195 protein-coding genes, 5 tRNA genes, 4 pseudogenes and 1 riboswitch are annotated in these 230,686 nt (G+C 70.9%); of the genes and pseudogenes, 99 read left to right on the forward strand and 105 right to left on the reverse strand.

The features are described from left to right. Positions 1-125 precede the first annotated feature (125 nt). The 4 genes from ACGFT2_RS24115 (at position 126) to ACGFT2_RS24130 (ending at position 4,878) form a co-directional block, all read left to right on the forward strand. Positions 126-1,538 carry an FG-GAP-like repeat-containing protein gene (locus ACGFT2_RS24115; RefSeq protein WP_393281668.1) on the forward strand — a complete coding sequence of 471 codons (1,413 nt, stop codon included), beginning with the start codon at positions 126-128 and terminating at the stop codon, positions 1,536-1,538. A gap of 53 nt (positions 1,539-1,591) precedes the next feature. Further along, the gene (locus tag ACGFT2_RS24120; protein WP_393281670.1) at positions 1,592-3,016 is read left to right on the forward strand and encodes a hypothetical protein; all 1,425 of its coding nucleotides are present in this window, start codon (positions 1,592-1,594) and stop codon (positions 3,014-3,016) included. Positions 3,017-3,086: 70 nt separating this feature from the next. Continuing rightward, positions 3,087-4,160: a YIP1 family protein gene (locus tag ACGFT2_RS24125; RefSeq protein WP_393281672.1), complete on the forward strand. Its 1,074-nt coding sequence runs from the start codon at positions 3,087-3,089 to the stop codon at positions 4,158-4,160. Between the two features lie 355 nt (positions 4,161-4,515). Then, positions 4,516-4,878 (forward strand): hypothetical protein, encoded by a 363-nt coding sequence (locus ACGFT2_RS24130; protein ID WP_393281674.1) that lies wholly within the window; start codon positions 4,516-4,518, stop codon positions 4,876-4,878. Between the two features lie 131 nt (positions 4,879-5,009). Here ACGFT2_RS24130 and ACGFT2_RS24135 read toward each other — a convergent pair whose 3' ends face one another. Beyond that, positions 5,010-5,579 carry a hypothetical protein gene (locus ACGFT2_RS24135; protein WP_393281676.1) on the reverse strand — a complete coding sequence of 190 codons (570 nt, stop codon included), beginning with the start codon at positions 5,577-5,579 and terminating at the stop codon, positions 5,010-5,012. A gap of 473 nt (positions 5,580-6,052) precedes the next feature. Between ACGFT2_RS24135 and ACGFT2_RS24140 the strand changes: the two genes are divergently transcribed. Continuing rightward, the gene (locus ACGFT2_RS24140; RefSeq protein WP_393281678.1) at positions 6,053-8,641 is read left to right on the forward strand and encodes a helix-turn-helix transcriptional regulator; all 2,589 of its coding nucleotides are present in this window, start codon (positions 6,053-6,055) and stop codon (positions 8,639-8,641) included. Between the two features lie 327 nt (positions 8,642-8,968). On the opposite strand, the gene ACGFT2_RS24145 is transcribed toward ACGFT2_RS24140, so the two are convergent. The 3 genes from ACGFT2_RS24145 to ACGFT2_RS24155 all read right to left on the reverse strand — a co-directional run bounded on the left by ACGFT2_RS24145 (position 8,969) and on the right by ACGFT2_RS24155 (position 10,330). Continuing rightward, entirely contained in the window at positions 8,969-9,478 is a 510-nt protein-coding gene (locus tag ACGFT2_RS24145) for a phosphoribosyltransferase (RefSeq protein ID WP_393281680.1), read from the reverse strand. Between the two features lie 13 nt (positions 9,479-9,491). Then, on the reverse strand, positions 9,492-10,067 hold the full coding sequence (dcd, locus tag ACGFT2_RS24150) for a dCTP deaminase (RefSeq protein ID WP_393281682.1): 576 nt from the start codon (positions 10,065-10,067) through the stop codon (positions 9,492-9,494). A gap of 104 nt (positions 10,068-10,171) precedes the next feature. Beyond that, a complete protein-coding gene (locus ACGFT2_RS24155; protein ID WP_393281684.1) occupies positions 10,172-10,330 on the reverse strand; it encodes a hypothetical protein in 159 nt (52 codons plus the stop codon). A gap of 273 nt (positions 10,331-10,603) precedes the next feature. On the opposite strand from ACGFT2_RS24155, the gene ACGFT2_RS24160 reads away from it, so the two are divergent. Next, positions 10,604-10,677 (forward strand) — tRNA-Gly (locus ACGFT2_RS24160). Between the two features lie 351 nt (positions 10,678-11,028). Continuing rightward, positions 11,029-11,448 carry a molybdopterin-binding protein gene (locus tag ACGFT2_RS24165; protein WP_393282187.1) on the forward strand — a complete coding sequence of 140 codons (420 nt, stop codon included), beginning with the start codon at positions 11,029-11,031 and terminating at the stop codon, positions 11,446-11,448. A 75-nt stretch (positions 11,449-11,523) separates the two neighbouring features. Here the strand turns inward: ACGFT2_RS24165 and ACGFT2_RS24170 are convergent, their stop codons facing one another. From ACGFT2_RS24170 to ACGFT2_RS24185, 4 genes are all read right to left on the reverse strand, one after another. Continuing rightward, positions 11,524-12,018, reverse strand: a complete 495-nt coding sequence (locus tag ACGFT2_RS24170) for a hypothetical protein (protein ID WP_393282189.1) — start codon at positions 12,016-12,018, stop codon at positions 11,524-11,526. A gap of 378 nt (positions 12,019-12,396) precedes the next feature. Then, on the reverse strand, positions 12,397-13,713 hold the full coding sequence (locus ACGFT2_RS24175; RefSeq protein WP_393281686.1) for a hypothetical protein: 1,317 nt from the start codon (positions 13,711-13,713) through the stop codon (positions 12,397-12,399). Positions 13,714-14,205: 492 nt separating this feature from the next. After that, positions 14,206-15,426 (reverse strand): alkaline phosphatase, encoded by a 1,221-nt coding sequence (locus ACGFT2_RS24180; protein ID WP_393281688.1) that lies wholly within the window; start codon positions 15,424-15,426, stop codon positions 14,206-14,208. Positions 15,427-15,723: 297 nt separating this feature from the next. After that, entirely contained in the window at positions 15,724-16,515 is a 792-nt protein-coding gene (locus ACGFT2_RS24185; protein ID WP_393281690.1) for an Fpg/Nei family DNA glycosylase, read from the reverse strand. Positions 16,516-17,273: 758 nt separating this feature from the next. Here ACGFT2_RS24185 and ACGFT2_RS24190 point away from each other — a divergent pair. From ACGFT2_RS24190 to ACGFT2_RS24205, 4 genes and pseudogenes are all read left to right on the forward strand, one after another. Next, a complete protein-coding gene (locus ACGFT2_RS24190) occupies positions 17,274-17,762 on the forward strand; it encodes an RICIN domain-containing protein (RefSeq protein ID WP_393281692.1) in 489 nt (162 codons plus the stop codon). Positions 17,763-18,082: 320 nt separating this feature from the next. Then, a tRNA-Met gene (locus ACGFT2_RS24195) sits at positions 18,083-18,156 on the forward strand. Positions 18,157-18,361: 205 nt separating this feature from the next. Further along, positions 18,362-18,820, forward strand: coding sequence for a hypothetical protein (locus ACGFT2_RS24200; protein ID WP_393281693.1), 459 nt, complete (start codon positions 18,362-18,364; stop codon positions 18,818-18,820). Between the two features lie 198 nt (positions 18,821-19,018). Beyond that, positions 19,019-19,342, forward strand: a pseudogene (locus tag ACGFT2_RS24205) (hypothetical protein); the annotation flags it as partial. A 108-nt stretch (positions 19,343-19,450) separates the two neighbouring features. On the opposite strand, the gene ACGFT2_RS24210 reads toward ACGFT2_RS24205, so the two are convergent. Next, the gene (locus ACGFT2_RS24210) at positions 19,451-19,867 is read right to left on the reverse strand and encodes a lamin tail domain-containing protein (RefSeq protein ID WP_393281695.1); all 417 of its coding nucleotides are present in this window, start codon (positions 19,865-19,867) and stop codon (positions 19,451-19,453) included. A 229-nt stretch (positions 19,868-20,096) separates the two neighbouring features. Then, positions 20,097-20,879, reverse strand: coding sequence for a VOC family protein (locus ACGFT2_RS24215; RefSeq protein ID WP_393281696.1), 783 nt, complete (start codon positions 20,877-20,879; stop codon positions 20,097-20,099). 374 nt (positions 20,880-21,253) lie between these two features. Here ACGFT2_RS24215 and ACGFT2_RS24220 point away from each other — a divergent pair, with 374 nt between their 5' ends. Then, complete coding sequence (locus ACGFT2_RS24220; RefSeq protein ID WP_393281698.1) at positions 21,254-22,255, forward strand: hypothetical protein; 1,002 nt, start codon at positions 21,254-21,256, stop codon at positions 22,253-22,255. A 165-nt stretch (positions 22,256-22,420) separates the two neighbouring features. Here ACGFT2_RS24220 and ACGFT2_RS24225 read toward each other — a convergent pair whose 3' ends face one another. Then, positions 22,421-23,377: an MIP/aquaporin family protein gene (locus ACGFT2_RS24225; protein ID WP_393281700.1), complete on the reverse strand. Its 957-nt coding sequence runs from the start codon at positions 23,375-23,377 to the stop codon at positions 22,421-22,423. A gap of 84 nt (positions 23,378-23,461) precedes the next feature. Beyond that, positions 23,462-24,127 (reverse strand): SDR family NAD(P)-dependent oxidoreductase, encoded by a 666-nt coding sequence (locus ACGFT2_RS24230; protein WP_393281701.1) that lies wholly within the window; start codon positions 24,125-24,127, stop codon positions 23,462-23,464. Between the two features lie 114 nt (positions 24,128-24,241). Here ACGFT2_RS24230 and ACGFT2_RS24235 point away from each other — a divergent pair. Further along, a pseudogene (locus ACGFT2_RS24235) lies at positions 24,242-24,569 on the forward strand (hypothetical protein). An 82-nt stretch (positions 24,570-24,651) separates the two neighbouring features. On the opposite strand, the gene ACGFT2_RS24240 reads toward ACGFT2_RS24235, so the two are convergent. Then, positions 24,652-25,338 carry a DUF6445 family protein gene (locus ACGFT2_RS24240; RefSeq protein WP_393281702.1) on the reverse strand — a complete coding sequence of 229 codons (687 nt, stop codon included), beginning with the start codon at positions 25,336-25,338 and terminating at the stop codon, positions 24,652-24,654. Between the two features lie 274 nt (positions 25,339-25,612). On the opposite strand from ACGFT2_RS24240, the gene ACGFT2_RS24245 reads away from it, so the two are divergent. Beyond that, positions 25,613-26,350, forward strand: a complete 738-nt coding sequence (locus ACGFT2_RS24245) for a DUF4142 domain-containing protein (protein ID WP_393281703.1) — start codon at positions 25,613-25,615, stop codon at positions 26,348-26,350. A 44-nt stretch (positions 26,351-26,394) separates the two neighbouring features. Here the strand turns inward: ACGFT2_RS24245 and ACGFT2_RS24250 are convergent, their stop codons facing one another. From ACGFT2_RS24250 to thrS, 3 genes are all read right to left on the reverse strand, one after another. Then, a complete protein-coding gene (locus tag ACGFT2_RS24250) occupies positions 26,395-28,041 on the reverse strand; it encodes a glycoside hydrolase family 13 protein (protein ID WP_393281704.1) in 1,647 nt (548 codons plus the stop codon). Positions 28,042-28,145: 104 nt separating this feature from the next. Then, positions 28,146-29,114 (reverse strand): nucleoside hydrolase, encoded by a 969-nt coding sequence (locus ACGFT2_RS24255; RefSeq protein ID WP_393281706.1) that lies wholly within the window; start codon positions 29,112-29,114, stop codon positions 28,146-28,148. Positions 29,115-29,339: 225 nt separating this feature from the next. After that, positions 29,340-30,587 (reverse strand): threonine--tRNA ligase, encoded by a 1,248-nt coding sequence (thrS, locus tag ACGFT2_RS24260; protein WP_393281707.1) that lies wholly within the window; start codon positions 30,585-30,587, stop codon positions 29,340-29,342. 480 nt (positions 30,588-31,067) lie between these two features. Between thrS and ACGFT2_RS24265 the strand changes: the two genes are divergently transcribed. Then, positions 31,068-31,850 (forward strand): hypothetical protein, encoded by a 783-nt coding sequence (locus ACGFT2_RS24265; protein ID WP_393281709.1) that lies wholly within the window; start codon positions 31,068-31,070, stop codon positions 31,848-31,850. Positions 31,851-31,997: 147 nt separating this feature from the next. Here the strand turns inward: ACGFT2_RS24265 and ACGFT2_RS24270 are convergent, their stop codons facing one another. Next, positions 31,998-33,341, reverse strand: a complete 1,344-nt coding sequence (locus tag ACGFT2_RS24270) for a tetratricopeptide repeat protein (RefSeq protein ID WP_393282190.1) — start codon at positions 33,339-33,341, stop codon at positions 31,998-32,000. 112 nt (positions 33,342-33,453) lie between these two features. On the opposite strand from ACGFT2_RS24270, the gene ACGFT2_RS24275 reads away from it, so the two are divergent. The 3 genes from ACGFT2_RS24275 (at position 33,454) to ACGFT2_RS24285 (ending at position 37,106) form a co-directional block, all read left to right on the forward strand. Then, complete coding sequence (locus ACGFT2_RS24275) at positions 33,454-33,663, forward strand: hypothetical protein (protein ID WP_393281711.1); 210 nt, start codon at positions 33,454-33,456, stop codon at positions 33,661-33,663. A gap of 109 nt (positions 33,664-33,772) precedes the next feature. Then, positions 33,773-35,014 (forward strand): amidohydrolase, encoded by a 1,242-nt coding sequence (locus ACGFT2_RS24280; protein ID WP_393281712.1) that lies wholly within the window; start codon positions 33,773-33,775, stop codon positions 35,012-35,014. Positions 35,015-35,138: 124 nt separating this feature from the next. Further along, positions 35,139-37,106 carry an Ig-like domain repeat protein gene (locus ACGFT2_RS24285; RefSeq protein WP_393281714.1) on the forward strand — a complete coding sequence of 656 codons (1,968 nt, stop codon included), beginning with the start codon at positions 35,139-35,141 and terminating at the stop codon, positions 37,104-37,106. Between the two features lie 12 nt (positions 37,107-37,118). Here the strand turns inward: ACGFT2_RS24285 and ACGFT2_RS24290 are convergent, their stop codons facing one another. Continuing rightward, positions 37,119-38,405, reverse strand: a complete 1,287-nt coding sequence (locus ACGFT2_RS24290; RefSeq protein WP_393281715.1) for a hypothetical protein — start codon at positions 38,403-38,405, stop codon at positions 37,119-37,121. Between the two features lie 181 nt (positions 38,406-38,586). Then, complete coding sequence (locus ACGFT2_RS24295; protein WP_393282192.1) at positions 38,587-39,741, reverse strand: PP2C family protein-serine/threonine phosphatase; 1,155 nt, start codon at positions 39,739-39,741, stop codon at positions 38,587-38,589. 155 nt (positions 39,742-39,896) lie between these two features. Here ACGFT2_RS24295 and ACGFT2_RS24300 point away from each other — a divergent pair, with 155 nt between their 5' ends. Beyond that, entirely contained in the window at positions 39,897-40,379 is a 483-nt protein-coding gene (locus tag ACGFT2_RS24300; protein ID WP_393281717.1) for a hypothetical protein, read from the forward strand. Between the two features lie 243 nt (positions 40,380-40,622). Then, positions 40,623-41,558, forward strand: coding sequence for a hypothetical protein (locus ACGFT2_RS24305; protein WP_393281718.1), 936 nt, complete (start codon positions 40,623-40,625; stop codon positions 41,556-41,558). On the opposite strand, the gene ACGFT2_RS24310 is transcribed toward ACGFT2_RS24305, so the two are convergent. Then, entirely contained in the window at positions 41,446-42,804 is a 1,359-nt protein-coding gene (locus ACGFT2_RS24310; RefSeq protein ID WP_393281720.1) for a PLP-dependent aminotransferase family protein, read from the reverse strand. The genes ACGFT2_RS24305 and ACGFT2_RS24310 overlap by 113 nt on opposite strands. An 87-nt stretch (positions 42,805-42,891) precedes the next feature. Between ACGFT2_RS24310 and ACGFT2_RS24315 the strand changes: the two genes are divergently transcribed. From ACGFT2_RS24315 to ACGFT2_RS24345, 7 genes are all read left to right on the forward strand, one after another. Beyond that, positions 42,892-43,680, forward strand: a complete 789-nt coding sequence (locus ACGFT2_RS24315; RefSeq protein WP_393281721.1) for an alpha/beta fold hydrolase — start codon at positions 42,892-42,894, stop codon at positions 43,678-43,680. Positions 43,681-43,776: 96 nt separating this feature from the next. After that, positions 43,777-44,727, forward strand: a complete 951-nt coding sequence (locus tag ACGFT2_RS24320; RefSeq protein WP_393281723.1) for an endonuclease/exonuclease/phosphatase family protein — start codon at positions 43,777-43,779, stop codon at positions 44,725-44,727. Positions 44,728-44,798: 71 nt separating this feature from the next. Beyond that, positions 44,799-46,742, forward strand: coding sequence for an FUSC family protein (locus tag ACGFT2_RS24325; protein WP_393281725.1), 1,944 nt, complete (start codon positions 44,799-44,801; stop codon positions 46,740-46,742). A gap of 73 nt (positions 46,743-46,815) precedes the next feature. Further along, positions 46,816-48,525 (forward strand): VWA domain-containing protein, encoded by a 1,710-nt coding sequence (locus tag ACGFT2_RS24330; protein WP_393281726.1) that lies wholly within the window; start codon positions 46,816-46,818, stop codon positions 48,523-48,525. 166 nt (positions 48,526-48,691) lie between these two features. Next, the gene (gene metG / locus ACGFT2_RS24335) at positions 48,692-50,401 is read left to right on the forward strand and encodes a methionine--tRNA ligase (RefSeq protein WP_393281728.1); all 1,710 of its coding nucleotides are present in this window, start codon (positions 48,692-48,694) and stop codon (positions 50,399-50,401) included. A 16-nt stretch (positions 50,402-50,417) separates the two neighbouring features. Further along, positions 50,418-52,001: a methionine--tRNA ligase gene (gene metG, locus ACGFT2_RS24340; protein ID WP_393281730.1), complete on the forward strand. Its 1,584-nt coding sequence runs from the start codon at positions 50,418-50,420 to the stop codon at positions 51,999-52,001. 112 nt (positions 52,002-52,113) lie between these two features. Next, positions 52,114-52,809: a nucleotidyl transferase AbiEii/AbiGii toxin family protein gene (locus ACGFT2_RS24345; RefSeq protein WP_393281732.1), complete on the forward strand. Its 696-nt coding sequence runs from the start codon at positions 52,114-52,116 to the stop codon at positions 52,807-52,809. Between the two features lie 85 nt (positions 52,810-52,894). Here ACGFT2_RS24345 and aspS read toward each other — a convergent pair whose 3' ends face one another. After that, complete coding sequence (aspS, locus tag ACGFT2_RS24350; RefSeq protein ID WP_393281734.1) at positions 52,895-54,658, reverse strand: aspartate--tRNA ligase; 1,764 nt, start codon at positions 54,656-54,658, stop codon at positions 52,895-52,897. A gap of 176 nt (positions 54,659-54,834) precedes the next feature. On the opposite strand from aspS, the pseudogene ACGFT2_RS24355 reads away from it, so the two are divergent. Further along, positions 54,835-57,009, forward strand: a pseudogene (locus tag ACGFT2_RS24355) (SpoIIE family protein phosphatase); the annotation flags it as partial. Between the two features lie 86 nt (positions 57,010-57,095). Here ACGFT2_RS24355 and ACGFT2_RS24360 read toward each other — a convergent pair. The 3 genes from ACGFT2_RS24360 to ACGFT2_RS24370 all read right to left on the reverse strand — a co-directional run bounded on the left by ACGFT2_RS24360 (position 57,096) and on the right by ACGFT2_RS24370 (position 59,971). Further along, entirely contained in the window at positions 57,096-58,241 is a 1,146-nt protein-coding gene (locus ACGFT2_RS24360; protein WP_393281736.1) for an AI-2E family transporter, read from the reverse strand. A gap of 100 nt (positions 58,242-58,341) precedes the next feature. Then, a complete protein-coding gene (locus tag ACGFT2_RS24365; RefSeq protein ID WP_393281738.1) occupies positions 58,342-59,319 on the reverse strand; it encodes a pirin family protein in 978 nt (325 codons plus the stop codon). Positions 59,320-59,485: 166 nt separating this feature from the next. After that, positions 59,486-59,971 (reverse strand): SseB family protein, encoded by a 486-nt coding sequence (locus tag ACGFT2_RS24370; protein WP_393281739.1) that lies wholly within the window; start codon positions 59,969-59,971, stop codon positions 59,486-59,488. Between the two features lie 253 nt (positions 59,972-60,224). Here ACGFT2_RS24370 and ACGFT2_RS24375 point away from each other — a divergent pair, with 253 nt between their 5' ends. The 3 genes from ACGFT2_RS24375 (at position 60,225) to ACGFT2_RS24385 (ending at position 63,777) form a co-directional block, all read left to right on the forward strand. Next, positions 60,225-62,051 (forward strand): acyl-CoA dehydrogenase, encoded by a 1,827-nt coding sequence (locus ACGFT2_RS24375; RefSeq protein ID WP_393281740.1) that lies wholly within the window; start codon positions 60,225-60,227, stop codon positions 62,049-62,051. Positions 62,052-62,160: 109 nt separating this feature from the next. Next, positions 62,161-63,459 carry a M18 family aminopeptidase gene (locus ACGFT2_RS24380; RefSeq protein WP_393281742.1) on the forward strand — a complete coding sequence of 433 codons (1,299 nt, stop codon included), beginning with the start codon at positions 62,161-62,163 and terminating at the stop codon, positions 63,457-63,459. A gap of 66 nt (positions 63,460-63,525) precedes the next feature. Then, positions 63,526-63,777, forward strand: coding sequence for a DUF6458 family protein (locus tag ACGFT2_RS24385; protein ID WP_393281744.1), 252 nt, complete (start codon positions 63,526-63,528; stop codon positions 63,775-63,777). A gap of 60 nt (positions 63,778-63,837) precedes the next feature. Here the strand turns inward: ACGFT2_RS24385 and ACGFT2_RS24390 are convergent, their stop codons facing one another. After that, the gene (locus ACGFT2_RS24390; RefSeq protein WP_393281746.1) at positions 63,838-65,658 is read right to left on the reverse strand and encodes an NHL domain-containing thioredoxin family protein; all 1,821 of its coding nucleotides are present in this window, start codon (positions 65,656-65,658) and stop codon (positions 63,838-63,840) included. Positions 65,659-65,908: 250 nt separating this feature from the next. On the opposite strand from ACGFT2_RS24390, the gene ACGFT2_RS24395 reads away from it, so the two are divergent. Beyond that, positions 65,909-66,403 (forward strand): LURP-one-related/scramblase family protein, encoded by a 495-nt coding sequence (locus ACGFT2_RS24395; RefSeq protein WP_393281748.1) that lies wholly within the window; start codon positions 65,909-65,911, stop codon positions 66,401-66,403. On the opposite strand, the gene ACGFT2_RS24400 is transcribed toward ACGFT2_RS24395, so the two are convergent. Continuing rightward, complete coding sequence (locus tag ACGFT2_RS24400; RefSeq protein WP_393281750.1) at positions 66,400-67,230, reverse strand: carbon-nitrogen family hydrolase; 831 nt, start codon at positions 67,228-67,230, stop codon at positions 66,400-66,402. The genes ACGFT2_RS24395 and ACGFT2_RS24400 overlap by 4 nt on opposite strands. A 180-nt stretch (positions 67,231-67,410) precedes the next feature. Here ACGFT2_RS24400 and ACGFT2_RS24405 point away from each other — a divergent pair, with 180 nt between their 5' ends. Beyond that, positions 67,411-68,235 (forward strand): maleylpyruvate isomerase family mycothiol-dependent enzyme, encoded by an 825-nt coding sequence (locus ACGFT2_RS24405; protein ID WP_393281751.1) that lies wholly within the window; start codon positions 67,411-67,413, stop codon positions 68,233-68,235. Between the two features lie 140 nt (positions 68,236-68,375). Further along, complete coding sequence (locus ACGFT2_RS24410) at positions 68,376-69,128, forward strand: SAM-dependent methyltransferase (protein ID WP_393281753.1); 753 nt, start codon at positions 68,376-68,378, stop codon at positions 69,126-69,128. Positions 69,129-69,197: 69 nt separating this feature from the next. Here ACGFT2_RS24410 and ACGFT2_RS24415 read toward each other — a convergent pair whose 3' ends face one another. Continuing rightward, the gene (locus ACGFT2_RS24415) at positions 69,198-70,496 is read right to left on the reverse strand and encodes a nitrate/nitrite transporter (RefSeq protein WP_393281754.1); all 1,299 of its coding nucleotides are present in this window, start codon (positions 70,494-70,496) and stop codon (positions 69,198-69,200) included. Next, positions 70,493-71,167 carry a GntR family transcriptional regulator gene (locus tag ACGFT2_RS24420; RefSeq protein WP_393281756.1) on the reverse strand — a complete coding sequence of 225 codons (675 nt, stop codon included), beginning with the start codon at positions 71,165-71,167 and terminating at the stop codon, positions 70,493-70,495. Before ACGFT2_RS24420 ends, ACGFT2_RS24415 begins: the two co-directional genes overlap by 4 nt. Positions 71,168-71,355: 188 nt before the next feature. Here ACGFT2_RS24420 and ACGFT2_RS24425 point away from each other — a divergent pair, with 188 nt between their 5' ends. Next, positions 71,356-72,258 carry a D-alanyl-D-alanine carboxypeptidase family protein gene (locus ACGFT2_RS24425; protein ID WP_393281757.1) on the forward strand — a complete coding sequence of 301 codons (903 nt, stop codon included), beginning with the start codon at positions 71,356-71,358 and terminating at the stop codon, positions 72,256-72,258. 64 nt (positions 72,259-72,322) lie between these two features. Here the strand turns inward: ACGFT2_RS24425 and ACGFT2_RS24430 are convergent, their stop codons facing one another. From ACGFT2_RS24430 to pdhA (ACGFT2_RS24440), 3 genes are read right to left on the reverse strand one after another with little or no spacing between them, the layout of a single operon-like run. Further along, a complete protein-coding gene (locus tag ACGFT2_RS24430; RefSeq protein WP_393281759.1) occupies positions 72,323-73,729 on the reverse strand; it encodes a dihydrolipoamide acetyltransferase family protein in 1,407 nt (468 codons plus the stop codon). Positions 73,730-73,739: 10 nt separating this feature from the next. Next, a complete protein-coding gene (locus ACGFT2_RS24435) occupies positions 73,740-74,717 on the reverse strand; it encodes an alpha-ketoacid dehydrogenase subunit beta (protein ID WP_393281760.1) in 978 nt (325 codons plus the stop codon). A gap of 1 nt (position 74,718) precedes the next feature. Next, positions 74,719-75,960: a pyruvate dehydrogenase (acetyl-transferring) E1 component subunit alpha gene (gene pdhA, locus ACGFT2_RS24440; RefSeq protein ID WP_393281762.1), complete on the reverse strand. Its 1,242-nt coding sequence runs from the start codon at positions 75,958-75,960 to the stop codon at positions 74,719-74,721. Positions 75,961-76,284: 324 nt separating this feature from the next. Here pdhA (ACGFT2_RS24440) and ACGFT2_RS24445 point away from each other — a divergent pair. Further along, a pseudogene (locus ACGFT2_RS24445) lies at positions 76,285-76,830 on the forward strand (response regulator transcription factor). 351 nt (positions 76,831-77,181) lie between these two features. Beyond that, positions 77,182-78,288: a phosphotransferase gene (locus ACGFT2_RS24450; RefSeq protein ID WP_393282194.1), complete on the forward strand. Its 1,107-nt coding sequence runs from the start codon at positions 77,182-77,184 to the stop codon at positions 78,286-78,288. Between the two features lie 146 nt (positions 78,289-78,434). Here the strand turns inward: ACGFT2_RS24450 and ACGFT2_RS24455 are convergent, their stop codons facing one another. Beyond that, complete coding sequence (locus ACGFT2_RS24455) at positions 78,435-80,069, reverse strand: protein kinase (RefSeq protein WP_393281764.1); 1,635 nt, start codon at positions 80,067-80,069, stop codon at positions 78,435-78,437. A 343-nt stretch (positions 80,070-80,412) separates the two neighbouring features. Between ACGFT2_RS24455 and ACGFT2_RS24460 the strand changes: the two genes are divergently transcribed. After that, on the forward strand, positions 80,413-82,044 hold the full coding sequence (locus ACGFT2_RS24460) for a protein kinase (protein ID WP_393281766.1): 1,632 nt from the start codon (positions 80,413-80,415) through the stop codon (positions 82,042-82,044). Positions 82,045-82,146: 102 nt separating this feature from the next. Here the strand turns inward: ACGFT2_RS24460 and ACGFT2_RS24465 are convergent, their stop codons facing one another. Further along, positions 82,147-82,686, reverse strand: coding sequence for a bacterial proteasome activator family protein (locus ACGFT2_RS24465; RefSeq protein ID WP_393281767.1), 540 nt, complete (start codon positions 82,684-82,686; stop codon positions 82,147-82,149). A 638-nt stretch (positions 82,687-83,324) separates the two neighbouring features. On the opposite strand from ACGFT2_RS24465, the gene ACGFT2_RS24470 reads away from it, so the two are divergent. After that, entirely contained in the window at positions 83,325-83,633 is a 309-nt protein-coding gene (locus tag ACGFT2_RS24470) for a hypothetical protein (protein ID WP_393281768.1), read from the forward strand. 176 nt (positions 83,634-83,809) lie between these two features. Here the strand turns inward: ACGFT2_RS24470 and ACGFT2_RS24475 are convergent, their stop codons facing one another. From ACGFT2_RS24475 to pdhA (ACGFT2_RS24505), 7 genes are all read right to left on the reverse strand, one after another. After that, positions 83,810-84,790 (reverse strand): NAD(P)H-quinone oxidoreductase, encoded by a 981-nt coding sequence (locus ACGFT2_RS24475; RefSeq protein ID WP_393281770.1) that lies wholly within the window; start codon positions 84,788-84,790, stop codon positions 83,810-83,812. A gap of 342 nt (positions 84,791-85,132) precedes the next feature. After that, positions 85,133-86,230: a potassium channel family protein gene (locus ACGFT2_RS24480; protein ID WP_393281772.1), complete on the reverse strand. Its 1,098-nt coding sequence runs from the start codon at positions 86,228-86,230 to the stop codon at positions 85,133-85,135. After that, positions 86,227-87,579, reverse strand: coding sequence for a molybdopterin molybdotransferase MoeA (locus ACGFT2_RS24485; protein WP_393281774.1), 1,353 nt, complete (start codon positions 87,577-87,579; stop codon positions 86,227-86,229). The genes ACGFT2_RS24480 and ACGFT2_RS24485 overlap by 4 nt, the downstream gene beginning before the upstream one ends. Continuing rightward, complete coding sequence (locus tag ACGFT2_RS24490) at positions 87,576-88,487, reverse strand: DUF6457 domain-containing protein (RefSeq protein WP_393281776.1); 912 nt, start codon at positions 88,485-88,487, stop codon at positions 87,576-87,578. The genes ACGFT2_RS24485 and ACGFT2_RS24490 overlap by 4 nt, the downstream gene beginning before the upstream one ends. A 230-nt stretch (positions 88,488-88,717) precedes the next feature. Beyond that, complete coding sequence (locus ACGFT2_RS24495) at positions 88,718-90,262, reverse strand: dihydrolipoamide acetyltransferase family protein (RefSeq protein WP_393281777.1); 1,545 nt, start codon at positions 90,260-90,262, stop codon at positions 88,718-88,720. Beyond that, positions 90,262-91,266 carry an alpha-ketoacid dehydrogenase subunit beta gene (locus tag ACGFT2_RS24500; protein WP_393281779.1) on the reverse strand — a complete coding sequence of 335 codons (1,005 nt, stop codon included), beginning with the start codon at positions 91,264-91,266 and terminating at the stop codon, positions 90,262-90,264. Before ACGFT2_RS24500 ends, ACGFT2_RS24495 begins: the two co-directional genes overlap by 1 nt. Then, a complete protein-coding gene (gene pdhA / locus ACGFT2_RS24505) occupies positions 91,263-92,417 on the reverse strand; it encodes a pyruvate dehydrogenase (acetyl-transferring) E1 component subunit alpha (RefSeq protein WP_393281781.1) in 1,155 nt (384 codons plus the stop codon). The genes ACGFT2_RS24500 and pdhA (ACGFT2_RS24505) overlap by 4 nt, the downstream gene beginning before the upstream one ends. Positions 92,418-92,607: 190 nt before the next feature. Here pdhA (ACGFT2_RS24505) and ACGFT2_RS24510 point away from each other — a divergent pair, with 190 nt between their 5' ends. Beyond that, the gene (locus ACGFT2_RS24510; RefSeq protein ID WP_393281783.1) at positions 92,608-93,090 is read left to right on the forward strand and encodes an Lrp/AsnC family transcriptional regulator; all 483 of its coding nucleotides are present in this window, start codon (positions 92,608-92,610) and stop codon (positions 93,088-93,090) included. Between the two features lie 201 nt (positions 93,091-93,291). Here the strand turns inward: ACGFT2_RS24510 and ACGFT2_RS24515 are convergent, their stop codons facing one another. Next, complete coding sequence (locus ACGFT2_RS24515; RefSeq protein WP_393281785.1) at positions 93,292-93,879, reverse strand: TetR/AcrR family transcriptional regulator; 588 nt, start codon at positions 93,877-93,879, stop codon at positions 93,292-93,294. After that, positions 93,876-95,387: a 3-hydroxyacyl-CoA dehydrogenase gene (locus ACGFT2_RS24520; RefSeq protein ID WP_393281787.1), complete on the reverse strand. Its 1,512-nt coding sequence runs from the start codon at positions 95,385-95,387 to the stop codon at positions 93,876-93,878. The genes ACGFT2_RS24515 and ACGFT2_RS24520 overlap by 4 nt, the downstream gene beginning before the upstream one ends. A gap of 159 nt (positions 95,388-95,546) precedes the next feature. Here ACGFT2_RS24520 and paaN point away from each other — a divergent pair, with 159 nt between their 5' ends. Further along, positions 95,547-97,238, forward strand: coding sequence for a phenylacetic acid degradation protein PaaN (paaN, locus tag ACGFT2_RS24525; RefSeq protein ID WP_393281788.1), 1,692 nt, complete (start codon positions 95,547-95,549; stop codon positions 97,236-97,238). A 49-nt stretch (positions 97,239-97,287) separates the two neighbouring features. On the opposite strand, the gene ACGFT2_RS24530 is transcribed toward paaN, so the two are convergent. Genes ACGFT2_RS24530 through ACGFT2_RS24540 form a run of 3 tightly spaced genes read right to left on the reverse strand, consistent with a single transcriptional unit; the run spans position 97,288 to position 100,212 of the window. After that, complete coding sequence (locus tag ACGFT2_RS24530) at positions 97,288-98,043, reverse strand: TrmH family RNA methyltransferase (RefSeq protein WP_393281790.1); 756 nt, start codon at positions 98,041-98,043, stop codon at positions 97,288-97,290. Positions 98,044-98,053: 10 nt separating this feature from the next. Further along, complete coding sequence (locus ACGFT2_RS24535; protein ID WP_393281791.1) at positions 98,054-99,262, reverse strand: HTTM domain-containing protein; 1,209 nt, start codon at positions 99,260-99,262, stop codon at positions 98,054-98,056. Beyond that, positions 99,259-100,212, reverse strand: coding sequence for a DUF5819 family protein (locus ACGFT2_RS24540; protein ID WP_393281792.1), 954 nt, complete (start codon positions 100,210-100,212; stop codon positions 99,259-99,261). Before ACGFT2_RS24540 ends, ACGFT2_RS24535 begins: the two co-directional genes overlap by 4 nt. 605 nt (positions 100,213-100,817) lie before the next feature. Here ACGFT2_RS24540 and paaA point away from each other — a divergent pair. The 6 genes from paaA (at position 100,818) to ACGFT2_RS24570 (ending at position 105,663) form a co-directional block, all read left to right on the forward strand. Then, complete coding sequence (gene paaA, locus ACGFT2_RS24545) at positions 100,818-101,834, forward strand: 1,2-phenylacetyl-CoA epoxidase subunit PaaA (RefSeq protein WP_393281793.1); 1,017 nt, start codon at positions 100,818-100,820, stop codon at positions 101,832-101,834. Then, a complete protein-coding gene (gene paaB, locus ACGFT2_RS24550) occupies positions 101,831-102,118 on the forward strand; it encodes a 1,2-phenylacetyl-CoA epoxidase subunit PaaB (protein ID WP_190016117.1) in 288 nt (95 codons plus the stop codon). Before paaA ends, paaB begins: the two co-directional genes overlap by 4 nt. After that, entirely contained in the window at positions 102,115-102,834 is a 720-nt protein-coding gene (gene paaC / locus ACGFT2_RS24555; RefSeq protein ID WP_393281794.1) for a 1,2-phenylacetyl-CoA epoxidase subunit PaaC, read from the forward strand. The genes paaB and paaC overlap by 4 nt, the downstream gene beginning before the upstream one ends. After that, on the forward strand, positions 102,828-103,355 hold the full coding sequence (gene paaD, locus ACGFT2_RS24560) for a 1,2-phenylacetyl-CoA epoxidase subunit PaaD (RefSeq protein ID WP_393281796.1): 528 nt from the start codon (positions 102,828-102,830) through the stop codon (positions 103,353-103,355). The genes paaC and paaD overlap by 7 nt, the downstream gene beginning before the upstream one ends. Then, a complete protein-coding gene (locus ACGFT2_RS24565) occupies positions 103,355-104,419 on the forward strand; it encodes a 2Fe-2S iron-sulfur cluster-binding protein (protein ID WP_393281797.1) in 1,065 nt (354 codons plus the stop codon). The genes paaD and ACGFT2_RS24565 overlap by 1 nt, the downstream gene beginning before the upstream one ends. 101 nt (positions 104,420-104,520) lie before the next feature. Then, the gene (locus ACGFT2_RS24570) at positions 104,521-105,663 is read left to right on the forward strand and encodes an acyl-CoA dehydrogenase family protein (RefSeq protein ID WP_393281799.1); all 1,143 of its coding nucleotides are present in this window, start codon (positions 104,521-104,523) and stop codon (positions 105,661-105,663) included. Positions 105,664-105,831: 168 nt separating this feature from the next. On the opposite strand, the gene ACGFT2_RS24575 is transcribed toward ACGFT2_RS24570, so the two are convergent. From ACGFT2_RS24575 to ACGFT2_RS24590, 4 genes are all read right to left on the reverse strand, one after another. After that, positions 105,832-106,161 (reverse strand): rhodanese-like domain-containing protein, encoded by a 330-nt coding sequence (locus ACGFT2_RS24575; protein ID WP_393282196.1) that lies wholly within the window; start codon positions 106,159-106,161, stop codon positions 105,832-105,834. Positions 106,162-106,210: 49 nt separating this feature from the next. Further along, positions 106,211-107,023 carry a hypothetical protein gene (locus ACGFT2_RS24580; protein ID WP_393281800.1) on the reverse strand — a complete coding sequence of 271 codons (813 nt, stop codon included), beginning with the start codon at positions 107,021-107,023 and terminating at the stop codon, positions 106,211-106,213. A gap of 285 nt (positions 107,024-107,308) precedes the next feature. Continuing rightward, a complete protein-coding gene (locus tag ACGFT2_RS24585; RefSeq protein WP_393281802.1) occupies positions 107,309-107,866 on the reverse strand; it encodes a hypothetical protein in 558 nt (185 codons plus the stop codon). Positions 107,867-107,974: 108 nt separating this feature from the next. Then, positions 107,975-109,405 carry a DUF2252 domain-containing protein gene (locus ACGFT2_RS24590; protein ID WP_393282198.1) on the reverse strand — a complete coding sequence of 477 codons (1,431 nt, stop codon included), beginning with the start codon at positions 109,403-109,405 and terminating at the stop codon, positions 107,975-107,977. 634 nt (positions 109,406-110,039) lie between these two features. Between ACGFT2_RS24590 and ACGFT2_RS24595 the strand changes: the two genes are divergently transcribed. From ACGFT2_RS24595 to ACGFT2_RS24610, 4 genes are all read left to right on the forward strand, one after another. After that, on the forward strand, positions 110,040-110,582 hold the full coding sequence (locus tag ACGFT2_RS24595) for a hypothetical protein (protein WP_393281804.1): 543 nt from the start codon (positions 110,040-110,042) through the stop codon (positions 110,580-110,582). A 90-nt stretch (positions 110,583-110,672) separates the two neighbouring features. Further along, the gene (locus ACGFT2_RS24600) at positions 110,673-112,046 is read left to right on the forward strand and encodes a hypothetical protein (RefSeq protein ID WP_393281806.1); all 1,374 of its coding nucleotides are present in this window, start codon (positions 110,673-110,675) and stop codon (positions 112,044-112,046) included. Next, positions 112,043-112,624 (forward strand): hypothetical protein, encoded by a 582-nt coding sequence (locus tag ACGFT2_RS24605; RefSeq protein ID WP_393281808.1) that lies wholly within the window; start codon positions 112,043-112,045, stop codon positions 112,622-112,624. Before ACGFT2_RS24600 ends, ACGFT2_RS24605 begins: the two co-directional genes overlap by 4 nt. Before the next feature lie 11 nt (positions 112,625-112,635). Then, entirely contained in the window at positions 112,636-113,382 is a 747-nt protein-coding gene (locus ACGFT2_RS24610; RefSeq protein ID WP_393281810.1) for an ABC transporter ATP-binding protein, read from the forward strand. 349 nt (positions 113,383-113,731) lie between these two features. On the opposite strand, the gene ACGFT2_RS24615 is transcribed toward ACGFT2_RS24610, so the two are convergent. Further along, positions 113,732-113,815, reverse strand: a tRNA-Leu gene (locus ACGFT2_RS24615). A gap of 438 nt (positions 113,816-114,253) precedes the next feature. Here ACGFT2_RS24615 and ACGFT2_RS24620 point away from each other — a divergent pair. The 6 genes from ACGFT2_RS24620 (at position 114,254) to pknB (ending at position 122,485) form a co-directional block, all read left to right on the forward strand. Then, a complete protein-coding gene (locus ACGFT2_RS24620; protein WP_393281812.1) occupies positions 114,254-115,135 on the forward strand; it encodes an FhaA domain-containing protein in 882 nt (293 codons plus the stop codon). Positions 115,136-115,145: 10 nt separating this feature from the next. Continuing rightward, complete coding sequence (locus tag ACGFT2_RS24625) at positions 115,146-115,661, forward strand: FHA domain-containing protein (protein ID WP_393281814.1); 516 nt, start codon at positions 115,146-115,148, stop codon at positions 115,659-115,661. Between the two features lie 140 nt (positions 115,662-115,801). Beyond that, on the forward strand, positions 115,802-117,349 hold the full coding sequence (locus ACGFT2_RS24630; protein WP_393282200.1) for a Stp1/IreP family PP2C-type Ser/Thr phosphatase: 1,548 nt from the start codon (positions 115,802-115,804) through the stop codon (positions 117,347-117,349). A 27-nt stretch (positions 117,350-117,376) separates the two neighbouring features. After that, a complete protein-coding gene (locus ACGFT2_RS24635; protein ID WP_393281816.1) occupies positions 117,377-118,801 on the forward strand; it encodes an FtsW/RodA/SpoVE family cell cycle protein in 1,425 nt (474 codons plus the stop codon). Next, complete coding sequence (locus ACGFT2_RS24640) at positions 118,798-120,276, forward strand: peptidoglycan D,D-transpeptidase FtsI family protein (RefSeq protein ID WP_393281818.1); 1,479 nt, start codon at positions 118,798-118,800, stop codon at positions 120,274-120,276. Before ACGFT2_RS24635 ends, ACGFT2_RS24640 begins: the two co-directional genes overlap by 4 nt. A gap of 214 nt (positions 120,277-120,490) precedes the next feature. Beyond that, positions 120,491-122,485 carry a Stk1 family PASTA domain-containing Ser/Thr kinase gene (gene pknB, locus ACGFT2_RS24645; RefSeq protein WP_393281820.1) on the forward strand — a complete coding sequence of 665 codons (1,995 nt, stop codon included), beginning with the start codon at positions 120,491-120,493 and terminating at the stop codon, positions 122,483-122,485. 191 nt (positions 122,486-122,676) lie between these two features. Here the strand turns inward: pknB and ACGFT2_RS24650 are convergent, their stop codons facing one another. From ACGFT2_RS24650 to ACGFT2_RS24675, 6 genes are read right to left on the reverse strand one after another with little or no spacing between them, the layout of a single operon-like run. Beyond that, positions 122,677-123,426, reverse strand: coding sequence for a class E sortase (locus tag ACGFT2_RS24650; RefSeq protein ID WP_393281822.1), 750 nt, complete (start codon positions 123,424-123,426; stop codon positions 122,677-122,679). Positions 123,427-123,453: 27 nt separating this feature from the next. Continuing rightward, a complete protein-coding gene (locus ACGFT2_RS24655) occupies positions 123,454-124,503 on the reverse strand; it encodes a class E sortase (protein ID WP_393281824.1) in 1,050 nt (349 codons plus the stop codon). Continuing rightward, entirely contained in the window at positions 124,500-125,138 is a 639-nt protein-coding gene (locus ACGFT2_RS24660) for an aminodeoxychorismate/anthranilate synthase component II (protein ID WP_311126650.1), read from the reverse strand. Before ACGFT2_RS24660 ends, ACGFT2_RS24655 begins: the two co-directional genes overlap by 4 nt. After that, a complete protein-coding gene (locus ACGFT2_RS24665) occupies positions 125,135-125,332 on the reverse strand; it encodes a hypothetical protein (protein ID WP_393282228.1) in 198 nt (65 codons plus the stop codon). Before ACGFT2_RS24665 ends, ACGFT2_RS24660 begins: the two co-directional genes overlap by 4 nt. 17 nt (positions 125,333-125,349) lie before the next feature. Further along, on the reverse strand, positions 125,350-126,039 hold the full coding sequence (locus ACGFT2_RS24670) for a class E sortase (protein WP_393281827.1): 690 nt from the start codon (positions 126,037-126,039) through the stop codon (positions 125,350-125,352). Positions 126,040-126,063: 24 nt separating this feature from the next. After that, positions 126,064-126,852 carry a DUF881 domain-containing protein gene (locus tag ACGFT2_RS24675; RefSeq protein WP_393281829.1) on the reverse strand — a complete coding sequence of 263 codons (789 nt, stop codon included), beginning with the start codon at positions 126,850-126,852 and terminating at the stop codon, positions 126,064-126,066. Between the two features lie 151 nt (positions 126,853-127,003). Between ACGFT2_RS24675 and crgA the strand changes: the two genes are divergently transcribed. After that, a complete protein-coding gene (gene crgA, locus ACGFT2_RS24680; protein ID WP_393281831.1) occupies positions 127,004-127,261 on the forward strand; it encodes a cell division protein CrgA in 258 nt (85 codons plus the stop codon). 270 nt (positions 127,262-127,531) lie between these two features. Here crgA and ACGFT2_RS24685 read toward each other — a convergent pair whose 3' ends face one another. Next, positions 127,532-128,422, reverse strand: a complete 891-nt coding sequence (locus ACGFT2_RS24685; RefSeq protein ID WP_393281833.1) for a rhomboid family intramembrane serine protease — start codon at positions 128,420-128,422, stop codon at positions 127,532-127,534. A 125-nt stretch (positions 128,423-128,547) separates the two neighbouring features. After that, positions 128,548-129,078: a peptidylprolyl isomerase gene (locus tag ACGFT2_RS24690; RefSeq protein ID WP_393281835.1), complete on the reverse strand. Its 531-nt coding sequence runs from the start codon at positions 129,076-129,078 to the stop codon at positions 128,548-128,550. Positions 129,079-129,350: 272 nt separating this feature from the next. Here ACGFT2_RS24690 and ACGFT2_RS24695 point away from each other — a divergent pair, with 272 nt between their 5' ends. Then, positions 129,351-130,052, forward strand: coding sequence for a DUF5324 family protein (locus ACGFT2_RS24695; protein ID WP_393281837.1), 702 nt, complete (start codon positions 129,351-129,353; stop codon positions 130,050-130,052). Between the two features lie 210 nt (positions 130,053-130,262). Here ACGFT2_RS24695 and ACGFT2_RS24700 read toward each other — a convergent pair. After that, positions 130,263-130,335: transfer RNA gene (locus ACGFT2_RS24700), tRNA-Ala, on the reverse strand. 180 nt (positions 130,336-130,515) lie between these two features. Between ACGFT2_RS24700 and ACGFT2_RS24705 the strand changes: the two genes are divergently transcribed. After that, complete coding sequence (locus ACGFT2_RS24705; protein ID WP_393281839.1) at positions 130,516-131,064, forward strand: helix-turn-helix domain-containing protein; 549 nt, start codon at positions 130,516-130,518, stop codon at positions 131,062-131,064. Between the two features lie 112 nt (positions 131,065-131,176). Next, positions 131,177-132,868 (forward strand): protein kinase, encoded by a 1,692-nt coding sequence (locus ACGFT2_RS24710; protein WP_393281841.1) that lies wholly within the window; start codon positions 131,177-131,179, stop codon positions 132,866-132,868. On the opposite strand, the gene ACGFT2_RS24715 is transcribed toward ACGFT2_RS24710, so the two are convergent. Together ACGFT2_RS24715 and ACGFT2_RS24720 are read right to left on the reverse strand one after the other, a co-directional pair. Next, positions 132,832-134,121 carry a hypothetical protein gene (locus tag ACGFT2_RS24715; RefSeq protein ID WP_393281842.1) on the reverse strand — a complete coding sequence of 430 codons (1,290 nt, stop codon included), beginning with the start codon at positions 134,119-134,121 and terminating at the stop codon, positions 132,832-132,834. The two genes, ACGFT2_RS24710 and ACGFT2_RS24715, sit on opposite strands and share 37 nt — an antisense overlap. A gap of 614 nt (positions 134,122-134,735) precedes the next feature. Beyond that, positions 134,736-134,864, reverse strand: coding sequence for a DLW-39 family protein (locus ACGFT2_RS24720; RefSeq protein WP_003999697.1), 129 nt, complete (start codon positions 134,862-134,864; stop codon positions 134,736-134,738). 348 nt (positions 134,865-135,212) lie between these two features. Between ACGFT2_RS24720 and ACGFT2_RS24725 the strand changes: the two genes are divergently transcribed. Together ACGFT2_RS24725 and ACGFT2_RS24730 are read left to right on the forward strand one after the other, a co-directional pair. Next, positions 135,213-135,563, forward strand: a complete 351-nt coding sequence (locus ACGFT2_RS24725; RefSeq protein ID WP_393281844.1) for a DUF6344 domain-containing protein — start codon at positions 135,213-135,215, stop codon at positions 135,561-135,563. Positions 135,564-135,771: 208 nt separating this feature from the next. Further along, entirely contained in the window at positions 135,772-136,530 is a 759-nt protein-coding gene (locus ACGFT2_RS24730) for a glycosyltransferase family 2 protein (RefSeq protein ID WP_393282202.1), read from the forward strand. A 4-nt stretch (positions 136,531-136,534) separates the two neighbouring features. Here ACGFT2_RS24730 and ACGFT2_RS24735 read toward each other — a convergent pair whose 3' ends face one another. Both ACGFT2_RS24735 and ACGFT2_RS24740 read right to left on the reverse strand, forming a co-directional pair. Beyond that, positions 136,535-136,765 carry a ferredoxin gene (locus tag ACGFT2_RS24735; RefSeq protein WP_393281846.1) on the reverse strand — a complete coding sequence of 77 codons (231 nt, stop codon included), beginning with the start codon at positions 136,763-136,765 and terminating at the stop codon, positions 136,535-136,537. 135 nt (positions 136,766-136,900) lie between these two features. Then, positions 136,901-137,329 (reverse strand): hypothetical protein, encoded by a 429-nt coding sequence (locus tag ACGFT2_RS24740; protein WP_393281847.1) that lies wholly within the window; start codon positions 137,327-137,329, stop codon positions 136,901-136,903. A 246-nt stretch (positions 137,330-137,575) separates the two neighbouring features. Here ACGFT2_RS24740 and ACGFT2_RS24745 point away from each other — a divergent pair, with 246 nt between their 5' ends. Both ACGFT2_RS24745 and ACGFT2_RS24750 read left to right on the forward strand, forming a co-directional pair. Continuing rightward, positions 137,576-137,800 (forward strand): hypothetical protein, encoded by a 225-nt coding sequence (locus tag ACGFT2_RS24745; RefSeq protein WP_393281849.1) that lies wholly within the window; start codon positions 137,576-137,578, stop codon positions 137,798-137,800. A gap of 435 nt (positions 137,801-138,235) precedes the next feature. After that, the gene (locus ACGFT2_RS24750) at positions 138,236-142,570 is read left to right on the forward strand and encodes a hypothetical protein (RefSeq protein ID WP_393281851.1); all 4,335 of its coding nucleotides are present in this window, start codon (positions 138,236-138,238) and stop codon (positions 142,568-142,570) included. Positions 142,571-142,994: 424 nt separating this feature from the next. Here ACGFT2_RS24750 and ACGFT2_RS24755 read toward each other — a convergent pair. The 9 genes from ACGFT2_RS24755 to dnaA all read right to left on the reverse strand — a co-directional run bounded on the left by ACGFT2_RS24755 (position 142,995) and on the right by dnaA (position 156,208). Beyond that, positions 142,995-143,068: transfer RNA gene (locus ACGFT2_RS24755), tRNA-Ile, on the reverse strand. A 111-nt stretch (positions 143,069-143,179) separates the two neighbouring features. After that, on the reverse strand, positions 143,180-143,905 hold the full coding sequence (locus ACGFT2_RS24760) for a DUF3566 domain-containing protein (protein ID WP_393281853.1): 726 nt from the start codon (positions 143,903-143,905) through the stop codon (positions 143,180-143,182). Positions 143,906-143,923: 18 nt separating this feature from the next. Next, a complete protein-coding gene (gyrA, locus tag ACGFT2_RS24765) occupies positions 143,924-146,518 on the reverse strand; it encodes a DNA gyrase subunit A (RefSeq protein ID WP_393281855.1) in 2,595 nt (864 codons plus the stop codon). 42 nt (positions 146,519-146,560) lie between these two features. Further along, the gene (gene gyrB, locus ACGFT2_RS24770) at positions 146,561-148,642 is read right to left on the reverse strand and encodes a DNA topoisomerase (ATP-hydrolyzing) subunit B (RefSeq protein ID WP_393281857.1); all 2,082 of its coding nucleotides are present in this window, start codon (positions 148,640-148,642) and stop codon (positions 146,561-146,563) included. 373 nt (positions 148,643-149,015) lie between these two features. Beyond that, positions 149,016-149,615 (reverse strand): DUF721 domain-containing protein, encoded by a 600-nt coding sequence (locus ACGFT2_RS24775; protein ID WP_393281858.1) that lies wholly within the window; start codon positions 149,613-149,615, stop codon positions 149,016-149,018. Next, positions 149,612-150,733, reverse strand: a complete 1,122-nt coding sequence (gene recF / locus ACGFT2_RS24780) for a DNA replication/repair protein RecF (RefSeq protein ID WP_393281859.1) — start codon at positions 150,731-150,733, stop codon at positions 149,612-149,614. Before recF ends, ACGFT2_RS24775 begins: the two co-directional genes overlap by 4 nt. 64 nt (positions 150,734-150,797) lie before the next feature. Next, positions 150,798-151,673: a phosphogluconate dehydrogenase (NAD(+)-dependent, decarboxylating) gene (gnd, locus tag ACGFT2_RS24785; protein WP_393281861.1), complete on the reverse strand. Its 876-nt coding sequence runs from the start codon at positions 151,671-151,673 to the stop codon at positions 150,798-150,800. A 219-nt stretch (positions 151,674-151,892) separates the two neighbouring features. After that, a complete protein-coding gene (dnaN, locus tag ACGFT2_RS24790) occupies positions 151,893-153,023 on the reverse strand; it encodes a DNA polymerase III subunit beta (protein WP_393281863.1) in 1,131 nt (376 codons plus the stop codon). A gap of 1,145 nt (positions 153,024-154,168) precedes the next feature. Next, positions 154,169-156,208 (reverse strand): chromosomal replication initiator protein DnaA, encoded by a 2,040-nt coding sequence (dnaA, locus tag ACGFT2_RS24795; protein WP_393281865.1) that lies wholly within the window; start codon positions 156,206-156,208, stop codon positions 154,169-154,171. Positions 156,209-156,602: 394 nt separating this feature from the next. Between dnaA and rpmH the strand changes: the two genes are divergently transcribed. The 9 genes from rpmH to ACGFT2_RS24840 all read left to right on the forward strand — a co-directional run bounded on the left by rpmH (position 156,603) and on the right by ACGFT2_RS24840 (position 163,650). Then, positions 156,603-156,740 (forward strand): 50S ribosomal protein L34, encoded by a 138-nt coding sequence (gene rpmH / locus ACGFT2_RS24800; protein ID WP_003975051.1) that lies wholly within the window; start codon positions 156,603-156,605, stop codon positions 156,738-156,740. A 21-nt stretch (positions 156,741-156,761) separates the two neighbouring features. After that, positions 156,762-157,133 (forward strand): ribonuclease P protein component, encoded by a 372-nt coding sequence (gene rnpA / locus ACGFT2_RS24805; protein ID WP_393281867.1) that lies wholly within the window; start codon positions 156,762-156,764, stop codon positions 157,131-157,133. Continuing rightward, the gene (yidD, locus tag ACGFT2_RS24810) at positions 157,130-157,495 is read left to right on the forward strand and encodes a membrane protein insertion efficiency factor YidD (protein WP_393281869.1); all 366 of its coding nucleotides are present in this window, start codon (positions 157,130-157,132) and stop codon (positions 157,493-157,495) included. The genes rnpA and yidD overlap by 4 nt, the downstream gene beginning before the upstream one ends. 3 nt (positions 157,496-157,498) lie before the next feature. Then, positions 157,499-158,779, forward strand: a complete 1,281-nt coding sequence (gene yidC, locus ACGFT2_RS24815; protein ID WP_393281871.1) for a membrane protein insertase YidC — start codon at positions 157,499-157,501, stop codon at positions 158,777-158,779. Positions 158,780-158,794: 15 nt separating this feature from the next. Next, positions 158,795-159,307 carry a protein jag gene (locus tag ACGFT2_RS24820; RefSeq protein WP_393281873.1) on the forward strand — a complete coding sequence of 171 codons (513 nt, stop codon included), beginning with the start codon at positions 158,795-158,797 and terminating at the stop codon, positions 159,305-159,307. Positions 159,308-159,423: 116 nt separating this feature from the next. Next, positions 159,424-160,140 (forward strand): 16S rRNA (guanine(527)-N(7))-methyltransferase RsmG, encoded by a 717-nt coding sequence (gene rsmG, locus ACGFT2_RS24825; RefSeq protein WP_393281875.1) that lies wholly within the window; start codon positions 159,424-159,426, stop codon positions 160,138-160,140. A 401-nt stretch (positions 160,141-160,541) separates the two neighbouring features. Beyond that, entirely contained in the window at positions 160,542-161,615 is a 1,074-nt protein-coding gene (locus ACGFT2_RS24830; RefSeq protein WP_393282204.1) for a ParA family protein, read from the forward strand. Then, a complete protein-coding gene (locus tag ACGFT2_RS24835) occupies positions 161,612-162,709 on the forward strand; it encodes a ParB/RepB/Spo0J family partition protein (RefSeq protein ID WP_393281877.1) in 1,098 nt (365 codons plus the stop codon). Before ACGFT2_RS24830 ends, ACGFT2_RS24835 begins: the two co-directional genes overlap by 4 nt. A 323-nt stretch (positions 162,710-163,032) precedes the next feature. Next, entirely contained in the window at positions 163,033-163,650 is a 618-nt protein-coding gene (locus ACGFT2_RS24840) for a GNAT family N-acetyltransferase (protein ID WP_393281879.1), read from the forward strand. Between the two features lie 110 nt (positions 163,651-163,760). Here the strand turns inward: ACGFT2_RS24840 and trxA are convergent, their stop codons facing one another. The 7 genes from trxA to ACGFT2_RS24875 all read right to left on the reverse strand — a co-directional run bounded on the left by trxA (position 163,761) and on the right by ACGFT2_RS24875 (position 173,628). Continuing rightward, positions 163,761-164,093 carry a thioredoxin gene (trxA, locus tag ACGFT2_RS24845; protein ID WP_393281881.1) on the reverse strand — a complete coding sequence of 111 codons (333 nt, stop codon included), beginning with the start codon at positions 164,091-164,093 and terminating at the stop codon, positions 163,761-163,763. Between the two features lie 60 nt (positions 164,094-164,153). Continuing rightward, the gene (gene trxB, locus ACGFT2_RS24850; protein ID WP_393281883.1) at positions 164,154-165,125 is read right to left on the reverse strand and encodes a thioredoxin-disulfide reductase; all 972 of its coding nucleotides are present in this window, start codon (positions 165,123-165,125) and stop codon (positions 164,154-164,156) included. Positions 165,126-165,277: 152 nt separating this feature from the next. Continuing rightward, positions 165,278-166,225, reverse strand: coding sequence for an anti-sigma factor family protein (locus tag ACGFT2_RS24855; RefSeq protein WP_393281885.1), 948 nt, complete (start codon positions 166,223-166,225; stop codon positions 165,278-165,280). Continuing rightward, a complete protein-coding gene (sigM, locus tag ACGFT2_RS24860) occupies positions 166,222-166,947 on the reverse strand; it encodes an RNA polymerase sigma factor SigM (RefSeq protein WP_393281887.1) in 726 nt (241 codons plus the stop codon). The genes ACGFT2_RS24855 and sigM overlap by 4 nt, the downstream gene beginning before the upstream one ends. 26 nt (positions 166,948-166,973) lie before the next feature. After that, positions 166,974-168,695 carry a protein kinase family protein gene (locus tag ACGFT2_RS24865; protein ID WP_393281889.1) on the reverse strand — a complete coding sequence of 574 codons (1,722 nt, stop codon included), beginning with the start codon at positions 168,693-168,695 and terminating at the stop codon, positions 166,974-166,976. A gap of 118 nt (positions 168,696-168,813) precedes the next feature. Continuing rightward, positions 168,814-171,210 carry a murein biosynthesis integral membrane protein MurJ gene (murJ, locus tag ACGFT2_RS24870; protein WP_393281891.1) on the reverse strand — a complete coding sequence of 799 codons (2,397 nt, stop codon included), beginning with the start codon at positions 171,208-171,210 and terminating at the stop codon, positions 168,814-168,816. Between the two features lie 45 nt (positions 171,211-171,255). Further along, positions 171,256-173,628, reverse strand: coding sequence for a DUF6049 family protein (locus ACGFT2_RS24875; RefSeq protein WP_393281893.1), 2,373 nt, complete (start codon positions 173,626-173,628; stop codon positions 171,256-171,258). A gap of 257 nt (positions 173,629-173,885) precedes the next feature. Between ACGFT2_RS24875 and ACGFT2_RS24880 the strand changes: the two genes are divergently transcribed. Then, the gene (locus tag ACGFT2_RS24880) at positions 173,886-175,328 is read left to right on the forward strand and encodes a CCA tRNA nucleotidyltransferase (RefSeq protein ID WP_393281895.1); all 1,443 of its coding nucleotides are present in this window, start codon (positions 173,886-173,888) and stop codon (positions 175,326-175,328) included. A 136-nt stretch (positions 175,329-175,464) separates the two neighbouring features. On the opposite strand, the gene ACGFT2_RS24885 is transcribed toward ACGFT2_RS24880, so the two are convergent. The 3 genes from ACGFT2_RS24885 to ACGFT2_RS24895 form a co-directional block, all read right to left on the reverse strand. Then, complete coding sequence (locus ACGFT2_RS24885) at positions 175,465-176,727, reverse strand: MFS transporter (RefSeq protein ID WP_393281897.1); 1,263 nt, start codon at positions 176,725-176,727, stop codon at positions 175,465-175,467. A 103-nt stretch (positions 176,728-176,830) separates the two neighbouring features. Then, the gene (locus ACGFT2_RS24890; RefSeq protein ID WP_393281899.1) at positions 176,831-177,913 is read right to left on the reverse strand and encodes an inositol-3-phosphate synthase; all 1,083 of its coding nucleotides are present in this window, start codon (positions 177,911-177,913) and stop codon (positions 176,831-176,833) included. 43 nt (positions 177,914-177,956) lie between these two features. After that, the gene (locus ACGFT2_RS24895) at positions 177,957-178,640 is read right to left on the reverse strand and encodes a PadR family transcriptional regulator (protein WP_393281901.1); all 684 of its coding nucleotides are present in this window, start codon (positions 178,638-178,640) and stop codon (positions 177,957-177,959) included. Between the two features lie 394 nt (positions 178,641-179,034). Here ACGFT2_RS24895 and ACGFT2_RS24900 point away from each other — a divergent pair, with 394 nt between their 5' ends. Together ACGFT2_RS24900 and ACGFT2_RS24905 are read left to right on the forward strand one after the other, a co-directional pair. Continuing rightward, complete coding sequence (locus tag ACGFT2_RS24900; protein WP_393281903.1) at positions 179,035-181,695, forward strand: transglycosylase domain-containing protein; 2,661 nt, start codon at positions 179,035-179,037, stop codon at positions 181,693-181,695. 324 nt (positions 181,696-182,019) lie between these two features. After that, a complete protein-coding gene (locus ACGFT2_RS24905) occupies positions 182,020-183,549 on the forward strand; it encodes a glycosyltransferase family 87 protein (RefSeq protein ID WP_393281904.1) in 1,530 nt (509 codons plus the stop codon). Between the two features lie 103 nt (positions 183,550-183,652). On the opposite strand, the gene ACGFT2_RS24910 is transcribed toward ACGFT2_RS24905, so the two are convergent. The 3 genes from ACGFT2_RS24910 to ACGFT2_RS24920 all read right to left on the reverse strand — a co-directional run bounded on the left by ACGFT2_RS24910 (position 183,653) and on the right by ACGFT2_RS24920 (position 186,306). Then, positions 183,653-184,684 carry an alanine racemase gene (locus ACGFT2_RS24910; protein ID WP_393281906.1) on the reverse strand — a complete coding sequence of 344 codons (1,032 nt, stop codon included), beginning with the start codon at positions 184,682-184,684 and terminating at the stop codon, positions 183,653-183,655. A 77-nt stretch (positions 184,685-184,761) separates the two neighbouring features. Continuing rightward, positions 184,762-185,883, reverse strand: a complete 1,122-nt coding sequence (femX, locus tag ACGFT2_RS24915; RefSeq protein ID WP_393281908.1) for a peptidoglycan bridge formation glycyltransferase FemX — start codon at positions 185,881-185,883, stop codon at positions 184,762-184,764. A 105-nt stretch (positions 185,884-185,988) separates the two neighbouring features. Continuing rightward, positions 185,989-186,306: a hypothetical protein gene (locus ACGFT2_RS24920; RefSeq protein ID WP_393281910.1), complete on the reverse strand. Its 318-nt coding sequence runs from the start codon at positions 186,304-186,306 to the stop codon at positions 185,989-185,991. Between the two features lie 284 nt (positions 186,307-186,590). Here ACGFT2_RS24920 and rpsF point away from each other — a divergent pair, with 284 nt between their 5' ends. The 4 genes from rpsF to rplI all read left to right on the forward strand — a co-directional run bounded on the left by rpsF (position 186,591) and on the right by rplI (position 188,324). Continuing rightward, positions 186,591-186,881, forward strand: a complete 291-nt coding sequence (rpsF, locus tag ACGFT2_RS24925) for a 30S ribosomal protein S6 (RefSeq protein WP_037650441.1) — start codon at positions 186,591-186,593, stop codon at positions 186,879-186,881. Between the two features lie 78 nt (positions 186,882-186,959). Then, positions 186,960-187,565: a single-stranded DNA-binding protein gene (locus tag ACGFT2_RS24930; RefSeq protein ID WP_393281913.1), complete on the forward strand. Its 606-nt coding sequence runs from the start codon at positions 186,960-186,962 to the stop codon at positions 187,563-187,565. A gap of 57 nt (positions 187,566-187,622) precedes the next feature. Then, on the forward strand, positions 187,623-187,859 hold the full coding sequence (rpsR, locus tag ACGFT2_RS24935) for a 30S ribosomal protein S18 (protein ID WP_003949403.1): 237 nt from the start codon (positions 187,623-187,625) through the stop codon (positions 187,857-187,859). An 18-nt stretch (positions 187,860-187,877) separates the two neighbouring features. Further along, a complete protein-coding gene (gene rplI, locus ACGFT2_RS24940) occupies positions 187,878-188,324 on the forward strand; it encodes a 50S ribosomal protein L9 (RefSeq protein WP_353599293.1) in 447 nt (148 codons plus the stop codon). 210 nt (positions 188,325-188,534) lie between these two features. Here rplI and ACGFT2_RS24945 read toward each other — a convergent pair whose 3' ends face one another. Further along, complete coding sequence (locus tag ACGFT2_RS24945) at positions 188,535-189,872, reverse strand: MATE family efflux transporter (protein ID WP_393281915.1); 1,338 nt, start codon at positions 189,870-189,872, stop codon at positions 188,535-188,537. Between the two features lie 481 nt (positions 189,873-190,353). On the opposite strand from ACGFT2_RS24945, the gene dnaB reads away from it, so the two are divergent. Together dnaB and ACGFT2_RS24955 are read left to right on the forward strand one after the other, a co-directional pair. Continuing rightward, a complete protein-coding gene (gene dnaB, locus ACGFT2_RS24950; protein WP_393281916.1) occupies positions 190,354-191,832 on the forward strand; it encodes a replicative DNA helicase in 1,479 nt (492 codons plus the stop codon). 118 nt (positions 191,833-191,950) lie between these two features. Further along, positions 191,951-193,339, forward strand: coding sequence for a serine hydrolase domain-containing protein (locus ACGFT2_RS24955; protein WP_393281918.1), 1,389 nt, complete (start codon positions 191,951-191,953; stop codon positions 193,337-193,339). Between the two features lie 69 nt (positions 193,340-193,408). On the opposite strand, the gene ACGFT2_RS24960 is transcribed toward ACGFT2_RS24955, so the two are convergent. Then, a complete protein-coding gene (locus tag ACGFT2_RS24960; RefSeq protein WP_393281920.1) occupies positions 193,409-193,861 on the reverse strand; it encodes a GNAT family N-acetyltransferase in 453 nt (150 codons plus the stop codon). A gap of 9 nt (positions 193,862-193,870) precedes the next feature. Then, entirely contained in the window at positions 193,871-194,329 is a 459-nt protein-coding gene (locus ACGFT2_RS24965; RefSeq protein ID WP_393281921.1) for a MarR family winged helix-turn-helix transcriptional regulator, read from the reverse strand. Positions 194,330-194,473: 144 nt separating this feature from the next. Between ACGFT2_RS24965 and ACGFT2_RS24970 the strand changes: the two genes are divergently transcribed. Both ACGFT2_RS24970 and ACGFT2_RS24975 read left to right on the forward strand, forming a co-directional pair. Beyond that, positions 194,474-195,682 carry an MFS transporter gene (locus ACGFT2_RS24970; RefSeq protein WP_393281923.1) on the forward strand — a complete coding sequence of 403 codons (1,209 nt, stop codon included), beginning with the start codon at positions 194,474-194,476 and terminating at the stop codon, positions 195,680-195,682. A gap of 95 nt (positions 195,683-195,777) precedes the next feature. Further along, complete coding sequence (locus tag ACGFT2_RS24975; RefSeq protein WP_393281924.1) at positions 195,778-196,197, forward strand: heme-binding protein; 420 nt, start codon at positions 195,778-195,780, stop codon at positions 196,195-196,197. An 80-nt stretch (positions 196,198-196,277) separates the two neighbouring features. Here ACGFT2_RS24975 and ACGFT2_RS24980 read toward each other — a convergent pair whose 3' ends face one another. Continuing rightward, on the reverse strand, positions 196,278-197,144 hold the full coding sequence (locus ACGFT2_RS24980) for a GNAT family N-acetyltransferase (protein WP_393281926.1): 867 nt from the start codon (positions 197,142-197,144) through the stop codon (positions 196,278-196,280). A gap of 151 nt (positions 197,145-197,295) precedes the next feature. On the opposite strand from ACGFT2_RS24980, the gene ACGFT2_RS24985 reads away from it, so the two are divergent. Then, complete coding sequence (locus ACGFT2_RS24985) at positions 197,296-197,928, forward strand: HAD family hydrolase (protein WP_393281928.1); 633 nt, start codon at positions 197,296-197,298, stop codon at positions 197,926-197,928. 122 nt (positions 197,929-198,050) lie between these two features. On the opposite strand, the gene ACGFT2_RS24990 is transcribed toward ACGFT2_RS24985, so the two are convergent. The 5 genes from ACGFT2_RS24990 to ACGFT2_RS25010 form a co-directional block, all read right to left on the reverse strand. Continuing rightward, positions 198,051-198,533, reverse strand: coding sequence for an NUDIX domain-containing protein (locus tag ACGFT2_RS24990; RefSeq protein WP_393281929.1), 483 nt, complete (start codon positions 198,531-198,533; stop codon positions 198,051-198,053). 87 nt (positions 198,534-198,620) lie between these two features. Further along, positions 198,621-199,526, reverse strand: a complete 906-nt coding sequence (locus ACGFT2_RS24995) for a LysR family transcriptional regulator (RefSeq protein ID WP_393282206.1) — start codon at positions 199,524-199,526, stop codon at positions 198,621-198,623. Positions 199,527-199,762: 236 nt separating this feature from the next. Then, positions 199,763-200,911, reverse strand: coding sequence for a cystathionine gamma-lyase (locus ACGFT2_RS25000; RefSeq protein WP_393281931.1), 1,149 nt, complete (start codon positions 200,909-200,911; stop codon positions 199,763-199,765). Beyond that, positions 200,908-201,399: a low molecular weight protein-tyrosine-phosphatase gene (locus ACGFT2_RS25005; protein WP_393281933.1), complete on the reverse strand. Its 492-nt coding sequence runs from the start codon at positions 201,397-201,399 to the stop codon at positions 200,908-200,910. The genes ACGFT2_RS25000 and ACGFT2_RS25005 overlap by 4 nt, the downstream gene beginning before the upstream one ends. Positions 201,400-201,406: 7 nt before the next feature. Next, positions 201,407-201,784 (reverse strand): phage holin family protein, encoded by a 378-nt coding sequence (locus ACGFT2_RS25010; RefSeq protein WP_393281935.1) that lies wholly within the window; start codon positions 201,782-201,784, stop codon positions 201,407-201,409. Between the two features lie 59 nt (positions 201,785-201,843). On the opposite strand from ACGFT2_RS25010, the gene ACGFT2_RS25015 reads away from it, so the two are divergent. The 4 genes from ACGFT2_RS25015 to ACGFT2_RS25030 all read left to right on the forward strand — a co-directional run bounded on the left by ACGFT2_RS25015 (position 201,844) and on the right by ACGFT2_RS25030 (position 204,290). Continuing rightward, a complete protein-coding gene (locus tag ACGFT2_RS25015; RefSeq protein ID WP_393281937.1) occupies positions 201,844-202,161 on the forward strand; it encodes a cupin domain-containing protein in 318 nt (105 codons plus the stop codon). Between the two features lie 134 nt (positions 202,162-202,295). Beyond that, positions 202,296-202,508, forward strand: coding sequence for a DUF5326 family protein (locus ACGFT2_RS25020; protein ID WP_393281939.1), 213 nt, complete (start codon positions 202,296-202,298; stop codon positions 202,506-202,508). A gap of 530 nt (positions 202,509-203,038) precedes the next feature. Then, positions 203,039-203,752 carry an IclR family transcriptional regulator gene (locus tag ACGFT2_RS25025; protein WP_393282207.1) on the forward strand — a complete coding sequence of 238 codons (714 nt, stop codon included), beginning with the start codon at positions 203,039-203,041 and terminating at the stop codon, positions 203,750-203,752. Positions 203,753-203,852: 100 nt separating this feature from the next. Next, positions 203,853-204,290, forward strand: coding sequence for an SsgA family sporulation/cell division regulator (locus tag ACGFT2_RS25030; RefSeq protein WP_393281941.1), 438 nt, complete (start codon positions 203,853-203,855; stop codon positions 204,288-204,290). 131 nt (positions 204,291-204,421) lie between these two features. Here ACGFT2_RS25030 and ACGFT2_RS25035 read toward each other — a convergent pair whose 3' ends face one another. Next, entirely contained in the window at positions 204,422-205,825 is a 1,404-nt protein-coding gene (locus ACGFT2_RS25035) for a YibE/F family protein (RefSeq protein ID WP_393281943.1), read from the reverse strand. Positions 205,826-205,896: 71 nt separating this feature from the next. Next, a riboswitch (TPP riboswitch) is annotated at positions 205,897-206,074 on the forward strand. Between ACGFT2_RS25035 and thiC the strand changes: the two genes are divergently transcribed. After that, positions 206,067-207,851, forward strand: a complete 1,785-nt coding sequence (gene thiC / locus ACGFT2_RS25040) for a phosphomethylpyrimidine synthase ThiC (RefSeq protein WP_393281944.1) — start codon at positions 206,067-206,069, stop codon at positions 207,849-207,851. Its footprint overlaps the riboswitch before it by 8 nt. 173 nt (positions 207,852-208,024) lie before the next feature. Here the strand turns inward: thiC and ACGFT2_RS25045 are convergent, their stop codons facing one another. The 3 genes from ACGFT2_RS25045 to ACGFT2_RS25055 all read right to left on the reverse strand — a co-directional run bounded on the left by ACGFT2_RS25045 (position 208,025) and on the right by ACGFT2_RS25055 (position 211,565). After that, a complete protein-coding gene (locus tag ACGFT2_RS25045; protein WP_393281946.1) occupies positions 208,025-208,891 on the reverse strand; it encodes a hypothetical protein in 867 nt (288 codons plus the stop codon). A 182-nt stretch (positions 208,892-209,073) separates the two neighbouring features. After that, on the reverse strand, positions 209,074-210,153 hold the full coding sequence (locus ACGFT2_RS25050) for a metallophosphoesterase (RefSeq protein ID WP_393281947.1): 1,080 nt from the start codon (positions 210,151-210,153) through the stop codon (positions 209,074-209,076). A 299-nt stretch (positions 210,154-210,452) separates the two neighbouring features. Next, positions 210,453-211,565: a LacI family DNA-binding transcriptional regulator gene (locus ACGFT2_RS25055; RefSeq protein ID WP_393281949.1), complete on the reverse strand. Its 1,113-nt coding sequence runs from the start codon at positions 211,563-211,565 to the stop codon at positions 210,453-210,455. 429 nt (positions 211,566-211,994) lie between these two features. On the opposite strand from ACGFT2_RS25055, the gene hisC reads away from it, so the two are divergent. Next, positions 211,995-213,074 (forward strand): histidinol-phosphate transaminase, encoded by a 1,080-nt coding sequence (gene hisC / locus ACGFT2_RS25060; protein WP_393281951.1) that lies wholly within the window; start codon positions 211,995-211,997, stop codon positions 213,072-213,074. A gap of 13 nt (positions 213,075-213,087) precedes the next feature. Here hisC and ACGFT2_RS25065 read toward each other — a convergent pair whose 3' ends face one another. Next, positions 213,088-213,492 (reverse strand): cyclophilin-like fold protein, encoded by a 405-nt coding sequence (locus ACGFT2_RS25065; protein ID WP_393281952.1) that lies wholly within the window; start codon positions 213,490-213,492, stop codon positions 213,088-213,090. Between the two features lie 205 nt (positions 213,493-213,697). Here ACGFT2_RS25065 and ACGFT2_RS25070 point away from each other — a divergent pair, with 205 nt between their 5' ends. The 3 genes from ACGFT2_RS25070 to cydD all read left to right on the forward strand — a co-directional run bounded on the left by ACGFT2_RS25070 (position 213,698) and on the right by cydD (position 219,854). Continuing rightward, positions 213,698-215,206: a cytochrome ubiquinol oxidase subunit I gene (locus ACGFT2_RS25070; protein ID WP_393281954.1), complete on the forward strand. Its 1,509-nt coding sequence runs from the start codon at positions 213,698-213,700 to the stop codon at positions 215,204-215,206. A 15-nt stretch (positions 215,207-215,221) separates the two neighbouring features. After that, positions 215,222-216,241 carry a cytochrome d ubiquinol oxidase subunit II gene (gene cydB, locus ACGFT2_RS25075; protein WP_393281955.1) on the forward strand — a complete coding sequence of 340 codons (1,020 nt, stop codon included), beginning with the start codon at positions 215,222-215,224 and terminating at the stop codon, positions 216,239-216,241. A 61-nt stretch (positions 216,242-216,302) separates the two neighbouring features. Then, entirely contained in the window at positions 216,303-219,854 is a 3,552-nt protein-coding gene (gene cydD, locus ACGFT2_RS25080; protein ID WP_393281957.1) for a thiol reductant ABC exporter subunit CydD, read from the forward strand. Between the two features lie 256 nt (positions 219,855-220,110). Here cydD and ACGFT2_RS25085 read toward each other — a convergent pair whose 3' ends face one another. From ACGFT2_RS25085 to ACGFT2_RS25110, 6 genes are all read right to left on the reverse strand, one after another. Beyond that, positions 220,111-220,998 (reverse strand): Cof-type HAD-IIB family hydrolase, encoded by an 888-nt coding sequence (locus tag ACGFT2_RS25085; protein WP_393281959.1) that lies wholly within the window; start codon positions 220,996-220,998, stop codon positions 220,111-220,113. Positions 220,999-221,058: 60 nt separating this feature from the next. Beyond that, the gene (locus tag ACGFT2_RS25090; RefSeq protein WP_393281960.1) at positions 221,059-221,961 is read right to left on the reverse strand and encodes an LLM class flavin-dependent oxidoreductase; all 903 of its coding nucleotides are present in this window, start codon (positions 221,959-221,961) and stop codon (positions 221,059-221,061) included. Positions 221,962-222,059: 98 nt separating this feature from the next. Then, entirely contained in the window at positions 222,060-222,608 is a 549-nt protein-coding gene (locus ACGFT2_RS25095) for an RNA 2'-phosphotransferase (protein WP_393281962.1), read from the reverse strand. A gap of 121 nt (positions 222,609-222,729) precedes the next feature. After that, positions 222,730-223,677, reverse strand: coding sequence for a MerR family transcriptional regulator (locus ACGFT2_RS25100; protein ID WP_393281964.1), 948 nt, complete (start codon positions 223,675-223,677; stop codon positions 222,730-222,732). A 48-nt stretch (positions 223,678-223,725) separates the two neighbouring features. Beyond that, positions 223,726-225,477: an SDR family oxidoreductase gene (locus ACGFT2_RS25105; RefSeq protein WP_393281966.1), complete on the reverse strand. Its 1,752-nt coding sequence runs from the start codon at positions 225,475-225,477 to the stop codon at positions 223,726-223,728. Further along, positions 225,477-226,319 carry a M24 family metallopeptidase gene (locus ACGFT2_RS25110; RefSeq protein WP_393281968.1) on the reverse strand — a complete coding sequence of 281 codons (843 nt, stop codon included), beginning with the start codon at positions 226,317-226,319 and terminating at the stop codon, positions 225,477-225,479. The genes ACGFT2_RS25105 and ACGFT2_RS25110 overlap by 1 nt, the downstream gene beginning before the upstream one ends. A 347-nt stretch (positions 226,320-226,666) precedes the next feature. On the opposite strand from ACGFT2_RS25110, the gene ACGFT2_RS25115 reads away from it, so the two are divergent. The 4 genes from ACGFT2_RS25115 to ACGFT2_RS25130 are packed head-to-tail and all read left to right on the forward strand — an operon-like array spanning position 226,667 to position 230,165. Continuing rightward, positions 226,667-227,629, forward strand: coding sequence for an ABC transporter ATP-binding protein (locus ACGFT2_RS25115; RefSeq protein WP_393282208.1), 963 nt, complete (start codon positions 226,667-226,669; stop codon positions 227,627-227,629). Beyond that, the gene (locus ACGFT2_RS25120) at positions 227,619-228,527 is read left to right on the forward strand and encodes an ABC transporter permease (RefSeq protein WP_393281969.1); all 909 of its coding nucleotides are present in this window, start codon (positions 227,619-227,621) and stop codon (positions 228,525-228,527) included. Before ACGFT2_RS25115 ends, ACGFT2_RS25120 begins: the two co-directional genes overlap by 11 nt. Beyond that, positions 228,524-229,435, forward strand: coding sequence for an ABC transporter ATP-binding protein (locus tag ACGFT2_RS25125; RefSeq protein ID WP_393281971.1), 912 nt, complete (start codon positions 228,524-228,526; stop codon positions 229,433-229,435). Before ACGFT2_RS25120 ends, ACGFT2_RS25125 begins: the two co-directional genes overlap by 4 nt. A 10-nt stretch (positions 229,436-229,445) precedes the next feature. Next, positions 229,446-230,165 carry an ABC transporter permease subunit gene (locus tag ACGFT2_RS25130; protein WP_393281973.1) on the forward strand — a complete coding sequence of 240 codons (720 nt, stop codon included), beginning with the start codon at positions 229,446-229,448 and terminating at the stop codon, positions 230,163-230,165. The last annotated feature ends 521 nt before the right edge of the window (positions 230,166-230,686 follow it).

The raw sequence follows: 230,686 nt of genomic DNA on the forward strand, positions 1-230,686 counted from the left end.
CCCCCCCCCCCCCCCCCCCCCCCCCCCCCCCCCCCCCCCCCCCCCCCCCCCCCCCCCCCCCCCCCCCCCCCCCCCCCCCCCCCCCCCCCCCCCCCGCCCCCTCCCGCCCCACCCGGAGCCCCGCCTTGCGCAAGCGCGTCCTCCTGCTGGCCGCCACCCTGACGACCGGCCTGCTCACCGCTCTCCCCGCCACCCCGGCCGCCGCCGCGCCGTCCGGGCTCGCCGGCGACTTCAACGGCGACGGCTACCTGGACATCGCCCTCAGCGCCTCCGGCCACCAGGTCGGCTCGGCCGAGCAGGCCGGCGCGGTCGTCGTGCTCTACGGCTCCTCCTCCGGTGTCTCGGCCGGCAGGCGCAGCGTGATCACGCAGGACTCCCCCGGCGTCCCGGGCACCGCCGAACAGGGCGACCTCTTCGGCCAGAGCCTGGCCGCCGGCGACCTGGACGGCGACGGCTACAGCGACCTCGTCGTGGGCGCCCCGAGCGAGAGCATCGGCGACCGGGACGCCGTGGGCAGCGCCACCGTGCTGTGGGGCGGCAGGTCCGGCCTGTCCGGCGGCGCCCTGCTGCCCCAGCCGTCCACCCTCGCCGAGTGGGGCGACTTCGCCTCCGCCGTCGCGGTCGCCGACTTCGACGGCGACGGCAAGCCCGACGTCACCCTCACCGGACGGACCCAGACCCGCCTCTACCGCGGGCCCGTCACCCGCTCGGGCACTCCGGCGAGCAACCTCGGCGTCGGCGAACTGGGCAGCACCCGCGAGGTGTTCGCGGGCGACCTGAACGGTGACCGCGCCGCCGAGCGCGTCTACCCGTTCCTCGTCGACGGCGACGAGGGAGGCGACGTCAGGTACTTCACCTGGACCGGCGCCAAGTACGCCATGAAGAGCCTGCCGAAGGCCGACGGCCTGCCCGGCTCGATCGCCGACGTCAACGGCGACGGCTACGGCGACCTCGTCCTGGGCGACCCCACGGACCCCGGCACGTACAAGAAGACCGGCTACAAGGGCGGCCAGATCTCCGTCTGGTACGGCGGCCCGAACGGCCCCGACCCCGCCCAGACCCCGACCGTGATCCACCAGGACACCCCGGGCGCCCCCGGTGCCGCGGAGGCCGAGGACATGTTCGGCTCCTCGATCGGCACCGGTGACGTCAACGGCGACGGCTACGCCGACGTCGCGGTCGGTGCACCCGGTGAGGACGTGGGCAAGGCCACCGAGGCCGGCGCGGTGACGATCCTGTTCGGCTCCGCATCGGGCCTGACCACCAAGGGCGCGCGGACCTACACCGAGGACACCGCGGGCGTGCCCGGCGCCGCGGAGGCCTGGGACCAGTTCGGCCAGTCGGTCCGGCTGACGGACGTCAACGGCAACCACAAGGCCGACCTCGTGACGGGCGCGGGCGGCGAGAACGGCTACGGCGCCGTCACGATCCTGCGCGGCACCGCCTCCGGCCTGACCGCCGACTACGCCAAGTACATCGGCGCCCGCGACGTCTCCGTGAAGGGCAGCGGGGAGTTCGCCTGGGCCATCGCCCAGTGACCCGACCCCGCCTCCGGGCTGCACAGCTTCCAGAAGGGAACCGAGGGAACTCCATGCGTACCCGCGTCCTCGCCACCGCCGTCGCCGCGGTCCTGGCCCCGCTCGTCCTGGCCGTGCCCACCGCGCACGCGACCGCGGCGGCCGCGCCGTACGACTTCAACGGCGACGGCCGCGCCGACCTCGCGATCGGTGCCCCCGACGCGACCGTGGCCGGCCAGTCCAAGGCGGGCGCCGTCTCGGTCGTCTACGGCGGCTCCGGCGGCCTGAAGACCGCCACCCGCACCCTCATCACCCAGAACACGTCCGGCGTGCCCGGCACCGCCGAGGCGGGCGACGCGTTCGGCAGCGCCGTCGCCTCCGCCGACCTGAACCGCGACGGCTACGCCGACCTCCTGATCGGCGCGCCCGGCGAGGACGTCGACGGAGACACCAACGACGGCACGGTGGCCGTCGTCTGGGGTGCCAGGTCCGGCCTGTCCGGCGCCCGCACGGTCGCGAACTACTGGCACGAGGACGTGGACCGCTACGGACAGGCGGTGACCGTGGGCGACGTCAACGCCGACGGCGACCTCGACGTCGCCATCGGCGCGACCGGCTCGGTCGCCGTGTCCTTCGTCGACGGCCCGATCACCAGGACCGGGTCCTTCCAGGGCGGCTCCGGCTCCGGTTTCCCGAGCCCCTACTCCTCGTCGTACGGCGCCACCTCCCTGACCGCCGGGCGCGTCTCACCCTCCTGGCCCACCAGCCTCGTGGTGCACGGCAGGCAGCGCACCGGCGCCGCCGTCACCCATCTGGTCACCGACCCGACCATCGGGAACTTCACCGACTGGTGGCAGGAGCTGCCGGCCGGCCCGGTCTCGGCGATCGGCGACATCGACAAGGACGGGTACGCCGACATAGCCGTGGGCAATCCGGCCGAGGCCGCCGCCGACCCGGCCGGGGCCAAGGGCGGCAAGGTCACGGTGGTCTACGGCGGACCGGCCGGCAGGGACACCTCCCGCGCCCCGCTGGTCCTCGGCCAGGACACGGCCGGTGTACCGGGCGCTGCGGAGCCCGGCGACGCCTTCGGCAGCAGTGTCTCCCTGGGCGATGTCGACGGGGACGGGTTCAAGGACCTCGCGATCGGCGCGCCCGGCGAGGACAACGGCGCCGGTTCGGTCACCCTCCTGCGCGGCTCCGCCTCCGGTCTGACCACCAAGGGCGCGGTGTCGTACACCCAGAACACCGCGGGCGTGCCCGGCGCCGCCGAGCAGGGCGACCGCTTCGGCGCACGCGTCCTGCTCGCCGACCACTCCGGCGACCACCGTGCCGAGCTGACCGTGGCGGGCCCCGGCGAGAACGCGGGTGACGGCGCGGTCTGGTCCCTGCGCGGCGCGGCCGGCGGAGCCACCGCGGCGGGCTCGCTGTCCTTCGGCCCGTCGGCCACCGGAGTCGCCACGTCGGGCACCCCGCACTACGGCGCCGTCCTCAACAACTGACACGACCGCCGCGGCGCGTCCGGGCCCGGCACTGGACCGCCCCCGGAGGTCCCCTGAGGCCCCCTAGGGGATGTCACAGGTCGGCCGCAAAGCCGGGCCCGGACGCCCGGGCCCGGCCCGCCGGTCTCCGGGACCAGGTACGTTCGATGACGTGGCTGGATTCAGGATCGGACGCGGGGGCCGGGACGACCGCACCCCCCAAGGACAGCAGGCGCCGCAGCAACCGTCGTACGGGCGCGGGCGGCCCGGGGGACCGTCGCACGGGCAGCAGGGACCGTCGTACGGACAGCAGAGGCCGTCGCACGGACAGCCCGGCGGTCCGGCGTACGGGCAGCCCTCGGGACCCTCGTACGGCTACCCGTCGGCGCCGCAGTCGCCGTACCCGCAGGCGGGGCAGTCGTACGGCTACCCGGGGCCGGCCGACGACGGGCCGGAGTACTTCGGCGACGGCGGCTATCCCGGCGCGGGGCACGGCGGGCACGACCCGTACGCGGCGAACAACCCGGGCCACACCCAGGCGTTCTCGGTCGACGAGGCCGACGGTTACACACAGGGTTCCACCTACCACGCCGGCTCGGCCGCCGCGCCCGCGGCTCCGCTGGGACCGCCCCTGCACTGGAAGGCATTGCTGAAGGGGATCGTCCTGTCCCCGAACCAGACCTTCCTGCGCATGCGGGACTACACGATGTGGACGCCCGCGCTCGTCGTCACGTTCCTCTACGGCCTGCTCGCCGTCTTCGGCTTCGACGGCGCCCGTGGGGACGCGATCAACGCGACCCTCTCCAACGCGGTCCCGATCGTGCTGGTGACCGCGGTCGTGATGGTGCTGGGCCTGTTCGTGCTGGGCGTGGTCACCCACACGCTGGCCCGCCAGCTGGGCGGCGACGGCGCCTGGCAGCCGACGGTGGGCCTGTCCATGCTGATCACGGCGCTCACGGACACACCCCGCCTGATCGTGGCGATGTTCTTCGGCGGGGACGCCGGCTTCGTCCAGCTGCTGGGCTGGGCCACCTGGATCGGCGCGGGCGCCCTGCTGACCCTGATGGTCTCCCGCTCCCACGACCTGCCCTGGCCGAAGGCGCTGGGTGCCTCCGCGATCCAGCTGATCGCGCTGCTGTCCATCGTGAAGCTGGGCACGTTCTAGCCGAACCGACCTGTCTCGACAGACGAAAGGGCCCCCGGTGCGAGCGCCGGGGGCCCTTTCGTACGCGCTCAGATTGCCGAATCACCGTGGGGGCTGTACGGGGGAAAAGGCGGCCATTGCAGCGTGCCTAGTTATCGGTCAACGCCTGACGTCGCCATCCTGTCCACTGGGGCTGAGAATTCAGCCGCAGCGACGAGGAAAGGTCGGTCGAGTGAGACTCACCAAGCGATTTGCCATGATCAGCGCGGTTGCGACGGCGGCGGTTCTCTTCAGCGCCGGTGGCGCCCAGGCTCGGGGAGACGGAGGCCTCCTCTCGCTTCTGGACAACACGCCGCTCATTCAGATCTCTTACCCGATGGGTCCGGTCCAGCAGAGCGAGACCAAGAGCGACAGCAAGGTCCAGAGCCAGACCAAGGCCAAGGCCAAGACGTCGACCGACTCGCAGGGAAACAACACGACGAACAACAACAACAATAACAACAACAACGCCGGAGCGGCGAACAACAACAATAACAACAACAACAACAATGGAGGGGGTGCGAACAACAACAACAACAATAACAACAACGGCGCCACCACGGCCACGACTGGCGGGCTCCTCTCGCTTCTGAACAACACGTCCCTCCTTGCTTTTCAGGTCTGCTCCCCGACGGGGCAGTCAAGCTCGGGAAACAACACCTTCACCGGCAACCAGAACATCAACTGCACCCAGAACTGAGGGACGCACCCGGCCGAAAACGGCAGGGGTCACGCGATAGGCCCGCCTGAGACCGTGGGCCCTGTCCGAGTCCAGATGTGCCGGTCCGGCGGCCGATGTATTCAACCCACCAGGCCGCCGGATCCTGAAAGTCAGCCGTTGTTGTTGTTATTGTTGTTGTTGGCTCCACCTCCGCCGTTGTTGTTGTTATTGTTGTTGTTGTTCGCTCCGCCCCCGCCGTTGTTGTTGTTATTGTTGTTGTTGGCTCCGCCTCCGCCGTTGTTGTTGTTATTGTTGTTGTTGGCTCCGCCTCCGCCGTTGTTGTTGTTATTGTTGTTGTTCGCTCCACCTCCGCCGTTGTTGTTGTTATTGTTGTTGTTGTTCGCCCCGCCTCCGCCGTTGTTGTTGTTATTGTTGTTGTTGTTCGCCCCGCCTCCGCCGTTGTTGTTGTTATTGTTGTTATTCGCTCCACCTCCGCCGTTGTTGTTGTTGTTATTGTTGTTGGCGCCCCTACCTCCATTGTTGTTATTGTTGTTGTTGTTCGCTCCACCCTTGCGGTTGTTGTTGTTATTGTTGTTGTTGTTGTTCGCTCCACCCTTGCGGTTGTTGTTGTTATTATTGTTGTTGTTCGCTCCACCCTTGCGGTTGTTGTTGTTATTGTTGTTGTTGTTCGCGCCGCGACGGTTGTTGTTGTTGTTATTGTTGTTGTTGTTGTCAGTCACTACCGAGTGAGTGGCTGTGGGTGCCGGGGCGGCAGAGGCAGCCGGTGCCAGGGCGGCGCCCCCGGCAGCCAGAGCAGCCGACGCGGTCAGCACGGCCGTACGCCTTGCGAACTTGCTGAGCATGATGAGTCCTTCCGGCTGAATTTGGGTCCTGCCGATTCGCGGCCCAATTCGATCGGGGGGAGTTCTCGACGGCTGAATTCCCTGCCAGAGTCTTCGTCGAAGGCACAGGGTGGGCGCCATGCTGCGCACGGGTCGTCTTCCAGCCGCGGACCGGGGAGCCCAGTTCCGGAACTCTGTCGCCAGCATGCGCCGCGGTCGCCCGGGGCACATCGGGCGAACACCCCAAGTTCCACCCCGGCACACCCCACGTCCCGGCTCCACGCCCATACGTCACCGCTGTACCGGGCGACCTGCCGTGCTCGGGCTGGATCTTTTGCGCGGCTCCGGCCACGGAGAGAAACTGACGTGTGATGGACCTGCTAGAGCGAGAGGCCGTGCTCCAGGACCTCGCCGGCCACCTGAAAGTGGCAGTGAGCGGTCGTGGACGCCTAGCCCTCGTACGTGGCGAGAGCGGCATCGGCAAGACCGCCGTTGTCCGTCGGCTGGCCCAACTGGCCGACCCTCAGGTGCGAGTGCTGTCGGGCGCCTGTGATCCGCTGGCCACTCCCCGCCCCTTGGGCCCCCTGATGGACCTGGCCCCGCACCTGGGCGCCCCGGCGCGCACGGCGCTCGCCGATGCGCTGACCGGCACCTGTCGTTCCGCTGAGGTCTTCGACTGCCTGCTCGCCGACCTGAACGCCTATCCCAGCCTGCTCGTCGTGGAGGACGTCCACTGGGCCGATGAGGCCACGATGGACCTGCTGCGCTACCTGGCCCGGCGCCTGCCGAGTGTGCCGGCGCTGGTGGTGGCCACCTACCGCGACGACGAGATCGGCCGAACCCACCACTTGACCGGGCTCCTCGGCACCCTGGCCGGCTACCCGTGGGTGTACCGGCACGACCTGCTCCCGCTGAGCCGCCGGGCCGTGGCCGCAATGGCCGCTGGACACGCCGTCGACGCCGAGCAGTTGTACCGCGTCTCCGCCGGCAACCCGTTCATCGTCACCGAGACCCTGGCCGCCCCCGCGGAGCCCATCCCGGCCTCGGTGCGCGAGGCCGTCGCGGGCCGCCTGGCCGGCCTGTCCCCCACGGCCCGCATGGTGGTGGACGTGCTGGCCGTCCTGGGGTGCCGGATCTCGCTACCGCTGCTGGCCGGCATCCTGCCGACCCCGGACGAGGCTCTCGACGAGGCCGTCGCGTGCGGCATCGTACGCACCGAGGGGCAGACCACCGAGTTCCGGCATGAGCTGACCCGGCGGGCGGTGCTGGAGGCCGTACCCGCCACCCACCGTCTGCGAGTACACCGGCAGGTGCTGGCCTTGATGCGGTCCGGTCCGGTCGCCGCTGACGATCTGGCGCTGCTGGCTGATCATTCCGAGGGAGCCGAGGACGCAACCGCCGTGCTGGAGTACGCGCCCGCGGCAGCGGCCCACGCCGCCGCGTCGGGTGCGTACCGGGAGGCAGCCGTCCAGTACGCTCGCGCCCTGCGCTACGCCGACCGCCTGCCGGCGGGCCAGCAGACCTCTCTGCTGGAGGGCCACTCGCGGGCCTGTCTCCTGTCCAGCCGGCTCGACGAGGGGGTCGCGTCCCGTCGTACGGCGGTGCGGCTCCGGCGGGCGTTGGGCGACCGGCTGCGCGAGGGTGAGGACCTGCGCTGGCTGTCGTGCTGGCTGTGGCCGGCCGGGCGGACCACCGAGGCCAGACAGACCGGCCTGGAGGCGGTGCGGGTACTCGAAAAGCTGAGGCCGAGCCGGGAGTTGGCCCGGGCGTACCTGAACCTCTGCCAGTTGGCCTGTCACGAGCACGAGGGGCCGGCGGTGACCGCCGCCTACGCCGAGAAGGCGGTCGCCCTGGGCGAGCGTTGCGGGGACCCGGCAGCGGTCGTCCATGCGCGCTTCCACGCCGCGGCGGCACGCATGCTGAGCGGAGGGGCCGGCCGGGAGGACTGCGAGCGGGCGGTGTCCGGCGCGATGGCGCGGGATGAGCCGGTGGACGCGGGCTCCTTGGCACTCACCACATGCTGGTTCGCCGCGTTGCAGCGCGACGGCGCCCGGACGACCGCGGCCGTGAACCGGGCAGAGGCCTATTTCCTCGATCACGACCTGCTCCCCTATCTGCTGTGCGCGAGGGCCTGGGACAGCTGGGGGCTGCTGAACCGGGGCCTGTGGACCCAGGCCACCGACACCGCACAGAAAGTCGTGTCCCATCCCGGCTCACCACCGGTCGGCGAGGCCCTGGCCCTGACCGTTCTGGGCCTGGTGCGTGCCCGCCAGGGCAAGGCCCAGGTGGGGCCGCTGCTGGAGCAGGCGGCGAGCCTGGTCGACTCGAACTGCCTGCTGGACACGGGCCTGGGATGGGAGGCCCGGGTCGAGGCTGCCTGGCTGGCCGGTGACCACGAGCTGGTGCAGGCGGAGGCACGACGAGGTCTGGCCGCGTTGGCGGAGCGCACGCATCCCTGGCTGTCCGGCCCTCTGGCCTGCTGGATCCGCCGCGTCGGCGGGACGCCCCCGCAGGTGCCGGCTGCCGAACCCTACGCGCTGGAGCTGACCGGCGACTGGGCCGGCGCCGCGGCCCGCTGGGATGCGCTCGGCTGCCCGTACGAAGCCGCACTGGCCCGCCTGTCCGGCGACGCACCCGCGCTGCATGAGGCCCTGGCCGCCTTCGAGGCCCTCGGCGCCCGGCCGGCCGTGGCACGTACCCGCGCCGTCATGCGTGCCCGGCGCATCCGCCCGATCCGGCGTGGCGCGCGGGCGGCCACCCGGGCCAACCCGTACGGGCTGACCAACCGGGAGCTGGACGTCCTCAAGCTGTTGAACGAGGGCCTGTCGGACGCCGAGATCGCCGAGCGCCTCTACATCACGCCAAAGACCGCGGGGCACCACGTGGGCGCGGTGCTGACCAAGCTCGGCGTCCACACCCGTCACGAGGCCGCCCGCAAACTCCACCATCCCGAGCCGTGACAGGGGTACCGGTGACGAGCATGAAGAGAGCAGCGATCGTCAGTGTCGTATTCGCGGCTTCCTGCTGTGTGGCGCTGGGCACCTGGGATGTGTCGGCTGCCGCACCCGTGGAGTCGGCGACTCGGTGCTATGCGACCCGCGGAGATCCGGACCGTGTCGTGTGCTACCGGAATTCATGGAAAGCCGAATACAGGCATGGCGACGTGGTCTACGTGCCCATGCTCATTCAGGTGCCCAGGCCTTCCCATCCGTCGTCCGTGGAGATCGTCGACGGCCTGGACGACATTCGCCCGGGCGGCTCCTGACATTCCATGTGACCGACGGTCCTTACAGAGCGTCCTTCGAGGGCGTGATCGGCGTGCCCGCCTTACGGCAGGGCGGCAGGACGGACCACGGGAAGTTGATCCAGTCGTCCGTGCGCTTCCAGACGTATTCGCACTTCACGAGGGAGTGGGACTTCTCGTAGACCACCGCGGAGCGCACCTCGGCGACGGTGTCGAGGCAGAAGTCGCGCACGAGCTTGAGCGTCTTGCCGGTGTCCGCGACGTCGTCGGTGATGAGCACCTTCTTGTCGGAGAAGTCGATGACGTTGGGGACGGGTGCCAGCATGACCGGCATCTCCAGGGTGGTCCCCACGCCGGTGTAGAACTCGACGTTCACCAGGTGGATGTTCTTGCAGTCCAGGGCGTAGGCGAGCCCGCCGGCGACGAACACCCCGCCGCGGGCGATGCTCAGCACGATGTCCGGCTCGTACCCGTCGTCGGCGATGGTCTGCGCCAGCTCGCGGATGGCGCCGCCGAACCGCTCGTACGTCAGGTTCTCGCGTACGTCACTCATGCTGCAGTCGCCCTCACACCTGGGTCCGATGGAAATTGACGTAGGACCGCGAGGCGGTCGGCCCGCGCTGCCCCTGGTAGCGGGAGCCGTAGCGCTCGCTGCCGTAGGGGAACTCGGTGGGCGAGGTCAGCCGGAACATGCACAGCTGCCCGATCTTCATGCCCGGCCACAGCTTGATGGGGAGGGTGGCGAGGTTGGACAGCTCGAGGGTCACGTGGCCGCTGAAGCCCGGGTCGATGAACCCGGCGGTGGAGTGCGTGACCAGCCCGAGGCGCCCGAGGGAACTCTTCCCCTCCAGCCGCGAGGCGAGATCGTCGGGGAGCGTGATCACCTCGTACGTCGAGGCGAGGACGAACTCCCCCGGATGCAGAATGAACGGCTCGTCCCCTTCGGGCTCCACGAGTCGCGTCAGATCCGTCTGCTCGACCGAGGGATCGATGTGGGGGTACCGGTGGTTCTCGAACACCCGGAAGTACCGGTCCAGCCGTACGTCGATGCTCGACGGCTGCACCATGGATTCGTCGTAGGGATCGATCCGTACCCTGCCGGCGTCGATCTCGGCCCGGATGTCCTTGTCTGAGAGAAGCACGTAGCGAGGATACGCAAGGCGCGCGGAGCCGCGACAATCGCGGCGGCTCCGCGCGCCAGGTGCTATCGCGGGGCGTCTCCGCCCGCTTACTGCACGTCCCCCCGTCAGTACTTCTGCAGGGTGACCGGCACGGCGCTGCGCAGCCGGGCACATCGTGGACACCTCACGAGCCGGCCGGGGCCGAGCCGCTCGGCCTTCTGCATCGGGAACGAAGCGGTGCTGAAGACGTGCCCGTCCGCGCAGCGGACGACGGTGCGTTCCATCAAGTCCCTTATGTCCCTTCCCCAAGAGCCTCGTCGGCCTACCGCCGGCCTGACGACAAAAGCCACATTACGGGATCAAAGAGACGACTCTCCAGGCGGCGCTCCGGCCTCGCCCGGACCCTCTCCCACACCTCCACCGTACGCCCCAACTCCGGCCGTCCGCAGCCGGATCCCACCCCTGAAGCGGACGCGGACCCCGGGGCCGAAGCACCAAGGGTCCGCAATGATGTACAGTGAGCGAACGTCGGGACATCGACAACGAGTCCGACTCACGCGGGTGTAGTTTAATGGTAGAACATCAGCTTCCCAAGCTGAGAGCGCGAGTTCGATTCTCGTCACCCGCTCCATGATTGAGGCCCAGGTCAAGGACTTGGGCCTTTCTGCTGTCCATCGCGATCGCTCGCCGCGTACCGAAACCGCGGCAGAGGACTGATCGTCGGGCTCGGCCGGCTGCCCTTCCGGCACGGCGCGAAGGCCCGACCGCGACCGCTACCCGGCCCTCCCGCGCGACGACAGCCGGGATTCGGATGGATCGGCGACACCGTGGTTCCGCGCGTCTGCGGGGCGCCTCGTGATCTTTCCCTCGGGGTTGCGACCGCTGCTCCGCGGGCCTGCGTCCGCCGGACTACGGTGAGTCACGCGATATCCCCAGAAGACCGGCACATCACCCCTAGTCTGCGAGGCGCCCCACCATGAGTCTGAGTCTGAGCATCCGCAACCAGCTCCCCGGCACCGTCACCTCGGTCACCGCGGGTGAGGCCATGGCGGCGGTCAAGGTCCGCCTCGACGGGGGACAGGACGTCACCGCCGCCATCACCGTCGACGCCGTCAAGGAACTCGGCCTCGCCGAGGGTTCCGCGGTGCGCACCCTCGTCAAGGCCACAGAGGTCGCGCTGGCCATCGGCCCGGTGGAGGGCCTGTCCATCCGCAACCGGCTGTCCGGCACCGTGCGCGAGGTCGCGGCCGGTGCCGCCATGGCGACGGTCAGGGTCTCGGTCCAGGGCGCCGAACTGACGGCCGCGATCACCAAGGACGCGGCCACCGACCTCGGGCTCACGGCGGGCTCCGCCGTCACCGCCCTGTTCAAGTCGACGGAGGTCTCGCTGTCGGCCGTATGACCTCGGCCGGGCCCCCGCCCAAGGCGGGCTCCGCGTCGCCGGAGGGCCGGACCCGAGGCGGGCGGTGGCGTCGGGTCAGCGGTTCGCCGTGGCCTGGGCCGGAGCCGGGTGGTACGTCGCCAGCGCCCAGATGACGAACACGTCGATGGCCATCATGATCACGGACCACACCGGGGCGTACGGCAGGAAGAGGAACTGGGCCACCAGGCTCAGCGAGGCCAGCGCGATGCCGACCACGCGTGCCCATGCGGCCCCGGAGAGGATGCCCCAGCCGGCGAAGGCCGAGATCACGCCGAGGATCAGCAGGATCCAGCCCCAGCCGGTGAGGTTCATCTTGTACACGTAGTCGCCGATGCGGGTGTAGACGTCGTCCGCGGCGATCGCCGATATGCCCTGGAAGATGGCCAGGATGCCGTCCAGCAGCAACAGCACGCCGGCGAAGGTGACGCCGCCGGCGGCCCAGGAGCCGTTCGCGGTGACCGCCGGAGAGCCGGGAGAAGCCGAAGAGGCCGGCGAGGCCGGAGAGGCCGGGTGCTGGCCGCCGGAGGGTGCTCCGGTCGGGGATCCGATGGGTGCCCCGGAAGGGGATCCGGTCGGCGACCCGGAACCGGTCGGCGACCCGGAAGACGATCCGGACGGGGATCCGGACGGGGATCCGGGGGGAGGCTGTGCGGTCATGGCGGCGCTCCGTTCGTGGAGGGGCGGACGACGTTGCGGGCGGTGTCCGGCGCGTCCGGCCGACTCATTCGACACTCGGCTCGGCCAGGGCGTTCGGCCACAGCATTAGGCCGACCGGGTGACGCGGGTGCCGGCGCACGGGGTGAGCGGCCCTGTCCGTCTCCTCCGGTTTCCGCGGCGTCGCCGGTGCGTTCTCACCGCCTCGTCCGCGGGTCCGGACGGGCGGGGACGGTCACACCGCGCAACAGCCGGTCGCGCTCTCCCCACGCCTCAGGCGGGCGTCCCGGCCGGATGCTCTCCGGCGGGCGGCCGTGGCGCCGCCAGGAACTCCAGCACGGCGAGCAGGAACAGCAGGGACAGGGCGATGCCGACCACCACCCAGCCGGTGGGGAACGACCACAGCAGGTAGGCCAGCAGCGACGCGGCCACCAGGACCCAGGTGATCCAGGTGCGATGGCGGCGTACGAAGGGGCCGACCGGGCCGGTCCGCAGACCGGCGCGGTCGGCGGTGCCGCGGACGGCGCCGATCCCGGAGATCCACAGCCGCCGTACGAGAGCCGCGTGCCGGCCCGGTCCGGACAGCCAGGCGCCCAGGGCGATGACGACGCCGAGGGCCACGACCATGCGCACGGTGGTGTGCAGCAGGCCGGTCAGCGCGTCGTAGACCGCACCGGCCGCGCCCTGGGAGACATCGGCGGGCAGCCGGTCGAGATAGATCACCCGGAACACGCGCAGCGCGATGCCGAGGATTCCGGTGGCGACGGCGACGCCGAGGCAGCCCGCGACCAGGGCCCTGCGCCGCCGGACCGAGAGCAGCACACCGGCGGCGACCAGCACGACGGACAGCACCGGCAGCCAGTTCCCGGCGAGTTGCAGCAGCCTCACGTAGGTCTTCACCTTGCCGACCTGATCGGACCTGACGAGGGTGAAGTCGGTGTGCACCGCGGGGATGTGCCCGGCGACGCTCAGGCCGGAGTCGACGAGACGCTGCTTGACCTGGTCCACCAGGGGGCCGATGTCGAGCGTGACCGCGTCGTTCTTCAACTGGACCGCGCCGCCGCCGCTGCCGGTGAGGGCCTTGTCCAGGGAGCTGTGGATCTTACGGTTGGCGTCGGTCCAGACGGTCCTGAAGACGCCCGACGCGGCGACCGCCTTGGCCTTGTCGTGGACGAAGCTGCGTACGGCCCCTTCGAGCGCGTCGCCCAGCCTGCCGCCCAGCGCCTTCTCCAGGCGGGGCCGGTCCTGCGGGGCCACGTCCGAGAGCAGGGCGGGCAGGTCGAGGCGGCTCATGAGCGCGTCGGTGGCCCGGTCGGCGACGGCGTTCTGCACGTCGGGGTTCGAGGCGAGCGGGGCCACCGTGGCCACATAGCGGTCGGTGTCGCCCACCTGGTCGGCCGCCCACGCGGCGACGACGGAGAGCGGGGCGAGCACGCATCCGATGACGATGAGCACCGCGGCGACGAGAGACCTGACGTGGTGCCGGGGCGGCCGGGCACGTTCGCCCTCGAGTGCGGCCACCCGGGCCCGCAGCTCCCCTATCTCGGACCCTTCCGCGGGATCGTCCGGTCGTGCGCTGCCGTCCGCCACCCGTGCCTCCTCGCCGGTCCGTTCCCTGTCTGCCAGCCGACCCCGGATGGGACGCACGCGCGAGCGGAAGTACGCCGTTCAGGCTCCCCGGCACCGGCGATCCCACCGGTACAGGTACAGGTACAGGTGCAGGTACAGGTACAGGTGCAGCACAGACGCCGGCACAGACGCAGGCAGAGGCGTGGGCGTGGGTGTCCTGTCCGCACGCTGCCACCCCGGCACCGGTGACCGGACCGCACATCGGGGTGCGCACGGACGGTTCGCCGCTTCGGCGGTCGCGTGTCACACCGGCGGCCCAGGCCGGCCGGCCCGGCTGGGAGCGTCGGCCGAAGCTCGTGGTCCCAGGCGTCCCGGAGTCCGGCGAGGCGGCACAGGACCAGCCCGGAGGTCTCGCGTGACGGGCCTGGGCCCGGCGGCGCGGCCGGACGCGCCGGTGTCTCCGTCCCGGGGCGGCGGACTCCTCCGGGACGGAGACGTGTCGGGCGGAGCGGATCAGCGGCGGGTGGCCAGGATCTGCGAGAGGACGCCGTGGACGTAGGTGTTGGCGTGCTTGCCGGTGAAGCGGCCGGAAAGCGGTCCGGCCGCCGTCACGGGGACGTCGACGCTGGTGTGGCCGGAGGTCGTCCAGTCGATCGTGAAGGTGCGGTCGCTGCCGTGGATCGTGAACGGGCCGTCCTCGGTGGAGATGCCGGTGCCGGTCTCGTCGGCCGCGTCGTTCTCCTCGACCGCCAGGCCGCCGGTCTCGTGGTCGCCGGTGACGACGAGGAGGGTGTCGGGGTGGGTCGCCTGGTAGGCACGGGCGACGGCGACGGTCTTCTCGAGCTGCTGCATCGACTGCAGGACACGCGTGCCGTTGTTGCTGTGCGCGAACTCGTCGGTGCCCTCCTCCTCGACCATGAGGAAGAAGCCCTTCTTGTTCTTGTCCAGCGTCTTCAGGGCCTTGGCGGTCATCGTGGAGAGGTCGACGACCGGCTTGTACACGTCGCCCTGGCCCTCGGGGCGCTGCTGGAACATCTCCTCGTTGCTGAAGAGACCGAGCAGCTTGCCGCCCCGTGCCTTGTTCAGTCCCTTGGCGCTGTTGACGTACGTGTAACCGGCGCGCTCGGCCCGGGTGATGAGGTTGCCCTTCGTGCCGCGGCTGGCCTCGGTGGTGTCCTCTGCGGGCTTGTCCGGGAAGGCACCCGCGGTGCCGGCCGGCAGCCACCAGTCCTCGCCGCCGCCCAGGATCACGTCCGGCTTGCTGACGGCGAGGTACTGCCGGGCGATCTCGTCCTGCTTGCCGCGGTCCGCGGTGTTGGAGAAGAAGGCCGCGGGCGACGCGTCGGTGACCTGCGCGGTCGTCACCAGGCCGGTGGACTTGCCGGCCGCCTTGGCCTGCGCCCCGAGCGTGGGGAGCGGGTTGCCGTCGGTGTCGACGCTGATGGCACCGTTGTAGGTCTTCTGGCCCGTGGCCCATGCGGTGGCGGCCGCCGCGGAGTCCGTGACCACGGCCTTGGGGTCGTCCGGCGTCGTCGTCAGCTGACCGGACACGGGAAGCCGGTCCATCGTCAGCCGGCCCTGCAGACCGGCGAGGTGCAGACGCGCCGCCTCACGCATGGCCGGGCCCATGCCGTCGCCGTTGATGAAGATGACGTTCTTCGCGGTGGGGGCCTTCGCCTTCGCCGTGCTCTGCGGAGCACTGGCGGAGGCGCCCAGCGTGGGGTTGAGCACCATGGTCGCCACCACTGCCGCAGATGCCGCCGCGACCGGCGTCGCCCATCGCATACCGCGCACGCTTCTGTTCACAAAACCCTCCCATGGACATGGCAAAACACTCCTTTTGCAATCTAGGGAGCGGTGATCGGCTTATGCCGAACGCCAGGTGACACCTGAGCGAACAGTGCACGCTCGGCCTACACGGCACGGGGGGACGGCACCCCCGGGACCGCCCGCCGGGCGCACCGGCAGGCGAGCCAGACGTACGTGGGCAGCAGGCGAGCCGGACGTGTGCAGGCGAGCAGGGGCCTTGGCTCAGGAGCCGCTCGGCTGGCACTGCGGGCACCACACCGTGCCTCGACCGGACATGCGGGTCCGGAGCAGACGGGTGCCGCAGCGCGGGCACGTCGGCACCTCGTCGTCGCGGTGGCCGGTGAGCCAGGAGTCGCGCGGCGGTACGCATCCTGCCGTGACCGCCGAGCGCAGGGTGCGGCGCATGTGCGTGTAGAGGCTGCGGCGTTCGGCCGAGGTGAGGTCCCGGGCCCGGCTGTCGGGGCGCAGTCCGGCACGCCACAGGATCTCGTCGGCGAGGAGATTGCCGAGTCCGGCGAGGACGGCCTGGTCCATGAGGGTGGTCTTGATGTGGCCGCGGCGCGAGGAGAGCGCCGATTCGAACTCCTCGCGGCCCACCGCCAGCGCGTCGGGGCCCTGGCGCTCCAGCAGCCGGGCCACGTCCGCTTCGTCGCCGGCCAGCCAGAGGCCCCGCAGTTTGCGCTGGTCGCGGTAGCGCAGCTGGTGGTCGCCGGACAGGGTGAACAGGACGCGGTCATGTGTCTCGACCGGGTCGCCGGGGCGGCCACAGACCAGCAGGCCGGTCATGCCGAAGTGCAGCATCACGGTGGGCCCGCCGCCGGTGTGGGCGAGCAGCCACTTCCCGTGCCGCATCGGCTCGGTGAACCGCCGGCCTTCGAGTGCGCCGGCCAGCCGTCGTGCGCTGATGCCGTGCAGCACACCCGCGTCGCGCACGTCGACGCGCCGGACGGTCCTTCCCCGCGCGCAGGACTCGAGCACCCTCCGAAAGCCCTCGACGTCCGGCAGTTCAGGCACGGTCCACGCACCGGTACCGGCCGGCGCACGGCACCCGATCGGAATGGGCCCGCCCCGCTGCCGTGGTGGCCCTCGGCTCCGGAACATCACTCAGGACCACGGCAGCCTCCTGGATGCGGTGGGGTGCAGTGCGGTGCAGTGCAGTGCGGTGAAGACCCGGCAACGTGAGGAGTTCCGGCATGGTCGTTCCCGAGGACCACACCCCATAGGGAGGTGGACATGCAGACGGTGAACACCACCATATCCGGTGGGTTCGCGGTTATCGCCGCGCTCACTTCGGGCCAGGGCGGAAATGGAGCGCGGCCACAGCCGATGCGGATACGCGGGCCGCCTGTCTCGATTTCCTTTGCACCTGCGACGGGCACTCGTGTTTTTTGTGCGTCGAGCTACTGCAGGGCGCTGCCCGGACACGCTGCCCGTGTTCCGCGCCGCCCGCAGTCCTGGCCGCCGAGGGCCCTCTCAGGGGCTCCGCTGCAGCTCAGCCGGGTAGACCTCTCCGAAAGAGATGGTCATTTCCCGCCGCAGAGGGCATACTCAAATCCAGCAAGCGACGTGTACATGGCATGCGGCCGGTTTGATACACCCACACTTTGGGCGTCCTCTCTCACCAGTGGCTCCGGACATCTCTGTTCGTGGGCCAAGACGCGTGTACAGGCGTGCGTTTGCTCCCATGCCAGAGACCGAACCCTTCTATGGGCGTCCTGGTGGGGATCACCATGTGCCGGCCGGGGGGCCGGTAAATCAAGAAGGAACACGACATGATTCGCAAGGCATCGACAGCGCTGTTCGCGCTTGTGGCCATGCTGGGCTTCACCTCACTGACCGCGAGCCCGGCCCAGGCTGTCGGCACTTCGGTACTGTGGAACACGGAGAACAAGTGCGCCACTCCCGAAGGTAACGGCACGTCCAACGGCACGGTCGTCACCGTCTGGTCGTGCACCGACAGCCCTATGCAGAAGTGGCACTGGGAGGGCGCCCTCCTCGTCCACGATGTGAGCGGCAAGTGCCTGACGCCGCGCGGCAATGCCTCGGGCACCAACGGTGCGGTGCTCACGCTGTGGACATGCGATCCCTACGCGTTCCCCGGCGTGCAGAGGTATTACAGCGAGGGCGAGCACATCTACACCTACCACGGGCTCAAGTGCCTGACCGCCAAGGGTAACTCGCTGTCCAACGGCACCTGGCTCACGCTGTGGACCTGCGGTGACGCGTACAACCACCCGCAGTCGTGGACGGTCGTCGGCTGACCCCGCCCCCATTACCGCTCACCTCCAGCGACGCCGAGAGACGCTCTTCGGCGCATAGACGCTGGAGAGGCGTTCACCGCCATGTGCGGAGAAGCCCCGACCGAGTCGGGGCTTTTCCGCTTCCGGTGCGCACCGCTGCTCCCAGAACTTCTGCATCGGCCCGGTCAGGACTCGCGGAGAACGGCTCTGACCGCAGTCCGTCACCTTCGACGTGCCCCAGGGGCGGGAGGGTCCCCGGGCCCGAGAACATCGTCCGGGGCTGACGGCCGTACGCGCGCCGCCCCGACCCCGGAGATCACTGTGTAGAGTGGCCTCACCGACGCGGGGTGGAGCAGCTCGGTAGCTCGCTGGGCTCATAACCCAGAGGTCGCAGGTTCAAATCCTGTCCCCGCTACTCTCCGAAGGGCCCGGCATGCAGCCGGGCCCTTCGTCCTGTCCGAAGCCCACGCGATGACCGCGTGGCCGCCCGGGCCCTGACCCGAACGGACTGGCACGAAGATCGCCCGCCGCCTCTCGGGCGGTGTCCTTCCGCGTCGCGCCATGATCTACGGTCTCCTACTGCACCGATACCGATCAGTTCAGCAACGGGGAAGTACACCATGCGCAAGACAGCGACCCTCATCATCACCCTGCTCGCAGCGTCCGTGACGCTGACCGGGTGCGGCAGCGAGAAGGACGCCGGGCCGGCCAAGGCGGGCAAGGCTTCACCGAGCGTCTCGGCGAGCGGCGGCGCGAAGGGCTCGGCGCCGGGGAAGAAGGGCGTCGCCCATCAGGTGGTCTTCGAGGTCGGGGGCACGGGCGCGGGCAAGGTCATGTGGATCGGGAACACCAACCACTTCGAGCAGGTGACGCTGCCCTGGACGAAGACGGAGTCCATGCGGCTGGAGGGCGCCGAGCTGAAAGTCGGCGTCACGGTGTCGGTGGTACCCGCCACGGTCAAGGGCACGGACGGGATGCTCAGGCCCGCCCCGTGCACCATCAAGGTCGACGGTAAGCAGGTCGCCGACAACCAGGGCGGCAAGTCCGACAAGTACTGCAAGTACGAGCTGAAGGACTGACGGCACGCACCCTCAAACGCGCTTCGTCGGGCCCCTTCCATCGGCTGGTACGCGGTCGGCCTGCTGGTCGCCGCCGCCCTGCTGGTCGTGGCGCCGGCTCCGGGGCGGGTGAGCGGATGGTTCGGGGGCGGGTCCGACGGTGCCGAGGGTGCACCGCTCGCCGGCCGCCGCCGACCGAGGCGGCCGGCCGGCGGCGTCGTCTATCCGCTCGTACGCGCCGCGGCGGGAAGCCACGAGATCGCGCGCACCATCGAGCGCCGCGAGACCGTCATGAGCTGGGACGACCCGGCGAAGGTGATCACTGAGCCGGGCACGTTCTCCCTCGTGTCCTACCACGTGGACATCGCCAACGGCGGCTGCGGCACCTACACCGGCTTCCTCGTCCCCGAGTTCGGCGCCGGGCGCGCGGCCTCGGACCGGGGTGAGGGTCCCGAGGTCGACCCGTACGACCGGAGCACCCCGCTCGCCGCGCGCGGCGGGAAGACCGTCGGCGGGAAGTGCGGTACCGCCACGCGTACGTGAGCCGCACCGCACCGGTCACGTGAGAGGCCCACGGCGTCCGAACCCCTCGGAGCCGTGGGCCTCTTCGGTCAGGCCGGCCGGTCGCCCGTCACGCCGGCCGCAGACCGGTCAGCCGTGCCGACGGCCCCAGGAGGCGTCGTCCACGAAGCGGCCGTGGTCGTTGCGCAGGGTCGCCCTGTCGTTGTGGTCCCAGACGGACTTGCGGCGGTCCTGGTACAGGTCCTCGCCGGTGTCGCGGCCCATGCCGGTGTGCACGCGCACGGTCGAGCGGCCGTCGAGGCGGTAGTGGTGGAACGTGTAGGTGTGACCGTCCTTGTCGGAGAGGGTCCAGCCGTCGAGGCTGACCGCGCGGCGGGAGTCGTTGGTGACGGCCACCCACTCCTTGTTGAGAGCCCGGTTGGAGTGGTCGCCACGGCCGGAGTGGGCCGCGACACCACTGATGTGGACGGTGCTGCGGTGCGCACGGGGCGAGTGGTCGGCGGCGACGGCCGGCAGTGCCACGGTGCCCACAACTGCGGCTGCCACTGCGGCAACGGCGGTCAGGCGACGCACACAAGCGGAAACGGTCACTAGGGATCCTCCTACAGCGGTGCGGTAGGCGGCCGGCTGGCCGCGCACCCACACTCTGCATCCCGGTTGACCGGTATGGAATGACATGCGCCGTTGATTACCGTTTCAGGACATCCCTGTTACTCAGTTTTCGGGCGTTATGGAACACGCGCCGGCCGGGCTCCCGCCGCCCGAAACCGTCCGCTCAGGCCGCCTGGCGGGGGTCCGGCCTGAGCACGGCGAACACGGCTCCGGCCGGGTCGGCCAGCCAGGCGATGCGGCCGACGTCGGGGACGTTCGCCGCGGGCATGAGCACCGTCCCGCCGTTGCCCGGTACGGCGGCGGCGACGGCGTCCGCGTCCGCGACGGCGAAGTACGGCACCCAGCGCGCGTCCTCGTTCTCCCGGCCGGCCTGCAGCGGAGCCACACCGCCGAAGGAGCCCTCCTGCTGGTCGCCCTCCTCGACGCTGAGCACCTGGTACGACATGCCCGGCGCCCGCATCTCCTCGGCGCGCCAGCCGAACAGCCCCCGGTAGAAGCCGATCGCGGCCTGCGGGTCGCCGACGTGCAGTTCGACCCAGACCAGCGTGTTGTCCTCGGAGGTCGCCTCCAGGCCCTGATGGGACTGCAGCAGGGCGAACTGCGCGCCCTGCGGGTCGGTGACCTGGGCCATGGACACCGCGCCCATGGTCACGGGTTCGGCCCGCAGCGTGCCGCCGGCGGACACCACGTCGCGCGCGGTGGCCCGGACGTCCTCGGTCCGGAAGTACGTCATCCAGGCGGACGTGGCGCCCTGTTCCGACAGCGGCCCGACGGCGGCCACGGTCCTGCCCTGCTGCCGGAAGTAGCCGTATCCGCCCGCCTCCGGTCCGGCGGACGCGAACTGCCAGCCGAACACGGCGCCGTAGAAGGCGGCGGCCGCGTCCGTGTCGGGGCTTCCGAGGTCGATCCAGATGGGCGATCCGGTGCGGAATTCTGTACCGAGCATGCGCTTCCTCCTGCCGGTCCGGTGCGGAGCCGCCCGCCACTATGCCGACCCGGTGAGGGCGGGGCACGCCGTGGCCACCCGAACGCCCCCGCGGGTTCACCCGGCCGGGGACGGACGGGCGGGCACGGACAGGCCGGCACGGACGCGCGGCGCGGACAGGCCGGTACGGACGGCTGACGCGGACAGGCCGGCGCGGACAGGCCGGCACGGACGCGCGGCGCGCGTGGTCCGGGAATCTGCGCAGGAGCGGCACATGGACTGCACACAGCCTTTCGAAAGGCTCGTTACCGTGACTGATCGCTCGATCCCCTGTACGAGCGACCAGGCCGTGGCCCCGGCGGGCCGACGGCGCAGTCAACTCAGGAAGACCGCGCATGGACTACTGCTCCTCGTGCCGTCGGCACCTCAACGGCGCCCTGGTGTGTCCCGGATGCGGCGCCTACGCCCCGGACATCGCCCCGACCGGCACCGGCCGCCTCGGCGACCCGGGCTGGGCCGCGAACCCGGCGCGGACGAACCCGGCGTGGACGGCGCAGGCACGCGCGGACTCCGCCTCAGCGGTGACCGCCGAAGCAGCCCCGGGAGCACCGGACGCCGGAGCAACGGACGCCGTCACCGGCACCTGGTTCGGCGGTTCGCCGACCGTCGCGGCGGAGCGGGACGTCCCAGCGCCGCGGAATGTCCCGGCGGGGCCCGATGACGCGGCGGACGGGGGCGGCGGGGCCGCGGCCGGGGCCGTGGACGTGGACGTCGAGGACGCGCCTGCCGCACCGCGCGGGCGGGCGGCGCGGCGCCGTCAGCTGGCCCGCTGGAAGAAGAGCCGCCGCCGGGCGGCGGTGGCGACCGCCGTCGCGATCGTCGGCGGCGGGCTGAGCATCGCCACGATGGACCGGAACTCCGCCGACCGGGCGCAGGCGGCGACCGCGCCGGACCACAGGAGCATGGGCGGGGCCGACGCGCGGTCGGCCGAGCCCTCCCGTCCGGCCCCGACACCTCCCACTCCGCACCGCCCGGCGCACCCCCGCACGCCCACCGCGCAGTCGCCCGCCGGCAACATGCCGCGGCAGCAGACCCTGCCGGCCGCCCCCGGCGCTGCCGCACCGGCCGCCCCGCACACGGCCGCACCGGCCCCCTCGCACACGGCGTCGCCGGTCACCCGGCCGGACACCGCCGCGCCGTCCCGGCCGGTCGTGCCGAGCACCGCCCAGCAGCACACCGCACCGGCCACCGCCGAAACGCCCCCGGCCGGCACCGGTTCGGCCGCGACGCCCGCCGGCACCGGCGGCGGCACTTCCCCCGGCACGCCGGAGACCTCCCCGGCAGGGGACTCGACCTCGCCCACCGGGCTCTGCCTGATCCTGGTGTGCCTGGGCTGACGCCTCGGGCGGGCCGACTGCCGGTGTTCCGCGGGTGCGGGCGCCGTAGGAGAGGTGCCCGGACTACAGGTCGCCCGTCCAGGTCGGCGACGCACGACGAGGTCCGGGACTTCTCGCCGGACGCACGACGAGGTCCGGGACTCCTCGCCGGACGCACGACGGGCTCTAATACTCCTCGTCCTCGTCGACCGTCTGGACCGGCCGGGACCGGCCCGGCTCGGGCAGTTCGGCCAACTCGCTGCGGACGACCAGCACATCGCCGATGAACAGGTCGTAGACCACGATCCCGATGACCCCGCCGATCAGCGGCCCGACGATCGGGATCCACCAGTAGGCGCTGAACGCGCCGGACACGCTCCCCGGGAACGCCAGACTGTCCCAGCCCGCCGCGTAGGTGAACAGGCGCGGTCCGAAGTCACGGGCCGGGTTGATGGCGTAGCCCGCGTTCGCGCCGTAGGACATGCCGATCGCGGCGACGACGAGGCCCACGACCAGCGGCGCGAGGTTGGCCTTCACGGCCTGGTTGCGCAGATCGAGGACGGCGGCGATCAGCATGAGCAGGAAGGCCGTGCCGACGATCTGGTCGATGAGCGGCCCCCAGATGCCGCCGTGGAAGTACGGGGCCGGGAAGGTCGCGAAGATGGAGAACGTGGCGTTCGTGTGGCCGTTGACCTTCGGGCCCGTCACGGTCTGGTCGAACGCGTTGATCGCGCTGTGGTAGACGAGGTAGACCAGGGCCGCCCCGGTGAGGGCGCCGATGACCTGGGCGCACCAGTACGGCACGACCTTGGCCCAGGAGAATCCGCGGCGCACGGCCATCGCCAGGGTCACCGCCGGGTTGAGGTGGGCGCCGCTGACGCCGCCCGCCACATAGACGCCCAGCATGACGGCGAAGGCCCAGCCCCAGGTGATGAGCAGCCAGTCACCGGCCGCCAGGAAGATCGTGGTCGTGGTCGCGGCGCGGCCCGAGCCGGGCAGTGCGGCGACCGCCATGGCGACCACGCCACAGCCGAAGGAGATGAGGACGAATGTCCCGAGGAACTCCGCCAGGCACTCGCCCAGCAACCCGCCCCGGCTTCTGAGCCGGGACGGCTTGATGAGCGTGGGGATTTCGACAGCCATTGAGGCCCCCTTTGAAGAGAGCAATGCGGCCAATGGGACCATATTGGCCCATAAACGCACTCCACGCAGCGTGACGGAACTCCGTCAGCTGTCGAGGTCGTCGGCGTAGTGCCGGAATCCGTGCCGGTCCCGGTGCATGCCCCACAGGCTCTCCGCGAGCACCGCCGGGTCCCTGCGCGCGTGGCCGGCCACGATCTCCCCCGGGATCACGAGCTGCGCGACATGGATGCCCTCGTCCGCGAGCCGCTCGTGCAGCAGATGCCCGTACGCGCTCTCCGCCGCGAAGGCGATCGAGGTCCCCGCCCGGTCGGGATGGGGCACGGCGGCGGTCCCGCCGTTGACGAAGAGGATGGTCCCGCGCCCGAGCCGCCGCATTCCCGGCAGCACCTGCCGTACGGCGGCGACGGGCCCGTACACGGAGAACTCGACGGGCCCCACGAGGTCCCGGTGCCCGGTGTCCAGCACGGGCCGCATGAAGTCCCGGTGCGGGACCGGGCTGTACTGCAGCACCCCGACCGGCCCGAGGGCGTCGGCGGCCTCCTCCAGGGCCCCGGCCAGCTCCTGCGGCCTGCGCACGTCGGCGGGGAAGCCGCGAGCGGTGATCCCCTCGCCCGCGAGAACGCCGGCCAGCACGTCCAGCCGCGTCCGGTCCCGCGCGACCAGGGCGACGTCGTAGCCCTCCCGCCCGAACCGGCGCGCCACGGCGGCCCCCAGCCCGGGCCCGGCACCTACGATGGCGATGCTGCTCATGCCCGGCATCCGTACCGCACGGGCCGGCCGTGCACACATCCGGAGCACCGCCCCTGCGGCCCGACGGCCACCGGCCCGGCCCGACGGCCACCGGGCAGACCCGCCTACAGCTTCATCGCCGCCGCGCTGATCAACCGGTGCCGCGAGGACGGCCTGGCTGCCTACGTCACGACGCCGAGGCCGGTGACCTCCATGAACGGCGTGGAGGTGACCGGGCAGCGTCCGATGGAGTTCGTGACCGAGGCCGACGTCGTGCTGATCGGGAGCGGGGTGCGGGCGCGGGAGGTGGCCGCCGGTATCTCGCCACGTGGGTGATCACCCGCACGGCCGGGACGGACGCCGCGCGCGAGGTCCTCGGCTACGTCGCCCCCGTCGGCGAAACCGGGAGACCGTCGAACGCGCCCTGCGTGCCGTCGGCGTGGCCGAGGCCGCACGCCTCTGACGCCGCGCCGCCGCCCGCGTCCCCGGGACGGCCGGACCTGCCGCGGACGGCGCACCGCGGCCGCCGCTACGGGCGCGGCCGGTCAGGCCATCCAGAAGAAGACCGCCGTCATGCGCTTCTCCGCCAGCGTCCGGCCGGTGTAACCGGTCGCGCTGTGCACGAGGTTGGCGTTGTAGAGGAGCAGGCGGTTGTAGCGGTGCGGGACGCGGACGTCCTCCTCGAAGGCGTCCGGAGAGACGAATCGGGTGCCGAGGGCCTCGACGAGGTTGTTGTGCGGGGGCTGGACGACGTTGCCGCCGAGCCGGCCGCCGGGCAGGGACTGGCGGTAGAAGCTGGTGCCGCAGTCCCTGGGCACGTCCGGGTTGAGATACAGCACGGCGGCGTACCGGCACAGCGCGCGTGAGTCGGTGTGCGGGCGGGGTTCACTCTCGCCCTCGCCCACCACCTGGACGCAGTTGTGGTTGAGCGTGCCGCCGCCGGGCGCCCGCTGCACCCACAGTTCCCCGGCGCCGGTCGCCTTCCTCACCAGCCGCTCGACGCGGGCGAGTTCGGCCGGCCGCAGGCCGGGCATGGCCCTGAGGCCCGGCCACGACTCGGAGGTGTACGGATGCCCCTCGACCCAGTCGTCCTTGGCCAGGCACCGCTCCCGCACGGCGTCCACGTCCGGCAGGACGTCGTCCAGCACCCAGTAGTCGCGGCCCCTGGTGGGCTTGCGGTAGGGCAGGACGGGCAGCACGGCGGGCGGCGTTCTCGGGGGCTGTGGGGGCATGCGCTGAAATCTAGGGCCGTGCCCGATCCGGCTTCTCCCGGTGAAGGGTCAACCTTTGCTCAACCGTTTGTCAGGTACACCAACATTTGGCAAGCGGGCCGCTCACCGGGTTTTCCTGCCCTTTACCCGGGCGGCCGAGACGAATCGCCCTCCCGTCCGTACTGCTGTGTGTCCCAACCGCCCACGCCGTCGCTGTGGGTGGCTCCACGACCGGGCAGGAGGCACGGTGCGCTTTTCGCGGAACGCTACGGGAACCCTCTTCGTGGGCGGTGCGATGGCACTCACCCTCGTGGCACTCGCCTACCCGAGCATGCTCGGGATGAACACCGTCTCCAGCTCGCAGACACGGATCATCGCCCAGACCCAGTGGGGGCCGCTCACCGAGGGCGACCGGGACTTCGTGGTCAAGGTGCGGGCGGCGGGCCTGTGGGAGTACCCGCTCGGTCAGATCGGGTTGCAGAAGGGCACCTCCAAGGGGGTCAAGACGGCCAGCGAGCACCTGATCGACGGGCACGCGGCCCTGGACAGCTCCTGCCGCAAGCTCGCCCCCATGCTGAACATCACGCTGCCCAACGTGGCGAGCCCGCAGCAGCAGGGCTTCGTCAACCAGCTGAAGGCGGAGAGCGGCAAGCAGTTCGACACCGACTTCGCCAACATCCTGCGGATGACGCACGGCTCGATCTTCAACACCATCGCGAAGATCCGCTCCACCACCAAGAACTCGCTGGTGCGCGCCCTCGCCGATCAGGCGAACGACACCGTGCTCGACCACATCACGGTGATGGAGAAGACCGGCCTGGTCGACTTCGACCAGACCATCTTCAACCAGACCACCCCACCGAAGCTGCCGACGTCCGACCTGACCCCGCCGGCCCCGCCGGCCGGCCAGCCGGAGGTGGTCCTCACGCCACCGCCGACCGCCACGTCCACCCCGCTGGACCTGAACGGTGCCGGCGGCGGCACGGGCGGTGGGGCCGCGCCCAGCCCCGATCCGAGCCCGACCGTCGGCTAGCCCGACCGTCGGCCAGCCCGACCGTCGGCCAGCCCGAGCGCCGGCTAGGCCAGCCAGACAGTGGTGTCCGCCGGCAGCATCCGCGCCCCGGACAACGGTGCGCTGCTCAGCAGGACCTCGCCCGGCGGGAGCGGCACCGGCTCGTCGGTGAGGTTGCAGACGCAGCGCCAGGCCTCGCTCCGGCGGAAGTCCAGGACTCCCGCCGGGGCGTTCGGGGTCCAGGTCAGGGTCTCGCCCTCCAGCAGCTTGCGGCGCAGGCGCAGGGCGGTGCGGTACAGCTCCAGGGTGGAGCCCGCCGTGCCGGCCTGCGCCTCGACGGCGTACGACGCGAACGACGACGGCTGCGGCAGCCAGGCGCCGCCGTCCCCGAAGCCGTACGACGGCCCGGTCGAGGTCCACGGCAGCGGCACCCGGCAGCCGTCCCGGCCCTTGCGGACGTGCCCGGTCTGCTCCCAGATGGGGTCCTGGAGGACCTCGGTGGGCAGGTCGGCGACCTCGGGCAGGCCCAGTTCCTCACCCTGGTAGAGGTATGCCGAGCCGGGCAGCGCCAGCATCAGCAGGGTCGCGGCCCGGGCCCGGCGCAGACCGGCCGCCGGGTCGACGGCGGGCGCGGTGCCGCCCGACAGCACCCAGGCCGCCGGGTCGGTGCCGGGCGGGAGCATGAGGCGGGAGGCGTGGCGCACGACGTCGTGGTTGGAGAGCACCCAGGTCGCCGAGGCGCCGGCGGCGTGGGCCGCGGCCAGCGAGTCGGTGATGGCCCGGCGCAGCTCACCGGCGTCCCAGTGGGTCTCCAGATACTCGAAGTTGAACGCCTGGCCCAGTTCGTCGGGGCGGGCGTACAGGGCGCGGCGGGCGGCGGGCACCCAGGCCTCGGCGACCGCGCTGCGCGGCGGGGTGTAGGCGTCGAAGACCTTGCGCCAGTCGCGGTAGATCTCGTGGACCTCGTCGCGGTCCCAGTACGGGTGGCTGCCCGGCGGGACGCGCAGCAGCGCCTCCTCGCCGGTGGCGCCGATGCCGCCGATGTCCCGCAGGGGCTCGGTGAGGTCCTTGGCCAGACCGTGGGCGACGTCGACGCGGAAGCCGTCGACGCCCCGGTCGGACCAGAAGCGCAGCGTCTTCCGGAAGTCGGCGCGCACCTCCTCGTCGCCCCAGTCGAGGTCCGGCTGCTCGGGCGCGAAGAGGTGCAGGTACCACTCGCCGTCGGGGGTCCGCTGCCAGGCGCTGCCGCCGAAGACGGACTGCCAGTCGGTGGGTGGGAGTTCGCCGTGCTCGCCCCGGCCGCGGCGGAAGACGTAGCGATCGCGGGCGGGGGATCCCGGGGCGGAACGCAGGGCCTCCTGGAACCAGGGGTGCCGGTGCGAGGTGTGGTTGGGGACGAGGTCGACGACGACCTTCAGGCCCAGCCGGTGTGCCTCGGCGACCAGTTCGGCGAAGTCGTCCAGGGTGCCGAGGCGCGGGTCGACGTCGCGGTGGTCGGTGACGTCGTAGCCGCCGTCGGCCAGTTCGGAGGGGTAGAACGGGCTCAGCCACAGGGCGTCGACGCCGAGCGTGGCGAGGTGGGTCAGGCGCTGGGTGACGCCCCTGAGATCACCGAGACCGTCACCGTCGGCATCGGCGAAACTGCGGGGGTAGACCTGGTAGACGACGGCCTGCCGCCACCAGTCGGGGTTCCTGGAGGAGAGGTCTGCCATAGGGATCCCTTCGGGAGGAACGACGGTACTGAATCTGTCCACCTCGCCGCGAAAGGGAACATTCGCACGTCGCCGAAGGGATGACCCCCGTGTGACGGACCGCCCTAGGGACGCTCCACCGTGTCCAGGTACAGCTTCACGTAGCGGTCCACGTCCACCTGCAGGGCGACGTCCACGAGGGGCTGTTCGCGGTGCCCCTCGTGGATCTCGGACTCACCCGGCCGGGGGCGCCGGTCGACGATGGTCTGGCCGCGGGCCGGGCCCGGGGCGAGGGACACCTCGACCGGCAGCAGACGCGTGGTGATGCCCTGCGGGTCCGCGACCGCGCACACCGCGCCCGCGTCGCCGAGGCCGCCCGCCTCCTCCGCCTCGGGCGCGCCGCCCTGCGCGGTCGGCCGGTGGGCGAGGAGGTCACCGGCCAGCCGGGTCCCGGGTTCGCCGCTCGTGCGCAGCCGGTGCACCTCGGGGCCGGGGACGACGACCTGCATGAAGACGTCGAGGCCGTACATCGTGATCGGCACCCCGGCCGTCAGCAGCACCGCGGCCGCCTCCGGGTCGTGCCAGACGTTGAACTCGGCGACCGGTGTGGCGTTCCCGGTGGTCACGGCGCCGCCCATGAACACGATCCGCTCGATGTTGCGGGTCACCTCGGGGTGGGTGCGCAGCAGCAGGGCGATGTTCGTCAGGGGCGCGGTCGGGATGAGGGTCACCGGGCGCGGGGAGGCGAGGATCTCGCGGCGCAGCAGCGTCACGGCGTCCTCGGCGGCCGGGGCCCGGGTCGGCGCGGGCAGGCCGAGGTCGCCCATGCCGTCGCTGCCGTGCACATGGCGGGCCGAACGGGCCGGTTCGATCAGCGGACGCTCGGCGCCCCGGCCGACCGGGATGTCGCGGGCGCCGGCCTGCTCCAGCACGGTCAGGGTGTTGCGCACCACCCCGTCCACGTCCGTGTTGCCGGCCACGCAGGTGACCGCCCGCAGGTCCAGGCCCGGGTGGCGTACGGCGAACAGCAGGGCCAGGGCGTCGTCGACGCCGGTGTCGCAGTCGATGATCACGGGGATGGGCTGACCGGTCACAGCGGGACTCCTTCCGTCGAGCCGACCTTAGATCAGACCTGAGGCCGGCGACCGCTCCGAGGCGTCACGCCCGACGCCCGCACGGGGGAGCACCGAGTAGCCGCCGACCACGCGAAGGCGCCGCGGGCCGGTGACCGGGGGGCGTCGACGTCCGTGGTCCCCCGCGGCCGGCGGCACCACCTCGGACGCCGGCCGCACCCACCACCGCACGTCACCGAGACCCGTTCACCCCCACGGTGCGGTGGCGCGGGCGGTCACCCGGGCGGAGATCCGGTGCAGGAGGTCGGTCACCGGCAGCTCGCCGGGTCGGCGGCCGTCGCGCAGGCGCAGGGCGGCCAGGCCCGCCTCGGCCTCGCGGGCGCCGATCACCGCCTGGTACGGCACCAGGCGGGCCGCACGGACGCGGGCCCCCAGGGTGCCCTGCTCGGGACCGGCGAGTTCGGCGCGCAGGCCCAGCGCGACCGCCTCGCGGACCACCGCCGCCGCCCGCTCCGCCTGCCCCTCGGCGACCGGCAGGACGACCAGCTGGACGGGGGCCAGCCAGGCCGGGAACGCGCCGCGGTGCGCCTCGATCAGATGCGCCACCGCCCGTTCCACGCTGCCGATGATGCTGCGGTGCACCATCACCGGGCGGTGCCTGGCGCCGTCGGCACCGATGTGGTGCAGGCCGAACCGGGCGGGCTGGTGGAAGTCGATCTGCACGGTGGACAAGGTGGACTCGCGACCCGCCGGGTCCGCGATCTGCACGTCGATCTTGGGGCCGTAGAACGCGGCCTCCCCCTCCGCCTCCTCGTACGCCACCCCGGACTCGGCGAGGGCCTCCCGCAGCAGACCGGTCGCCCGGCTCCACAGCTCGGGACCGGCGACGTACCTGCCGCCCTCACCGGGCAGCGAGAGGCGGTGGCGCACGGCCTCGATGCCGAGGTCGGCGTAGGCGCGGGCGATCAGCTCCAGGGCCGCGCGGGCCTCGCCCACCGCCTGGTCCAGGGTGCAGAAGACGTGCGCGTCGTTGAGCTGGATGGCACGGACGCGGGTCAGGCCGCCGAGCACGCCGGAGCGTTCGGCGCGGTACATGGTGCCCAGCTCGGCGATGCGCAGGGGCAGCTCGCGGTGGCTGCGGGGACGGGAGCGGTAGATCAGGGCGTGGTGGGGGCAGAGGCTCGGGCGCAGGACGACCTCCCCGGCCTCCTGGTCGCCCAGGCGCATCGGCGGATACATGTCGTCGCTGTAGTGGTCCAGGTGCCCGGAGATCTCGTACAGCTCCCGTTTGCCGAGCGCGGGCGAGTACACGTGCCGGTATCCGGCGGCGCGTTCCAGCTCCCGCACATACTCCTCCAGGGTGTGCCGGACGACCGCCCCGTCGGGCAGCCAGTACGGCAGGCCCGCGCCGATCAGCGGGTCGGTGCCGAAGAGGCCGAGTTCGCGGCCGAGGCGGCGGTGGTCGGGCAGCCGGTCGTTCAGCGGGACGTTCATCGGGGTTCCTCCGTGAGGGTGGGGGCGGGGAACCGGGGATCGGACACGCCGAAGCCCCGGGGCACTCGCCCCGGGGCTTCGATGCTGGTCAGGTGTCAGCGCGCCGGGACGGTCTCCGGCGTCGTCGTGCTCTGCGGGCACTGCTGGGCGCGCTTCATGGCCGGGACCATAGCAAGGGGGCGCCGCGCCGGAACAGCGACTTTCCGCGGGCGCCGCGGTGGACGCCGGTCGCCGCGGCGCGGACCCGCGTTTTCCGCGACGGCGCACCGGACGGACCGGAGCGCTGGCGGGGCGCTTTCCGCGACGGCTCACCCGGACGGACCGGAGCGCTGGCGGACCCGCGTTCCGCGACGGCTCACCCGGACGGACCGGAGCGCTGGTGGGGCGGTCGGGGCGGTGGTGCCGTGAGAGAAGGCTCCACCGACACCCGGCCGCCCCTCACCGGCCCCCCGACCGGCACGCAGCCCAGGAGGCACCTCCATGACCGCCGCGATACGCCCCCGTGGTCTCCTCCTCTCCCTGACAGCCGCCGGTCTGCTCGCCGTCGGCGGCTGCGCGGCCCTCGGCCTGCGGCATCCGGAGACCGCGCCGTACCCGCTGCCGACGATCGACCGGGTGAGCCCTACGCCCGCGGCGTCCACGCGGGCCGACGGTTCCACGCTCAGCGACGAACAGGCGCAGGCCGCGCTCCTCACCCAGTCCGACCTCGGTGCCCCCTGGACCTCGACGCAGGGTGCGGCGACCTGGCGGGACGGGCTGCTGAAGGCCACCACCACGGCCGGAGAGTGCCAGCGGCTGCTGGACGCCCTCTACAGCGACGAACTCCTGGGCGGCCCGGCCCGGGCGACCGTCGGCCTGGACGACGCGGACACCGGCGCCCAGCTGCGCTACCAGATCGGCGCCCGCCGGCCGGCGGACGTCGACGGCGCGCTGGCCTGGCTGAAGACGCTGCCCGTGCAGTGTGCCGAGTTCACGGCCACCACCGAGACGGGCCTGCTGGAGGACGTGCGGGTCGTGGAGGCCCCGCTGCCCGAGGTCGGGGACGCGCGCCAGGGCCTGCGCATCGACCTCGGCACCACGGCGGAGGACGGGCAGCGGTACGTGCTCACGATGGACCTGGCCGCCGTCCGGGTCGGTGAGGACTCCTTCGCCCTCACCAACGGCGGCCTCGGCGACGTGCCGAACGACGCGACCCAGGCCGCCGTCCAGATCGGCGCCCTGCGCCTGACGGACATCCGCAAGCAGGGCCGGGCCCAGGTCTGACGCGCACCGGCACACGGCTCCACGGCTGACGGACGCGGCTCACGGCGAGGCCCGTACCGATGGACGGCCCCGCCGCGACGGACGCCGGTCACAGCGGGGGCCCGTACCGACGAGGCGGACCCGCCATGACGGACGCACGGACACCGGTCACAGCGGGGGCTGGGCCGGGGCCGGGCCCAGCGTGGTGGTGCCCGGGGTCGTGCGGTGTCCGAGGCCCGTGCGGTAGGCGTCCAGGGCCGCCTCGACGCGGCCCGTGCGGCGCAGCAGGTCGCCCAGGAGACGGCACAGGTCGGCCAGGTCACCGGCGGCCCCCGCGCGTTCCAGGATGCTGAGGGCGCGGACGTAGTGCTCCTCGGCGGCCTCGGTGTCCCGGGTGTCCTCGGCGATGATGCCCAGGAGGCGATGGGCCGCGGCGGCGTGGACGGCGCCGCGTTCGGAGGTGAAGTCGCCCAGGACGCCCTCCAGCAGTTCCGCGGCCTCGGCGGACTTGCCCCGGCGGTGCAGTACGTCGGCGAGTTCGACCGCCGCCTGACTGCGGTAGAGGGCGGCCCGGGTCTCCGAGAGCATGGCGAGCGCAAGGCGCAGCTCGCTCTCCGCGGCCTCGAGTCCTCCGTTCTGGGCGTGCACGTACCCGCGCATCCAGTGGCAGTTGGCCAGCTCGGTGCGCAGCTGGAGCTGCCGGTACAGCTCGGCGGCCTTGGCGAGGGAGGCGTCGGCCTCGGCGACCCGGCCCTCGGCCAGCAGGGTGCGGGCGACCGAGCGGTGCATCCGGGCGATCAGCGCGGGATCGGCGGCCTGGGCGGCGAGCGCGAGGGCGAACTCGGCGGCCTGGGCGGCGCGGGCGTGGGCGCCCATGTCCATGTACGGGCCGATGGCACTGGCGTAGAGCAGCAGGAGGGCGTCGGGGTCGTGCAGGCCGCCGCGGTTCAGTTCGTCGAGGGTGGATTCCAGCAGGTAGACCGCGTAGCGGAGTTCCCCGGCGAGGTAGTGGGAGACCGCCCGGCCGCGCACCGCGGGCACCCGCACCGGCAACGCCGCACCGGCGAGGTGCGCTTCGGCCCGCTCGAAGCACTCCCGGGCACGCGTCAACTCCCCGGTCTCCAGGCCGCATTCGCCGAGGCCCAGCAGTGCCGCGGCCTGTTCGTGGCCCAGTTGGTGCGTCCCCGCCTCCGCGAGCAGCGCCGTGTACTGCACGGCGGCCTCCTCGGCCCGGCCGTCGGCCAGGACGCGCTGCGCCTCGGTGAGCCGCAGCCGCAGATCGGTGGCGAGGTGGGCGGGCCGGCCCACGGCCAGTTCCTCGAAGGCCACGCCGAGCCGGCCCGCGATGTGCCGCAGGGCCGCGTCGGAGGCCCGGACCCGGCCCGCCTCCAGGGTGGAGATGTAGGCCGGTGTGTACGCGGGTTCCGCCAGCTGCCGCTGGGTCAGCCCGCGCTGGCCGCGCAAGCGCTGCACCCGCTGCCCGATGACCTGCGGATCGTCCCGTTCCTGCATCATGCGGTCCCCCAACTCCCTTGCTGCCCCTTGCCGTTGGCCTTGCGCAACCCCTAGGTTAAACGGCGGATTAAACCTGCTTAATACGCCGCTGTCGTGTTGCGAGGTCGCCGTGCCCGGACGTACATCCGCACCCTACGGACGCCCCACCCCCGACCTGGCCCCTTCGCGGCTCCGGGTGGGCGGGGGCCCGTCCACCGCGCGCGCCGTCGCCGCGGCCGTGATCGCGGCGGCGGCCCTGATCATCGCGGCGAACGCCGGCCCCGCCCGCGCCGCGGCCCCCGCGCCCGCACCCGTGGCCGCCTCGCACCTGCACCCCTGAAGGCTCCCGGCGCCGCCCCACCCCACCGCCGGAGGCTCCCCGGCGCCCCCCTCGCACCCGCGCCGCCGAAAGCTCCCCGGAGCCGCCCGTGGCGCCTAGGCTGCCTCCCGTGACCTCGACCGCGGCCCGCACCGCCCTGGACCTGACGGCCGACCTCCCGGTGACGGACCTGGAGGACCTCTACCGCGATCTGCACCGCCATCCCGAGCTGTCCCTGCGCGAGCACCGCACCGCCGGAAAGCTGGCGGGCCGGCTGCGGGACGCCGGGTTCGAGACCGCCGAGGGCGTCGGCGGCACCGGCGTCGTGGGCCGGCTGCGCAACGGTGACGGGCCGACCGTGCTGCTGCGGGCGGACATGGACGCACTGCCGGTGGCGGAGGCGACCGGGCTGCCGTACGCCTCCCGGACCGCCGGGGTGATGCACGCCTGCGGACACGACCTGCACGTCACCTGGCTGACCGGGGCCGCCGAGGCGCTGGCCGCCGGGCGGGCGGCCTGGACCGGCACGCTGCTGGTCGTGGGCCAGCCCGCCGAGGAGACCGGGCAGGGCGCGGCCCGGATGATCGCCGACGGGATGTACGAGCGGTTCGGCCGCCCGGACGTACTGCTCGGCCAGCACGCCGCACCCGGCCCGGCGGGCCTGTATCCGCACGCGCCCGGACTGATCATGTCGGCCTCGACGGACGTGGACATCGTGGTGCACGGCCGGCGCGGGCACGGGTCACGCCCCGAGGCGACCGTGGACCCGGTGGTGACGGCCGCCTACCTCGTCACCCGGCTGCAGACGGTGGTCTCCCGGGAGATCGCCGCCGGCGAGGCCGCCGTGCTGACCGTGGGCCGTGTCGAGGCGGGCACCCGGCACAACATCATCCCCGCCGAGGCCCGCATCGCGCTGAACCTGCGCACCCGGTCCGAAGAGGTGCGGCAGCGGATGCTGGCCGCGATCCGGCGCATCGCGCAGGGTGAGTGCCTGGCCGCCGGCTGCCCCCGCGAGCCCGAGGTGACGGTCGGCGACTCCTTCCCGATGACCGTCAACCACGCCGGCACCGACGCCGCCGTGGCCGCCGTCCACGGCGAGGTCTTCGGCGCGGGCACGGTGTTCGACCCGGGGCCGGCGATGGGCAGCGAGGACTTCCCGGTGCTGGCGCTCGGCACGATCCCGTACTCGTACTGGTTCGTCACGACCACCCCGCCCGGGGTGTGGGAGCAGGCCCCCGGCGACACCTTTCCCGAGAAGTTCTCGGCCGTGCCGAGCAACCACAGCCCGCACTTCGCACCCGATCCCGCCACGGTCCTCCCGGGTGTCCGCACGCTGGTCTCGGGGGCGCTCGCCTTTTTGTCAGTGGCATGACCTACTCTTCCCGGCCTAGTCTTCACCCATCCGCCACATCCGGCTCACAGGGGCCTCGCTCGACAGCCGAGCCGCGTGGCGCCCATGTCTTCATTCGTTCCGGGGGGTTCGAATCAGCGTGCGTATGCGCACTCTCACGGCTGCCACCACTCTGGCGGTCGTCTTCAGCTCGGCCGCACTGGCCGCCACTCCGGCGTTCGCCGACTCCAGCAAAATCCTGCCGGTCCGGCAGACCGGTGACATCGTCGTCGACGGCGTCCACCAGCAGGTCTTCGTCAGCGATCCACTGAACGGCAAGATCGTCGTCACGGACTACGCCGGCAACGTCGTCAAGCAGCTCACCACCAACCTCTCCGGCGTCAGCGGCCTGGAGCTGTCCGCCGACTCCGGCACGCTCTACGCGGCCGTGCAGGACCTGGACTCCATCGCCGTCATCGACACCGCCACCGATGCCGAGACCACGCGGTACACGGTCGGCGACAAGCCGCTGAGCCTCGCGCTGGCGGGCGGCAGGCTGTGGTTCGGCTACGGCGGCGCGGCCGAGGGCGACATCGGCTCCGTCGACCTGACGAGCGAGCAGCACGAGGTCACGCTCGGCCAGGACGGCGACTGGTACTCGGCGCCGCTGCTGGACGCCGCTCCCGGCTCGAACGTCCTGGTCGCGGGCGCGATCGGGCAGAGCCCGGTCGAACTGGCCTCGTACGACGTCTCGTCGGGCACCGCCACCAGGCTGGCGAGCACCCGTGAGGCCGGCAGCAACCTCGGCGACCTGCAGGTCACCCCCGACGGCAAGGACGTCGTGGTGGCCAGCGGTGCGCCGTACTACCAGCAGGTGTTCCGGACCTCCGACCTCAACGAGGACGGCAAGTACGTCACGGACGCCTACCCGAACTCCGTCGCCATCGCCCCCGACGGCACCATCGCCGCGGGCATCGACGGCTCGTACGAACCGGACGTCTACGTCTTCCGGCCGGGCAACGGCGAGGCGGTCCGCACCTACGACTTCCCCAACACCGGTCACACCAGCGGCTCCGACCTGCTGGCGGACGGCGGCCTGGCCTGGACGCCGGACGGCTCGCGGCTGTTCGCCGTGACCTCCAACAGCGAGGGCGTGTACTCGCTGCGCGTGCTGACCGCGCCCACCAAGGCGGTCACCACCGTCACGGTGGACGCCCCCGCCACCGCGGCCCGCGCCAAGAAGCTCACCGTCAAGGGCCGGGCCACCGCCAAGGCGGCGCTGCCCGCCGGCACGAGACTGACCGTCACCCGCACCGACCTGGACTCGCCGAAGGGCAAGGCGCTCGCCTCGGTCACCACCAAGGCGGACGGCACCTTCTCCTTCGCCGACACCCCGCCGGCCGGCGGCAAGGTGAAGTACACGGTGGCCTACGCCGGTGACGCCGACCGTACAGCGGCCTCCGGCTCGGACACCGTCTCCGTCTCACGTGCCAAGCCGTCACTCAAGATCAACAACAACGGCAAGGTCTACGCGTACGGCAAGGACGTGAAGTTCACGGCCCACCTCGGGACGACCCACAAGAACCGCACGGTGGAGATCTGGGCCGACCCGTTCGGCTCGGACAAGCCGAACAAGCTGGTGAAGTCCGGCAAGGTCGACTCCCACGGCGACCTGTCGGTCACCCTGGACCTGAAGCGGGACACCAAGGTCACCGCGAAGTTCTCCGGCGACGCGCGCTACACGTCCGCATCGGCGTCCGCGACGGTCGGCGCCCAGGTGAGCGTCTCCACGTCGGTCGGCAACCACTACAAGTCGAAGTACACGTGGAACCACACGTACTACTTCTTCCACAAGAACAAGAACCCGCTGATCACGACCAAGATGCCGTACTACCAGGGCCGCAAGCAGAAGCTGGAGTTCGAGGTCTACTACCAGGGCCGCTGGTACCCGAGCGAACCGGCCTACTTCGCGCTGGGCCGCGACGGCGTCTCCCGGGTGCAGATCACCGGCAACCACGGCCAGGACGTCGGCTGGCACTTCCGGATCCGCTCGTCGTACGTCAACAGCGCCTCCGGTGACACCGTGAACTCCACGACGCACGGCGCCTGGAAGTACTTCACCTTCACCCGCTGAGGCCACCGGGGCCTACCGGTCCTGGAGCTGCCGCAGCTGCCGCTGGACGTTCTCCAGCGCGCCGTCGTGGCGCCCCGGCACCCTGAGTCGCAACTCCGCGAGCGCGGGCCCGATCTCCCGGGCCCGCGCCGCGTCTTCGATACGGCCCCACTGGTGGTGCGCGCGGTCCACGGCCGACTCCACCGCGGGCGCGTCCGGGGCCTGCCCCGCGGCCAGCCGCACCCCGGCGACCCCCATCCAGGCCCGGCAGCTGCGCGCCGCGTCCCCCGCGAACATCGCCAGGTCGGCCCGGACCTCCGTCCAGTGCAGGGCGTCCTCGGAGGCGGGTCCGTGCGCCCGGGCGGCGGTCAGCTCGTGCCGGGCGGCCAGCGCGTCGGCCTCGGCGTGCCGCCCGGCCTGCACGGCGGCACTGATGGCGGCGTGGGGCTCCTTCACCGGCGGGAGCGGAGCCGGCACGCCCGGTGCGGGGCGCGGCGGCACGGCCGGTACGGCGGGAAGCGGCACGGCGGGCACGGCGGGAAGCGGCACGGCGGGGGGAAGCGACGGGGACGGTACCGGGGGAAGCGATGAGGCCGGTGCCTGGACGGGCGTGCCGGTGAAGGGCGGGACGTCCGGGGTGCGCGGGCGGGGCGGCGCCGCACGGTACGGCGGGCCGGGCGCGAAGCCCCCGGCACTCGCCAGCACCAGGTGCCGCCCCGTGTCCGACCCGGGGATGCGCGCCAGCGCACGCTCGTGCAACTCGGCGAGCGGCGGCCGGTGCCCGCTGCGCAGCAGCGTCGCCACGGCCTTCATGTACGACGGCTCGGCGGAGCCTCGCCGGCCCGGCGCCGCGGGGGCGACGCGACCGTAGACGGCGGTGGTGGGACCGCAGTCGAGCCCGCGCTCGGCGACGTGGCCCCAGGCCTCCGGGTCCGCGTGCAGGTCCACGACGAGCGCGGTCCGGGCCGCGGAGCGCAGCCGCAGCTCCTCGCGGATCCAGTGCCAGGGCAGCGCGGTGTAGCGGACGGTGGCCGCGGTGGTGCGCGCCAGCGCCAGGTGCGGCAGCCGCTGGCGGCGGTCCAGCTGGAGCTGGCCGGCGAGATACACGGTGAGCGGCCCGGGGGCGGCCGCGGCGGCGCGCAGCCGGGTCAGGACGGCCTGCGGCTCCAGTGGGTCGGCGAGTTCCACCACGTTGGCCGTGTCGGTGCCGGACAGCACGGCGGGGGCGACGGCGGCCAGCACCGGCAGCACACCGGCCGCGTCCACCAGGCGCCCCCGGCCCAGCGGCGACGCCGCGATCAGCAGCACGGTTCCGGGCATCGGTCCTCCCCCTGTAGCCCCGGTCGGATACGGCGGACCCGTCAGGTCCGCAGACCCCGTCGGATACGGCGGACCCGTCAGGTCCGCAGACCCGCCGGATCCGTGGACCAGCCGGATCCATCGACCCTGTTGATCCGCTCTCCAGCCAGCACCGTAGCCGCTGCTGCCGCGAAGCCGCGCCTCAGGTGCGCAAACGTCCCCCTTCGGGGGCTTCGCCCGTCGTCTTCGTCATCCGCCGTACGGCGAACGCCGTGGTGTCGTCGTCCAGCCGGCCCCCGCAGTGCCGCAGGACGTCGTCGCGGACCCGGCGGACCAGGCGCCGGGGTTCGGCCCCGCGCGGGTCGGCCATGACCGCGCGGTCGATCTCGCGGGCCAGTGGGTAGAAGCAGCCGGGCGCGTCGCGGGCCTCGGTCACCCCGTCGGTGACCAGCAGCAGCGTCTCGTCGGCGGTGAGCGGCACGCGGTGCACGGGGGGCACGCCGTCCGCCAGCTCGGCGAAGCCGAGCGGGACCCCGTCGCCGCTGGGCAGCTCGCGCACCCCGTGCGGGCCGACGGCGAGCGGCGGTTCGTGACCGAAGTTGACGACCTCGATCATGCCGGGGGTGTCCCCGGGGAAGCCGATCAGGACGGCGGTGGCGAAGCGGTCGCCGTCGTCCCTGCCGAGCGCGGTGGTGTGCAGACGGTGCCGGAGCATCCGTGTCTCCAGGCGTTCGGCGACGGTCACCAGGTCCGCCTCGTGGTACCCGGCCTCGCGGAAGGTGCCGAGCAGCGCGGCGGCGGTCTCCACCGCGCCGAGGCCCTTGCCCTGCACGTCGCCGACGAGGACGCGGGCACCGTGCGGGCTGGGCTGGATGTCGTAGAAGTCGCCGCCGACCCGGGCGTCCTCGTCGGCGGCGAGGTACACCCCCGCGTGCTCCAGCCCGGCCCAGCGCGACGGCAGCGGGCGCAGCACGGTACGGCGGGTGGTCTCGGCGATGTCCTGGATGTGCAGGGTCTGCCGCTCCCGGCGCACCCGCACGGCGGCGGCCAGCGTGGCCAGCAGACCACCGACGGCCACCAGGACGAAGTCGGCGAATCCGGCCCGGTACTGGTCGGGCCAGGCGCTGTCGACGGCGACGTAGGTCACCACCGAGACGACGCTGAAGGCGGCCGTCGTCCACACTCCGCAGATCGCGGCGGCGGTACCGGGGACCAGGACGATCCAGGAGACGATCCGGAACTGCTCCCCGGTGTTGAAGTCGGCCAGCGCGATGCCGACGAGCAGCAGCAGGGGCACCAGCCAGGCGAAGTTCCGCCCGTGCGCTCGCCACCCCTGGCGCCGCCGCCCGTACTCCATCTCGGTCACGGCGGGCAGCCCTCCATGCCCCTCAGCCAAACACGGGAGACACCGGCCCGCATCCGGGCACTCGTCACCCTCCTGGCCGACTTGCCAGGCCGTGCCCCCCGGGTGTGCCCTGGAGACCGGGGGCAAGGAGCGGAAGGAGTGCTCTCATGGCTCAAGCGGCACCCGCGCCCGGCGGAATGTCCCGGCCCGGCCGTACGCCCGAGGCGGAGGGCCGGGCGACCGACGTGCGCGGCCGCACGCCCGACGTCTTCGACGCCCGTACCCACAAGATGGCCCGGATCGGCGTGCCGGTGGTGCTGGGCCTCGTCTACGGCTACTGGGTCGCGGCCAACACCCGCGCGGGCGGCCCCGTCACCGGCTGGAACCTGCTGCTGGGATTCGTCAGCGCGCTGGTGTTCGCGATCGTGTGCATGGCGCTGCTGGTCCTGGCCCCGCGGATGCGGCGGGAGGTGCACGCGCTGCTGTGGACGGCTTTCGTCGGCTGCGCCTTCGGCTTCATCTACAGCCAGACCGACGCGTCGGTCCTCAGGTCGGTGGTGATGTCGCTGCTGGTGTCGGCGGCCACGTTCATCGCCTTCTTCTACCGCTACTACACCCGCGAGGACGCGTTCGGCCGCCGGACCCGCTGAGCGTGACGGTGTGCGCGTGGGCCCCGGCCGCTGCGGCCGGGGCCCACGCACTCCCCTGTCCATCCCTCCCCACCGGCCTCCCCAGCACCAGGAAACACCCGTTCGGTCGAAGCCTCCACCGGAGGGCGGAATGCCCGCTTCCGCCACCGGGGCGCAGCCGGGCGGCCGCCGGTCGGCTGGGATTTCCGCCCGAACGCAGTCCCCCGGCTCGCGCGCCGGCCTCCGGCACCGTTGCCTTGAAGCGTGCCCCCACGCCTAAGGAGCGCCCTGTCGGCCGTACTGATCACCCTGTCCTGCCTCCTCGTGCCGTTCGGCGCGCTGGCGGCCTGGGCGGCGTACGCGCTCGCCGACACGGGCCGCTACGTCACCGCGATGGCCCCGCTGGCCGCCGACCCGGACGTCCGGGAGGCGGTGGCGGACACCGTCGGTGACGGCATCCTGCGCGCGGTGGACCAGCACCTGGACGTGCACCCGCTGCGCGACTCCGTCCGCCCCTTCGTGCACGACGCGGTGCGCTCCTTCACCCAGACGCAGGCGTTCCGGCTGGCCTGGGACACCGGCAACCGGGTCACGCACGACGCGGTCCTGCGCGCCCTGCGCGATGAGGACGAGCGTGCCGTCACCGTCGACTTCGCCCCCGTCACCGCCCAGGTCAAGCGCCAGCTCACCCTCGACCACGTGCCGCTCGCCCAGCGCATACCGGTGGAGCACACCTCGGTCGCCGTGCTGCCCGCGGGTGAACTGGTCGCCCTCCGGAAGGGTTTCCACGTGCTCGAAGTCGCCGGGTTCTGGCTGCCGGTGGCGGCCGTCGCGTTCGCCACCACCGGGATCGCGCTGGCCGTGCGCCGCCGCCGGGCGGTCGCCGCGACCGCGCTGGGCACCGCCCTCGGCGGTGCCCTGCTCGTCCTGGCCCTGGCCGTCGGCCGCAGCCTGACCCTCGCCGACCTGCCCGCCGACGCGCCCCACCCGGCCGTGGGCGCCGTCTACGACGCGCTCACCGGCACCCTGCGCACGGCGGCCTGGGTACTGCTCGGCCTCGGTCTCACGGTGGCCCTGACCGCCTGGCTCACCCGGTACCTGCGGCCGAAGCGGCCCCTGGTCCGCCTCGTGCGACGCCGGCGAGGGTCCGCAGAGCCCGCGTCAGCTCCGGCTCAGGCACGGACGCGAGCCCGAGTCTGACCGCGTCCGGCGTCCGGCTCGGGTCGACCGAGAAGGCCGTACCGGGCGTGACCGCGATCCCGTGGGCCTGCGCGGCGGCCGTGAAGGTGTCGGCCCGCCACGGCGCCGGCAGCTCCCACCAGGCGAAGCAGGCCGCCGGATCGGACCGTACGGCGAAGGCGGCCAGTTCCTCGGCCACCAGTCGCTGCCGGCGCCGGGCGTCCGCGCGCTTGGCCGCCACCAGCCGGTCCACGGTCCCGTCCCCGATCCACCGCACGGAGGCCTCGAGCGCGAACCCGCCCGCGCCCCACCCACCGGACCGGACGGCCCGCGCCACCGCCGCGACGCGCTCCTGCGGTACGACGGCGAAACCGATCGTCAGACCGGGCGCGACCCGCTTGGACAGCCCGTCGACGAGGTGCACGAGCCCCGGGGCGAGCGCGGCGAGCGGTGGTGTGCCGCCCGGGTGCAGGAAGGACCAGACGCGGTCCTCGACCACCGGTGTCCCCAGGCTGTGGACGACGTCGGCCAGTTGTGCCAGCCGGCCCGCGCCCGTCGTACGCGCGGTCGGGTTGTGCAGGGTCGGCTGGAGGTAGAGGGCGGACAGGGGGGCGGCGCGGTGGGCGGCGGCCACGGCCCCGGGCAGCGGCCCCTCCTCGTCCGTGGCGAGCGGGACGAGGGTGATGCCCAGACGGCCGGCGATCTCCTTGACCAGCGGATACGTCAGCGGTTCCACACCCACCCGGCCACCGGGCCGGACCAGGGAGGCGAGGGTCGCGGCGATCGCCTGCCGGGCGTTGCCGGTGAACAGGATGCGCGCCGCGACGGACCGCAGGCCCCCCTGGGCCAGCAGGGAGGCCACCGCCTCCCGGGCCGCCGGGGTGCCCGCGGCCGCGGCCGGCCGCAGCGCCTGCTCCAGCGCGTCCGGCCGCAACAGGGGTGCGACGGACGCGGCCAGCAGCTCCGACTGCCCCTCGGCCACGGGGTAGTTGAGTTCCAGGTTCACCGGTGCGGCGCCCGCCGCCTCGGTCAGCGCGTGCCCCGGCTGCCGGTCCGGCTCGGTGGCCCGAACGAACGTGCCGCGCCCGACCTCGCCCACCACCAGTCCCCGGCGGACGAGTTCGCCGTACACCCGGCCGGCCGTCGACGGTGCGATCCCGTGCCGCCGGGCGAACGCCCGTTGCGGCGGCAGCCGTTGCCCCGGCTGGAGCCGCCCGCCACCGATGTCGTCGGCGATCCGGTCGGCGATGCGCCGGTAGTCGTCCACCTGCCCCCCTCCCGTGCCGTGCCCTCGATTGCACCGAGAGCAAAGATCTTATTGCACCGAGTAGTTGGGGCGCCTAGGGTCGATCACATGCCTCCCTTCCTCGCATACGAGGACAAAGACCCCGGAATGTCCGGCCGGGTTCCGCTCGTCCTCGTCCACGGCCACCCCTTCGACCGCACGATGTGGCAGCCGCAACTGGCGGAGTTCTCCACGCACCGCCGGGTGGTCGCCCCCGACCTGCGCGGCTACGGCGCCTCGCCCGTCACCCCCGGCACGGTCCCGCTCTCCCGTCACGCCGAGGACCTCGCCGGACTCCTGGACCTGCTGGGAGTGGACTCGTTCGTCCTCGCCGGCCTGTCCATGGGCGGCCAGATCGCCATGGAGTGCCACGACCGATTCGGCGACCGGATCCGCGGCCTCGTCCTCGCCGACACCTTCCCGGCGGCGGAGACCCCCGAAGGCAGGAGGGGCCGCAACGCGATGGCCGACCGGCTGCTCGCCGAAGGCATGCGAGGCTACGCCGACGAGGTGCTGGAACGGATGGTCGCCCCCTACGCACATCCCGACGTCAGGGCCCATGTCCACCGCATGATGACGGCCACCTCCCCGGAGGGCGCCGCCGCGGCCCTGCGCGGCCGGGCCGAACGCCCCGACTACCGCGCCCTGCTGACCCGGGTGCGGGTGCCCGCCCTGGTGGTGGTCGGCGCCGACGACACCTACACCCCCGTCCGGGACGCCGAGGAGATGCACGCGGCCCTGCCCGACTCCCGGCTGCACGTCGTCGACGGCGCCGCCCATCTGCCCAACCTGGAGCGGCCCGAGGAGTTCAACCGGGCGCTGAGCGATTTCCTGACCCTTGTGGACGGGCGACCGTAGGCTCGCGTCCGTGACCCGCCACCGCCGACTCGGATCCGCCGCCTCGGCCGCCGTGAGCGAGGCCGTCGGTGGACGGACGACCGTAGGCTCGTCGTCATGACCCGACAGCGCGGACCCGGTGCCTGGGCCGCGGGGCCGGCGCTGGCCGCCGTGAGCGTGGTGGTCGGTTGCCGGGTGGCCGGCACCGACGGCATCACGCCGGTCCCCCAGCTCCTCGCGTTCCTGCCCTGGCTGCTCGCGCCGACCGGCTTCGCCCTGCTCTGCGCGCTGCTCGCCCGCTGGTGGGCCGGCCTGGTCTGGGGCGTCGCCGTGCTCGGCCTGCTCGCCTGGTACCTGGAGCCGTACGGCACGGCCGGCGAGCCCGGCGGACCGCCGCTCGCCGCCTTCCGCGTACTCACCTCGAACGTCGAGTTCGGGCGCGGCACCCCCGCCCTGGTGCCGGTCATCCGCGACCGGCATCCGGACGTGGTGTTCGTCGAGGAGTGCGAGCACACCTGCCGGGCCACCCTCGAGCGCGACTTCGCGCACACCCACCCCTACCGGAGGGCGGTGCGCGCGGCCGGCTCCCACGGCTCCCTCATCCTCAGCCGGTTCCCGCTGGCGCCGGCCGCGGGCGTCCCCGGCACCATGGGCATGCCCGGCGCCGTAGCCGACGTCCACGGCCACGCCGTACGCCTCCAGCTCGCCCACCCCATGCCGCCGCTGCCGGGCCAGGTCGGCCTGTGGCGCCGCGAACTCGGCAGGCTGCACGCCTTCGCGGCCGGCCGCGAGGACACCCCCACCGTCCTGGCCGGCGACTTCAACGCCTCCCAGGACCACGCGGCCTTCCGCCACGTCCTGGACACCGGGCTGGTCGACGCCGCCCGCCTCGCCGGCCACGCCCGCACCGCCAGCTGGCCCGCGCGCACCGCCTCGGTCGTCGGCACCCAGATCGACCACGTCCTGGTCTCCCGGGACTTCACCGCGACCGGCGTCCACTTCCTGCGCGTAACCGGCAGCGACCACCGCGCCCTCGTCGCCGATCTCATGCTCCACCAGCGCGGATGAGCGACGGCGGGCCGAAGCCGGCCCGCACCGTGCCGCCGGATGGACCGGCACGGAACCGCCATAATGGGCGCATGTCCCGCGAGTTCCCCATCGGCCTCACCCCTCCCGACTGGCTGGTCCGGAACCTCCAACCGCAGCAGGCTCCCGTCAACCGGGCCGCCGTCGCCCGCGCCGCCGTCGCCATGAGCCTCCCGCTGGCGGTCGGCCTCGCCGCCGGCCGCCCGGCCTACGGGGCGCTCGCCTCCATGGGCGCCCTGTCCGGCGTCATCGGCGACACCGCCGACGCCTACCGCATGCGCATCCTCAACATCGCCGTCCCGCAGCTCTTCGGCGCGGTCGGCGTGACGTTCGGCACGCTGGTGTACGGGCGGGGCTGGTACGCGGTCGTCGCGGTCACCGGGGTGGCGCTGCTGTCCGGCATGGTCTCGACGATCGGTGCCGTCGCCTCGGTCTCCGGCCTGCTCCTGCTCCTGAACTGCGTGGTCGGCGCCGGCCTTCCGCTGCCGCACCCCTGGTGGCTGGCGCCGGTGCTGATGACCGGCGGCGGCCTGCTGGTCCTGCTGCTCGCGCTGCTGGCCTGGCCGTTGCGCTCGGGCATCCCCGAACGCGCCGCGGTCGCCGCCACCTACCGCACGGTCGCGGCCCTCCTCGGCGTCGCCGGCACGGACCGCACCGAGGAGTACGACGAGGCCCGCCGCGCCGTCACCCAGTCCCTGAACCAGTCTTACGACCTGATCCTGGGCCGGCGCGCCCGCCAGCACGGCCGCAGCCCCGACGGCACCCGGCTGCTGGCCCAGCTGAACGCGATCACCCCGGTGGTCGAGGCGGCTCCCGCGGCCCACCTGGCGGCCCGCCCGCTGCCCCCGCAGATCTCCCGGGCGATGCACCACCTGGCCGACGCCGTGGGGGCGGGCCGCACGGACCCGATCGCCCTGGACCTCCCCCTCCCCACGACGGAGACGGCCCGGGCGGTGGACCACGCCCTGCGCCACGCGGCCGAGGTGGTCACGGCCCCCGACGTGGACCCCCGGGGCATCGACGACCGCCTGGGCCGTCCGGCCGCCCTCGGCATCCGTACGGCCCGCGCGGCCCGGAGCGTCGTGCTCTCGGCGAACTCCTGGCGCTACGGCCTGCGCCTCGCGCTCTGCATCGGCATCGCCCAGGCCCTCGTCTCCCTGGTCCCGGTCGCCCGTTCCTACTGGGTCGCCCTGACCATCACCTTCGTCATGAAGCCGGACTTCGGCTCGGTCTTCTCCCGCGCCCTGCTGCGCGCGCTCGGCACGGTGGCCGGTCTGGTGATCGCGGCGGTGGTCCTGGCGGAGGTGCCACTGGGACGCTGGGACGTGCCGGCCATGCTGGTGCTGGCCCCGCTGATCCCGGCGCTGACCCCCCGGGGCTACGGCTTCCAGACGGCGGCCATCACCCCCGTGATCCTCCTCCTGTCCGACATCCTCAACCACCAGGGCACGGCCCTGCTGCTGCCCCGGCTGGCCGACTCGCTCCTCGGCTGCGCGATCGCCCTGACCGCCGGCTATCTGCTGTGGCCGGAGAGCTGGCACACCCGCGTCGGGGACCGCCTCGCCGACGCGGTCGCGGACACGGCGGCCTATGTGGAGGCGGCGTTCGGCACGGGCGGCGACCCGAGCGTCCGGGCCCACATGCGGCGCCGCCTCTACCGCGACCTCTCCGTCATCCGCACCGAGTTCCAGCGGGCACTGACCGAACCCCCGCCCACCGGGCGGCGCGCGGCCGCCTGGTGGCCGCTGGTCGTCGCGGTGGAGCGGATCGTCGACGCCACGACGGCGGCCCGGGTCCGTGTCCGGCACGGCGCCCCGTCCCCGTCCGCGGGTGAGATCGCCCAGCTCGGACTGCAGTTGCACGAGCTGTCGGAGGGGGTACGCAGCGCGGAGACCCTGATCGCCGTCCGCACGGATCTCACGGGTCCCGCCGGCAGCGTTCTGGAGCCTCTTCGGCAGGAAGTGGCGGCGGCCCGGTCGATCGCTTCCCCACACTGAGCGCTTCGCTAACCTTACGTGTCCGTCCTGGCCAGGGATTAACGGGCACCAACTCACGCGAAGGGTTGCGCACATGGGCATTCTCACTCTCCTGCGGAACGCATTCGGCCGCTCACGCAAGGCACGAGCCACCGAGGCGGAGGGTGCGGACCGACTCCCCACGCAGCCCCCGGCCTCCCAGCCTGCGGCCTCGGAACCGGCCATCACCACCCTCCGGATCACGGAGCCGGCAGCCGTCGAGCCCCGGCCCGCGGAGCCCGCGTCCACCGGCACCGAGGTCCCCGAGGCTCCGGCGGCCAAGACCCCGATCACCCAGCGGACGGCCTCCCCCGAGCCCCGCACCGCGGCCCCGGAGACGCCGGCCTCCCGCACCCCCGACATCCCCGAGCCCCGCCAGGCGTCCCCCGGCGAACACGACCTGGTGACAGCGGCCTTCGAAAACGTCAAGGTCCCCCGCCCCGCAGAACCGAGGGAAGCCCAGCAGGAGACCCAGCCGACGACGGAACCGAAGGCCGAACCGCACGCACAGACCGAGAACGCACAGCCGCACCCGCAGCCGGACCACCCGGCCGAGTCCGAGCCCGAGCCGCCCGCTCAGGCCGAGCCGGAGCCGCCCGCTGAGACGGAAGCGAAGCCGGTGGCCGAGGCGGAGGTGGAGACATACGTCACACCCGAGGCGGAAGCAGAGCCCCAGGCCGAGGCCCAGGCCGAGGCCCAGGCCGAGGCCCAGGCCAAGCCCCAGGCCGAACCGGAGGCCGAGTCAGAGGCAGAGGCATCGGCATCGGCATCGGCTGAGCCGCTGGCGGCGACCGAGCCGGAGACCAAGGCTCAGGCCGAGCCGGAGGCCGAGCCGGTCGTGGAGGCCGCCGCGGCGGCGGAGACGACGGACCCGCAAGCCGCCGACGGCGAGGAAGCCCGGCAGGGGCCACCCGCACCCGAGGAAGAGACCCGCACGGGTGGTGCGGGTGAGAACACGGACGCCGAAGGCGAAGCCGAGGCGGACACGGCCCCCGAGCCGCAGGCAACCCGTACGGGTGGGAACACGGACGCCGAAGGCGAAGCCGAGGCGGACACGCACCCGGAGCCGCCGGCACAACCGCTGAAGCCCGCCACCACCCTCGCCGCCGTCAAGTCCCGCACCCCCTCCCTGGCCGCCGCCTACAAGGCCGCCACCACCACCCTCAGGAAGACCGACCTCACCGGCACCCGAGCGAAGCTCTACCTCGTACTCGACCGCTCCGCGAGCATGCGGCCGTACTACAAGGACGGCTCCGCCCAGGCCCTCGCCGACCAGACCCTCGCACTCGCGGCCCACCTGGACCCGGAGGCCACGGTCCACGTCGTCCTGTTCTCCACCGAGGTGGACGGCACCACCGACCTGACCCTCACCCCGGACCACGAGACGAAGATCGACGACACCCACGCCGCCCTCGGCCGCATGGGCCGCACCAGCTACCACGCCGCCGTGGAGGCGGTGACCGCCCACTACGAGAAGTACTGCGCCGACCACGCGGCCCCCGCCGCCCCCGCCCTCGTGGTCTTCCAGACCGACGGCGCCCCGGACGCGAAGACCCCGGCGACCCAGGCGCTCACCGCGGCCGCGGCGGCGCACCCCGGTCTCTTCTTCTCCTTCGTCGCCTTCGGAGAGCACGACAACAAGGCCTTCGACTACCTCCGCAGGCTGAAGACCGGAAACGCGGCCTTCTTCCACGCGGGCCCGACCCCCCGCGAGCTGACGGACGCCGAGCTGTACGAGGGCGTACTCGCCTCCTGGCGCCCGTGACGGGAAAACCGTAGCGAGCGACCATAACGGACCGTCGGCGATCACAACCGACCGTCACCACCCCCGGCCGCCCCTTCCCACCCTGCAAAACGGGAAGCGGGCGGCCCACCCGTCTCGGCTACCATTTCAAGGTTCGTAAAACAACCCGACCTGGGAGCAGCCCGCGATGGCTCGACACCTCATCACCAGCGCCCTTCCGTACATCAACGGGATCAAGCACCTGGGCAACATGGTGGGGTCCATGCTCCCGGCGGACGTGTACTCCCGCTACCTGCGCCAGCGCGGCCACGACGTGCTGTACATCTGCGCCACCGACGAGCACGGCACCCCCGCCGAACTGGCCGCCAAGGAGCAGGGCCTCGCGGTGGACGAGTTCTGCGCGCAGGCCCACGACGCCCAGAAGGCGGTCTACGACGGCTTCGCGCTGGCCTTCGACTACTTCGGCCGCAGCTCCTCCCCGCAGAACCGCGAGATCACCCAGCACTTCGCCCGGAAGCTGAACGAGAACGGCTTCATCGAGGAGCGGGCGATCCGCCAGGTCTACTCCCCGGCCGACGGCCGCTTCCTCCCGGACCGCTATGTCGAGGGCACCTGCCCCCACTGCGGTTACGACAAGGCACGCGGCGACCAGTGCGAGAACTGCACCCGTGTCCTGGACCCGACCGACCTGATCGACCCGCGCTCGGCGATCTCCGGCTCCACGGACCTGGAGGTCCGCGAGACCAAGCACCTCTTCCTGCTGCAGTCGAAGCTGCAGCACGAGGTCGAGGAGTGGGTGTCCCGGCACGAGGAGGACTGGCCGCAGCTCGCCTCCTCCATCGCCCGCAAGTGGCTGACCGAGGGTCTGCACGACCGCGCGATCACCCGCGACCTGGACTGGGGCGTGCCGGTTCCCGCGGACACCTGGCCGGAGCTGGCCGCCGAGGGCAAGGTCTTCTACGTCTGGTTCGACGCCCCGATCGAGTACATCGGCGCCACGAAGGAGTGGGCCGACGCCACCGGCGGTGACTGGAAGTCGTGGTGGTACGACGTCGACACGGACGTCCGCTACACGGAGTTCATGGCCAAGGACAACGTCCCCTTCCACACCGTGATGTTCCCGGCAACCGAGCTGGGCGTGCGCGAACCGTGGAAGAAGGTCGACTACGTCAAGGCGTTCAACTGGCTGACGTACTACGGCGGCAAGTTCTCCACCTCGCAGAAGCGGGGCGTCTTCACCGACCAGGCCCTCGCCATCCTGCCCGCCGACTACTGGCGCTACTTCCTCATCGCCAACGCCCCCGAGTCGGACGACTCGTCCTTCACCTGGGAGCACTTCACCGCCACGGTGAACAAGGACCTGGCCGACACCCTCGGCAATTTCGTCAACCGCGTGCTGTCCTTCAGCAAGAAGCGCTTCGGCGAGGAGGTCCCGGCCGGCGGTGAGCCCGGCGCGGCGGAGGCGAAGCTCGGCGAGGAGATCGCGTCGCTCCTCGCGGAGTACGAGTCGCAGATGGAGTCCCTCCAGTTCCGCAAGGCCGCGGCGGCCCTGCGCGCCCTGTGGTCGGCCGGCAACTCCTACCTGGAGGAGAAGGCCCCCTGGCTGGAGATCAAGACCGACAAGGACGGCGCGGCCCTCACGCTGCGCACGGCGATGAACCTGATCCACCTGTACGCGGTGGTCTCCGAGCCCCTGATCCCGGCCACCGCGGCGGCGATGCGCGGCACCTTCGAGCTGGCGGACGACACCGCCGCCTGGGTCGGCACGGCCGAGGCGAAGGCCCTGGCCTCGGTCCCGGCCGGCACCCCGTTCACGGTCCCGCCGGTGCTGTTCGCCAAGCTGACGGACGAGGACCTGGCGACGTACAAGGACCGCTTCGGCGGCGAGGAAGGCTGAGAGAGCAAGCCTCGTCATGGCGTACTACGTGACCACCCCGGTCTACTACGTCAACGACGCACCCCACCTCGGCCACGCGTACACCACCGTGGCCGGGGACGTGCTCGCCCGCTGGCACCGCCTGCGCGGCGAGCACGTGTGGTTCCTGACCGGCACCGACGAGCACGGGCAGAAGGTCCTGCGCACGGCGGAGGCGGCCGGGGTCTCTCCGCAGGATTGGGCCGACCGGCTCGTGTCCGAGTCCTGGCGGCCGCTCTGGGACCACCTGGACATCACCGCCGACGATTTCATCCGCACCACGGAGGACCGGCACACCGCCCGGGTCCAGGAGTTCGTCCAGGACCTGTACGACAAGGGACGGATCTACAAGGGCGGGTACGAGGGCCCGTACTGCGTGGGCTGCGAGGAGTACAAGCTGCCCGGCGAACTCCTGGACGGCGACGGTGAGTTCGCGGGGCAGAAGCTGTGCCCGATCCATCGCAGGCCGGTGGAGATCCTCAGCGAGGAGAACTACTTCTTCCGGTTGAGCGAGTACGGCGACCGGCTCCTCGCGCACTACGCCGCCCACCCGGAGTTCATCCAGCCCGAGTCGGCACGCAACGAGGTCGTGAACTTCGTCCGCCGGGGCCTGACCGACCTCTCCATCTCCCGCTCGACCTTCGACTGGGGTGTCCCGGTGCCCTGGGACGACGAGCACGTCGTCTACGTCTGGGCCGACGCGCTCCTCAACTACGCCACGGCCGTCGGCTACAACGAGAACCCGGAGAAGTTCGCGGCCACCTTCCCAGCCGATGTGCACCTCGTCGGCAAGGACATCCTCCGTTTCCACGCGGTCATCTGGCCCGCGATGCTGATGGCGCAGGGTCTTCCGCTGCCCAGACGGATCGCGGCCAACGGCTGGCTGCTGGTCGGCGGCGAGAAGATGTCCAAGTCCAACCTGACCGGCATCAAGCCGCAGGACCTCACTGCGCATTTCGGCGTGGACGCCTACCGCTGGTACTTCCTGCGTGCCATCGCCTTCGGCCAGGACGGCTCCTTCTCCTGGGAGGACTTCACCGCCCGCTACACCAGCGAACTCGCCAACGGCTACGGCAATCTGACCTCCCGGGTGGTGGCCATGGTCGGCCGGTACTTCGGCGGGGCCCTGCCGGAGGCCACGGCCGTCGGCGAGGCGGAGAGCGCCGTCCACGCGGGCCTGACGCGGGCGGTCGCGGAGGCGGACCGGCGCATCGGCGACGAACTCGACTTCCAGGGCGGCATCCTGGCCGTCTTCGACTTCGTCAGGCAGGTCAACGGCTATCTCACCGAGCAGGAACCGTGGCGGGTCGCCAAGGACGAGTCCCCCGTGGGCAGGGCCCGGCTGGCCACCGTCCTCTACACCGCGGCGGAGGCCCTCCGCGCCGTAGCCGTCCTGCTGTACCCGGTCATGCCGGAGTCCTCTCGGAGGCTGTGGGAGTCGCTGGCCGCCGAACCGGCGCTCGGCCCCCTGGCCGGCCAGCGGCTCGCGCAGACCGCGGAGTGGGGCAGGCTCCCGGCCGGTGCGACGCTGACCCGGGGCGCGGTGCTCTTCCCCCGCCTGGGAGACCTGCCGACCGGGTGACCGGGAGGCCCGCCGAGCGGGTGGCCAGGGGCGGCAGAGCGCCGGATCGCGCGTTCCGGCCGGCGCGGGGCGCGCGCGTAGGCCGCTTCCGGTCTGGCAGAGTACCGGTGTCGTGAACCTTCCCGAACCTCACCGGCGGCTCCTCGCGGACGTCGTCACGGCAGGCGGCCCGCACGGGCTGGTCCTCGCCGGTGGATACGCCCTTCAGGCCCACGGTCTGCTGGAGCGGCCGCACGCCGACCTCGACTTCGCCACCGAGAGTTCCGAGGCGATGGACCGGATCGCCGGTGCCGTCGGTGCCGCCCTGGAGTCACGCGGCCGGCAGGTGCGCGTCGGGCCCGTCAGCGTCCGCACCGCGCAGCTGACCGTCACGGACCCGCCGAGCGGCGAGTCCTGTGCCCTCACGCTGCACCGGGAGGCCTTCTGGCAGCCGCCCGACCTCACCGGGTACGGCCCGGCCCTCTCGCTCGAGGACGCCGTCGGCACGAAGATCCGCGCGCTGTACGACCGGGGCGCCGCCGTCGACCTCATCGACGCCCGGGCCGCCGCCGCCCGCTTCCCCCTGCCCGGCCTGGAGGAACTGGGCCGCCGGCACGCCTACGACCCGTTCGACCTGCCCACCCTCCAGTCGCGGCTGACTGGCACGGACTTCTACGCCGACAGGGAGTTCGTGCGGTACGGGCTGGACGAGCCGCGGATCACCGCACTGCGCGCCTGGGCCCAGCACTGGTCCGACGACATCGCCGAGCGGCTGCTGGAGGACGGCGCCCCGCCGGACGACGAGCCCGATCCCGGCACCGGGGAGTGAAAACTTCGCCGACGCCGACGCCGACGGCAGGCGGCAGGGCCCGGAACCGACGTCGGTTCCGGGCCCTTCTCCGTCCGTCCGTGGGCTACTTCGGCTGCGGCTTGCGGATGGTCAGGTGCAGCTCGCGCAGGCGGGACTCGTCCAGCTCGGTCGGGGCGCCCATCATCAGGTCCTGGGCGTTGCCGTTGAGCGGGAAGGAGATCGTCTCGCGGATGTTGGGCTCGTCCGCCAGAAGCATCACGATGCGGTCCACACCGGGGGCGATGCCGCCGTGCGGCGGGGCGCCGAAGCGGAACGCGCGCAGCATGCCCGCGAACTTCTCCTCGACGGTCTCACGGTCGTAGCCAGCGATCTCGAAGGCCTTGAGCATGATGTCCGGCTCGTGGTTCCGGATCGCACCGGAGGACAGCTCGACGCCGTTGCAGACGATGTCGTACTGCCAGCCCAGGATGTCCAGCGGGTCCTGCGTCTCCAGGGCCTCCAGACCGCCCTGCGGCATCGAGAACGGGTTGTGCGAGAAGTCGATCGCGCCGGTCTCCTCGTCCTTCTCGTACATCGGGAAGTCGACGATCCAGCAGAAGCGGAAGACGCCGTCCTCGAACTGGCCGGCCCGCTTGGCGGCCTCGACCCGGACCGCGCCCATGATCTTCGAGACCTCGTCGTACTCGCCCGCGCCGAAGAAGACGGCGTGGCCGGGGGCCAGGGACAGGCGCTTGGTCAGCTCGGCGACGTTCGCCTCGGTGAGGAACTTCGCGATCGGGCCGCTCAGCGAGCCGTCCTCGGCCACGCGCACCCAGGCCAGGCCCTTGGCGCCCTGCTCGACGGCGTACTCACCGAGCTGGTCGAAGAACTTGCGGGGCTGCGCGGAGACGTCCGGCACCGCCAGCGCGCGCACGTGCTTGCCCGCGAACGCCTTGAACTCCGACCCCTCGAAGACGTCGGTGATGTCCACCAGCTCCAGCTTGGCGCGCAGGTCCGGCTTGTCGGAGCCGTACTTCGCCATCGCCTCGCGGAACGGGATGCGCGGGAACGGAGAGGTGACGTGACGGCCGCCGCCGAACTCCTCGAACAGCTCCGTCATCAGCTTCTCGATCGGCTGGAAGACGTCCTCCTGCTCGACGAAGGACATCTCCACGTCGAGCTGGTAGAACTCGCCGGGCGAGCGGTCCGCGCGGGCGTCCTCGTCGCGGAAGCAGGGCGCGATCTGGAAGTAGCGGTCGAAGCCGGAGATCATCAGCAGCTGCTTGAACTGCTGCGGGGCCTGCGGCAGCGCGTAGAAGCGGCCCGGGTGCACCCGGGAGGGGACCACGTAGTCGCGGGCGCCCTCGGGGGAGGTGGCGGACAGGATCGGCGTCGCCATCTCGTTGAAGCCCATGGCCGCCATCTTGTGCCGGATCGCGGAGATCACGGCCGTACGCAGCATGATGTTGCGGTGCATGCGCTCGCGGCGCAGGTCCAGGAAGCGGTACTCCAGGCGCCGCTCCTCGTTGACCCCGTCCTCGGCGTTGATCGTGAAGGGCAGCGGGGCGGCCGCGCCGAGCAGCTCGGCCTCGGCGACCTCGACCTCCACCTCACCGGTGGGCAGGTCCGGGTTCACGTTCTCGGTTCCACGTGAAACGACGCGGCCGTCGATGCGGACCGTGGACTCCTTGGAGATCTTGTCCAGGGCCTCGTACGCGGGGGTGCCGGGGCGGGCGACCAGCTGCGTGATGCCGTAGTGGTCGCGCAGATCGATGAAGAGGATGCCGCCCAGGTCGCGCCGATTGTGCAGCCAGCCACTCAGCCGGACGTCGGCACCGACGTCAGAGGCGCGGAGCTGGCCGCAGGTGTGGGACCTGTACCGATGCATCGTCGTTCATCGTCCTTCGTGGTGGGGTTCTCTCCGGCCGGCTTCGCGGACCGGCCGGAACGGGCACGGAGCCCGGACCCGTCAAGGGTACCGGGCACCCCACGATCGGCTCCCCACCATTACCGCCCGCCCGTCCACGGTGGCGGGTATCGATCGGATCTTCTTAAAGTAGGGCAATGCGTACAGGCGAGCCCCTGCCGTCCGTCGGTGACGTCCTCGCCGCCCTCGCGACCGGGCTGTGGCACTGGGACACCGCCACCGGGCTGGTCACCGTCGACGCGGAGGCGGCGCGGCTGCTCGGGCTGCCCGCGGAGCAGACGACCCTCACCGAGACCCAGACCCGCGCCCGGCTCCACCCGGAGGACTGGAACGAGATCACCGGCGTCGTGCCGCTGGCGGTCGACGAGGGCACACTCGCCGAGGTGCGGATCCGGATCATGGACGAGCGCGGCGGAGTGGTCCGGGTCGTCCGCAGCCGTTCGAAGCCCTCCTTCGACCCGGACCGCAGGGCGTACGAGCTGATCGGCACCCTCCAGGAGGTCACCGAGCCCGCCCCGGGGACGGCGGCCGCGCGCAACGCGGTCACCGGGGACTGGCGGCGCTCCCGTGAGGCGTTCCTGCTGGACGCCGGCCGGGCCCTGGCGGAGGCCCGGTCCACGGCCGAGGTGCTGCGGGTGGCGGGCGGTCTGTCGATGCCCGGCTTCTCCCCCGACGGGCTGGTGGTGTTCGGGGTGGAGGGCGGCTGGCTGACGATCACCGGGCACCACGGGCACCAGCCCGGTGACATCCGGCCCTTCTCCGACATGCCGCTGGCCGCCGACTATCCGGCGGCCGAGGTGGTGCGCACCGGACGCGCGGTCTACCTGTCCTCGCCGGAGCAGTACGAGAGCCGCTATCCGGCGACCTGGCCGCTCGTCCGGCCCTTCGGCCGGCACTCCTGGGCCTTCCTGCCGCTGACCGCGGCCGGTCGGACGATGGGTGCCTGGATGGCGGCCTTCACCTATCCCGTGGCGTTCACCCCGGACGAGCGGGCGGTCCTGACGACGGTGGCCCGGATGCTCGCCCAGGCCCTGTTCCGGGCCGGCGCCGAGGAGACCGAGCGGGAGCTGACCGAGGGCCTGCAGCGGTCCATGCTGCCGTCGCTGGGCCCGGAGATCCCCGGGATGCGGGTGGCCGCCCGCTACATCCCGACCGGCGGCGGCCTGCAGGTGGGCGGCGACTGGTACGACATGATCCCGCTGCCCACCGGCCGCTTCGCACTGGTCATCGGCGACGTCCAGGGCCACGACGTCCGCGCGGCCGGCCTCATGGGACAGCTGCGCATCGCGCTGCGCGCCTACGCCTCCGAGGGGCACCGGCCGGACGCGGTCCTCTCGCGTGCCTCCCGGTTCCTGCACGGCATCACGCACGGCTCGGCGGACGACCACCTCTCCGACCACCTCTCCGACCACCTCTCCGACCTCCGGTTCGCGACCTGCGTGTACGTGGAGGCCGACCCGGCGACCGGGATGCTCGAGGTCGCCCGTGCCGGGCACCCGGACCCGGCGATCCGGATGGCCGACGGCACGGTGATGATGCGGCCCACGGCGGGCGGGCTGCCGCTGGGCATCGACCCGGACGCGGACTACCCGACGACCCGGTTCGCCCTCGAACCCGGCGAGACGATGATGCTCTGCACCGATGGTCTGATCGAGACCGGCGGGCACGACATGGCGAGCGGCTGGCAGCGGTTGCGCGCGGTCCTGGAGGGCCACCGGGGGGACGTGGAGACGCTCGCCGACGCGCTGGTGCAGGCGGTGCACGGACCGTCCTCGCACCACACCACCGGTCGGCTGGCCGACCGACGCGAGGACGACATCGCGCTGCTGCTGCTGTGCCGGCCGGGTGAGGGCTGCGGCTGCGGCGCCGCCGTGGCCGCGCCGCCCAAGGTACGGCGCACGCTGCTGTCGGTGGCGCAGGACGAGCCGGAGCGGATCGCCGAGGCCCGCCAGCACCTGCGGGAGCTGCTGCACGACTGGGTCTGCGCCGAGCAGATCGACTCCGCGGTGCTCCTCGTCTCCGAGGTGGTCACCAACGTCCTCGTCCACACCGACGCGGACGCGCTGCTGCTCGCCGAGGTCGGGGGGCATCCCGACGGACGGCGGCTGCGGGTGGAGGTCACCGACTCGGGCGACGACCTCCCCCACAAGCGCCGACCCGGCGAACTGGCCTCCTCCGGCCGCGGCCTGATGCTGATCGAACTCCTGGCGGACGCGTGGGGCGTGGAACCCCGGGGCCGCGGCAAGAGCATCTGGTTCGAACTCCACGAGCCCGGCGGCCCGGGGGGAGTGCCCGACGGTCCGGGCGGGGTGCCCGGCGGCCCGAGAGGGGTGCCCGACGGTCCGGGCGGGGTGCCCGGCGGCCCGAGAGGGGTGCCCGACGGTCCGGGCGGAGTGCCTCACCGTCCGGGGGGAGTACCTGACGGTCCGGGGGGTGTACCTGACGGTCCGGGGGGAGGGCCGGGCTCGGCCGGCGGGTCCGTGGGACCGGGGCGCGGGTCCGGCGAGCCGGATTCCAGGGCAGGGTAGCGGTCCCTCAGTTCCTGGGCGACGCCGAAGGCGGCCGCGGTCAGCGGCACCGAGAGCAGCATGCCCAGGATGCCCGCGACGGAGGCGCCGGAGGTGATGGCCAGCAGCACCACGGCCGGATGCATCTGCACGGTCCGGCTCTGGATCACCGGCTGCAGCACGTGCCCCTCCAGCACCTGCACCGCCAGCACCACGCCGAGCGTCCACAGCGCGATGACGAAGCCCCGGTCGGCGAGGGCGACCAGCACCGCCACGGCCCCGGAGAGGAAGGCCCCGAGGTAGGGGATGTAGGCGCCGACGAAGACGAGCGCGCCGAGCCCGATCGCGCCGGGGACCTGGAGGATCAGCAGGCCCACGGTGATGCAGACGGCGTCGATGAGGGCGATGAAGGTGGTCCCGCGCATGAACCCCTCGACCGCTTGGAAGGCCCGTCGGGCCATGGCCTCGAGGGTGCCGGCCGTGCCGTGCGGTGCCATGGAACGCAGCGCCTCGACGGCCCGGTGGGAGTCCCGCAGGAAGAAGAAGACCAGCAGCAGCGCGAGCACGGCCATGGCGATGCTCTCGCCGACGACGCTCACGCCGCTGATGACGTTGGAGGCGGCCGTGCCGCCGAACTTGCCGAGCAGTTCACGGGCATTGCCGGCGAGGTCGTCGAGACTGGTGCCGGCGGCCCCGAAGTGCCGGGTGACTGCCTTGGCGGCCTGCCGGAGCGAGGCGATGATCTCGTCGCCCGTGTCGATCAGCGCGGCGACGACGATGTACACGGCACCGCCGACGACGGCCACGACGGCGACACAGGTGAGCCCGGCCGCCACCGACGGCTGCACCCCCACCCGCACGAGCCGCCGGTACAACGGCCCTAGCAGCGCGGTGCCGAGCAGCGCCAGCAGCACCGGGACGACGGCCGTACGCAGTTCGCCGCACAGCCGCACCCCGACCCAGCCCACCCCGGCGACGAGCAGCAGCACGGCACACCAGGCGGCGAGGCGGCGGACGGGGGCGGGCAGCAGGGACACGCTCCCAGCGGATCATGGTCACCGGCGGCTGTCCTGCCCTGCGGGGCCGGGCGGGTGAGCCGCCCGGCCGCCGGTGCGCCCGGAGGTCTCCCGGGACGGATCAGGCCTGCGGGCCGCCCGCCGTCATGCCGTGCACGGCGGGGATCGTGCCCAGGCGGCCCTTCTGGAAGTCCTCGACGGCCTGCATCAGTTCTTCCTTGGTGTTCATGACGAACGGGCCGTAGTGGGCCATCGGCTCACGGATGGGCTGTCCGCCGAGGAGCACGACCTCCAGGTCCGGGGTGTGCGAGTCCTGCCGCTCGTCCGCGCGGACGGTCAGCGAGGAGCCGGCGCCGAAGACGGCCGTCTGCCCCAGGTGGATCGGGCGGTGCTCCGCCCCGACACCGCCGCGGCCCGCGAGGACGTAGGCGAGACCGTTGAAGTCCTCCCGCCACGGCAGGGTGATCTCCGCGCCCGGCGCGAGGGTCGCGTGGACCATCGTGATCGGCGTGTGCGTGATGCCCGGGCCCGCGTGACCGTCCAGCTCACCGGCGATGACGCGGAGCAGCGCGCCGCCGTCGGGGGAGGTGAGCAGCTGGACCTGGCCACCGCGGATGTCCTGGTAGCGCGGCGCCATCATCTTGTCCTTGGCGGGGAGGTTCACCCACAGCTGCAGGCCGTGGAAGAGGCCGCCGGACACCACGAGGGACTCCGGCGGGGCCTCGATGTGCAGCAGGCCCGAACCGGCGGTCATCCACTGGGTGTCGCCGTTGGTGATGGTGCCGCCACCGCCCTGGCTGTCCTGGTGGTCGAAGATGCCGTCGATGATGTAGGTGACGGTCTCGAAGCCGCGGTGCGGGTGCCAGGGGGTGCCCTTGGGCTCGCCCGGCGCGTACTCCACCTCGCCCATCTGGTCCATCATGATGAACGGGTCGAGGTGACGGTAGTTCACCCCCGCGAACGCCCGGCGCACCGGGAAGCCCTCACCCTCGAAGCCGCCCGGGGCGGTCGTGACGGCGAGCACGGGGCGTGCCACGGCGTCGGCGGGTGCGGTCACACGGGGCAGCGTCAACGGGTTCTCGACGGTCACTGCAGGCATGGTGGGTACCTCCTTGGTACGCCCACTTTAGTTGAGCGTTGAACTTCTTGCCACCGTCAACGGAAAAGACCCGGAGGGAATTCCCTCCGGGTCCGCCGGTCGGCCTGAAAGAAGCAGGGGGTGCCGGGCCCGCGGCGGCCCTGCCGGGACCTGCCGCAGGGGTCGTTCAGCCGCCGTACATCCGGCGCATCGCGAAGTCCACCATCTGCTCGACCGCCTTGGCGTCGAACACCATGCGGTGCTCTCCCTCCATGTCCACCACGAAGCCGTAGCCGGTGGGCAGCAGGTCGATCACCTCGGCGCCGGTGATGACGAAGTACTTGGACTCCTTGCCCGCGTACCGGCGCAGCTCCTTGAGCGAGGTGAACATGGGGATCACCGGCTGCTGGGTGTTGTGCAGGGCGAGGAAGCCGGGGGTGTCGCCGCGCGGGCAGTACACCTTCGACGTGGCGAAGATCTGCTGGAAGTCCTCGGCGGACATCTGGCCCGTGGTGAAGGCGCGCACCGCGTCCGCGAGCGAGGGCGGGGACGGCTCCGGGTAGAGCGGCGGCTGCTGGCCGTACCCGCCGGCACCGCCGGGCATCTGCTGCTGCGGCGGGGCGTACTGCTGCTGGGCAGCGCCACCGTCCATGGGCTGGCCGTATCCGTACATGGGCGCAAGCGTACCGAGGGGGCGGACCGCGGGAGGCGGACGGCCGGGATACCGGGCGGTCACCCGACTTCGGCCGGCATCCGGACGGTGCGCGGTCCAGCTCACCGGCGTGCCGGACTAGACCCTTCTCACACTTGGACCGGCGGGGGTTGCTTCTTATTACCGACGGGTAGCATCATCGTAGCTACTTGTTGGTACGTGAACTAGGTGCGAGGAGTCAGTGCCTCGCCGATCTCTCTACGGAGCCGTCGCCATGGGGCACTACAAGCCGAATCTCCGCGACATCGAGTTCAACCTCTTCGAAGTACTGGGGCGCGACAAGGTGTACGGCACCGGCCCCTTCGAGGAGATGGACGTCGAGACCGCCAAGAGCGTCCTGGAGGAGCTGACCCGCCTCTCCGAGAACGAGCTGGCCGAGTCCTTCGCCGACGCCGACCGCAACCCGCCCGTCTTCGACCCGGAGACGAACACCGCGCCGGTCCCCGCGTCCTTCAAGAAGAGCTACCAGGCCTTCATGGACTCGGAGTACTGGCGCCTCGGCCTGCCCGAGGAGATCGGCGGCACCACCTCGCCCCGCTCCCTGATCTGGGCCTACGCCGAGCTGATCCTGGGCGCCAACCCGGCCGTGTGGATGTACTCCTCGGGCCCGGCGTTCGCCGGCATCCTCTTCGAGGAGGGCAACGAGGTCCAGAAGCACATCGCCACCGTCGCCGTGGAGAAGCAGTGGGGCTCCACCATGGTCCTCACCGAGCCGGACGCCGGCTCGGACGTGGGCGCCGGCCGCACCAAGGCGGTCCAGCAGGAGGACGGCTCCTGGCACATCGAGGGCGTGAAGCGCTTCATCACCTCCGGTGAGCACGACATGTCGGAGAACATCCTCCACTACGTGCTCGCGCGTCCCGAGGGCGCCGGCCCCGGCACCAAGGGCCTGTCCCTCTTCCTCGTGCCGAAGTACCTCTTCGACTTCGAGACCGGCGAGCTGGGCGAGCGCAACGGCGTCTACGCCACCAACGTCGAGCACAAGATGGGCCTGAAGGCCTCCAACACGTGCGAGATGACCTTCGGCGACCGGCACCCCGCCAAGGGCTGGCTGATCGGCGACAAGCACGAGGGCATCCGCCAGATGTTCCGCATCATCGAGTTCGCCCGCATGATGGTCGGCACGAAGGCGATCTCCACGCTCTCCACCGGCTACCTGAACGCGCTGGAGTACGCCAAGGAGCGCGTCCAGGGTCCCGACCTGGCGAACTTCATGGACAAGTCCGCGCCGAAGGTCACCGTCACCCACCACCCCGACGTGCGCCGCTCGCTGATGACGCAGAAGGCGTACGCGGAGGGCATGCGCGCCCTGGTGATGTACACCGCCTCCGTCCAGGACGCGATCCAGGTCAAGGAGGCGACCGGCGAGGACGCCTCCGCCGAGCACGCCCTGAACGACCTGCTCCTGCCCGTCGTCAAGGGCTACGGCTCCGAGAAGGCCTACGAGCAGCTCGCCCAGTCGCTGCAGACCTTCGGCGGCTCCGGCTTCCTGCAGGAGTACCCGATCGAGCAGTACATCCGGGACGCCAAGATCGACACCCTGTACGAGGGCACCACGGCGATCCAGGGCCAGGACTTCTTCTTCCGGAAGATCGTCCGCAACCAGGGCGCCGCGCTGAACTCGCTCGCCGAGGACATCAAGAAGTTCCTGGCGCTCGGCACCGGTGGCGAGGAGCTGTCCGGCGCCCGCGAGCAGCTCGCCAAGGCCGCCGTGGAGCTGGAGGCCATCGTCGGCCTGATGCTGACCGACCTCGCGGCCACCGAGCAGGACACCAAGAACATCTACAAGGTGGGCCTGAACACCACCCGCCTGCTGCTGGCCTCCGGTGACGTGATCGTCGGCTACCTGCTGCTCAAGGGCGCAGCGGTCGCCGTCGAGAAGCTGGCCACGGCGTCGGCGAAGGACAAGGCGTTCTACACCGGCAAGATCGCCGCGGCGAAGTTCTTCGCGGCGAACGTCCTGCCGGGCGTCACGCTCGCCCGGAAGGTCGCCGCCACCGTCGAGCTGGACCTGATGGAGCTGGACGAGGCCGCGTTCTAGAGCCGGCCCGAGCCGCGTTCCAGACGTTCCGGACGTCCCCGCCGATTCCCCGCACGGGCCCGCTCCCTTTCCCGGGAGCGGGCCCGTGCACGTCGTTAAGGTGAACACCATGAGCGCAGCAACCCGCTTCGACCGCGGCCACACCGACGACCTGATGACCTTCCTCGCGGCGAGCCCGTCGCCGTACCACGCCGTGGCGAACACCGCCGAACGGCTGGAGAAGGCCGGCTTCAGGCAGGTCGCCGAGACGGACGCCTGGGACGGGACGAGCGGCGGCAAGTACGTGCTGCGCGGTGGGGCGATCGTGGCGTGGTACGTCCCCGAGGGTGCCGATCCGCACACGCCGTTCCACATCGTCGGCGCGCACACCGACTCCCCGAGCCTGCGGGTCAAGCCGCGCCCGGACAGCGGTGCGCACGGCTGGCGCCAAGTTGCCGTGGAGATCTACGGCGGCCCCCTGATGAACTCCTGGCTGGACCGGGACCTGGGCCTGGCCGGCCGGCTCACCCTGCGCGACGGCACCACCGTGCTCGTGAACGTGGACCGGCCGCTGCTGCGGGTGCCCCAGCTCGCCATCCACCTGGACCGTTCGGTGGCCGCCGAGGGTCTCAAGCTCGACAAGCAGCGTCATCTGCAGCCGGTGTGGGGCGTCGGCGACGAGGTCGGGGAGGGTGACCTCATCGCCTTCCTGGAGGAGGAGGCGGGGCTCACCGCGGGCTCCGTGGCCGGCTGGGACCTGATGGTGCATCCGGTGGAGCCGCCGGCCTACCTGGGCCGGGATCGCGAGCTGGTCGCGGGTCCGCGCATGGACAACCTGCTCTCGGTGCACGCGGGCGCGGCCGCCCTCACCGCCGCCGCGGCCTCCGGCACCGCCCTCACTCGTATCCCGGTGCTGGCCGCCTTCGACCACGAGGAGAACGGCTCGCAGTCGGACACCGGCGCGGACGGCCCGCTGCTGGGCACGGTGCTGGAGCGCTCGGTGTTCGCGCGCGGCGGGTCGTACGAGGACCGGGCGCGCGCCTTCGCCGGCACCGTCTGCCTGTCCTCCGACACCGGCCACGCCGTCCACCCGAACTACGCCGAGCGGCACGACCCGACCCACCACCCCCGGGTCAACGGCGGCCCGATCCTCAAGGTCAACGTCAACAACCGCTATGCCACGGACGGTTCGGGCCGGGCGGTGTTCGCCGCCGCCTGCGAGAAGGCGAACGTGCCCTTCCAGACCTTCGTCTCCAACAACTCCATGCCGTGCGGCACCACCATCGGCCCGATCACCGCGGCCCGGCACGGCATCCTCACGGTCGACATCGGCGTCGCGATCCTGTCGATGCACTCCGTCCGTGAACTCTGCGGCGCGGATGACCCGTTCCTGCTCGCGAATGCCCTGACCGCGTTCCTGGAGGGCTAGTCCGGGCCTCGCCGGGTACCCGCACGGCACCGGAGATTCCGGAACCGGAAGGGGAGGCGAAGCCTCATGGGGCTCGGCGGATGCATCATCCTGATAGCCGTGGGGGCCATCCTCACGTTCGCGACCGACTGGCACATGCACGGCGTCAACCTCACGGTCGTCGGCCTGATCCTGATGGCCGCCGGTCTGATCGGCGTCGCCACGTTCAGCGGAATCGCCCGCCGGCGCCGGGTGGTGGTCCCGCCGACCACACCGGTCGTCGAGACCGAACGCCCCCACCACCACGGCGAGGGCTACACGGACGGCTACGGCGTCTGACGTGACGTCGGCCGTGACGGCGACCGTGCCGTCGGCCGTGCCGTCGGCCGTGCGGCCGGGCTACTGCTCGTCCATCCCGGCCAGGACGAGCGGCAGCCGGTTCGGCGCGCCCTCGGTGAGGCGGACCGGGACGCCCCAGTCCTGCTGGTGGACGTGACACGCCGGATACTCGTTCGACGGGTCGTCGTCGCAGGAGGCCGCCATCGCCGAGACGTGCAGGACGCCCTCGGTGACGGCCGGGTCCAGGGTCAGCTCGCGCGTCAGGTCCGTGCCCGCACCTCCGCCCTCGAGCAGCAGCTCGGGCGGGGTCGAGGAGACCAGCAGGCGGGTCGAGGGGCCGTAGCGCGCGTCGAGCTTCTGGCCGGCCGGGGCCTGGAAGACCACGTCCAGGCGGAGGATGCCCGGCGCGACCTCGGTCGCGGCACGCCGGGTGCGGTGCGCGACCGATTCCACCCGGACCGCCTCCTCGGGCAGCCGCAGCCGGGTCAGCCGGTGCCGGGCCGACTCGACCACCACGATGTCCGCACCCACCAGGACGGCGTCGCTGGGCTCGCGCAGGTCGGTGGCGAGCGTCGTGACCTCGCCGGTGGCGGGGTCGTAGCGGCGCAGCGCGTGGTTGTAGGTGTCGGCGACGGCGACCGAGCCGTCCGGCAGCGCCGTGACGCCCAGCGGGTGCTGGAGGAGCGCCTGGTCGGCGGCGCCGTCCCGGTGCCCGAAGTCGAACAGTCCCGTGCCGACGGCGGTGTGCACCCGGCCGTCCGGATCCACCCAGCGCAGCGCGGAGGTCTCGGAGTCGGCGAGCCACAGCCGGTCGGCTGTGGCGGCGAGGCCGGAGGGCTGGGCGAACCAGGCCTCGGCGGCGGGCCCGTCCACCAGGCCCTCGTTGGTGGTGCCGGCCGCCACGGCGACGGTGCCCGAGCCGGGGTCGTACGTCCACAGCTGGTGGACGCCCGCCATGGCGATCCACACCCGGCCGGCGAAGACGGCCACGTCCCAGGGGGAGGAGAGGTCGGTCTCACGGGCCGGACCGGACGTCGGCGAGCCCTGCCACCACTGCCTCCCGGTGCCGGCCAGGGTGGTCACGGCACCCGTGGCGAGGTCGACACGGCGCAGGGCGTGGTTCACGGTGTCGGCGACCACCACCGAGCCGTCCTCGAGGAGGGCGAGGCCCTGCGGTTCGCTGAAGGAGGCGTCGCCCGGGCCGCCGTCGGCGAACCCGCGCATGCCCGCGCCGATGTGCCGCACGACGGTCTCGGCATCCTCGGCCAGCTCCACCAGCCGGTGCCGGGTGGTGTCGCTGACCAGGAAGTTCCCGGACGGCAGGAGCAGGGCCTTGCCCGGGAAGCGCAGGGCCGTCGGCTCCGGCTCCGGCGGCACGTACGGCCCCTCGCCACGGCGCAGGGTGCCCTTCGCCGCGTGCTCGGCCTCCAGCTCCGCCACCAGGCGCTCGATGGCGTGCACATGGCCTTCGCCCGCGTGCTGTGCGACCACGTACCCCTCGGGGTCGATCACGACGAGCGTCGGCCAGGCGCGCACCGCGTACTGCTTCCAGGTGGCCAGCTCCGGGTCGTCGAGCACCGGGTGCTCCACGCCGTACCGCTCGACCGCGTCCACGACCGCCCGGTGCTCGGCCTCGTGCACGAACTTCGGGGAGTGCACACCGATGACGACCACCGTGTCCCGGTGCTTCTCCTCCAACTCGCGCAGCTCGTCCAGGACGTGCAGGCAGTTGATGCAGCAGAACGTCCAGAAATCCAGGACGACGATGCGTCCACGCAGGTCGGCGAGGGTGTACCGGGTGTCGCCCGTGTTCAGCCAGCCGCCCTTGCCGACCAGCTCGGGGGCGCGGACACGGACGCGACGGGGTGCGGAGTCGGTCATGGCCCCAAGCCTGCCACCCGGCTCCGGCAACCGCCTCGGCGCCTGTGGACACGCGCCGGTCAGGACAGGGCGTGGCCCGCGACGGCGTCCTGCCACCGGGAGGCACGGGACGGTGAGCCCGCGCCGTCGGCCGGCCCGCACGGCAGCGCGCCCCGCGCGCGCCCCGCGCGCGCCCCGTCAGGACGCGCAACGCATCCGCGACTCCTTCCGGCTCCGTGATGACCGGCCCGAGCCGGGGAACGGTATCCGCATGAGATTCCTCGTACGCGACCGCATCCTCGGCATCGGCGACGACTGGTGGATCGAGGACGAGCACGGCCACAAGGTGTTCCTCGTCGACGGCAAGGCGATGCGGCTGAGGGACACCTTCGAGCTCAAGGACGCCCAGGGGCGGGTCCTGATCGACATCCACCAGAAGATGCTCGCGCTGCGCGACACGATGGTGATCGAACGGGACGGCGAGGCCCTGGCCCGGATCAAGCGCAAGCGGCTGTCCCTGCTGCGCAACCACTACCGGGTCTCCCTGGTGGACGGCACCGACCTCGATGTCAGCGGAAAGATCCTGGACCGCGAGTTCGCCGTCGAGTACGAGGGCGAACTCCTCGCGGTGATCTCGCGCCGCCTGCTGACCGTCCGCGACACGTACAGCGTGGACGTCGTACGGGAGGACGCCGATCCGGCGCTGCTCATCGCGGTGGCGGTGTGCGTGATCCACCTGGCGGAGAAGGAGGGCGAGGAGGACTAGCCCCGGCGGTGGGGCGCCTCCAGACCCAGCACCCGGTCCTTCAGGGCCGGGAACTGCTCGCGGGTGGCCGCCACCTTCGCCGGGTCGAAGTCGACCGTCAGGACCTCTTCGCCCGGACCGGCCTCGGCGAGCACCTCGCCCCAGGGATCGACCACGATCGAGTGACCCGCCTGCGGAACTCCCGCATGGGTCCCGGCCGTTCCACAGGCGAGCACGAACGCCTGGTTCTCCACCGCCCGCGCCTGAGCCAGCAGCGTCCAGTGCGCACGTCGCCGCTCGGGCCAGCCCGCCGGGAGCACCAGCACCTCGGCGCCGGCGTCGGCCAGTCCACGGAAGAGTTCGGGGAAACGGAGGTCGTAGCAGGTGGCCAAGCCCAGGGTGGTCCCAGGCAGCCGGACCGTGACCAGCTCCCGCCCGGCGCCCATCAGCACGGCCTCGCCCTTGTCGAAGCCGAAGCGGTGGATCTTGCGATAGGCCGCGGCCAGTTCACCGGAGGGGGAGAAGACGAGAGAGGTGTTGTAGAGGGTGCCGTCGCCGTTCCCGTCGCCGGAGGCGCCGCCGGATGCCGCCCGCTCGGGGATGGACCCCGCATGCAGCCATACGCCCGCGTCGGCCGCCGCCTTGGCCATCGCCTCGTACGTCGGCCCCTCGAGCGGCTCGGCCTCGCGGCCGAAGTCCTCGTAGGCGAAGGCGCCGGTCGTCCACAGTTCGGGCAGTACCACGAGGTCGGCACCGGCCTGCTCACGCACCAGGGCGGCCACGCGCCCGCGCCGGGAGGCGACCGATTCCTCCTCGTCCACGGCGATCTGGATCAGCGAGGCGCGCACACTACCACCGTCCTGGCATTCGAGTCGTCCACACGGGCCTACGATCGTCACACGAAAGCACTGCCGGGGTGCCTCACAGCAGCGTAACTTAACGTCCCAAGACACCCGCCGAGCAGCCACCGCCCGCCGGCAACGCCGCCGAACCTGCCCGTGTACCGACCGCCGAGGGGTCCCGTTTCCGTGAGTCTGCATCCCACCCTCCAGCCCTACGCCGACGCCTGGACACACTCCATCGAAGCGATATCCGAGATGGCGCAGTCGCTCGTCGACGGCGAGTGGAACCGGCGGACCCCGTGCCCGGGCTGGTCGGTGCGCGACATCGTGTCCCATCTGATCGGCGGGGACTGCGAGCTGCTCGGCGATCCGCGGCCCATCCACTCCCTGCCCAGCGACCTCTTCCACGTCGCCACCGAGCACCAGCGGTACATGGAGATGCAGGTCGACGTCCGCCGTCACCACACGGCCCCGGAGATGACGTCCGAGCTGGAGTACACGGTCATCCGCCGCAACCGCCAGCTGCGCAACGAGTCCCGCGACCCCGGAACCATGGTGCGCGGCCCGCTGGGCAAGGAGATCACCCTCGAGCAGTCCTACCGGATGCGGGCGTTCGACGTGTGGGTGCACGAACAGGATCTGCGCACGGCACTCGGCCGCCCCGGCAACCTCGACTCCCCGGGCGCGTACGTCGCGCGGGACGTCCTGCTGGAGGCGCTGCCCAAGGTCGTCGCGAAGGACGCCGCGGCGCCGCGCAGCTCCGCGGTCGTCTTCGACGTGCACGGACCGGTCGAGTTCCTGCGCACCATCCGGGTCGACATCCAGGGCCGCGGCTCCCTGGAGGCCACCCCCGCGCTCGGCCCCGCCGCCGCGCTCACCCTCGACTGGGAGACCTACGTCCGCCTCGCCTGCGGCCGGGTCACCCCGGAGTCGGTCGCCGACCGGGTGAAGACGGAGGGCGACCAGGATCTGGCGGCGGCGATCCTGCGCAACTTCACGGTGACGCCGTAAGCCAGCCGCCGACGGCACGCTCCGGCGCCGATACCGATACCGATGCCGATGGCCGGCCCCCGATGCCGAGCGGCACCGCACACCGGGCCGGCCGGGAAAACGGGTGGTGCCCGGATGACGGGGCCGTCTACGTTCCGGGTATGACCGAATCCCCGCCCCGTCTCAGCCGGTTGGTCTTCCACGGCCCCCTCTCCGAGTCCCGCGCGGACGGGATGGTCCGGCGGCTCGCCGCGACCCGCCCCCGCAGCGTGCTCGACATCGGCTGCGGCTGGGCCGAACCGCTGCTCCGCCTCCTGGCCGCCGTACCGGACGCCAAGGGCACCGGCATCGACGTCAACGGCGAGGATCTGGCCAGAGCACGGCGCAACGCCGAGGCCCGCGGGCTCGCGGACCGGGTGGAGTTCGTCGAGGAGTCGGCCCTGGGGACGCGGTACGGCCCTGCCGACGTGGTGCTGTGTCTCGGCGCGAGCCAGGCGCTGAGCACGGCCGAGCCGTCCACCGCCGGGGCCCTGCGCGAGCTGCGACGGCTGGTGCGCGACGGCGGGCGCGTGCTGCTCGGCGAGGGCTTCTGGGAGCGCCCGCCCACCGAGGCCGAGCTGTCCGGCATGTGGCCGGGCGCGCGGGCCGGCGACCACCACGACCTCGCGACCCTGCTCGACCTCGCCGTCGAAGCGGGCTTCCGGCCGGAGTGGACCGAGACGGCCGGCCCGCAGGAGTGGGAGGAGTTCGAGTCGGCGTACCAGGCGGACCTTGAGGTCTGGCTCGCCGGCAACCCGCTGCATCCACTGGCCGCCGAGACCCGTGAGCGCCTGGACCGGCACCGGGCGCAGTGGATGAGCTACCGGGGCGTCCTCGGTCTCGCCTACCTCACGCTGGTGCCGGTGGCGTCCTGACCGCCGCACCCCGGTGCCACGGACGAACGTGCCACCGCGGCACCGTGCCGCCCGGCGGGTCGGGGTGGTTCAGGCCGCGGGCACGTGCACCGTCTCCACTCGGCTCGCCACCAGCCGTTCCTGTTCGCGGCGGACCGCCCGGCCGCGTAGCCGGAGGATCTGGCTGATGCCCAGCGCCTGCAGGACGAAGACCGCCGAGAAGGCCACGGTGTAGTCGTCGCCGGTGGCGTCGAGCAGCACGCCGACGGCGAACAGCGTCGTCATGGAGGCGATGAAACCACCCATGTTGGTGATGCCGGACGCGGTGCCCTGTCGCTCGGGCGGGTTGGCCGGCCGGGCGAAGTCGAAGCCGATCATCGAGGCGGGGCCGCACGCGCCGAGCACCGCACACAGCACCACCAGCAGCCACGTCGGCGCGTGCTCGCCGGGATACGCCAGTGTCACCGCCCACAGTGTCGCGGTCGCCCCCACCGTGCCCAGGGCCAGCGGCAGCCGCGCCGCGTGGTGCCGGGCGACGATCTGGCCGTAGACCAGCCCGATCACCATGTTGGACAGGACGACCAGGGTGAGCAGTTCACCGGCCGTGGCCCGGCTCAGTCCCTGTGCCTGGACCAGGAAGGGCAGGCCCCACAGCAGCAGGAACACCATCGCGGGGAACTGGGTGGTGAAGTGCACCCACAGTCCGAGGCGGGTGCCCGGCTCCCGCCAGGCCGCGGCGATCTGCCGGCGGACATGGACCGCGCCCTGGTGCGACGACGGCTCCGGCTCGTGTCCATCGGGGTGGTCCTCGAGGAAGAGCAGCGTCAGGATCAGCACGACCACACCGGCGAGCGCGCTGCCCGCGAACGCCGGGGTCCAGCCGATCCCGTGCAGCAGCCGGGCCAGGACCAGGGTGGAGACCAGGTTGCCCGCCATGCCGGTCAGGCCCGCGAGCTGCGCGACCATGGGTCCGCGCCGGGCCGGGAACCAGCGGGTGCCGAGCCGCAGCACGCTGATGAAGGTCATCGCGTCCCCGCAGCCCAGCAGCGCCCGGGAGGCGAGCGCGGTGCCGTACGTGGGGGAGAAGGCGAAGCCCAGCTGCCCGGCCGTGAACAGTACGGCGCCGATGCTCAGCACCTTCTTGGTGCCGAGCCGGTCGACCAGCAGGCCGACGGGTATCTGCATGCCGGCGTAGACCAGCAGCTGGAGTATGGAGAACGTCGACAGCGCCGAGGCGCCCACGTGGAAGCGGTCGGCCGCGTCGAGCCCCGCGACGCCCAGCGAGGTGCGGAAGATGACGGCGACGAAGTAGACACCGACGCCTATGGACCACACGGCGACCGCGCGGCGGCCGCCCGGCGGATCCCCCGGAAGGGTGGCGTTGCTCATCGCACCTCACCCCGGGCGAGGTGCGAGAACCAGCTCACGTGCCGGTGCACGACGCCGACGGCCGCCTCCGCGTCCCCCGCCCGCAGCGCCCCCAGGATCTCCTCGTGCTCGGCGAGCGTCTTGGCGATCCGGTCGGGGTGCGAGTGCATGACGGCGACGCCCATCCGCAGCTGGCGGTCGCGCAACTGGTCGTAGAGGCGGGAGAGGATCTCGTTGCCGCCGCTGCGCACGATCTCGGCGTGGAAGCAGCGGTCCGTCACGGCGGCCGCTGCGAAGTCACCCGCGGCGGCCTGCTCCTTCTGCCGCTCCAGCAGCTCCGTCAGCCGCTCCAGCAGGATCGGCGGGGCGGGGACGGCCTTGCGGGCCGCGTGCTCCTCCACCAGCAGCCGGGTCTCCACCACGTCGGCGATCTCCTGCGCGGAGACCGGCAGCACCAGGGCGCCCTTCTTCGGGTAGAGCCGGATCAGGCCCTCGGCCTCCAGCCGCAGCAGCGCCTCGCGCACCGGCGTACGGGAGACGCCGACGGCCTCGGCCAGTTCGCCCTCGGTGAGCAGGCTTCCGCCCTCGTAACGGCGGTCGAGGACGCCCTGCTTGACGTGGGCGTAGACGCGGTCGGCGGCGGGAGGCTGCTTGAGGGGCTGCAGAGTGGACTGCTGAACGGCCGTGTTCATGCCGACAGGATAGATACAACACGCACGCATGCAAGAGCCGCGTCCACCATCCGGACATCGCGCAAACCCCTCGAAGCAGCCGCACAACCTTGTGTGCTACTTACGTGTCACACAGGTGTGGCCCTCTTTTCCCGTCACCTCAACTCGGCCGCACTCCAGGGGCATTCAAGACAATCGGGGTTTTCACTTTGATTACCGGCATTAAGGGCACCCGCATCCGCAGAGCCGCTGCCGTAGCCGTCACCGCCGGCGCGCTGCTCGCCACCGGTGCCCTCACCGCGGCGCCCGCGCAGGCCGTCACGACGCCGTCGATCGTGGCCAAGGGCGGCTACGCGATGAACAACGCGAACGGTTCGTCGCTCTACACCAAGAAGGCGGACACGCGGCTGTCCACCGGCTCCACCACCAAGATCATGACCGCCAAGGTCGTGCTCGCCCAGTCGAACCTCAACCTCGACTCCAAGGTGACCATCCAGAAGGCGTACAGCGACTACGTCGTCAAGTACAACGCCTCCCAGGCGCACCTGATCGTCGGCGACAAGGTCACCGTCCGGCAGCTGCTCTACGGCCTGATGCTGCCGTCCGGCTGCGACGCCGCCTACGCGCTCGCCGACAAGTACGGCAGCGGCTCCACCCAGGCCAAGCGCGTGGCGAACTTCATCGGCAAGATGAACACCGCCGCCAAGAACCTCGGCCTGAAGAACACGCACTTCGATTCCTTCGACGGCATCGGCAACGGCAAGAACTACTCGACGCCGCGCGACCTGACGAAGATCGCCAGCAGCGCGATGAAGAGCTCCACGTTCCGCACGATCGTCAAGACGAAGCACTACACCGCCAAGACGGTCACCAAGACGGGCAGCACCCGCACGATGAAGACGTGGGACAACACCAACGGGCTGCTCAACAGTTACAGCGGCACCATCGGTGTGAAGACCGGCTCCGGCCCGGAGGCCAAGTACTGCCTGGTCTTCGCCGCGACCCGCAGGGGCAAGACGGTCATCGGCACGGTCCTCGCCTCCTCCTCCATCGCCCAGCGCGAGAAGGACGCGAAGAAGCTCCTCGACTACGGCTTCGCCAAGCTCGGCTGACCCCCACGCACGCCGTACGGGCCCGTCGCTTCCGCGACGGGCCCGTATCGCTCTCAGGAGCCGGTCACGCCCAGGTGATCAGGCGCTTCGGCTGTTCCAGGATCGCCGCCACGTCCGCCAGTACCTTCGAGCCCAGTTCGCCGTCCACCAGGCGGTGGTCGAAGCTCAGGGCCAGGGTGGTGACCTGACGGGGCTTGACCTTGCCCTTGTGGACCCAGGGCTGGAGCTTGATCGCTCCGACCGCGAGGATCGCGGACTCCCCCGGGTTGAGGATGGGCGTGCCGGTGTCGACGCCGAAGACGCCCACGTTGGTGATGGTCACCGTGCCGCCCTGCATCGCGGACGGCGAGGTCCTGCCCTCGCGTGCCGTCGACACCAGCTCGCCCAGCGACTCCGCCAGTTGCGGCAGCGTCTTGGCGTGGGCGTCCTTGATGTTCGGCACGATCAGACCGCGGGGAGTGGCCGCCGCGATGCCCAGGTTGACGTAGTGCTTGAGCACGATCTCCTGGTTCGCCTCGTCCCAGGACGCGTTGACGTCCGGGTTGCGCTTGATCGCGACCAGCAGGGCCTTGGCGATCAGCAGCAGCGGGTTCACCCGCAGGCCCTGCATCTCCTTGTCCTGCTTCAGCTCCTCGACGAGCTTCATCGTGCGGGTCACGTCGACCGTCACGAACTCCGTGACGTGCGGGGCCGTGAACGCCGAACCGACCATCGCCGCCGCCGTCGCCTTGCGGACCCCCTTGACCGGGACGCGCGTCTCGCGCGCACCGTCGTGGGTCACGGCCGGTGCCGGGGCCGGCCGGGCCTCAGCGGGCCCTTGTGCCACCGGCGCGGGAGCGACGGCGGGCGCGGCCGCCGCGTGGACGTCGTCGCGGGTGATGACCCCGTCCGCGCCGGACGGGGTGACCGTGGCCAGGTCCACGCCGAGGTCCTTGGCCAGCTTGCGCACGGGCGGCTTCGCCAGCGGGCGGGACCTGTCCGCGACGGGGGCGGCGGCATGGCCGTTCAGCTCGGCCTGGATCGCCTGGGCCGGCGCCGGGACGGCGGCGGCCTCGGCGCCCTTGCGCGGACGGCGCTTGGTGGCCGAGGTGGACACGCCGTAGCCGACGAGGACCGGCTGGCGGGCCTCCTTCTTCGGCTCCCCGGCGGGCTGGGCCGGCGCCTCGGGCTCCGCGGCCGGCTGCTCGGCGGGTGCCTGGTCCGCCGCACCGCCCGCCACGTCCACCGTGATGATGGCCGTGCCCACGTCGACCGTGGTGCCTTCGGGGAAGCGCAGTTCACGGACCACGCCGTCGTAGGGGATGGGCAGTTCGACGGCCGCCTTCGCGGTCTCGACCTCGCACACCACCTGCCCGTCGGTCACCGTGTCGCCGGGCTGGACGTACCACTTGAGGATCTCGGCCTCGGTGAGCCCCTCGCCGACGTCCGGCATCTTGAATTCGCGGACGGACGCTTCCGTCATCGTCGTCACGACCCTCTCCTCAGTACGCCAGCGAGCGGTCGACGGCGTCGAGCACGCGGTCCAGGTCCGGCAGGTACTCCTCTTCCAGACGCGCCGGCGGATACGGCGCGTGATAACCGCCGATCCGGAGCACCGGTGCCTCCAGGTGGTAGAAGCAGCGCTCGGTGATCCGGGCCGCGATCTCCGCGCCGGAGCCGAGGAAGACCGGCGCCTCGTGGACCACGACCAGGCGGCGGGTCTTCTCCACCGACGCCTGGACGGAGTCGAAGTCGAGAGGCGAGATGGAGCGCAGGTCCAGGACCTCCAGGGACTTGCCCTCCTCGGCGGCCGCGGCGGCGACCTCCTGGCACAGCTTCACCATCGGGCCGTAGGCGGCCAGGGTGAGGTCGGTGCCCTCGCGGACCACCTGGGCCTTGTGGAGCGGGGCGGGGATGGCCTCGAAGTCCACCTCGCCCTTGTCCCAGTACCGGCGCTTGGGCTCGAAGTAGATCACCGGGTCGTCGCTCTGGATGGCCTGCTGCATCATCCAGTACGCGTCCGACGCGTTCGACGGAGAGACCACCTTGAGGCCGGCCACGTGCGCGAACAGCGCCTCGGGGGACTCGGAGTGGTGCTCGACCGCGCCGATGCCGCCGCCGTAGGGGATGCGCACGACGACCGGCATCTTGACCTTGCCCAGCGAGCGGGCGTGCATCTTGGCGAGCTGGGTGACGATCTGGTCGTAGGCCGGGAAGACGAAGCCGTCGAACTGGATCTCCACCACCGGGCGGTAGCCGCGCAGGGCGAGGCCGATCGCGGTGCCGACGATGCCGGACTCCGCCAGCGGGGTGTCGATGACCCGGCTCTCGCCGAAGTCCTTCTGCAGGCCGTCCGTCACGCGGAAGACACCGCCGAGCTTGCCGACGTCCTCGCCCATGACCAGGACCTTGGGGTCGGCGTCCAGGGCATGGCGCAGCGACTCGTTGATGGCCTTGGCCATCGCCATCTTCTCGGCCATCTCAGCGGCCCCCTTCAGCATCGGCGAACGACGCCTGGTAGGCGGCGAACTGCGCTCGCTCCTCGTCGACGAGCGCGTGCCCGTCCGCGTACACGTTCTCGAAGATGGCGAAGCGGTCCGGGTCGGGCATGGCGCGGACCGCTTCGCGCACTCGCTTGCCCAACGTCTCGGACTCCTCCTCGAGTTCCGCGAAGAATCCGTCGTCCGTGTGGTTCGAGGCCTCCAGGTACCGGCGGAGCCGCAGGATCGGGTCCTTCGCCTCCCAGGCGGCCCGCTCCTCGTCACCCCGGTAGCGGGTGGGGTCGTCGGAGGTGGTGTGCGCGCCCATGCGGTAGGTGTACGCCTCCACCAGGGTGGGGCCCTCGCCGTTGCGGGCACGCTCCAGCGCCCACCGGGTGACCGCCAGACAGGCCAGCACGTCGTTGCCGTCGACCCGCACGCCCGGGAAGCCGAAGCCCTGCGCACGCTGGTAGAGCGGCACGCGGCTCTGCTTCTCGGTGGGCTCGGAGATCGCCCACTGGTTGTTCTGGCAGAAGAAGACCACCGGTGCGTTGTAGACCGCGGAGAAGGTGAACGATTCGGCCACGTCGCCCTGGCTGGACGCGCCGTCGCCGAAGTAGGCGATGACGGCCGAGTCCGCGCCGTCCTTGGTGATGCCCATCGCGTAGCCGGTGGCGTGCAGCGTCTGGGAGCCGATGACGATCGTGTACAGGTGGAAGTTGTTGCCGTTCGGGTCCCAGCCACCGTTGTTCACACCGCGGAACATGCCGAGCAGGTTCGTCGGGTCGACCCCGCGGCACCAGGCGACGCCGTGCTCGCGGTAGGTCGGGAAGACGTAGTCGTCCTCGCGGGTGGCCCGGCCGGAGCCGATCTGCGCCGCCTCCTGGCCCAGCAGCGAGGCCCACAGGCCCAACTCGCCCTGGCGCTGCAGGGCGGTGGCCTCGGCGTCGAAGCGGCGGGTGAGCACCATGTCGCGGTACAGACCGCGCAGGTCTTCCGGAGTGATGCCGGCGACGTAGGCGTCGTACTCGGCGTTCTTGACCCGCTTGCCCTCGGGCGTCAGAAGCTGTACGAGCTGGGGGTCGGTGCTCTTCCGGGCGGTGCTTCGGGTGGCGCGAGTGGCGCGCTTGGCGCCGGTGGCACCGGTCGCGTCGCCGGCCGAGCCGGTCTTGCTGCCGGTGATGCCGGCCTTGCCTGCGGCGCTGCGTCGCGGCTTGCGCGCGGCACTGCTGTCCACGGTCACGTGTGCTCCTCCGTCGTTCCGGCCCCCGGGGTTGCCGGTAGGCCAGTGCGGCTCACCTGTTTTCCGACCACCGGGCACGGGGTGGGTGCCACTCGGCCGGGAACAGGCGTGACAGGTGCCCCGGCGAGCGCCCTGCAACCATCACGTTACCCAGTGCTTCACATTTCTGTGAAACCTCACCTGACCTGCGATTTTGCTTGGATTTCCAAGTAAATCGAGAAGGTGCGCAAGCGTGCTGGTCACAGCCTTGCTCTTGGCCGGAGCTACCGCACGTTATCCCGGCCACCCAGGTCATTGGAAGAGTTTGTGTGTGAAACTGACCGGGTGCGCGAAGACGGAGAAATCAGGTTATTTCTCCTCGATGACCATGAGTCGTCCGCCGCGGCGCCCACGAGATGCTCTCCGTCGAGCCGGATGTCGAGGGGCCGGCGAGGCCGGTACGGCGGCCGAAGCGCTCGCGCGAATTCCGGCCACCCTGCCGGACGTGGCGGTGCTGGAGGTGCGGTTGCCGGACGGCAGCGGGGTCGAGGCGTGCCGGGGGATCCGCGCCCAGGACGAGTCGGTCCGCTGTCCGATGCCGACCTCGTTCGCGGACGACGAGGCCCTCTTCGACGCGATCACGGCGGGCGCTTGCTCACCGCGCCGGGGCAGCGGAACCTCGCACTGGCCGGCGAAGGCCTGACCAACCGCCAGATCGGTGAACGGCTGCACCCGGCGGAAAAGACGATCAAGAACTACGTCTCCGGCCCGCTCGCCGGACTCGGTATGCGACGCCGTTCCCAGGCGGCCGCCTATGTCGCCCGTATGCAGGCGGAAAAGCCTGCGGTCTTTGACGAGGAACGGCGGACGAAACCGGTGGGGGATCATTGACCGCCCGGATTCCCGCGTCTTCGAATTCACAGCGGCGGACCTTTGCGGAATCCCGCCGGACCGAACCGGAGTCCCCTTCGGACCGAGCGGCGTCCCGGATGGACCGAGCCGGAACCCTTGACGGCCCGACCCGGAGTCCTCGACGGCCCGACCCGGAGTCCTCGACGGCCCGACCCGGAGTCCTCGACGGCCCGAGCCGGAGTCCTCGACGGGCCAGTGGCCGTGGTTCGTCACGATGCGCCCTGTGACCGAAAGCGATCGGCGGGCGACTGGCTGTGACAACGCCCAGCTCACAGCGTCTTTCCTTGCCCTAGCATCTGGCGCGTGCCGCGCTCTTGTGTACCACCCCTCCTGCCCCACGCGCCCCCTCTGGGCGCCCTGTTACGCCTGTACGCCGCCGGCCGGGCTCTCACCTGTGAACCGGTCGACCAAGGCCTGCTCAACCGCGGCTACCGGCTCCGCACCACCCGCGGCCGCTACTTCCTCAAGCATCATTTCGACCCCGCCACCGCCGACCCGGCCGCCATCGAACGCCGGCACCGGGCCACCCAGCGCCTGGCCGACCTCGGTGTCCCGGTCGCCCCGCCGCTCGCCCACCGCGAGGGCCGCACGGTCGCCGTCGTCGGCGGCCACGCCTACGCCCTGCACCCCTGGATCGACGGCAGGCACCGCCATGGCGGCCAGCTGACGCGCGGGGGGAGCGCACGCCTCGGGGCGCTCCTGGGCGCCGTACACGCCTGTCTGGAGCGCGTGATGCCGCCCAAGGGGCGCACCCGCCCGGCCACGAGCCCCCACCCCGTGGAGAGCGCCGACCCGGCCGACACCTACGCCCTCATCGACGACCTGCTCGCCCACGTCCGCCGCCACCGTCCCGCCGACGCCTTCGACGAACTGGCCCGGCACCGCCTCCTGGAACGCCGCGCACTGCTGGAACAGCAGGCCGGCCGGCGCCCGCCGCGCGGTGGCTCGGTGGGCTGGGTGCACGGCGACTTCCACCCGTTCAACCTGCTCTACAAGGACGACGCCCCGGCGGCCATCGTCGACTGGGACCGGCTCGGTGTGCAGCCCCGCGCCGAGGAGGCCGTACGCGCCGCCGCGATCTTCTTCGTCACCCCCGCGGGGGCGCTGGACCTGCCGAAGGTGCGGGCGTACGCGCGCACGTACCGGCGAGCGGCCGGTGCCTCGCCCTCGGAGCTGGCGGCGGCCGTGCACCGGGTGTGGTGGGAGCGGCTGAACGACTTCTGGATGCTGCGCTGGCACTACGAACGCGGCGACACACGCGCGGACTGCCAGTTCCCGGCCGCCTCGGCGCTCGCGGTGTGGTGGACGCGCGAGTACGACGCGGTGTGCGACGCGTTCGCCAGCCCGGACGCGTTCGCCAGCCCGGACGCGTTCGCCAGCCCGAACGCGATCGCCGGCTGGGACACGTCCGCCCGCCGAGACGCGTTCGTCCGCTGAACGGAGCCGCCCGACCGGGGACGGCCCGAGCGCACCCGGCCGTGCCGGGAACGGCCGACCGCGGGACGGCGGGACAGCGCCAGGTCAGCAGGTGAGGTCAGGTCAGCAGGTCAGGGTGACGGGGTCCCGGCCGCCGTCGGTGTCCTTCAACCGGCGGTGTCGCCCGTGCCGCCGTCCGCCGCGGCTCCCTCGGCGGCACCGTCCGTCGTGTTCCCGTCGGTGGTGCCGTCCGTCGTGTTGCCATCGCTGGTGCCGACCGAGGTGCCCTCGTCCACGCCGCCGTCCGTCGGGTCCGTGGGCTGGGACTGCGAGGGCGGCGGGTCGGACGGCTCGTCGCTCGGCTTGGAACTGGCCGACTGGGACGGCGTGTACGACGGCGAGTACGAGGGGGGCCATGCGGAACCGGTGCCACCCGAGTCCGAACTGTCCTCGGTCGAGGGGTCCGAGGGCTGCTCGGTCTTGGTGTCGGAGGGCTTCGCGGTGGGCGAGTGCCCCTTCGTTTCCTTGGAGTGCGTCGTCGTCGGCTTGGTGTCGGTGCCGTTGCCGCCGCCACCGCCGCCCGCGCCCTTGAGCGCCAGCGCGACGCCCGCCGTGATCGCGATGACCGCGAGGACGGCGAGGATCCACATCTTGCCGCGGCCGCTGCCCTTGTTGCCGTGCCCCTCGAAACCGCCGTCGTCGCCGCCGTTGCCGTACCCGGAAGGCAGTATCGGCTGCGGGATCTGCGCGGTGCCCGCACCGAAGTCACCGGGATGCTGCATCGCGGCCGTCCCGGCGAAACCGGCGGCCGGGGTGCGCCGGCCGTCGTTCGTCTCCACCGGGCCCGTGTTCCAGGTGCCGGTGTGGCCGCCCTGGTCGTACAGCATCTGCAGGCCGTACTGGACCAGGCCGCGCATCTCCTCGGCCGTCTGGAACCGGTCGTCGGGCTCCTTGGCGAGGGAGCGCATGACCAGGCCGTCCAGCTCCGGAGGGCAGCCGTCGGAGACACCGGAGGGCGGGTTCGGGATGTCCTGGACGTGCTGGTAGACCACCGACAGCGGGGTCTCGCCGGTGAACGGCGGCCGCAGGGCCAGGAGTTCGTACAGCAGGCAGCCGGTCGCGTACAGATCGGAGCGGTGGTCGACGGCCTTGCCGAGCGCCTGCTCCGGGGAGAGGTACTGCGGGGTGCCCATGACCATGCCGGTCTGCGTCATCGTCGTGGACGCGCCGTGCAGGGCGCGGGCGATGCCGAAGTCCATCACCTTGACGGCGCCGGTTTCGGTGATGATCACGTTGGCCGGCTTGATGTCACGGTGCACGATGCCGTGCTGGTGCGAGTAGGCCAGCGCCTCCAGCACCCCGGAGACGATGATCAGCGCCTGCTCGGGGCCCGGCGCCTCGGCGTTCATCAGCAGGTCGCGGATGGTGCGGCCCTCGACCAGCTCCATCACGATGTACGGCACGGACTGGCCGCCCACGTAGTCCTCGCCGGAGTCGTACACGGCGACGATCGCGTGGTGGTTGAGGCCGGCGACCGACTGTGCCTCGCGGGTGAAGCGGGCCTTGGAGACCGGGTCCTCGGCGAGGTCGGCACGGAGCAGCTTGACCGCGACCGTACGGCCCAGACGGACGTCCTCGGCCGCGAACACCTCGGCCATGCCGCCCCGGCCGAGCCGGTGCGTGAGCCGGTACCGGCCGTCGCCGACGAGCCCTCCGTTGCCCCACATCTCCGGCGTGTCTGACATGCCGCCGCCAGTCGCCTCGGGGTCGGACGGGCCCTGGGCGCTGTGCGTCTGTGCCATCGGTCCTCGCCGTCGTTTCTGCCCGCGGTGCGCGCGGTGTTGTCACGGTCTCCGTCGGCCACGCTACAGCCTTCACGGCAGCCTCCGGTCCGGATCCGGAACCGGGACCGGACTGAGACGGACCGGCCATGAAACCTCCAGCACGCGCTCTCGTGCAAATTCTGTGCACCTGGCGTACGCCCGGCGTAACGCTTCCGCGACGCTTCTTTCGCGTACGGTCACGGAACGGGCACCGAGCTTGACGTGTCAGTGCCCTCGGGCAGACTTGGCCGGGAATGACACATTCGATCAAGGCCTGTTCGCTGGGCGACGGCGCCGGACGGCCAGTGGGGGACGCGGAGAGATGAGCCAGGACGGCGCGCACGGCCGGTACTCGGGGCAGGCACTGGCCGGTGGCCGCTATCAGCTGCGCGACCTGCTCGGCGAGGGCGGCATGGCCTCGGTGCACCTGGCGTACGACGCCGTGCTCGACCGCCAGGTCGCGATCAAGACCCTGCACACCGAACTGGGCCGGGAACAGGCCTTCCGCGAGCGCTTCCGCCGCGAGGCCCAGGCCGTGGCCAAGCTCACGCACACCAACATCGTCTCCGTCTTCGACACCGGCGAGGACGATCTCGGCGGTCTGGCGACTCCGTACATCGTCATGGAGTACGTCGAGGGCCGTCCGCTGGGTTCGGTCCTGGAGGAGGACATCCGCCGGCACGGCGCGATGCCCGTCGACAAGGCGCTGAAGATCACCGCGGACGTGCTCGCGGCACTGGAGATCAGCCACGAGATGGGCCTGGTCCACCGGGACATCAAGCCGGGCAACGTGATGATGACCAAGCGCGGTGTCGTCAAGGTCATGGACTTCGGTATCGCCCGCGCCATGCAGTCCGGCGTCACCTCGATGACCCAGACCGGCATGGTCGTCGGCACCCCGCAGTACCTCTCCCCCGAGCAGGCCCTCGGCCGCGGCGTCGACGCCCGTTCCGACCTGTACTCGGTCGGCATCATGCTGTTCCAGCTGGTCACCGGCCGGCTGCCGTTCGACGCCGACTCCCCGCTGGCGATCGCCTACGCGCATGTGCAGGAGGAGCCGGTGGCTCCCTCCTCGATCAACCGCGCGCTGCCGCCGGCGGTGGACGCGCTGGTCGCCCGCGCGCTGAAGAAGAACCCGAACGAGCGCTTCCCGACCTCCGAGTCCATGCGCGACGAGTGCCTGCGCGTCGCCGCCTCCGTACAGGCGGCCCCGCCCAGCATCGTGCCGGGTGCCGGGCCGGTGCAGAGCGGCTCGGGTGTCGGCTCCGCGGTGTTCCCGCCGGTCGGCCAGACGGCCCCGGCGCCTTCCGGCCCGGTGCAGACGCCGTACCAGCCCAACTCCTACGGCCCCCCGACGCCCGCACCCGTACCCACGCCGGCACCGGCCTACGGCTACCCGCAGCAGAGCGGCTACCAGACGCCCCCGGCGGGTTACGGCCCGCAGGCCGCCGCGACCCCGCCTCCGTACACGATCTCGCCCCAGCCGGCCGCGCACCCCTCCGGTGGCGGCGGCAGGAGCAGCAAGCCGGTGATCATCGGCTCGGCCGTGGTGGCGCTGGTCGCGGCCGTCGGTCTGGTCGTCGCACTGACGCTGCGGGACGGCGGGGGCGCCGAGGGCGGCAGCGGCGGCTCTACCGCCTCGGCTGCCGCCTCCCACAAGGCGGGTTACCGCGGTCCCGACACCTCCCGGCGGATCGACAGCGAGAAGTGCTCGGACCCGGACGAGTCGTACGACGACCCGCACAAGATCCGGCTGCCCGACTTCCGCTACAAGGACATCGATTCCGTGAAGGAGTGCCTGCAGGCCGCGGGCTGGTCCACGGACACGAAGAAGGTGAACGAGAACACCTGGGGCGAGGGCACCGTCATCGACCAGTTCCCCTCCCAGGGGACGGACGTCGACCCCAAGAGCGTCAAGATCGAGCTGAGCGTCTCGACGGGCGAGCCCCAGTGAGCACGGTCGTACGCAGGTGAAAGGGCCCGGCGGTCTCCGCCGGGCCCTTTCGTCTGCCGTGTCGTCGAGTCGGGTCGGACCGACCTACAGGCACGAACCGACCTACAGGTACGGACCGCCCGAGCGGCCGCCGGTGCGGGGGTCGTCGCCGCCCTCGTGACCGCTCACGCCCGGCGGGAGGGCGCGGCGCATCTGCTCCAACTGCGCCCGCGCCGCCATCTGCTGGGCGAACAGCGTGGTCTGGATACCGTGGAAGAGGCCCTCCAGCCAGCCCACCAACTGCGCCTGCGCGATGCGCAGCTCCGCGTCGGTCGGAGTCGCGTCGTCGGTGAACGGCAGGGACAGCCGCTCCAGTTCCTCGACCAGCTCCGGGGCCAGGCCGTCCTCCAGCTCCTTCACCGAGCTGGCATGGATCTCCTTCAGCCGCACCCGGCTGGCCTCGTCCAGGGGGGCGACGCGCACCTCCTCCAGCAGCTGCTTGATCATGCTGCCGATCCGCATGACCTTGGCCGGCTGTTCCACCTGCTCCGTCACCGGGATCTCCCGGGAGTCCCCGTCGCCGCCACCGAGTGGCATCCCGTCCTGACCCACGACGAGGATCTGGGGGTTCTCCGGCGACTGTTCGTTCCTCGGCATCTCCATGCCGCCATTCTCTCGCACGTGTACACCTCATCACCGTCGTGCCCCCTCATGGGGCTGATCCACCGTTTACACCGGTCGGCCCAACCCGGAGTGCCCGGGAAGGCGCCGAATGTGACGCTTGTTCCCTTCGGTCATCCATCGATCACGGCATTCGGTTCCAGGAGGTCACCGACGTGACTCCATGGCTGCGACTCACGCTTCGCGGCGTACGGCTGCTGCTCATATTCATGGCGGCGTCCGCGGTCTGCGGCGCCGGCACCGCCGGCACCGCGCTCGCCCACGCCGCCGCGCCCGGGGCCGAGCGCCCCGGCACCGCCCGAGGCCCGGACCAACCGGACCCCGGACATCCGGCCCACGCGGACGCCGGGCACCCGGCCCACGCGGACCCTGGACACCCGGCCCATGCGGACCCCGGTCGCCCGGACCGTCCCGGGCACGAGCACTCGGCCCGCCCGGGCCACGGGCAGCCTCAGCAGGACTCCATCCCGCCCTGGGTCCTCCCCGTACCGACCGACTCTTCCTCCGCCTCGGCCCGGCCCTCCGGGCTCCACCCCTCCGGTGCGCACCCTTCCGGTCTGCGCCCCCCGGGCCCCGACGACGAACCGTCGCGTGCGGGGAGCCGGGCCGGTGAGGGGCGTATGCGTCCGGGACGCCCGGACGGCCCGGCGGCCGGCAGGGAGGACGACGACGACACCGTGGACGGCGAGGCGCCCGACACCGCCGCCCAGCCGCAGGAACCGGAGACCACGGACGGGACGCCGCCGCCCCAGGAGGCCGGTCTCGATCCCGCGAACACCACGCCGCCGCCCGCAGACCGGCAGCCCGTGCAACAGGGCGGAGCCCCGGCCGAGCCGGTCCTGCAGATCCTCCCGCTGGGCAGCGGGCTGATGCTGATCGGCCTGGGCCTGGGGCTGGCCTTCCTCGGCCTCCGGATCCGCAGAAGCTGAGCCGCCCCGCCGCCTTCTGGCTCGGGCGTCCCGCCGCGCGGCACTTCATTACGGCGTCCTGCCGCGCGGCACCCCGTTACGGCGTCCTGCCGCGCGGCACGCCATTACAGCGCCCCGCCACGACGTCCCGTTACGACGTCCCGCCACGGCGCGCTCCCCGTCACCCCCGCCTTCGGCTACGGCGCGACCAGCAGCACCTTGCCGATGTGGCCGCTCGCCTCCAGCACCCGGTGCGCCTCGGCCGCCTGCGGCATCGGCAGTTCGCAGTCCACGACCGGGCGGACGTGCCCGTCGGCGAGCAGCGGCCACACGTGCTCCCGTACGGCCGCCACGATGGCCGCCTTCTCCTCCAGCGGGCGGGCGCGCAGCGAGGTCGCGCTGATCGCGGCCCGCTTGCTCAGCAGCGTGCCGATGTTCAGCTCGCCCTTCGCGCCGCCCTGCATGCCGATGATCGCCAGGCGTCCGTTGACCGCGAGGGCCTGCACGTTGCGGTCCAGGTACTTGGCGCCCATGTTGTCGAGGATGACATCGGCCCCCGCCCCGTCGGTGGCCCGCAGGATCTCGGCGACGAAGTCCTGCTCGCGGTAGTTGATGAGGACGTCCGCGCCCAGCTCGGCGCAGTACTCCAGCTTCTCCTTGGTCCCCGCCGTCACCGCGACCCTGGCGCCGACCGCCTTGGCGAGCTGGACCGCCATGGTGCCGATGCCGCTGGAGCCGCCGTGCACCAGGAGCGTCTCGCCGGGGCGCAGGTGGGCGACCATGAACACGTTGGACCACACGGTGCAGACCACCTCGGGCAGGGCGGCCGCCTGCTTGAGGCCGACGCCCTCGGGCACGGGCAGCAGTTGTCCGGCCGGCACCGCGACCTTCTCGGCGTAACCGCCGCCCGCGAGCAGCGCGCACACCTCGTCACCCACTGCCCAGCCGGACACCCCGGGGCCGAGCGCGACGATCCTGCCGGAGCACTCGAGGCCGGGGTGGGGGGAGGCGCCGGGTGGCGGGTTGTAGAAGCCCTGCCGCTGCAGGACGTCGGCACGGTTGACGGCGCTGGCCACCACCTCGACCAGCACCTCGCCCTCGTCGGGCACGGGATCGGGGACCTCCGCCCACACAAGCGCCTCGGGACCACCAGGTTCGGGAATCGTGATCGCATGCATGTACGTGACGCTACTCCCCGCGAGTGCCGTCACCGGGGCACCCCCGCCTGCGCCCGGATGTCGGGGCGGACCCGTCGACGACGTGCGAGCCTGCCCCGTCAGGAACCTCATGGCCGTGCCGCCGGCGAGGTCTGAGCCTGCCACCAGCAAGGTCGGACCCGACCGACGGCGAGGTCGGGGTCTGCCACCGGCGAGGTCGGACCCGGACCACGGCGAGGTCGGAGCCCGCCACCAGCAAGGTCGGACCCGACCGACGGCGAGGTCGGGGTCTGCCGCCGGCGAGGTCGGGGTCTGCCACCGGCGAGGTCAGGGTCTGCCGCCGGCGAGGTCGGACCCGGCCCGTCAGTCGTGGGGCAGCGGCCGGCTGTCGGGGGTGACCCGGGCTCCGGGAGAAGCGCGGACGATGGTGATCAGGCGGTCGGTCAGCTGGAGCGTGCCGACGGACGGATCGTCGTAACCGAGCACCCGGTGCCCGCGAACGACGCTCACGACGAGGTCGTCCGTGTCACGCGGTTTCCTGCCCACCTCACCGCGGACGACCGGACGTTCCACCATGTCCAGTCCGCTGCCCTGCTGGATCAGGTCCTCCATGACCATGCCGGCCGCGGGGCTGAGTACGGAGAGACCGAGCAGCCGGCCGGCCGCGCCGGAGCTGGTGATCACGGCGTCGGCGCCGGACTGCTTGAGCAGCGGGGCGTTCTCCTCCTCACGGACGGCGGCCACGATCTTCGCGCTGCGGTTGATCTGGCGGGCGGTCAGCGTGACGAGGACCGAGGTGTCGTCCCGCTGCGGCGCGACGATGATCTGCCGCGCCTTGTGCACCTCGGCCCACTTGAGCACCTCACTGCGGGTGGCGTCCCCCACGACCCCCACGTAACCCTCCGCGGTCGCCGCGTCGATCGCCTTGGCACTGGGGTCGACGACGACCACCTGCTCCCTCTTCAGCCCGGTCGCGCAGACGGTCTGGATCGCCGACCGCCCCTTGGTCCCGAAGCCGACGACGACGGTGTGATCGCGCAAGGTGGACCTCCAGCGGTTCAGGCGCCATTCCTCCCTGGTGCGTTCGGTGAGAACCTCCAGCGTGGTGCCGACGAGGATGATCAGGAACAGGACGCGCAGGGGCGTGATGACGAAGATGTTGGTGAGCCGGGCGCCGTCGCTCACCGGGGTGATGTCGCCGTATCCGGTGGTGGAAAGGGTGACGGTCGCGTAGTAGAACGCGTCGAGCAGGTCGACCGAGCCGTCTGAGTTGTCGTTGTAGCCATCGCGGTCGACGTAGACGATCAGCGCGGTGGCGACCAGCACCGCGAGAGCCATGACCAGCCGCTTGCCGACCTGGCGGATCGGCCGTTCCACCACTTTCTTCGGGAGCTTCACCCGATGGGTCACCAGGTGTTCGTCCGCTTGGCGGGCGATGGCGTCATGGCCCGGAAGTTTCACGTGAAACACACCCCGATTCCGGCGGCCGCCCACGGCAGGTCGAGCAGCTCCGTCTCCTCTCCCTGGCGGGTCCCACCGGGTGGTACGACGGCCAGCGCGTCGGCGGCCGCGATGCCGCGGAGCATGGCCGGCCCGTTGTAGTGCAGCGGCAGCGCACGGTCACCGCGCAGCATCACGGGGACGAGCCGGGTGTCGTAGGGGTGCCCCTGCACCGCCTCCCTGATCGGCAGCGTGTACGGCTCCGGGGCGGGGTGCGCGGCGAGGGTGCGCAGCAACGGCTCGGCGAGGGTGAGCAGGCCGGAGACGGCCGCAAGGGGGTTCCCGGGCAGGCCGACGAGGTGCTGGTTGCTCCCGGTGCGGGCGAGCAGCATGGGGTGGCCGGGGCGCACCTTCACGCCGTCGACGAGGAGTTCCGCGCCGATGCGTTCCAGGATGGGGTGGACATGGTCCACGGGTCCGGCGGCGGTGCCGCCCGTGGTGACGATCAGGTCGGCGTCGGAGCCGGTGACCGCCTTGCGCAGGGCCCGGGCGTCGTCGCCGAGCCGGCGGACCGCTACGACCTCGGCGCCGAGTGCGCGCAGCCAGGGCGGCAGCATCGGTCCGAGCGCGTCCCGGATCAGCCCGTCGTGCGGAAGCCCCTCGGTCAGCAACTCGTCGCCGAGCACGAGGACTTCGACGCGGGGGCGCGGTACGGCAGTGACGGTGTCGTATCCCGCCGCCGCGGCGAGACCCAGTACGGCGGGCGTGATCAGAGTGCCGACGGGCAGCAGCTGGTCGCCGCTGCGGCACTCCTGGCCGCGTGGGCGGATGTCCTGCCCGTGCTCCATGTCACGCGTGGTGTGCAACCTGCCCTGGGCGTCCGAGCGGCCGTGTTCGGTGCGCAGGACGGCGGTGGTGTCCACCGGGATCCGGGCGCCGGTCGCGATGCGGACCGCCTCACCGTCGGTGAGCGGCTCGGGCTGCGCGTGCCCGGCGAGGACGCCTTCCGCACGCACCTCCCAGGGGCCGGGGCCGGCGACCGCCCAGCCGTCCATCGCGGAGGTGTCGAAGGAGGGCAGGTCGGTGAGGGCATCGAGGGGGGCGGCCAGTGCCAGCCCCAGGGCCTCGGCGAGCGGCACGGACACGGGGGCGCGACGGGCGCCGGACCGCGCGGCGCGGGCGGCGATCTCGCGGGCCTGCGGCCAGGGGGTGGCCCGGTGCCGCTCGTGCCCCTCGGCCGCCGGTTCACTCCGGGGGGCGGGGGTGGTTCCGTCGTCCTTGGGTTCCCTCACCAGGGCCAGGGCCTCCTCGACGTCGAGGTCGTCGCTGTCCGCGGCCGGTGACCCGGCCTGGGCGCCGGAGGCGGTCATCCGGCGTCCGGGGCGCTCGGGCCCCCGCCCTCGCCCACCGCGCCCCCGTCGTCCTCTTCCTCCCACCGCAGGGCCAGTGCGACGGCCTTGCGAGCGGCCTCCGCGACTGCCTCGGGGCCTCCCTCGCCCTGGGCCGCGGCGTAGCCGACGAGGAAGGTGGTCAGCGGGGCGGCCGGCCGGGCCACGCCATGGGCGGCGTCCCGGGCGAGGTCGAGCAGGACGTCGGTGTCGACGTCCAGGTCGATGCCCAGTTCGTCCTTGACTGCGGAGATCCATTCATCCAACACGTGCCCATGCTCCCTGATGCGTGCCCTGGCGTCGGCGATGTCGTCCCAGGTGTCGCAGTCGAAGGACGCGAGCGGGTCCGGGAGGCGGGTGAGGCGGAGGGCGCCGGTCAGCCGGCGCAGAGGCAGTCCGGTCAGGCCGTCGTGTGCGGCGGCGAGGGCGGCCAGTTCACGGCGGAGCGCGGCGGTGCGGTAGGCGGCCACGAGCGGCTGGTCGCGGCCCTCCGAGTCGGTGAGCAGCGCGCCGTCGGCCCCGGAATCCACCAGCGTCGTCAACAGGCTTGCCACCGTGGCCTGTTCGAGGAAGGGAAGGTCCGCGGAGAGGACGACGGCGTACTCGGCCGTGGTGAGCCGCAGCCCTGCCGCCAGCGCGGCGACCGGTCCGGAGCCGGGCGGATCCTCGCACGCCCAGCGCACCGGCCGGGCGGTGGGCCGGGGCGCGGCCACGACGACGGTCGTACGGGCGCCCGCGCAGGCCGCGAGCACTCGGTCGAGCAGAGCGCGGCCCCCGACGCGTACGCCGGGCTTGTCGGCGCCGCCGAGCCGCCGGGCGGCACCACCGGCCGGCACGACGGCGTCGTACGGCACGGCGGTCCCGGTCGCGCCGGGGGCGTTGTCGGTCACCCTCCGAGTATGTCCTGCCGACCCCTGCTCCCGGACCCGTCGGTCACAGCGTGCGCATCCGCACCGGCCATGGCGGCCCTGGGGCACCCGCCATGGGGGCACCCGCCACGGCAGCCGCTGTGACAGACGGTCTCGGGAGGCAGACGCTCCAGGAAGCAGACGATCCAGGGGGTAGGCAGGCGGTCCCGGTGGCAGACGGTCCCGGTGGCCCGGGAGCGCCGCCCCCGGGATCACAGCGTGCGCAGGAGCACCGCCGGCTGTTCCACGCAGTCCGCCACGTACCGCAGGAAGCCGCCCGCCGTGCCACCGTCGCACACCCGGTGGTCGAAGGTGAGGGAGAGCTGGACGACCTGGCGCACCGCCAGCTCGCCCTCGTGCACCCACGGCTTGGGGATGATGCGGCCGACGCCGAGCATGGCCGCCTCGGGGTGGTTGATGATCGGCGTGGAGCCGTCCACGCCGAAGACGCCGTAGTTGTTCAACGTGAAGGTACCGCCCGTGAGTTCCCCGGGAGTGAGCGTCCCGGTGCGAGCGGCCTCGGTGAGCCGGGTGAACTCCGCCGTCAGCCCCTCGGCGTCGCGGGCGTGGACGTCACGGACTACCGGCACGACCAGCCCGCGCTCGGTCTGCGCGGCGAATCCGAGATGCACGTGCTCCAGCCGGACGACCTCGCGGGCCTCGGTGTCGACGTACGAGTTCAGTTCCGGGAAGCGGGCGAGGGCCGCGGTGCAGACGCGGGCGAGGAGCGCGAGAAGGGAGATCTTGGGCCCTCCTGCGGCGTTCATCGCGGCCCGTGCCCGCATCAGTTCGGTGGCGTCGGCGTCGACCCAGCAGGTCGCGTCCGGGATCTCCCGACGGCTGCGGGACAGCTTGTCGGCGACGGCACCGCGGACGCCCTTGAGCGGGACACGGACGCCGCCATGGGCGGAGGACGCCGCAGGGGTCCGCGCGAGGGACTGCCCGGCCGTGGTGGGCGGTACGGCCGGTTCCCCGACCGCGTGGACCGGTGCCGCCCCGGTCCGCAGAACGTCCTCGACGTCGGACCGCAGGATCAGTCCGTCGGGTCCCGAGCCGGCCAGTCGCCGCAGGTCCACGCCGTTGTCGCGGGCGAGCTTGCGCACCAGCGGGGAGATCACCGGGACCGGGCCGTCGGCGTACGCGGCCCCCGCACCCGCCACGCGAGCGGGGGCCGTGGAAGCCGTGGAAGCCGTGGAAGCGGACGAGTGAGCGCGTGCGGGTGTGGGAGCGGACGCGGGCGTCGGGACGGACGCCGATACCGGAGCGGACGCCGATACCGGAGCGGACGCCGATACCGGAGCGGACGCCGATACCGGAGCGGACGCCGATGCCGGAGCGGACGCCGATGCCGAGCCGGGACCGGAACCGGACGCGGGTGCGGATCGCCTGGCATGCCCGTTGTGGGCCGCCGTGCCCGCCGCCGCGGCCCGCACCCGGCGCCGCCGTGCCGCCGGGGCCTGCGTGCCGTAGCCGACCAGGACGTTGCCGGAGCCCTCCGGCTCCGCGGACGGTTCACCCACGGCCACCGTCAGCAGCGGTGCGCCGACGGGCAGTTCGGTGCCCTCCTCGCCGAAGCGGGCGGTGACCACACCGCCGTAGGGGCAGGGGACCTCGACCATCGCCTTGGCCGTCTCGACCTCGACGACGGGCTGGTCGATGGCGACGACGTCCCCGACCTGCACCAGCCAGCGGACGATCTCGGCCTCGGTGAGTCCCTCGCCGAGGTCGGGAAGCTTGAACTCCAGCACCTGTGCCATCAGCCCTCGGTCTCCCACTGCAGCCGCGCGACGGCGTCCAGGATGCGGTCCACACCGGGCAGATGGTGCCGCTCCAGCATCGGCGGCGGGTAGGGGATGTCGAACCCGGCCACGCGCAGCACCGGAGCCTCCAGGTGGTGGAAACAGCGCTCGGTGATGCGGGCCGCGATCTCGCCGCCCGGCCCGCCGAAGCCGGTGGCCTCGTGGACGACGACCGCGCGTCCGGTGCGCCGTACCGACGCGCAGACCGTCTCGTCGTCGAACGGCACCAGGGAGCGCAGGTCGACGATCTCCAGTTCCCAGCCCTCCGCCCGTGCGGCCTCGGCGGCCTCCAGGCAGACCGGCACGGACGGGCCGTAGGTGATGAGCGTGGCGCTGTGCCCGGGACGCCGGACGACGGCACGGCCGATCGGCTCGACGTCCGTCGGGTGCTCGGGGTCCCAGGTGTCCTTCGACCAGTACAGCCGCTTGGGCTCCAGGAAGACGACCGGGTCGTCGGAGGCGATGGCCTGGCGCAGCAGGCCGTAGGCGTCGGCGACGGTCGCCGGTGTGACGACGTGGAGCCCCGGGGTGGCCATGTAGTAGGCCTCGGAGGAGTCGCTGTGGTGCTCGACGCCGCCGATGCCGCCGCCGTAGGGGACGCGGACGGTGATCGGCAGGGGCATCCGGCCGCGGGTGCGGTTGCGCATCCGGGAGACGTGGCTGATCAGCTGCTCGAACGCCGGGTAGGCGAAGGCGTCGAACTGCATCTCCACCACCGGGCGCAGGCCGTACATGGCCATGCCGAGGGCGGTGCCGAGGATGCCGGCCTCGGCGAGCGGGGTGTCGGTGCAGCGGTCCTCGCCGAACTCCTTGGCGAGACCGTCGGTCACCCGGAATACACCGCCGAGCGTGCCGACGTCCTCACCCATGACGTGCACGGCGGGGTCGGCGGCCATCGCGTCGCGCATCGCGCGCGTGAGGGCCTGTGCCATGGTGGCCGGCTTGACGGCGACGGTGGTCATCGGGCGTCGCCTTCCTGCTCGCCGTGCTGCTCCTGCTCCGCTTCCAGCTCGGCCCGCAACAGGGCTCGCTGCTCGCGCAACTGGGTGGTGGTCTCGGCGTAGACGTGGTCGAAGAGGGCCGTGGGGTCCAGTTCGGGATCGCGGTTCATGCGCTCGCGCAGGTCGGCGGCCATCTCCTCGGCGCCCTGCCGGACGGCCTCCATACCGGCCTCGTCGAGCAGCCCGCGCGCGGTCATCTCCTGCTCCAGCAGCTGGATCGGGTCGTGCGCACGCCAGGCCTCGACCTCGGCGTCGCCCCGGTAGCGGGTGGCGTCGTCCGCGTTCGTGTGGGCCTCGACGCGGTACGTCACCGCCTCCACCAGGGTCGGGCCGCCGCCCGCGCGGGCGTGCCGCACGGCGTCGCTGAGGACCTCGTGCACCGCCGCCGCGTCGTTGCCGTCCACCAGCCGGCCCGGCATGCCGTAGCCGACCGCCTTGTGGGCCAGGGAGGGTGCGGCGGTCTGCTTGGCGAGCGGGACGGAGATCGCGAAGCCGTTGTTCTGCACCAGGAAGACGACCGGTGCCTGCCAGACGGCCGCGAAGTTCAGGGCTTCGTGGAAGTCGCCCTCGCTGGTGCCGCCGTCGCCGACCATGGCCAGCGCCACCACGTCGTCGCCCTTGAGGCGGGCGGCGTGGGCGAGACCGACGGCGTGCGGGAGCTGGGTGGCCAGCGGGGTGCTGAGCGGGGCCACACGGTGGGCGTAGGGGTCGTAGCCGTTGTGCCAGTCGCCACGCAGCAGGGTGAGGGTCTCGACGGGGTCGACGCCCCGGGCGACGGCGGCGAGGGTGTCGCGGTAGCTGGGGAAGAGCCAGTCGCGCTCTTCCAGCGCCAGGGCCGCGGCGACCTCGCAGGCCTCCTGGCCGGTGCTGGACGGATAGACGGCGAGCCGGCCCTGCTTGGTCAGCGCGGTCGCCTGCGTGTTGTAGCGGCGCCCGCGCACGAGCTGGGTGTACAGCCGGCGCAGCAGCTCCGGGTCGGTCTTCGCGGCCGTCTCGGTGCCGAGGACGCGGTAGGGCTCGGCGTCGGGCATCAGCGGCGCGGGATCCATACGGGGCTGCCAGGCGGGCGGCGGCGAAGGCCGGTACGCGCCCCGCTGCTCCAGAACCGTCATGACGGCACCTCCTCGTGGGAGCGGCTACGGGAGACGCGTCGGCTGTGAGGCGTCTCACCTACCGATTGTTCGGTCGTCGGCACATTTTGGCTACAGGCCCCTCCAGGCTGTGGACAAACGGTTCTCCACAGCCTGGAATGAATGCAGGACGTCCACGGCGGCAGAGCGGGGGGACATGGGACCTGAACAAATGGCCGACGGACCACGCATCGGAGCCCCTCCGCCGCCTCGTCCGCTCGACGCCATCGATCAGGACATCCTGAGAATCCTCCAGGCGGACGGCCGGGCGTCGATACGGTCCGTCGCCGAACGCGTGCACGTCTCGCGCGCCAATGCCTACGCCCGTATCAACCGTCTCGTCGAGGACGGGGTGATCCGGGGGTTCAGCGCGCGCGTGGACCACGAACGCGCGGGGCACGGCACGTCGGCGTACATCACCCTGAAGATCGTCCAGAACACGTGGCGCACGGTCCGCGAACAGCTGCGGCAGCTGCCCGGCGCCTCCCACATCGCCCTGGTGGGCGGCGATTTCGACGTACTGCTGCTGGTGCACGCGCCGGACAACAGAACGCTGCGTGAGCTGGTGCTGACGCGCCTCCAGGCCATCCCCGAGGTGCGCAGCACCCGCACGCTGCTGGTCTTCGAGGAGGAGGACCTGGAACCGGACAGCTGAGCCGGCACCCCCCCGGCACGGCCGGGCGGTGCCGGGCCGAACCCGCCGGAGGAGGGGCGGCGGCCGGGGCAGACCCGCGCGCGGGGTACGCGCCGGAGTCCGGGGGTCGGGTCGGGCCCCGGCAGGGAGGACGCGCCGGAGGCCGGGGGGCCGGGTCAGGCCCTGGGACGGGGGTACGCGCCGGTGGCCCGGGCGGCGGGGTCAGGCCTGGCGCAGGCCCGCGAAGACCAGGCGGACCACCGCGTCGGCCACCTCGCGGTCGGTGGCGCCGCGTGCGTCCGGCCGGTACCACTCCACGATGGAGTTGATCATTCCGAAGACCAGCCGGGTGGCCAGCCGGACCTCCACGTCGCCGCGCACGTCCGCGTCGGCGGCGGCCGCCTTCAGCAGTTCGGCCACCCGGTGGTCGAAGTCCCGGCGCCGCTCCAGCGCCCACCGCTCGGTGGCGGTGTTGCCGCGCACCCGCAGCAGCAGCGTCACGTACGGCAGCTCGGCTATGAGCACCTCGACCATGCGCCGCACGACGTGCTCCAGGCGCTCCACGGGCCGCCCCACGCACGCGTGCTCCTCGTCCAGGATGGCGAACAGCCCGTTCAGGGCGCGGTCGACGGCCCGGCGCAGCAGCTCCTCCTTGCCGCTGACGTGGTGGTAGATCGACGACTTGGAGATCCCGGCCGCCTTGGACAGGTGCTCCATGGAGGTGCCGTCGTAGCCGCGTTCGTTGAAGACCTGGACGGCGACGGAGAGCAGCGTCTCGGGGGTGTACGTGTCGCGCTTCGCGGTGGTCATGCGGTGCCCTCCCGCGGATCGGTGGACGAGTGTCGGTACAGGGCGAGGGAGGGCGCGTACCGGCCGGAGGGGTCGCGCTCGTGCACTTCGTCCAGCAGGTCGTAGGCCCAGCCACGGGGGAGCCTGCGGTTCCATTCGCACGGACCGAGCGGGTAGTTGACGCCGAGGCGCATCGCGGTGTCGACGTCCTCCTCGGTGGCCACGCCCTTGGCCACGGCGTCGTGGGCGAGGTCGATGATCCGGGCCACGGTACGGGCGACGATCATGCCCGGTACGTCACCGATGACGCTGACGTCCTTGCCGAGCGCCTGGAACAGGCCCACCGCTTCCGCGAGCGTCCGCGACGAGGTGTCCTGGGATGCGGACAGGGCGATGCGGGTGGCCGTGCGGTAGTCGAGCGCCAGGTCGAAGTAGACGACGTCGCGGAACTCCACCGAGGTCTGGCCGTCGGCGAGGACCAGCTGGCCGCCGCCGGGGAGCACCAGCCGGCTGCCGCTGTCCTCGTCCTCCGCGCGGACCTGGATGCCCGCCTCGCGGATCATCGTGAGCAGCTCGGCCGCCGGGCCCAGGCCGCCCTCGGCGACGACGTACGCGGGCGGCTGTTCCTTGTCGGCGGTGTGCGGCTCGGGTCGCTCCGCACCGTCGCCGTAGTCGTACCAGCCACGACCGGTCTTGCGGCCGAGCCTGCCGGACTCGACCAGGCGGCGCTGGGACAGGGACGGCGTGAAACGCACGTCCTGGAAGAAGGACTGCCACACCGAGTGGGTGACCGACTCGTTGACGTCCTGCCCGATCAGGTCGGTCAGCTCGAACGCGCCCATCCTGAAGCCGCCGCACTCGCGCAGGACCGCGTCGATGGTCGCCGGATCGGCTCCCTGTGCCTCGTGGACGGCGAAGGCCTCGGCGTAGAAGGGTCGGGCGATGCGGTTGACGATGAAGCCCGGGGTGTCCGCGCAGGCCACGGGTGTCTTGCCCCAGGCACGGGCCGTCTCGTACGCACGCGTGGCCGACGTGACGTCGGTGGCGAACCCGGAGACGACCTCGACCAGCGGCAGCAGCGGGGCCGGGTTGAAGAAGTGCAGGCCCACGAGGCGGCCGGGGTGGCGCAACGGGCCCCCGATGGCCGTCACCGACAGCGAGGAGGTGTTGGTGGCGAGCAGGCAGTCCTCGGCGACGATCTCCTCCAGCTCGCCGAAGAGCTGCTGCTTGACGTCCAGCCGCTCCAGTACGGCCTCCACGACCAGCGCGCAGTCGGCCAGCTCGGCGAGGCCGTCCGCGGGCCGCAGACGGGCGCGGGCCGCGTCCCGGGCGGCGCCGTCGAGCCGGCCCTTCTCCACCAGCCGGTCGAGGCGGGCGCCGATCGCTTCGGCCGCGTCGCGGGCGCGCCCGGCGACGGAGTCGTAGAGCCGCACGGGGTGGCCGGCGACCAGCGCGACCTGGGCGATGCCCTGTCCCATGGTGCCGGTGCCGACGACGGCAACGGGGCTGCTGAGGTCGATAGCTGTCATGTGCGCGATCCTCCCGCACGGGGCTTTCCACAGATGCGGCAGTCCCCCTTGTCCCGACCGATCGTTCGGTTACTCTAGCTCTGACCGCCCTATTCCGCTGCTCTTTCCGCCAGGTCATGAACTCGACGACGAGTTCTCCAGACGAGGAGTTGGTCCCGCATGGCCGCCGAACTGACCGCACACGAGCTGATCGCGAAGCACCGGCCCACTCTCGACCAGGCCCTGGAAGCGATCCGCACGCGCGCGTACTGGTCCCCGCACCCCGAGCACCCGAAGGCGTACGGCGAGAACGGCAGCCTGGACGCGACGGCGGGCAAGGCCGCCTTCGACGCCGTGCTGGGCGGCCGGCTCGACCTCGGCCAGCCCGGCACGGACGACTGGGTGGGCGGCGAGGTCTCGCCGTACGGCATCGAGCTGGACGTGAGCTACCCGCACGCGGACCTCGACGTCCTGCTGCCCGCGATGCAGGCGGGCCGGCGCGCCTGGCGCGACGCGGGCCCCGAGACCCGTGCCGTGGTCTGCCTGGAGATCCTGAAGCGGATCAGCGACCGCACCCACGAGTTCGCGCACGCGGTCATGCACACCAGCGGCCAGGCCTTCATGATGGCGTTCCAGGCGGGCGGCCCGCACGCCCAGGACCGCGGCATGGAGGCGGTGGCGTACGCGTACGCGGAGCAGGTCCGCACGCCCGGGACGGCGGAGTGGAACAAGCCCCAGGGCAAGCGGGATCCGCTGGCCCTCGTCAAGCGGTTCACCCCGGTCCCGCGCGGTATCGGCCTGGTGATCGGCTGCAACACCTTCCCGACCTGGAACGGCTACCCCGGCCTGTTCGCCTCCCTGGCCACCGGCAACGCCGTGCTGGTCAAGCCGCACCCGCGCGCGGTGCTGCCGCTCGCGCTGACCGTGCAGGTCGCGCGGGACGTGCTCACCGAGGCCGGCTTCGACGCGAACCTGGTGGCGCTGGCCGCCGAGCGCCCCGGCGAAGGAATCGCCAAGACCCTCGCCACCCGTCCCGAGATCAGGATCATCGACTACACCGGGTCGACGTCCTTCGGTGACTGGCTGGAGGCCAACGCCCGCCAGGCGCAGGTCTACACGGAGAAGGCCGGCGTCAACACGGTGATCGTGCACTCCACCGCCGACTACAAGGGCATGCTGTCCAACCTGGCGTTCTCGCTGTCCCTGTACAGCGGCCAGATGTGCACCACCCCGCAGAACCTGCTGATCCCCCGGGACGGCATCCGCACCGAAGCGGGCCACAAGACCTTCGACGAGGTCACCGCCGACCTGGCACGCGCGGTCGACGGCCTCCTCGGCGACGACGCACGCGCGAACGCCCTGCTGGGCGCGATCGTCAACCCGGACGTCAAGGCCCGCCTGGAGGCCGCGTCCGGTCTCGGCGAGGTCGCCCTGGCCTCCCGTGAGGTCGCCAACCCGGAGTTCCCGGGCGCGGTCGTCCGCACCCCCGTCATCGTCAAGCTGGACGGCGCCAAGCCGGACGACGAGGCCGCCTACATGAGCGAGTGCTTCGGTCCCGTCTCCTTCGCCGTCGCGGTCGACTCGGTGAGCGACGCGCTGGAGCTGCTGCGCCGCACGGTCCGGGAGAAGGGCGCGATGACGGTCGGCGCCTACACCACCGACACCGAGGTCGAGCAGGCCGTCGAGGAGGTCTGCCTCGAGGAGGCCGCTCAGCTCTCGCTCAACCTCACCGGCGGGGTCTACGTGAACCAGACCGCCGCCTTCTCCGACTTCCACGGCTCGGGCGGCAACCCGGCGGCGAACTCGGCCCTCACCGACGGCGCGTTCGTCGCCAACCGCTTCCGGGTGGTGGAGGTCCGCAGGGAGGCCTAGGAGGCCCAAGGCCCCCAGTGGCCCAAGAGGCCTGGGAGGCCTGGGAGGCCTAAGAGGCCGAGGGGGCGCCCCCGGTGGCACTCCAGTGGTACAGCGTCATCGCCACGCTCGTGGCGAGGTTGTAGCTGGAGACCTGGGGGCGCATCGGCAGCCGCAGCAGATGGTCGGCACGCGCGCGCAGTTCCGCCGACAGTCCGCTGCGCTCCGAGCCGAACGCCAGCACGGCGTCGTCGGGCAGCTCGGTGCCCCGGATGTCCTCGCCCTCCGGGTCGAGGGCGAACAGCGGCCCGGACGGCAGCTCTTCGACGCCGAGCCGTTCCACGGCGGTCGCGAAATGCAGGCCCGCCCCGCCGCGCACCACCGTGGGGTGCCAGGGGTCGAGCGTCCCCGTGGTCACCACGCCGAGCACCCCGAAGCCGGCGGCCAGCCGGATCACGGCCCCGGCGTTCCCCAGATTGCGCGGGTTGTCGAGAACCACCACGGGGGCGGTGCGGGGCGAGCGCGCGAGCGCCCGCAGATTGGCCGCGCGGGGCGGTCGTACGGCGAGGGCGGCGACACCCGTGGGATGGGGCCGCGGGACGAGGGCGGCGTACGTCTCCTCGGCCACCTCGGTCAGCAGCCCGTCCAGCGCGTCCCGTACGTCCCCGGCCAGCTCCTCGGCGAGGGCGAGCGCGGCCCGCCGGTCCGTGGTGACCGCCACCGGCACCTCCGCCCCGAAGCGCAGCGCGTGCTTCAGGGCGTGGAAGCCGTCGAGCAGCACGGCGCCACCGGCGTGCTCGCGCCAGCGCATCAGCGGGTCGGTCATGCCGTGCACCCTACGCGGCCCCTACCCGCCCCGGAGCGCTCTCCTCCGGGGCCCGCTGCGCGGGCACGCCACCGCGACCGCGCCGGACGAACCGCCCCCGCGCGCGTGCCGCCAGATCCCCCAGCCGCCGCAGGAACGAGGTGGGCAGGAACACGGCGTCCGCGGCGATCATCGCCAGCGAGAAGAACGGCAGTCCGAGGACGACCGCGATCGCCGCGTGCTCGGCCATCATCAGCACCAGCAGGACGTTCTTGACCCGCCGGTTGAACAGGGTGAACGGGAAGGCGACCTGCACGATGACCGTCCCGTAGGTCACGAGCATCATGATCGTCCCGCTCGTGGACATCAGCTCGCCGAGCCCGGGCCAGGGCGAGAAGTAGTGCAGGTGGAGCGGGTAGTAGACGGCGGTGCCGTCCTGCCAGCGCGAGCCCTGGACCTTGTACCAGCCGGCCGTGGCGTAGATCAGGCACGCCTCCGCCATGATCACGAACAGGGCGCCGTTGTGCAGGACGTTGGCGACCACGTCCAGCAGCAGCCTCGGGTCGGCGGACTTCGCCCGGCGCTCGACGAGCCCCCACACACCGAGGGCCACCCACACCGTCCACAACAGCGCGGGGATCAGCCAGCCGTTGTCGGACCGCCCGGTCAGCGTCACGATGCCGAGCGCGAGGCCCAGACCCGCCCACAGCGCCGCCCCCACCCGGTCGGCTGGAACCCGTTCGCCACGCGCGCGGGCCGCCTCGTCGGCCGCCCTCCGCCGTGCGTCGAGGGACCACACCTGGCCGCAGCGCGTGAACAACAGGTAGAAGGACATCAGGTGCAGGACGTTGTCGCCGCCGTCCCCCATGAAGACGCTGCGGTTCTGCAGCGACAGCACGCCCACCATGAACAGCACCGACGCGGTACGGGTGCGCCAGCCGAGCAGCAGCCCCACGGCGGCGAGGATCGCCAGGACGTAGAAGCACTCGAACCAGGCCCGCCCGTCCGACCACAGCAGCGCCGAGAACGCGTGGTTGTCGTCGGTCAGGTCCTTGGCGAGCTGCCAGCCCCAGGGACCGGTGGGGCCGTACAGCTCCCGGCGGTGCGGGAACTCGCGCAGCAGGAACAGCAGCCAGGTCCCGGCGAACCCGATCCGGATCACCGCGCTCTGGTACGGCCCGAGAGAGGCCCCGGTGACGCGGGCGATGCCGCGCGAGAGGGCCGGCGCGAGACGGCTCACCGCACACCTCCGGCGGCCTCGTCGGCCGACACGGTCCACCAGGGCAGCAGGCGGTAGACGGGCTTGTCGGACACCCGCTCACGGCTCCACTTCGGCGGCTGCACGTTGGTGGTGCTGGAACGGACCTGCACGCGCCGGATGACGCCCTCCCTGCTGATCGGATCGTCCCGGTAGAGCCGCATCACGACGATCCGGCGCACGTACTGCTCGGCGAGGGCGCCGCGCAGGCCCACGGGGCGGTTGTCGGCGCCGTGCGTGGCGCCGAAGAAGTCCCAGGCCCGGCGCAGTTCGTTCTGCTGGGTGTGGCTGGGCACCGGATTCCCCCTGATCGCGGCACCGTCCTGGGCCGAGAGGTCGGTCCAGCCGGTGGTGCGCACCGCACCGTCCTCGGTCCGTACCTCGGCACGCACCTGCACGGCGATGTTCTGCTGCAGCGGGTTCGGGGCGAACAGCTTCCAGTTCTGTTCGAACTCCGGGTATATCCACTCCTCGATCGCCTTGCCGTGCTGCTTCGTCACCGTGTTCGCGGGCGCGAGGCTGAGGAACACCATCAGCAGATGCACACCGGCGGCGACGGCGACCACCGCGAGCGCCAGCGCGGCGCCGACCTGGTAGCGGGGGGAGAGCGCGGCGACACCGGTACGAGGAGCGGGCGGGGCCGAGCGTGACGGCTCCTGCGCGTCGCAGGGCCGCTCGGTGCACTCGGGAGGAGCAGCGGGTCTCGCGGACCGGGCGGGTCTCGTGGACTCAGGGGGGCCGGCCGACTCGCGCGGCTCGTGGACCTCGCGGGTCTCCCCGCCGGCCTCGCCAGTCCCACCGACCTCACGGGTCTCCCCGTCGCCCTCGCCAGACCCACCGACCTCACGGGTCTCCCGGTCGGCCTCGCCAGTCCCACCGACCTCACAGGTCTCCCGGTCGGCCTCGCCAGTCCCACCGACCTCACGTGTCACACGGGCCCCAGGCAACCCACGCGACCCGGAGGGCTCGGATGCCTCGGCGGGTTCACGCGGCTCCGGTGACTCCGACGGATCCGACGGATCCGACGGATCCGACGGATCCGACGGGTCCGACGGCTCACGCGGTTCGGGCGGCCTGGGCGGCTCCAAGGGCTCGGCGGCACCCCGGCCCCGCCGGGCACCCGAGTCCTCGTCATACGCATCCATCGCGCCCCGTCCCCCGTTTCGGGTCATTCGTTCAGCTGATCGCTTCGGCTGAGTGGGTCAGCTCGGTGGGCGGCCCCTGCCACAGACGCCGCACGATGCACGAGCGCCGCACCGGCGCTCGCACGGAACGGTACTCAGCCGGGGCCACCACGCGCAGCCCCGGGTACGGGCCGACGGCCGTGGTCCTCGCCACCATGGGCCCCCGGCACCGGTCCGCGTCGCTCCGTCGAGCGGTCCCGGCCGGTCCTCTGCGACACGTTGTCCACAGGTGGCCCGCGGAGTTTTCCACAGCGGTTGACACCCTCCGGCGGCCCGGCACACCATTGATACCGCACGGACCGAACGATCGGTCGGGACAGATCCACCGCAGAGCCCGAGGTCAGGGGGACCGCATGGCCACAGCAGCCGCGCAGCGCACGACCGGCACACCGGCGGACGGCACGCCGGACACCGTCGACACGACGGCCTACCAGCACGCCTTCGACGCGGCCGTGGCCGCCGACGAGCGGATCGAACCGCGCGACTGGATGCCCGACGCCTACCGCGCGACCCTGGTCCGGCAGATCGCCCAGCACGCGCACTCCGAGATCATCGGCATGCAGCCCGAGGCCAACTGGATCACCCGCGCGCCCTCCTTGCGCCGCAAGGCGATCCTGATGGCCAAGGTCCAGGACGAGGCCGGCCACGGCCTGTACCTGTACAGCGCGGCCGAGACCCTCGGCGCCAGCCGCGACGAGCTGCTGGACAAGCTGCACACCGGCCGCCAGAAGTACTCCTCGATCTTCAACTACCCGACCCTGACCTGGGCCGACGTCGGCGCGATCGGCTGGCTGGTGGACGGCGCCGCGATCACCAACCAGGTCCCCCTGTGCCGCTGCTCCTACGGCCCGTACGCACGCGCCATGGTGCGGGTCTGCAAGGAGGAGTCCTTCCACCAGCGCCAGGGTTACGAGCTGCTGCTGGCCCTCAGCAAGGGCACTCCGGAGCAGCACGCGATGGCCCAGGACGCGGTGAACCGCTGGTGGTGGCCGTCGCTGATGATGTTCGGCCCGCCCGACGACGCCTCCCAGCACTCCGCGCAGTCCATGGAGTGGAAGATCAAGCGGCACTCGAACGACGAGCTGCGCCAGCGCTTCGTCGACATCTGCGTCCCGCAGGCCGAGTCCCTGGGTCTCACCCTGCCGGACCCGGAGCTGAGGTGGAACGAGGAGCGCGGCCGGCACGACTTCGGCCCGATCGACTGGACCGAGTTCCAGGACGTCCTCAAGGGCAACGGCCCGTGCAACGAACAGCGCATCACCCAGCGCAAGCGCGCCCACGACGAGGGCGCATGGGTACGGGAAGCGGCCGCGGCCTACGCGGCCAAGCACACCGGCACCACCGGTGGGACGGGAGCGGAGCGAGCATGAGCACCACCGACTGGCCTCTGTGGGAGGTCTTCGTCCGCTCCAGGCGGGGGCTGTCTCACACCCATGCCGGCAGCCTGCACGCACCCGACGCCGAGCTGGCCCTGCGCAATGCCCGCGACCTCTACACGCGGCGCGGTGAGGGCGTCTCGATCTGGGTCGTTCCGGCCACCGCGATCACCGCCTCCTCGCCGGACGAGAAGGACCCGTTCTTCGAACCGGCAGCCGACAAGCCCTACCGGCATCCGACCTTCTACGAGATCCCGGAAGGGGTGAAGCACCTGTGACCGCCACCGTCCCGGCGGCCGCCGCGCTCGCCCTCGGCGACGACGCCCTGGTGCTCTCCCACCGCCTCGGGGAGTGGGCCGGCCACGCGCCCGTCCTGGAGGAAGAGGTCGCTCTCGCCAACATCGCCCTCGACCTGCTCGGCCAGGCCCGGGTGCTGCTGTCGATGGCCGGCGACGAGGACGAGCTGGCCTACCTGCGCGAGGAACGCGCCTTCCGCAACCTCCAGCTGGTCGAGCAGCCGAACGGCGACTTCGCCCACACCATCGCCCGGCAGCTGTACTTCTCCACCTACCAGCACCTCCTGCACACCGCTCTGGCCGCGGCGGACGGCCCGTTCGCCCCGCTCGCCGCCAAGGCGGTCAAGGAGGTCGCCTACCACCGCGACCACGCCGAGCAGTGGACGCTGCGGCTCGGCGACGGCACCGAGACCAGTCACCAGCGGATGGGCCGGGCCTGCGACGAGCTGTGGCGGTTCACCGGCGAGATGTTCCAGCCGGTGGAGGGCCTCGACGTCGACTGGGCGCTCCTGGAGGAGCGTTGGCTGGAGTCCGTCCGGGACGTCCTCGGGCGTGCCACCCTCACCCTCCCCGAGGGGCCGCGCACCGGGGCCTGGTCAGCGGGCGCCGGCCGGCAGGGCCTGCACACCGAGCCGTTCGGGCGGATGATCGCCGAGATGCAGCACCTGCACCGCAGTCATCCGGGGGCGTCGTGGTGACGGCCACCGCCCTCGAGGCGCAGCTGCTGGAGCTGGCGGGCTCGGTTCCGGACCCCGAACTGCCGGTGCTCACCCTCCGGGAGCTGGGCGTGGTGCGCGCGGTGCGGATGGACGGTCCGGACACCGTCGAGGTCGAGCTGACGCCGACCTACACCGGCTGCCCGGCCATCGAGGCGATGAGCGTCGACATCGAACAGGTGCTGCGCGCCCACGGTATGCGACACGTCACCGTCCGCACCGTGCTCGCCCCCGCCTGGTCCACCGACGACATCACACCCGAAGGGCGCCGCAAACTCCAGGAGTTCGGTATCGCTCCCCCGCGCGTGCAGCAGACCTCCGGCCCGGTCGAGCTGGCCCTCGGCCCGACCCGGACACAGGACACGGAGGCCGAGCCGGTGCGCTGCCCGCACTGCGGCTCCGCCGACACCGAGCTGCTGAGCCGGTTCTCCTCCACCGCCTGCAAGGCGCTGCGCCGCTGCCTCGTCTGCCGTGAACCGTTCGACCACTTCAAGGAGTTGTGATGGCGCGCTTCCACCCCCTCCCGGTGGCCGCGGTCGACCGGCTCACCGACGACTCCGTCGCCCTCACCCTCACCGTCCCGCCCGAGCTGCGCGCCCAGTACCGGCACACGGCCGGCCAGCACCTCACGCTGCGCCGCCGGGCCGACGGCACGGACATCCGGCGTACGTACTCGATCTGCTCCCAGGCCCCGGACCCGGACGGCGAGGGACCGGGCGTCCTGCGGGTGGGGGTACGGCTGCTCGAGGGCGGGGCCTTCTCCACATACGCGCTGAAAGAGATCAACGTCGGCGACGAACTGGAGGTGATGACCCCGGCCGGCCGCTTCACCCTGGAACCGGCGCCGGGGTTGTACGCGGCGGTCGTCGGCGGCAGCGGCATCACCCCGGTGCTGTCCATCGTCTCGACGCTGCTGGCGCGCGAGCCCGCGGCCCGGTTCTGCCTGATACGCAGCGACCGCACGGCCGCCTCGACGATGTTCCTGGAGGAGGTCGCCGACCTGAAGGACCGCTACCCGGAGCGGCTTCAGCTGGTGACCGTGCTCTCCCGGGAGGAGCAACAGGCCGGTTTGCCCTCCGGCCGGCTCGACCGGGAGCGGCTCGCGGGGCTGCTGCCCGCGCTGCTGCCGGTGGACCGGGTGGCGGGGTGGTTCCTGTGTGGACCGTACGGGCTGGTGCAGGGCGCGGAGAAGGCGCTGCGCCAACTGGGCGTGGACCGCACCCGGATCCATCAGGAGATCTTCCACGTGGAGGCGGGCCCGGCGCCGGCAGCCGTCGTCCCGGCACCCGCGCACAGCTCGGTCACCGCCCGGCTCGACGGACGCGGCGGCACCTGGCCGGTGCGCGAGGGGGAGTCGCTGCTGGAGACCGTCCTGCGCAACCGGGCCGATGCTCCCTACGCCTGCAAGGGCGGAGTCTGCGGTACCTGTCGGGCCTTCCTGGTCTCGGGCGAGGTCCGCATGGACCGCAACTTCGCGCTGGAGGCGGAGGAGACGGAGGCCGGATATGTACTGGCCTGCCAGTCGCATCCGGTGACCGAGAAGGTGGAGCTGGACTTCGACCGCTGACGCACCGTTCCCTTCTGCTAGAACGTGTTCTATCTTGACGCCCCGTCAGGCGAACTGCCGGACCAACCGGCAGTCGACCGGATCCGCCGGGAGGACAGGTCGTGGACTTCACCTTCACCGAGGAGCAACTCGCGGCGGCCGAGGCGGCACGGGGGGTGTTCGCCGGCGTCGCACCGGACGCGGTGCCGAGCCCGGCGCTGACCCCGGGTGCCGTGGCCGAGGGCTTCGACCGGGAGCTGTGGTCCCGGCTCGCCGGCGCCGACCTGCTGAGCCTGCTGCTGGACGAGGCGTACGGCGGGGCGGGCCTCGACGCGATCGCGTTGTGCCTGGTGCTCCGCGCGTCCGCCGAGGTTCTCGCGCGAGTGCCGCTGCTGGAGCACAGCGCCGCCGCGGCGGCCGTACAGGCCTACGGCGGGGCCGATTCGGCGAAGCGGCTGCTGGAGCGGGCCGGCCGCGGGGAACTGGTGCTGACCGTCGCGGCGAACGGACGCACCGGCCACGACGCGGCCGAACTGGCCGTCACCGCACGCCGGGAAGGCCCGGACTGGGTGCTGGACGGTGTCCAGACGGCGGTGCCGTGGGCGCACGACGCGGACCTGGTCGCCGTACCCGCCCATGTCGGGGACGCGGGCGCCGACCGGACCGTGCTCGCGCTCGTGCCGCGCGGGCACGACGGTGTGGTCCTGGCCGGGCAGGTGTCCACCAGCGGGGAACGGCTGGCCGAACTGCGGCTGTCGTCCGTGCGGATCGACGCGGCGGAGGTCATCGAGGCCGACGGCGCGTGGGAGTGGCTGCACGCGCTGCTCGTGACCGGCACCTGTGCGCTGGCGCTCGGCCTGGGCGAGCGGGTACTGCGGATGACCAGTGACTACACCGGGAAACGGGAGCAGTTCGGATATCCGATCGCGACCTTCCAGGCGGTGGCCGTGCAGTCGGCGGACCGGTACATCGACCTGCGTGCCATGGAGGCCACCCTGTGGCAGGCCGCGTGGCGGATCTCCTCGGGGGCGTCCGGGGCGCTGCCCCCCGCCGGTGATGTCGCGGTGGCGAAGATCTGGGCGGCTGAGGGCGTGCGGCGGGTGGTCCAGACGGCCCAGCACCTGCACGGCGGGTTCGGCGCCGACACCGACTACTCACTGCACCGGTATCACGCCTGGGCCAAGCACCTGGAGCTGGCGCTCGGCCCGGCGTCGGCGTACGAGGAGAAGCTCGGCGACCTGCTCGCGGCGCACCCTCTCGGCTGAGGCGCGCACACCCACCCGAGACCCACCCTCGGTCGAGGCGCAGGCTCACCTGGGGCCCATCCCTCGATCCAGACGGGTCGGCTCGGCTGAGGCCCATCCCGCACCTGCGGCGGATCCGCTGCGGCCGGGGCCGGGTCCGCTCCGCCGTGGCGGGTCCGCTCCGGCCGGCTACAGCACGAAGCCCGGCTTGCCGTCCTCCGTGACCACCGGGCGGCCCGCGGCCTGCCAGACCTGCATGCCGCCGTCGATGTTGACCGCGTCGATACCCTGCTGGACCAGGTACATGGTGACCTGGGCCGAGCGGCCGCCCGAGCGGCAGATCACGTGCACACGGCCGTCCTGCGGAGCGGCCTCGGTCAGCTCGCCGTAGCGGGCCACGAACTCGCTGATGGGGATGTGCAGCGCTCCCTCGGCATGGCCCGCCTGCCACTCGTCGTCCTCCCGGACGTCCAGCAGGAAGTCGCCGTCCTTGAGGTCGGTGACCTCGGCCGTGGGCACACCAGCTCCGAAATTCATGGCTCCGACGCTACCCGAAACGGAGGGCGGCTCAGCCCTGCCCCAGGAGGTCCGCCAGTTCGGCCTCGCGTCCGGCGATGTCGGCGCGCAGCCTGCCGGCGATCTCGTCGAGCAGCCCGTCGGGATCGTCGGGGGCGAGGCGGAGCATGCCGGCGATGGCGCCCTCCTCCAGCTCGCGGGCTACCAGAGTGAGCAGTTCCTTGCGCCGGGAGAGCCATTCGAGGCGGTCGTACAGCTCCTCGGCAGGGCTCGGGCGGCGCTCGGGCGGCACCGGGCCGGCCGCCCACTCCTCGGCCAGCTCCTCGAGCAGGGCCTCGTCGCCACGGGCGTAGGCGGCGTTCACGCGGGTGATGAACTCCTCGCGCCGCTTCCGCTCCTCATCCTCCTGCGCCAGGTCGGGGTGTGCCTTGCGGGCGAGGTTGCGGAAGAGCTTGCGGGCCTCCTCGCTGGGCCGCACCCGCTGCGGGGGCCGTACCGCCTGGTCGGTGAGCATGGCGGCGGCCTCCGGGGACAGGCCCTCGCCGTCCATCCAGCCGTGCAGCAGGTCCTCTACTCCGGGGATCGGCAGCACCCGGGCGCGAGCCTCCTCGGCCCGCCGGATGTCCTCGGCGTCACCGCTGCGGGCCGCCTTCGCCTCGGCGATCTCGGCATCCAGCTCCTCGATGCGCAGGTAGAGGGGGCCGAGTCGCTGTTCGTGCAGCCGGGAGAAGTTCTCGATCTCGACGCGGAAGGTCTCCACCGCGATCTCGTACTCGATCAACGCCTGTTCGGCGGCCCGAACGGCCTGTTCGAGCCGTTCCTCGGGCCGCGGTGCCTGGGACTGGTCGGCTTCCGGGGTCGTCACGCGACCAGCGTAGGCCACGGCCGGAACCGGCCGACCGCACCGGCCGAACACACCGGTCGGTCCGGAGGCACCGATCGTCTCTCTACGCAGGTCGGTCCGGAGACATCGGTCGTCTTTCTACACACGTCGGTCCGGAGACATCGGTCGTCTCTCTACGCACGTGTGGTCCGGAGGCACCGGTCGTCCGCAGTTGCACCGTCGATCCGGGGACACCGGCAGGGCTGGATTCGGCGGCAGGACCGGATCCACCGGCCAACCGGTCCGGCCCCACCGGCAGGACCGGCTTCAGCGGGCGGGTCCGGCCTCCGGGCAGTCGGCCGGGACCCACTGGGCGGCCAGGTCGCGGCAGGCGACGACGAGGGTGCCGGGCAGACAGGCCAGCTCGTGGGTGCAGCCGGCCGGGTGCGGAAGGATCTCGTCGAGCAGTACGGCGCCGAGGGAGGCGGGATCGCAGGCGTCCAGGACATCCGTCTGGAAACGGGAGACGCCCGAGTAGCGGATGATCAGATCCTCGTCGTGCCGGGCGCAGTCGTGCCGGAACCGGATCTCGAGAGCGTCGTCGGCGCCGTGGCTGACCTCGACCGGTGTGAGGTCCTTCACGCAGCGCCTGCCGCCGAAGTCGTAGTGCGCCGGGTCGGTCGCGAACGCGCGCGCCCCGGGCGGCAGACCCTCCGCGAGTCCGGGCAGCCGGTCGAGATAGGGCCGCGGGTCGAGAAGCACCGGATCCCCGCCCCGGCCAGCGCTCACCTCTTCCTCACCCCGGCCGCCGCTCACCTCTTCCTCACCCCGGCCGCCGCTCGTCTCTTCCTCGCCCCGGCCGCCGCTCACCTCTACGTACTTCACCTCGGCCTCCTCGCCGCACCGCGGCCGGCACCCTCGCCGTCCCCTCTCGTATTCCCGGCCTCATGCCCCCGGCCTCTTATCCCCGGCCTCATGCCCCCGGCTCGGTCCTCACACCCCGGCCTCGGCCGCTATCCGGCCCGCCCGCACGCCCGCGACCAGCTCCGCGTGGTCCGCCTCGGTGCGGTCGGCGTAGGCGACGGCGAAGGCGGCCATCGCCTCGTCCAGTTCCTCGTTCTTGCCGCAGTAGCCGGCGATCAGCCGCGGGTCGGCGCTGTGCGCGTGGGCACGGGCCAGCAGGGCGCCGGTCATCCGGCCGTAGTCGTCGACGTGGTCGGCGGCGAGGGCGGCCGGGTCGACGCTGCCCTTGCGGTTGCGGAACTGGCGCACCTGGAAGGGGCGCCCGTCGACCGTGGTCCAGCCCAGCAGGATGTCGCTGACCACCTGCATCCGCTTCTGCCCGAGAACCACCCGGCGGCCCTCGTGCTCCGTGGGCGGCGCTTCGAACCCGGCCGTGCGCAGGTGCGGGACCAGCGCCGAGGCGCGGGCCTCCTTCACCTGGAGCACCAGCGGCTGCTCGCGGTGGTCGAGGAGCAGCACGACGTAGGACCGGGTGCCGACGCTGCCGGTGCCGACCACACGGAAGGCCACGTCGTGCACCGCGTGCCGGGCGAGGAGGGGGTGCCGGTCCTCGCCCAGGGTGCCCACGTACGCCTCCAGGGAAGCTGCGACCGCGGCGGCCTCGGCGTCCGGGACCCTGCGCAGCACCGGCGGGGCGTCCACGAACCGGCGCCCGCCGTCGGCGGCCGTCTCGGTCGCCTTCGCGGCGAACCGTCCGCTGGTGTTGGCGCGGGCCTTCTCGGAGACCCGCTGCAGGGTGCCGAGCAGATCATGGGCGTCGGTGTGGGAGACCAGCTCCTCGTCGGCGATGGCGTTCCACGCGTCCAGCACGGGCAGCTTGGCCAGCAGGCGCATGGTGCGCCGGTAGGCACCGACCGTGTCCCGGGCCGCCGCACGGCAGGTGTCCTCGTCGGCGCCCGCCTCCCGCCCGGCGAGCACCAGGGAGGCCGCGAGCCGCTTCAGGTCCCACTCCCAGGGGCCGTGCACGGTCTCGTCGAAGTCGTTGAGGTCGATGACCAGGTCACCGCGGGCGTCGCCGTACACGCCGAAGTTGGCGGCGTGCGCGTCACCGCATATCTGGGTGCCGATCCCGGTCATGGGGGTGCGCGCCAGGTCATAGGCCATGAGCGCGGCCGACCCGCGCAGGAAGGCGAAGGGCGTGGCCGCCATCCGGCCGACCCTGATCGGCGTCAGCTCGGGTATGCGGCCGGCGTTCGACTCCTCGACCGCGCTCACCGCGTCGGGACGGCCGGCGTCCAGGTCCAGGGCACGGTGCGCGTCACGCGGGACGCTCGCGCGGAGCGCCTTGCCCTCCGCCTTGGGGGAGCCCTGCGCCGGCCACCGGGCGAACCCGCGCATCCGGGGCAGCCGCCGTACCTCCTGGCCGACGGTGTCCACCGCTCCCCCACCGGTTCCGGTCACCACGCCCGCCTTCCCCTGGACACCGCTCTCACCCGACTGGTGCGTCGGGACGCCAACTCGCGAAGACGGTACAGCGGGTGGCTGAATCACGGCATCGCGGCATCCCTCCTGTGACCCGGGCGGCCAAGCCTTCGAGTGCCCCGCGAAGCGCCACCTTCCGAGCCGGATCACTTCCGCTTGGCCCCTCATGGCCACTGATGGAGATCGTTTTCGGCCACATCACGGCCTGTGGAGAACGCGAAGCCGCCCAGGTTCTGCGCCATGAGTGAGAAGCAAGTAACCGATATGCAGAGGGCATTGACCAAAGACTGAACAATATCTTTACATAACTTCGCCGTCGGGACACTAGATCGCTTCACGTCAGAATCGTCGTAGCAACTTGATCACGGCCGTCCGCACCGTGCCTATGGTGAGTGCCGCGATGCGGACGCCGACCAACGTCCCTCGTCGCGACCGTTCGACCAGCGACCGGGGGGCACCGTCGCTACAGGGGGAAAGATTTCTGTCATGCCGTGGTGCGGCCACACCCGGCTGTCCAGGCACATCGACCTGCCTTCAGTGCCCTCGCCGGGGCTGGAAGCCACTGGTACCCGCCAGGGGCGTCAAGCCAGAACCATCGGCTCGAGGAGACCACGTGCTCAAGCACAAGAACTCACTGCGTACCGGACTGATCGCCGCTGTTGCCGCGGCAGCGCTCGCCGGAGGCATCACCACGGCCAGCGCCGACGACGTCGAGGTCCCCAACGTCGACGACTCGTACGCGGCCGTCCAAGACGAGGCGGGCCTCGTCGACCTGTTCAACCCTGCCGACAACGCCGTGGCCAACTTCTCGAGCCACCTCAGCGGCTGGGCGCCGGGCTCCAAGGAGTCGCGCCACTGGGATGACAACGACTACACCGAGATCATGTTCACCGGATGCACGCTGGTTTCGTCCAGGGGCAGTTCCGTGGACGTGAAGCTGTGGCAGGACATACCCATGTCGCTCGACAAGTCCCTGGGGACCAAGCGGTTCACCAACTGCTTCAAGGGCGCGACCAAGACGTCCCGCGGCGAGTGGGACGGGCACTACGAGGGCTCGAAGCGCTACTTCACCATCCCCGCGCTGAACGGCGACACCCAGGCTCACGACCAGGTCAACGTGGACCGGGTCCGGGTCGACACCACGAAGGCCGACTAACCCTTCACCGCGTCCGTCAGGGTCATCCGGGCCGGGAGACACCGACATGGTGTCTCCCGGCCGTCCCAGTTCCGAGAACGGTGTCGTCTGTTGAACCTTCGAGCCCGCCTGCGCACCAGCTCGGCGGTGTGGACCTCACCCCTGTGGGTCGGCATCGTCGTCTTCTACTTCTTCTACGTGCTGCACCTGCGGGAACCCTACGAAGCCGTCGTCTCGGGCCCCTTGTGGGCGCCCGAGCAAGTGGAGCGAGCCCTTTTCTACTTCTACCCCTTCGCCTACGCCGTCACCTGCGCACTCGCCGTGTGGGAAGGCGGACGGCTCAGGCACGACGGTGTGTGGGGCCTGGCTCCGGGACGGTCCCGATTCCGGGTCGCAGCCCATACCCTCGCGCCCGTGATCGGCGCCGGCTGGCTCGTCCTCGGCCTGCCAGTGGGCATGCGGCTGGTGGAGACCGGTCTCCTACCCACCCTTCCGGCGCTGTCTCCCCTTCTGCTCGGCATGGGGCTCGTGGTGGCATGGGCGGTGATCGGCTGTGGCCTGGGCCACATCACCCCTCGGCTGATCTCCGCCCCCCTGTCCGCCGTCGCCGTCTTCTTCCTGATCATCAAGACCGGTCAGGTGGAACCCGTGTGGCTGCGTCACGTGTCCGGCTCCCCGGACACCTCACCGGACTTCGGTGAGCAGTACAGGGCAGTGACACTGATCGTCCCGTTCCTCTTCACCGGATGTGTGGCCGTGGCCGTGGCGGCCTGGTGGCTACCGGCCGCACGCATGCTGAAGTGGACCCTACGGGCGACCACAGTGGCCGCCGTACCGGTGGTCATGGCTCTCTGTGCACAGGCCGCCTCCGGTTGGGGATACGGCGATGGGCCGGTCAGCTCGGGTCACGCGCCCGCCCGCTGCGCGGGGTCCGCTCCTCGTGTGTGCATGGCCCGGACCGGTGGCTCCGTGGACCAGCTCCCCCGCGTGCGCAGCGAGGTCGTGAGCACCCTCACTGCACTGCGCCGGGCCGGCGTCCGGGTGGCTGTGCCGGAAACGGTCTCCGACCGTGTGCTCACCGGGCGGCGGCAAGAACTCTCGAACGCGCAGGTGTGGTGGCTTCCGTTGTCCGAGGCAATGGCCGAGCACAGCATCGGACCGGTCGGAGTCCGCTACGGCGTCCTGGTCACCTCCGTGCGGTTCCCCTGCGCCTTTCCCAGTTCCTTCAAGCCAGGCCAATCCGACTGGGTCGTCAACCACGACGCGGCCCTGCTGTGGGCGGCCACGGTGGTCGACGCCGACAAGCCCTACCAGGCCTGGCTCCGGAACCGATACGCCACCAGCTTCCAGAACGCGGCACAGGTCCTGGCGAAGGTCGATCAACGTGTCTCCGACGCACGGAAACTCACGCCGAAGGAGCAGACCGACTGGTTCGACAGAGAACAGGCGAAGGCCTGTGGTCTCGTGGAAGGAGCCGTGGGATGAACCTCTGGTGCACCGTGCGGCGGGTCCAGGCCGTTCTCCTGCCGGCACTGACGGCCTTCGTGGTCGTCGTCGTGGTGGCGCACGACCAGTACATCCGGCTTCCGGCACTGATCGGCACGTCCGGCAACCAGGTGTTTCTGATGCAGTTGGCGCCGCTGATCGTTGTCTCCGCCCTCGCCCACGGCCTCGGCCAGGTGGTTCCGGAGGCCGAGGGGACGGCACAACGCCCCATCCGCGTCCTGGACACCGCCCTGATCGGCACCCTGACCGGGTCAGCCGCCCTGGCCGCGCTGACGGTCGCGGTCTCGGCGGGTTCGCCCGAGGCATCCATGGCGGGACGCAACACCCTGTTCCTGACCGGCCTCATGCTGATGGCGCGCCGAATCCACGAACAGGCGGCGACCGCCGTGCCGGTGGGCTGGGTGCTGGCCGTCACACTCATCGGCTACCGGGACGTCGGCCGTCCATGGCCCTGGGCGCTGACCCTGCATCCCGCCGGATTCCTCCCCACCCTCGCCCTGTGCCTCCTCGTCTTCGCCGCAGGGCTCACCTCATACGTTCGCCCCCGCCGCACGTGAAAGAGCACACCGTGTCGATTCAGTTCGATTCCTGCACCTTCGGATACAGGCGCCGGAAGCCCCCGATCCTGGCGGACCTGACCTATACCGTCCCCGACGGTTTCACCGTCCTTCTCGGCCCCAACGGAGCCGGTAAATCCACGCTCCTGAAGCTGGGCAGCGGACTCGAGCTTCCCTCCTCCGGCAGCGTCCGCATCGGCGACGTACCGTCCCACGGCTCCGCCTTCCGGAAGCAGGTCGCCTGGATGCCGCAGACGATCACTCCCATGACCGGCTTGTCCGCCCGAGAGCAAGTCGCCTATGCGGGCTGGCTGAAGGGTATGACCAGAACCGACGCCTGGGACGCCGCGCTGACCGCGCTCGGCCGGGTCAACATGGCCGGCAGGGCCGGCATCAAGTCCCGGCACCTCTCGGGCGGCCAGCTTCGCCGCGTCGGCGTCGCCTGCGCGCTGGTTCACGGAGCCGGCACGCTCCTGCTCGACGAGCCGACCGCGGGGATGGACCCCACCCAGCGGCGTGTGTTCCGCGACTTGATCGTCGGGCTCGCCACGGACGACGTACGCGTGCTCATGTCCACCCACGACGTCGCCGACCTCGCAGAAGAAGCCGATCACGTCACCGTTCTGCAGCGGGGAGAGATCATCTTCACGGGCCCCACCGAAGGCTTCCTGTCGCATGCTCCCCGGGACACCCCGGAAGTCCGACGGGCGGAGGCGGCGTACGCCACGGTCGCCACGGCCTCGGCCGAACAGATGTGACGGCGCAGCCACCCGCGCGACGCGGCCGAGGCGGGTGTCGATTCAGCGAGCAGATGATCTCCGGCCCCCTTGGGGGCGCCACAGGGCGGGCACCCAGGCTTCCAGGTGGGCCGAACAGGCCCTCTGGCGCCTCCCGGAAGCTTCCGGACGAGGCCTCGAGACCGCGACCAAAGGCGCGACCGGCGGGGGCTGGAGGTAACCTCGGTGACTTACCTCACCCAACCCCTGGCCCCCGCCCTCCGGAGCCCACCCCACCCGCCTGTGCGATCCTTCACAACCCCGGTTACAACGAGAGACGGGCCCCGCCGTGACTTTCGTCATCGGCGAGACCCGTTTCCCGGTTTCTCTGTGCGCGAGGGGGGAGTTGAACCCCCACGCCCTTGCGGGCACTGGAACCTGAATCCAGCGCGTCTGCCTATTCCGCCACCCGCGCATTGGGTGTGTCCTCCGGTTCCACCCTCTCGGGCTGGCCCCTTCCGACATCCAGAACATTAGCACGCTGTACGGGGTGGATTCACATCCCTTCCGGGCCGCCCGGCGCCGCCCCGCCGCGCGAGGCGGGGCCGGGCCGGACCCGCTCCGCCGCGGTAGGCACGGCGTAAAGAGCGCCTGTTCACGTATCAACCTCGTACCGGTACGGGCCATCTCCCCGGGAGGAGGGCCGGGCGCACACCGAGGTGCGGGACACTGGACTTCGCCCCCCTCTACGATCCATGGCAGCAGGACGCGTACCAGGAGTTCGAAGGGGAGCCGCTGGGGGAACCGGCTGATTGCCGGGCGCGTAGATACGATCAGTGAGCAGGACCGGCAGTACCCGCGAGGCAGCGGCAGACAGCAGGCAAGGAAACGGCAGGGACGGAGGAGGTGCCCCATGGGAGTCCTGAAGAAGTTCGAGCAGCGTCTCGAAGGTCTGGTGAACGGCACCTTCGCCAAGGTCTTCAAGTCCGAGGTCCAGCCGGTCGAGATCGCCGGTGCGCTCCAGCGGGAGTGCGACAACAACGCCACCATCTGGAACCGTGACCGCACGGTCGTGCCCAACGACTTCATCGTGGAACTGAGCACACCGGACTTCGAGCGGCTCAGCCCCTACTCCGGGCAGCTCGGCGACGAGCTGGCCGGGATGGTGCGCGACTACGCCAAGCAGCAGCGCTACACGTTCATGGGGCCGATCAAGGTCAACCTGGAGAAGGCCGAGGACCTCGACACCGGCCTGTACCGGGTGCGCTCGCGCACCCTCGCCTCCTCCAGCAGCCAGCAGGGTGGCCCACAGGCCGCGCCGCAGGCCCCCGCGGGGCCGCCGCCCGGCGGTCGTCCCGGACCGGGCGCCCCAGGCGGTTACGGCTACCCGCCGGCCCCGCCCGCGGGAGCGCCCCCGATGCCGTCCGCGCCGCCGCCCGGCACCCGCCCCGGCGGATACGGCTACCCGCAGCCCGCCACCCAGCGGCCCGCGGCCGCCCCGATGAGCGGCGGGCGCACCCGCTACTGGATCGAGATCAACGGCACCCGCCACCAGATCTCCCGCGCGACGCTGGTGCTGGGCCGAAGCACCGAGGCCGACGTGCGGATCGACGACCCCGGCGTCTCGCGCCGGCACTGCGAGATCCGGACCGGAACGCCCTCGACGATCCAGGATCTCGGCTCCACCAACGGCATCGTGGTGGACGGGCAGCACACCACCCGCGCTACGCTCCGCGACGGCTCGCGGATCGTCGTGGGCAGCACCACCATCATTTACCGGCAAGCCGAAGGGTGAAGCGGGGGCAATGTCAGAGCTGACCCTCACGGTCATGCGGTTGGGTTTCCTGGCCGTACTGTGGCTGTTCGTGATCGTGGCCGTGCAGGTCATCCGGAGCGACCTGTTCGGTACGCGCGTCACTCAGCGCGCCTCGCGCAGGGAAGCCGCCCGCCCGCAGCAGGCGGCCCGGCAGCAGGCCACGCCCCCGCCGCAGCGCGGCCATCAGGGCGGCGGCCGGCAGCGCCGCAACGCCCCCACCAAGCTGGTGGTGACCGAAGGCACACTGACCGGCACCACGGTCGCGCTGCAGGGCCAGACGATCACCCTGGGCCGGGCGCACGACTCAACGATCGTGCTGGACGACGACTACGCCTCCAGCCGCCATGCCAGGATCTACCCCGACCGCGACGGCCAGTGGATCGTCGAGGACCTCGGCTCCACCAACGGCACGTACCTGGACCGGGCCCGGCTGACGACTCCCACGCCGATCCCGCTGGGCGGGCCGATCCGCATCGGCAAGACCGTCATCGAGCTGCGGAAGTAGTGCTACGTCATGAGTGAGCGCGAGCGGAGCGAGCACGCAGCGGCAGGCCGCCACCCGGTCTCCGGCGCGCTCCCGACCGGAGGGTGGGCAGTGTGGCTCGACACGACCGGCTGTACCCGGAGCCGACGGGCGAGGTGCGCATGAGTCTGTCACTGCGCTTCGCCGCCGGATCGCACAAGGGCATGATCCGGGAGGGCAACGAGGACTCCGGTTACGCCGGTCCCCGCCTCCTCGCGATCGCCGACGGCATGGGCGGCCAGGCGGCCGGCGAGGTCGCCTCCTCCGAGGTCATCTCCACCCTGGTCACGCTCGACGACGACGTGCCCGGCTCCGACATCCTCACCTCCCTCAGCCAGGCCGTGCAGCGCGCCAACGACCAGCTGCGCTCCCTCGTGGAGGAGGACCCCCAGCTGGAGGGCATGGGGACCACCCTGACCGCCCTGCTGTGGACCGGCCAGCGGCTCGGTCTGGTGCACGTCGGCGACTCGCGCGCCTATCTGCTGCGGGACGGCGTGCTGACCCAGATCACCCAGGACCACACCTGGGTGCAGCGGCTCGTCGACGAGGGCCGGATCACCGAGGAAGAGGCCACCACCCACCCGCAGCGCTCCCTGCTGATGCGCGCGCTCGGCAGCGGCGACCACGTCGAGCCGGACCTGTCCATCCGCGAGGTGCGGGCCGGCGACCGCTATCTGATCTGCTCCGACGGCCTGTCCGGCGTCGTCTCCCACCAGACGATGGAGGAGACGCTCGCCAGCTACCAGGGCCCGCAGGAGACCGTGCAGGAGCTGATCCAGCTCGCGCTGCGCGGCGGCGGCCCCGACAACATCACCGTCATCATCGCCGACGTCCTGGACCTGGACACCGGCGACACCCTCGCCGGGCAGCTGTCCGACCAGCCGGTCGTGGTGGGCGCCGTCGCCGAGAACCAGCACCACCTGCACGACAACGGCATCATGCAGACCCCGGCCGGCCGCGCCTCCCACCTGGGGCGGCAGGGCCACGGCGGTGGCGGCGAGTTCGGGCCGCCCGGCTCCGGCGACACCACCGGCTACACCCCGGACGGGAACTTCGACGACTACGCCGACGGCGACTTCACCAAGCCGCGCCCCCGGCGCAGGTGGCTGAAGAGATCTCTCTACGGCGCCCTCGCCCTCGCCGTCATCGGCGGCGGTCTGTACGGCGGCTACCGCTGGACGCAGACGCAGTACTACGTCGGCGCCAACGGCGAGCACGTCGCGCTGTACCGCGGGATCAGCCAGGACCTGGCCTGGGTCTCGCTGTCGAAGGTGGACGCGGACCACCCCGAGATCGAACTCAAGTACCTGCCGCCCTACCAGCAGAAGCAGGTCCGGAACACGATCACGGCGGAAGGCCTCCAGCAGGCCCGGACGAAGATCAAGGCGCTGTCCGTGCAGGCCTCGGCGTGCCGGAAGCAGGCGGAGCGCGCGGCCGTCCCGAACGGGAAGCCCTCCGAGGCGAGCCGGGGCGGGACCGGAGGGGCGACGGGAACCACCCGTGTCTCCTTCCCGTCCAAGGCATCACCGTCGCCGAACCCGTCGGCGTCGTCGAAGCCCACGGGCTCGCCCTCGACGTCTCCGAACCCGTCCGCGACCGCCACTCCCAAACCCGGCCCGAGCCTTTCCGAGGATGAGCAGAAGGTCGTCAATCAGTGCGGCACGCAGTAGGCACGCCGTGAGAGGCCCTGTCACACGATGAGCAGTACTTCCAATTCGCCGGCGCACCACACGTCCACGATCGGCGCGATCGGCGCACCGAGCCGTCGCAACACCGAGCTGGCCCTGCTGGTCTTCGCCGTGGCCATCCCGGTGTTCGCCTACGCCAACGTGGGCCTGGCCATGGACGGTTCGGTCCCGACGGGCCTTCTCGGCTACGGCATGGGCCTCGGCCTGCTGGCCGGTGTCGCCCATCTCGTCGTTCGACGGTACGCGCGATACGCCGACCCGTTGCTGCTGCCGCTCGCGACATTGCTGAACGGGCTGGGACTCGTGGTGATCTGGCGGTTGGACCAGTCGCCGCGGCTTCAGCAACGCGCCAAGATCCTCTTCCACGGGTTCAGCCCCGACGCGCCCAAGCAGCTGCTGTACTCGGCACTCGGCATCGCGTTCTTCGCGGTGATCATCGTGTTCCTGAAGGATCACCGCATCCTGCAGCGCTATACCTACATCTCCATGGTCACGGCACTCGTCCTGCTCGTGGCCCCGGTCTTCTTCCCGGCCGTCAACGGAGCCAAGATCTGGATCAGCATCGGTGGCTTCACCATCCAGCCCGGCGAGTTCGCCAAGATCATCATCGCGATCTTCTTCTCCGGCTATCTCATGGTGAAGAGAGATGCCCTGGCCCTGGCCAGCCGCCGCTTCATGGGTCTGTACCTGCCCCGCGGCCGGGACCTCGGCCCGATCCTCACCGTCTGGGCGATGAGCCTGCTCATCCTGGTGTTCGAGACCGACCTCGGTACCTCGCTGCTGTTCTTCGGCATGTTCGTCGTCGTCCTGTACGTCGCCACCGAGCGCACCAGCTGGATCGTCTTCGGTCTCATGATGTCCGCGGTCGGCGCGGTGGGCGTCGGCTCCTTCGAGCCGCACGTCCAGCAGCGTGTACAGGCCTGGCTGCACCCCTTCTCCGACACGGTGATGGCGCAGAGCGACCAGGTCGCCCAGTCACTGATGTCCTTCGGCTCGGGCGGTGTCATGGGCACCGGCCTGGGCCAGGGCAACTCCGACCTCATCGGTTTCGCGGCCAACTCGGACTTCATCTTCGCCACCTTCGGCGAGGAGATGGGCCTGGCGGGTGTGATGGCGGTCCTGCTGCTCTACGGCCTGATCGTCGAGCGGGGCATCCGCACCGCGCTCGCAGCCCGCGACCCGTTCGGCAAGCTGCTCGGCGTCGGCCTGTCCAGCGCCTTCGCCATTCAGGTCTTCGTGGTCGCCGGCGGCGTGATGGGCCTCATCCCGCTGTCCGGCATGACGATGCCCTTCGTGGCGTACGGCGGTTCCTCCGTCATCGCGAACTGGGCCCTCATCGGCATTCTGCTGCGCATCAGCGACACGGCACGCCGCCCGGCCCCGGCCCCCGCTTCCAATCCTGACGCCGAGATGACCCAGGTGGTCCGCCCGTGAACAAGCCACTGCGCCGAATCTCGATCTTCTGCGGACTGCTCATCCTCGCGCTCCTCATCCGCGACAACTGGATCCAGTACGTCCAGGCCGACGCGCTGCAGACGAACACCCACAACCGCCGTGTCTCCATCGAGCGCTACGCGAATCCGCGCGGCGACATCATCGTGGACGGCAAGGCGATCACCGGGTCGAAGGAATCCTCGAGCAGCGACTTCAAGTACAAGCGCACATATAAGAACGGCGCCATGTGGGCGCCCGTCACCGGTTACGCCTCGCAGGCCTTCGGCGCGACCCAGCTGGAGTCCATCGAAGACGGCATCCTGACCGGCAACGACGACCGTCTGTTCTTCCGGAAGACCCTCGACATGGTCACCGGCAAGGAGCAGCAGGGCGGCAACGTCGTCACCACCCTGAACGCCGCCGCGCAGAAGGCGGCGTACGACGGGCTGGCCAGGCAGAACGGCAAGGGCGCCGTCGTCGCCCTGGATCCGTCCACCGGCAAGATACTCGCGCTGGCCTCCTACCCGTCGTACGACCCCTCGTCCTTCGCGGGCAACTCCCTCGGCACCGACACGAAGGCCTGGAACAAGCTGCAGAAGAAGAACAACCCCGCCGACCCGATGCTGAACCGGGCACTGCGCGAGACCTACCCGCCGGGCTCCACCTTCAAGGTGGTCACCGCGGCGGCCGCGCTGGAGAACGGGCTGTACAAGTCGGCCGACGAGAAGACCAGGTCGCCGCTTCCGTGGACCATGCCGGGCACCACCACGCAGCTGAAGAACGAGGGCAGCATCCCCTGCAAGGACGCCACGATGCGGACCGCCCTGCAGTACTCCTGCAACACGGTCTTCGGCAAGGTCGGCGCCGACCTCGGCAACGACAAGATGCTGGCCGAGGCGAAGAAGTTCGGCTTCGACTCCGAGCAGTTCACCCCGGTCCGCTCCAACGCCTCGGTGTTCTCCGACGACATGAACCCGTCGCAGACCGCGCTGTCCTCCATCGGTCAGTACAACACCGCCGCCACCCCGCTGCAGATGGCCATGGTTGCCTCGGCGGTCGCCAACGACGGCAAGCTGATGAAGCCGTACATGGTCGACACGCTGCAGTCCTCCAACGCGGACCCGGTCGCCAAGACCGATCCGGAGGAGCTGAGCCGCCCGCTGTCGCCGTCGAACGCGCAGATCCTGCAGGGAATGATGGAGACGGTGGTCGAGAAGGGCACCGGTACGAACGCCCGGATCAGCGGCGCCACCGTCGGCGGCAAGACCGGTACCGCTCAGCACGGTGTGGCGAACAGCGCGAACCCGTACGCGTGGTTCATCTCCTACGCCAAGATGCCCGACGGCAGCTCGCCGGTCGCGGTGGCCGTGGTGATCGAGGACGAGAACGCCAACCGTGACGACATCTCCGGTGGCGGCCTGGCCGCGCCGATCGCCAAGAACGTGATGGAGGCGGTCATCAAATCCAAGAAGTGAGTCTCCCGGCCCCTGGATGTGGGACGACCGGCTCAGCACAGTGAACCCGCTCACATCACCTTCACATCGATGCACGTTGCGATACCGGTCCTGTATCGGGTTCCGGGCTTGGCCAGGTCATACAAAGCGAGCCGGGTACCGTAGGCCCGGACGGCAGCCTCGGACGCACACGGATGTGACGGCCGAGACCGACGGAGAGGGCTGGTAGGTAGCTATGGAAGAGCCGCGTCGCCTCGGCGGCCGGTACGAGCTGGGCCAGGTGCTCGGCCGTGGTGGCATGGCTGAGGTCTACCTCGCGCATGACACCCGGCTCGGCCGCACCGTGGCGGTGAAGACGCTGCGCGCGGATCTCGCGCGTGACCCGTCCTTCCAGGCCCGCTTCCGCCGGGAGGCCCAGTCGGCCGCCTCGCTCAACCATCCCGCGATCGTCGCGGTCTACGACACGGGCGAGGACTACATCGACGGGGTCTCGATCCCGTACATCGTGATGGAGTACGTGGACGGCTCCACGCTCCGTGAGCTGCTGCACTCCGGCCGCAAGCTCCTGCCCGAGCGTGCGATGGAGATGACCATCGGCATCCTCCAGGGCCTGGAGTACGCCCATCGCAACGGCATCGTCCACCGTGACATCAAGCCGGCCAACGTCATGCTGACGCGCAACGGCCAGGTCAAGGTGATGGACTTCGGTATCGCCCGTGCGATGGGTGACTCCGGCATGACCATGACGCAGACCGCGGCGGTCATCGGCACGGCCCAGTACCTCTCGCCGGAGCAGGCGAAGGGCGAGCAGGTCGACGCCCGCTCGGACCTCTACTCGACCGGTTGTCTGCTCTACGAGCTGCTGACGGTCCGTCCCCCGTTCGTGGGCGACTCCCCCGTGGCCGTGGCCTACCAGCACGTCCGCGAGGAGCCGCAGGCGCCGTCGGTCTTCGACCCCGAGATCACGCCCGAGATGGACGCCATCGTCCTGAAGGCGCTGGTCAAGGACCCGAACTACCGTTACCAGTCGGCGGACGAGATGCGGGCCGACATCGAGGCCTGCCTCGACGGCCAGCCGGTCGCGGCCACGGCCGCCATGGGTGCGGTCGGCTACGGCGGCTACCCCGACGACCAGGCGACCACCGCCCTGCGCTCGGACGCCGGCGCGGGAGCGACCTCCATGCTCCCGCCGATGAACCCGGACGACGGCGGCTACGGCTACGACGACCGCCCCGACCGCCGGCGCCAGCAGCAGAAGAAGTCCAGCACCTCCACGATCCTCCTGGTGGTCGCGGGCATCCTGGTCCTGGTCGGCGCGGTCCTGATCAGCAAGTGGGCGTTCAGCGGGGGCAACGCGGGCGACGGCAAGGTGACGGTGCCCACCTTCATCGGCCAGCCGCAGAAGACGGCCGAGAAGATGGCCGACAACGTCGACCTGAAGGTGTCGATCACCAAGGAGGCCTGCGCCGACCAGCCCGCGGGCCGGGTCTGCAGGCAGGACCGTGACGCCGGGACGAAGGTGGACAAGAACTCCACCGTCGGCCTGGTGATCTCCAAGGGTGCTCCGAAGATCGCGGTGCCGGACGTGCGGGGCGCCCAGTTCGCCCAGGCCGAGGCCCAGCTCAAGGAGAAGGGCTTCGTCGTCGAGAAGAGGACCAAGGTCTCCCCGCAGACGCCCGACGTGGTCCTGTCCCAGGACCCGGAGGGCGGGACGAGCAGGCAGAAGGGCTCCACGATCACCCTCACCGTCGCCAAGGCGGAGGAGAAGGTCACCGTCCCCAACGACCTGGTCGGCAAGTCCTGTGACGAGGCCAAGGCGGAGCTGCAGGGGCTGGGCCTGGTGCCCACCTGCAACGACACCGCCACCGCCAACCCGGACGACGACGGCAAGGTGCTGTCGACGAACCCGCAGGCGGGCCAGCAGGTCTCCAAGAACACGCCCGTCGCGGTCAACGTCGGCAAGGTCCAGCAGCCCACCCAGACGGACGTGCCCAACGTCCAGGGTCAGACCCTGAAGGACGCCAAGCAGATCCTGCAGGGCAAGGGATTCAACAACATCCAGGTCAGCGGCCCGGGTGACGACAAAGCGCGGGTCCTCAGCCAGACCCCGCAGCAGGGCACCCAGGCCGACCCGGCGACCGCCCAGATCGTCCTGACCACCGTCGGCTTCGGCGGCGGGGACAACGGCAACAACGACAACGGCGGCATCTTCGGCGGCATCAACGGCTGACGCGCCACCGACGGTGAAGGCCGAAGGCCCCCGGCATCCGAGGATGCCGGGGGCCTTCACCCGTACCGGGGCCTTCACCCGCACCGGGCACCTTCACCCGTACCGGGAACCTTCACCGTAACGGGCACCTTCACCCGTATCAGAGGAGTTCATCCATACCGGAGGGCTTCACCCGTACCGGAGGCCGTGGCTCAGCCGCGCAGTTCCTTCGGTGGGGTCCGCTTGCCGTCCACCTTCTCCACGCGGACCAGTTCGCCCCAGACCACGTAGCGGTAGCGGCTCGTGTAGACCGGGGTGCAGGTCGTCAGCGTGATGTAGTGGCCGGCCTTCTTCCTGCCCGATTCCTCGGGGATCTGCGACAGGACGTCGACGTTGTACTTCGAGGTCTCGGAGAGGACCGAGTAGACCTTGTAGACGTACCAGTCGTCCTTCGTCTCGAAGACGATCGGGTCGCCCTTGGCGAGCTTGTCGATGTTGTGGAACTTCGCGCCGTGGCCGTCCCGGTGGGCGGCGAGGGTGAAGTTGCCCTTCTTGCCGGACATGGGGAGCACGGCCTTGTCGGGGTCCGTGTAGTAGCCGGCCACGCCGTCGTTCAGGACGTCCGCGTCCGTGCCCTTCTCGACCAGCACCTCGCCGTTCCGCATGGCCGGCACGTGCAGGAAGCCGATGCCGTCCTTGGTGTCCAGCGCGCCGGGGCCGGAGACCGTGGCCGCCCAGTGGTCGCGGACCTTGTCGGCCTGCCGGTCGGCCTTGCGGTCCGCTATGACGTTCGTCCACCACAGGGAGTAGACGACGAACAGGCCGAGCAACACGCCCGCCGTGATGAGGAGTTCGCCGAAGACGCTGACCGCCAGGGCGATCCGCCCGGGGCGCCGGCGCGGGCCGGGATCCGGCTCGGACGCGTCCGTGTGTGATTCGGTCTCGTCGGCGGTCGCTGCCACAGTTCCTCTGCCCTTACTCGATGAGCCCTACTCGATGAGCGCGTCCGGCTTGCCCTTGTCGCGCGGGCGTTCCTCGACCATCTTGCCCCAGACGATCAGCCGGTACTTGCTGGTGAACTCCGGCGTACAGGTGGTGAGCGTGATGTAGCGGCCGGGCTCCGTGAAGCCCGAGCCGGGCGGTACGGGCTTCAGCACGCTCGTGTTGGACGGCGGTGTCACCGGCAGCGTCGAGGTGACCTTGTAGACGAAGTACTCGTCCTGCGTCTCGACCACGACGGCGTCGCCGCGCGAGAGCCGGTTGATGTAGCGGAACGGCTCACCGTGCGTGTTGCGGTGTGCCGCGAGACCGAAGTTCCCGGTCTTGGCGCCAGGCATCGCGGTCTTCAGCGCGCCCTCGCCGTAGTGCCCGACCATGCCCTTGTCGAGCACCCGCTTGTTGCTGACGCCCTCCGCGATCGGCGCGACGACGTCCAGCCTGGGGATGTGCAGGATGGCGAAGCCCTGCCCCGGCGCGAAGACGCCCGGGTTCCGCTTGCCGCTCGCCCAGTCGTCCTGGAGCTGGTGCGTCTCGCTGCCGGCCTGCGCGTGCGCGCGGACGTTGGTCCACCACAGCTGGTAGGTGACGAACAGCAGCATCAGCACGCCGGTGGTGATGAACACCTCGCCGATCGCCCGGCTCGCGATGACGGCCGGGCCGGGCTTGCGCAGCCGCGCCTGCCGCCGGGCCTCCACCCGGGACAGCGGCCGACCGGGCGGCGAGGCCGCCGCGGCACCCGGCGGCGGCGCTTGCTCCCGGTTCCCGCCATGACGGCCGCCACGGCGCCTGGCGGCCTTTCTGCGGGCCGCGCGGCCGCCGGGCGTGATTCCGGTGGCGGAAGCAGCCGATGAGGCCCCAGAGCCGCCTACGGCGGCGCGGTCGGGGCCACGGCGCCCCGGCTCCGGGATCCGCAGCGCCATCGTCTCGTCGTCGGCGCGGGCATGGCGACCCGCACCGCGACCGGCCCTCGGCGCACCGTCGTGGGACTCGTACGGGCTCTCGCCGTACAAGTCCTCACGCTCGGGGCGCAGCGCGGTCACGCCGTGGCCCTGCCCACCACCGGGGCGAGCCCCGCCGACCTCGCCACGGCGCCCTGGTCGCCGCATTCCACCAGCCAGTTGGCCAGCATCCGGTGCCCGTGCTCGGTCAGCACCGACTCGGGGTGGAACTGCACGCCCTCGACCGGGAGTTCCCGGTGGCGCAGGCCCATGACGATGCCGTCGTGCGTGCGGGCGGTGACTTCCAGCTCGGCCGGGACCGTGGCCGGTTCGGCGGCCAGGGAGTGGTACCGGGTCGCGGTGAAGGGGGAGGGCAGACCCGCGAAGACGCCCTTGCCCCCGTGCTCGACGGGCGAGGTCTTGCCGTGCAGCAGCTCCGGTGCCCGGTCGACCACACCGCCGTACGCCACCTGCATCGACTGCATGCCGAGGCACACGCCGAAGACCGGCACGCCGGTCGCGGCGCAGTGGCGGACCATGTCCACGCACACCCCGGCCTGCTCCGGCGTGCCGGGTCCGGGCGAGAGCAGGACCCCGTCGAAGCCGTCCTGGGCGTGCGCGGTCGACACCTCGTCGTTGCGCAGCACCTCGCACTCGGCGCCCAGCTGGTACAGGTACTGGACGAGGTTGAAGACGAAGCTGTCGTAGTTGTCCACGACGAGAATCCGCGCACTCACTGGTTGTCCACCGTCACATCGTTGAAGGGCAGGAGCGGTTCGGCCCACGGGAAGACGTACTGGAAGAGGACGTAGATCACGGCCAGGCCCAGTACGAGTGAGACCAGCGCCTTCACCCACGCGTTCCCCGGCAGATGCCGCCAGATCCAGCCGTACATGCCGTCCCTTTCGTATCCCCACGGCACCAGACTCACGCCGTAACGCCACCAGACTAACGGCGCAGAGCCCTCGGTTCGCCTGCCTCCACAGGCTGTGTGGCGTCGAGGTGCGCCCAGACGATCAGCCGGTGACTGTGTCCCCATTCCGGATCACACGTGGTCAGCGTCAGGTACCGGCCCGGGCGCGTGTACCCGGAAATACGGGGCACAGGGTCGATCGCCTCGACGTCCGTGGGAACGGTTTTGTAGGGCCCTTTGTCGATCCGGTAGGTGAACCAGGTCGTACCGTCCGTGAGCACCACCGCGTCACCCGGACGCAGCAGCGGGAAGTCCTTGAACGGGTCCCCGTACGTGCGCCGGTGCCCGGCGACCGCGAAGTTGCCCTCCTGACCGAGCCGGGCCGTCCCGGAGTAGTGGGCCAGGCCCTTCTTCAGCACGTCCGTGCCGGTGCCTTCCAGCACCGGTTTGTTCCACGTGAAACCGAGCCGCGGGATGTACATGATCGCGAAGGCCTTGCCGGGGTGGTACGGCTCCGGTTCCCGCACGGTCACGGTCCGGCCGCCCACCGCGTCCTCCGGCCGGACGGCACCCGTCGACCACTGCCGGTGCAGCCGGTCGATCTGGTCGCTCATGGCGTTGTCGGCCCGCACGCCGGTCCAGAACAGCAGATAGCCCACGAAGAGCACGATCAGGGTGCCGACGGTGATGCACAGTTCGCTGACTGTTCTGACGATCACGCGCACCGGCGGCTCCTGACTGGGACCCGGCTACTCCACGGGCTTCGCGTAGTGCAGATCCACTGTGCCCGAGTAGCCGGGCAGAGTCACCGTCCCGTCATCGGTCACTTTCCAGCCGAGGCCGTAGACGTTGACGTAGACCATGTAGGTCTGGATCGCCTTGCTCGCCGCGAGCGCCTGCTGCAGCTTCCCCGGGTCCCCGACCGCCGTGATCTTGTACGGCGGGGAGTAGACGCGTCCCTGGAGGATCAGGGTGTTGCCGACGCAGCGCACGGCGCTGGTGGAGATCAGCCGCTGGTCCATGACCCTGATGCCCTTGGCGCCGCCCTGCCACAGAGCGTTCACCACGGCCTGCAGGTCCTGCTGGTGGATGACCAGGTAGTCGGGCTGCGGCTCGGGGTAGCCGGGGAGCTTGGCGGTGGCGTCGGGCGGCGCGTCGTTCAGCGTGACGGAGATCGCCCTGCCGGTCAGCTTGTCGGTGCCCGCGTTCTTCTCCAGACCGCTGAGCTTCTCGTCCTGGGCCTTGCTGCTGCCGTCGTCGCTCTCGGCGAGCGAGTCCACGTTGTCGCGCAGGGACCCGTTGGACTCGTCCAGCTCCTTGTTCTTGCGGCTGCGCTCCTGGATCAGGTCCGACAGCTTGAGCAGGGAGGCGTCCTGCCGGATGTCGGTGCCCTTGGCCGTGTCGAAGCTGGTGAAGAAGATGAGCCCCGCCAGGGCGAAGACGGCCGCCGTCAGTATCCGCACCGGCCGGACGCGCGGCTTGGCTCCGGGTCCGGCACCCGTTGATCCCGTCCCGGGGGAGTCGGCAGAATTGCTCAACGTACCCTTATCTCCTTCGGCGCCACGGAAGCACTACGCTAACGGACGCCCGGGGGAGCGGACAGAGTCGTCAGGTCGGCCCCTTGTACGCTGCCCGAGCCCGACCCAGTTACCTGCGCGGCCACGCAGCGCATCGACAGGAGAGACCCTCGTGCCGAAGTCACGTATCCGCAAGAAGGCCGACTACACGCCGCCGGCGGCGGCCAGGCAGGCTCAGGCGATCAAGCTGACCAGCCGTTCCTGGGTCGCGCCCGTCATGCTGGCCATGTTCCTCATCGGCCTGGCCTGGATCGTCGTCTTCTATGTGACCGACGGCTCACTGCCCATCGACGCGCTGGACAACTGGAACATCGTGGTCGGCTTCGGCTTCATCGCCGCCGGCTTCGGTGTCTCCACGCAGTGGAAGTAGCCCTCACCAGCGCTCCCACGGCAGCTCTGCCCACGGCTATCCACTGAGTTATCCACAGGTCGGCAGACGTATCCACATCCCCCTGGGGAAAAGACTACGATCTGTGGATAACTCATCGAGGGTTGACGCCGGTGTGACTGCCCTATCAGTCCCCGCACACGCATTCGCCCCCCGTCCGACCTGCGGAAACACATTCGAGCGACGGGGGGCACAGCTGTGCCCGCACCGTATGCACAGGATCCGCCACACGCTGTGGACAACGGTTCGGTATCAGGTGAGCTGAGCGGTCCTGACCAGCACGAGGACCACCGCGACCAGCAGCACGAGCACACAGGTGCCGTACTGGATCAGCGCCCGTCTCCGGCGCGGCGCGTGCACCATGGCGTAGCCCGTCACGACGCCGGCGACGAGGCCGCCGATGTGGGCTTCCCAGGCGATGTTCATCCCCGGCGCGAAGGTGATCACGAGGTTGATCACCAGCAGGGCGAGGAGCGGCCGCATGTCGTAGTTGAGCCGCCGCATCAGCACGGCCGTGGCGCCGAAGAGACCGAAGATGGCTCCGGAGGCGCCGAGCGAGGGCTGGTTGGGCGCGGCGATCAGATAGCTGAGCGCGCTGCCGGCCAGGCCCGACACGAAATAGAGGGCGAAATAACGGGCGCGGCCGAGCGCCGCCTCCAGGGGCCCGCCGATCCACCACAGGCTGAGCATGTTGAACAGGATGTGGGGGATGCCGCCGTGCAGGAACATCGCGGTCAGCAGGCGGTAGTACTGGCCGTCGGCGACGCCCTGCACCGCGTTGAGACCGGGGACGTAGGCCTGGCCGATCAGCTCGAAGCGGTTGGTGAAGGAGTCGCCCAGGGCCAGCGTCACCAGGAACAGGGCGAGGTTGATCCCGATCAGGACCTTGGTGAGCAGCCGGGGGTCGGCCGTGACCGTGCCGCCGGCCACCGTGCGCGGCCGGGACGCGGCCGGCGCAGGCCCTGTGCCGGAGCCGCCGCGGACGCATTCGGGGCACTGGAAGCCGACCGAGGCACTGACCATGCACTCGGGGCAGATGGGGCGCTCACAGCGGGTGCACCGCACGCCGGTCTCGCGGTCCGGGTGCCGGTAGCACACGGGCACGCTCCGCGCGTCCTGAGCGCTGCCTGCGGCCTGGTCCATCAGATTCCTCGGATTCCCTTGCTTGCTCGTCCTGGGGCTGCCCGGGGCAAACACCCCGCCCCGCTCATCCTTACGGACGAGCGGGGCGTTTGGTTCCCTGCGGCGGATGCCGGGGAGCGAGGGGCTCAGCCCTCGCGCTTCTCGATGACGACCGACTCGATGACGACGTCCTTGGCCGGACGGTCGTTACGGCCGGTGGGCACGCCCGCGATGGCGTCCACGACCTTCTGGCCGGCCGGGTCGGTGACCTCGCCGAAGATGGTGTGCTTGCGGGTCAGCCACGCCGTCGGGGCGACGGTGATGAAGAACTGCGAGCCGTTGGTGCCCGGGCCGGCGTTGGCCATGGCCAGCAGGTACGGCTTGTTGAAGGACAGGTCCGGGTGGAACTCGTCCTCGAACTCGTAGCCGGGACCACCGATGCCGCTGCCCAGCGGGTCACCGCCCTGGATCATGAAACCGCTGATGACACGGTGGAAGATCGTCCCGTCGTACAGCCGGTTCGTGCTCTTCTCGCCCGTTCCCGGGTGCGTCCACTCGCGCTCGCCCTGGGCCAGCTCGACAAAGTTCTTGACCGTGACGGGCGCGTGGTTCGGGAACAGCCGGACCTCGATGTCGCCGTGGTTGGTCTTCAAAGTGGCGTAAAGCTGCTCAGCCACGATCTGCCTTCCGTTGTCTTCCTGTGACTCCCCGATCCTCGCACGGCCGGGGCCCTACGTCGCCCGGCGGCCAGCAGTTGTGCCGGGAAAGCAGCGCCCGGCGCGGTTTCGTGACAGGGTCGACGAGAAGCTCCTGTTGCCCGTAATCGAGCCGAACAGAGCGATCAGCACCCATATGCCCGCCCTCGCATGCCGGGCAGACCACTGACAGGCATGATCCGTAAAAGGGTGGAAAGTCGAATTACCGTACGCCACCGAGGAGGAGGAAACCCGTGACCCGCATCGACAGCGTGCGCGCCGCGACCGGCTCGGCGAAGGACAGCGTGCTGCACGCCGCGGAAGTGGTGGCGCCTTACGCCGACACGGCCAAGGAGCGTGCCGCGTACTACGCGCAGGAGGCACGCGTACGGCTGGCGCCCGTGGTGTCGCAGGCCGCCGAACAGGCCCGCGACCAGTACGACGCCCGGCTCGCCCCACGCCTGGAGCAAGCTCGTGCGCATGTGCCGCCCAAGGTCGACCTGGCAGCGCAGGAAGCCGCCCTTCGTACCCGCAAGGCCGCCAGGCAGGCAGCCATCTACTCGCGTCCGAAGATCGAGCACGCCGTGGCCGCCGCCGCGCCGGTGGCGGACGAGGCCGCCGCTCGCGGCGCCGCGGCTCTGGCCGCCCTGCGCGGTCAGGTCTCGGCGAAGGAGATCAAGAAGCTGGCCAGAAGGAACCAGCGGCGCTCCAGGGCCGGCCGGGCCGTTAAGGGACTGGCGCTGGTGGGCGTGCTGGCCGGCGGCGCCTTCGCGGCCTGGAAGTGGTGGGACAAGCAGGCCAACCCCGACTGGCTGGTCGAGCCGCCCGCGGCCACGGAGGTGCCCGAGGCCGGCCGTATCGGCTCCGTGGACGGCAGCGGCACCTCGGTCCTGGATCCGGAGGTGCAGGCGAAGCTGGCGGAGGACGAGGCCGCGGACCGCGACGACCAGGCCTGAGACGGCCGCGGCTCGCGACCCCGGTGAGACGGTCGGGGCTCGCGATCTGCTCGAACGGGCCGTGGGACCGGTGAGTGACAACTCGCCGGTCCCACGGCCCGTTTCACGTGAAACGGGTGCCCCGCGGCCGCCGGCACGGAGCCCCCCGGCATCCGACGAGAAATGCCCTCCGGAACCTGATTTTCGCAGGTCGGAGGGCATTTTCCGGGGTGGAGCCTAGGGGAGTCGAACCCCTGACATCCGCCATGCAAAGACGGCGCTCTACCAACTGAGCTAAGGCCCCGGGAAGCAGCGACCGGCCGGAATCACGTTCCGGCGGGCGCCGCAGACCAGAGTACCGGGTCTCCCCCCGTATCCCGCAAAAAGATTGGGGGTCCCCGCGGATGACCACTCTCCGTAAGATGCTCGGCGGGGTTCGCTACAGCGAACCGCGGTTTTTCAGGGGAAGCGATGGGGAGACGCAATGGACGCCGCACAGCAGGAAGCCACCGCCAGAGCGCGGGAGCTGCAGCGGAACTGGTACGGGGAGCCGTTGGGGGCGCTCTTCCGTAAGCTCATCGACGACCTGGGGCTCAACCAGGCCCGTCTCGCGGGGGTCCTAGGCCTGTCGGCGCCGATGCTCTCGCAGCTGATGAGCGGCCAGCGGGCCAAGATCGGCAATCCCGCGGTGGTCCAGCGGGTACAGCTGCTGCAGGAGCTGGCGGCGCAGGTGGCGGACGGCAGCGTCAGCGCCGCCGAGGCGACCGACCGCATGGACGAGATCAAGAAGTCGCAGGGGGGCTCCGTGCTCAACAACACCACCCAGACCACCAGCGGTTCCGGGGCACCCACGGTCAAGCGGGTGGTCCGCGAGATCCAGTCGCTGCTGCGCTCGGTGGCCGCCGCGGGTGACATCATCGACGCCGCGGACGCCCTTGCCCCGACCCACCCCGAGCTGGCCGAGTTCCTCCGGGTCTACGGCGCCGGCCGCACCTCCGACGCCGTCGCGCACTACCAGTCCCACCAGAACTGACCTCGGCCCCGGCATCCGCGGGCGAGTGGCGGGAGGCGGAGCCGGAGGGGAGGACGAGGGGGAGCGGGGGTAGAGGGGGAACAGGGGCCAGGGGGAGGAGCGGGGGACTGTCATGGGTGAGGTCTTCGCCGGCCGGTACGAGCTGGCCGACCCGATCGGACGCGGGGGCGTGGGCGCCGTATGGCGTGCCTGGGACCATCGCCGACGTCGCTATGTGGCCGCCAAGGTGCTCCAGCAGCGGGACGCCCACTCGCTGCTGCGCTTCGTGCGGGAGCAGGCGCTGCGCATCGACCACCCCCATGTCCTCGCTCCGGCCAGCTGGGCCGCCGACGACGACAAGGTCCTGTTCACCATGGATCTCGTCGCCGGCGGCTCCCTCGTCCACCTCGTGGGCGACTACGGGCCGCTCCCCCCGGCCTTCGTGTGCACGCTGCTCGACCAGCTTCTGTCCGGTCTCGCCGCCGTCCACGCGGAGGGCGTCGTGCACCGGGACATCAAGCCCGCCAACCTGCTCCTGGAGGCCACTGGTACGGGCCGGCCGCGGCTGCGGCTGTCCGACTTCGGCATCGCCATGCGGCTCGGCGAACCACGGCTCACCGAGACCAACCTCGTGGTGGGCACGCCCGGTTACCTGGCTCCGGAGCAGATGCTCGGCGCCGAACCCGACTTTCCCGCCGACCTGTTCGCCGTCGGCCTGGTCGCCCTGTACCTCCTGGAGGGCGCGAAGCCCGACGCGAAGGCGCTGGTGCAGTATTTCACCGAGCACGGAACTCCGGGGGCTCCCACGGGCGTTCCCGAACCGCTGTGGCAGGTGGTCGCCGCGCTGCTCCAGCCCGACCCGGCGGCCCGCTTCCGCACCGCCTCGGGGGCGCGCAAGGCGCTCGCCTCGGCCGCGGAACTCCTGCCGGAGCCGGGGCCCGACGACGAGTTGATCGAGATATTCGACCAAGTCGGCCCGCTGCCATCAGGGTTCGGCGCCGACGGGCCGCTCCGGAGGGCCTCGGGTGTGCGGAAGGACGTCTCCGACCCGAGCGCCACCGCCGCCCACAGCGGCACCCCCGCCGACCGAGGCGCCGCCGCCTTCCGCAGCGGCACCCCGACCGACCAGAGCGCCACCGGCTCCCGCCCGGACGCCGCCGAACGCGCGGGTGCCGCCGAACGCGAGGGCAGCGCCTTCCGCCCGGACGCGGGCTTCGGCGCGAGCGCTCAGGACCACCCGCACACCGGCTCCGTGTCGGACACCGGAAGCTTTCGACTCCCGCCGCCCCAGGACGACTCGGAGCCCGGTCCCCACCCCTGGCAGATGCCGCCGCCCGCCGGGGAGCAGCGCGAGTACAGCCCGGAGCACACACCTCAGGCAGCGGAGTACGCGCCCAGGGCACCGGAGCACACACCTTCGCTCCCGGAGCGGACACCCTCACTCCCGGAGCGGACACCGGCGTTCCCGGAGCGGACACCGGGGTACCCGGGGCGCACCGCCCCGTTTCCGGCGTTCCCCTCCCACGATCCGACGACGCAGGCCCTGTCCCCCTTCCCGCAGCCGTACGCACCGGGGACCGCCGTCCCGCCTCCGCCCGCGGTGCCGGGGCACCGTGGCGAGGCCGCGACCGCTGCGTACACCGCCCGGAACCCGCAGGTTCCCCCTCCCGCGGCATCGATCCCGGCGAAGCCCCCGGTGCGGGGCCGTCGGGCACACCGTCCGAATCGCCGCCGTCCCGGGCCCCCGGCCCAGGTCGCGATACCGGTCCTGCTGCTGGCGCTGGTCTGCTACGCGGTGGGTTTCTGGGCGCTGACCCGCGCCTGAGGCCGCCGGGCCGCCACCGTCCATCCGCCGAGCACCAGCAGCAGGGCGGTGCCCAGACCGATGCCCCCGGCCGCGACCAGCCTCATCACCGTGCCGTCCGCGCCTGCCGCACCGCCGCTCAGCGCCTCCTCGCGGTCCTGTGCCGTGACGGTGAAGACGTCCGCCGGCTCGGGCCGGCCGGCGTAGCCGGGTCCGGCGTGCGCCTGCCCGTCCACCCGTATCCGCAGCGTCACGCCGAACGGCCCGCGCCCGAAGATCCCGGTCAGCTGCTCGCTGAGGTGCAGGACCAGGTAGTACTCGCCGGCGAAGCGCACGGAGGAGACTCCGGCGGGGACGGCGTGGCGGTTGGCGTACTCGACCGGTGGGAGCGGGGCGAGGGCCACGGACCTCCGGGCGCCGGTGTAGCCGAGAGCGGCGTCGTCGACCAGGCCGCGGACGGGGTTGTGGAGGGCGAGGTGCAGGGCCCCGCCTGCATAGCCGTGACCGTCGGAACCGTCCAGCTCGGCGGAGGCGTGCAGTTGGCGGCCCCAGTCGAGCGGCACCTTGTAGAACCGGGTCTCGCCGGGCACGAGGGCCGTCCGCCAGACCCCCTGGCCGACCGGCGCGGCCGAGCCGAAACCGCCGCCACCGGACCGGTCACGGGGCGCGCCGGTGAGCGGTTCGGGACTGGCGGAGTTCCAGGCCTCCGGCGCCGTGGTGGGCGCTGGCCGGGCGGGCCCGGGTTCCGTGGCGGGCGCGATCTCCAGATCCCAGCGCTGCGCCGAGGCCGCCGCACCGGATCCCTCCGCGTCGAGGCGCTCGACGAGCAGGTAGTACGTCCCCGTGCCCCGGCACAGCGTCTTACCTGCCTCGCGCATGCCCAGCGCCGTGACCGGACGCGGGCTGAGCCCGGCGCCGAAGCGGGCGGCGGCGTACTGGCAGGGGGTGCCGTCCGCGTCCTCGATGGACACGCGGATGCCGTCGGTGGCGGTGACGGGGGCGTTCGCGGGGGGTACGGCGGTGACGGGGACGTACGCCGTGTCCGCCGCCGCGAGGTGCAGACGGTAGTAGAGCCTGCCGTTCTTCGGCAGGGAGCTTCGGTAGGTACGGCCGGGGTCCAGCCGCTCGGCCCCGGCCGTGTCCGCCGCGCCCTCCACGGAGCGGGCGCCGGACGCGAAGTCGTAAGCCCCCGGTCGCACGCCGGCGGCGACCGCGGGACCGCACGGCAGGACGACCAGGGCACACAGCCCCAGCAGCACGGCACCGGCACGCATCCCCAGCCCCCCGGCGCGGGCGCGCGGGCCGAGCCGCACGGTGACCACGCGCGGGCCCGGTGGCGTGGTCGTCGCGCGCGGGCCCGGTGGCATGGTCGTCGCGCGCGGGCGCGCGATCCGGTCACCCCGCCACCACGCCGTACGCCCTCGCCGCCGCACGTGCCACCCCCTGTCGCTCCGCAATCGCGGGCCCCGGCCGCTCCCCGCGGCCTGCCGGGCCGTGGCCCATCCTGCCCCCGGCACCCCTGCGCCATCCGGGCAACGCCTTCGGCCGTCCGAAACGCCCGGCAACGCCCGGCAGGGTCCGTCGCATCCGCGGACGGCCTCCCGGAACGCCTATCTCACCCTCGCCGGCCCCGCAACCCGGGACCGCGCAAGCCGTCGCCGCGAGGCGGGCGCGCGGTCCGTGGCCCGCGCCCCACAGCCGCGGCCACACCCCGATCCCGGAGGCCGGGACCATGAGCCAGGGCCTGGAACCTGGGGCCATGAGCCCGGAGCCCGGAACCTGGGGCCATGAGCCCGGCGCCTGGGCCATGAGGCCGGGCCTGGAGCCCGGAAAACGCAAAACCCCGACCGCGAGGCGGCCGGGGTCTGTTCGATTCAGGTGTCGGGACTCACGAACCCGTGGGCACGGAGTCAGTCGCCTCCGTCCACAGATCCTGCTCGGCGCGATCCGCCTGGATCTGGCGGTACACGAGGAGCCCGCCGATGGCGGCCAGTGCGACCAGGAGCAGCTTCTTCACCGCGCGACCTCGTCTTTCCTTGACGTAGGGGACCTCTGGCGCCCGACTATACACACCGACCGATATCGATCGGTGACCTGCGTGGGCGCTCAACTCCCGCCTCCGGCAGCGCACTAGCCCGTTCCGAAGCCGTTCGGATCGGAGGGTGATCACACCCCCACAGACCGTTACATTGCTCCGCCTTCACTCCCTTTGCATGGGCTCTGTGAGCATTCATGCCCTCTTGGGCCCATTCGGGTGGTGTTCATCTGAACATCCACGCGCCACGGGCGTCGGTCCACCACTTCGCGTCCCGCATACACATCATGAGCAAAGTACGCAAATCGCCCAACCCGAAAGTGAGGGGCCATGACCCAGAACAAGGTCATGAAGCTGTGGACCGCCATCGTCACCGCCTTCCTCGCGCTGTGCACGGCGCTCGGACTCGTCACCGCGGCCACCGCGACGGCCGCGACCGCCGCCGCCCAGCCCGAGAGCCCCCGCACCGACGCCACGCACCAGGCGGCCCCGGCGATCCCGGCGACCCCCCGCTGGGTCTGGTCCCATGCCAGGGCCCTGCCCCCCACGATGAAGCAGCGGATCGGGGCCGAGGCCCACGGAAAGTCCCCGAGCTGCCGGCACCGGCCCCTCACCGACAACCAGACGGAGAACGCGGAGACCGGGACACCCGATCAGGACCCGGCGGCGCTCGACTGCTGATCCCCCGCTCGATCAGCCGCTCCGCCGGCCACCGACGGCAGGAACGGCACAGCATCGCGGACGTATCGACACCAGGCGACTTGCGTACGCATCAGTCGACACGGAAAGACCCCCGGCCGGGCTCGGCCGGGGGTCTCGCGCTGTCCGGGCATACGTCATCCTCGTACGGCAACGACCCACGCCCGAGGGAAAGGTGGTGAGTGCTGCCGTGAGCCGGCGCGTCACCGTCGTCACCGCTGTCCACGGCCCGTCCGCCCGGTTCCTGCCGGACGCCTACGCGTCCCTGCGCGCACAGCGGCTGCCCGACGGGTGGGAATGGGAGTGGCTGATCCAGGAGGACGGCACGACGGACGAGGTGCGCCCCTGCGTCCCGGACGACGAGCGGGTGTCCTTCCACCAGGGCCGGCCCGGCGGTCCCGGTGTCGCACGGACGATCGCGCTGGCGCACGCGCGGGGCGCGTATGTGAAGGTCCTCGACGCCGACGACCGGCTCACCCCGGGCGCGCTCGCCCGTGATCTCGCCGTACTGGAGGCGGACCGCACCCTGGGATGGGCGACGTGCCGGGTGCTCGATCTGCTGCCCGACGGCTCCACGGCCGGCTTCCCCGGCGATCCGGACGCCGGTCCGATCGAGCGGGGTGCCGTGCTCGACCACTGGGAACGGAACGACTTCCGGCCGCAGGTCCACCCGGCGACCCTCTGCGTCCGGCGCGATCTGCTGACCGCCCTGGGTGGCTGGATGGCCCTGCCCGCCTCGGAGGACACGGGCCTGCTGCTGGCGCTGAACGCGGTGAGCCGCGGCTGGTTCTCGGCGGAGACCGGCATGCTGTACCGCAAGTGGGAGGGCCAGGTCACGAATGGGGCGGCCCACGTGGACCCCGCCGAACGCACGGCGCGCACGACGGTCGCGGGGGCCAGGGCACGCGCGCTGGCGGAGTTCGGGTGGACGTACCCGGCGGGCCGCTGAGCGGTCACGGCCGTCCCGGCGTCCGCTGTCCCGGCGGCGTGCACGCCTGTTCCGTGAGCCGTATCGCCTGCGAGGGGCACGATTCCGCCGCTTCCCGGACCTGCGGGTCGCCGGCGGACTCCTCGCGGCCGGCCCGTACGACGCCGTACCCGTCCTCGAAGGCGAACACCGCCGGTGCCCGGTGCGCGCACTCGGCGGAGCCGTAGCACAGGCTGCGGTCGACGGAGACCTTCATACGTCCTCCAGCCGTCGGCGACCCCGCCGGTGACGTCCGGCCGGGTCGGTTCGGTGACTTCCAGGACGTCACTGCCCGGCGGGAAGGCCACCGAACCCGCCCGCCGAACGGCCGCTCACGTCACCGTCCGCCGCCTCAGCGCCGCCCGCCCGCGGTCGACAGCCAGTGGGCCACCCGCCGGACCGTGGGCTCGTCGAGGCGTTCGGCCAGCGTCCGCACCGCCTCGCCGTCATCGGGAGCGAGGTCGTACAGGCCCGCCTTGCTCAGACCGGCCATGAGCACCTGGTGCCGCCGGTCCGTCATGCGCTCTGCGAGCTTGGCCGGTTCGCCGGGCCCGTCAGCGGGCCGTCCGGCAGGCGCTGCGGGTGCGGGCGTGGGTGCCTTGGCGGCCGGGGTGTCGTAGCGGTGCCAGACGCCGTCCCTCGGGCCCCACACCACGACCGTGGCCTCCGTCCCGCGCGCCCGTACGGTCTGGGTCATGTCGCCGACGGCGTACAGCACGGGTGCCCGGTACGGCGACTCGGCGGCCACTGTCCAGGATTCCCGGCCGGGCTGCCGGAACATCGCGACCCAGCGTGGAGCACCGGGCGGTCGCGGGCACCGGGGACGCTTCTCCATGACACTCACCCCTTCGTGAACGACCCTCACGGCGACCGTAGCTGACGACTCGTCAGTTTTCCAGGTGGCCGGGACGGCGGCACACCGGCCGGCCGGATCCCGGAGCACCCCGTCCCGCGTGCTTCTGGTCTCTTCGCGGGCACCGTGGCACCCTGCCCGCGCCCGGGCCGAACCGGACGAAGGAAGCCGAGGATGAGCGGACAGGACGAAGAGGACGGTGAAGCGACGGCAACCGCGTCACAGGCAGCGGCGGCGACCGCATCACGGGAGGCGGCGACGGCGACCGCGACACAGGAGGCGGCGCTGCGCCCGGCCCACCGAGCCCGCTCCCGCGACCGGTGGGACCCGTGGGGCGGCATCACCGGGAGCCGGTGGGACGCGTGGGGCGAGTCCTGGACCGGCGCGGCCCGGTGCTGAGGTTGTGCCGGTGCATGAGGTTCTGCCCGGTGCATGAGCCCCTGCCCGTCCGGCACCGGTCCCTCCCCTCGTGGGGACCGGTACCGAACGGCGCAGGGGATGTCGACCCGTGCCATGTCGGCGGTTCGGCACGGGCCGAAGTCAGGAGCCGTTCCCGCGGATGCTCGCGGGTTCAGCCGTGGGTGTCCTCGCCGCTCCCTGCCGTCGGCGGGACATGCTCGTGTGTCTGCTGCAGAACTTGACCGAGAACGTTCGCTGCCATGGGCTGTCTCTCCGAGCACTGAGCCGGTGGCCTGTCCAGACGATGTGTGATCACTCCGCTACCCGGTCCGGATCCTGCCATCTGTCGCCCCCGCAGAGGAGGTTCCTGTCTCCGGTCCAGGTCTTATCCGCAGGTCAGCCGTATAAGGTGAGTTTTCCGGTCCGGACGTCCAGATGCGGGGGGAAGTAAGGGGTGGGGCCTTGAGTTCCGACTCAGGGGCACGCACAGCTTTCGCCGAGCGCCTCGCGCTGCTGTACAAGGAGGCCGGCAACCCTCCCCTGAAGAGTGTCGCCGAATCGGTCGTACGGCTGCAGCGGGTCGACGAGCGCGGACGTCCCGTACGGGTGTCCGCGCAGCGGATCAGCGACTGGCGCCGCGCCCGGAACGTGCCGGCCCAGTTCACCGCACTCGCGGCGGTCCTGCACATCCTGATCCCGGAGGCACGGCGGCTGCGGCCCGCTCCGGTCTCCAACGGCCTGTACGACGTCGCCCATTGGCAGCGCCTGTGGGAGCGCGCGCTGGCCGACCCGGTCGGCGACCGGCCCGCGCCGTCCGCGCAGGAGGACCGGCGTCCCCCGGCCCAGGCCCAGCCCGTCTCGGGTGGGGTGTGTCCCTACCGCGGGCTGGCGCCGTACCGGCAGGAGGACGCGCGCTGGTTCTTCGGCCGGGAGCGGAGCACGAACGCGCTGGTCGCCCAACTGCGCGCCGCGGAGCGGACGGGCGGTCTGGTGATGCTGGTGGGCGCCTCGGGGGCGGGAAAGTCGTCACTGCTGAACGCCGGTCTGGTGCCCGCGCTCCGCGACGGCGTCCTCGACTCTCCGGGGGTCACCGCGACGGCCGGCCACCCGCACGCCCCGGCGGCTCCCACCCCCGGCCACGCAAGCCCCGACCACGCAAGCCCCGGCCACGCAAGCCCCGACCACGCAAGCCCGGGCCACAACGCCCCGGGCCACACCGGCCCCGGCCGCACCAGCCCCGCCCACCTCCCAGGCCACACCAGTCACGGCCGCACCACCGCCGCCCACGTCGACCACGCCGCCCCGGCCCCCGGTGCCGCCGAGGACGGCGTCGCGCCCTGCGGTCCGGTCCTGCAACTCGTCCCCGGTCCGGACCCCTTGGGCGAACTGGTCCGCCGGGTCCCGGACCTGGCGCCGGTCGCCGCCGACGCGCGCAAGGCCGAGCAGGAGGCGACGGAGAATCCCGCGGCGCCCGGCTCCGACGCCCCGCGGCTGGCCCGTGCGGCGCGCGAGGCCGTCTCGGCCTGGGCGCGCCGGGAGATGCCCCCGGGCGCCCGGCCGGTCATCATCGTGGACCAGTTCGAGGAGGCGTTCACCCTCTGCGCCGACGAGGCGGACCGGCGGACCTTCATACAGCTGCTCGCCGCCGCCTGCACCCCGCCCGGCGGCATGGCCGGTGCCGGTCCCGGCGCCGCACCGCCGGCCACCGCCCCCGCGCTGGTCGTACTCGGCATCCGCGCCGACTTCTACGAGCAGTGCCTCGGCTACCGCGAACTGGCCGACGCGCTGCAGCACCGGCACATGGTGCTCGGCCCGCTGACCAGCGGTGAGCTGCGCGACGCCGTGACCGGTCCGGCCAGGGCGGTCGGCCTCGAGCTGGAGCCGGGCCTCGCCGAGCTGATCGTCCGCGAGGTGAGTGCCGACGGCCCGCGCGGCGCCCACGACGCGGGCGTGCTGCCGCTGCTGTCCCACGCCCTGCTGGCCACCTGGCAGCGCCGGAAGGCCGGGCGGCTGACGCTGGCCGGATACCGCGCGGCCGGCGGGATCCAGGGAGCGGTGGCGGCGACCGCCGAGCGCGCCTGGTCCGGACTCGACCCCGCCGCCCGTACCGCCGCCCGGCTGCTCCTGCTGCGGCTGGTCCGGCTGGGCGAGGACACCCAGGCCACCCGCCGCCGGGGCACCCGGCGGCAGCTGGCGGACGAGTCGTCGGACCCCGGCAAGACCGAGGAGTCCCTGGAGGCGCTGGTCCGGGCCCGTCTGGTGACGCTGGACGCGGACACCGTGGAGATCACCCACGAGGCACTGCTGCACGCCTGGCCGCGGCTGCGGCACTGGATCGACGACAACCGCAACGACCACCTGCTGCGCCAGCGGCTGGAGGAGGACGGCCGGGCCTGGGAGGAATCGAACCGGGACAGCTCTCTCCTCTACCGCGGTTCACGGCTGGAGCAGGCCCGTGGCTGGGCGAGGGCCGCCGGGGACACCTATCTGACCCGCAGCGCGGTGGAGTTCCTGGCCGCCGCGGTACGGCTGCGCAAGCGCACGGTGTGGATCAGCCGGGCCGCGGTGGCGGCCCTGGTGGTGCTGGCCCTGCTCGCCGGCGGTTCCGCGGTGATCGCCTGGCAGCAGCGCGACGACGCCGTGTTCGCGCAGGTCCTCGCCGAGGCCGACCGGGTCGAGCGCGCCGACCCGTCCCTGGCCGCGCAGCTCGACCTGGTCGCCCACGATCTGCGCCCGGACGACGAGGGCACGTACAGCCGCCTGATCTCGATCGTGAACGCTCCGCTGGCCACCCCGCTGGCCGGCCACACCGGCGCCGTCTACCTCACCTCCTTCAGCCCGGACGGCAAGACCCTGGCCACGGCCAGCTACGACCGCACGGTCCGGCTGTGGAACGTGGCCGACCCGAGCCGCCCGAAACCGCTGGGCAGGCCGCTGACCGGGCACGGCAGCTGGGTGAGCAGCGCGGTGTTCGGTCCGGACGGGCGCACCCTGGCCAGCGCGGGCGACGACGGCACCATCCGCCTGTGGGACGTGGCCGACCCCACCCACCCGGTCCCGCTCGGCCGGCCCCTGACCGGCCACGCGGGCACGATCTACCTGGTCGCCTTCAGCCCCGACGGCCGCACCCTGGCCTCGGCCGGTGAGGACCACACCGTGCGACTGTGGGATGTGGCGGACCCACACCGGCCGAAGGCGCTGGGCGTGCTGCGCGGCCATACGGCCGCAGTGCGCTCCGTGGCGTTCAGTCCGGACGGGCGCACCCTCGCGACGGGCGGCGACGACGCCACCGTCCGGTTGTGGCGCACGGCCGACCCGCGCCGGCCCGAGCCGATCCGTACGGTGCTCGAAGGGCACACCGACATCGTGCACTCGCTGGCCTTCAGCCCGGACGGCAGGACGCTGGCCAGCGGCAGCGCGGACGACACGATCCGGCTGTGGGACGTGTCCGAACCCGGCCGCCCGGCTGCGCTCGGCTCACCGCTGACCGGCCACACCGGCCCCGTCTGGTCGGTGGCGTTCAGCCCCGACGGCGGCCGGCTGGCCGCCGCGAGCGCGGACAGCACGGCGAGCCTGTGGAACGTGAGCGATCCGGCGTCCCCGTCGCAGGTCGGCGAGCCGCTCGCGGGCAGCAGCGGGGAGATGTACGCCCTGGGGTTCAGCCCCGACGGGAGGACCCTGGCCACCGGCAGCGGCGACGGCAAGGTGCGCCTGTGGGCGATCCCGACCTCGGACATGATCGGCCGGAATGGAGCATTCCGGCCGGACGGCCGGGTGCTGGCCACGGCGGCGCGGGACGGCAGGCTGCGGCTGTGGAACGTGGCACGCCCCGACCGGCCCGTGCCGCTGGGGAAGCCGTTCATGCGCGCGGACAGCGACCAGCGTTCGCTGCTGTTCTCCCCCGACGGCCGTACCCTCGCGGTCCTGACGGGGGCCAAGGCCGTGTACCTGTGGAACGTCTCCGACCCCGCCCGTCCGGTCTCCGCCGGCCCCCCGCTCCCCCTGCGGACCCGCTTCATGGGCCCCGACGCGCTGGCCTACAGCCCGGACGGCCGCACCCTGGCCACGGCCTACGACGACCGCACCATCCAGCTCTGGAACGTCTCCAAGCCCGCGCACCCCACCCCGCTCGGCCGGCCGCTCACCGGCCACCGGGGCTACATCAACACCCTGGTCTTCAGCCCGGACGGCCGCACCCTGGCCAGCGGCAGCGCGGACAGCACGATCCGGCTGTGGGACGTGACCGACCCGGCCGGCGCGACCACGATCGGCAGACCGCTCGCCGAGCACTCCGGTCCGGTCAACGCGCTCACCTACAGCCCGGACGGGCACACCCTGGCCAGCGGCAGCGACGACGACACGGTCCGACTGTGGAACGTCACCGACCCCGCCGGGGCGAGCGCGCTGGGCTCGCCGCTCACCGGCCACAGCGAGGCGGTGACCTCGGTGACGTTCAGCGCGGGTGGCCGCACCCTGGCCAGCGGGGGGAACGACAACACCGTCCGCCTCTGGAACGTCGTCGACCCGGCAGGCGCGACCGCGATCGGCCAGTCGATGAGCCCCAACGCCAAGACGGGCAACTTCCTGACGTTCAGCCCCAACAGCCACGTCCTCGGCGTCTCCAGCGGTGCCGACACGGTCCGCCTGTGGCGGCTGGACGCCGACGCGGCGATCCGGCACATCTGCTCGGTCACCCGGGGCGTACTGACCCCCGAGAAGTGGCACGAGTACCTTCCCCGCCTCTCCTACGACCCCCCGTGCGGGCGATGATCGGCCAACCTGACTGATTACCCGGCGACTTACCCCCACAGGCGGCTCAACCTTGTTACCCTTGGCCATAGCCCGATCGCTGGTGCATCCCCCGTCGCCAGCGGTCGGGCCTTTTCTCATGCCCTGAGAGACCCCACCGAGCGACCTCACCCGACAGCCCCGGCCCTGCTGCGCATGTCGGCCGCTGCCCCGATCTCGGCCACCGTCAGGGCTTCGCGCACCTGACCTCTCCGATCCTCCGGCACAGTCGGATCAGCGTGACCATGGACGTGTACACGCATGTGGGCGGCGGCGGTGGGCGGGAGGCCGTCGGGATGCTCGCCGAGCTCCTGGAGGACCCGCCATCGGCTCATCGCCGCTGTTGGTGTCAAGAGCGGGTGTCAAAAGACCCCCGGTCCTGATGGACCGGGGGTCTTCGTGTCTGTGGGGCTAACAGGATTTGAACCTGTGGCCTCATCCTTATCAGGGATGCGCTCTAACCAACTGAGCTATAGCCCCGCCGCGCTCTGCGGTGTATGTCCCGCGCGCTGACTCCTGAAGATTAGCGCACGACCACGTCAGTCCCAAAATCGGTTGTCGGGGCCCCTCGGGTCAGGGCCGCGCAGGCCGTCACTCGTCCTCCGCCAGGGTCAGCTCGATGCCGCCCACGAAGCCCGCGGAGAGGTTGTAGACGAACGCGCCGAGCGTCGCGAGCGCCGTGGCCAGGACCACGTCGATGACCGCGATGATCGTCGTGAACATCAGGACGTGGGGGAGCGAGAGGAACGCCTGCAGGTCGAAGCCGTTGGCCTCGTTCGAGCCGGTCGCCTCCGAGATCGTGCCGCCCACCGTCGAGAAGACGCCCATCGCGTCCATGACCATCCACAGCACCGCCGAGGCGACGATCGTGCAGATGCCGAGCGCGATGGAGAGCAGGAAGCTGACCTTCATCACCGACCACGGATCGGCCTTGGCCACCCGCAGCCGGGCCTTGCGGGTCCGCGGCGCCGTCCGGGCTCCGGTACGCGGCCGGCGCACCGCACCGGCGGGTGCCTGCGCCGGGTAGGCCTGCGGCGGGTGGTACGGGCCGGCGGACTGCTGCGGGCGCCGCTCCCCGGGGAGCGGCGACGCCGACTGCGCCTCACCTGCCGCGGCCGTGCCTCGGGTGTCCGTCACAGTTCCCCCCTGGGGTTCACGCGTGCCGGCGGAGTCCGCCACGGAAGCCTTGACCGGTTTCAGATTGGTCGTGTGCGGGTCGTTCACGCTCTCCGCACGCGCGGCGGAGCCACGGGCGCCGCCGTCCGTCTCCGTACCCGTGGAGGTACCGGCCGATCCGGCGCCCGTGGCTCCGCTCACGATGACTCACTCCTCGTGCTACTCGGCCGAGGGTGCCTCACCCTCGTCCGTGCCGGTGGTCGCGGCACCCTCGGCGGTCTCGTCCACGGCCACATCGCCGTCGACTTCCTCCGCCTCGCGCCCGGCCTCGGCGTTACGTGCGATACCGACCACGGCATCGCGCTTGCCCAGGTTGATCAGTTGGACGCCCATGGTGTCACGGCCGGTCTCCCTGATCTCGTTGACTCGCGTACGAATCACACCGCCGGACAGGGTGATGGCGAGGATCTCGTCGTTCTCCTCGACAATCAGCGCGCCGACGAGCGAGCCACGGTCCTCCACGATCTTGGCGGCCTTGATGCCGAGGCCGCCGCGACCCTGGACGCGGTACTCGTCGACGGCGGTCCGCTTCGCGTACCCACCGTCCGTCGCAGTGAACACGAACGTACCGGGTCGAACGACATTCATCGAGAGAAGCTCGTCGCCCTCGCGGAAACTCATCCCCTTGACGCCGGAGGTGGCGCGGCCCATCGGGCGCAGGGTGTCGTCCGAGGCGGTGAACCGGATCGACTGCGCCTTCCTGCTGACCAGCAGCAGGTCGTCGTCGGCCGAGACGAGTTCGGCGCCGATCAGCTCGTCGTCGCTGCCGCCCTCCTGCTCACGCAGATTGATCGCGATGACGCCGCCGGAGCGGGGCGAATCGTAATCCTTCAGAGGCGTCTTCTTGACCAGGCCCGACTTGGTGGCGAGCACCAGGTACGGGGCCGCCTCGTAGTCGCGGATCGCGAGGATCTCGGCGATCGCCTCGTCCGGCTGGAAGGCCAGCAGGTTCGCCACGTGCTGTCCGCGCGCCTCGCGGCCGGCCTCGGGCAGCTCGTACGCCTTGGCCCGGTAGACCCGGCCCTTGTTGGTGAAGAACAGCAGCCAGTGGTGGGTGGTGGAGACGAAGAAGTGGTCGACGATGTCGTCCTCCTTCAGCTTCGTCCCCCGCACGCCCTTGCCGCCGCGCTTCTGCGCCCGGTAGTCGTCCGTCTTCGTCCGCTTGACGTAACCGCCGCGCGAGACGGTGACGACGATGTCCTCCTCGGCGATCAGGTCCTCGATGGACATGTCGCCCTCGTACGGGATCAGCTTGGTCTTGCGGTCGTCGCCGTACTTCTCGACGATCGCGGCCAGCTCCTCGCTGACGATCCCGCGCTGACGGACCGGGGAGGCCAGGATCTGGTTGTACTCGTTGATCTTCGCCTGCAGCTCGTCGTGCTCCTGGACGATCTTCTGGCGTTCCAGGGCGGCCAGCCGTCGCAGCTGCATCTCGAGGATGGCGTTGGCCTGGATCTCGTCGATCTCCAGGAGGCCCATCAGCCCGCCGCGCGCGATCTCGACGGTGTCACTGCGCCGGATCAGCGCGATGACCTCGTCGATGGCGTCCAGGGCCTTCAGCAGACCGCGCAGGATGTGGGCGCGCTCCTCGGCCTTGCGCAGCCGGAACTTCGTCCGGCGCACGATGACCTCGATCTGGTGCGTCACCCAGTGGCGGATGAACGCGTCCAGGGAGAGCGTGCGCGGCACGCCGTCGACGAGCGCCAGCATGTTGGCACCGAAGTTCGTCTGCAGGTCGGTGTGCTTGTACAGGTTGTTCAGGACGACCTTGGCGACCGCGTCCCGCTTGAGGACGATCACCAGGCGCTGGCCCGTACGCGAGGACGTCTCGTCGCGGACGTCCGCGATGCCGCCGATCTTGCCGTCCTTCACCAGGTCGGCGATCTTCTGGGCCAGGTTGTCCGGGTTCACCTGGTACGGCAGCTCGGTGACCACCAGGCACTGACGGCCCTGGATCTCCTCGACCTCGACCACCGCGCGCATCGTGATGGAGCCGCGGCCGGTGCGGTACGCCTCCTCGATGCCCTTGCGGCCGACGACGAGGGCGCCGGTCGGGAAGTCGGGGCCCTTGATGCGCTCCATGAGCGCGTCCAGCAGCTCCTCGTGGGAGGCCTCGGGGTTCTCCAGGTACCACTGGGCGCCGGCCGCGACCTCGCGCAGGTTGTGCGGCGGGATGTTGGTCGCCATGCCGACCGCGATCCCGGCCGAGCCGTTGATCAGCAGGTTCGGGAAGCGGGCCGGCAGGACGGTCGGCTCCTGGGAGCGGCCGTCGTAGTTGTCCGTGAAGTCGACGGTCTCCTCGTCGATGTCGCGGACCATCTCCATCGACAGCGGCGCGAGCTTGCACTCGGTGTACCGCATGGCCGCCGCCGGGTCGTTGCCCGGGGAGCCGAAGTTGCCGTTGGAGTCCACCAGCGGCATCCGCATCGACCAGGGCTGGGCGAGGCGCACCAGGGCGTCGTAGATCGAGGAGTCGCCGTGCGGGTGGTAGTTGCCCATGACGTCGCCGACGACACGGGCGCACTTGTAGAAGCCGCGCTCGGGGCGGTAACCGCCGTCGTACATGGCGTACAGCACGCGGCGGTGGACGGGCTTGAGACCGTCACGGACGTCGGGCAGCGCACGGGACACGATGACGGACATCGCGTAGTCCAGGTACGAGCGCTGCATCTCCGTCTCGAGCCCGACGGGCTCGACGCGCATCGTGACTTCGCCGCCCTCTTCCGGGGTGACGGGAGTGTTCTCGTCGGCCATTGCTGGTGAAGATCCTTCCTGGTGCGGTCAGCTGAGACCGACTCAGATGTCGAGGAAGCGGACGTCCTTGGCGTTGCGCTGGATGAACGCGCGGCGGGCTTCGACGTCCTCGCCCATCAGGACCGAGAACAGGTCGTCGGCCTGGGCGGCGTCGTCGAGGGTGACCTGGCCGAGGACCCGGTGCTCCTGGTCCATGGTGGTCACACGCAGCTCCTCGGCGTTCATCTCGCCGAGGCCCTTGAAGCGCTGGATCGAGTCCTCGCGGATGCGCTTGCCCCGCTGCCGCCCCAGCTCGATCAGCGCGTCGCGCTCGCGGTCCGAGTACGCGTACTCGCTGTCGTCCCGGCCCCACTTGATCTTGTACAGCGGCGGCCGGGAGAGGTACACGTGCCCGGCCTCGACCAGCGGCCGCATGAAGCGGAACAGGAAGGTCAGCAGCAGGGTGCTGATGTGCTGGCCGTCGACGTCGGCGTCCGCCATCAGGATGATCTTGTGATAGCGGAGCTTCTCGATGTCGAAGTCCTCGTGCACACCGGTGCCGAAGGCGGAGATCAGCGCCTGGATCTCCTGGTTCTGCAGGATCTTGTCGATCCTGGCCTTCTCGACGTTGAGGATCTTGCCGCGGATCGGGAGGATCGCCTGGTACTGCGGGTTGCGGCCGGACTTGGCCGAACCGCCGGCGGAGTCACCCTCGACGATGAAGATCTCGCACTTGGTGGGGTCGTTCGACTGGCAGTCGGACAGCTTGCCCGGCAGGGACGCCGATTCCAGCAGGCCCTTGCGGCGGGTCAGGTCGCGGGCCTTGCGGGCCGCCACGCGCGCGGTGGCCGCCTGGATGCCCTTGCGGATGATGTCCGCGGCCTCGACCGGGTTGCGGTCCAGCCAGTCGTTCAGGTGTTCGTAGACCGCCCGCTGCACGAAGGTCTTGGCCTCCGTGTTGCCCAGCTTGGTCTTCGTCTGGCCCTCGAACTGCGGCTCGCTCAGCTTGACCGAGATGATCGCGGTCAGGCCCTCGCGGATGTCGTCGCCGGTGAGGTTGTCGTCCTTCTCGCGCAGCAGCTTCTTGTCGCGCGCGTACTTGTTGATCAGCGACGTCAGCGCGGCGCGGAAGCCCTCTTCGTGGGTACCGCCCTCGTGGGTGTGGATGATGTTCGCGAAGGAGTACACGCCTTCGCTGTAGCCGCTGTTCCACTGCATCGCGACCTCGAGGGACAGGCTCTTGTCCCTGTCCTCCGCCTCCAGGTCGATGACGGTGGGGTGGACCGCCTCACCCTTGCGGGAGTTGAGGTACTTCACGAAGTCGACGATGCCGCCCTCGTAGTGGTACGTGACGGTCTTGACCTCGTCCTTCTCGTCCGCACCCGCCTCGTCCGCCCCGGCGGTGGCCTTCGCCGACTCGCGCTCGTCCGTGAGCTTGATCGTGAGGCCCTTGTTGAGGAACGCCATCTCCTGGAAACGCCGCGACAGCGTCTCGAAGGAGTACTCGGTGGTCTCGAAGATCTCCGGGTCGGCCCAGAAGGTGACCGACGTGCCGGTCTCCTCGATCGCCTCGTGCTTGGCCAGCGGCGCCGTGGGGACGCCCATCTTGTAGTCCTGCGTCCAGCGGTGCCCGTCGGTCCTGACCTCGACGGAGACCTTGGCGGACAGGGCGTTCACGACGGAGACGCCGACGCCGTGCAGACCGCCGGAGACGGCGTAGCCGCCGCCGCCGAACTTGCCGCCCGCGTGCAGCACGGTGAGCACGACCTCCAGGGCCGGCTTGCCCTCGGAGGCCACGATGCCCACCGGAATGCCACGGCCGTTGTCGACGACACGCACTCCGCCGTCGGGGAGGATCGTCACGTCGATGGTGTCCGCGTGACCGGCCAGCGCCTCGTCGACCGAGTTGTCGACGACCTCGTACACCAGGTGGTGCAGACCGCGCTCACCGGTGGAGCCGATGTACATGCCGGGCCGCTTGCGGACCGCGTCCAGCCCTTCGAGCACGGTGATGGCGCTGGCGTCGTAGGAGGCGGAGGCTGCGGCAGAGGCTGCGGCCTGGCCGTTGACGCCGGCGTCGGTGGACGGGATGTTCTCGTTGGGGTTGCCGGAATCGGCCACGAAGCGCCCTTTCTGGCACAGCACGAGCCGGGCTCGTCGGCAGGTTGCCGGAGCGGCTGCGGCATGTTGCGTTGGTAAGCCTTGATCAGCGTTGCTCAGCTTTTCCCGGGCGGTCCCCACGTTGGGGCGGGATTGGCTTCCAGTCTACCGGTAGCGCCGACATCGATGGGGGTTTGCGGGCACCTGAGTCCCCATGTGCCGCCCTCAACCGGTCTCGGCCGGGTCCCGATATACGGATGGGGGCTTCAAGGGGCTCACGGCGGCACTCAGCGCTTCGAGCCGTCAACCCTTGGCTACTGGGGGGTCGGATGGCGATCCCATGGCGGTCCGGCGGGCTTCCACACCCCTGTGGGCAGGGACGACAGCGCCCCGGAGGAACCTCGTGACGTGAGGTACATCACCCGTACGTATCGCCGGGTCCGGTGCTTCCCGGGGCCCGCAGCGGGCCGTAGCGGCGGGCCGGGCCGCCCGGATTGAGCACCTTGATCATCCGCACACTGCCGTGGCCGAGGTCCTCGTTGAGCCGGGCCACCAGCGCGGGGGCGAGCACGCGCAGCTGGGTCGCCCAGGCGGTGGAGTCGCACTGCACCGTCAGCACGCGCTCGTCCTCGTCGTACCGCTGCGGCACACAGTGCTTGGCCAGGTCCTCGCCGACGATCTCCGGCCAGCGGCCCATCACCCCGCCCACCGCCGCCGGGGTCTCCCAGCCGCGCTCGTTGATCAGCCGGTTGATCGCCGAGCCCAGCGCCATGGGGTCGCGTCCGTCGGCGCGGGCGCCGGAGCGCAGACCGCCGCCGCGCCGCGCCTGCTTCTTCTGCCGGGCCGCGTCGCCACGCGCGCGTGCCTGCTCCTTCGCGGCACGCAACGCCACGCGCGCGAGGTCGACACCGGAGGGTTCCGGAGCGGGGGACCGCTGACCTCCGGAGGGTTCCAGGCCGGGGGACCGCTTACCACCGGGATGCTCCTGGTCGCCCCCGCCGGGCTGCCCGGTGCTCATACGCGCTCCACCGTCCCGTCGGCCACGGCGTACCGGGCCCCGGCCAGCACGTGCGGTACGTCGTCCTCCACGGCGGCGGTGACCAGCACCTGCTCGCCGGGCGCGACCAGCTCGGCCAGCCGCTCGCGGCGGCGGGCGTCCAGCTCGGCGAAGACGTCGTCGAGGATCAGCACCGGCTCGTTGCCCTCGGCGCGCAGCAGGTCGTACGAGGCCAGGCGCAGCGCGAGAGCGTAGGACCAGGACTCGCCGTGCGAGGCGTATCCCTTGGCGGGCAGCTGACCGAGTTTGAGCAGCACGTCGTCCCGGTGCGGCCCCATGAGGGTGACGCCCCGCTCGATCTCCTGCTTGCGAGCCTCCGCCAGCGCCGCCGTCAGCTGCGCGTAGAGAGCCTCGCGCGTGTGGGCCTCACCCGGTGCGGACGGCTTGTACTCCAGCGCGACGGGCCCGCCGCCGGGGGCCAGCTGCTCGTACGCCTTGTCGGCCAGCGGCTGCAGCGCGGCGATCAGGTCCAGCCGCCGGGCGAGCAGCTCGGCACCCGCGCGCGCCAGATGCTGGTCCCACACGTCGAGGGTGGACAGGTCCATGGACCGGCCGCCGTGCCGGCGCGCGAGCGCCGCGGACTTCAGGAGCGTGTTGCGCTGCTTGAGCACCCGCTCGTAGTCGGACCGCACGCCGGCCATCCGCGGCGAGCGCGCGGTGACCAGCTCGTCCAGGAACCGCCGCCGCTCCCCGGGATCGCCCTTGACCAGCGCGAGGTCCTCGGGCGCGAACAGCACGGTCCGTACGATGCCCAGCACGTCTCTCGGCCTGACCTGCGAGGACCGGTTGATCCGGGCGCGGTTGGCCCTGCCCGGGTTCAGCTCCAGCTCGATCAGCTGCTGCCGCTCGCCCTGCCGGACCTGCGCCCGCACCACCGCCCGCTCGGCGCCCATCCGGACCAGCGGGGCGTCGGAGGCGACGCGGTGGCTGCCCAGGGTCGCCAGATAGCCCACGGCCTCGACCAGGTTGGTCTTGCCCTGGCCGTTGGGGCCGACGAAGGCGGTGACGCCCGGGTCGAGCGGGACCTCGGCCCGGGCGTACGAGCGGAAGTCGGCCAGCGAAAGATGCGTGACGTGCATGGTCGTTTCGCCGACCTCCCCCAGAGTGGTGACGGGCTGTGGATCGCGGGGGCGACCCTGTGGATTACTTCTTCTCTACGGCGTGACCGCCGAACTGGTTGCGCAGCGCGGCGATCATCTTCATCTGCGGCGAGTCCTCCTGGCGGGAGGCGAACCGCGCGAACAGCGACGCGGTGATGGCCGGCAGCGGCACCGCGTTGTCGATGGCGGCCTCCACGGTCCAGCGTCCCTCACCGGAGTCCTGTGCGTAACCGCGCAGGCCGCCCAGGTGCTCGTCCTCGTCGAGGGCGTTCACCGCGAGGTCCAGCAGCCAGGAGCGGATGACGGTGCCCTCCTGCCAGGAGCGGAAGACCTCGCGGACGTTCTCCACGGAGTCGACCTTCTCCAGCAGCTCCCAGCCCTCGGCGTAAGCCTGCATCATCGCGTACTCGATGCCGTTGTGGACCATCTTGGCGAAGTGGCCCGCGCCGACCTTGCCGGCGTGCACCGCGCCGAAGTCGCCCTCCGGCTTGAGCGCGTCGAAGACCGGCTGCACCTTGGCGACGTTCTCGGCGTCGCCGCCGTACATCAGCGCGTACCCGTTCTCCAGGCCCCAGACGCCGCCGGAGACGCCGCAGTCGACGAAGCCTATGCCCTTGGCGGCCAGCTCACCGGCGTGCTTCTCGTCGTCGGTCCAGCGGGAGTTGCCGCCGTCCACGACCACGTCGCCGGGCTCCAGCAGCTCGCCGAGCGCGTCGACGGTCGCCTGGGTGGGCTCACCGGCCGGGACCATCACCCAGACCACGCGCGGGCCGCTGAGCTTGCCCACAAGCTCTTCCAGGCTGTGGACATCCGCGAGGTCAGCGTTGCGGTCGTATCCGACGACGGTGTGGCCCGCGCGGCGGATCCGCTCGCGCATGTTGCCGCCCATCTTGCCGAGGCCGACGAGACCGAGCTCCATCAGTTGTGTTCCTTAGGTCGCTGTGTGGCGTGAAAGGCACCTTCGTGCCGAGCCGAGCCTAGACCCGGACGCTCATGCACAGCTGTGGGCATACGCGCTCAGACGAACCCACCTGACCTGGGGAGTTCCGCCCGGAGTCGGCCGGCGACGCGGCCTCCGCACCGGCACAGCGCCGGGCACCCACAAGGACATCCGGCGCTGTGGACGACCGCCGGCCGCTCAGCCGCTCAGCCGCACCGGCATGATCAGGTACTTGTACGCGTCGTCCGCCTCCGCGTCGAGCGCGGGCTTCCCGCTGAGCAGCGCGGGCTTGGTGGACGTCGTGAACGACAGCTGGGCCACCGGGGAGTCGATCGCGCTCAGGCCGTCGAGCAGGAAGGTCGGGTTGAAGGCGATCGAGATGTCGTCGCCCTCCAGTTGGGCGTCGACCCTTTCCACAGCCTGTGCGTCGTCGCTGGAGCCGGCCTCCAGGATCAGCACGCCCTGCTCGAAGCTGAGCCGCACCGGGGTGTTCCGCTCGGCGACCAGGGCCACGCGCTTGACGGCCTCCACGAAGGGTGCGGTCTCGATCACGGCGACGGAGTTGAACTCGGTCGGGAACAGCGTGCGGTACTTCGGCAGGTCGCCCTCGAGGAGCCGCGTCGTGGTGCGCCGGCCGGCGCCCTCGAAGCCGATCAGGCCCTCGCCCGCACCGGAGCCCGACAGCGCCAGCATGACGCTGTCGCCCGCGCCGAGCGACTTCGCGGTGTCCAGCAGCGTCTTCGCCGGGACCAAGGCGACCGCGGAGGCGTCCGGGTTCTCCGGCTTCCAGAGGAACTCGCGGACCGCGAAGCGGTAGCGGTCGGTGGAGGCCAGGGTGACCGTGTCGCCCTCGATCTCGATGCGCACACCGGTGAGGACGGGCAGCGTGTCGTCACGGCCGGCGGCGATGGCCACCTGGGACGCGGCGGCCGCGAAGACCTCGCCGGGCACGGTGCCGGTCGCGCTCGGCATCTGCGGCAGCGCCGGGTACTCCTCCACAGGCAGGGTGTGGAGGGTGAACCGCGAGGAGCCGCAGACCACCGTCGCCCGTACACCGTCTGTGGAAATCTCCACCGGCCGGTTGGGCAGGGCACGGGAGATGTCGGCGAGCAGCCGGCCGGAGACGAGGACCGTGCCCTCCTCCTCGACCTCCGCCTCGACGCTGACCCGCGCCGAGACCTCGTAGTCGAAGCTCGACAGGCTCAGCTGGCCTTCCTCGGCCTTCAGCAGCAGGCCGGCGAGGACAGGCGCCGGCGGACGGGCCGGGAGGCTGCGTGCTGCCCACGCCACTGCCTCCGCGAGTACGTCGCGTTCCACCCGGATCTTCACCGTAAGCCGCCTCCTGCTGTTGCTACTGAGTCCTCCGACTCGGTGTCACCGCCCACTGCGAAGGGCAGGACACCGGGGACCAGTCTGACGCACCGCACTGACAGTAGGTGCCGGTCGGGGTCAAGTCGCTCGGAGGGGCAGCCGGGCTCGAGACGGCGAGTTGTGCACAGGCCCCGCTTCAAGGCTATTCCCGCACTCTCTCTAGTCGGGAGTAGTAGTAGGGCCTGTGGATACCGTGGATAACCACGTTTTCGCAGCTCAGGGCCGAAATTTTGTCCACCGGCCCTGTGGGTGGAGGCGGTGGACAACCAGGGGTCTCTGTGGAGAAAAGAAAGTTCTGCACACTCCACCCACAGCCCGAGGGCAGTTCTCCCCAGCTGTGTCCCCAGGTTTACCCACGTTTCCCACACCCCAACCCGGCACCTTCGTGTGACGGCTTTCACTCGACGTGGTGACGAGGGGCTTCGGGTTGCCGAACAGTGGACAGCCATGTGGAGAAGCCGGCCGTCGCTGGGGACAACCGGCTCCAGCCTGTGGGCCGCCGGTGGACAACTTCGTGCACAGCCTGTGGATCTTCGCTTCGTCCACAGTCTGTGGAGATCGTTCGTCCACCATTCCACAGGGTGCTGAGCTGGGCGGACGTCACCTGAACGGGCTGCCTGTGGACGCACCTCGGGACAACTTCGCGGTCCCCAGGATGTGGACGGAAGAAAGTCACCGAATCTGTGGAGAGTGGCCGTAACCAGGCACGTAATCGAACACTAGGTGGCGAACGGGAAACAGCCGACAGCCCGCGCGGACCCCTCCACAGGGCTGTGGGGCCCCCAGAAGCCGTCCCGCGGGGGTCGCGGGGCCGCTTTCAGGCCCTTCAGCGGGGGTCACCGGGCCGCTCCTGAGCCCTTCCGCGGAAGCTCCGAGTCGCTGCCGGGCCCTTCCGCGGAAGCACGGGGCCGCTCCCGGGGCCGTTCGAGGGCGTGCGGGGGCCGCCCCTTCGGGTCTCACCGTTCGGCGGTGGGCCCGTCGCCGGCCTCCTCGGCCGGGCGTGCGGCGGCCGCGAGCGGCCACGGTCGCCGCCCCGGGAACGCCGGAGGGCGCCCCGGGACCGCGATCCCTGGGGCGCCCTCGGCGTGGTCGTACGGCCGGCGTCAGCCGTTCTTGATGCGGTTCGTCAGCTCGGTCACCTGGTTGTAGATCGAGCGCCGCTCCGCCATCAGCGCGCGGATCTTGCGGTCGGCGTGCATGACGGTCGTGTGGTCGCGGCCGCCGAACTGCGCGCCGATCTTCGGCAGGGACAGGTCGGTCAGCTCACGGCACAGGTACATGGCGATCTGCCGGGCGGTCACCAGCGCGCGGCCGCGCGAAGTGCCGCACAGGTCCTCCACCGTCAGCCCGAAGTAGTCCGCGGTGGCCGCCATGATCGCCGGTGCGGTGATCTCGGGTGCGCTGTCCTCGCCGCCCGGGATGAGGTCCTTCAGGACGATCTCGGTCAGGCCCAGGTCCACCGGCTGCCGGTTGAGCGAGGCGAAGGCCGTCACCCGGATCAGCGCGCCCTCCAGCTCACGGATGTTCCGCGAGATCCGGGACGCGATGAACTCCAGCACCTCCGGCGGCGCGTTCAGCTGCTCCTGCACCGCCTTCTTGCGCAGGATCGCGATGCGCGTCTCCAGCTCGGGCGGCTGGACGTCGGTGATCAGGCCCCACTCGAAACGGTTGCGCAGCCGGTCCTCCAGTGTGACCAGCTGCTTGGGCGGCCGGTCGCTGGAGAGCACGATCTGCTTGTTCGCGTTGTGCAGGGTGTTGAAGGTGTGGAAGAACTCCTCCTGCGTCGACTCCTTGTCCGCCAGGAACTGGATGTCGTCGACGAGCAGGATGTCCATCTCGCGGTAGCGCTTGCGGAAGCTGTCGCCCTTGCCGTCGCGGATGGAGTTGATGAACTCGTTGGTGAACTCCTCCGAGCTGACGTACCGCACCCGCGTGCCCGGATAGAGGCTGCGCGCGTAGTGCCCGATGGCGTGCAGCAGATGCGTCTTGCCGAGCCCCGACTCCCCGTAGATGAACAGGGGGTTGTACGCCTTCGCGGGCGCCTCGGCGACGGCCACCGCGGCCGCGTGCGCGAACCGGTTGGAGGCGCCGATGACGAACGTGTCGAAGAGGTATTTCGGGTTCAGGCGCGCCGTCGGCTCGCCGGGGCCGCTCGCCGGGGCGGGCTGCGCGGCCAGCGGACCGGGAGCACCGGACGCGTCCGGGCGGCCCGGGGCGCCACGGTGTCCGTGGCCGCCGCCCGCCGGCTGCTCGGGCAGCTCACGGCGGACGGGGTCGCGCTGGTCGTATTCGGCCCGGGGCGACTCGTACTCGGAGCGCCCCGAGTCGTAGTCGGGGCGGGACGGCTCGTAGTCGCCGCGCGGGCCGTCGTAGTCCCCGCGCGGACTCTCGTAGTCCCCGCGCTGCTGCTCGTAGGGCGGACGGTCCATGCCCTGCCCGCGGTCCCTGCCCTGGGCCCGGTCCCTGCCCTGGCGGTCCCTGCCGGGGCGGTCCCTGCCCTGCGAGCGGTAGTCCTGGGACGGCGAGCCGTAGGGGTCCGAGCCGGAGCCGTAGGAGTCCTGGGACGACGGCGAGGCGTACGGGTCGCGCTCCGGGAAACCGAGCCGCGGCTGCTGCCAGCCGTAGTCGTCCTGGTTGGCGCGCGGCCAGGCGCCGGGCTCGGGCCGCTGGTACTCGGAGGGGTAGGCGGGGCGCGCGGTGGGGAGCTGGTCGGCGCGCGGCTGGGGCTCGGTGCCCGGCAGCTGGTCGGCGCGGTGCCGGCCGTAGCCCTCGTAAGGCCCGGACGGCAGCTCCGGCTCCTCGTAGCGCGGCTGGGGCGCCTGCGGGGCCTGGTGCGCCGGGGGTGCCGCGGGGGCCGGCGGCTCGCCGGCCGAGTCGTCGACGGTGATCGCGATGCGGATGGGCCGGCCGCACTCCCGGCTGAGGGTCTCGCTGACGATCGGGGCGAGGCGTCCCTCCAGTACGCCCTTCGCGAATTCGTTCGGTACGGCGAGCAGGGCGGTGTCCGCTACCAGCGCCAGCGGCTGGCATCGGCGGATCCAGTGCTCGTCCTTCACCTCGACGCCCTGTCCGCGACCCTCCCCGAGGAGCTGCTCCAGTACTCGTGGCCACACTGCGGCAAGATCGGCAGGTACGTCAGCCACAGGGCACGCTCTCTCGCAGGTCCCACGAACGTGTGGTTGTGGGACGGATGGGGATGGAATCCGGATGGCGGGCGGGGCGCACCCGCTCGGCCGGGGATAAAGGAACGATTCGGAGTTCAGCCACGGTAGTCAGCGCGACGGGTACGGTTCAAGTTGTTGTCCCCAGGCTGTGGATAGTGTCTCTCCGTGACCCGCGGTTTGACCGGATGGCGTAGCCCCGCGTACCGTAACCAGGTCGAGTTGTCGATGGCTGCTGCCGCCTGCCTCCGATGGGCACAGATCACGTCAGGTGATCGGGAAGCGGTGCACTCGGGCGTGAAGCGAGCTACTCGTGGGCGCACGGTGACAGCCAGGACGGCACCCCGCCACTACCGAATCTTTCTGGAGCCCCCGAGTGAGCAAGCGCACCTTCCAGCCGAACAACCGTCGTCGCGCCAAGACCCACGGCTTCCGGCTGCGTATGCGTACCCGTGCCGGCCGCGCGATTCTCGCGACCCGCCGTAGCAAGGGTCGCGCCCGTCTGTCCGCCTGATTCCGATCAGGTCATGACATCGTGCTGCCCACCGAGAACCGGCTGAGGCGGCGCGAGGACTTCGCGACCGCGGTGCGACGAGGTCGTCGGGCAGGTCGTCCGACCCTCGTCGTCCACCTTCGTAGCGGTGCCACGGACCCGCACGCGCCTGGGGAGAGCGCTCCCCCGACGCGTGCGGGTTTCGTCGTGAGCAAGGCTGTGGGTGGAGCGGTCGTGCGCAACAAAGTCAAGCGCAGACTGCGTCATCTGATGCGGGACCGGGTCGCCCTCTTTACCCCCGGTAGCCTGGTAGTCGTACGAGCGCTGCCCGGAGCGGGTGACGCAGACCAGGCACAGCTGGCCCGAGACCTGGACGCCGCTGTTCAGCGGCTGCTGGGAGGGGGCGCACGATGAAGTACCCACTACTGGCCCTGATCAAGCTGTACCAGTGGACGATCAGTCCGCTGCTGGGGCCGGTGTGCAAGTACTACCCGTCGTGCTCCCACTACGGCTACACGGCCATCGACCGGCACGGTGCGGTCAAGGGAACGGCACTCACCGCTTGGCGCATCCTCCGGTGCAATCCGTGGTCGCTCGGCGGTGTGGACCATGTTCCGCCGCGCAAGCGCCCGCGGTGGCACGAAATGCTGCGTAACGCTTGGCGCGCACGCACGGGCGGGTCCTCCGCCGCCGAACCGGCCACCGAAGAGAAGCTCTCTTCCGAGCCTCCTCCGAGCCCGGCCGCAGAGACTTCGTCCCATGCCCAAGGAGCATGATTAGTGGACACGATTGCCAGCTTCTTCAGCTTCATCACGACACCCGTTTCATGGGTCATCGTCCAGTTCCACGCGGTGTACGGCGCCATCTTCGGCCCTAACACCGGGTGGGCCTGGGGCCTGGCCATCGTGTCCCTGGTGATCCTGATCCGCATCTGCCTGATCCCGCTCTTCGTGAAGCAGATCAAGGCGACCCGGGCCATGCAGACGCTCCAGCCCGAGATGAAGAAGATCCAGGAGCGCTACAAGAACGACAAGCAGCGCCAGTCCGAAGAGATGATGAAGCTGTACAAGGAGTCGGGTACCAACCCGCTCTCCTCGTGCCTTCCCATCCTGGCGCAGTCCCCGTTCTTCTTCGCCCTGTACCACGTGCTCAACGGCATCGCCTCGGGCAAGAAGATCGGCGTCATCAACGACTCGCTGCTGGAGAGTGCCCGTCAGGCGCACATCTTCGGAGCCCCGCTCGCCGCGAAGTTCCGGGACGGCAGCAGCACGATCGAAGCGCTGGGCGCCTCGGTCACCGACGTCCGCGTCGTGACCGTGATCATGATCGTCCTGATGTCGGCCTCGCAGTTCTACACGCAGCGCCAGCTGATGACGAAGAACGTCGACACCACGGTGAAGACGCCGTTCATGCAGCAGCAGAAGATGCTGATGTACGTCTTCCCGCTGATGTTCGCCTTCTTCGGTATCAACTTCCCGGTCGGTGTCCTCGTCTACTGGCTGACCACCAACGTGTGGACCATGGGCCAGCAGATGTATGTCATCCGCAACAACCCGACTCCCGGTTCCAAGGCCCAGGCCGCCTACCTGGAGCGGCTGACCAAGCACGTCACGCACCAGGGCAAGGTCCGTCGCCGGAGCGAGAAGACGATCATCAAGGCGATCGTCGCCAAGGGCCGCGACCGCAACGAGTTCGAGCGCAAGTTCATCAACTCCCTGAACAAGGCCGGCTTCGCCGCCCAGGCCGACGGCACCGTGTCGCAGAGCGCGTCCCCGGCCATGGCGCAGGGCGAGGACGGTACGGCGGCCGGCACGACGGCCACGGCGACGGCTACCGCCCGGCGCCAGCAGCCCAAGCGTCAGTCCAAGTCCCAGCGTCAGTCCGGGGCTGCCAAGCAGGCGGACGAATCGCCTTCGCTGGAGAAGTCCGACGAGTCGCAGGACGCCAAGCCCACCGCTGCCAAGCAGCCCCAGAAGCCCGGGTCCGCCACCCGCAGCAAGGCCCAGTCCGGCCAGCGCAAGGGTGGCCCGCAGCGGCCCAAGTCCCCGTCCAAGAAGTAAGAAGGAGCCCATCCCGTGACGGAAGGCACCACCTCCGCCGCTGCCGAGGGTGCAGACACCCTCACTCGCCTGGAGCAGGAAGGTGAGATCGCGGCGGACTACCTGGAGGGTCTGCTGGACATCGCCGACCTCGACGGCGATATCGACATGGACGTCGAGGCCGACCGCGCCTCCGTGTCGATCATCAGCGACACCGGCGGCCGCGACCTGCAGAAGCTGGTCGGCCGGGACGGCGAGGTGCTGGAGGCGCTGCAGGAGCTGACGCGCCTGGCCGTGCACCGGGAGACCGGCGACCGCAGCCGGCTCATGCTCGACATCTCGGGTTTCCGGGCCAAGAAGCGGGGCGAGCTGTCCGAGCTGGGCGCCGAGGCCGCCGCCGAGGTGAAGAGCACCGGTGAGCCGGTGAAGCTCAAGCCGATGACCCCGTTCGAGCGCAAGGTCGTGCACGACGCGGTCAAGGCCGCGGGACTGCGCAGCGAGTCCGAGGGCGAGGAGCCGCAGCGCTTCGTCGTCGTGCTTCCCGCCTGATCGGCACCCCACGTTCCACCGGCCCCGTCTGTTGAGCAGACGGGGCCGAACTTTGTCAGCCTGGTAGTTCTGGTGGTCGGCGCGCGAAGCGCCGGCGCTACGGAAGGACGGTCCCCGTGACGGAGGCAGCGGAGCTTCCCCCCGCGCCCGAACAGGCGCGGGAAGTATTCGGCGAGCGCTTCGCCGATGCGGTCCGCTACGCGGAGCTGCTCGCCGAGGCGGGCGTGCAGCGTGGCCTGATCGGTCCACGGGAGGTGCCCCGCCTGTGGGAACGGCACCTGCTCAACTGTGCGGTGCTCTCCGAGGCGGTTCCCGAGGGAGTGACGGTCTGCGACGTCGGCTCCGGCGCCGGGCTGCCCGGTATTCCGTTGGCCCTGGTCCGGGAAGACTTGAACATCACGCTGCTGGAGCCCTTGCTGCGGCGCACCAACTTCCTCACCGAGGTCGTCGAGCTGCTGGGCCTCGACCATGTCACCGTGGTGCGGGGACGGGCCGAGGAGGTCCTCGGCACCCTGCAGCCCGTCCACGTGGTGACCGCCCGGGCCGTGGCCCCGCTGGACCGGCTGGCCGCGTGGGGCATCCCGCTGCTGCGCCCGTACGGCGAGATGCTCGCGCTCAAGGGCGACACCGCCGAGGAGGAGCTGAAGGCCGCGGCCACCGCGCTCAGCAAGCTCGGTGCGGTGGAGACGTCCATCCTGCATGTGGGCGAAGGCGTGGTGGACCCGCTGTCCACCGTCGTCCGGGTCGAGGTCGGGGAGAGTCCGGGCGGTGTGCGTTTCGCGGCCAAGAGGGCGAAGGCGGCCCGGACGGGCCGGGTACGCAGGCGCCGCTGAGCGCGTCAGGCGGCAGGACGGTGAGCGAATGAGGCTGGTCCGGCCCAGGGGCGACGGCGGCCTGATGGGAAGGGCCGGTAGTACTGATCATCCGCACTGATCCGTCCTGACGACGAGACGTACTCCACACAAGCTGCCAAACCTACGCAGGACGGAGTGTCGGCAGGTTTCGGCCCCGGCCGCTGTGCATCGTGTTTCACGTGAAACGTCGCTCACTGCTGCACGGCATCATCAGTCGTGGCCGCGCCGCGGCCGAACCTCGCGACCGGAAACCTCTCGGATCACTGGGAGAGGACGCCGCTTCTCGGGGCACTCCGGCACCCTCCAAGGTCACGGAGTTGTCCACAGAGGTGGATTTCTCCACAGAAGACCAGGCCTCACTGGTTCACGACCCCGAAGACATGGGAGGCTCTGTTCATTGCGAGCCTGAAGTCGAGGAGAGTGAATCCGTGCGGTCCGACGCCAACATCGCGGGACCGATGACCGATCCGGTCCCCGGTCCCCGTACCGAGTCGATGGGAGCGGATGTTTCACGTGAAACACCGCCTCCGATGGACGACACTCCCATCGGCCGTGCGGCCCAACTGGCGGTGGAGGCTCTCGGCCGCGCCGGCGAAGGTCTGCCGCGTCCGGAACAGACCCGGGTCATCGTGGTCGCCAACCAGAAGGGCGGTGTCGGGAAGACGACGACGACCGTCAACCTTGCCGCTTCGCTGGCTCTGCATGGTGGCCGTGTCCTGGTGATCGACCTCGACCCGCAGGGCAACGCGTCCACGGCCCTGGGCATCGACCATCATGCCGAAGTCCCCTCCATCTACGACGTGTTGGTCGAGAGCAGGCCCCTCGCCGAAGTCGTCCAGCCCGTCCCCGATGTCGAGGGTCTCTTCTGCGCCCCCGCCACCATCGATCTCGCCGGTGCGGAGATCGAGTTGGTGTCGCTCGTGGCCCGGGAGAGCCGGCTGGAACGTGCGATCCAGGCGTACGAGCAGCCGTTGGACTACATCCTCATCGACTGCCCGCCCTCGCTCGGCCTGTTGACGGTCAACGCGCTGGTCGCGGGACAGGAGGTCCTCATCCCGATCCAGTGCGAGTACTACGCGCTGGAGGGGCTGGGGCAGCTGCTGCGCAACGTCGACCTGGTGCGTGGCCACCTCAACCCCACGCTGCACGTCTCGACCATCCTGCTCACCATGTACGACGGCCGGACGCGTCTGGCGTCGCAGGTCGCGGAAGAGGTGCGCACCCACTTCGGTGACGAGGTGCTGAGGACGAGCATCCCCCGCTCCGTGCGCATCTCCGAGGCACCGAGCTACGGGCAGACGGTGCTGACCTACGATCCTGGATCGAGTGGCGCCCTCTCCTATCTTGAGGCTGCCCGAGAAATCGCGCTGAAGGGCACCGGCATCAGCTATGACGCGAGCCAGGCCCACATCGGCGCCCAGAACGACCCGAGCATGGCGGAGGGGATCCAATGAGTGACCGACGGAGGGGGCTGGGCCGCGGACTCGGCGCCCTGATCCCTGCTGCCCCGACCGAGAAGACACCCGCCTCGGCCGCGATGGGGGGCGGAGCCTCCGCCTCCCCCACGGCCGTGCCGGTACTGACGACCGACCGCGGTGTGGCCGCGGCGAAGGTCGCCACCCTGCCCCCCGTCTCACAGGAGACAGAGGAGCCCTCGGCGGGCCCGGTCCCGGAGACGTCCATGTCTCCGGTGGGCGCCCACTTCGCGGAGATCCCCCTCGACGCCATCACACCGAACCCGCGTCAGCCCCGCGAGGTCTTCGACGAGGATGCCCTCAGCGAGCTCGTGACCTCCATCCAGGAGGTCGGTCTCCTGCAGCCGGTCGTCGTACGCCAGCTGGGGCCCGCCCGCTACGAGCTGATCATGGGCGAGCGACGCTGGAGGGCGTGCCGCAAGGCCGGCTTGGAGGCCATCCCGGCCATCGTCCGGGCCACGGACGACGAGAAGCTCCTCCTCGACGCGCTGCTGGAGAACCTGCACCGCGCGCAGCTGAACCCGATCGAGGAGGCCGCCGCCTACGATCAGCTGCTGAAGGACTTCAACTGCACCCATGACCAGTTGGCCGACCGGATCGGGCGTTCCCGCCCGCAGGTCTCCAACACCCTGCGCCTGCTGAAGCTCTCGCCGACGGTTCAGAAGCGCGTGGCAGCTGGAGTGCTCTCGGCCGGACATGCCCGCGCCCTGCTGTCCGTCGAGGACTCGGAGGAGCAGGACCGGCTGGCTCATCGCATCGTGGCCGAGGGACTGTCGGTCCGATCCGTGGAAGAGATCGTGACCCTGATGGGCTCACGGCCGCAGAAGGCCGCGCGCTCGCGGGGGCCGCGGGCCGGTTCGGTGCCCTCCCCGGCGTTGAGCGAGTTGGCCACCCGGCTCTCGGACCGCTTCGAGACACGGGTGAAGGTCGAGCTGGGCCAGAAAAAGGGCAAGATCACCGTCGAGTTCGCCTCTCCGGACGACCTCGAGCGAATCCTTAGCACCTTCGCACCCGGTGAGAAGCTGGCCCTCCAGAAGTCGCGGGAGGACGAGTCCGAGGAGATGGACGACTGATGCTCGGGTGATGCCGTCCCGGTTGGACAGGGAGCGGGCCGTGTCCGGTGTGCACCGGACACGGCCCGCTCTTTGCTTTGAGGCGGTATCGAGTGAATCGCATCGTGGATACGATGCGATCAGGTATGGCGCGTCCACCGGGCAGCATCTGCATCTCTGAGTGGGGAGACGGAGGCCATGCGATCGATGAGCCGCACCGGACTGGTGAGCGCGGCCCTGAGCCTGGGAGCGGTCGGCGGATTCGTCGGCAGCTTGCTCAGGGAACGGAGTGCTCTGACAGCCGCTCGCGATGCGGGGGGCGAAGGAAGTGAGGATCAGCCTTCATGGGGCGTCGGCTCGTGCCGCTCACGCTGGACAACCTTCAGGACCTTCCCCCACGATGCCGCTCGTGCGTCTTCTGGGAGCTGGACCCCGTCAGCGGCGAAGCGGCGGTGAAAGCGGACAGGTCTATGCAGGAGAAGGAGGCCTGGATCTCCGCCGTCCTGCTGGACTGGGGCTCGTGCGGCCGCGTGGCGTACGTGGATGACGTGCCGGTGGGTTACGTGCTCTACGCCCCGCCCGCCTATGTGCCGCGCTCGACGGCGTTTCCCACGAGTCCCATCTCGCCCGACGCCGTACAGCTGATAACGGCCTTTGTCATGCCCGGCTATCAGCGGCAGGGACTGGGACGAGTGCTCGTGCAGACGGTGGCCAAGGACCTGTTGCGCCGTGGTTTCAAGGCGATCGAGGCTTTTGGCGACGCCCGTTGGAAGGAGCCCGCCTGTCTGCTGCCCGCCGACCATCTGCTGGCCGTGGGATTCAAGACGGTCCGGCAGCATCCGACGCATCCCCGGCTGCGGCTTGAATTGCGGTCGACGCTCTCCTGGAAGGAAGACGTGGAGATGGCGCTCGACCGGCTGCTCGGAGCGGTGCAGAAGGAGCCGGCGCTCAGACCCCTGTAGGGGCGACGGCGGTGAAGAGCCAAAGCGAATGGGCCAACCCTGAGGGGTTGGCCCATTCGTGTTTCACGTGAAACATGCACCACCGACCGCCGGCAGTACCGCCGTGCGCCTTACTTGGTGATGAACTCGTCCAGGTCGCGAAGGATCGCGGCCTTGGGCTTGGCGCCGACGATGGTCTTCGCGACTTCACCGTCCTGGTAGACGTTCAGCGTCGGGATCGACATCACGCCGTACTTGGCAGCCGTGCCCGGGTTCTCGTCGATGTTGAGCTTGACGATCTCGATCTTGTCGCCGTGCTCGGCCGCGATCGCCTCCAGGGACGGGGCGATCTGGCGGCACGGGCCGCACCAGGCGGCCCAGAAGTCCACCAGAACGGGCTTGTCGTTCTTGAGGACGTCCTGCTCGAAGGAGTCGTCAGTCACATTCTTCAGGGTGCCGGCCACGGCGGGCTCCTTGTCCTAGTCGTGCGATGGGGCGGGGGAGGGGGAAAGCGAAAGGGAGGGTTAGACGGCGGCGGTCTTCTCGGGCTCCGCCTTGTCCTCGTCGGCGAGCGCGGCGAGGAAGCGCTCGGCGTCCAGGGCCGCGGAGCAGCCGGTACCGGCCGCGGTGATCGCCTGGCGGTAGGTGTGGTCGACCACGTCACCGGCGGCGAAGACGCCCGTCACGTTGGTGCGCGTGGACGGGGCAGCGACCTTCAGGTAGCCCTCCTCGTCCAGGTCCAGCTGGCTCTTGAACAGCTCGGTGCGCGGGTCGTGACCGATCGCGATGAACAGGCCGGTCACGGCCAGGTCGGACAGCTCACCGGTCTTGACGTTGCGCAGCTTGAGTCCGGACAGCTTCTGCTCGCCTTCGACCTCGGCGACCTCGCTGTCCCAGACGAACTTGATCTTCGGGTCGCCGAAGGCACGCTCCTGCATCGCCTTGGAGGCCCGCAGAGTGTCCCGACGGTGGACGATCGTCACGGACTTGGCGAACCGCGAGAGGAAGGTGGCCTCCTCCATCGCGGTGTCACCGCCGCCGATCACGGCGATGTCCTGGTCCTTGAAGAAGAAGCCGTCACAGGTGGCACACCAGGAGACACCGCGGCCGGAGAGCGCATCCTCGTTCGGCAGGCCCAGCTTGCGGTGCTGGGAGCCGGTGGCGACGATGACGGCCTTCGCCTGGTGGACCGTGCCCGCGGTGTCGGTGACGGTCTTGACCTCGCCGGTCAGGTCGACCGAGACCACGTCGTCCGGGACCAGCTCGGCGCCGAACCGCTCGGCCTGCGCACGCATGTTGTCCATGAGTTCGGGACCCATGATGCCGTCGCTGAAGCCCGGGAAGTTCTCCACCTCAGTGGTGTTCATCAGCGCGCCACCAGCGGTGACGGCGCCCTCGAAGACCAGCGGCTTCAGCGACGCGCGCGCGGTGTACAGCGCGGCCGTGTAGCCTGCGGGCCCGGAGCCGATGATGATCACGTTACGGACGTCGCTCACGGCTTGTTTCCTCGTCTCTGGTCTGCGTCAGTCCACCTGTGGGAGCGCCTTTCAGAGCTCTCACCCACCCAACGGATCCTACGGGGCCCGCATTCCCACAGTGTCCGGGCACACGCACGCTCGAGTACGAGTGACGCAACGCGCCGACGGAGTCAGGCGCGGGTGAAGGACTGCTTCAGCAGTACCTTCCCGGCGGACACGGGCTGCCGACCGACGCATGCCGCGTCCACCACGTAGGCGGTGACACGCGCACTGTCCTCGGTGTCGGGCACCACGACCAGATAGGCGGCCTTCCCGTCGTACATGCCCGCCTTGGCGCCCAGGACGACGTCGTTTCGACGGAGCGCCTCCCGGACGCAGTCGGGAACAGCGGCGTTGGTCTGGAGCAGCGTGTTCGCGCTCTCGGTCGTGCCCGGGGTGCTCTGTCCGGTCCCGGCATCCGTTCCGGGCTGGCGGCCGTCGATCCCTCGCCGATCTTCCTTCTTGCCGTCGAGGAGACCCTTCACCTGGTTCTGGACGCTGTTGCCGGAGAAGGGGCCGACGGAGGGGGTCGGCTTCCCATGAGCGGTGGTGTCGGAGGAGTGGTCGCCGAACGACTGCAGGAGCAGGGACCCGGACCCCAGGAAGGCCGCGGTGAGGACCGCCCCCAGGAACACGCGCCTCCGTCGCCGGCCGTGCTTGCGCTCCTTGCGTCCTGGGCCGGTCGCCGCCTGTGGACGTCCGGCCGGCCGGGCGGACGGGACCGATGTTTCACGTGAAACATGGCCTTCGTCGTCGCCCGACTCCGGAGAGCCGGAGATCCGCGCGTCCACAGGGCCTGGCACGTCCACAGGGCCCGGTGCGGAGGCGCTGAGCAGAGCCTCGGCGGCGAGGGCGGCATCGATGCGCCCGGCCACGTCGGCCGGCATGCGCTCCGCCCCCGGTACGGTTCCCAGCAGCCCCCCGATCTCCTCTAGGGAGGCATGGACGTCCGCGCACAGCTCACAGCCGTCCAGATGGCGCCGGACTTCCGCACTGCGGGCCGGGGGCAACAGGCCTTCGGTGAGGTCGGAGATCTCCGCGACGTCCGGGTGCCCGGCCGTGTCTGCCGTGGAAGTCACGCTCGCCCACCTCCGCCCTTCACTGCGTCTGCATCACTCGGTCCCATGCCTTCGGGACTGCCACCCGGAGACTCCGTTGCCGGTGGGACGGATGTCCCCGACGCCCGGTTCCGCCCGGGGCCGGATTCTTTTCCGTCTCGGGCACCCACGGGCCGGAGATGGGTCAGCAGGGGCAGCAGCCTGGCTCTGCCCCGGGCACAGCGGCTCTTCACCGTCCCGGTCGGCACGTCGAGGATCCGTGCGGCCTCTGCCACTGGGTAGCCCTGCATGTCCACGAGCACCAGAGCGGCCCGCTGGTCGTGCGGAAGCGTGCCCAGCGCTTCGAGGAGCTGACGGTGGACGTCATTCCGCTCGGCCGGCGCCTCGGCCGACTCGTGCGGCTCCAGAAGCTGCTCCAGCCGGTCGGTGTCGTCGACCGGAGAGGTCTTCCGGGAGGCTGCCTTGCGGACCCGGTCCAGGCAGGCGTTCACGGTGATGCGGTGCAGCCAGGTGGTGACGGCCGACTGTCCCCGAAAGGTGTGGGCGGCGCGGTAGGCCGACACCAGTGCGTCCTGGACCGCGTCAGCGGCCTCCTCGCGGTCCCCCAGTGTCCGCAGCGCGACCGCCCAGAGCCGATCCCGATGCCTTCGCACGATCTCACCGAAGGCATCCGGGTCGCCTTCCACATTGCGGGCGAGCAGATCCCGGTCGCTCACTCCGTCGTATCCGGCGCCGTCCGCCATCTGTCCCCTCCGGTCCCGGTGAGACGTCAGCCCGCGAACTTCACTTCGCTGATCGCCTGCTTGTAGCCGGCGCCGGAGTACAGGGTCGAGTCGTACCCCGACTGCGGCACGGCCGTGAGCCAGACGAGGACGTACTGCGTCTTGACCTTCTTGCCGGGCTTCACCGTAGCGGTGGTGCCCGTTGTCGTGACGCTGCCGATGCGCGTCATCGAGTCCAGTGAAGCGGGCGACAGCGAGTCGGCGGCGTACAGCTCGACCGTCGTGTGGTCACCGGGATAGCGAAGGCCGATGTCGGCCGAACTGATCTGTTTCGCCGAGCCCAGGTCGTAGACGATGCCGACACCCGGCTTGAGAGGCGCGATCGGGGGGCCCTCGTTGAAGCTCTTGGTCCGCCAGTAGGTCGTCGCGTCCCCGTCGTACGTCTTGGAGACGTCGTTGGGATGCTGGGCGTCTCCCTCGGCGACGAACTCCTGGCTGTTCTGGATCCTTATCTGCGTCGGGTTCGACTTCGCGGGGTTCTTGTCGCCGTCGTCCGTCGGCTGGGTCTTGTTGGTGTCGTCGGACTTGCCGCTCCGGTCCATCAACGCGTCGGCCAACTGCCAGCTGCCCAGGCCGAGGGCGGCGATGAGAAGCGCGGACACCGCCCACTTCAGGGCCTTGCCGGTACGGCTCTGCAGCGGGGGCGGCGGAGGCGCGATCGGCTGGTTGGCCCCGGGGTGTGGCGCCGGACGGCCGTACGTGCCCTGCTGGTAGGTCGTGCGCTGGTACTCGGGCGGGGCCGTGAACGACGGCTCCGGCGGCCGGATGCGCGGCATCTCGCCGATCGCCTTCACCAGCTCCTCGGGCGTGGTGCACGCAGCCTCATGGCGGGACGCGGTGGCCCCGTCGTTGATCAGGGCGCGCATGGCCAGTTCCGAGAGCCCGCGGTGGATGCCCGCCCGCACCTGGTCGGGTGCGATGAGTCCGATGTCCTTGGGAAGGCCTGACAGCCCATAGGCGTCGTTCTCGTACGGCCAGCGCTGGGTCAGCGCCGCGTAGAGCAGGGCGCCGATCGCCTCGGTGTCGGCGCGCTGGGGGGTGCCGGAGGTGATACCACGAAGCGCGGCGTTCACGGCGAGGCCGCGGATGCGCCACTGCCCCGAGGACGTGCGCAGGACGGCGTTCGGGTTCAGCCGCAGGTGGGCGAGGCCTTCGCGATGCGCGGCCGCCATGGCGGAGGCGATCTGGGTGGTCATCTGGTAGGCGTCGTGCGGCTCCAGCGGGCCGGCCGCGAGCAGCGCGGTCAGCTCGGTGGCGTCGGGCAGCCACTCGTGCACGACGTAGACGAGGTCGTTCTCCTCGACGGCATCGAGGACCTGGACGAAGCGCGGGTCACCGAGCAGCGCGGAGGACCGGGCGGCGGCGAGGACGGTGCGGGCACGTGTGTGGTCCGCGGGCAGGATGTGGACGCCGACGGCACGACGGAGTTTCTCGTCGACCGCACGCCAACTGCTGAATCCGTCCAGACGGGTGACGCACTCCTCCAGCCGGTACCGTCTGGCGAGCTTGTGACCACTGTGCAGTTCGGGTGAAGCCGCCTTCTGTCCGGGACCTTCGATTCCGCCGCTCCCCTGCGCCTCTTCGATGTCCGTGTCCCGCTCCGGGTTCTTGGCCACCCCGTCGGCCGTGGACTGGTCCGCCTTCGCGGTCAGCGGCTGCTCACCGCTGTTGTCTGCCACGTCGACGGCAGCCGTGCTCCGTTCCGCCACCGTCGTCCCTGCCTCCCCATCCGTTGCACGCTGTCCGACGCCGAAACCAATTGTGCCCACAGTCCGCCGCTATGCACGACACACAGCGGCGGGCGATGGTTGTGCGCCTACCCCCGCCTCAGCGCCCCAGACGCCCGCGGACCATGCCCACGAGAGAGTTGAGTTCATCGATGCGCATACGGCGGGCGGCCACGAAGAAGACGCCGAACAACACCGCGCCGCCGACGAGCAGGGCGGCGAAGGAGCCGACCACGCCCTGGCCGAGGGTGTGTCCGATGCCGTAGCAGGCCGCGCCGCTGAGCAGGGCCGCCGGCACCGAGGCGATGCCGAGCCGCGCATAGGTCCGCAGCACCCGTGCGCCGTCCAGGTCGCCCCCGAGCCGCTTGCGCAGCCGACGCCAGGCGACGCCCACACCGATCGCGTAGGCCAGACCGTATGCGGCGGCCATACCGGCGACCGCCCAGCGGGCCGGCAGCAGGAAGTAGCAGAGGGCGGCCGCGCCCGCGTTGAACGCCGCCACGATCACGGTGTTGTAGAAGGGGGTGCGGGTGTCCTCGTAGGCGTAGAAGGCGCGCAGCACGACGTACTGCACCGAGTACGGGATCAGGCCGAGGCCGAAGGCCATCAGCATGTAACCCATGTTGACGGCATCGGTGATCTTCGCGGAACCGAAGATCAGCGTGCACATCGGGATGCCGAGCGAGAGGAAGCCGAAGGCGATGGGCACGATGGCGACCGCGGTGGTGCGCAGCCCCTGGGAGATGTCGTCCCGGACGGCTCCGCTGTCGTTCTCGGCGGCCGAGCGCGAGAGGCGCGGCAGCAGGGCGGCCATGAGGGACACGGTGATGATCGCCTGGGGCAGGCCCCAGATCAGCTGGGCGTTGGCGTAGGCGGCGAAGCCGGTGCCTCCGACACCGGAATCCTTTCCGGCGGAGGTGGACAGCTGGGTGACCACCATGGCGCCCGCCTGGTTGGCCAGGACGAACAGGACCGTCCACTTGGCGAGCATCGCGGCCTTGCCCAGGCCGTGTCCCTTCCAGTCGAACCGCAGGCGGATCCGGAAGCCGGTCTCGCGCAGGTAGGGGATCATCGCCAGCGCCTGGACGACCAGACCGAGCAGCACGCCGACACCGAGCAGTCGCTGCCCCTCCGGCGGGATGCTGGTGACGCCCATGTGCGAGTTGGCGGCGGTGCCGTAGACCCAGATGAACAGGCCGAGCGAGATGATGATGACGATGTTGTTCAGGACCGGGGTCCACATCATCGCGCCGAACTTCCCGCGGGCGTTGAGGATCTGACCCATCACCACGTGGATGCCCATGAAGAAGATCGAGGGCAGGAAGTAGCGGGTGAAGGTGACCGCGACGTCGTTGGCCGCCGGGTTGTCGGCGATGGTCGGGGAGAGCAGCCGCACCAGCAGCGGCGCGGCGAACATGGCCAGGCCGGTGAGTGCGGCCAGCGCCACCATGACCAGGGTGAGCAGACGGTTGGCGAAGGCCTCGCCGCCGTCCTCGTCCTCCTTCATGGAGCGCACCAGCTGCGGTACGAAGACGGAGTTGAGGCCGCCGCCCACGGTGAGGATGTAGATCATCGTCGGCAGCTGGTAGGCCACCTGGAAGGAGTCGGCGAGGAAGCCCAGGCCCAGGGCCGCGGCGATCAGCGCGGAGCGGATGAAGCCGGTGAGGCGGGAGACCATCGTGCCCGCCGCCATCACGGCACTGGACTTGAGCAGCCCGCCGGCCTTACCGCCCTTCTTCCCCGGCACCGCGGAGGCCACGGACGCCTCGGGCTCGGGGAAGCCGGCCGGACCGGAGGGTGCCGGAGCCGCTGCCGGAGCCGGGGACTGCGGCGAGCTCCCGGCCATGGAGGGAGCGGCCGCGTAGGCGGCCTCGGCGTACGGCTGCCCTTGCTGCGGGCCCTGGCCGTACGACGGCGGATACTGCTCCGCGGGCCGGCCGTACTGCGGCGGGTGCTGCCCCGTGTCTGGCTGCCCGTAGCCCGGTGCCGCGGTCGGCCCGGGGACGCCCATGGGGTCCGTGGGCGCGTGGCCGCCGCTCTGCTGCTGGTCCTTGAAGAGGTGCGCGAAGGCGTCCGGCTCGTGGTACTCCTCGCCGGAGTGCGACACCAGGTCGTCCACGCCCACGTACTGGGTCGTACGCGGATCGTCGCCGTGGGGCAGGTACGGAGCCGTGACGTCCGGCTCCGGTGCCGGGGTCTGTGCCCACACCCGCGGATCCGGGGCGTACGGAGACTGGGCGGGCGGGGCGTACAGCGGCTGCTGCTGCTCATAGGTGCCCGGCGGCGGTGGCGGGTGCGCGGCGCGGTCGTAGAGCGCCTCGGCGACCGGGTCCTGGGCGGTCAGGTCATGCGCGCGGTAAGGGTCCTGCTCGTAGGCGTCCTGGAGATACATGTCCGCAGCGGGCTGCGGCGGTACCTGGCCGGGCTCGGGCGGCGTCTCGGGGTAGCCCGAGCCGGCCGCGCCCTGGCCGCGTTCACCGTCGTACGGCGCGTTCATGCTTACCCCACCTCATCGTCCCGGGCCCACCGGCCACGACATCGCTCAACGGTCCACTCTCTCACCCGTCCCGGACGGGTCGGCGCTTTCCGATGCGGTGTCCGGTGCAGGGTCACTCGCCTGCTCCGGGTTGGCGGTCCCCGAGGCCTGGTCGGACTCCTCCGGGAGACGGTCGCCGGGTGCCTCGGGGTTCCCGGGCTCGTCGATCTCCTCCTCCGGGGTGCCGGGGCCGTCCTCGTCGGCCCGGCGGGCGGCCGCGCGCTTGCGCTGGGTGTACATCCGGAAGCCGGCGAGGACGAGGAGGAGGACGCCGCCGCCGATGACCAGCATCACCGTGGGCGTGACCTCGGTGACCTTCACATCGAATTTGACGGGCGCGCCGTACTCCTGGCCGTCCTCGGTGTACAGCTGGGCGATGACCGTGACGCGGCCGTTGGCGTTGGCCGAGGTGGCGAACTTCACGGACTGGCTGTGGCCGCCGGAGACCTCCACGGGCTGCTCGTCGTAGGCATTGCCACCGATCTTCAGGCGGGTCGGCATGGACGAGGACAGGCGCAGCACGAGATGGCCGACGGGCTGGACCAGGTTGTTCTGGACGGTCACCGGGATGGTGGCACTGCGGCCGGAGAGCTTGGTCTCCGACTTCTCGATCAGTTTCACCTGCCGGGCCAGTTCGTCGAGCCATTCCTCCACGCCGCTGCGATAGCTGTGCGCGGACGCGCTCCGGCCTCGCCACGACGTGGACATCTCACGGTTTATGGCCCGCCCGAAGGGGGTCACCACGCGGGACTGCCGGGAGAGGACCACCTGGAAGTTGTCGAGCTTGTCCTGGGTGCGCGCGATCTGCTCGAAGGCGGTGCTCGGCAGTTCCTGCCGGCGCAGCGAGGAGGGGTAGGCGGACCTCGACGGGACGCGCGTGTCGGCGTTCGGGTCGGGCTTGGCCTTGGCCGCCGCGGTGAGGTCCTGGGGCTGGCTCCAGGTGCCCGTCTGCAGCGCCTTCAGGGCCGCCGCCATCGCCTGCGCCTGGCTCGCCGTGGGCATGCGCTGGGGGGCGACGACGATGCTGCGCTGCTCGTCGGTCTGGGCGTTCACCTCGAGGCTCTGCGCCAGGAACTGCTGCACGGCGAGCGTCGCCGAGCCCGCCTTGGTCAGATCGCCCTCGAAGGCGGTGGACAGCCGGGCGTCGGAGACCACCGCGGTGGTGCCGCCGCCGACCGGGCGGGCGGCGGAGGGCGTGTACGACAGCCCGGCGGTCTCCTGCAGGCTGTCGCTGCGGGCGATCACCCGGTCAGCTCCGGCGGACGTCGCGACCTTCATGATCGACGGGTCCACCGCGCCGTTCACGGGCCAGGCGAAGTCGGTGCTCGGTGTGACGTGCAGCACGGTCTTGACGGTGGTGGCCGCGACGTCGGTGGCGTCCTTGAGATGGCTGAGCGAGCCGGTGACCCTGGTGCCGTTGTGCGCCAGGGAGGCCAGGTCCGGATCGGCGAAGGGCAGTGCGACGACCTCCTTGCCGGTCACCGCCTTCTGCAGGTTCGCCAGCCATTGCTTGGCGATCGCCTGGTTCTCCCGGGACCCGGGCGTGGTGGTCCCGCCCTTGCCGGGGAGGCGGTAGTTGCCCGTGGCCATCGCATCCACGGAGGCCAGCAGGTCCGGATCGATCACCCACGTGATGTCCAGTTCCTTGCCCAGGTCCACCATCCGGGCAAGCCGGCCGCCCGGCGCGAGTTCCTTGGCCAGGTCGTCGTCGAGGAACACCGGAGTCTGCAGGTCGCCGGCGCCCGTCTTGGCCGTCATACGGACCGTGGACAGCAGCGGCCACAGGAACGTCGTCCTGGTCTTGGTGTCGGCGTCGGAGGACTGCCACGGCAGGAACGTCCGCTGGATGCCGAGTACCTGGTCCCAGGACTGGGCGGCGGTCTGGCCGGACAGGGAGACGGCGAACTCGTAGACGCCGTCCGCACCGAGATCGAGCTTGTCGACCGGGACCGAGATGTCGAAGTGCTCGGAGACACCCGGGGAGAGCTTGGTGAACTTCTCCACGTACTTGTCGCCGACCTCGGAGCCGATTCCGCCGTGCAGGTCGTCGGCGTGCCTGGCGACGGCGTCGATGGCCGAGCGGGTGTTCAGCTGCGGGCCCACCCGGAGATCCACATGGGCGCCCGTGACGGTCTGCCTGCCGTTGTTGGTCACCGTGCCGGAGACGGTCAGCGTGTCTCCGTCACTGGGGGCATTGGGGGTGAGCGAGTCCAGCGAGACGGACACCGTGTCCGAGGACGCGGCCTGGGCGGGGCCCGCGGCGGGCAGCTGAAGCAGTCCGGCCAGCAGGGGCGCACCCGCGAGCAGCGCGCCGGTGCGCCGCAGCCACCGGCGGGCAGGTGAGGCACTGGTCCCCTGGAAGTCAGCCGCCTCGGCCACGCGCTCGCCCGTCCCTCGTCGTCGTCAGTGGTCGTCGGAATGTGCGTCCACGCATGGTAACGATGCGCGCCGAGGTGAAGTGCCGCGGTCTCCTCAACAAGATCGAGAGACAACGGTGACCCGTCCTCTATATCCAGTATCGGGGGGAGAGCGTCCTTGCGGCGTAAGCACAGGACTTGTGCGGGTATGCCGGGAGGTGGGCGAGGCCCCTGAATAGGGGCGCCTGCGGTCGCGCGGGGCACGTACCCTTTTCTGTTGTGCCGAACCCCAACGAAGACACTCCCTCTGCCCTGAGCCAGGCGCAGCAGCGCGCGGTCGCCGAGCTGCTGCGGGTGGCCCCGGTCGCCGACGACCTCGCCCGCCGATTCCAGGAGGCCGGGTTCTCCCTCGCCCTGGTCGGCGGATCGGTCCGCGACGCGCTGCTCGGCCGGCTCGGCAACGACCTGGACTTCACCACCGACGCCCGTCCCGAGGACGTACTGAAGATCGTCCGGCCCTGGGCGGACTCGGTCTGGGAGGTGGGGATCGCCTTCGGCACGGTCGGCGCGCACAAGGGCGGCTACCAGATCGAGATCACCACCTACCGGTCGGAGGCCTACGACCGCACCTCCCGCAAGCCCGAGGTGGCCTACGGGGACTCCATCGAGGAGGACCTGGTCCGACGTGACTTCACCGTCAACGCGATGGCCGTGGCGCTGCCGGAGAAGGAGTTCATCGACCCCCACGGTGGCCTGGAGGATCTCGCGGCCCGCGTGCTGCGTACGCCGGGCACCCCCGAGGAGTCCTTCTCGGACGACCCTCTGCGGATGATGCGGGCTGCCCGATTCGCCGGTCAGCTGGACTTCGAGGTCGCGCCCGAGGTCGTCACCGCCATGACGGAGATGTCCGGACGCATCGAGATCGTCTCTGCAGAACGGGTCCGGGACGAGCTGAACAAGCTGATCCTCTCCGCCCACCCGCGCAAGGGGCTCACGCTGCTCGTCGGCACCGGGCTCGCTGATCATGTGTTGCCCGAGCTGCCGGCGCTGCGGCTGGAGAGTGACGAGCACCACCGTCACAAGGACGTCTACGAGCACACGCTGATCGTCCTAGAGCAGGCCATCGCGCTGGAGGAGGAGGGGCCGGACCTCGTGCTCCGGCTCGCCGCCCTGCTGCACGACATCGGCAAGCCGCGCACGCGCCGTTTCGAGGACGACGGCCGGGTCTCGTTCCACCATCACGAGATGGTCGGCGCCAAGATGACCAAGAAGCGCATGACCGCGTTGAAGTACTCCAACGAGCTGGTGAAGGACGTCTCACGGCTCGTCGAACTTCACCTGCGCTTCCACGGCTACGGCACCGGCGAGTGGACCGACTCTGCCGTCCGGCGCTATGTCCGTGATGCGGGTCCGCTGCTGGTCCGCCTGCACAAGCTGACCCGCTCCGACTGCACCACGCGCAACAAGCGCAAGGCAGCCGCGCTGTCCCGGGCCTACGACGGCCTGGAAGAGCGCATCGCCCAGCTCCAGGAGCAGGAGGAGCTGGACGCGATCCGCCCGGATCTCGACGGGAACCAGATCATGGAGACTCTCGGCGTCGGTCCGGGCCCGGTCGTCGGCAAGGCGTACAAGCACATGCTGGAGCTGCGCCTGGAGAACGGGCCCATGGAGCGCGAGGCTGCGGTAGCCGCCCTCAAGGAATGGTGGGCCGAGCAGAACTGAACCGATCCGGGCGCGGGCGATGTTTCACGTGAAACGCGCGCCCGGGCCGGACGACGGGGCGGGGCGATGTTTCACGTGAAACATCGCCCTTCTTCTTTTGGTCCGCTCCCTCCTTCTTCGCTCGCCTTCGCCTGCCTCACCGTCTCTCGAAGCGAGCCAGCGTTGCGGCCACCCCGCCGTAGATCACGGCGACCAGAACCACCAGGGCGACCGAGCGGCCGTCCGGCGGAAGCATCAGGGCCGCCACTCCCGCCGCGGCGACGAATGCCGCGTTGAAGAGGACGTCGTACACGGAGAAGACCCGCCCGCGGAAACCGTCATCGACACAGGACTGCACGAGAGTGTCGGTGGCGATCTTGGCCCCCTGGGTGATCAGGCCCAGAAAGAAGGCGGCGGCGAGAAGCGGCCCGGCGGCGAACGGCAGCCCCAGGGCGGGTTCCAGCACCGCGGCCGCGCCGGAGCACACCATGATCCAGCGGCCGGGGCCCAGGCGTTCCGCCGCCCAGGGGGTCACCACGGCCGCCGCGAAGAATCCGGCACCGGACAGTGCCAGCGCCGGACCCAGCAACCGCAGGCCCTGTTCGGCGCTGTCCGCCAGGGCATAGCGGCACAGCATGAGCAGGAGGACGAGGAGCGCGCCGTAGCAGAAGCGCATCGCCGTCATGGCGGCCAGCGCCCAGACCGCCTCCCTGCGCTCGGGCGCGGCCAGGTGTCGGCCGGCCGCGAACAGATCACGGGCGGTGTCGGCGAGCGCGGTCCCCAGACGCGGCCGCGCCGGCTGCCGGTCGGGGCCGAGGAGGCCGGGAGCCAGGCTCAGGGAGGCGAGGGCCGCGCACAGATACAGGAACGCCCCCAGCAGGACCACCGTGGCGTCGGATTCCGACGCCACCAGGCGTACGAGGAAGGCGAGCCCGCCGCCGGCGGTCGCGGCGAGGGTGCCGGCCGTCGGTGACAGGGAGTTGGCCAGCACCAGGCGTTCGGTGTCGACCACCCGGGGCAGGGCGGCGGACACACCGGCGAGGACGAATCGGTTGACGGCCGTGACGCACAGGGCGGAGGCGTAGAAGAGCCAGTCCGGGACGTGGCTGACCATGAGGGCGGCGGTGGCAACGGCCAGCAGGGCTCGCAGCAGATTGCCGTGGACGAAGACCTGCCGGCGGCTCCAGCGGTCCAGCAGGACACCCGCGAACGGTCCGACCACGGAATAGGGGAGCAGCAGGACCGCCATCGCCGAGGCGATCGCGGTGGGCGAGGTCTGCTTCTCCGGGGAGAAGACGACGTAGGCGGCGAGCGCGACCTGGTAGACGCCGTCGGCGCCCTGGGACAGCAGGCGGACGTAGAGCAGGCGTCGGAAGTTCCGTAGGCGCAACAGGACGCGCAGGTCACGGACGAGGGGCATGGATCACACCATTACGCATGCGGAAGGTCCCCGGGTCGGGAGACCCGGGGACCCTCACAGCCCTGGCAGGAGCGTTCTCGTGCGAGCGGCGGAAGTCCGCGCTTTAGCGCTCGACCTCACCGCGGATGAACTTCTCGACGTTCTCGCGGGCCTCGTCGTCGAAGTACTGCACCGGCGGGGACTTCATGAAGTACGAGGACGCCGACAGGATCGGGCCACCGATGCCACGGTCCTTGGCGATCTTCGCCGCGCGCAGGGCGTCGATGATGACACCCGCGGAGTTCGGGGAGTCCCAGACCTCGAGCTTGTACTCCAGGTTCAGCGGGACGTCACCGAAGGCACGGCCCTCGAGGCGGACGTACGCCCACTTGCGGTCGTCCAGCCAGGCCACGTAGTCGGACGGGCCGATGTGGACGTTCTTCTCGCCGAGGTCCCGGTCGGGGATCTGGGAGGTGACGGCCTGCGTCTTGGAGATCTTCTTGGACTCCAGGCGCTCGCGCTCGAGCATGTTCTTGAAGTCCATGTTGCCGCCGACGTTCAGCTGCATCGTGCGGTCGAGGATGACACCCCGGTCCTCGAACAGCTTCGCCATGACGCGGTGCGTGATGGTGGCACCGACCTGGGACTTGATGTCGTCACCGACGATCGGCACACCGGCCTCGGTGAACTTGTCCGCCCACTCCTTGGTGCCGGCGATGAAGACCGGGAGGGCGTTGACGAAGCCGACCTTGGCGTCGATGGCGCACTGGGCGTAGTACTTCGCCGCGTCCTCGGAGCCCACGGGGAGGTAGCAGACCAGGACGTCGACCTGCTTGTCCTTCAGGATCTGGACGATGTCGACGGGCTCGGCGTCGGACTCCTCGATGGTCTGGCGGTAGTACTTGCCGAGGCCGTCGAGGGTGTGGCCGCGCTGCACGGTGACACCGGTGCTGGGCACGTCGCAGATCTTGATGGTGTTGTTCTCGGAGGCGCCGATGGCGTCCGCGAGGTCGAGGCCGACCTTCTTGGCGTCGACGTCGAACGCGGCGACGAACTCGACGTCACGCACGTGGTAGTCACCGAACTGCACGTGCATCAGGCCGGGGACCTTGGACGCCGCGTCGGCGTCCTTGTAGTACTCGACTCCCTGCACCAGCGACGCCGCGCAGTTGCCCACGCCGACGATGGCTACGCGAACCGAACCCATTCCGGTTGCTCCCTGTGTGTACGAGTGAGGCCCTGATTGGGTCTCACGTGGCGGTGTCGTCGGGCGTATCCGCCCGGGGGGTGTCCCCGGGACGGGGCAGGCCGCCCGTCGATCCAGTGGTCGTGTCCTGCTGAGCGGATTCCCCGGACGCCGAACCTCTCAGGTCCCGCCCGGCCCGCTCGCTCTCGATGAGCTCGTTCAGCCAGCGCACTTCGCGCTCCACGGACTCCATACCGTGGCGCTGGAGCTCAAGTGTGTAGTCGTCGAGGCGCTCCCGCGTGCGTGCCAGAGAGGCGCGCATCTTCTCCAGGCGCTCCTCCAGGCGGCTGCGCCGGCCCTCCAGGACGCGCATGCGCACATCGCGCGACGTCTGCCCGAAGAAGGCGAAGCGTGCGGCGAAGTGCTCGTCCTCGTACGCGTCGGGACCGGCCTGCGAGAGCAGTTCCTCGAAGTGCTCCTTGCCCTCCGCCGTCAACCGGTAGACGATCTTGGCGCGGCGTCCGGCGAGGGGCGCGGCGAGGGCGTCCTCGTGGGTGTTTCCGGGCTCCTCGATCAACCAGCCGTTGGTGACCAGCGTCTTGAGGCAGGGATACAGAGTCCCGTAGCTGAACGCACGGAACACACCCAGTGAAGTGTTGAGACGTTTGCGCAGCTCGTAGCCGTGCATCGGGGACTCGCGGAGCAGGCCGAGCACGGCGAACTCGAGGATGCCGGAGCGCCGGCTCATCATCGCCTCCCCTCGTCCCGCAGGTGAATCCCGCAGGTCTCGCAGTGCCCTCAGCGTCTTTATCTCGCGCTGATGTATCGACTCGATACATCAAGACGATAGAACGGCCTTCCGGATGCGACAAGAGGGAAGGCGGTGAACGGGATCACATCACCGATTCGTAGGAGGCAAGTTGCCTGTTTTGGGGTGAACTTCGGGGCTCGGTGGGTTTTGGCGGTGCGTAGTCTGTGCGGCATGCACACCACCGGGAACCAAGTGGCGCCCGGGGAGCGTCGTCGTCCCCGGTGCAGTACGGGTGAATGCAGGACCGACCACATCCGTACTTCGGGGGGACCGGAAACCAGCCGCCGTTCCAGGCGCGCACGGGTGCGCCTGCCCGAGGAGTAATCGTTCGATGAGCGAGCACCGTCGCAAACCGCCGCAGCCGCAGGGAGGCGGACGTGCCGCGGCCCGACGCGGCCAGTCCGGCTCGTCCTCCGGCCGCCGTGCGGCACCGCGAGGCGCCACCGGATCCTTTGCCGAACCCAGTGGGCCGGGCTCCGGGCCGAGTTCTCATGGGTCGGCACCCGGCGGACGTGCCGAGGCCCGGCGCGCCGCGCAGAGAGGCGCCGCCGGCCGCCGCAGAGGACCTGGGGGCCCGGCCGGTCCCGGTCGCGGCGGAAGCCGCACGGCCCCCCCGGGGAAGAAGCGCTTCATCGACTACCCGCGCAGCGGCAGGTACGGATGGCGCCGCTGGATGCCGTCCTGGAAGCTCGTCACCGGAACCTTCATCGCCTTCCTCGGCAGCCTGGTGGCGGTGGCGGGCATCGGGTACGCGATGGTGAGCGTGCCGATCGTCGCCAAGACCGCCAAGGCGCAGAACAACGTATTCGAGTGGTCCGACGGCTCGGTGATGGTCGCCACGGGCGGCGAGGTCAACCGCCAGATCATCAACTACTCGGAGATCCCCAAGGAGATGCGGTACGCCGTGATCTCCCAGGAGAACAAGACCTTCGAGACCGACCGGGGGGTCGACCCGAAGGGCATCGCCCGCGCCGTCTTCAACATGGCCCGGGGCGGTCAGACGCAGGGTGGCTCCACCATCACCCAGCAGTACGTCAAGAACGCGATGCTGGACGACCAGTCGCAGACCCTCTCCCGGAAGTTCAAGGAGATCTTCGTCTCGATCAAGGTGGGCGCCACGGTCCACAAGGACGAGATCATGGCCGGCTACCTGAACTCGGCGTACTTCGGCCGAGGTGCCTACGGCGTCCAGGCGGCCGCGCGGGCGTACTTCAACAAGGAAGCCAAGGACCTGAACCCGGGCGAGTGCGCCTTCCTCGCGGCGATGGTCAAGGGCGCCACGTACTACGACCCGGCGGGCGCCACGTCGCTCGACCCGGCCGCCACCTCGGACGCCAACACCCGGCGGGCGACGAGGCAGATGCAGGACACACTGGACAAGATGGTCCAGTACGGACATCTGAGCGCCGCGGAGCGGGCCAAGTACACGACTCTCCCCACCGTGCAGAGCCCGCGTTCGAACAGCAGGCTGAGCGGTCAGGTCGGTTATCTGGTCGACCTCGCCAAGGCCTACATCGTCAACAACACGGACATCTCGGCCGACGACCTGCAGCGGGGTGGCTACACGATCAAAACGACCTTCGACAAGAAGAAGGTCAACCAGCTGGAGAAGGCCGTCCAGAAGGTCCGGAAGGCGAACATCAAGCCCGGCCAGCGCCCGGAGACCGACAAGTACGTCCAGTTCGGCGGCGCGTCCGTGGATCCGAAGACAGGCGCCATCAAGGCCATCTACGGCGGTGAGAACGCGACCAAGCACTTCACCGACAACGCCGACGCGACCGGCGCCCAGGTGGGCTCGACCTTCAAGCCGTTCGTGCTGGCGGCGGCGATGAAGTGGGGGGTGCGCAACCCCGAGCTCGGCCCCTCCCAGGCGCAGGACGAGCGCACCGTCGCGTCGCCCGACAGCATCTACATCGGCAGGAACAAGCTCCGGATCAAGCTGTACGACAAGTCGGTCTGGACCGACAAGAACGGCAAGGAGTGGCTCCAGACCAACGACGGCAACGAGTCCGTCGGCAGCCCGCCGGGCTACAACATCGACCTTCGTGAGGCGATGCGGCTCTCGGTCAACACCGCCTACGTCCAGCTGGGCATGGACGTCGGTCTGGACAAGGTCGCGGAGAGCGCCATGGACGCGGGCATCCTCAAGGGAAGCCTGGCCGGCGGCGACTACCCGTCCTTCTCGATCGGCACCTCCGACCCGAGCGCGATCCGCATGGCCGGCGCGTACGCCACGTTCGCGGCCAGCGGCCGGCAGAACGACCCCTTCTCCGTGAGCGAGGTCAGGAGCAAGGACGGGACGGTCTTCACCCACAAGTCGAAGACCGATGAGGCCTTCACGCCGGAGGTGGCCGACAACGTCACCGACGTCCTGAAGACCGTGGTGGACAAGGGCACGGGCACCGCCGCGCAGCTGCCGGGACGTGACGTGGCCGGCAAGACCGGTACGACCGACGGCAACAAGTCGGCCTGGTTCGTCGGGTACACCCCGCAGCTGTCCACCGCGATCAGCATGTTCCGGATGGACGACGACGCGAGCAACAAGAACCGCAAGTTCCTGGAGATGTACGGAACGGGTGGGCAGGAGAAGATCCACGGCGCCTCGTTCCCGGCGGAGATCTGGCACGACTACATGGCGCAGGCGCTGCAGGGCACGCCGGCGGAGCGGTTCCCGGCCCCGGTGCCGATCGGCAAGGTCCTGAACGCCCAGCCGAGCCCGTCGCCCACCCCGTCGGTCACGCACAGCCAGACCACGAGTCCCTCGCCGACCCCGTCGCCGAGCGAGACCGAGATCACCCCGTCGCCCTCGGCCAGTGGGCACTGCGGCTTCTTCGGGTGCGACAACGGCGGAACCGGCGAACCCAACGGCGGCAACGAGAACGGCGGCACGGACGGAGGACCGTCCCCGACCCCGTCCATCACGGAGCCGACCGGCCCGGGCACCACGCGCGGAAACGGCAACGGCGGCTTCTTCGGCGGCCAGGACGGCTAGCACCGCCTGACCGCGGCCGAACAGGAACGGCAGCGAAGAAGGACGGGCCCCGAACGATCCGGGGCCTGTCCTTCTTCGCTGCGCCGTCCATACGGCCGCCGGAGCCCGAGTGCGGCCGTGTAACACCGGGGGGCGCCGCGGACCGGCGGAGAGGCGGCCTCGGACCACCGGCGGGACGGCCGTGGATCACCGGAGGACCGACTGCGGATCACCGGCCGGACGGCCGCGGGCTTGTCGCATCCGGCATGTCCGGCATGTCCGGCATCGAGGAGGATCGAGGAGTGCGGGCAGCGATGCTCAGGTCCGTACGGCAGGATGTGCGCCATGTCCAGTGCAGAGACGACGCCCGCGCGCGTAGACGAGCCGGACCCGGTGCACCCCACCAGGGAGGACGAGATCGCCGCGGCCGGCAGTGAGCTGATCGGCGGTCCCCTCGGCCGGCGTGCCCTGCCCACGGCCTCCTGGTGGACCCCCGTACGGGTCGTCGCACTCGTGGCGATCGGCATGTTCGCGCTCGGTCTGGTCCAGAAGGCGCCCTGTTACGACGGCGCCTGGTTCTTCGGCGCGAGCAGCCAGTACACGCACGCCTGCTATTCGGACATCCCGCACCTCTACCAGGGGCGGGGCTTCGCCGACCATCTCGTGCCGTACTTCGACAGCCTGCCGGGCGACATGGACTACCTCGAATACCCGGTGCTGACCGGGGTCTTCATGGAGGTGGCGTCCTGGCTGACCCCGCACAGCGGCAGCATCCAGCACCAGGAGCAGTGGTACTGGTTCGTCAACGCCGCAATGCTGATGGTGTGCGCGGCCGTCATCGCCGTCTGTGTGGCCCGCACCCAGCGCCGGCGCCCCTGGGACGGCCTGCTGGTCGCCCTCGCGCCCGCCTTCGCGCTGACCGCCACGATCAACTGGGACCTCTTCGCGGTCGCTCTCACGGCCGCCGCGATGCTGATGTGGTCCCGGGGCCGGGCACTCGCCTTCGGCATCCTGCTGGGGCTGGCCACGGCCGCCAAGCTCTACCCCGCCCTGCTGCTCGGCCCGCTGCTCCTGCTGTGCTGGCGCGCCGGCAAATGGCGCGAGTTCTTCCAGGCCGCGACCGGCGCGGCGGTCGCCTGGCTCGTGGTGAACCTGCCGGTGATGGTCGCGCATGACGCGACGGGCTTCCACATCCGCGAGGGCTGGGCGAAGTTCTACACCTTCAGCAAGGAGCGCGGCGTCGACTTCGGCTCCTTCTGGCTGATCTGGGCGCAGAACTCCGGCGATCCCCCCACCACCGACTTCGTGAACACCGCGGCTTCGGTGCTGGTGGTGCTGTGCTTCCTCGGCATCGGCGCGCTGACGTTCACCGCCCCGCGCCGGCCGCGCTTCGCCCAGCTGGCCTTCCTGGTGGTGGCGGCCTTCGTCCTCACCAACAAGGTCTACTCCCCGCAGTACGTCCTGTGGCTGGTGCCGCTCGCCGTCCTCGCCCGGCCCAAGTGGCGGGACTTCCTGATCTGGCAGGCCTGCGAGGTGGGCTACTTCCTGGGCATCTGGCTGTACCTCGCCTACACGACCAGCGGAGACGCCCACAAGGGCCTGCCGACGCACGGCTACCAGTGGACGATCGTGCTGCACCTGGCGGGCACGCTGTACCTGTGCGCCGTCGTCGTACGGGACATCCTCATGCCGGAGCGCGACGTGGTCCGCCGTTCCGGCGACGACGACCCCTCGGGCGGAGTGCTCGACGGCGCGGAGGACGCCTTCGTGCTCGGCGCGGCGGCCCATCCGCCACGGCACGCCGCCCACTTCGACGGGCCTCCGGTGGACTGGGGCAAGACCGAGCCGGCGCCCCAGGAGGGGCGTTCGCTCTGAGCGAACAGGTGCCGGGCGGGCCGGCGGGCACGGAAGAAGGCCGTACACGAGTGACGCGTGTACGGCCTTTTCGCCACCCGGGCGGTGCGTGCCCCGGGTCGGCCTAGCGGTCCACGATCCGGTCGAACTGCGTGGTGGTGTGCCGCAGATGGGCCACCAGCTCGTCGCCGACCTTCGGCTCCGGAGCGTCCGACGGCACGAACAGGATCGACACCTGCATGTGCGGCGGCTCGGCGAACCAGCGCTGTTTGCCGCCCCAGACGAATGGAGAAAGGTTCCGGTTGACCGTGGCGAGGCCGGCCCGTGCGACGCCCTTGGCGCGCGGCATGACGCCGTGCAGGGCCTTCGGGGCCTCCAGGCCCACCCCGTGCGACGTGCCGCCCGCCACGACCACGAGGAAGCCGTCCGAGGCGGCCTTCTGCTGGCGGTAGCCGAACCGGTCGCCCTTGGTCACGCGCGTGACGTCAAGGACGGCGCCGTGGTACTCGGTCGCGTCGTGGTCCCCCAGCCAGAGCCGGGTGCCGATGCGGGCGCGGAACCGGGTCTGCGGGAACTGCTGCTGGAGCCGGGCGAGTTCATCGGCCTTGAGATGGCTGACGAACATCGTGTGCAGCGGCAGCCGGGCCGCGCGCAGGCGGTCCATCCAGCCGATGACCTCCTCGACGGCGTCCGAGCCGTCGGTGCGGTCCAGCGGCAGGTGGATGGCGAAGCCCTCCAGCCGGACGTTCTCGATGGCCTGGTGCAGCTGCGGCAGGTCCTGCTCGCTGATGCCGTGCCGCTTCATCGAGGACATCACCTCGATGACGACACGGGCGCCGACGAGCCCGTACACGCCGTCGATCGACGACACGGAGCGGACGACCCGGTCGGGCAGCGGCACGGGCTCCTCCCCACGGCGGTAGGGCGTCAGCACCAGAAGGTCACCGCCGAAGTAGTCCTTGATGCGCGCGGCCTCGTACGTGGTGCCGACGGCGAGCAGGTCCGAACCGAGCCGGGTGGCCTCCTCGGCCAGCCGCTCGTGTCCGAAGCCGTAGCCGTTGCCCTTGCAGACCGGGACGAGGCCCGGGAACTGCTCCTGCACGTGCTTGTGGTGCGCACGCCAGCGCGCGGTATCGACGTAGAGCGTGAGCGCCATGGCCGGACCTGGGACCTTTCTCGCGGTGGGGCAGAGCTGTGGAAGCTGTGAACGCTATGGAATCAAACGCCCGCGGCTCAGCGGCGCGACATGTAGATGTCGAGGGCCTTGTGGAGCAGCTTGTTCAGCGGGAAGTCCCACTCGCCGAGGTACTCGGCGGCCTGTCCGCCCGTGCCGACCTTGAACTGGATGAGGCCGAACAGGTGGTCCGTCTCGTCCAGGGAGTCGGAGATGCCGCGCAGGTCGTAGACGGTGGCACCGAGCGCGTAGGCGTCGCACAGCATCCGCCACTGCATCGCGTTCGAGGGCCGGACCTCACGGCCGATGTTGTCGGAGGCACCGTACGAGTACCAGACGTGCCCGCCGACGATCAGCATCGTCGCCGCGGAGAGGTTCACCCCGTTGTGGCGGGCGAAGTACAGCCGCATGCGGTTGGGGTCCTCGGTGTTGAGGGCCGTCCACATGCGCTGGAAGTACGACAGCGGGCGGGGCCGGAAGTGGTCGCGCACGGCCGTGATCTCGTAGAGCCGCTGCCACTCGGCGAGGTCCTGGTAACCGCCCTGGACGACCTCGACGCCGGCCTTCTCGGCCTTCTTGATGTTGCGGCGCCACAGCTGGTTGAAGTTCTTGTGGACCTCTTCCAGTGAGCGGTTGGCCAGCGGCACCTGGTAGACGTAGCGGGGCTGGACGTCACCGAAGCCGGCGCCGCCGTCCTCCCCCTGCTGCCAGCCCATACGGCGCAGCTTGTCGGCCACCTCGAAGGCGCGCGGCTCGATGAAGTCGGCCTCCAGGTCGCGCAGGCGCTTGACGTCCGGGTCCTGGATGCCCTTCTTGATGGTCTCCGCGTTCCAGCGCCGGATGATCACCGGCGGGCCCATCTTCACGGAGAAGGCGCCCTGCTGCTTCAGGTGGGCCAGCATCGGCTGGATCCAGTCGTCCAGGTTCGGCGCGTACCAGTTGATGACCGGGCCCTCGGGCAGGTAGGCGAGGTAGCGCTTGATCTTGGGCAGCTGCCGGTAGAGGACCATGCCCGCGCCGACCATCTCGCCGGTGCGGTCGTCGAACCAGCCGAGGCTCTCCGAGCGCCACTCAGCCTTCACATCGGCCCATGCCGGGACCTGCATGTGGCTCGCCGCCGGCAGGCTCTGGATGTAGGCCAGATGCTGCTCGCGGCTGATGGTCCTCAGGGTCAGGCTCATGTCGGGGCGCTCCTCGGGCTGGTGTGTCCCCATGGGTACAGGGGCTCCGGCTCTCGCGCCGAAGCCTACTGCGCCTTGCGAGCGCCCCGACTGGGCCTACGGCTCTTAGCTGCCGACGAGACCGCCGAAGAGGCCGCCGTGTGCCATGCCGATCAGGAAACCCACCCCCGCGGCACCGAGTCCCAGGATGAGACCGAAGCGCTCCCGCGTGGTCACCGAGATCCACTGTCCGTACACACCGGTGCCGAGGGCCACCAGTCCGGCCCAGGACGTCACCAGGTGAAGGCCGTGGAAGAACGAGGTGATGAACGCCAGCAGGCCAAGGACCAGCGTCACGATCGTGAGGCCGTCCTGGAGCGGACGGGACTTGCCGTCCGTGGCGAGGAGAGATCCGGCGAAATTGGGCTGCAATGCCTGTGCCATAGGGCACCTCCTGCGGAAGGCGGCGCATCGTAGCGCCGTACACACCCGACGTGTACAGATTGACGGCTCTCGGGACCGGATTTCAACCGGAAGCGGTGTGCGGGTAGTCTGTAGCCTCTGCACCGGTGTCTGCCCAGGCCCCCTCAGCTCGTACGGGGGCCGCGCTGCCGGGATCCCCAGGGGAACCCCGATTGTCAGTGGCGGCCGATACCGTTGCGTACGCATCACGACCCTCCTGCCACGGAACGACCGTGGCCGCTGAGTCCAAAGGAGGTGGGTTCCACATGCGTCACTACGAAGTGATGGTCATCCTCGACCCCGATCTCGAGGAGCGCGCTGTCTCCCCGCTGATCGAGAACTTCATGTCTGTCGTCCGCGACGGCGGCGGCAAGGTTGAGAAGGTCGACACCTGGGGCCGTCGTCGTCTCGCCTACGAGATCAAGAAGAAGCCCGAGGGCATCTACTCGGTCATCGACCTGCAGGCCGAGCCTGCGGTCGTCAAGGAGCTCGACCGCCAGATGAACCTGAACGAGTCGGTCCTCCGGACCAAGGTCCTCCGCCCCGAGATGCACTGAGCTTTTCCGCTCAGCTGATCTCGGGATCCGAGTAGCAGCACCAAGCAGCCAGCAGCAAACCCGCCGAGAGGTTCCCCCATGGCAGGCGAGACCGTCATCACGGTCATCGGCAATCTTGTCGACGACCCCGAGCTGCGCTTCACCCCGTCCGGTGCGGCGGTCGCGAAGTTCCGCGTCGCGTCCACTCCCCGCACCTTCGACCGCCAGACGAACGAGTGGAAGGACGGCGAAAGCCTCTTCCTGACCTGCTCGGTCTGGCGACAGGCGGCGGAGAACGTCGCCGAGTCGCTCCAGCGAGGCATGCGCGTCATCGTGCAGGGCCGGCTGAAGCAGCGGTCCTACGAGGACCGTGAGGGCGTCAAGCGCACGGTCTACGAACTGGACGTCGAGGAAGTCGGCCCCAGCCTGCGCAACGCCACGGCCAAGGTCACCAAGACCGCCGGTGGCGCTCGCGGTGGCCAGGGCGGTTACGGCGGCGGTGGCAGCCAGGGCGGCGGCCAGGGTGGCGGTGGCTGGGGCGGTGGCCCCGGTGGCGGCCAGCAGGGCGGCGGCGCTCCGGCCGACGACCCCTGGGCGACCGGCGGTGCTCCCGCCGGTGGCAACCAGGGCGGCGGTGGCTGGGGCGGCGGCTCAGGCGGCAGCTCCGGCGGCGGTGGCGGCTACTCGGACGAGCCCCCCTTCTAGGCCTCCGGGCCGAGGGCGGGTCGTACCCAAACTTCTTGATCACACAGGAGATACACCATGGCGAAGCCGCCTGTGCGCAAGCCGAAGAAGAAGGTCTGCGCATTCTGCAAGGACAAGGTCACGTACGTGGACTACAAGGACACGAACATGCTGCGGAAGTTCATTTCCGACCGCGGCAAGATCCGTGCCCGCCGCGTGACCGGCAACTGCACGCAGCACCAGCGTGACGTCGCCACGGCCGTGAAGAACAGCCGTGAGATGGCGCTGCTGCCCTACACGTCCACCGCGCGATAAGGGAAGGGTGACCGACACATGAAGATCATCCTCACCCACGAGGTCTCCGGCCTCGGTGCCGCTGGCGACGTCATCGACGTCAAGGACGGTTACGCTCGCAACTACCTGATCCCGCGGAAGTTCGCTATCCGCTGGACCAAGGGTGGCGAGAAGGACGTCGAGCAGATCCGTCGTGCTCGCAAGATCCACGAGATCCAGACCATCGAGCAGGCCAACGCTGTGAAGGCCCAGCTCGAGGGCGTCAAGGTGCGCCTGGCCGTTCGCTCCGGCGAGGCCGGCCGTCTCTTCGGCTCCGTCACCCCGGCCGACGTCGCTTCGGCGATCAAGGCTTCCGGTGGCCCCGAGGTCGACAAGCGCCGCATCGAGCTGTCCGCTCCGATCAAGACCCTGGGCGCCCACGAGACGTCCGTGCGTCTGCACCCCGAGGTTGCCGCCAAGGTCAACGTCGAGGTCGTCGCAGCCTGATCGCTGCGTGATCGCTCGGCTCGCCCGAGCAACTTGAAAGGGGCCGCACCCGACGGGTGCGGCCCCTTTTGCCTTAGCCGGGCGGCTTCTGCGGCTGGATCAGCCGGGTGGTCCTGTAGGTTCGGCCCGGGTGGTCCCGTGGCCGGTTCGGCCGGGGAGATCCTGCGGCTGGTTCAGCCGGGAGATGCTGTGGCTGTTTCACGTGAAACGTCAGCGGGCCGCGCCCGTCACGATCCAGCGGCCGGAGCGGGTGCGCAGCCACAGCGTCAGCATGCGGACCGTCATCATCAGCGTCATCGCTGCCCAGACGGCGGTGAGACCCCCGCCGAAGACAGGGATGAGCAGGGCCACCGGGGCGAACACCGCCAGGGTGACGACCATGGCCCAGGCCAGGTACGGTCCGTCGCCCGCTCCCATGAGGACGCCGTCCAGGACGAAGACGATCCCGCAGACGGGCTGCGACAGCGCCACCATCAGCAGTGCGGGCAGTGCCGCGCTTCTGACCACCGAGTCGCTGGTGAACAGCGGCAGGAAGAGCGGTCGGGCGGCGACCACGATCAGCCCGAGCACCACGCCGGTCGCGATGCCCCACTGGACCATGCGGCGGCAGGCCTCCCGGGCGCCCTGCGCATCGTCCGCGCCGAGATAGCGGCCGATGATCGCCTGTCCCGCGATCGCGATCGCGTCGAGAGCGAAGGCCAGCAGGCTCCACAGGGACAAGATGATCTGGTGGGCGGCGATGTCGGCGTCACCGAGGCGTGCCGCGACCGCCGTGGCGATCATCAGGACCGCCCGCAGGGAGAGAGTGCGGACCAGAAGGGGCACTCCTGCCTGTGCCGAGGCCCGGATACCGGCGGAGTCCGGGCGGAGTGAAGCGCCGTGCCGGCGGGCCCCGCGTACGACCACGGTCAGGTAGACGGCGGCCATGCCGCACTGCGCGATGACCGTGCCCCAGGCCGAACCGGCGATGCCGAGGCCGGCGCCGTAGACGAGGACACCGTTGAGGATGCCGTTGGCGACGAATCCGGCGATGGCGACATAGAGCGGAGTCCGGGTGTCCTGCAGTCCGCGCAGCACCCCGGTCGCGGCGAGGACGATGAGCATGGCGGGGATGCCCAGTGAGGAGATACGCAGATACGTCGTGGCGTAAGGGGCCGCGGTTGCGGAGGCGCCGAAGAGGTCGACGACACCAGGAGCCAGCGGTAGGGCGACGGCGATCACGGCGATGCCGATCAGCAGCGCGAGCCAGATGCCGTCCATGCCCTGCCGGATGGCCGCCTGGAGATCACCGGCTCCGACACGGCGGGCCACGGCGGCCGTGGTGGCGTAGGCGAGGAAGACGAATACGCTCACGGCGGTGGTGAGGAGGGCCGAGGCGACGCCGAGGCCGGCGAGCTGGGCGGTTCCGAGATGGCCGACGATGGCACTGTCGGCCATCACGAACAGGGGCTCGGCGATGAGCGCGCCGAAGGCGGGGACCGCCAGCGCGACGATTTCTCGGTCGTGCCGTCGGCCGGTGGCCTTCGGTGTCGCGGGAGCCTGTGTCATGAGCACCAATCTAATCGTCCACAGGTAAGTGATGCAATACAGCTGTGGCCCTTACCTCTTCTCCTAGGTCGCGTCCTTTCGCGCACCGTTCGAAGGGATCTTGGGCCGACTGGGAAAGTTTTTCTTCTGCACAGCCGGTGGACGGTAAAGGCCCAGGTCACAGCCATCACCCAGAGGAGAGCGAGGGCTTGTTCACAGGGCTGTCCACCGGGTCGTGCACAGGTTTCGGCGAGTTCTCCACAGCATCGGGGCCGTCGTCCACATGGCCTGTGGATAACCAGATTGGCTGACGGTGCCGACGGGCCTACCGTGGTCCGGCGCCCACTCCTTTCCCAGGCCCGGGAAGCCTCTTTCCCGCAGCCTCGGAACCGTCACAAATCCGACGCGTGAGAACCGGAGTTGGGCCTCTTATTTGTCAGTGTCGTGCCGTACAAAAGAGGACACGGCGAGGTCCGCTGTGCGGACGGGAGGAGGTCGCTCGGTGAGCATTTCCGAGCCCTTGGACGATCCGTGGGCCGACAGCGGACCCAGCGATCGTCTGCCCGCCTCGCGTCGGCGCAGCGACGGTGGCCGGGGTCGTGACGAGCAACACGACCGGGGCCGGGAGAACGGCGGCTGGGACGACGCCGGGTCGTCCTTCGAGCGGGTCCCCCCGCAGGATCTGGACGCCGAGCAGTCGGTGCTGGGCGGCATGCTGCTGTCCAAGGACGCCATCGCCGATGTCGTAGAGGTCCTCAAGGGACACGACTTCTACAAGCCGGCCCACGAGACGATCTATCAGGCCATCCTCGACGTCTACGCCAAGGGCGAGCCGGCCGACCCCATCACCATCGCGGCCGAACTCACCAAGCGCGGCGAGATCAACAAGGTCGGCGGCGCGTCGTACCTTCACACCCTGGTCCAGACGGTGCCGACGGCGGCGAACGCCGAGTACTACGCGGAGATCGTCCACGAGCGCGCGGTCCTGCGCCGGCTGGTCGAGGCCGGCACCCGGATCACGCAGATGGGATACGCGGCCGACGACGATGTCGACGAGATCGTCAACCGCGCCCAGGCCGAGATCTACGCCGTCACCGAGCAGCGCACCAGCGAGGACTACCTGCCGCTCGGCGACATCATGGAAGGCGCCCTCGACGAGATCGAGGCGATCGGGTCGCGCAGCGGCGAGATGACGGGCGTGCCCACCGGCTTCACCGACTTCGACTCGCTGACGAACGGCCTGCACCCGGGGCAGATGATCGTGATCGCGGCCCGTCCCGCCATGGGTAAGTCGACGCTCGCGCTGGACTTCGCCCGGGCCGCATCGATCAAGAACAACCTGCCGAGCGTCATCTTCTCGCTCGAGATGGGCCGCAACGAGATCGCCATGCGTCTGCTGTCCGCCGAGGCCCGGGTCGCCCTGCACCACATGCGGTCCGGCACGATGACGGACGAGGACTGGACCCGGCTCGCCCGCCGCATGCCGGACGTGTCGGCCGCGCCGCTCTACATCGACGACTCCCCGAACCTGTCGATGATGGAGATTCGCGCCAAGTGCCGGCGCCTCAAGCAGCGCAACGACCTGAGGCTGGTCGTCATCGACTACCTCCAGCTGATGCAGTCCGGTGGCTCCAAGCGCGCCGAGAGCCGCCAGCAGGAGGTCTCGGACATGTCTCGTAATCTCAAGCTGCTCGCGAAGGAGCTGGAACTCCCGGTCATCGCGCTCTCGCAGCTCAACCGTGGCCCCGAGCAGCGCACCGACAAGAAGCCGATGGTCTCCGACCTGCGTGAGTCCGGTTCGATCGAGCAGGACGCCGACATGGTCATCCTGCTGCATCGTGAGGACGCCTACGAGAAGGAGTCCCCGCGCGCGGGCGAGGCCGACCTGATCGTGGCCAAGCACCGAAACGGCCCGACTGCCACGATCACGGTCGCCTTCCAGGGCCACTACTCCCGCTTCGTGGACATGGCCCAGACCTGATCACCTCCCGGGGCTTTCCCGGTGGCGGTGGGGATCGGGTGGGTGCGCCGGGGTGCGCGCGGGCGGTGTCCGGATCAATGGATTCGACGCTCGCCGCGGAAGCCGGTGGACTGGGCACATGACGACATCGCAGGAAGTACTGCTCCCCGCCACCCGGCGTGCGTTGCTGCACCGGATCGCGGTCGCGCAGAACGAAGGGCGGGCGCCCTCGCTGGTCGCCGCCGTCGTACGGGGCGGGCAGGCCGTGTGGCACGGGGCGCGCACCTCCGTAGAGGGGCACGGGCCGGACGAGGATGTGCAGTACAGGATCGGTTCCATCACGAAGACCTTCACCGCCGTACTGGTGATGCGGCTGCGCGACGAAGGCCTGCTCGACCTCGGGGATCCGCTGGAGAAGCATCTGCCGGGCACGGGCGCGGGAGAGGCGACGGTCGCCGAACTCCTCGCCCACACCGCCGGACTGGCGGCCGAGTCACCCGCGCCCTGGTGGGAGCGGACCCCCGGCTCCTTGCGGCCCGAGCTGAGCGATGTGCTCGGTGAGCAGCCCCTCCTGCACCCCGTCGGCCGGCGGCATCACTACTCCAACCCCGGATACACGCTCCTCGGTGCCCTGGTCGAAGAACTGCGCGGCGCTCCTTGGGGCGAAGTGCTGCGCGGCGAGATTCTCGAACCGCTCGGTCTGCACCGCACCGGCACACAGCCTCGGTCGCCGCATGCGGGCGGCTGGGCTGTACATCCCTGGGCCGACGCCCTGCTTCCCGAACCGCTGGAAGACCTCGGCCGGATGACACCGGCCGGGCAGCTGTGGTCGACCACGGGGGACCTGGCGCGGTTCGCCGCCTTTCTGGCCCGGGGAGACGATCGCGTACTGGGCGCGAAGTCGGTCCGGGAGATGCGCACTCCGGCTGCGCCCACCGAGGCCGCGGACATGCTGGACGGGACCACCTACGGACTGGGGATGCAGATCCAGCGTCGCGACGGCAGGCTGCTCGTCGGGCACTCCGGTTCGCTGCCCGGTTTCCTGGCCAACCTCACCATCGGCGTGGAGGACGACGTGGCCGCGGTGGTGCTCGCCAACTGCACCAGCGGGCCACTGCTGGGTGCCGTGGGTGCCGACCTCGTGCGGATCGTCGCCGAAGCGGAACCCCGGATCCCCGAGCCCTGGCGGCCACTGCGGGAGGTCGACCCGGCGGTCCTGGAGCTGGCGGGACAGTGGTACTGGGGAACTCAGACCTTCGGCCTGCGGGTGACCGCCGACGGGCTCATCGCCCTGGGGCCGCTGACGGGTGGCGGACGCCGCGCACGCTTCCGTCCGAACGGTGACGGCACCTGGACGGGCCTGGAGGGTTATTACGCCGGGGAGCTGCTGCGGCCCGTGCGGCGCCCGGACGGGGCCGTGAGCCACCTCGACCTCGGCTCGTTCGTGTTCACGCGGCAGCCTTACGACTCCGAGGCTCCCGTGCCCGGCGGAGTGGATCCGGAAGGGTGGCGGGGGATCGGCCGGTAGGAATGCGCGAAAGCGGTGTGTTTCACGTGAAACACACCGCTCTGTCCTGCCGTTGCTCCCGAGGTCCCGTCACAGCTTCAGCTTGAAGCCCTCGTGTGAGGCGGTGAAGCCCAGCCGCTCGTAGAAACGGTGGGCGTCGGCGCGCGACTTGTCGGAGGTCAGCTGCACCATCTGACAGTCGAGTCGGCGGGAGGTGTCGATCGCCCACTCGATGAGCCGGCTGCCGAGCCCGCTGCCCCGCTCGTCGGCATGGATGCGCACGGCCTCGATGAGGGCGCGGGTCGCCCCTCGATGGGAGAGGCCGGGGATGATGGTGAGCTGAAGCGTTCCGATCACCCGGCCCTCGCGCACGGCGACGACGAGGTGCTGGTTCGCATCGGCGTCGAGGCGCTCCAGCGCGGCCCGGTACGGGGTCAGGTCATGAGGCGACTCGCGCTGGGCGCCCAGTGGGTCGTCGGCGAGCATCGCGACGATCGCCGGCAGCTCATCGGCGGTGACGCGCCGTATTTCAAGATCTCCCATGCCCGCACCCTATGCGGGGGCGTTCAGTGACTCCACGACCCGGACCAGCGGGGCCAGCTCGGGACTGCGGGAGGCGTCGTCCAGGGCCTCGCGCAGGGCGGCGTCATTGGTGGGCCGCGCCTCCTCGAGCAGCCGCAGCCCCGCCTCGGTGACATTGGTGTAGATACCGCGTCGGTCGGTGGGGCACAGGTAGCGCTCCAGCAGCCCGCGGTCCTCCAGTCGGGTCACCAGTCGGGTGGTGGCGCTCTGGCTGAGGACGACCGCGTCGGCGACCTGCTTCATCTGCAGATGACCGCCATCGCCGTCGTGCTGTCGGCTCAGCACGTCGAGCAGGGAGTACTCGCGCACGCTCAGGTCGTGCTGCGCCTGCAGGGCGCGTTCGATGTGCGCCTCGATCTTTCCGTGCAGCGCAGAGAGGGCGCACCAGCCCTGGGCAAGAGCGGTGAGCGCGGGGTCCGTCGCTGTCATGGGCGTTCTCCTCCGTCCCGGGGCGGCTGACTCAAGGATAGAGCACCGCCGCAATAGTCAGCTGTTGCGTGTAGCCCGCGTGTGCAACTATTGTGGAAGCACGCAAAGCGCTCCTGCAATCGTCTGGGAAAGGTGTACCCCCACATGCCTCTCGCGCTTCTGGCCCTCGCGATCGGGGCCTTCGGAATCGGAACGACCGAATTCGTGATCATGGGCTTGCTACCCGAGGTCGCGGGTGATTTCGGGGTGTCCATCCCCACGGCAGGACTGCTCGTGACCGGCTACGCCCTCGGCGTGGTCATCGGAGCTCCGCTGATGACCGTGCTCGGCACCAAGGTCCCGCGCAAGCGGATGCTGATGCTGCTGATGGGTCTCTTCATCGCCGGAAACCTGCTCTCCGCGGTGGCCCCCGCGTTCGCGATCATGCTGATCGGACGGGTGGTCGCGTCACTCGCCCACGGCGCCTTCTTCGGCATCGGCTCGGTCGTCGCCGCAGAGCTGGTGGCCCCCCACAAGAAGGCCGGCGCCATCGCCATGATGTTCACCGGTCTGACCGTCGCCAACGTCGTCGGCGTCCCGCTGGGCACGCTGATCGGGCAGAACGTCGGCTGGCGTGTCACCTTCGGCATCGTCGCCGCGCTCGGACTCGTCGGCCTCGTCGGCATCGCCAAGCTGGTACCCGACCTGCCACGACCGGAAGGCGTGCATCTGCGGCACGAGCTGGCCGCCTTCAAGAACGCCCAGGTTCTGCTCGCCATGGCGATGACCGTCCTCGGCTTCGGCGGTGTCTTCGCGGCCATCACCTACATCGCGCCGATGATGACCCACATCGCCGGCTTCGCCGACGGCTCGGTCACCTGGCTGCTGGTCCTGTTCGGTCTGGGCATGGTCGGCGGGAACCTCATCGGCGGCAGGTTCGCCGACCGCGCCCTGATGCCGATGCTGTACGTCTCCCTGGGCGCCTTGGCCGTCGTCCTGGCACTCTTCACGCTGACCGCCCACAACAAGATCGCGGCCGCCGTGACCATCGCCCTGATCGGCGCCCTCGGCTTCGCCACCGTCCCTCCGCTGCAGAAGCGTGTCCTCGACCAGGCACACGGCGCCCCGACGCTCGCCTCGGCCGTGAACATCGGTGCCTTCAACCTGGGCAACGCCCTCTCCGCCTGGCTCGGCGGCCTCGTGATCGCGGCCGGCTTCGGTTACACCGCCCCCAACTGGGTCGGGGCCGTCCTCGCCGCTGCCGCCCTGGTACTCGCCGTTCTCTCGGCGGGACTGGAACGCCGCCGGAGCGCGCACAGCGCCCCGCTCGCCTCCGGCACGCCCGCCGGGCAGCGCACCCCCGTCCACCACTGAGCCCTTCCCGCTCACCGGTCCCTGACAGATGCCGCACGTCGGGACAAGCCCCGCGCGGCAAGCACTCACCTCAGCAACACCAAGGAGCACGTTCCATGAGCACCACCGTCGTCGCCCCGCTCACCATCGCGGATGCCGAGCTGCTGGTCACCACCGCCCGCCGCGCGGCCGAGGACGCCGGAGTCACCGTCAGCGTCACCGTCCTGGACGCCGGAGGCCACCTCCTGGCCTTCCGCCGGGACGACCGGGCCGTGCTGATCTCCGGTGAGACCAGCACCCGCAAGGCCTACACGGCGCTCCAGCTGAACGCGCCCACCGCCGACCTGGTGGACGCCGTGCAGCCCGGCGGCCTCTTCCACACGCTGCCCACGGCCCTCGACCGCCCCCTGCTGTTCATCGCGGGCGGTGTCCCCGTCCACCGGGACGGGCGGCTGATCGGCGCGATCGGTGTCGGGGGCGGCGCACCGGAGCAGGACCACGGCTTCGCCACCACGGCCGTGCGGGCGCTCGCCTGATCACCCGGCCCCGGACGGACGACGCCGGCCTCACCTTGCGAAGTGGTGGGGCCGGCGTGCGTCGTACCTCGTACGGAGGATCAGCCCGCGGCCACCGTCAGCGGAGCGAACCGGCGCGTCCAGTCGCCCGGAAGTTCCGTGATGCCATAGGCCATCACGGCGTTGAACGCCACGGAAGCCAGGCCCCGGGCCTTCGCCCACGCCAGCAACTCCTCATGACGTACGTCGATGTCGGTCCGCAGCGGGCGGTCCGTACCGGCTGCCAGCGAGCTGATGAGAGCCTTGGCGGTCTCCGTGTCCCGGGCGATCAGCGGGCCGACGACATGGGTGTCCATGTTGGGCCACGCGGCCGCGTAGCCGATGATCCGGCCGTCCTCCTCGGCCACCCGCAGCTGATCGGCGAAGGCGGGCAGCCGGGTGATCAGGGGCGTACGGTCGGCGCCGAAGACCTCCTCGTCGAGCCGCAGGACGGCGGGCAGGTCCTCCGCGGTCGCGGCTCGCGTCTCCACCCCGGACGTCGGCCCCTCCGGAGTGAAGGTGCCGGTCAGCATCTCCGCCCGGCCGGTCACCTTGAAGCCCAGTTCTTCGTACAGCGGACGGCCGTACGGGGTGGCGTGCAGCGTCAGCGGTGTGGTCCCCATGAGCGAGACGACGTGCCGCATCAGACGGCGCCCGACGCCCTGACGGGCATGGCGGCCGGCCACGAGAACCATGCCGATGGCGCCGAGTTCCAGCCGCTCCCATGTGCCGTACTCGGTGACGACGCACGCGGCGACGAGACCACCGTCGGGGTCGTCGATACCGAAGCCCTTTCCGGCCGTGAGGAGCAGACCCCACTTGTGATCTTCGCGAGGCCACCCCCGGTCTTCGGACAGGTCGGCACACGCATGGAGATCGCGCAGCGTCAGTCGGCGAATGGGCAGAGCGGCGAGGGAAGGAGTCGGCACGCAGGTCAGGCTGTCCGACGGGTGCCCCCCGCGTCCACCCGTTTCGAGGCGGATGTGCAAGCTTTTGGCCATGTCGCCGCTCTGTGTACAGTCCACGGACAGCTGCGAGTGTTTCACGTGAAACATCGGTAGCCGATTAGTCTCGTCGGTCATGGCGAGACTTCATCTCTTCGACCTTGATGGCACGTTGCTGCACCGCACCACCGCACCGGTGGAGATATCCCGTCAATTGGGGCTGGAAATGGAGGCGGTGGCACTGGACCTGGCGATCGCGCAGGGACGGATCGGGCCGCCGGAGTACGCAGCGCAGGTGTACGAACTGTGGTCGGGTCTGACCGAGGCGCATGTGGACGCCGCCTTCACGGCGGCTCCCTGGCTGGCCCGTGTCCGCGAGGTCTGGGCGGAGATCAGAAGCGCCGGCGAATACTGCGCCGTGGTGTCTCTCTCGCCTTCCTTCTTCGTGGAACGCCTGCTGGACTGGGGCGCACACGCGGCACACGGCTCCCGCTTCCCGGCCGTGCCGTTCGCCGAGCCCCTCGACCCCTCCGGAGCGCTCAGCGCCGCGGCCAAGGTGACCATCGCGGACCGGCTCTGCGCCGAGTTCGGTGTGACGCGAGCGGACTGTGTGGCGTACGGAGACTCGTCGTCGGACAAGGAACTCTTCGCTGTCGTACCGACCTCCGTGGCGGTGAACGCGGACGCCCATCTGGCCGGACTCGCGACCCATTCCTACACGGGGCGGGATCTGTGGGACGCCTATGAACTGGTCGGCCGCACCCGGTGATCCACGGCCTTACCGGGTCCCCTTCTCGCCGTCGAGCACTGTCCGGTCGTTGCCGCATGCCTGATCGGCGCCCCTCCGGCACGACGCGGTGGAGGAACTGCTCTTCCCGGAGACTGACCGTGCTATCCGAGGTCGGGAGCGTGCATGGCGCGCACCCCCTCGATGTTGCCGTCCAGGTAATGGCGCAGCGACAGCGGGACCATGTGGACGGAGGCGATGCCGACGCGGGTGAACGGGATGCGGACGATCTCGTACTCACCGGCCGGCTCGTCCACCTCGGGGCCGTGACGCAGGGAGGGGTCCATGGACTCCAGCCGGCAGACGAAGAAGTGCTGCACCTTCACCCCGGTGGCGCTGCCATCGTGGCCGATGTGTTCGACGGTGTCGACGAAGCACGGCACCACGTCGGTGATCTTGGCGCCGAGTTCCTCGTACACCTCGCGGTGCAGGGCGTCCACGACGGTCGAATCCTCGGGCTCGACCCCGCCACCGGGTGTGACCCAGTAGGGATCGACGCCGGGCTTGGTGCGCTTGATCAGGATCAGGTCGTCACCGTCCAGCAGAACGGCGCGGGCGGTGCGCTTGACCACGGGTCGGACGGTCATGAGAGAAATGTGGCCCGGCTGGTTCCACGTGAAACATCACAAGGCGCCACCGTGCGAGCGCAGCCTGTGTGCCGCCGAGGAAAGTCGTCAGCACCAGGCCGCGGCCGACCGCAGCAGCCACTGGTGGGCCCGGGCGATGTGCGGCAGGGCCAGGGTGCCGGTGCGGGCCACCAGGAAGTACGTCCGCAGCGGCGGCACCGCCGGCTCGTGCAAGCTGACGATCGCGCCGCGGTCCAGGTCCGCGGCGCACAGATAGCGGGGCAGCACCGCCACCCCTGCACCGGCGATCACGCAGGCGAGCACGGCCCGCAGATCGGGCACGATGACTGTGCCGGAGGCGGCCGGACGGGAGTCGAAGACGGAGGACCAGTAGCGCGAGACGAAGGGCAGTGACTCGTGGACCTCCACGACGGGCAGGTTCTCCAGGGCGGCCGCTCCCTTCAGCCGAAGCGCGTCCGCGCCGATCCGCTCCGCCCAGCGCGGTCCGGCGACCAGTACATGTTCCTCGTCGCAGAGTGGAGTGGCGATGAACAGGGCTCCACGGGGCCGGGCCGTTCCGATGGCCAGATCATGGTGGCCGGCGCCCAGTCCCTCCAGTGCCTCCTCGGCGGTGCCGAAGGAGGCTCGCAGCGCGAAGCCCTGGCCGTCATCGCCGATCAGCCGGGTGAGTGCGGGCAAGGCGCGTTCGGCGGTGAACTCCGGCGGACCGGCGAGATGCAGTGTGCCCAGTGACGACTCGTCGTCCAGGCCGCTCTCGGCTATCTCCACCAGGGCGTCCAGATGAGGCGCGGCCTTGTGCGCCAGCTCGTCGCCGATGCTCGTCGGCGTCACTCCGCGGGCCTGCCGAAGGAAGAGAGGTCTGCCCAGCTGGCGCTCCAGCGTGCGGATCTGCGATGTGACGGCTGGCTGGGAGAGCCCGAGCAGCGCGGCGGCTCGCGTGAAGGAGCCGGCCCGGTGCACGGTGACGAAGGTCCGCAGCAAGGCCAGATCCATAGGCATGCCCTCTCGTGGTTCCTGCCTTCCTCCGGCCCCCGGGCAGGCACCAACTATAAATAAGTCGATAGGCCCCTGTCGCTAGCGTGATTGGACACTGACACAGAGTCAACTAGCCTTGACCACACGGTTCTTCACCTGCGGAACCGCGGACGGTCCGAGCCACGAGGGGGGAGGCTCGGACCGTCCTGAGACCTCGGCCTGCGGTCCCGTCCCGGCTCACCCGGACGTGTGGCTCAGTCGGCGGTCTCGTCCAGGGCACGCATCAGGTCGGCGATCAGATCCCCGGGGTCCTCGGCACCGACGGACATCCGAATGAAGCCTTCCGGCACCGCGTCCCCGCCCCAGCGGCGACGGCGTTCGGCCGTGGAACGGACCCCGCCGAAGCTCGTCGCGTCCTCCACCAGGCGCAGCGCCTCCAGGAAGCGCTCGGCACGCTCGCGTGTGGGCAGCGTGAACGAGACGACACAGCCGTAGCGGCTCATCTGCTGCGAGGCGGTCTTGTGCGAGGGGTCGTCGGGCAGCCCGGGGTAGCGCAGGCCGGACACCTCCGGCCGCTGCCGCAGCGCCTCGGCGACCCGCAGGGCGGTGGCGTTCTGCCGGTCGACGCGCAGCTGGAGCGTGGCGATGGACCGGTGCGCGAGCCAGGCCTCCATGGGCCCCGCGATCGCGCCGGCGATCTTGCGCCAGCGGCGTACGGCGGCCATCGCCTCGGCGTCGCGGCCGGCGACGTAGCCCAGCAGCACGTCTCCGTGACCGGTGAGCTGCTTGGTGCCGCTGGCCACGGAGAAGTCGGCGCCCAGCTCCAGCGGGCGCTGTCCGAGCGGGGTGGCGAGGGTGTTGTCGACGGCCACCAGAGTCCCGCCCGCGTGTGCCGCCGCCACCAGTCGCCGGATGTCGCACACATCGAGACCGGGGTTCGAGGGGGACTCGATCCACAGCAGCCGGGCACCGTCGAGGGCCTCCAGCTGGGCGTCGCCGCCGGTGGGCGCGGTGCGCACCTCAATGCCGTACGCCTCCAGCTGGGCGCGGACCAGCGGCAGCACCTGGTAGCCGTCGGAGGGCAGCACGACCGCGTCCCCGGCGCGCAACTGGGAGAAGAGCACCGCGGAGATCGCCGCCATGCCGGAGGCGAACACCAGCGTCTCGACGTCCTCCCGTCCGGGTGCCTCCAGTTCGCCGATGGCGCGCTCCAGCAGTGTCCAGGTCGGGTTGTCGTCACGGCCGTACGCGTACGGGCCCGTGACCTCGCCGGGCAGATGGAAGTGGGCCGCGAACACCGGGCCCGGCAGGGTCGGCTCGTGCTTGACCGGCTCGGGCAGTCCGGCCCGTACCGCGCGCGTGCCGTCGCCGGGGCGCCCCTCGTCCTTGGTGGCGTCGCTCATGCGGCCCGTCCCTCCAGTTGTTCCCGTACGGCGGCGAGCAGACCGACGCTCGCCGCTTCCACCATCTCAAGGCACTCCTCGAAGCCGTCCCGGCCCCCGTAGTACGGGTCCGGTACCTCGAGGTCGTCCCCGGTGCCGGGATCGTAGGAGCGCAGCAAGTAGATCTTGCGGGCGTCCTCCTCGGTCGGGGCGAGGCGGCGCAGGGTCTTGAGGTGGCCGGTGTCGAGGGCGATCACGAGATCGAGCCGGGCGAACCAGGACGGCTGGAACTGCCGCGCCACGTGCTCGGCGTCGTAGCCGTGCTCCTCGAGGACCGAGACGGTGCGTGGGTCGGCGGCCTCGCCCTCGTGCCAGCCTCCGGTACCGGCGCTGTCGGTCTCGACCAGGTCACCGAGCCCGGCCTCCGTCACGCGCGCGCGGAACACGGATTCGGCCATCGGCGAGCGGCAGATGTTGCCGGTGCACACGAAGCAGACGCGATAGGTCACGGCGCGCTCAGTCCTCGTCGGGCAGGACGACGTGCAGTGCCCAGGAGACCACCGAGATGATCAGGCCGCCCAGGACGGCCGTCCAGAAGCCCTCCACGTGGAAGCTCAGGTCGAGCTTGCCGCACACCCACGACGTCAACAGCAGCATCAGTGCGTTCACGACCAGGGTGATCAGGCCCAGGGTCAGGATGAACAACGGGAAGGTGAGCACCTTCACGATCGGCTTGACCAGCCAGTTCACCAGGCCGAAGATCAGCGCCACGACGATCAGCGTGCCGACCTTCTTGGCGGTGTTGTCACCGGTCAGGGTGATCTTGTCGAGCAGCCAGACGGCGACCGCGAGGGCGCCGGCGTTGGCGATGGTCTTGACTAGGAAATTCATCATGTGTCTGATCGTGGCAGACCGGATCGGAAGTGGGCAGTGAGGCGAGGGCGGCAGCGGCGATGAAGGCATTCCGGCTGGACGAACTGGAGGTGGAGCGCGCCGCCAATGCGGGCGCGTACCTGCAGTTCCTGCGGGAGCGAAACATGTCGGTCGGGCTGTACGCCCTCGACGCGGGCGAGCACGACCCCCAGAAGCCGCACAACCAGGACGAGGTCTACTTCGTGGTCAGCGGCCGGGCGTCGATCACGGTCGGTCTGGAGACGACCGAGGTGGCGCGGGGCAGCATCGTGTACGTGCCCGCCGGGGTCGCGCACAAGTTCCATCGCATCAGCGAGGACCTGAGGGTGCTCGTCGTCTTCTCTCCGCCCGAGGCGTGAGGTCCGGGCCCCGGGTTCCCTAGGGGACGGGTCAGGGGAGGACAAGGGGCACCGCGGCCCACAGCAGCCCCAGGCAGCCCTAGCATCGAGTGCAGAACATCGACGACGCACGAGACGCAAAGGAACGAGGGCGAATGCGAGAGATCTTCGCGGGGCTGCCGTGGTGGGTGAAGTGGGTCGCGGTGCCGATCATCGCCCTCTTCGTCTTCGGCGGCCTGCTGATGACCGTGGTCGGATTCGTGATCGGCCTGCTGTTCAAGGCACTGGTCTTCGTCGCCCTGGTGGGCGGTCTGATCTACATCGTCCGCAAGTTCATGACGAACTCCTCGTCGCACAGAGACTGGTGAGAGACGGGGACCGGTGACCGGTGAGGGGAACCGGTTCCCTCGGGCGAGGGAAGTTTCCCGGCGAGACCGTCTGCATGCGGTGGCCGGCGGTTAAAGTCCGGAACTCCCCACGGGATCCGGCCCCGTGGTGGAGCAGACCTCCATCCGTGCTCCTGCTCCGCACGGTCCGCCCCCTCGCGCTTCGGAAGTGACCCTTGGCCACGGTTGAGACCGCACCCGCAGAACCCCACGCACCCCCCGCCGCAACGCGTCCCCGCCCAGCCCCCCTCCAGCGTCCGCCGACCTCGATCGTCCCCGGGCAACCCCACGCCGTGGACCGTCCGGCAGCCCCCCTGCCGCCGGGCCGAGCGGACCGAGCGGCCCTCACGAGCCGTTCCACGCCACCGGCTGCCACGAGCCGCTCCGCCCCGCCGGCCCCCACGAGCCCTTCCGGACCCCCCGCCCCCACGAGCCGCTCCGCCCCGTCGGCTCCCACGAGCCCTTCCGGACCACCGGCCGCCGCGACCCTCATCGGGTCCGTGCAGCGGGCGATGCGGCTGCTGGAGACCGTGGCCGGCCACCCCTACGGCGCCCCCGCCAAGCAACTCGCCCGTGAGACCGGCCTCGCCCTGCCCACGACGTACCACCTGCTGCGCACCCTGGTGCACGAGGGCTATCTGCGTCGGGAGAAGGGATTGTTCTTCCTCGGCGCCGCGGTGGAGCGGCTGAGCAGTGCCGGAGCGCAGCAGAAACGTCGCAGCACGGTGGCGGAGGCACTTGCGAACTGGCGCGATTCCCTCGGTGTGCCGGTGTACTGCGCGATGTACCGCGAGGGCGAGATCGAGGTCATGTGCGTCTCGGAATCCGCCGAGGTCCCCGCGGTCGAGGAGTGGGCCGACTTCCGCGAGACCGGCCATGCGCATGCGATCGGGCAGTGCCTGCTCTCGCAGCTGGACGAGGACGGCCGCCGCGATCATCTGGCCCGCTATCCCGTGCAGGCCCTCACGCCGTACAGCGTGCGTGACACCGATGCCCTGCTGCGGCGGCTGGCGCGGATGCGACGGACGGAGGCGGTGGTGGAGCGGCAGGAGTACGCGCTGGGCACCGTCTGCGCGGCACTCCCGATCACGGTCGGCACCACCGCGGCCACCGTGGCCATCTCCCTGCCGGCCGGCCGGGCCGACCGGCTGCTGCCCACGGCACGTCGGCTGCAGGCGGAGATCGGGCGCCACCTGGGCGCCCTGACGCTCTCTATCAGTATCTGAAAACTTACTCCTTGTGATCTGGCATACACGTTGAGCAAGATTTGACCCACGGTCAGAGGGATTGATCCCGGCCAGTCGATGTCATATGACGGGGTAGGCGATGCGCGAGTCCGTACAGGCAGAAGTCATGATGAGCTTTCTCGTGTCGGAGGAGCTCTCCTTCCGCATTCCGGTGGAGTTGCGCTACGAGACCAGGGATCCCTACGCGGTACGACTCACCTTCCACCTGCCCGGCGATGCCCCGGTGACCTGGGCCTTCGGGCGTGAGCTACTGGTCGATGGGGTCGGCCGGCCGTGCGGAGAGGGAGATGTGCGCATCGCGCCCGCCGACGCGGAGGTGCTGGGCGAGGTGCTGATCCGGCTTCAGGTCGGCAGCGATCAGGCCCTGTTCCGGTCGTCGGCTCCGCCGCTCGTGGCCTTCCTCGACCGGACCGACAAGCTCGTACCTCTCGGTCAGGAGGGCGCGCTGGCCGATTTCGACGCCCATCTCGACGAGGCTCTGGACCGCATCCTGGCCGAGGAACAAAGCGCCGGCTGAAGCGTTACGGCACGGGCGCGGTGCCTCAGCCATACCGCACGGGACTGTGCAGGAACGCTTCTGCGCGGGGATGCCTTCCCAGGTCCTGCGTCGCGATGGCGGTCGGCGTCGCCGTGGGGCGGTCGGCCGGCTCACCGCTTGCGGCGGCGCCCCCGGCCGGAACGTGCCGCCGGAACGGGCTGCGAGCCTGGCGCTGCCGCGGTGCCCGGTCCGGACCGGTCGGCCGAGACCACCAGCGCGGCGAGCGCGGTGGTGACCGGGACCGAGGCGACCAGGCCGATGGACCCCACCAGCGTGCGCACGATCTCCTCGGCCACCAGCTCGCTGTTGGCCACGGTCCCCACGCTGCTCTGCGCGATCGAGAACAGCAGCAGCAACGGCAGCGCGGCACCCGCGTAGGCGAGGACGAGCGTGTTGACGACGGACGCGATGTGGTCGCGACCGATGCGGATGGCCGCCCGGTACAGCCCGCGCCAGCCCATCGACGGGTTGGCCTCGTGCAGCTCCCAGACGGCGGACGTCTGCGTCACCGTCACGTCGTCCAGCACGCCGAGGGATCCGATGATGACGCCTGCCAGCAGCAGACCGCTCATGTCGATCGACGGATACAGGCCGTGGATGAGGCCGGTGTTGTCGTCCGTGTTCCCCGTCAGGGCGGCCCAGTCGATGAACTCCGAGCCGAGGAGACCGATCAGCAGGAGCGAGACCAGGGTGCCGAGTACCGCGACCGAGGTGCGAGCCGAAAGCCCGTGGCACATGTAGAGCGCGATGAGCATGATCGCGCTCGCCCCGACAACGGCCACCAGCAGTGGATTCGATCCCTGCAGGATCGCGGGCAGGATGAACAGCGTGAGCACGAGGAAGCTCACGGCCAGCGCCACGAGCGCCATGAGACCACGGAGCCTGCCGACCACGACGACAGCGAGCGCGAAGATCCCCGCGAGCAGTGCCATGGGGAACTTCCGGTTCACATCGGTCACCGAGTACTGCAGGTCCCTGGGCGCCGAGGGTTCGTAGGCGACGACGACCTTCTCGCCCTGGCGCAACTGCCGGGTCTGGTCCGGCTGCACGATCTCGGTGAACGTGCGCCCCTTGTCCTTGCCGGTGCTCACCTGGATGGTCGCCTTCTTGCAGGTGCCCCCCGCTTTCTGCGCGGCCGGACCGTCCTGGGCGGTGGAGGTGTCGCCGGCCGGAGTCCCGCCGGACGCGTTCACCGGCTTGCAGCTCACGTCCACGACCCTGGTGACCGTGGCCTGCTGGGTCTGCCGGTCGAAGCCGACGCCGGTGCGCTTGTGCGACGGGGCTCCCCCGGGCCAGAGCACCACGAGACCGACCAGGACCGCGGCGGTGAACGGGATCAGGATCGCCGCGATGACCTTGCGCAGGTGCTTGGAGACGGGCGCAGCGGGACCGTGGTTGTGGCTGTGGCTGTGGCTGTGCCCGCCGTGTTCGTCGCCCGGGCCGCCGACCGGCCCCGAGGCGTCTGGGCGGCGCGGCTCGGGCGGCTGGTGCGGGTACTGCTCCGTCCTGGTCACCGCCCGATCATCGCAAGAACGACGGGGGCCCACTGTTCACCGCACCGCAAATGACGCTAGCGTGGAGGCACCTTTGCACACGCGGGAGCTCGGAGCACCGGGCTGAGAGGGCGCTGACCTCCGTATACGCGATGTTTCACGTGGAACGAGCCATGTTCCGCGGAAAACGTCGGCAGACGGAAGCCGCTGCGTCGACCGCCGAACCTGTTACCGGGTAATGCCGGCGTAGGGAGTAGGTCTCATGACCAACAAGGACGTAAGCACGCCTGCCTCCGTTCAGGACGACACGCTCCAGGAGGCCGGGAAGTCCATCGGCTGGCACAAGGCGTACGTCGGGGGTTCGCGCCCCGACCTACGCGTGCCGGTCCGTCAGGTGCACCTCACCAACGGGCAGTCGGTCACGCTGTACGACACCTCGGGCCCGTACACCGATCCACTCGTCGACACCGACGTCCGCCGGGGTCTGCCGCCGGTACGGGAGAACTGGATCATCGCCCGCGGCGACACCGAGGACTATGCGGGCCGCCCCGTCCGTCCCGAGGACGACGGGATCAAGCACACCGCGCCGCGTGGCGGGCTGCGCAACCTCGACGCGGTCTTCCCGGGGCGCCCGCGCCAGCCACGCCGGGGCCGCGGCGGCGAGGCGGTGACGCAACTCGCCTACGCGCTCCGGGGCGACATCACGCCCGAGATGGAGTACGTGGCCATCCGGGAGAACGTGTCCCCGGAAGTGGTCCGCGAGGAGATCGCGGCGGGCCGAGCCGTGCTGCCGGCCAACGTCAACCACCCGGAGATCGAGCCGATGATCATCGGCAAGCGGTTCCTGGTGAAGGTGAACGCCAACATCGGCAACTCGGCCGTGACCTCCTCCATCGAGGAGGAGGTGGAGAAGATGACCTGGGCGACCCGCTGGGGTGCCGACACGGTCATGGATCTCTCCACCGGCCGCAACATCCACACCACCCGTGAGTGGGTGCTGCGCAACTCCCCCGTGCCCATCGGCACCGTGCCGCTCTACCAGGCCCTGGAGAAGGTCGACGGCCGGGCCGAGGAACTGACCTGGGAGATCTACAAGGACACCGTCATCGAACAGGCCGAGCAGGGCGTGGACTACATGACCGTCCATGCCGGCGTGCGCCTGGCCTATGTACCGCTGACGGCCAACCGCAAGACCGGCATCGTCTCGCGCGGCGGCTCGATCATGGCCGCATGGTGCCTGGCGCACCACAAGGAATCGTTCCTGTATGAGAACTTCGCCGAGCTGTGCGAGATCCTCGCCGCCTACGACGTCACGTACTCGCTGGGGGACGGCCTCAGGCCGGGCTCGATCGCGGACGCCAACGACGAGGCGCAGTTCGCGGAGTTGCGCACGCTCGGGGAACTCAACCGGATCGCCAGGCGTTTCAAAGTACAGACCATGATCGAGGGCCCGGGACATGTCCCGATGCACAAGATCAAGGAGAACATCGACCTTCAGCAGGAGATCTGCGATGAAGCTCCGTTCTATACGCTCGGCCCGCTGACGACGGACGTCGCGCCGGCGTACGACCACATCACCTCCGGTATCGGCGCGGCGATGATCGCCTGGTGGGGTACGGCGATGCTCTGCTACGTCACGCCCAAGGAGCATCTGGGTCTGCCCAACCGGGACGACGTCAAGACAGGCGTCATCACCTACAAGATCGCCGCGCACGCGGCCGACCTCGCCAAGGGCCACCCGGGTGCCCAGGAGTGGGACGACGCGCTGTCCGACGCCCGTTTCGAGTTCCGGTGGGAGGACCAGTTCAACCTCGCCCTGGACCCGGACACGGCACGGGAGTTCCACGACGAGACCCTCCCGGCCGAGCCGGCCAAGACGGCCCACTTCTGCTCCATGTGCGGGCCCAAGTTCTGCAGCATGAAGATCTCGCAGGACATCCGGCGTGAGCACGGCACCACGCAGAACGAGATCGAGGCGGGTATGGCGCAGAAGTCACAGGAGTTCGCGGCGGCGGGCAACCGCGTGTATCTGCCTCTCGCGGACTGACACGTCCGGTGCGGTGAGACCGGGAGCCCGGAGAGACCGGTGAGAGCGGTGCCGACCGGGAGGGTGCCGGGGGTGCGGCTGACCGGGATGGGGACGCCACACCGGTTGGCCGCCCGGACCGCTCGGTCCGTGTCATGCGGTCCGTGTCACGCCGTGCGAGACACCGGCCCGGGTTACTCGGGCCGGTGCTCCGGGCCGCCGAAGTCCGGGCTCGTGTAGTCGGGGCTGGTGAAGCTCGGGCGGCCGGAGGCGGCGCCGTCGTCGGGGCTGCTGAAGCCGGGGCGGCCGTAGCCCAGGCGCGGCATGCGGCCGGTCGGATCCGTCGGGGTCGTGCGGTGCAGCGCCGGTGGCCCGGGCTCGGCCAGGGCATCCCGGAGGAAGGGGATGATGCCTCGCTCCAGAAGGGCGTCGCGCCAGGCCTCTCTGGCCCGGTCCAGCCTCTCGTGCGCCGCGTCCCGTGCCCGGGCCTCCACCGAGCCGCCGTTGCGCAGGGCGGTCAGCAGCAGTCCCACCGCCGCGACGAGGATCGCGGCAGCGGTCAGGGCGCCGAACACCCAGCCGACGGTGAGCATGGTCCGGGCGAAGGTCTGCCCGGGGTTCAGCATCTTCCAGATGTAGCCGACGAGCAGGAAGATCACCGCCGCGGTTCCGGACAGGACGGGAGCAAGCACGGCGATGACCGCGACGGCGCCCGCGCCGGTGGCCTCGGCGGCTTCGTCGAGGGTGGCGGCGAGGCCCGTCGGGTCCGTGGCGGTGTCCGTGGCGGTGGTGTCTTCGCCGCTGCCGGAGCTGGCGGACGGCACCGGGTGGCGCAGCTCCTCGCGGACCTCCACGTAGTGCTGGTACTCGGCTGCGGCCGCCGCGGTGATCAGAGCGGTGGCGCTGAGTGCCATGGTGCGCAGTTGTTCGAGGTTGAGTCGCTGACCGACAGCGGCCAGTTCCGGTCGGTGTGGTGCGGAGCGCAGCGCCGCATCGAGGACCCGCTCGAATTCCTGGCGGTCCTCGCTCTGCAGATGCTGCGGAACGCTGTTCATGTGCATCCCCCGATGCTCCGTAGGGCTTGGGGCTCGCACGCCGGCGAGCCGTCGGGCAGAAACGGAGGGGAGCCTGCGACGGATAAGCCGATGGTAGAGCCGTGGCGGTACACGGTGACAGGGGGTTGCCGGAAATTGCGTTCCGGTCTGCGCATAAGCCGCCGGGGACACAAATGCCCCCGGAACGGTCAGCCACCCAGGGGCAGTTGCTGGACCAGCAGCTTTCCGGCCATGGTCACTCCGCCGTCCATGGCGATGGCGAGTCCGTCGGCGTAGACGTGCGGTCCCTCGACGACCGGGCCGTCGTCCTCCTCGCCGTCCTCGGAGCCGACCTCGCCCAAGAGATAGGGAATGGGGCTGTGGCCGTGAACGACCCGGGTGCCCCCGTACGTATCGAGGAGGGAGCGTACGGCGTCGGCGCCGCCCTCGTCGCGGAAGGAGAAGCGCTTGGTGAACTTGCGGAACAGGTCCCAGCACTCTTCCGCGTCGTTACGGGTGAGAGTCTCGCGGACGGTGTCGTTGACCGCTTCGATCGAGTCGCCGTAGTCGAGGTAGGCCGTGGTGTCGGAGTGGACGAGCAGATAGCCGTCGACCTCTTCGACGGCGTCCAGGCGGGCCATCCACTGCAGGTGGTGGTCCCGGAGGCGGTCCATGTCGGTCTTCTGGCCGCCGTTGAGGAGCCAGGCGGCCTGGAAGGTGGCCGTGCCCGCGCCGGAGTTGACGGGGGTGTCGCCGAACCGCTTGGCGCCCAGGAGCAGCAACTCGTGGTTGCCCATGAGCGCCTTGCAGTAGCCGCCCGCCGCGGCCGCCTCGGCGGACAGCCGCATCACCAGGTCGATGACGCCGATGCCGTCCGGGCCGCGGTCGGTGAAGTCGCCGAGGAACCACAGCCGGGCGGCCCCGGCGCACCACTGGCCCGCGGCGTCGATCAGTCCCTGCTCCAGCAGGGCGGTCATCAGTTCGTCGAGGTAACCGTGCACGTCGCCGACGACGTACAGCGGTCCGGGCCCGGCCGCCGGGTCCGGTGCCGCAGCGGCGGGGGCGGGTTCGACGGCCACCTGGAGCGTGTCTCCGCGGTTGATGACCGGCAGGTCGCGCTGGGTGGGTGTGTAGCCCTCGGGGTACGCCTCGTCGGCCGGCGGGGCGGTGTCGCCCGGGTGGACCTCACCGACGTACGGACCGGTCTCATGGACGTACGCGGGTACCCGGAAGTCGCGCAGCGTCGCCGTCCGCTCCACCTCGGGTCCCTGACCGGCCCCCTGAGTCATCAGACCCCTCCACCATCGCGCCGCATCTGCACCGCTTCGGACTGCCTGGTCGCAGCGGTCCGCGGTGTCGTGGGCCCATCATAGGAATGCGCGTCGCGCCGTGTGATGACCCAGGGGTGCTGAATCGGAACAAGACTCCAGTTCACCGCGGCTTTCGCCCCGTTTGGGCAGGTGTTCGGCCGCCGTCGGCCGACCGTGGACCGCTTGCCGGTCCCGGCGAGCGGCCGAGGTGCGTGCACCGGGGGCCGCCGCCCCCACGGAGCACGACCCCCTGTCGAACACTGCCACCGCCACCGTCGCTACTTGTCGTCCGGTGTCCGCGGGGGGCTGACGGTCGTGCGCGGGGGGCGCCGCTGTGAGGAGGTGCGCACGATCAGTTCGGTCGGTATCACCTGCTCGACCGGCTGGTCGGAGTCGACGCCCTCGATGGCGTCGATGAGCAGCTGGACGACGGCCGTGCCGATGCGGCGCGGCTTCAGCGAGAGCGTGGTGATGGGCGGCTCGGTGCTGGCGTAGACCGTGGACTCGCTGCAGCACACCAGCAGCAGGTCGTCGGGGACCCGCAGTCCGTAGCGGCGGGCGGCGGCGAGCAGGTCGGTGCCGTTCGGGTCGAACAGGCCGTAGACGGCGTCGGGCCGGTCGGGGCGGGCGAGCAGCCGGTCGGCGGCGACTGCGCCCGCGCACGGGTCGTGCGCCGGATAGGCCTCGTAGACGGGGGTCTGGCCGACGCGCTCGCACCAGCGGAGGTATGCGGTGGTCGACAGGTGGGTGTAGGTGTCCGTCGTCGTGCCGGTGAGCAGTCCGATACGGCGGGCGCCGGCGGCGGCGAGGTGGTCGAGGATGCCGAGTACGGCGGCCTCGTGGTCGTTGTCGACCCAGGCGGTGACCGGGAGCGAGCCGGCCGGGCGGCCGTCGGAGACGACCGGCAGCCCCTGCCGGACGAGCTCGCTGACGACCGGGTCCTGGTCGGAGGGGTCGATGACGACCGTGCCGTCCAGGGCGACGTTGGACCACACGTCGTGGCGGGAGGTGGCGGGCAGGATGACGAGGGCGTAGCCGCGGGCGAGCGCGGCCGAGGTGGCGGCCCGGGCCATCTCGGCGAAGTACGCGAACTCCGTGAAGGTGAAAGGTTCATCCCCGTACGTCGTCACGGTCAGGCCGATCAGTCCCGACTTGCCGGTACGGAGGGTGCGGGCGGCGGCCGAGGGGCGATACCCCAGCCGGTCGGCGACCTCGCGGACGTGGCGCCGGGTGGCATCCGGGAGCCTGCCCTTGCCGTTGAGGGCGTCGGAGACGGTCGTGATGGAGACCCCTGCGGCCGCGGCCACGTCTCTGATGCCCGCCCGGCCCGGACGGCTGCCTCGCCGTGAGGTTTCCGCGCGGCTCACCTGGTGCTTCCCTGCTGCTGTCATGGCGAGCCGATAGTAGGGCTCATGCGGTGGGGTAGTGCGGACGCATATGCACGCGTTGACAGGCACGTTTCTGCATGGCTGTACAGCCCCAACTGCCTTAGAAAGCAAGGTAGTTAAGCGCTCTCATGCCAATACGTGACTCGTCGACGCGTATGGACCTGCCAAGTGCCCGATGTCTCGAAGAGGTCTCAACTCACCTTCACGAGGGATGCGCGCCACGGCGCGAGCTACCGGCGCATAGATATATGTACAGCGCGCCCCCCGAAACGTACGCCTTCGTACGGTGATGCCCTTGATGCCGCTCGAATCGATGAGCTTCGTCTCTCGCTCTCGCGCACCTGTACGCAGCAGCGCCGAATCCTCATAAGGTGAGGAGTATTGGAAGCCGGCGGCGTCGACGGTCCGCCGGTGGTCGCGAGGAGGACTGCGGTGAGCGAGACGAGCCCCAAGCTGCGCGCCGAGCTGGAGGGTATCCCCACCTACAAGCCGGGCAAGCCTGCCGCGGCCGGCGGCCCGGTCGCCTACAAGCTGTCCTCCAACGAGAATCCGTATCCGCCGCTGCCCGGTGTGATGGAGCGGGTGACCGCAGCGGCCTGCGATCTCAACCGCTACCCGGACATGGCCTGCAGCGGGCTGATGAACGAGCTGTCGGATCGCTTCGGCGTCCCGCTCTCGCACCTGGCCACGGGCACCGGATCGGTGGGTGTCGCCCAGCAGCTGATCCAGGCCACCAGCGGCCCCGGCGACGAGGTGATCTACGCCTGGCGCTCCTTCGAGGCGTACCCGATCATCACGCAGATCAGTGGCGCCCGGTCGGTGCAGGTCCCGCTCACGCCGGGAGACGTGCACGACCTCGACGCCATGGCGGAGGCGATCACCGACCGGACGCGTCTGATCTTCGTCTGCAACCCCAACAACCCGACCGGCACGGTGGTGCGGCGGGCCGAGCTGGAGCGGTTCCTGGACCGGGTGCCCAGCGATGTGCTGGTGGTGCTTGACGAGGCCTACCGGGAGTTCATCCGGGACCCGCAGGTGCCCGACGGTGTCGAGCTGTACCGCGATCGGCCCAACGTCTGTGTGCTGCGGACCTTCTCCAAGGCGTACGGGCTCGCGGGACTGCGTGTCGGCTTCGCGATCGCCCATGAGCCGGTGGCGGCAGCGCTGCGCAAGACGGCGGTGCCGTTCGGAGTGAGTCAGATCGCGCAGGAGGCGGCGGTCGCCTCTCTGCAGGCCGAGGACGAGCTGCTGGGTCGCGTCGGCTCGCTGGTGTGCGAGCGCACGCGCGTGGTCGACGCGCTGCGCGCCCAGGGCTGGACGGTGCCGGAGACGCACGCCAACTTCGTGTGGCTGCGCCTGGGGGAGCGGACGGTCCCGTTCGCGCAGGCCTGTGAGCAGCACGGTGTGGTGGTCCGGCCGTTCCCGGGTGAGGGTGTGCGGGTGACGGTCGGGGAGACCGAGGCGAACGACATCTTCCTGAAGGTGACGGAGGCGTTCCAGAAGGACCTCTAGCCCGGAGGCGGGCCTAGTCGTCGATCAGTTCCACCCGGACGGGGTCGCCGTCTCGTACGGTCGCCAGGACACCGGCGTCCCCGTCCAGAGTGCCGAGGATGTTGCACGGGCTCGCGAGGCGGCATTCTCCCCCGAACTCCGTCCGGGGGAGCCCCCACCCTTGCGAGATCGGCGTGGGGCCGTAGGGGAGGGCGAGCGCGTCGCCGTCCGTCCAGAAGGCCACCGTGCCGGGCGCCACGACCTGTCGGGCGTCCGTTTCACGTGAAACAGCGACCCCTGTGTCGAAATACACCTCCTCGCCCCATGTGCGCGCGGTCGAGGTGAGTGGCAGCGCCTTGGTGAGGGCCTGCGAGGTCGGAGTGTCCCTGTCGAGTGTCGCGGTGACGTTGCCCGCAGGCCAGGAAATGCGTATCTGCATGGCCAGCAATTCAACAATATGTTGAAGTCGCTGCCAAGGGCGTGACGCGCAGGCAAAGGGGGGACCCCCCTTCGATTGCCGACAATCAGTGCGTCATAATGGCTTGTGAATGTGAACGCGTTCACAAGCGCGTCCCGATTGCTCCCGTATGTGCACCACGAAGGGGGCAAACCGCCGCCCACGGCGTAGTAAGGAGAGTGACGACGTGGACCTGGCTCTGGCGCCGGAGACACTGGCGCGCTGGCAGTTCGGCATCACTACCGTCTACCACTTCCTGTTCGTTCCGCTGACGATCTCCCTGGCCGCGCTCACGGCCGGGCTGCAGACGGCCTGGGTGCGCACGGAGAAGGAGAAGTACCTCAGGGCGACGAAGTTCTGGGGCAAGCTCTTCCTGATCAACATCGCGATGGGTGTGGTCACCGGCATCGTCCAGGAGTTCCAGTTCGGCATGAACTGGTCCGACTACTCGCGATTCGTCGGGGACATCTTCGGTGCCCCGCTCGCCTTCGAGGCGCTGATCGCCTTCTTCTTCGAGTCCACGTTCATCGGTCTGTGGATCTTCGGCTGGGACAAGCTGCCCATGAAGATCCACCTGGCCTGCATCTGGATGGTCTCGATCGGCACGATCCTGTCGGCGTACTTCATCCTCGCGGCCAACTCCTGGATGCAGCATCCGGTCGGGTACAAGATCGACAAAGTGAAGGGGCGCGCCGAGCTGACCGACTTCTGGGCGGTGCTGACCCAGAACACCGCGCTGAGCCAGGCCTTCCACACCCTGTCGGCCGCCTTCCTGACCGGCGGTGCCTTCATGGTGGGCATATCGGCCTACCACCTGGCCCGCAAGAAGCACATAAGCGACATGAAGACCTCGCTGCGGCTCGGCCTCATCACCGTGGTCATCGCCGGAATGCTCACCGCGATCAGCGGCGACACTCTCGGCAAGGTCATGTTCAAGCAGCAGCCGATGAAGATGGCGGCCGCCGAAGCGCTGTGGGACGGACAGAAGCCGGCACCGTTCTCGATCTTCGCCTACGGTGACGTGGAGAAGGGTCACAACTCCGTGGCCATCGAGATCCCGGGCCTGCTGTCCTTCCTGGCCGACGACAACTTCACCTCGTACGTTCCGGGCATCAATGACGTCAACAAGGCCGAACAGCAGAAGTTCGGCCCGGGCGACTACCGGCCCAACATCCCCGTCGCCTTCTGGGGCTTCCGCTGGATGATCGGCTTCGGCATGGCCTCCTTCGCGATCGGCCTGGCCGGACTGTGGCTGACCCGCAAGAAGTTCATGCTGCCGCAGCACCTGAGGGTCGATGACGACGAGGTGCCGCACCTGGTGCTGTTCAAGAACAAGGCGCTCGGCCCGAAGCTCACCCCCTGGTTCTGGCGCATCGCGACCTGGACCATGGCCTTCCCGCTGATCGCCAACTCCTGGGGCTGGATCTTCACTGAGATGGGCCGCCAGCCGTGGGTCGTCTACGGCGTCCTGCGGACCCGGGACGCGGTCTCCCCCGGTGTCTCCCAGGGCGAGGTCCTCACCTCGATGATCGTCTTCACCACTCTGTACGCCGTCCTCGCCGTGGTCGAGGTCAAGCTGCTCGCCAAGTACGTCAAGGCCGGCCCACCGAAGCTGACGGAAGCCGATCTCAACCCGCCCACGAAGATCGGCGGCGACACCCGTGACGCCGACAAGCCGATGGCTTTCTCGTACTAGGCCGAGGGAACAGTCATGGAACTTCACGACGTCTGGTTCGTCCTGATCGCCGTCCTGTGGACCGGCTACTTCTTCCTCGAGGGCTTCGACTTCGGGGTCGGCATCCTCACGAAGCTGCTGGCGCGCAACCGGCCCGAGCGCCGGGTGCTGATCAACACCATCGGGCCCGTCTGGGACGGCAACGAGGTGTGGCTGCTCACGGCGGGCGGCGCGACCTTCGCCGCCTTCCCGGAGTGGTACGCCACGCTCTTCTCCGGCTTCTATCTGCCGCTGCTCCTCATCCTGGTCTGCCTGATCGTCCGGGGCGTCGCCTTCGAGTACCGGGCCAAGCGGCCGGAGGAGAAGTGGCAGCGCAACTGGGAGACGGCGATCTTCTGGACCTCGCTGCTCCCGGCGTTCCTGTGGGGTGTCGCCTTCGGGAACATCACGTGGGGCGTGAAGATCGACCGGAACTTCGAGTACGTCGGCGGTGTCTGGGAGCTGCTCAACCCCTACGCCCTGCTCGGTGGCCTGGTGACGCTCTCCTTGTTCACCTTCCACGGAGCGGTGTTCACCGCGCTCAAGACCGTCGGTGACATCCGGGTCAGGGCGCGGAGGCTGGCGCTGTGGGTGGGGCTGGTCGCGGCCGTGGCGGCGGCCGCCTTCCTGCTGTGGACGCAGGCCCACAGCGGTGACGGCAAGAGCCTGGTGGCCCTGGTCGTGGCGATCGCCGCCCTGGGGGCCGCGCTCGTGGCCAACCAACTCGGACGCGAGGGGTGGTCGTTCGCACTGTCGGGCGTCACCATCGTGGCCGCGGTGGCCATGCTTTTCCTGTCGCTCTTCCCGAACGTCATGCCGTCGACGCTCAACGGGGACTGGAGTCTGACGGTCGCCAACGCCTCGTCGAGCCCCTACACCCTGAAGATCATGACCTGGTGCGCGGCGATCGCCACGCCGATCGTCCTGCTCTATCAGGGCTGGACCTACTGGGTGTTCCGCAAGCGGATCGGCACGCAGCACATCGCCCCCGACGCTGCTGCCGGTACCACGCACTGAGTCCGCCGAGGGTGTGTTTCACGTGAAACACACCCTCTGGACCGAAGGGCATGTGTTTCACGTGAAACCGATCGATCCACGTCTTCTGCGGTACGCCCGCGCCACCCGCCTCTTCCTTGTGGCCGTCATCGGTCTGGGAGCGGTCGGCGCCGGGCTCGTCATCGCCCAGGCGATGCTCATCGCCGAGGTTGTCGTCGGTGCGTTCCAGCACGGGCGATCGGTTGCCGAACTGGGCACTCCGCTGGCCCTGCTGGCCGGTGTGGCCGTGGGCCGATCGGTTGTCGCGTGGCTCACCGAACTCGCCGCGCACCGGGCGAGCGCGGCCGTGAAGTCGGAGCTGCGGGGGCGGCTCCTCGATCGGGCGGCCGCGCTGGGTCCCGGGTGGCTGAGCGGACAGCGGACCGGGTCCCTGGTGACCCTGGCCACGCGTGGCGTGGACGCCCTGGACGACTACTTCTCGCGGTATCTCCCGCAGCTGGGGCTCGCCGTTGTCGTCCCGGTGGCGGTGCTGGCGCGGATCGTCACCGAGGACTGGGTCTCGGCGGCGATCATCGTCGGCACCCTGCCGCTCATCCCGCTCTTCATGATGCTGATCGGCTGGGCGACCCAGTCCCGGATGGACCGCCAGTGGCGGCTGCTGTCCCGGCTCTCAGGACATTTTCTGGATGTCGTCGCCGGCCTGCCCACGCTGAAGGTGTTCGGCCGGGCCAAGGCGCAGGCCGAGTCGATCCGCCGGATCACCGGGGAGTACCGTCAAGCCACCCTGCGGACCCTGCGCATCGCCTTCCTCTCCTCGTTCGCCCTGGAATTGCTGGCCACGCTGTCGGTCGCGCTGGTCGCCGTGACGATCGGTATGCGGCTCGTCCACGGCGACATGGATCTCTACGTCGGTCTGGTGATTCTGGTGCTGGCGCCGGAGGCCTATCTGCCGCTGCGGCAGGTGGGGGCGCAGTATCACGCGGCGGCCGAAGGACTCGCCGCCGCGGAGGAGATCTTCACCGTGCTGGAGGCGCCGGTCCCGGTGTCCGGTACCGGCGCGGTGCCCGAAGGTGCGGTGGCCTTCGAAGGGGTCACCGTCCGCTACCCCGGCCGTTCGTCGGACGCGGTGACGGAGGTGTCCTTCACCGTCGAACCCGGCGAGACCGTGGCGTTGGTCGGGCCGAGCGGTGTGGGCAAGTCGACGCTGCTGAACGTGCTGCTCGGGTTCGTACGGCCGGCCGGGGGCCGGGTGCGGGTCGGGGGCGCCGATCTCACCGGTCTCGACCTCGAGGCATGGCACTCGCGGATCGGATGGGTGCCGCAGCGGCCCCACCTGTACGCCGGGACCATCGCGGAGAACGTGCGGCTGGCCCGGCCCGGAGCGGACGACGCCGATGTGCGCCGGGCGCTCGGGGATGCGGGGGCGCTGGAGTTCGTGGACGCGCTGCCGGAAGGCGCCGAGACAGTGCTCGGGGAGGACGGGGCCGGTCTGTCGGCGGGGCAGCGGCAGCGTCTCGCGATCGCCCGTGCCTTTCTCGCGGACCGGCCTGTGCTGTTGCTTGATGAGCCGACGGCTGCGCTGGACGGGGAGACGGAGGGTGACGTCGTTGCTGCGGTGCGGCGGCTTGCGGTGGGCCGCACGGTGTTGCTGGTGGTGCACCGGCCGGCGCTGCTGGAGGTCGCCGATCGAGTCGTACGGCTGGACAGCGCGGAGCCGGTAGGGAGGCGGGGAGATGCCCGTCCCCCCAGGGGACTCCGCCCCCTGGACCCCCACCCTCGCCCACCCGCCACTCGGCTCGGTCCACTGGAAGGTGAAGCAGAGGGCACTCGGTCCGGTCGGCTGGAGGACGAAGCAGAGGGCACCCGGCTCGGTCGGCTGGAGGGTGGGTCGGTGCTGGGGTGGGTTCGCGGGCTTGTCGGAGCGTTGTGGGGGCGGCTTCTTCTCGCGCTGTTGCTCGGTGGGCTGGCGGTCGGCAGTGCCGTCGGGCTGATGGCCACCTCCGGCTGGCTCATCTCGCGGGCCTCGCAGCAGCCACCGGTGCTCTATCTGATGGTGGCCGTGACGGCGACGCGGGCCTTCGGGATCGGGCGGGCCGTGTTCCGGTACGCCGAACGGCTGGTGTCGCACGACGCCGTGCTGCGCATGCTGGCCGACACCCGGGTCGCGGTCTACCGCCGTCTGGAACGCCTCGCCCCCGCCGGTCTGCGTACCGCCCGCCGCGGGGACCTCCTCACCCGGCTGGTCGGGGACGTGGACGCGCTGCAGGACTACTGGCTGCGCTGGCTGCTGCCCGCCGGTGCCGCCGTGGCCGTCTCCACCGCGTCCGTCGGCTTCACGGCCTGGCTGCTGCCCGAGGCCGGTGCCGCCCTCGCGGCCGGCCTTCTCATGGCCGGCGTCGGAGTACCCCTGCTGACCGCGACCGTGGCCCGGCAGGCCGAGCGGCGGCTGGCGCCCGCTCGGGGCCTGCTGGCGACCCGGGTGACCGACCTGCTGACCGGCACCGCCGAACTGACCGTCGCCGGTGCGCTGCCCGCCCGCACGGACGCGGCCCGGCGCACCGACGGTGCTCTCACCCGGATCGCCTCGCGCGCCGCAGCCGTCACCGCGCTCGGCGACGGGCTCGCGGCCCTGATCTCCGGCCTGACGGTCACGGCCGCTGCGCTGCTCGGTGCCCGGGCGGTGGCGGCCGGCCGGCTCGACGGCGTGGCGATGGCCGTGGTCGTCCTCACGCCGCTGGCCGCCTTCGAGGCCGTACTGGGTCTGCCGCTCGCCGTGCGGTACCGGCAGCGGGTGCAGCGAAGCGCGGAGCGCGTGCGCGAGGTGCTGGACGCCCCGGAACCGGTGCACGAGCCCGAGCAGCCGCGGCAGGCACCCGTCTCGCCGTTCCCGCTGGTGGTCAAGCGACTGACCGCCCGGTACCAGGGGCAGCGGCGGGAGGCGCTGGCCGACTTCGATCTCACGCTGGAACAGGGGCGCCGGATCGCCGTGGTCGGCCCGTCCGGTTCCGGCAAGACGACCCTCGCCCAGGTGCTGCTGCGCTTCCTCGACCCGCAGGCGGGCTCGTACACGCTCGCCGGTGTGGACGGGCGCGCGCTGGCCGGTGACGACGTACGGCGGCTCGTCGGACTGTGTGCGCAGGACGCGCACCTCTTCGACAGCTCGGTGCGCGAGAACCTGCTGCTGGCCCGGAAGGGCGCCACCGAGGACGAGCTGCGTGGGGCGCTGGCCCGGGCCCGCTTGCTGGACTGGGTGGAGGGGCTGCCCGACGGTCTGGACACGCTGGTGGGCGAGCACGGTGCCCGGCTGTCCGGCGGTCAGCGGCAGCGGCTGGCGCTGGCCCGGGCGCTGTTGGCCGACTTCCCGGTCCTGGTGCTCGACGAACCCGCCGAGCATCTGGATCTGGCGACGGCCGACGCGCTGACCGCCGACCTGCTGGCCGCGACGGAGGGGCGTACGACGCTGCTCATCACCCATCGGCTGGCCGGTCTGGACGCGGTCGACGAGGTGATCGTGCTCGACGCGGGCCGCGTGGCACAGCGGGGACCGTACGCCGACCTGGTCGCCCTGGACGGGCCGCTGCGGGCGATGGCCCGGCGGGAGGCGGAGGCGGAGGCGCTCGTGGGAGCGCGGTGACGCGGTCCTGGTGATCGCGGTCCGGCCATGGGGCGCACCCGGTGGAGGTTCCTCGGGCGCTCGGTCCTTCCGGGCACACCTGGTCGTCCAGTGGCTGTTCGCGATCGGACTGCTGCCGGAGAGCACGCAGCGGCGTTCCGCGGTGCCGAGGGCGTCGGCGGGGCGGTGGGCGAACGGGAAAAGCCGGCTCGGGCCCGGCAGCGGCGAGAACGGCGCCGGGACGGCGGTGGCGTGGGAAGCGCCGTTCCGATGCCTGCTAGGACCGTTCCGCGAGCAGTTGCTCGATCACGACCGCGACGCCGTCCTCGTTGTTGGCGACCGTGCGGCCCGACGCGGCGGCGATGACGTCCGGGTGGGCGTTGCCCATGGCGTACGACCGGCCGGCCCAGGTCAGCATCTCCACGTCGTTGGGCATGTCCCCGAAGGCCACGACCTCCTCGTGCGAGATGCCGCGCTCGGCGCAGGCCAGGGCGAGCGTGCTGGCCTTGGAGACGTCGGGGCCGCTCAGCTCCAGCAGGGCGCTGGGGCTGGAGCGGGTGACGTTGGCGTGGCCGCCGATCGCGAGGCGGGCGAGCGTGAGGAAGGCGTCGGGGTCGAGCTCGGGATGGTAGGCGAGGATCTTGAGCACGGGCTGGTCGGCGTCCGGGCCCTCGGGCGCGAGGAGTTTCTCGGCGGGCAGGAGATGGTCGGGCGTCTCCATGTGCAGCTTGGGATAGTTCGGCTCCTGGTGGAAGCCGTACGTCTGCTCGACCGCGAACACCGTGCCGGGTGCCGCCTCTCGCAGCAGCCGTACGGCGTGCAGGGCGTTCTCCCGGGCCAGTTCGCGCACCTTCACGAAACGGTGGGCGCCGGGGCCGCCGTGCAGGTCGACCACGGCGGCGCCGTTGCCACAGATCGCCAGGCCGTGGCCGTGGACGTGCTCGCTGACGACGTCCATCCAGCGGGCCGGGCGGCCGGTGACGAAGAAGACCTCGATGCCCGCCTCCTCGGCGGCCGCCAGCGCGGCGACCGTCCGGGGGGAGACCGACTTGTCGTCGCGCAGCAGAGTGCCGTCTAGGTCGGTGGCGATCAGCCGCGCCGGTGTGGCGGCGGCGGGGGTCCCGGGCTGTCTGGTCGCTGAGGTCACCCGGCCATTCTCGCGCATATGCGCGCACGACCGTGCGGGAGTGCGCACAGATGAGACAGAGATGACGCTCCGTGCGGGTCAGCCCAGTTGGGCGAGTGCCTCCATGGCGATCTGCTCGAAGACCTTCTGGTCCGCGGCGAAGTCGGAGTCCGGGATGGGCCAGTGGATCACGATCTCGGTGAAGCCCAGCTCCCGGTGCCGGCCCGCGAAGTCGACGAAGGCGTCCAGGGACCGCAGCGGCCGGCCGCGGTCCGGGGTGAAGCCGGTGAGCAGGATCTTGTCCAGATCAGTCACGTCCCGACCGGCGGCCGCGCACGCCTCGGACAGCTTGCCGACCTGCCCGCGCAGGGCCTCCACGGACTGCTCCGGCGTGCCGGTCTCGTACAGCTTCGGGTCACCGGTGGTCACCCATGCCTGGCCGTGACGCGCGGCGAGCCCGAGGCCGCGCGGGCCGGTGGCCGCCACCGCGAACGGCAGCCGGGGCCGCTGCACGCAGCCCGGGATGTTCCGCGCCTCGTGCGCCGAGTAGAACCGGCCCTCGTACGAGACCGCGTCCTCGGTGAGCAGCCGGTCGAGCAGCGGCACGAACTCGGCGAGCCGGTCGGCGCGCTCACGCGGGCTCCACGGCTCCTGGCCGAGGGCGGTCGCGTCGAAGCCGGTGCCACCCGCGCCGACGCCCAGGGTGACGCGGCCGCCGGAGATGTCGTCGAGGGAGATCAGTTCCTTGGCCAGGGTCACCGGGTGCCGGAAGTTCGGCGAGGTGACCAGCGTGCCGAGGCGCAGCCGGTCGGTGACGGCCGCCGCGGCGGTCAGAGTCGGGATCGCGCCGAACCACGGGCTGTCACGGAAGCTGCGCCAGGACAGGTGGTCGTAGGTGTAGGCGGTGTGGAAGCCGAGCTGTTCGGCCCGCTCCCAGGCCGAACGGCCGCCTTCGCTCCAGCGGCGGTACGGCAGGATCACGGTGCTCAGGCGCAGACTCATGCGTCCGAGGGTAAGCGGGTCCGGCGCCGGCGTGCGAAACGGTCACCGTACGCGGCTGCCCGGCCACGTCCCATCACGGGCGCTGGTCCGGCCCGGGGTCAGCGGGCAGCGGGAAACCGCAGGTAGTGGGGTGGTACCGCGGTGGTCAGCCAGACGCCGTTGGCGCTGACGTGAAAGACGTGGCCGGCCCGGTGCATGGCGCCAGAGTCGACGGTGAGCACCACGGGCCGGCCGCGGCGGGCTCCGATCCGGGTGGCGGTCTCCAGGTCGGCCGAGAGGTGGACGGCATGCCGGTCCATGGGCTTGAGGCCCTCGGTCCGGATCGCCTCCAGGCTTCGGGGGACGGTTCCGTGGTAGAGGTACGGCGGCGGGGTCGCGGGGGGCAGGCCGAGGTCGACCTCGATGCTGTGGCCCTGGCTGGCGCGGATCCGGGTGCCCTCGATCACGAAGCGCCGCTTGTCGTTGGTGGCCACCACGTGGTCCAGTTCCTCGCGTGTGAAGCGGAAGCCGTGGGCGCCGGCCGCCGAGATCAGCGCGTCGATCTCCACCCAGCCGCCCGCGTCCGGCGTGAGCCCGATGCGCTCCGGTTGGTGGCGCAGATGTCTGGAGAGGTACTTCGACACCTTGACGGTGCGTCTTTCATCCATGCCTTCAGCGTGCGGCAGAGACGCGGATCACGCAGGTTGTTTTCGTGCGGAGGTTTGATCCACAACCAAGTGGAGTTATCCACAGGTGAATTGAGGAGACTGTGGACAACCACCCTCAGTTTCAGTGTGGTTCGTCAACTTGCCTTTTGCCGCCATCGGATGAGGTGAGTGCGTCCAACGTCCTGGCGCGCACCTCGCGTTCGGCCGCAAGGGCGATGAACCGGGCGGCACTCTTCCGCCCAACCAGCCCTTCGACGGCCTCGATCGTCTCTGCCGGGAGGGAGACGGCACGGGCTTCCGGACGCGGCGGCACCGCCTTCTCGGTGCCGAGATGTTCTCTCAGGTGGCGTGTGGCGAAGTCACGCATGGCGCGGGCCAGTTCGGCGTCGACGGTCTGCTGGGCGAGCGGGCGCAGCCGGCGTACCAAGGCCGCCGCTTCGGCGGCGTTCGCATCCGTGCGCAGCCCGGGATCCCCCAGATAGGGGGCGAAGACATACTCGGTGGTGAACTCCAGGAAACGGGCCGCTATATGTTCCACCTGCGCCCGCAACTCCCTGAGGTGGCCCGATATCGCGGTCAGCGGGACACCGGCCGCGTGCAACTCGGCTGCTACGGCCAGCTCTTGGGGGCTCGGTACGAGGAAGGTGTCGGGGTCGCCGTCGACCCGCTCCAGCACGCCGAGCTCGACCGCCTCGGACACCGCGTCCTCGTCGGGCGATCCGCCGAACCGGATCTCGAGTTCGGCGCGGCTGATGCGGTCGGGCTGCTCGTCCGTCCAAGGACCCTCCACCTCGGTGACCAGGCCGAGTACACCGCCGAGGCCGCGCCCGGTGTCCCAGGCCTCCAGGAGTTCCTTGATCGAGGCGAGGGTGTAGCCGCGGTCGAGGAGGTGGGCGATCTGGTGCAGCCGGGCGACGTGCGCCTGTGAGTAGAGGTTGGCCCGGCCCCGGCGCTCGGGGCGGGGCAGGAGGCCACGGTCCTGGTAGGCGCGGATGGTCCGCACGCTGGTACGGGTCCGGTGGGCGAGGTCTTCGATGCGATAGGCGTGCTGGGCCGCGGGGTCGGTCATGGCCGGGTTCCTCGGACGGTTGGCGGAGTGCTGACGCGGGACGTGTCCTCACAACCTCGGTTCCACCCGTGCCAGCCGGCGCAACGCCCCCGGCAGGTAACGGGACATGAGGTGCGCGCCGCGGGCCTCGGGGGTCACCGGGACCATCGCCTTATTGCGTATCACCGCGTCCAGGATCGCCTCGGCCACCTTCTCCGGCGGGTAGTTGCGCATGCCGTACAGGCGTGCCGATTTCGTCTGCCGGCGTCGTTCCTCGGCCGCGTCGACGCCGGCGAAGCGTGCCGTGGCGGTGATGTTCGTGTTGACGAAGCCGGGACAGATCGCACTCACCCCGATGCCCTGGCCCGCGAGTTCGGCGCGCAGGCACTCGGAGAGCATCAGTACGGCCGCCTTGGAGGTGCTGTAGGCGGGAAGGGCCCGAGAGGGCTGGTACGCAGCCGCGGAGGCCGTGTTGACGATGTGGCCGCCCTGTCCGCGTTCGGCCATGCGCGCCCCGAAGAGCCGGCAACCGTGGATGACGCCCCACAGGTTGACGTCGAGGACCTTGCGCCAGTCCTCGGAGGTGGTGGCGAAGAAGGAGCCCGACAGGCCGATGCCGGCGTTGTTGACCAGCACGTCCAGCACGCCATAGGAGCGGTGGACCTTCTCGGCGAGCTTCTCCATGGCCTGCTCGTCGGAGACGTCGGCCGTCTCGGCCCAGGCCTCGGGGGCGCCCACCAGCCGGGACAGCTCGGCCGTGCGGGCCGCGGCCTCGGCGTCGCGGTCGACGGCCACCACGCGGGCGCCGGCCTCGGCGAACGCGAACGCCGTCGCCCGGCCGATACCGCTGCCTGCTCCGGTGACGAGGACCAGCTGCCCGCCGAACCGCTCGGCATGGCGGCCGGTGGCCTTCGGGGCGGGACGGCCGCCTTCCACGGACATGACGAATTCCTCGATCCAGGCGGACAGTTGGTCGGGGCGGGTGCGCGGGACCCAGTGTCCGGCCGCGAGCGTGCGGCGGGTCAGGTGCGGCGCCCACCGCTCCAGATCGTCGTACAGCCGCTCCGAGAGGAACGCGTCGCCCTGGGGCGTGATGAGCTGCACGGGCGCGTGGGCGTACGCGTCCGTGCGCGGCCTGCGCAGCCGGGCACGCACGTTGTCCCGGTACAGCCAGGCGCCGTGCGCCGCGTCGGACGGCAGGGAGGAGGTGGGGTAGTCCCCGCCGGGCACCTGCTCGACCCGCTCCAGGATCTTCGGCCAGCGCTTGCCGAGCGGTCCGCGCCAGGCCAGCTCGGGGAGGGCGGGCGTGTGCAGCAGGTAGACGTACCAGGACTTGGCGCCCTGCCCGAGGAGCTGGCCGACCCTGCGGGGCGTCGGACGCTTCACGCGCGCGTTGATCCACTGCCCGAAGTGGTCGAGGGACGGCCCGGACATCGAGGTGAAGGACGCGATACGGCCCTCCGTGCGGCCGACGGTGACGAACTCCCACGCCTGTACCGAGCCCCAGTCGTGGCCCACGAGGTGTACGGGCCGGTCCGGGCTGACCTCGTCCACGACGGCCAGGAAGTCGTCGGTGAGCTTGGCGAGCGTGAAGCCCCCGCGCAGCGGCTCGGGTGCCGTGGAGCGGCCGTGGCCCCGGACGTCGTAGAGGACCACGTGGAAGCGGTCCGCCAGGCGGGCGGCGACCTCGGACCAGACCTCCTTGCTGTCCGGGTAGCCGTGCAGCAGCACCACCGTCGGCTGCCGGGGGTCGCCCAGCTCGGCCACGCACAGCTCGATCCCGCCGGTCCGCACCCGGCGCTCGCGCGCACCTTCCAGCATCACTCGTCCTCCGCCCATCGCCGCACGTGCGGCAGATCGTCGTCCAGCCAGAAGGCGCCCTCCTCGGGGTCCCGGGAGTCGGTGACCACGAGGATCTCCTCGAACTTCGCGCCCGTGCCCCGGAAGCCGAGGTGCGGTTCGACGGCCCACAGGCCCGGTCGCGGCGGGTGGTCGGAGAAGCGGTACGGCGACCAGAGCGGCGACCAGCCCTCGCGGTGGCCGTGCAGTGCGTCGGAGGCCAGGCCCTTCAGGGACTGGGTGCCGAAGCCGAAGAGGTGGGGTGAGAAGCGCCGCTGCTTCACCCGGTCCACCTTGTGGGCGATCACCCCGAAGGGATAGGCCCGGTGCCGGTTGGCGTAGCCCTGGCGGACCATGAGCCGGTCCACGTCCTGGTAGATCTCCCGCAGCGGGCGCTTCTCGCGGACCTCGCGCAGGATCAGCTCCCGATGCGCCTCGAGGTCGGTCATCAGGCGGTCCTGCACCGGGTTGACGCCCAGGGAGCCGGAGTAGCCGATGTCCGCCGTGTATCCCTCGTACACCGGGGCCATGTCCAGGATGAACGGCATCCCGGGCCGCAGCGCGCGGTCGGTGGGGAAGAACTGCAGCGGGATGCGGAAGCCCGAGAACGCCGTGCGGTCCCCGAACCAGGCGAAGGGCAGATGGAACCAGTCCCGCACCCCGCGCTCGCGCAGCCACTCGCGCTGCATCCGCGCCGCCTCGCGCTCGGTCACGCCGGGCTCCAGCCGCGCCGCGACCGCCTCGGCGCATTCGTAGGCGAGGCGCTGCACCCGCCTGAACCCCCGCAGCTCCACGGAGAGTTCGCTGCTCACTGCCGTCGTCATGCCGCCCCGTCCGTCGACTGCGGTACGCGTCCGTAACTTGACACTGGTGAATGTGACAGTTGTTAGAGGCGACGTCAATAGGCGGGTCGAGGCTGTGGACGACGGACGACGGACGACGGACGACGGACGACGGACGACGGACGACGGGCGACGGGCGAGGGGCGACGGCGGCGGCGGGCGGGCCGTCGCGCTGTGGACGGTGGAGTGCGGGCGGCGCGCGGGCCGGCCGCCGGTCACACTCCAGCAGGGGATCCCTTAGGGCCCCGTAATACTCGAGGCTGACGTGAAGACGGCTCTGAGGTCTGACGACCGGAGTGGTCCGGGTCACTAATGTCGTGGACGTGACTGTGATCGCGACCGAAAGCCTGAGCAAGCGGTTCCCCAGGGTGACCGCGCTCGACCGGCTGACCGTGGACATCGGGCCCGGTGTGACCGGACTCGTCGGAGCCAACGGCGCCGGCAAGTCCACCATGATCAAGATCCTGCTGGGTCTGTCCCCCGCCACGGAGGGCCGCGCCGAGGTGCTCGGCCTCGACGTCGCCACCAAGGGCGCCGCCATCCGTGAGCGCGTCGGGTACATGCCGGAGCACGACTGCCTGCCGCCGGACGTCTCGGCCACCGAGTTCGTCGTCCACATGGCGCGCATGTCCGGCCTGCCGCCCGCCGCCGCGCGCGAGCGCACCGCGGACACCCTGCGCCACGTCGGCCTGTACGAGGAGCGGTACCGCCCCATCGGCGGCTACTCGACCGGCATGAAGCAGCGGGTGAAGCTGGCCCAGGCGCTGGTGCACGACCCCCAGCTGGTCTTCCTGGACGAACCGACCAACGGCCTCGACCCGGTCGGCCGGGACGAGATGCTGGGCCTGATCCGCCGTGTCCACACGGACTTCGGCATCTCGGTGCTGGTCACCTCCCACCTGCTCGGCGAGCTGGAGCGCACCTGCGACCACGTCGTCGTCATCGACGGCGGCAAGCTGCTGCGCTCCAGCTCCACCACCGACTTCACGCAAGAGACGACCACGCTCGCGATCGAGGTCACCGACAGCGACACGCACCCCGACGGCACCCGCGCGGTGCGCGAGGCGCTCCACGCGCGCGGGGTGGACACCCACGACAGCAGCGGCCTGCCGGGCGCCGGGCACATCCTGCTGCTCACCGCGCAGGGCGAGGAGACCTACGACCTGGTGCGCGACGTCGTCGCCGACCTGGGCCTCGGCCTGGTGCGGATGGAACAGCGCCGGCACCAGATCGCCGAGGTGTTCACCACCAGCGACGAGCAGCGGAAGGAGGCCGTCGGTCATGGCGGTTGAGCATCCCCTGGCAACGCCCTCCGGCGACCAGACCCGCATCCACAACATCGGCTACCGCAACTACGACGGCCCCCGCCTGGGCCGTTCCTACGCCACCCGATCCCTCTACTCGCAGTCCCTGCGCGGCTCCTACGGTCTCGGCCGCTCGGTCAAGTCCAAGGTGCTGCCGATGCTGCTGTTCGTGGTGATGTGCGTGCCCGCGGCCATCATGGTCGCCGTCGCGGTCGCCACGAAGGCCAAGGACCTGCCCGTCGACTACACCCGCTACGCGATCATCATGCAGGCCGTCATCAGCCTGTACGTCGCCTCGCAGGCTCCCCAGTCCGTCTCGCGCGACCTGCGCTTCAAGACCGTGCCGCTGTACTTCTCGCGGCCGATCGAGACGGCCGACTACGTGCGCGCGAAGTACGCGGCGCTGGCGTCCGCGCTGTTCATCCTCACCGCGGCCCCGCTGCTCGTGCTCTACGTCGGCGCACTGCTGGCCAAGCTCGACTTCGCCGACCAGACCAAGGGATTCGCACAGGGACTCGTCTCCGTGGCACTGCTCTCGCTGCTCTTCGCCGGTATCGGCCTGGTCATCGCCTCCGTCACCCCGCGGCGCGGCTTCGGCATCGCGGCCGTCATCGCCGTCATGACGATCTCCTACGGCGCGGTCTCCACGCTCCAGGCCATCGCCGACGCGCAGAACAGCACCTCCGCCGTCCCCTGGATCGGCCTGTTCTCCCCCGTCACGCTCATCGACGGAGTCCAGTCCGCGTTCCTCGGCGCGACCTCGGCGTTCCCCGGAACGGCCGGCCCCTCGAACGGGGAGGGCCTGGTCTACGTCCTCGTCGTCCTGGGCCTGATCGCCGCCAGCTACGGCCTCCTCATGCGCCGCTACCGGAAGGTGGGCCTGTGACCACGCTCTCCATCGACCACGTATCCCGCTGGTTCGGCAACGTGGTCGCCGTCAACGACATCACCATGACCATCGGCCCCGGCGTGACGGGCCTGCTCGGCCCCAACGGTGCCGGGAAGTCCACCCTGATCAACATGATGGGCGGTTTCCTCGCCCCCTCCACCGGCACGGTCACCCTGGACGGACAGCCGGTCTGGCGCAACGAGGCCATCTACCGGCACATCGGCATCGTCCCCGAACGGGAGGCGATGTACGACTTCCTCACCGGCCGCGAGTTCGTCGTCGCCAACGCCGAGCTGCACGGCCTGGGCGCGAAGGCCGCCCAGCGGGCCCTCGCGACGGTCGAGATGGAGTACGCGCAGGACCGCAAGATCTCGACGTACTCCAAGGGCATGCGCCAGCGCGTGAAGATGGCGAGCGCACTGGTGCACGACCCGACGCTGCTCCTGCTGGACGAGCCCTTCAACGGTATGGACCCGCGCCAGCGCATGCAGCTCATGGAGTTGCTGCGGCGCATGGGCGACGAGGGACGCACGGTGCTGTTCTCGTCCCACATTCTCGAAGAGGTCGAGCAGCTCGCCTGGCACATCGAGGTCGTCGTCGCCGGGCGGCACGCGGCCAGCGGCGACTTCCGCAAGATCCGCCGCCTGATGACCGACCGGCCGCACCGCTACCTGGTGCGTTCCAGCGACGACCGCGCGCTCGCGGCAGCGCTGATCGCCGACCCGTCGACATCCGGCATCGAGGTCGACCACACCGAGGGCGCCCTCCGTATCCAGGCCGTCGACTTCGGCCGCTTCACGGTCCTGCTGCCGAAGGTCGCCCGCGACCACGGCATCCGGCTGCTCACGGTCTCACCGTCCGACGAGTCGCTCGAGTCCGTGTTCTCTTACCTGGTCGCGGCGTAGGAGGCCGAAGATGTACGACCCCACAGTCGCCCGACTCACCTACCGAGCCCTGCTCGGCCGTCGCCGGGCCCTCATCCTGGGCGCACTGCCCCTGCTGCTGATCGCGATCTCCGTGGTCGTCCGCGGCCTCGCCGGCGCCGACGACCAGACGGCCTCCGACCTGCTGGGCGGGCTCGCGCTCGCCACGATGGTGCCGATCATCGGCGTCATCGCCGGCACGGGCGCGATCGGCCCGGAGATCGACGACGGTTCGGTGGTGTACCTGCTGTCCAAGCCGGTGAAGCGGCCGACGATCATCTTCACGAAGCTGATCGTGGCCATCGGCGTGACGATGGTGTTCTCGGCCCTGCCGACGCTCATCGCAGGCTTCATCCTCAATGGCAACGGGCAGCAGATCGCCGTCGCCTACACGGTGGCCGCCCTGGTCGCGTCGATCGCCTACGCGTCGATGTTCCTGCTGCTGGGCACGGTGTCCCGGCACGCGGTGGTCTTCGGTCTCGTCTACGCGCTCGTCTGGGAGGCCCTGTTCGGCTCGCTGGTGTCCGGCGCCCGCACCCTGAGCGTCCAGCAGTGGGCACTCGCCGTCGCCCACAAGGTGACGGGCGGGGAGCTGGTGACCTCGGACGTCGGACTGCCCACGGCGACGGTGCTGCTGGTCGTGGTCACCGTACTCGCGACTTGGTACGCCGGCCGGAAGCTGCGGACGCTGACGCTCGCCGGCGAGGAGTGACCGGAACGCCGGCGAGGAGTGGCCGGAACGCCGGCGAGGAGTGGCCGGAACGCCGGCGAGGAGTGGCCGGAACGCCGGCGAGGAGTGGCCGGAACCGGTCCGGGCACCCTTTTATTCGGTGGCGTCCGGCTCGGCCGCCCGGCAGAGTGGTTGTGCCCCATCCGCCGGGATCGTCCCGGCGCCGCACGCTGGGAGAGGAGGTGGGCGATGTCCATGCACGGCAGTACGCCCAGCTCCCGACAGGGCGGCCCGAGGCCGGCTCCGGAGTGATCGCCACTTCTCCGTAGAGCCATGGGCACTGCCCGGGGCGGCCGCTTCGAGCACGCAGGCGCTGCGCTTGCGTGGGCCGCCTTCCCAGCCACCGCCCCGCATTCGGGGCCCTGCCCTGGGGCGGACGGAAGGTCGTGAGTCCCGGCGCCGCGAGGTGCCGCCGCGCCCACCCGTGCCGCCCCGGCGGCACGACTGCCCGCGCCCCGTCAGGGGCGCGGGGAACGGCGCGAGCGACCACGACGGACCCGTAC

Source organism: Streptomyces sp. NPDC048514 (assembly GCF_043199955.1).
Taxonomy (GTDB): Bacteria; Actinomycetota; Actinomycetes; order Streptomycetales; family Streptomycetaceae; genus Streptomyces.

Coding starts and splice junctions, on each gene's coding strand:
- ACGFT2_RS24565 (WP_393281797.1), top strand. CDS start 103,355: ATGGCGCGCTTCCACCCCCTCCCGGTGGCCGCGGTCGACCGGCTCACC.
- thrS (WP_393281707.1), bottom strand. CDS start 30,587: ATGAACGTCCCGCTGAACGACCGGCTGCCCGACCACCGCCGCCTCGGC.
- ACGFT2_RS24365 (WP_393281738.1), bottom strand. CDS start 59,319: ATGCCTGCAGTGACCGTCGAGAACCCGTTGACGCTGCCCCGTGTGACC.
- ACGFT2_RS25085 (WP_393281959.1), bottom strand. CDS start 220,998: ATGCGCGAGAATGGCCGGGTGACCTCAGCGACCAGACAGCCCGGGACC.
- ACGFT2_RS24140 (WP_393281678.1), top strand. CDS start 6,053: ATGGACCTGCTAGAGCGAGAGGCCGTGCTCCAGGACCTCGCCGGCCAC.
- ACGFT2_RS25130 (WP_393281973.1), top strand. CDS start 229,446: ATGTACGACCCCACAGTCGCCCGACTCACCTACCGAGCCCTGCTCGGC.
- ACGFT2_RS24230 (WP_393281701.1), bottom strand. CDS start 24,127: ATGAGCAGCATCGCCATCGTAGGTGCCGGGCCCGGGCTGGGGGCCGCC.
- metG (WP_393281728.1), top strand. CDS start 48,692: ATGGCTCGACACCTCATCACCAGCGCCCTTCCGTACATCAACGGGATC.
- rpsR (WP_003949403.1), top strand. CDS start 187,623: ATGGCGAAGCCGCCTGTGCGCAAGCCGAAGAAGAAGGTCTGCGCATTC.
- ACGFT2_RS24180 (WP_393281688.1), bottom strand. CDS start 15,426: ATGGTGCTCAACCCCACGCTGGGCGCCTCCGCCAGTGCTCCGCAGAGC.
- ACGFT2_RS25120 (WP_393281969.1), top strand. CDS start 227,619: ATGGCGGTTGAGCATCCCCTGGCAACGCCCTCCGGCGACCAGACCCGC.
- ACGFT2_RS24910 (WP_393281906.1), bottom strand. CDS start 184,684: ATGGCGCTCACGCTCTACGTCGATACCGCGCGCTGGCGTGCGCACCAC.
- ACGFT2_RS24895 (WP_393281901.1), bottom strand. CDS start 178,640: ATGAGCCGGCGCTCCGGCATCCTCGAGTTCGCCGTGCTCGGCCTGCTC.
- ACGFT2_RS24325 (WP_393281725.1), top strand. CDS start 44,799: ATGTCCCGCGAGTTCCCCATCGGCCTCACCCCTCCCGACTGGCTGGTC.
- ACGFT2_RS25095 (WP_393281962.1), bottom strand. CDS start 222,608: ATGGATGAAAGACGCACCGTCAAGGTGTCGAAGTACCTCTCCAGACAT.
- ACGFT2_RS24890 (WP_393281899.1), bottom strand. CDS start 177,913: ATGGGTTCGGTTCGCGTAGCCATCGTCGGCGTGGGCAACTGCGCGGCG.
- ACGFT2_RS24745 (WP_393281849.1), top strand. CDS start 137,576: ATGAGCGGACAGGACGAAGAGGACGGTGAAGCGACGGCAACCGCGTCA.
- ACGFT2_RS25050 (WP_393281947.1), bottom strand. CDS start 210,153: ATGACTCAGGGGGCCGGTCAGGGACCCGAGGTGGAGCGGACGGCGACG.
- ACGFT2_RS24990 (WP_393281929.1), bottom strand. CDS start 198,533: ATGACCGTCCGACCCGTGGTCAAGCGCACCGCCCGCGCCGTTCTGCTG.
- ACGFT2_RS24190 (WP_393281692.1), top strand. CDS start 17,274: ATGATTCGCAAGGCATCGACAGCGCTGTTCGCGCTTGTGGCCATGCTG.
- ACGFT2_RS24285 (WP_393281714.1), top strand. CDS start 35,139: ATGCGCACTCTCACGGCTGCCACCACTCTGGCGGTCGTCTTCAGCTCG.
- ACGFT2_RS25015 (WP_393281937.1), top strand. CDS start 201,844: ATGAAGGCATTCCGGCTGGACGAACTGGAGGTGGAGCGCGCCGCCAAT.
- ACGFT2_RS24885 (WP_393281897.1), bottom strand. CDS start 176,727: ATGCCCCTCGTCCGTGACCTGCGCGTCCTGTTGCGCCTACGGAACTTC.
- ACGFT2_RS25105 (WP_393281966.1), bottom strand. CDS start 225,477: ATGCTGGAAGGTGCGCGCGAGCGCCGGGTGCGGACCGGCGGGATCGAG.
- ACGFT2_RS24300 (WP_393281717.1), top strand. CDS start 39,897: ATGGCTCAAGCGGCACCCGCGCCCGGCGGAATGTCCCGGCCCGGCCGT.
- ACGFT2_RS25020 (WP_393281939.1), top strand. CDS start 202,296: ATGCGAGAGATCTTCGCGGGGCTGCCGTGGTGGGTGAAGTGGGTCGCG.
- ACGFT2_RS24725 (WP_393281844.1), top strand. CDS start 135,213: ATGACCCAGAACAAGGTCATGAAGCTGTGGACCGCCATCGTCACCGCC.
- ACGFT2_RS24120 (WP_393281670.1), top strand. CDS start 1,592: ATGCGTACCCGCGTCCTCGCCACCGCCGTCGCCGCGGTCCTGGCCCCG.
- ACGFT2_RS24985 (WP_393281928.1), top strand. CDS start 197,296: ATGGCGAGACTTCATCTCTTCGACCTTGATGGCACGTTGCTGCACCGC.
- metG (WP_393281730.1), top strand. CDS start 50,418: ATGGCGTACTACGTGACCACCCCGGTCTACTACGTCAACGACGCACCC.
- ACGFT2_RS24215 (WP_393281696.1), bottom strand. CDS start 20,879: ATGCTCGGTACAGAATTCCGCACCGGATCGCCCATCTGGATCGACCTC.
- paaN (WP_393281788.1), top strand. CDS start 95,547: ATGGCCGCCGAACTGACCGCACACGAGCTGATCGCGAAGCACCGGCCC.
- aspS (WP_393281734.1), bottom strand. CDS start 54,658: ATGCATCGGTACAGGTCCCACACCTGCGGCCAGCTCCGCGCCTCTGAC.
- ACGFT2_RS24965 (WP_393281921.1), bottom strand. CDS start 194,329: ATGACAGCGACGGACCCCGCGCTCACCGCTCTTGCCCAGGGCTGGTGC.
- ACGFT2_RS24200 (WP_393281693.1), top strand. CDS start 18,362: ATGCGCAAGACAGCGACCCTCATCATCACCCTGCTCGCAGCGTCCGTG.
- ACGFT2_RS24975 (WP_393281924.1), top strand. CDS start 195,778: ATGAGCACCACCGTCGTCGCCCCGCTCACCATCGCGGATGCCGAGCTG.
- ACGFT2_RS24520 (WP_393281787.1), bottom strand. CDS start 95,387: ATGACAGCTATCGACCTCAGCAGCCCCGTTGCCGTCGTCGGCACCGGC.
- ACGFT2_RS24295 (WP_393282192.1), bottom strand. CDS start 39,741: ATGGAGTACGGGCGGCGGCGCCAGGGGTGGCGAGCGCACGGGCGGAAC.
- ACGFT2_RS24125 (WP_393281672.1), top strand. CDS start 3,087: ATGTCACAGGTCGGCCGCAAAGCCGGGCCCGGACGCCCGGGCCCGGCC.
- ACGFT2_RS24415 (WP_393281754.1), bottom strand. CDS start 70,496: ATGAGCAACGCCACCCTTCCGGGGGATCCGCCGGGCGGCCGCCGCGCG.
- ACGFT2_RS24320 (WP_393281723.1), top strand. CDS start 43,777: ATGACCCGACAGCGCGGACCCGGTGCCTGGGCCGCGGGGCCGGCGCTG.
- femX (WP_393281908.1), bottom strand. CDS start 185,883: ATGAGCCTGACCCTGAGGACCATCAGCCGCGAGCAGCATCTGGCCTAC.
- ACGFT2_RS25055 (WP_393281949.1), bottom strand. CDS start 211,565: ATGACAGCAGCAGGGAAGCACCAGGTGAGCCGCGCGGAAACCTCACGG.
- ACGFT2_RS24460 (WP_393281766.1), top strand. CDS start 80,413: ATGAGCCAGGACGGCGCGCACGGCCGGTACTCGGGGCAGGCACTGGCC.
- ACGFT2_RS24315 (WP_393281721.1), top strand. CDS start 42,892: ATGCCTCCCTTCCTCGCATACGAGGACAAAGACCCCGGAATGTCCGGC.
- ACGFT2_RS24380 (WP_393281742.1), top strand. CDS start 62,161: ATGAGCGCAGCAACCCGCTTCGACCGCGGCCACACCGACGACCTGATG.
- ACGFT2_RS24900 (WP_393281903.1), top strand. CDS start 179,035: ATGAGCGAGCACCGTCGCAAACCGCCGCAGCCGCAGGGAGGCGGACGT.
- ACGFT2_RS24420 (WP_393281756.1), bottom strand. CDS start 71,167: ATGAACACGGCCGTTCAGCAGTCCACTCTGCAGCCCCTCAAGCAGCCT.
- ACGFT2_RS24970 (WP_393281923.1), top strand. CDS start 194,474: ATGCCTCTCGCGCTTCTGGCCCTCGCGATCGGGGCCTTCGGAATCGGA.
- ACGFT2_RS25110 (WP_393281968.1), bottom strand. CDS start 226,319: ATGACGACGGCAGTGAGCAGCGAACTCTCCGTGGAGCTGCGGGGGTTC.
- ACGFT2_RS25025 (WP_393282207.1), top strand. CDS start 203,039: ATGCGGCTGCTGGAGACCGTGGCCGGCCACCCCTACGGCGCCCCCGCC.
- ACGFT2_RS24620 (WP_393281812.1), top strand. CDS start 114,254: ATGGGAGTCCTGAAGAAGTTCGAGCAGCGTCTCGAAGGTCTGGTGAAC.
- ACGFT2_RS24435 (WP_393281760.1), bottom strand. CDS start 74,717: ATGGCCGAGAAGATGGCGATGGCCAAGGCCATCAACGAGTCGCTGCGC.
- ACGFT2_RS24390 (WP_393281746.1), bottom strand. CDS start 65,658: ATGACCGACTCCGCACCCCGTCGCGTCCGTGTCCGCGCCCCCGAGCTG.
- ACGFT2_RS25090 (WP_393281960.1), bottom strand. CDS start 221,961: ATGAGTCTGCGCCTGAGCACCGTGATCCTGCCGTACCGCCGCTGGAGC.
- ACGFT2_RS24530 (WP_393281790.1), bottom strand. CDS start 98,043: ATGACCGACCCGCTGATGCGCTGGCGCGAGCACGCCGGTGGCGCCGTG.
- ACGFT2_RS24475 (WP_393281770.1), bottom strand. CDS start 84,790: ATGCATGCGATCACGATTCCCGAACCTGGTGGTCCCGAGGCGCTTGTG.
- ACGFT2_RS25030 (WP_393281941.1), top strand. CDS start 203,853: ATGCGCGAGTCCGTACAGGCAGAAGTCATGATGAGCTTTCTCGTGTCG.
- ACGFT2_RS25100 (WP_393281964.1), bottom strand. CDS start 223,677: ATGACCGACCCCGCGGCCCAGCACGCCTATCGCATCGAAGACCTCGCC.
- ACGFT2_RS24370 (WP_393281739.1), bottom strand. CDS start 59,971: ATGTACGGATACGGCCAGCCCATGGACGGTGGCGCTGCCCAGCAGCAG.
- recF (WP_393281859.1), bottom strand. CDS start 150,733: ATGCACGTCACGCATCTTTCGCTGGCCGACTTCCGCTCGTACGCCCGG.
- cydB (WP_393281955.1), top strand. CDS start 215,222: ATGGAACTTCACGACGTCTGGTTCGTCCTGATCGCCGTCCTGTGGACC.
- ACGFT2_RS24265 (WP_393281709.1), top strand. CDS start 31,068: ATGACCGCCGCGATACGCCCCCGTGGTCTCCTCCTCTCCCTGACAGCC.
- ACGFT2_RS24945 (WP_393281915.1), bottom strand. CDS start 189,872: ATGACACAGGCTCCCGCGACACCGAAGGCCACCGGCCGACGGCACGAC.
- ACGFT2_RS24220 (WP_393281698.1), top strand. CDS start 21,254: ATGGACTACTGCTCCTCGTGCCGTCGGCACCTCAACGGCGCCCTGGTG.
- ACGFT2_RS24470 (WP_393281768.1), top strand. CDS start 83,325: ATGCGTCCGGGACGCCCGGACGGCCCGGCGGCCGGCAGGGAGGACGAC.
- gnd (WP_393281861.1), bottom strand. CDS start 151,673: ATGGAGCTCGGTCTCGTCGGCCTCGGCAAGATGGGCGGCAACATGCGC.
- ACGFT2_RS24775 (WP_393281858.1), bottom strand. CDS start 149,615: ATGAGCACCGGGCAGCCCGGCGGGGGCGACCAGGAGCATCCCGGTGGT.
- ACGFT2_RS25065 (WP_393281952.1), bottom strand. CDS start 213,492: ATGCAGATACGCATTTCCTGGCCTGCGGGCAACGTCACCGCGACACTC.
- ACGFT2_RS24410 (WP_393281753.1), top strand. CDS start 68,376: ATGACCGAATCCCCGCCCCGTCTCAGCCGGTTGGTCTTCCACGGCCCC.
- ACGFT2_RS24510 (WP_393281783.1), top strand. CDS start 92,608: ATGGCCGACGGACCACGCATCGGAGCCCCTCCGCCGCCTCGTCCGCTC.
- ACGFT2_RS24840 (WP_393281879.1), top strand. CDS start 163,033: ATGGGGCGTCGGCTCGTGCCGCTCACGCTGGACAACCTTCAGGACCTT.
- ACGFT2_RS24500 (WP_393281779.1), bottom strand. CDS start 91,266: ATGACCACCGTCGCCGTCAAGCCGGCCACCATGGCACAGGCCCTCACG.
- ACGFT2_RS24750 (WP_393281851.1), top strand. CDS start 138,236: ATGCGGGGGGAAGTAAGGGGTGGGGCCTTGAGTTCCGACTCAGGGGCA.
- thiC (WP_393281944.1), top strand. CDS start 206,067: ATGACCAACAAGGACGTAAGCACGCCTGCCTCCGTTCAGGACGACACG.
- paaB (WP_190016117.1), top strand. CDS start 101,831: ATGAGCACCACCGACTGGCCTCTGTGGGAGGTCTTCGTCCGCTCCAGG.
- ACGFT2_RS24740 (WP_393281847.1), bottom strand. CDS start 137,329: ATGTTCCGGCAGCCCGGCCGGGAATCCTGGACAGTGGCCGCCGAGTCG.
- ACGFT2_RS24465 (WP_393281767.1), bottom strand. CDS start 82,686: ATGGAGATGCCGAGGAACGAACAGTCGCCGGAGAACCCCCAGATCCTC.
- ACGFT2_RS24270 (WP_393282190.1), bottom strand. CDS start 33,341: ATGCAGGAACGGGACGATCCGCAGGTCATCGGGCAGCGGGTGCAGCGC.
- ACGFT2_RS24130 (WP_393281674.1), top strand. CDS start 4,516: ATGGGTCCGGTCCAGCAGAGCGAGACCAAGAGCGACAGCAAGGTCCAG.
- ACGFT2_RS24145 (WP_393281680.1), bottom strand. CDS start 9,478: ATGAGTGACGTACGCGAGAACCTGACGTACGAGCGGTTCGGCGGCGCC.
- paaA (WP_393281793.1), top strand. CDS start 100,818: ATGGCCACAGCAGCCGCGCAGCGCACGACCGGCACACCGGCGGACGGC.
- ACGFT2_RS24835 (WP_393281877.1), top strand. CDS start 161,612: ATGAGTGACCGACGGAGGGGGCTGGGCCGCGGACTCGGCGCCCTGATC.
- ACGFT2_RS24735 (WP_393281846.1), bottom strand. CDS start 136,765: ATGAAGGTCTCCGTCGACCGCAGCCTGTGCTACGGCTCCGCCGAGTGC.
- ACGFT2_RS25000 (WP_393281931.1), bottom strand. CDS start 200,911: ATGAGCGACGCCACCAAGGACGAGGGGCGCCCCGGCGACGGCACGCGC.
- ACGFT2_RS24605 (WP_393281808.1), top strand. CDS start 112,043: ATGAACCTCTGGTGCACCGTGCGGCGGGTCCAGGCCGTTCTCCTGCCG.
- ACGFT2_RS24920 (WP_393281910.1), bottom strand. CDS start 186,306: ATGGCACAGGCATTGCAGCCCAATTTCGCCGGATCTCTCCTCGCCACG.
- ACGFT2_RS24375 (WP_393281740.1), top strand. CDS start 60,225: ATGGGGCACTACAAGCCGAATCTCCGCGACATCGAGTTCAACCTCTTC.
- ACGFT2_RS24155 (WP_393281684.1), bottom strand. CDS start 10,330: ATGGAACGCACCGTCGTCCGCTGCGCGGACGGGCACGTCTTCAGCACC.
- ACGFT2_RS25045 (WP_393281946.1), bottom strand. CDS start 208,891: ATGCACATGAACAGCGTTCCGCAGCATCTGCAGAGCGAGGACCGCCAG.
- ACGFT2_RS24625 (WP_393281814.1), top strand. CDS start 115,146: ATGTCAGAGCTGACCCTCACGGTCATGCGGTTGGGTTTCCTGGCCGTA.
- murJ (WP_393281891.1), bottom strand. CDS start 171,210: ATGAACGCGCCGTACGACGGTGAACGCGGCCAGGGCGCGGCCGGCTCG.
- ACGFT2_RS24685 (WP_393281833.1), bottom strand. CDS start 128,422: ATGGACCAGGCCGCAGGCAGCGCTCAGGACGCGCGGAGCGTGCCCGTG.
- yidD (WP_393281869.1), top strand. CDS start 157,130: ATGAAGTACCCACTACTGGCCCTGATCAAGCTGTACCAGTGGACGATC.
- rpsF (WP_037650441.1), top strand. CDS start 186,591: ATGCGTCACTACGAAGTGATGGTCATCCTCGACCCCGATCTCGAGGAG.
- ACGFT2_RS24225 (WP_393281700.1), bottom strand. CDS start 23,377: ATGGCTGTCGAAATCCCCACGCTCATCAAGCCGTCCCGGCTCAGAAGC.
- ACGFT2_RS24630 (WP_393282200.1), top strand. CDS start 115,802: ATGAGTCTGTCACTGCGCTTCGCCGCCGGATCGCACAAGGGCATGATC.
- ACGFT2_RS24715 (WP_393281842.1), bottom strand. CDS start 134,121: ATGCGTGCCGGTGCCGTGCTGCTGGGGCTGTGTGCCCTGGTCGTCCTG.
- sigM (WP_393281887.1), bottom strand. CDS start 166,947: ATGGCGGACGGCGCCGGATACGACGGAGTGAGCGACCGGGATCTGCTC.
- ACGFT2_RS24710 (WP_393281841.1), top strand. CDS start 131,177: ATGGGTGAGGTCTTCGCCGGCCGGTACGAGCTGGCCGACCCGATCGGA.
- ACGFT2_RS24485 (WP_393281774.1), bottom strand. CDS start 87,579: ATGACCGCCTCCGGCGCCCAGGCCGGGTCACCGGCCGCGGACAGCGAC.
- ACGFT2_RS24635 (WP_393281816.1), top strand. CDS start 117,377: ATGAGCAGTACTTCCAATTCGCCGGCGCACCACACGTCCACGATCGGC.
- ACGFT2_RS24960 (WP_393281920.1), bottom strand. CDS start 193,861: ATGGGAGATCTTGAAATACGGCGCGTCACCGCCGATGAGCTGCCGGCG.
- ACGFT2_RS24395 (WP_393281748.1), top strand. CDS start 65,909: ATGAGATTCCTCGTACGCGACCGCATCCTCGGCATCGGCGACGACTGG.
- pdhA (WP_393281781.1), bottom strand. CDS start 92,417: ATGACGGTTCTGGAGCAGCGGGGCGCGTACCGGCCTTCGCCGCCGCCC.
- ACGFT2_RS24250 (WP_393281704.1), bottom strand. CDS start 28,041: ATGGCAGACCTCTCCTCCAGGAACCCCGACTGGTGGCGGCAGGCCGTC.
- ACGFT2_RS24495 (WP_393281777.1), bottom strand. CDS start 90,262: ATGGCACAGGTGCTGGAGTTCAAGCTTCCCGACCTCGGCGAGGGACTC.
- ACGFT2_RS24385 (WP_393281744.1), top strand. CDS start 63,526: ATGGGGCTCGGCGGATGCATCATCCTGATAGCCGTGGGGGCCATCCTC.
- ACGFT2_RS24995 (WP_393282206.1), bottom strand. CDS start 199,526: ATGGATCTGGCCTTGCTGCGGACCTTCGTCACCGTGCACCGGGCCGGC.
- ACGFT2_RS24905 (WP_393281904.1), top strand. CDS start 182,020: ATGTCCAGTGCAGAGACGACGCCCGCGCGCGTAGACGAGCCGGACCCG.
- ACGFT2_RS24330 (WP_393281726.1), top strand. CDS start 46,816: ATGGGCATTCTCACTCTCCTGCGGAACGCATTCGGCCGCTCACGCAAG.
- ACGFT2_RS24245 (WP_393281703.1), top strand. CDS start 25,613: ATGGCACTCACCCTCGTGGCACTCGCCTACCCGAGCATGCTCGGGATG.
- ACGFT2_RS25010 (WP_393281935.1), bottom strand. CDS start 201,784: ATGATGAATTTCCTAGTCAAGACCATCGCCAACGCCGGCGCCCTCGCG.
- ACGFT2_RS24830 (WP_393282204.1), top strand. CDS start 160,542: ATGGGAGGCTCTGTTCATTGCGAGCCTGAAGTCGAGGAGAGTGAATCC.
- gyrA (WP_393281855.1), bottom strand. CDS start 146,518: ATGGCCGACGAGAACACTCCCGTCACCCCGGAAGAGGGCGGCGAAGTC.
- ACGFT2_RS24515 (WP_393281785.1), bottom strand. CDS start 93,879: ATGACCACCGCGAAGCGCGACACGTACACCCCCGAGACGCTGCTCTCC.
- ACGFT2_RS24290 (WP_393281715.1), bottom strand. CDS start 38,405: ATGCCCGGAACCGTGCTGCTGATCGCGGCGTCGCCGCTGGGCCGGGGG.
- rplI (WP_353599293.1), top strand. CDS start 187,878: ATGAAGATCATCCTCACCCACGAGGTCTCCGGCCTCGGTGCCGCTGGC.
- ACGFT2_RS24705 (WP_393281839.1), top strand. CDS start 130,516: ATGGACGCCGCACAGCAGGAAGCCACCGCCAGAGCGCGGGAGCTGCAG.
- ACGFT2_RS24930 (WP_393281913.1), top strand. CDS start 186,960: ATGGCAGGCGAGACCGTCATCACGGTCATCGGCAATCTTGTCGACGAC.
- ACGFT2_RS24455 (WP_393281764.1), bottom strand. CDS start 80,069: ATGGCACAGACGCACAGCGCCCAGGGCCCGTCCGACCCCGAGGCGACT.
- ACGFT2_RS24240 (WP_393281702.1), bottom strand. CDS start 25,338: ATGCCCCCACAGCCCCCGAGAACGCCGCCCGCCGTGCTGCCCGTCCTG.
- ACGFT2_RS24955 (WP_393281918.1), top strand. CDS start 191,951: ATGACGACATCGCAGGAAGTACTGCTCCCCGCCACCCGGCGTGCGTTG.
- pknB (WP_393281820.1), top strand. CDS start 120,491: ATGGAAGAGCCGCGTCGCCTCGGCGGCCGGTACGAGCTGGGCCAGGTG.